At 70.4% G+C, this 230,686-nt stretch carries 176 protein-coding genes, 5 tRNA genes and 2 pseudogenes (2 of these 183 running past the window's edge); 56 read left to right on the top strand and 127 right to left on the bottom strand.

What is annotated here, in order from left to right:
• Window positions 1-856, bottom strand: partial view of a helix-turn-helix domain-containing protein gene (locus G4Z16_RS23945; RefSeq protein ID WP_197352731.1) — the 5' portion only. The gene continues 407 nt to the left of window position 1, outside the view; only the first 856 of its 1,263 coding nucleotides appear in the window; its start codon is at window positions 854-856; the stop codon falls past the left edge of the window.
• 253 nt (window positions 857-1,109) lie between these two features.
• Between G4Z16_RS23945 and G4Z16_RS23940 the strand changes: the two genes are divergently transcribed.
• Window positions 1,110-1,754 carry a TetR/AcrR family transcriptional regulator gene (locus G4Z16_RS23940; protein ID WP_197352730.1) on the top strand — a complete coding sequence of 215 codons (645 nt, stop codon included), beginning with the start codon at window positions 1,110-1,112 and terminating at the stop codon, window positions 1,752-1,754.
• A gap of 8 nt (window positions 1,755-1,762) precedes the next feature.
• Here G4Z16_RS23940 and G4Z16_RS23935 read toward each other — a convergent pair whose 3' ends face one another.
• From G4Z16_RS23935 to G4Z16_RS23890, 10 genes are read right to left on the bottom strand one after another with little or no spacing between them, the layout of a single operon-like run.
• Complete coding sequence (locus G4Z16_RS23935; protein ID WP_197352729.1) at window positions 1,763-2,797, bottom strand: methyltransferase; 1,035 nt, start codon at window positions 2,795-2,797, stop codon at window positions 1,763-1,765.
• 52 nt (window positions 2,798-2,849) lie between these two features.
• Window positions 2,850-4,214: an acetyl-CoA carboxylase biotin carboxylase subunit gene (locus G4Z16_RS23930; protein WP_197352728.1), complete on the bottom strand. Its 1,365-nt coding sequence runs from the start codon at window positions 4,212-4,214 to the stop codon at window positions 2,850-2,852.
• 7 nt (window positions 4,215-4,221) lie between these two features.
• The gene (locus G4Z16_RS23925) at window positions 4,222-4,755 is read right to left on the bottom strand and encodes an acetyl-CoA carboxylase biotin carboxyl carrier protein (protein WP_197352727.1); all 534 of its coding nucleotides are present in this window, start codon (window positions 4,753-4,755) and stop codon (window positions 4,222-4,224) included.
• On the bottom strand, window positions 4,752-6,437 hold the full coding sequence (gene accD / locus G4Z16_RS23920) for an acetyl-CoA carboxylase, carboxyltransferase subunit beta (protein WP_197352726.1): 1,686 nt from the start codon (window positions 6,435-6,437) through the stop codon (window positions 4,752-4,754). Before accD ends, G4Z16_RS23925 begins: the two co-directional genes overlap by 4 nt.
• 28 nt (window positions 6,438-6,465) lie before the next feature.
• Window positions 6,466-7,515 carry a methyltransferase gene (locus G4Z16_RS23915; RefSeq protein ID WP_197352725.1) on the bottom strand — a complete coding sequence of 350 codons (1,050 nt, stop codon included), beginning with the start codon at window positions 7,513-7,515 and terminating at the stop codon, window positions 6,466-6,468.
• 1 nt (window position 7,516) lies between these two features.
• Entirely contained in the window at window positions 7,517-7,981 is a 465-nt protein-coding gene (locus G4Z16_RS23910) for an SRPBCC family protein (RefSeq protein WP_197352724.1), read from the bottom strand.
• Window positions 7,982-7,987: 6 nt separating this feature from the next.
• Window positions 7,988-8,242, bottom strand: a complete 255-nt coding sequence (locus G4Z16_RS23905; RefSeq protein ID WP_197352723.1) for an acyl carrier protein — start codon at window positions 8,240-8,242, stop codon at window positions 7,988-7,990.
• Window positions 8,243-8,249: 7 nt separating this feature from the next.
• Window positions 8,250-9,491 (bottom strand): ketosynthase chain-length factor, encoded by a 1,242-nt coding sequence (locus G4Z16_RS23900; protein ID WP_197352722.1) that lies wholly within the window; start codon window positions 9,489-9,491, stop codon window positions 8,250-8,252.
• Window positions 9,488-10,756, bottom strand: coding sequence for a beta-ketoacyl-[acyl-carrier-protein] synthase family protein (locus tag G4Z16_RS23895; protein WP_197352721.1), 1,269 nt, complete (start codon window positions 10,754-10,756; stop codon window positions 9,488-9,490). Before G4Z16_RS23895 ends, G4Z16_RS23900 begins: the two co-directional genes overlap by 4 nt.
• Window positions 10,753-11,181, bottom strand: coding sequence for a cupin domain-containing protein (locus G4Z16_RS23890; protein WP_197352720.1), 429 nt, complete (start codon window positions 11,179-11,181; stop codon window positions 10,753-10,755). The genes G4Z16_RS23895 and G4Z16_RS23890 overlap by 4 nt, the downstream gene beginning before the upstream one ends.
• A gap of 325 nt (window positions 11,182-11,506) precedes the next feature.
• On the opposite strand from G4Z16_RS23890, the gene G4Z16_RS23885 reads away from it, so the two are divergent.
• The gene (locus G4Z16_RS23885; protein WP_197352719.1) at window positions 11,507-12,241 is read left to right on the top strand and encodes an SDR family oxidoreductase; all 735 of its coding nucleotides are present in this window, start codon (window positions 11,507-11,509) and stop codon (window positions 12,239-12,241) included.
• Window positions 12,242-12,315: 74 nt separating this feature from the next.
• Here G4Z16_RS23885 and era read toward each other — a convergent pair whose 3' ends face one another.
• From era to G4Z16_RS23840, 9 genes are all read right to left on the bottom strand, one after another.
• Window positions 12,316-13,275 (bottom strand): GTPase Era, encoded by a 960-nt coding sequence (gene era, locus G4Z16_RS23880; RefSeq protein ID WP_425508112.1) that lies wholly within the window; start codon window positions 13,273-13,275, stop codon window positions 12,316-12,318.
• Window positions 13,276-13,352: 77 nt separating this feature from the next.
• On the bottom strand, window positions 13,353-13,724 hold the full coding sequence (locus tag G4Z16_RS23875; protein ID WP_197352717.1) for a cytidine deaminase: 372 nt from the start codon (window positions 13,722-13,724) through the stop codon (window positions 13,353-13,355).
• Window positions 13,725-13,789: 65 nt separating this feature from the next.
• Window positions 13,790-14,146, bottom strand: coding sequence for an MmcQ/YjbR family DNA-binding protein (locus tag G4Z16_RS23870; RefSeq protein ID WP_197352716.1), 357 nt, complete (start codon window positions 14,144-14,146; stop codon window positions 13,790-13,792).
• A gap of 50 nt (window positions 14,147-14,196) precedes the next feature.
• On the bottom strand, window positions 14,197-15,534 hold the full coding sequence (locus tag G4Z16_RS23865) for a hemolysin family protein (protein WP_197352715.1): 1,338 nt from the start codon (window positions 15,532-15,534) through the stop codon (window positions 14,197-14,199).
• A complete protein-coding gene (gene ybeY, locus G4Z16_RS23860) occupies window positions 15,531-16,031 on the bottom strand; it encodes an rRNA maturation RNase YbeY (protein ID WP_197352714.1) in 501 nt (166 codons plus the stop codon). The genes G4Z16_RS23865 and ybeY overlap by 4 nt, the downstream gene beginning before the upstream one ends.
• A gap of 9 nt (window positions 16,032-16,040) precedes the next feature.
• Window positions 16,041-17,138, bottom strand: coding sequence for a PhoH family protein (locus tag G4Z16_RS23855; protein WP_246531024.1), 1,098 nt, complete (start codon window positions 17,136-17,138; stop codon window positions 16,041-16,043).
• A 157-nt stretch (window positions 17,139-17,295) separates the two neighbouring features.
• A complete protein-coding gene (locus G4Z16_RS23850; protein WP_246531023.1) occupies window positions 17,296-18,651 on the bottom strand; it encodes a carbohydrate kinase family protein in 1,356 nt (451 codons plus the stop codon).
• A 150-nt stretch (window positions 18,652-18,801) separates the two neighbouring features.
• A complete protein-coding gene (locus G4Z16_RS23845; RefSeq protein WP_197352713.1) occupies window positions 18,802-20,091 on the bottom strand; it encodes an enolase C-terminal domain-like protein in 1,290 nt (429 codons plus the stop codon).
• 252 nt (window positions 20,092-20,343) lie between these two features.
• On the bottom strand, window positions 20,344-21,687 hold the full coding sequence (locus G4Z16_RS23840; RefSeq protein WP_246531022.1) for a cation:proton antiporter: 1,344 nt from the start codon (window positions 21,685-21,687) through the stop codon (window positions 20,344-20,346).
• Between the two features lie 611 nt (window positions 21,688-22,298).
• Here G4Z16_RS23840 and G4Z16_RS23835 point away from each other — a divergent pair.
• Window positions 22,299-23,099, top strand: a complete 801-nt coding sequence (locus G4Z16_RS23835) for an IclR family transcriptional regulator (RefSeq protein WP_197352712.1) — start codon at window positions 22,299-22,301, stop codon at window positions 23,097-23,099.
• A 98-nt stretch (window positions 23,100-23,197) separates the two neighbouring features.
• Here the strand turns inward: G4Z16_RS23835 and G4Z16_RS23830 are convergent, their stop codons facing one another.
• Entirely contained in the window at window positions 23,198-23,941 is a 744-nt protein-coding gene (locus tag G4Z16_RS23830) for an SAM-dependent methyltransferase (RefSeq protein WP_197352711.1), read from the bottom strand.
• Window positions 23,942-24,178: 237 nt separating this feature from the next.
• Entirely contained in the window at window positions 24,179-25,264 is a 1,086-nt protein-coding gene (locus tag G4Z16_RS23825; protein ID WP_197352710.1) for an S-(hydroxymethyl)mycothiol dehydrogenase, read from the bottom strand.
• 274 nt (window positions 25,265-25,538) lie between these two features.
• Between G4Z16_RS23825 and G4Z16_RS23820 the strand changes: the two genes are divergently transcribed.
• A complete protein-coding gene (locus G4Z16_RS23820; protein ID WP_197352709.1) occupies window positions 25,539-26,375 on the top strand; it encodes an HAD family acid phosphatase in 837 nt (278 codons plus the stop codon).
• 107 nt (window positions 26,376-26,482) lie between these two features.
• Complete coding sequence (locus G4Z16_RS23815; protein ID WP_197352708.1) at window positions 26,483-27,502, top strand: pyridoxal-phosphate dependent enzyme; 1,020 nt, start codon at window positions 26,483-26,485, stop codon at window positions 27,500-27,502.
• A gap of 186 nt (window positions 27,503-27,688) precedes the next feature.
• On the opposite strand, the gene G4Z16_RS23810 is transcribed toward G4Z16_RS23815, so the two are convergent.
• The 7 genes from G4Z16_RS23810 to hrcA all read right to left on the bottom strand — a co-directional run bounded on the left by G4Z16_RS23810 (window position 27,689) and on the right by hrcA (window position 33,945).
• Complete coding sequence (locus G4Z16_RS23810; RefSeq protein WP_197352707.1) at window positions 27,689-27,961, bottom strand: hypothetical protein; 273 nt, start codon at window positions 27,959-27,961, stop codon at window positions 27,689-27,691.
• Between the two features lie 196 nt (window positions 27,962-28,157).
• Complete coding sequence (locus G4Z16_RS23805; protein ID WP_197352706.1) at window positions 28,158-29,156, bottom strand: ribonuclease Z; 999 nt, start codon at window positions 29,154-29,156, stop codon at window positions 28,158-28,160.
• A gap of 18 nt (window positions 29,157-29,174) precedes the next feature.
• A complete protein-coding gene (locus tag G4Z16_RS23800) occupies window positions 29,175-29,552 on the bottom strand; it encodes a histidine triad nucleotide-binding protein (protein ID WP_197352705.1) in 378 nt (125 codons plus the stop codon).
• A gap of 95 nt (window positions 29,553-29,647) precedes the next feature.
• Entirely contained in the window at window positions 29,648-30,403 is a 756-nt protein-coding gene (locus tag G4Z16_RS23795; protein ID WP_197352704.1) for a 16S rRNA (uracil(1498)-N(3))-methyltransferase, read from the bottom strand.
• Window positions 30,400-31,509 (bottom strand): nitronate monooxygenase, encoded by a 1,110-nt coding sequence (locus G4Z16_RS23790; protein ID WP_197352703.1) that lies wholly within the window; start codon window positions 31,507-31,509, stop codon window positions 30,400-30,402. Before G4Z16_RS23790 ends, G4Z16_RS23795 begins: the two co-directional genes overlap by 4 nt.
• A 282-nt stretch (window positions 31,510-31,791) precedes the next feature.
• The gene (gene dnaJ / locus G4Z16_RS23785; RefSeq protein WP_028435077.1) at window positions 31,792-32,928 is read right to left on the bottom strand and encodes a molecular chaperone DnaJ; all 1,137 of its coding nucleotides are present in this window, start codon (window positions 32,926-32,928) and stop codon (window positions 31,792-31,794) included.
• On the bottom strand, window positions 32,929-33,945 hold the full coding sequence (gene hrcA / locus G4Z16_RS23780) for a heat-inducible transcriptional repressor HrcA (protein WP_197352702.1): 1,017 nt from the start codon (window positions 33,943-33,945) through the stop codon (window positions 32,929-32,931).
• Window positions 33,946-34,171: 226 nt separating this feature from the next.
• Between hrcA and G4Z16_RS23775 the strand changes: the two genes are divergently transcribed.
• The 3 genes from G4Z16_RS23775 (at window position 34,172) to hemW (ending at window position 37,140) form a co-directional block, all read left to right on the top strand.
• The gene (locus tag G4Z16_RS23775; protein WP_197352701.1) at window positions 34,172-34,924 is read left to right on the top strand and encodes an MBL fold metallo-hydrolase; all 753 of its coding nucleotides are present in this window, start codon (window positions 34,172-34,174) and stop codon (window positions 34,922-34,924) included.
• Window positions 34,925-34,952: 28 nt separating this feature from the next.
• On the top strand, window positions 34,953-35,801 hold the full coding sequence (locus tag G4Z16_RS23770) for a DUF3097 domain-containing protein (protein ID WP_197352700.1): 849 nt from the start codon (window positions 34,953-34,955) through the stop codon (window positions 35,799-35,801).
• A 100-nt stretch (window positions 35,802-35,901) separates the two neighbouring features.
• A complete protein-coding gene (gene hemW, locus G4Z16_RS23765) occupies window positions 35,902-37,140 on the top strand; it encodes a radical SAM family heme chaperone HemW (RefSeq protein WP_197352699.1) in 1,239 nt (412 codons plus the stop codon).
• Window positions 37,141-37,174: 34 nt separating this feature from the next.
• Here the strand turns inward: hemW and G4Z16_RS23760 are convergent, their stop codons facing one another.
• The 4 genes from G4Z16_RS23760 to G4Z16_RS23745 all read right to left on the bottom strand — a co-directional run bounded on the left by G4Z16_RS23760 (window position 37,175) and on the right by G4Z16_RS23745 (window position 40,631).
• Window positions 37,175-38,044 (bottom strand): class I SAM-dependent methyltransferase, encoded by an 870-nt coding sequence (locus G4Z16_RS23760; RefSeq protein ID WP_197352698.1) that lies wholly within the window; start codon window positions 38,042-38,044, stop codon window positions 37,175-37,177.
• Complete coding sequence (locus G4Z16_RS23755) at window positions 38,037-38,450, bottom strand: VOC family protein (protein ID WP_197352697.1); 414 nt, start codon at window positions 38,448-38,450, stop codon at window positions 38,037-38,039. The genes G4Z16_RS23760 and G4Z16_RS23755 overlap by 8 nt, the downstream gene beginning before the upstream one ends.
• Window positions 38,443-38,610 (bottom strand): ribbon-helix-helix protein, CopG family, encoded by a 168-nt coding sequence (locus tag G4Z16_RS23750; RefSeq protein WP_197352696.1) that lies wholly within the window; start codon window positions 38,608-38,610, stop codon window positions 38,443-38,445. The genes G4Z16_RS23755 and G4Z16_RS23750 overlap by 8 nt, the downstream gene beginning before the upstream one ends.
• Before the next feature lie 269 nt (window positions 38,611-38,879).
• Complete coding sequence (locus G4Z16_RS23745) at window positions 38,880-40,631, bottom strand: ATP-binding SpoIIE family protein phosphatase (protein WP_197354860.1); 1,752 nt, start codon at window positions 40,629-40,631, stop codon at window positions 38,880-38,882.
• A 220-nt stretch (window positions 40,632-40,851) separates the two neighbouring features.
• Between G4Z16_RS23745 and G4Z16_RS23740 the strand changes: the two genes are divergently transcribed.
• The gene (locus G4Z16_RS23740) at window positions 40,852-43,374 is read left to right on the top strand and encodes an ATP-binding protein (RefSeq protein WP_197352695.1); all 2,523 of its coding nucleotides are present in this window, start codon (window positions 40,852-40,854) and stop codon (window positions 43,372-43,374) included.
• A complete protein-coding gene (locus G4Z16_RS23735; RefSeq protein WP_197352694.1) occupies window positions 43,371-44,048 on the top strand; it encodes a response regulator in 678 nt (225 codons plus the stop codon). The genes G4Z16_RS23740 and G4Z16_RS23735 overlap by 4 nt, the downstream gene beginning before the upstream one ends.
• 161 nt (window positions 44,049-44,209) lie before the next feature.
• Here G4Z16_RS23735 and G4Z16_RS23730 read toward each other — a convergent pair whose 3' ends face one another.
• Window positions 44,210-46,129, bottom strand: a complete 1,920-nt coding sequence (locus G4Z16_RS23730; RefSeq protein ID WP_197352693.1) for an AMP-dependent synthetase/ligase — start codon at window positions 46,127-46,129, stop codon at window positions 44,210-44,212.
• A gap of 262 nt (window positions 46,130-46,391) precedes the next feature.
• Entirely contained in the window at window positions 46,392-48,269 is a 1,878-nt protein-coding gene (lepA, locus tag G4Z16_RS23725) for a translation elongation factor 4 (RefSeq protein WP_197352692.1), read from the bottom strand.
• A gap of 328 nt (window positions 48,270-48,597) precedes the next feature.
• Between lepA and rpsT the strand changes: the two genes are divergently transcribed.
• Window positions 48,598-48,864: a 30S ribosomal protein S20 gene (gene rpsT / locus G4Z16_RS23720; protein ID WP_197352691.1), complete on the top strand. Its 267-nt coding sequence runs from the start codon at window positions 48,598-48,600 to the stop codon at window positions 48,862-48,864.
• Between the two features lie 331 nt (window positions 48,865-49,195).
• Here rpsT and G4Z16_RS23715 read toward each other — a convergent pair whose 3' ends face one another.
• The 3 genes from G4Z16_RS23715 to holA form a co-directional block, all read right to left on the bottom strand.
• Window positions 49,196-49,927, bottom strand: coding sequence for a response regulator transcription factor (locus G4Z16_RS23715; RefSeq protein WP_246531021.1), 732 nt, complete (start codon window positions 49,925-49,927; stop codon window positions 49,196-49,198).
• A 32-nt stretch (window positions 49,928-49,959) separates the two neighbouring features.
• Entirely contained in the window at window positions 49,960-51,141 is a 1,182-nt protein-coding gene (locus G4Z16_RS23710; RefSeq protein ID WP_197352689.1) for a sensor histidine kinase, read from the bottom strand.
• A gap of 419 nt (window positions 51,142-51,560) precedes the next feature.
• Window positions 51,561-52,550 carry a DNA polymerase III subunit delta gene (holA, locus tag G4Z16_RS23705; protein WP_197352688.1) on the bottom strand — a complete coding sequence of 330 codons (990 nt, stop codon included), beginning with the start codon at window positions 52,548-52,550 and terminating at the stop codon, window positions 51,561-51,563.
• Between the two features lie 55 nt (window positions 52,551-52,605).
• Here holA and G4Z16_RS23700 point away from each other — a divergent pair, with 55 nt between their 5' ends.
• On the top strand, window positions 52,606-52,854 hold the full coding sequence (locus tag G4Z16_RS23700; RefSeq protein ID WP_197352687.1) for a hypothetical protein: 249 nt from the start codon (window positions 52,606-52,608) through the stop codon (window positions 52,852-52,854).
• 359 nt (window positions 52,855-53,213) lie between these two features.
• Here G4Z16_RS23700 and G4Z16_RS23695 read toward each other — a convergent pair whose 3' ends face one another.
• The 6 genes from G4Z16_RS23695 to G4Z16_RS23670 form a co-directional block, all read right to left on the bottom strand.
• Entirely contained in the window at window positions 53,214-55,907 is a 2,694-nt protein-coding gene (locus tag G4Z16_RS23695; RefSeq protein WP_197352686.1) for a ComEC/Rec2 family competence protein, read from the bottom strand.
• Entirely contained in the window at window positions 55,904-56,854 is a 951-nt protein-coding gene (locus G4Z16_RS23690; RefSeq protein WP_246531020.1) for a ComEA family DNA-binding protein, read from the bottom strand. The genes G4Z16_RS23695 and G4Z16_RS23690 overlap by 4 nt, the downstream gene beginning before the upstream one ends.
• Before the next feature lie 448 nt (window positions 56,855-57,302).
• Window positions 57,303-58,160 (bottom strand): DegV family protein, encoded by an 858-nt coding sequence (locus G4Z16_RS23685; protein ID WP_197352684.1) that lies wholly within the window; start codon window positions 58,158-58,160, stop codon window positions 57,303-57,305.
• Between the two features lie 21 nt (window positions 58,161-58,181).
• Window positions 58,182-58,826 carry a hypothetical protein gene (locus G4Z16_RS23680; protein ID WP_197352683.1) on the bottom strand — a complete coding sequence of 215 codons (645 nt, stop codon included), beginning with the start codon at window positions 58,824-58,826 and terminating at the stop codon, window positions 58,182-58,184.
• A gap of 203 nt (window positions 58,827-59,029) precedes the next feature.
• Window positions 59,030-61,900: a leucine--tRNA ligase gene (gene leuS, locus G4Z16_RS23675; protein WP_197352682.1), complete on the bottom strand. Its 2,871-nt coding sequence runs from the start codon at window positions 61,898-61,900 to the stop codon at window positions 59,030-59,032.
• A 637-nt stretch (window positions 61,901-62,537) separates the two neighbouring features.
• Window positions 62,538-62,610: transfer RNA gene (locus tag G4Z16_RS23670), tRNA-Ala, on the bottom strand.
• A 193-nt stretch (window positions 62,611-62,803) separates the two neighbouring features.
• Between G4Z16_RS23670 and G4Z16_RS23665 the strand changes: the two genes are divergently transcribed.
• Window positions 62,804-64,189 carry a glycosyltransferase 87 family protein gene (locus G4Z16_RS23665; RefSeq protein ID WP_425508111.1) on the top strand — a complete coding sequence of 462 codons (1,386 nt, stop codon included), beginning with the start codon at window positions 62,804-62,806 and terminating at the stop codon, window positions 64,187-64,189.
• Between the two features lie 16 nt (window positions 64,190-64,205).
• Here G4Z16_RS23665 and G4Z16_RS23660 read toward each other — a convergent pair whose 3' ends face one another.
• The 8 genes from G4Z16_RS23660 to G4Z16_RS23630 form a co-directional block, all read right to left on the bottom strand.
• Window positions 64,206-64,439 (bottom strand): hypothetical protein, encoded by a 234-nt coding sequence (locus G4Z16_RS23660; protein ID WP_028435094.1) that lies wholly within the window; start codon window positions 64,437-64,439, stop codon window positions 64,206-64,208.
• 6 nt (window positions 64,440-64,445) lie between these two features.
• On the bottom strand, window positions 64,446-64,640 hold the full coding sequence (locus G4Z16_RS33340; protein WP_425508110.1) for a hypothetical protein: 195 nt from the start codon (window positions 64,638-64,640) through the stop codon (window positions 64,446-64,448).
• Between the two features lie 613 nt (window positions 64,641-65,253).
• Window positions 65,254-65,326 (bottom strand) — tRNA-Ala (locus G4Z16_RS23655).
• A 97-nt stretch (window positions 65,327-65,423) separates the two neighbouring features.
• Entirely contained in the window at window positions 65,424-66,095 is a 672-nt protein-coding gene (locus tag G4Z16_RS23650) for a histidine phosphatase family protein (RefSeq protein WP_246531019.1), read from the bottom strand.
• Window positions 66,092-66,592, bottom strand: coding sequence for a ribosome silencing factor (gene rsfS / locus G4Z16_RS23645; RefSeq protein WP_197352681.1), 501 nt, complete (start codon window positions 66,590-66,592; stop codon window positions 66,092-66,094). The genes G4Z16_RS23650 and rsfS overlap by 4 nt, the downstream gene beginning before the upstream one ends.
• A 76-nt stretch (window positions 66,593-66,668) precedes the next feature.
• Window positions 66,669-68,327 carry an LCP family protein gene (locus tag G4Z16_RS23640; RefSeq protein WP_197352680.1) on the bottom strand — a complete coding sequence of 553 codons (1,659 nt, stop codon included), beginning with the start codon at window positions 68,325-68,327 and terminating at the stop codon, window positions 66,669-66,671.
• A complete protein-coding gene (gene nadD / locus G4Z16_RS23635) occupies window positions 68,324-68,950 on the bottom strand; it encodes a nicotinate-nucleotide adenylyltransferase (RefSeq protein WP_197352679.1) in 627 nt (208 codons plus the stop codon). The genes G4Z16_RS23640 and nadD overlap by 4 nt, the downstream gene beginning before the upstream one ends.
• Window positions 68,951-69,082: 132 nt before the next feature.
• Window positions 69,083-69,250 (bottom strand): hypothetical protein, encoded by a 168-nt coding sequence (locus tag G4Z16_RS23630; RefSeq protein ID WP_197352678.1) that lies wholly within the window; start codon window positions 69,248-69,250, stop codon window positions 69,083-69,085.
• Between the two features lie 335 nt (window positions 69,251-69,585).
• Between G4Z16_RS23630 and G4Z16_RS23625 the strand changes: the two genes are divergently transcribed.
• Entirely contained in the window at window positions 69,586-70,683 is a 1,098-nt protein-coding gene (locus G4Z16_RS23625) for a M48 family metallopeptidase (protein ID WP_197352677.1), read from the top strand.
• Between the two features lie 84 nt (window positions 70,684-70,767).
• Here the strand turns inward: G4Z16_RS23625 and G4Z16_RS23620 are convergent, their stop codons facing one another.
• The 4 genes from G4Z16_RS23620 to G4Z16_RS23605 form a co-directional block, all read right to left on the bottom strand.
• Entirely contained in the window at window positions 70,768-71,928 is a 1,161-nt protein-coding gene (locus G4Z16_RS23620; RefSeq protein WP_197352676.1) for an SCO2583 family membrane protein, read from the bottom strand.
• Between the two features lie 159 nt (window positions 71,929-72,087).
• Window positions 72,088-72,990, bottom strand: coding sequence for an SCO2584 family spore wall biosynthesis protein (locus G4Z16_RS32690; protein WP_246531018.1), 903 nt, complete (start codon window positions 72,988-72,990; stop codon window positions 72,088-72,090).
• Between the two features lie 95 nt (window positions 72,991-73,085).
• A complete protein-coding gene (locus G4Z16_RS23610) occupies window positions 73,086-74,348 on the bottom strand; it encodes a glutamate-5-semialdehyde dehydrogenase (RefSeq protein ID WP_197352675.1) in 1,263 nt (420 codons plus the stop codon).
• Between the two features lie 112 nt (window positions 74,349-74,460).
• Window positions 74,461-74,997 carry a YceI family protein gene (locus G4Z16_RS23605; RefSeq protein ID WP_197352674.1) on the bottom strand — a complete coding sequence of 179 codons (537 nt, stop codon included), beginning with the start codon at window positions 74,995-74,997 and terminating at the stop codon, window positions 74,461-74,463.
• Window positions 74,998-75,175: 178 nt separating this feature from the next.
• On the opposite strand from G4Z16_RS23605, the gene G4Z16_RS23600 reads away from it, so the two are divergent.
• Window positions 75,176-76,510, top strand: a complete 1,335-nt coding sequence (locus G4Z16_RS23600) for a sensor histidine kinase (protein WP_197352673.1) — start codon at window positions 75,176-75,178, stop codon at window positions 76,508-76,510.
• Between the two features lie 4 nt (window positions 76,511-76,514).
• The gene (locus G4Z16_RS23595) at window positions 76,515-77,192 is read left to right on the top strand and encodes a response regulator transcription factor (protein WP_281393715.1); all 678 of its coding nucleotides are present in this window, start codon (window positions 76,515-76,517) and stop codon (window positions 77,190-77,192) included.
• A gap of 101 nt (window positions 77,193-77,293) precedes the next feature.
• On the opposite strand, the gene G4Z16_RS23590 is transcribed toward G4Z16_RS23595, so the two are convergent.
• Together G4Z16_RS23590 and proB are read right to left on the bottom strand one after the other, a co-directional pair.
• Window positions 77,294-77,710, bottom strand: coding sequence for a hypothetical protein (locus G4Z16_RS23590; RefSeq protein ID WP_425508109.1), 417 nt, complete (start codon window positions 77,708-77,710; stop codon window positions 77,294-77,296).
• Between the two features lie 294 nt (window positions 77,711-78,004).
• Complete coding sequence (gene proB, locus G4Z16_RS23585; protein ID WP_197354856.1) at window positions 78,005-79,132, bottom strand: glutamate 5-kinase; 1,128 nt, start codon at window positions 79,130-79,132, stop codon at window positions 78,005-78,007.
• A 511-nt stretch (window positions 79,133-79,643) separates the two neighbouring features.
• Here proB and G4Z16_RS23580 point away from each other — a divergent pair.
• Window positions 79,644-81,752 carry a hypothetical protein gene (locus tag G4Z16_RS23580; protein WP_197352671.1) on the top strand — a complete coding sequence of 703 codons (2,109 nt, stop codon included), beginning with the start codon at window positions 79,644-79,646 and terminating at the stop codon, window positions 81,750-81,752.
• A 140-nt stretch (window positions 81,753-81,892) separates the two neighbouring features.
• Here the strand turns inward: G4Z16_RS23580 and G4Z16_RS23575 are convergent, their stop codons facing one another.
• A complete protein-coding gene (locus G4Z16_RS23575; RefSeq protein WP_197352670.1) occupies window positions 81,893-82,801 on the bottom strand; it encodes a LysR family transcriptional regulator in 909 nt (302 codons plus the stop codon).
• 123 nt (window positions 82,802-82,924) lie between these two features.
• Between G4Z16_RS23575 and G4Z16_RS23570 the strand changes: the two genes are divergently transcribed.
• Window positions 82,925-83,644: a type 1 glutamine amidotransferase domain-containing protein gene (locus tag G4Z16_RS23570; protein ID WP_197352669.1), complete on the top strand. Its 720-nt coding sequence runs from the start codon at window positions 82,925-82,927 to the stop codon at window positions 83,642-83,644.
• Window positions 83,645-83,786: 142 nt separating this feature from the next.
• Here G4Z16_RS23570 and G4Z16_RS23565 read toward each other — a convergent pair whose 3' ends face one another.
• Window positions 83,787-84,980, bottom strand: coding sequence for an FAD-dependent monooxygenase (locus G4Z16_RS23565; RefSeq protein ID WP_197352668.1), 1,194 nt, complete (start codon window positions 84,978-84,980; stop codon window positions 83,787-83,789).
• 93 nt (window positions 84,981-85,073) lie between these two features.
• On the opposite strand from G4Z16_RS23565, the gene G4Z16_RS23560 reads away from it, so the two are divergent.
• From G4Z16_RS23560 to G4Z16_RS23550, 3 genes are all read left to right on the top strand, one after another.
• Window positions 85,074-85,808 (top strand): TetR/AcrR family transcriptional regulator, encoded by a 735-nt coding sequence (locus G4Z16_RS23560; RefSeq protein ID WP_197352667.1) that lies wholly within the window; start codon window positions 85,074-85,076, stop codon window positions 85,806-85,808.
• 130 nt (window positions 85,809-85,938) lie between these two features.
• The gene (locus G4Z16_RS23555; RefSeq protein WP_197352666.1) at window positions 85,939-87,399 is read left to right on the top strand and encodes a S41 family peptidase; all 1,461 of its coding nucleotides are present in this window, start codon (window positions 85,939-85,941) and stop codon (window positions 87,397-87,399) included.
• 106 nt (window positions 87,400-87,505) lie between these two features.
• On the top strand, window positions 87,506-88,006 hold the full coding sequence (locus tag G4Z16_RS23550) for a GNAT family N-acetyltransferase (protein ID WP_197352665.1): 501 nt from the start codon (window positions 87,506-87,508) through the stop codon (window positions 88,004-88,006).
• Between the two features lie 38 nt (window positions 88,007-88,044).
• Here the strand turns inward: G4Z16_RS23550 and G4Z16_RS23545 are convergent, their stop codons facing one another.
• Window positions 88,045-88,881, bottom strand: coding sequence for a DUF1206 domain-containing protein (locus G4Z16_RS23545; protein WP_197352664.1), 837 nt, complete (start codon window positions 88,879-88,881; stop codon window positions 88,045-88,047).
• Between the two features lie 190 nt (window positions 88,882-89,071).
• Window positions 89,072-90,370 (bottom strand): erythromycin esterase family protein, encoded by a 1,299-nt coding sequence (locus tag G4Z16_RS23540; RefSeq protein ID WP_197352663.1) that lies wholly within the window; start codon window positions 90,368-90,370, stop codon window positions 89,072-89,074.
• Window positions 90,371-90,683: 313 nt separating this feature from the next.
• Between G4Z16_RS23540 and G4Z16_RS23535 the strand changes: the two are divergent.
• Window positions 90,684-90,920, top strand: a pseudogene (locus G4Z16_RS23535) (GNAT family N-acetyltransferase); the annotation flags it as partial.
• Window positions 90,921-90,953: 33 nt separating this feature from the next.
• Here G4Z16_RS23535 and G4Z16_RS23530 read toward each other — a convergent pair.
• A complete protein-coding gene (locus G4Z16_RS23530; protein ID WP_197352662.1) occupies window positions 90,954-91,865 on the bottom strand; it encodes a hypothetical protein in 912 nt (303 codons plus the stop codon).
• A 193-nt stretch (window positions 91,866-92,058) separates the two neighbouring features.
• Here G4Z16_RS23530 and G4Z16_RS23525 point away from each other — a divergent pair, with 193 nt between their 5' ends.
• Window positions 92,059-92,280 carry a hypothetical protein gene (locus G4Z16_RS23525; RefSeq protein WP_197352661.1) on the top strand — a complete coding sequence of 74 codons (222 nt, stop codon included), beginning with the start codon at window positions 92,059-92,061 and terminating at the stop codon, window positions 92,278-92,280.
• A gap of 139 nt (window positions 92,281-92,419) precedes the next feature.
• Here G4Z16_RS23525 and G4Z16_RS33335 read toward each other — a convergent pair whose 3' ends face one another.
• From G4Z16_RS33335 to G4Z16_RS23510, 3 genes are all read right to left on the bottom strand, one after another.
• On the bottom strand, window positions 92,420-92,863 hold the full coding sequence (locus G4Z16_RS33335; protein ID WP_197352660.1) for a MarR family transcriptional regulator: 444 nt from the start codon (window positions 92,861-92,863) through the stop codon (window positions 92,420-92,422).
• Between the two features lie 25 nt (window positions 92,864-92,888).
• Window positions 92,889-93,404, bottom strand: coding sequence for a DinB family protein (locus G4Z16_RS23515; protein WP_197352659.1), 516 nt, complete (start codon window positions 93,402-93,404; stop codon window positions 92,889-92,891).
• 119 nt (window positions 93,405-93,523) lie between these two features.
• A complete protein-coding gene (locus G4Z16_RS23510; RefSeq protein ID WP_197354855.1) occupies window positions 93,524-94,495 on the bottom strand; it encodes a chitinase in 972 nt (323 codons plus the stop codon).
• 202 nt (window positions 94,496-94,697) lie between these two features.
• On the opposite strand from G4Z16_RS23510, the gene G4Z16_RS23505 reads away from it, so the two are divergent.
• The 3 genes from G4Z16_RS23505 (at window position 94,698) to G4Z16_RS23495 (ending at window position 98,306) form a co-directional block, all read left to right on the top strand.
• Entirely contained in the window at window positions 94,698-95,153 is a 456-nt protein-coding gene (locus tag G4Z16_RS23505; protein WP_197352658.1) for a hypothetical protein, read from the top strand.
• Window positions 95,154-95,169: 16 nt separating this feature from the next.
• The gene (locus G4Z16_RS23500) at window positions 95,170-97,326 is read left to right on the top strand and encodes a bifunctional polysaccharide deacetylase/glycosyltransferase family 2 protein (protein WP_197352657.1); all 2,157 of its coding nucleotides are present in this window, start codon (window positions 95,170-95,172) and stop codon (window positions 97,324-97,326) included.
• A 221-nt stretch (window positions 97,327-97,547) separates the two neighbouring features.
• On the top strand, window positions 97,548-98,306 hold the full coding sequence (locus G4Z16_RS23495; protein WP_197354854.1) for an ArsR/SmtB family transcription factor: 759 nt from the start codon (window positions 97,548-97,550) through the stop codon (window positions 98,304-98,306).
• 12 nt (window positions 98,307-98,318) lie between these two features.
• On the opposite strand, the gene G4Z16_RS23490 is transcribed toward G4Z16_RS23495, so the two are convergent.
• The 7 genes from G4Z16_RS23490 to G4Z16_RS23460 form a co-directional block, all read right to left on the bottom strand.
• Window positions 98,319-98,630 carry a hypothetical protein gene (locus G4Z16_RS23490; RefSeq protein ID WP_197352656.1) on the bottom strand — a complete coding sequence of 104 codons (312 nt, stop codon included), beginning with the start codon at window positions 98,628-98,630 and terminating at the stop codon, window positions 98,319-98,321.
• A 276-nt stretch (window positions 98,631-98,906) separates the two neighbouring features.
• Window positions 98,907-100,349: a GTPase ObgE gene (gene obgE / locus G4Z16_RS23485; protein ID WP_197352655.1), complete on the bottom strand. Its 1,443-nt coding sequence runs from the start codon at window positions 100,347-100,349 to the stop codon at window positions 98,907-98,909.
• 220 nt (window positions 100,350-100,569) lie between these two features.
• Complete coding sequence (rpmA, locus tag G4Z16_RS23480; protein WP_197352654.1) at window positions 100,570-100,827, bottom strand: 50S ribosomal protein L27; 258 nt, start codon at window positions 100,825-100,827, stop codon at window positions 100,570-100,572.
• Window positions 100,828-100,841: 14 nt separating this feature from the next.
• Window positions 100,842-101,171, bottom strand: a complete 330-nt coding sequence (gene rplU, locus G4Z16_RS23475) for a 50S ribosomal protein L21 (RefSeq protein WP_197352653.1) — start codon at window positions 101,169-101,171, stop codon at window positions 100,842-100,844.
• Between the two features lie 398 nt (window positions 101,172-101,569).
• Entirely contained in the window at window positions 101,570-106,108 is a 4,539-nt protein-coding gene (locus G4Z16_RS23470) for an Rne/Rng family ribonuclease (protein WP_246531015.1), read from the bottom strand.
• A 271-nt stretch (window positions 106,109-106,379) separates the two neighbouring features.
• Window positions 106,380-107,138 (bottom strand): TIGR03936 family radical SAM-associated protein, encoded by a 759-nt coding sequence (locus tag G4Z16_RS23465; RefSeq protein ID WP_197352652.1) that lies wholly within the window; start codon window positions 107,136-107,138, stop codon window positions 106,380-106,382.
• 184 nt (window positions 107,139-107,322) lie between these two features.
• On the bottom strand, window positions 107,323-108,519 hold the full coding sequence (locus G4Z16_RS23460; RefSeq protein WP_197352651.1) for a hypothetical protein: 1,197 nt from the start codon (window positions 108,517-108,519) through the stop codon (window positions 107,323-107,325).
• Window positions 108,520-108,914: 395 nt separating this feature from the next.
• Between G4Z16_RS23460 and G4Z16_RS23455 the strand changes: the two genes are divergently transcribed.
• From G4Z16_RS23455 to G4Z16_RS23445, 3 genes are read left to right on the top strand one after another with little or no spacing between them, the layout of a single operon-like run.
• Complete coding sequence (locus G4Z16_RS23455) at window positions 108,915-109,733, top strand: arsenate reductase/protein-tyrosine-phosphatase family protein (protein WP_246531014.1); 819 nt, start codon at window positions 108,915-108,917, stop codon at window positions 109,731-109,733.
• Window positions 109,733-110,125 carry a VOC family protein gene (locus G4Z16_RS23450; protein WP_197352649.1) on the top strand — a complete coding sequence of 131 codons (393 nt, stop codon included), beginning with the start codon at window positions 109,733-109,735 and terminating at the stop codon, window positions 110,123-110,125. The genes G4Z16_RS23455 and G4Z16_RS23450 overlap by 1 nt, the downstream gene beginning before the upstream one ends.
• A 3-nt stretch (window positions 110,126-110,128) precedes the next feature.
• Complete coding sequence (locus G4Z16_RS23445; RefSeq protein ID WP_197352648.1) at window positions 110,129-111,568, top strand: MFS transporter; 1,440 nt, start codon at window positions 110,129-110,131, stop codon at window positions 111,566-111,568.
• Window positions 111,569-111,656: 88 nt separating this feature from the next.
• Here G4Z16_RS23445 and G4Z16_RS23440 read toward each other — a convergent pair whose 3' ends face one another.
• The 10 genes from G4Z16_RS23440 to G4Z16_RS23395 all read right to left on the bottom strand — a co-directional run bounded on the left by G4Z16_RS23440 (window position 111,657) and on the right by G4Z16_RS23395 (window position 125,694).
• Entirely contained in the window at window positions 111,657-113,585 is a 1,929-nt protein-coding gene (locus G4Z16_RS23440) for a TIGR03960 family B12-binding radical SAM protein (RefSeq protein ID WP_197352647.1), read from the bottom strand.
• Window positions 113,586-113,847: 262 nt separating this feature from the next.
• Entirely contained in the window at window positions 113,848-115,047 is a 1,200-nt protein-coding gene (gene rodA, locus G4Z16_RS23435; RefSeq protein ID WP_197352646.1) for a rod shape-determining protein RodA, read from the bottom strand.
• On the bottom strand, window positions 115,044-117,206 hold the full coding sequence (mrdA, locus tag G4Z16_RS23430) for a penicillin-binding protein 2 (RefSeq protein ID WP_197352645.1): 2,163 nt from the start codon (window positions 117,204-117,206) through the stop codon (window positions 115,044-115,046). The genes rodA and mrdA overlap by 4 nt, the downstream gene beginning before the upstream one ends.
• Window positions 117,203-117,955, bottom strand: coding sequence for a rod shape-determining protein MreD (gene mreD / locus G4Z16_RS23425; RefSeq protein WP_028435126.1), 753 nt, complete (start codon window positions 117,953-117,955; stop codon window positions 117,203-117,205). Before mreD ends, mrdA begins: the two co-directional genes overlap by 4 nt.
• 3 nt (window positions 117,956-117,958) lie before the next feature.
• Entirely contained in the window at window positions 117,959-118,897 is a 939-nt protein-coding gene (gene mreC / locus G4Z16_RS23420; protein WP_197352644.1) for a rod shape-determining protein MreC, read from the bottom strand.
• Window positions 118,898-119,040: 143 nt separating this feature from the next.
• Complete coding sequence (locus G4Z16_RS23415; protein WP_028431807.1) at window positions 119,041-120,060, bottom strand: rod shape-determining protein; 1,020 nt, start codon at window positions 120,058-120,060, stop codon at window positions 119,041-119,043.
• A 303-nt stretch (window positions 120,061-120,363) separates the two neighbouring features.
• Window positions 120,364-120,777: a nucleoside-diphosphate kinase gene (gene ndk, locus G4Z16_RS23410; RefSeq protein WP_197352643.1), complete on the bottom strand. Its 414-nt coding sequence runs from the start codon at window positions 120,775-120,777 to the stop codon at window positions 120,364-120,366.
• A 122-nt stretch (window positions 120,778-120,899) separates the two neighbouring features.
• Window positions 120,900-121,250: a DUF4233 domain-containing protein gene (locus G4Z16_RS23405; RefSeq protein ID WP_197352642.1), complete on the bottom strand. Its 351-nt coding sequence runs from the start codon at window positions 121,248-121,250 to the stop codon at window positions 120,900-120,902.
• Window positions 121,250-122,812 (bottom strand): bifunctional tetrahydrofolate synthase/dihydrofolate synthase, encoded by a 1,563-nt coding sequence (gene folC, locus G4Z16_RS23400; protein ID WP_197352641.1) that lies wholly within the window; start codon window positions 122,810-122,812, stop codon window positions 121,250-121,252. The genes G4Z16_RS23405 and folC overlap by 1 nt, the downstream gene beginning before the upstream one ends.
• Before the next feature lie 239 nt (window positions 122,813-123,051).
• Complete coding sequence (locus tag G4Z16_RS23395) at window positions 123,052-125,694, bottom strand: valine--tRNA ligase (RefSeq protein ID WP_197352640.1); 2,643 nt, start codon at window positions 125,692-125,694, stop codon at window positions 123,052-123,054.
• 157 nt (window positions 125,695-125,851) lie between these two features.
• On the opposite strand from G4Z16_RS23395, the gene G4Z16_RS23390 reads away from it, so the two are divergent.
• A complete protein-coding gene (locus G4Z16_RS23390) occupies window positions 125,852-126,814 on the top strand; it encodes a hypothetical protein (RefSeq protein ID WP_197352639.1) in 963 nt (320 codons plus the stop codon).
• Between the two features lie 74 nt (window positions 126,815-126,888).
• On the top strand, window positions 126,889-127,599 hold the full coding sequence (locus G4Z16_RS23385; RefSeq protein WP_197352638.1) for a hypothetical protein: 711 nt from the start codon (window positions 126,889-126,891) through the stop codon (window positions 127,597-127,599).
• Between the two features lie 193 nt (window positions 127,600-127,792).
• Here G4Z16_RS23385 and clpX read toward each other — a convergent pair whose 3' ends face one another.
• From clpX to G4Z16_RS23360, 5 genes are all read right to left on the bottom strand, one after another.
• Window positions 127,793-129,079: an ATP-dependent Clp protease ATP-binding subunit ClpX gene (gene clpX, locus G4Z16_RS23380; RefSeq protein ID WP_197352637.1), complete on the bottom strand. Its 1,287-nt coding sequence runs from the start codon at window positions 129,077-129,079 to the stop codon at window positions 127,793-127,795.
• A gap of 151 nt (window positions 129,080-129,230) precedes the next feature.
• Window positions 129,231-129,938, bottom strand: a complete 708-nt coding sequence (locus G4Z16_RS23375; RefSeq protein WP_197352636.1) for an ATP-dependent Clp protease proteolytic subunit — start codon at window positions 129,936-129,938, stop codon at window positions 129,231-129,233.
• A gap of 73 nt (window positions 129,939-130,011) precedes the next feature.
• Window positions 130,012-130,614: an ATP-dependent Clp protease proteolytic subunit gene (locus tag G4Z16_RS23370; RefSeq protein ID WP_106965301.1), complete on the bottom strand. Its 603-nt coding sequence runs from the start codon at window positions 130,612-130,614 to the stop codon at window positions 130,012-130,014.
• 247 nt (window positions 130,615-130,861) lie between these two features.
• The gene (gene tig / locus G4Z16_RS23365) at window positions 130,862-132,325 is read right to left on the bottom strand and encodes a trigger factor (protein ID WP_197352635.1); all 1,464 of its coding nucleotides are present in this window, start codon (window positions 132,323-132,325) and stop codon (window positions 130,862-130,864) included.
• Between the two features lie 109 nt (window positions 132,326-132,434).
• Window positions 132,435-132,511, bottom strand: a tRNA-Pro gene (locus tag G4Z16_RS23360).
• A 603-nt stretch (window positions 132,512-133,114) separates the two neighbouring features.
• Here G4Z16_RS23360 and G4Z16_RS23355 point away from each other — a divergent pair.
• A complete protein-coding gene (locus G4Z16_RS23355; protein ID WP_197352634.1) occupies window positions 133,115-133,993 on the top strand; it encodes a serine hydrolase in 879 nt (292 codons plus the stop codon).
• 249 nt (window positions 133,994-134,242) lie between these two features.
• Window positions 134,243-134,313 (top strand) — tRNA-Gly (locus G4Z16_RS23350).
• Between the two features lie 186 nt (window positions 134,314-134,499).
• Here G4Z16_RS23350 and G4Z16_RS23345 read toward each other — a convergent pair.
• Window positions 134,500-134,694 (bottom strand): hypothetical protein, encoded by a 195-nt coding sequence (locus tag G4Z16_RS23345; protein ID WP_028435138.1) that lies wholly within the window; start codon window positions 134,692-134,694, stop codon window positions 134,500-134,502.
• Window positions 134,695-135,309: 615 nt separating this feature from the next.
• On the opposite strand from G4Z16_RS23345, the gene G4Z16_RS23340 reads away from it, so the two are divergent.
• Window positions 135,310-136,614 carry an acyltransferase family protein gene (locus G4Z16_RS23340; protein ID WP_197352633.1) on the top strand — a complete coding sequence of 435 codons (1,305 nt, stop codon included), beginning with the start codon at window positions 135,310-135,312 and terminating at the stop codon, window positions 136,612-136,614.
• A 159-nt stretch (window positions 136,615-136,773) separates the two neighbouring features.
• On the opposite strand, the gene G4Z16_RS23335 is transcribed toward G4Z16_RS23340, so the two are convergent.
• Window positions 136,774-137,931 (bottom strand): PP2C family protein-serine/threonine phosphatase, encoded by a 1,158-nt coding sequence (locus G4Z16_RS23335; RefSeq protein WP_197352632.1) that lies wholly within the window; start codon window positions 137,929-137,931, stop codon window positions 136,774-136,776.
• Between the two features lie 148 nt (window positions 137,932-138,079).
• On the opposite strand from G4Z16_RS23335, the gene G4Z16_RS23330 reads away from it, so the two are divergent.
• On the top strand, window positions 138,080-139,318 hold the full coding sequence (locus G4Z16_RS23330; protein WP_197352631.1) for a GNAT family N-acetyltransferase: 1,239 nt from the start codon (window positions 138,080-138,082) through the stop codon (window positions 139,316-139,318).
• 51 nt (window positions 139,319-139,369) lie between these two features.
• Here the strand turns inward: G4Z16_RS23330 and G4Z16_RS23325 are convergent, their stop codons facing one another.
• The 3 genes from G4Z16_RS23325 to G4Z16_RS23315 all read right to left on the bottom strand — a co-directional run bounded on the left by G4Z16_RS23325 (window position 139,370) and on the right by G4Z16_RS23315 (window position 141,442).
• Window positions 139,370-140,203 (bottom strand): Fpg/Nei family DNA glycosylase, encoded by an 834-nt coding sequence (locus G4Z16_RS23325; RefSeq protein ID WP_197352630.1) that lies wholly within the window; start codon window positions 140,201-140,203, stop codon window positions 139,370-139,372.
• 4 nt (window positions 140,204-140,207) lie between these two features.
• Window positions 140,208-140,693 carry a ribose-5-phosphate isomerase gene (locus G4Z16_RS23320; RefSeq protein WP_197352629.1) on the bottom strand — a complete coding sequence of 162 codons (486 nt, stop codon included), beginning with the start codon at window positions 140,691-140,693 and terminating at the stop codon, window positions 140,208-140,210.
• A 131-nt stretch (window positions 140,694-140,824) separates the two neighbouring features.
• Entirely contained in the window at window positions 140,825-141,442 is a 618-nt protein-coding gene (locus G4Z16_RS23315; RefSeq protein ID WP_197352628.1) for a biotin transporter BioY, read from the bottom strand.
• Window positions 141,443-141,784: 342 nt separating this feature from the next.
• Here G4Z16_RS23315 and G4Z16_RS23310 point away from each other — a divergent pair, with 342 nt between their 5' ends.
• Together G4Z16_RS23310 and G4Z16_RS23305 are read left to right on the top strand one after the other, a co-directional pair.
• The gene (locus G4Z16_RS23310; RefSeq protein ID WP_197352627.1) at window positions 141,785-143,260 is read left to right on the top strand and encodes an amino acid permease; all 1,476 of its coding nucleotides are present in this window, start codon (window positions 141,785-141,787) and stop codon (window positions 143,258-143,260) included.
• Between the two features lie 139 nt (window positions 143,261-143,399).
• Window positions 143,400-144,041: a superoxide dismutase gene (locus G4Z16_RS23305; protein WP_197352626.1), complete on the top strand. Its 642-nt coding sequence runs from the start codon at window positions 143,400-143,402 to the stop codon at window positions 144,039-144,041.
• A gap of 159 nt (window positions 144,042-144,200) precedes the next feature.
• Here G4Z16_RS23305 and G4Z16_RS23300 read toward each other — a convergent pair whose 3' ends face one another.
• Window positions 144,201-144,833, bottom strand: coding sequence for a mycothiol-dependent nitroreductase Rv2466c family protein (locus G4Z16_RS23300; RefSeq protein WP_197352625.1), 633 nt, complete (start codon window positions 144,831-144,833; stop codon window positions 144,201-144,203).
• A 219-nt stretch (window positions 144,834-145,052) separates the two neighbouring features.
• Between G4Z16_RS23300 and pepN (G4Z16_RS23295) the strand changes: the two genes are divergently transcribed.
• Window positions 145,053-147,752, top strand: coding sequence for an aminopeptidase N (pepN, locus tag G4Z16_RS23295; RefSeq protein ID WP_197352624.1), 2,700 nt, complete (start codon window positions 145,053-145,055; stop codon window positions 147,750-147,752).
• A 94-nt stretch (window positions 147,753-147,846) separates the two neighbouring features.
• Here pepN (G4Z16_RS23295) and G4Z16_RS23290 read toward each other — a convergent pair whose 3' ends face one another.
• Entirely contained in the window at window positions 147,847-148,851 is a 1,005-nt protein-coding gene (locus G4Z16_RS23290; protein ID WP_197354852.1) for a LysR family transcriptional regulator, read from the bottom strand.
• A 207-nt stretch (window positions 148,852-149,058) separates the two neighbouring features.
• Between G4Z16_RS23290 and snpA the strand changes: the two genes are divergently transcribed.
• Complete coding sequence (snpA, locus tag G4Z16_RS23285) at window positions 149,059-149,724, top strand: snapalysin (protein WP_197352623.1); 666 nt, start codon at window positions 149,059-149,061, stop codon at window positions 149,722-149,724.
• A gap of 381 nt (window positions 149,725-150,105) precedes the next feature.
• Here the strand turns inward: snpA and pepN (G4Z16_RS23280) are convergent, their stop codons facing one another.
• On the bottom strand, window positions 150,106-152,685 hold the full coding sequence (gene pepN, locus G4Z16_RS23280; protein ID WP_197352622.1) for an aminopeptidase N: 2,580 nt from the start codon (window positions 152,683-152,685) through the stop codon (window positions 150,106-150,108).
• A 500-nt stretch (window positions 152,686-153,185) separates the two neighbouring features.
• Between pepN (G4Z16_RS23280) and G4Z16_RS23275 the strand changes: the two genes are divergently transcribed.
• The 3 genes from G4Z16_RS23275 (at window position 153,186) to G4Z16_RS23265 (ending at window position 157,155) form a co-directional block, all read left to right on the top strand.
• Complete coding sequence (locus tag G4Z16_RS23275) at window positions 153,186-154,928, top strand: TIGR03767 family metallophosphoesterase (protein WP_197352621.1); 1,743 nt, start codon at window positions 153,186-153,188, stop codon at window positions 154,926-154,928.
• A gap of 61 nt (window positions 154,929-154,989) precedes the next feature.
• Window positions 154,990-156,018, top strand: a complete 1,029-nt coding sequence (locus G4Z16_RS23270; protein ID WP_246531013.1) for a DMT family transporter — start codon at window positions 154,990-154,992, stop codon at window positions 156,016-156,018.
• A gap of 9 nt (window positions 156,019-156,027) precedes the next feature.
• Window positions 156,028-157,155 (top strand): serine hydrolase domain-containing protein, encoded by a 1,128-nt coding sequence (locus G4Z16_RS23265; protein ID WP_197352620.1) that lies wholly within the window; start codon window positions 156,028-156,030, stop codon window positions 157,153-157,155.
• A 28-nt stretch (window positions 157,156-157,183) separates the two neighbouring features.
• On the opposite strand, the gene G4Z16_RS23260 is transcribed toward G4Z16_RS23265, so the two are convergent.
• From G4Z16_RS23260 to G4Z16_RS23250, 3 genes are all read right to left on the bottom strand, one after another.
• Window positions 157,184-158,302, bottom strand: a complete 1,119-nt coding sequence (locus G4Z16_RS23260; protein ID WP_197352619.1) for a hypothetical protein — start codon at window positions 158,300-158,302, stop codon at window positions 157,184-157,186.
• 295 nt (window positions 158,303-158,597) lie between these two features.
• On the bottom strand, window positions 158,598-158,849 hold the full coding sequence (locus G4Z16_RS23255) for a hypothetical protein (protein ID WP_197352618.1): 252 nt from the start codon (window positions 158,847-158,849) through the stop codon (window positions 158,598-158,600).
• A 110-nt stretch (window positions 158,850-158,959) separates the two neighbouring features.
• Window positions 158,960-159,253: a hypothetical protein gene (locus tag G4Z16_RS23250; RefSeq protein ID WP_028435155.1), complete on the bottom strand. Its 294-nt coding sequence runs from the start codon at window positions 159,251-159,253 to the stop codon at window positions 158,960-158,962.
• Between the two features lie 696 nt (window positions 159,254-159,949).
• Here G4Z16_RS23250 and G4Z16_RS23245 point away from each other — a divergent pair.
• Window positions 159,950-163,222: a glycoside hydrolase family 84 protein gene (locus tag G4Z16_RS23245; protein WP_197352617.1), complete on the top strand. Its 3,273-nt coding sequence runs from the start codon at window positions 159,950-159,952 to the stop codon at window positions 163,220-163,222.
• 140 nt (window positions 163,223-163,362) lie between these two features.
• On the opposite strand, the gene G4Z16_RS23240 is transcribed toward G4Z16_RS23245, so the two are convergent.
• Window positions 163,363-163,902 carry an HNH endonuclease gene (locus G4Z16_RS23240; RefSeq protein ID WP_028435157.1) on the bottom strand — a complete coding sequence of 180 codons (540 nt, stop codon included), beginning with the start codon at window positions 163,900-163,902 and terminating at the stop codon, window positions 163,363-163,365.
• Window positions 163,903-164,247: 345 nt separating this feature from the next.
• Between G4Z16_RS23240 and G4Z16_RS23235 the strand changes: the two genes are divergently transcribed.
• The 4 genes from G4Z16_RS23235 to G4Z16_RS23220 all read left to right on the top strand — a co-directional run bounded on the left by G4Z16_RS23235 (window position 164,248) and on the right by G4Z16_RS23220 (window position 169,068).
• Window positions 164,248-165,384 (top strand): mechanosensitive ion channel family protein, encoded by a 1,137-nt coding sequence (locus tag G4Z16_RS23235; protein WP_246531012.1) that lies wholly within the window; start codon window positions 164,248-164,250, stop codon window positions 165,382-165,384.
• 140 nt (window positions 165,385-165,524) lie between these two features.
• Window positions 165,525-166,769, top strand: a complete 1,245-nt coding sequence (locus tag G4Z16_RS23230) for an ROK family transcriptional regulator (protein WP_197352615.1) — start codon at window positions 165,525-165,527, stop codon at window positions 166,767-166,769.
• Between the two features lie 23 nt (window positions 166,770-166,792).
• Window positions 166,793-168,085: a 6-phospho-beta-glucosidase gene (locus tag G4Z16_RS23225; RefSeq protein ID WP_197352614.1), complete on the top strand. Its 1,293-nt coding sequence runs from the start codon at window positions 166,793-166,795 to the stop codon at window positions 168,083-168,085.
• Window positions 168,076-169,068 carry an N-acetylglucosamine kinase gene (locus G4Z16_RS23220; protein ID WP_197352613.1) on the top strand — a complete coding sequence of 331 codons (993 nt, stop codon included), beginning with the start codon at window positions 168,076-168,078 and terminating at the stop codon, window positions 169,066-169,068. The genes G4Z16_RS23225 and G4Z16_RS23220 overlap by 10 nt, the downstream gene beginning before the upstream one ends.
• Window positions 169,069-169,168: 100 nt before the next feature.
• Here the strand turns inward: G4Z16_RS23220 and G4Z16_RS23215 are convergent, their stop codons facing one another.
• The 6 genes from G4Z16_RS23215 to G4Z16_RS23190 all read right to left on the bottom strand — a co-directional run bounded on the left by G4Z16_RS23215 (window position 169,169) and on the right by G4Z16_RS23190 (window position 177,745).
• Entirely contained in the window at window positions 169,169-170,302 is a 1,134-nt protein-coding gene (locus tag G4Z16_RS23215) for an FHA domain-containing protein (protein ID WP_343070891.1), read from the bottom strand.
• Window positions 170,303-170,784: 482 nt separating this feature from the next.
• Window positions 170,785-172,119, bottom strand: coding sequence for a vWA domain-containing protein (locus G4Z16_RS23210; RefSeq protein WP_197352611.1), 1,335 nt, complete (start codon window positions 172,117-172,119; stop codon window positions 170,785-170,787).
• Window positions 172,120-172,331: 212 nt separating this feature from the next.
• Entirely contained in the window at window positions 172,332-173,861 is a 1,530-nt protein-coding gene (locus tag G4Z16_RS23205) for a PP2C family protein-serine/threonine phosphatase (protein WP_197354850.1), read from the bottom strand.
• 139 nt (window positions 173,862-174,000) lie between these two features.
• Window positions 174,001-175,296, bottom strand: a complete 1,296-nt coding sequence (locus G4Z16_RS23200; protein WP_425508108.1) for a hypothetical protein — start codon at window positions 175,294-175,296, stop codon at window positions 174,001-174,003.
• Between the two features lie 524 nt (window positions 175,297-175,820).
• Entirely contained in the window at window positions 175,821-176,555 is a 735-nt protein-coding gene (locus tag G4Z16_RS23195) for a sulfite exporter TauE/SafE family protein (protein WP_246531011.1), read from the bottom strand.
• A gap of 233 nt (window positions 176,556-176,788) precedes the next feature.
• Window positions 176,789-177,745, bottom strand: a complete 957-nt coding sequence (locus tag G4Z16_RS23190) for a methyltransferase domain-containing protein (protein ID WP_197352609.1) — start codon at window positions 177,743-177,745, stop codon at window positions 176,789-176,791.
• Window positions 177,746-177,816: 71 nt separating this feature from the next.
• Between G4Z16_RS23190 and G4Z16_RS23185 the strand changes: the two genes are divergently transcribed.
• From G4Z16_RS23185 to G4Z16_RS23175, 3 genes are all read left to right on the top strand, one after another.
• Window positions 177,817-178,545 (top strand): ABC transporter ATP-binding protein, encoded by a 729-nt coding sequence (locus tag G4Z16_RS23185; protein WP_197352608.1) that lies wholly within the window; start codon window positions 177,817-177,819, stop codon window positions 178,543-178,545.
• Window positions 178,542-179,621, top strand: a complete 1,080-nt coding sequence (locus tag G4Z16_RS23180) for an ABC transporter permease (RefSeq protein WP_197352607.1) — start codon at window positions 178,542-178,544, stop codon at window positions 179,619-179,621. The genes G4Z16_RS23185 and G4Z16_RS23180 overlap by 4 nt, the downstream gene beginning before the upstream one ends.
• Window positions 179,622-179,790: 169 nt before the next feature.
• Window positions 179,791-180,204, top strand: coding sequence for a globin (locus G4Z16_RS23175; RefSeq protein WP_197352606.1), 414 nt, complete (start codon window positions 179,791-179,793; stop codon window positions 180,202-180,204).
• Between the two features lie 54 nt (window positions 180,205-180,258).
• Here the strand turns inward: G4Z16_RS23175 and G4Z16_RS23170 are convergent, their stop codons facing one another.
• The 7 genes from G4Z16_RS23170 to G4Z16_RS23140 all read right to left on the bottom strand — a co-directional run bounded on the left by G4Z16_RS23170 (window position 180,259) and on the right by G4Z16_RS23140 (window position 189,720).
• Window positions 180,259-180,921 carry a DUF8185 domain-containing protein gene (locus G4Z16_RS23170; protein WP_197352605.1) on the bottom strand — a complete coding sequence of 221 codons (663 nt, stop codon included), beginning with the start codon at window positions 180,919-180,921 and terminating at the stop codon, window positions 180,259-180,261.
• Window positions 180,890-181,333 carry an acyl-CoA thioesterase gene (locus G4Z16_RS23165; protein ID WP_343070890.1) on the bottom strand — a complete coding sequence of 148 codons (444 nt, stop codon included), beginning with the start codon at window positions 181,331-181,333 and terminating at the stop codon, window positions 180,890-180,892. The genes G4Z16_RS23170 and G4Z16_RS23165 overlap by 32 nt, the downstream gene beginning before the upstream one ends.
• Before the next feature lie 19 nt (window positions 181,334-181,352).
• On the bottom strand, window positions 181,353-183,017 hold the full coding sequence (gene ettA, locus G4Z16_RS23160; RefSeq protein ID WP_197352603.1) for an energy-dependent translational throttle protein EttA: 1,665 nt from the start codon (window positions 183,015-183,017) through the stop codon (window positions 181,353-181,355).
• Between the two features lie 150 nt (window positions 183,018-183,167).
• Window positions 183,168-184,676, bottom strand: a complete 1,509-nt coding sequence (locus tag G4Z16_RS23155) for a thioester domain-containing protein (protein WP_246531010.1) — start codon at window positions 184,674-184,676, stop codon at window positions 183,168-183,170.
• A gap of 210 nt (window positions 184,677-184,886) precedes the next feature.
• Window positions 184,887-185,369: a single-stranded DNA-binding protein gene (locus G4Z16_RS23150; RefSeq protein ID WP_197352602.1), complete on the bottom strand. Its 483-nt coding sequence runs from the start codon at window positions 185,367-185,369 to the stop codon at window positions 184,887-184,889.
• Window positions 185,370-185,569: 200 nt separating this feature from the next.
• Window positions 185,570-187,540 carry a GTPase gene (locus G4Z16_RS23145; protein ID WP_425508179.1) on the bottom strand — a complete coding sequence of 657 codons (1,971 nt, stop codon included), beginning with the start codon at window positions 187,538-187,540 and terminating at the stop codon, window positions 185,570-185,572.
• A 428-nt stretch (window positions 187,541-187,968) separates the two neighbouring features.
• Window positions 187,969-189,720 carry a dynamin family protein gene (locus G4Z16_RS23140; RefSeq protein WP_197352601.1) on the bottom strand — a complete coding sequence of 584 codons (1,752 nt, stop codon included), beginning with the start codon at window positions 189,718-189,720 and terminating at the stop codon, window positions 187,969-187,971.
• A 338-nt stretch (window positions 189,721-190,058) separates the two neighbouring features.
• Here G4Z16_RS23140 and G4Z16_RS23135 point away from each other — a divergent pair.
• Window positions 190,059-190,131: transfer RNA gene (locus tag G4Z16_RS23135), tRNA-Arg, on the top strand.
• A gap of 193 nt (window positions 190,132-190,324) precedes the next feature.
• On the opposite strand, the pseudogene G4Z16_RS32680 reads toward G4Z16_RS23135, so the two are convergent.
• The 14 genes and pseudogenes from G4Z16_RS32680 to G4Z16_RS32675 all read right to left on the bottom strand — a co-directional run.
• Window positions 190,325-190,567, bottom strand: a pseudogene (locus G4Z16_RS32680) (hypothetical protein); the annotation flags it as partial.
• 198 nt (window positions 190,568-190,765) lie between these two features.
• The gene (locus G4Z16_RS23125; RefSeq protein WP_197352600.1) at window positions 190,766-191,104 is read right to left on the bottom strand and encodes a hypothetical protein; all 339 of its coding nucleotides are present in this window, start codon (window positions 191,102-191,104) and stop codon (window positions 190,766-190,768) included.
• A 72-nt stretch (window positions 191,105-191,176) separates the two neighbouring features.
• Window positions 191,177-191,392 (bottom strand): MbtH family protein, encoded by a 216-nt coding sequence (locus tag G4Z16_RS23120; RefSeq protein ID WP_197352599.1) that lies wholly within the window; start codon window positions 191,390-191,392, stop codon window positions 191,177-191,179.
• 93 nt (window positions 191,393-191,485) lie between these two features.
• A complete protein-coding gene (leuD, locus tag G4Z16_RS23115; RefSeq protein WP_028435177.1) occupies window positions 191,486-192,097 on the bottom strand; it encodes a 3-isopropylmalate dehydratase small subunit in 612 nt (203 codons plus the stop codon).
• Window positions 192,098-192,113: 16 nt separating this feature from the next.
• Window positions 192,114-193,517: a 3-isopropylmalate dehydratase large subunit gene (leuC, locus tag G4Z16_RS23110; RefSeq protein WP_197352598.1), complete on the bottom strand. Its 1,404-nt coding sequence runs from the start codon at window positions 193,515-193,517 to the stop codon at window positions 192,114-192,116.
• Between the two features lie 40 nt (window positions 193,518-193,557).
• Entirely contained in the window at window positions 193,558-194,949 is a 1,392-nt protein-coding gene (locus tag G4Z16_RS23105; RefSeq protein WP_197352597.1) for a hypothetical protein, read from the bottom strand.
• Between the two features lie 47 nt (window positions 194,950-194,996).
• The gene (locus tag G4Z16_RS23100) at window positions 194,997-196,442 is read right to left on the bottom strand and encodes a pyridoxal phosphate-dependent aminotransferase (protein ID WP_197352596.1); all 1,446 of its coding nucleotides are present in this window, start codon (window positions 196,440-196,442) and stop codon (window positions 194,997-194,999) included.
• A gap of 96 nt (window positions 196,443-196,538) precedes the next feature.
• The gene (gene leuB / locus G4Z16_RS23095) at window positions 196,539-197,660 is read right to left on the bottom strand and encodes a 3-isopropylmalate dehydrogenase (protein ID WP_197352595.1); all 1,122 of its coding nucleotides are present in this window, start codon (window positions 197,658-197,660) and stop codon (window positions 196,539-196,541) included.
• A 91-nt stretch (window positions 197,661-197,751) separates the two neighbouring features.
• A complete protein-coding gene (gene fes / locus G4Z16_RS23090; RefSeq protein WP_197352594.1) occupies window positions 197,752-199,029 on the bottom strand; it encodes an enterochelin esterase in 1,278 nt (425 codons plus the stop codon).
• A gap of 56 nt (window positions 199,030-199,085) precedes the next feature.
• Window positions 199,086-208,778, bottom strand: a complete 9,693-nt coding sequence (locus G4Z16_RS23085) for a non-ribosomal peptide synthetase (protein ID WP_197352593.1) — start codon at window positions 208,776-208,778, stop codon at window positions 199,086-199,088.
• Entirely contained in the window at window positions 208,771-219,552 is a 10,782-nt protein-coding gene (locus G4Z16_RS23080; protein ID WP_197352592.1) for a non-ribosomal peptide synthetase, read from the bottom strand. The genes G4Z16_RS23085 and G4Z16_RS23080 overlap by 8 nt, the downstream gene beginning before the upstream one ends.
• A 1,406-nt stretch (window positions 219,553-220,958) precedes the next feature.
• A complete protein-coding gene (gene mca, locus G4Z16_RS23075) occupies window positions 220,959-221,885 on the bottom strand; it encodes a mycothiol conjugate amidase Mca (protein ID WP_197352591.1) in 927 nt (308 codons plus the stop codon).
• Between the two features lie 391 nt (window positions 221,886-222,276).
• Window positions 222,277-223,725 carry a metallophosphoesterase gene (locus G4Z16_RS23070; protein WP_197352590.1) on the bottom strand — a complete coding sequence of 483 codons (1,449 nt, stop codon included), beginning with the start codon at window positions 223,723-223,725 and terminating at the stop codon, window positions 222,277-222,279.
• A 396-nt stretch (window positions 223,726-224,121) separates the two neighbouring features.
• Window positions 224,122-225,465: a M23 family metallopeptidase gene (locus tag G4Z16_RS32675; RefSeq protein ID WP_246531008.1), complete on the bottom strand. Its 1,344-nt coding sequence runs from the start codon at window positions 225,463-225,465 to the stop codon at window positions 224,122-224,124.
• Between the two features lie 875 nt (window positions 225,466-226,340).
• Here G4Z16_RS32675 and G4Z16_RS23060 point away from each other — a divergent pair.
• The 5 genes from G4Z16_RS23060 to G4Z16_RS23040 form a co-directional block, all read left to right on the top strand.
• Window positions 226,341-227,528, top strand: a complete 1,188-nt coding sequence (locus G4Z16_RS23060) for a S8 family peptidase (protein ID WP_197352589.1) — start codon at window positions 226,341-226,343, stop codon at window positions 227,526-227,528.
• Between the two features lie 422 nt (window positions 227,529-227,950).
• On the top strand, window positions 227,951-228,895 hold the full coding sequence (locus G4Z16_RS23055; RefSeq protein ID WP_281393712.1) for an ABC transporter ATP-binding protein: 945 nt from the start codon (window positions 227,951-227,953) through the stop codon (window positions 228,893-228,895).
• On the top strand, window positions 228,876-229,613 hold the full coding sequence (locus G4Z16_RS23050; protein ID WP_197352587.1) for an ABC transporter permease: 738 nt from the start codon (window positions 228,876-228,878) through the stop codon (window positions 229,611-229,613). Before G4Z16_RS23055 ends, G4Z16_RS23050 begins: the two co-directional genes overlap by 20 nt.
• A gap of 255 nt (window positions 229,614-229,868) precedes the next feature.
• Complete coding sequence (locus G4Z16_RS23045; RefSeq protein ID WP_197352586.1) at window positions 229,869-230,471, top strand: hypothetical protein; 603 nt, start codon at window positions 229,869-229,871, stop codon at window positions 230,469-230,471.
• A 6-nt stretch (window positions 230,472-230,477) separates the two neighbouring features.
• Window positions 230,478-230,686 carry the start of an SRPBCC family protein gene (locus tag G4Z16_RS23040; protein ID WP_197352585.1) on the top strand. 766 nt of this gene lie beyond the right edge of the window, so the window shows 209 of its 975 coding nt (coding positions 1-209); its start codon is at window positions 230,478-230,480; the stop codon falls past the right edge of the window.

Below are 230,686 nucleotides of genomic sequence, written 5' to 3'. Positions count from 1 at the left end.
GGACGTCGCCGGGCACCTCGGCCTCCGCGGCGGCGATCGCCCAGCCGCGGCCAAGCCGTCCGCGCAGCGCGCGGTACAGGCCGCGGGCCCGTGCCATGCGGCGCACGGGGGCGTCGCCGTTCCAGTCGGCCTCGTCGGCGATGGCGAGGAAGACCGCCGGGTACGGCTCGCCGTCGCAGATCATCACCCTGCCCCAGTCGCCCTCGTCGGCCGCCTCCGCGGCCAGCAGGATCTCGTGGCGCAGCGCGGGGTCCGCCACGATGGGGACGATCACGACGTAGGAGCAGATCGCGCCCAGGTCGGCGGCCACCGCGAGTTCTTCGGTGGCGAAGCCCTTGCTCAGCGCCTGTGCGTACTCGCGGCGCACCTTGATGCTGCGGCTCTCGTCACGCATGGCCTCGCACAGGGTCTGCTGGACCCGCTCGAGGATGCGGGCGACCTGCTCCGCCTGCCACTTGGTGAAATCGGCCAGGCTCGCGAGGTCCCCGGCCTCCGCGACGGACCACATGTCGGCCAGCATGGTGGATCCGACCAGCTCACAGCCCGCCGTCAGATCGCCGAACGAGCAGCCCGACCGGGACAGCTCCAGCATCTGCGAGCAGTAGACCTGCATTTCGGAGTCGGACACGTCCTTCCCCTCGGCCCACAGCTCCTGTGCCGTGGTCACCGCGAAACGGACCGATTCGTCGCGGACCCTGCGTACCTTCAGGGACGCACGATCTGCGGGAAATGCCTCGTCAAGTGCCTCGGTGACCTTCTGGACGGTGCAGTCCCGCCGGTCACGCAGCCGCTGTACCAGTGCGACTCCGGCAAGTAGATTTTCTCGTGCTCCCAGCAGAGGTTTCGCCTGTGACATACCGCCACGCTCATCTCTCCCGCCACCCGTTAGCTACTTTCCGCCTCGGACGGTACGCGAGACGTTCGGGACGGAACAAGATTATTGGCCAGGCCACGTAAAAAGGGCTGGAATCAAGCTCTCCGAACCGGGTCGCTGGAATGTTTTGACCTGTAGCGACGGAATTCGCGGCAATGAGTCGCTACGTTCCCATTTGAATTCCAAAAGACCTGGCGGGCACACCTGCCGATGCTGCGCAGGCTACGCTGACGCCGTGAGCACGAGCAACGGGAGCGGACAACCCGCGCGGACCCGCCGCCGCGGAAAGGCCCTCGAGGAGGCGATCTTCGCTGCGGCGCTGGAGGAACTCGCCGAAGAGGGATTCGAGGGCGCCACGATGGAAGGCATCGCGGAGCGTGCGCACACCGGCAAGTCCTCCATCTACCGGCGCTGGCAGACCAAGCAGGAACTGGTTCTGGACGCCCTGCGGCAGGGGCTGCCCCGGCTCGGCGACCCGCTTCCCGACACAGGCTCGCTCCGGGGCGATCTGCTTTACCTGCTGACGCGCATGGCCGGCGTGCTCGACGCGCCGCCCGGCAGGGCGCTGCGCGGAATGATCGTGGACGGCAGGCACCCGGCACTGGTCTCGGCCATCGACGAGCGGCTCATCCAGCCACGCATCCAGCTCATCGTGGACGTGCTGCGGCGCGCCGCCGACCGCGGCGAGATCAGCGCCGCGGCTCCCGTCCTGCTCGCCGGTACCGCCGGTCCCGCGATGGTCGTCCAGGAACAGCTCCTGCGCGGGCGCCCGTTGAGCGAGGCCCGCATCGCGGAGGTCATCGACCACGTCGTCTTCCCGGCGCTCGGAATCCTCCCGCCGGGCCTGGGCGACGCGCCCCGGCGGTACCGGGCGCAGTAGGCAGGGCCTCAACGCCCCTCGGCGGCCCCGGGTTTCGTGGCGAAGACCAGGACGTCCGTGCCGCCCACCGGCTGCGACATCCGCACCTCGAAGCCCGCGTCCGCGAGCCACTCGTGGCACTCGGAGAGCGTGTACTCCCGGCCGCCGTCGGAGGTGAGCAGCATGTTCAGGCTGCCCAGCAGGCTCAGCGGCCGCTCACGCCGGTCGGAGTCGATCAGCCTGTCGTAGATGACGATCCCGCCACCGGCGGGCACCGCCTCGTGCACCGACGCCAGTATGTGCCGCCGCTGCTCCTCGCCGTAGTAGTGGAGGATGTGGCCCAGGATGTGCACGTCGGCCTTCGGCAGCGGCTCCTCGAAGAAGTCGCCGACGACGTAGCCGATCCGGTCCAGCAGGCCGAGCGCCTCGATGTGCTCCTTGAAGTACGGCTCGATCTGCGGGAGGTCGAAGACGGTGCCGGACAGGCCCGGGTGACGCTGCACCAGCGTGGCCGCGAGGTTGCCGCGCGCGCCGCCGACGTCCACGAACGACGAGTAGCGGTCCCAGTCGACCAGTTCGGTCAGTTCGCGGCCGACCTGGCCGTTGACCGCGTCCATCGCCCCGAGGAAGGGGCGCGCGGCGTTCGAGTCCTGGTATCCGTCGAAGAAGCCGCCGCCGGTGGGCACTTGGGGCTCGCCGGTGCGCAGCCCGTCGGTGAGTTTGCCCCACACCGGCATCAGGTAGTGCTTGGCCATCATGGCGTACCCCCCGACGAACGTCGGTTCGCGCCGGTCCAGGTACTGACGGGCGACGGCGCTGCTGCGGTATCCCGACTCGTCGCGGTCGAGCAACTCCAGTGCCACCAGGGCGTCGAGGAAGTCGCGGGCGCCGCGGGAGTGGATCCCGAGAGCCTGCCGGGCCTCCTCCAGGGGCAGCGGCTTGTCGGCGAGTTTCGTGAACACGTCGAGTTCAACCGCGCTGATCAGCGCCTGGGAGCTGTAGAAGGCCATGGTGAGCTGGAGCACGGGGGCCGGCGACGACGCGGCCGTCTTGTCTGCGTGCATGGGGGTTCTCCTGTGGTGTCCGTACGTGGAGGGGTGGTCGGTGGGCTCCGGCTCATCGGGTCCCGGAGAGGTCCTGCTGCAACTGCTCGACGGAGTCCGTGTGATGCTCCGCCTTGCGGAAGACCGGGTGGTCGACGATTCCCGAGAGGAACGACGTCGTACTGCTCACGCCGTGCCCGTCGATGCGGAACTCCCCCGCGGCCCTGCGGAGTCGTGCGATGGCACCGTCGCGGTCGGGCGCCCACACGATCAGCTTCGCCAGCAGGGAGTCGTACGAGGAGGGGATCACCATGCCGGGGTAGCCGTGGGAGTCCACCCGTACGAACTGGCCGCCAGGAGGCTCGAAGACGTCGAGGCGACCCGGCGTCGGTACGAAGCCCAGGTCCGGGTTCTCCGCGTTGATGCGGCCCTCGATGGCCACCCCGCGGAACTGCACGTCCTGCTGACGCAGGCTCAGCGGCTCGCCGGCGGCGATCCGAAGCTGCTCGGCGACGATGTCGACGCCCGTCACCATCTCGGTCACCGGATGCTCCACCTGGAGGCGGCAGTTGACCTCGATCAGATGGAAGGAGCCCTCCTCGTCCACGACGAACTCGAAGGTTCCCGCGCCCTCGTAGCCCACCGCCAGCGCGCCCTGCACGGCCAGTTCGCCCATCTTGGTGGCGACACCGGGCGGCAGCCCCGGGGCGGGCGACTCCTCGACCAGCTTCTGCCGGCGCCTCTGCAACGAGCAGTCCCGTTCACCGAGGTGTACGCCATTGCCGTGCGCGTCGCACAGCACCTGCACCTCGATGTGCCGGACGCGCTCCACGAAGCGTTCGAGGTAGACGCGTCCGTCCCCGAACAGCGCTTGTGCCTGGGTGCGCGTCTCCCGGTGGACGCGCCGGAGCTCCGCCGCGTCCCGCGCCAGCCCGATGCCGCGCCCGCCGCCGCCGGCGACGGCCTTCAGCAGCACGGGGTAGCCGATCTCGTCCGCGAGTGCCTTGGCCTCCTTCCAGTCGTCCAGCGGCTCCGTGCTCCCGGGAAGGACGGGCACGCCCGCGTCGCGCATCAGTCCGCGGGTGCGGGACTTGTCGGCGAGCTGCTGCATCGTCGTGCCGGACGGGCCGATGAACTTCAGGTCGTCCTGGGCGCAGATCTCGGCGAAGTCCGGGTCCTCGGAAAGGAATCCGTATCCGGGGTGTATCGCCTGCGCGCCCGTCTTCTTCGCCGCCTCGATCAGGGCCGGGATCAGCAGGTAGCTCTGCTTCGCGTCCGCGGGCCCTATCCGGACGGCCTCGTCCGCGAAACGCACCACCGCGGAGTCCTCGTCCTCCGTGGAGTGCACCGCGGCGACGCGGATTCCCAGCTCCCGGCACGTCCGCGCGATGCGCAGGGCGATCTCGCCGCGATTGGCGATGAGAACGGTGTCGAACATGGTCTGATCACTCCTCACCGCCGGCCGGTGAGACGGCCAGCAGGGGCTCGCCGAACTCCACCGACGCCGTGTCGGGGACCAGGATCTCCTCGACGATGCCGGTGACTTCCGCGTGGATGGGCATCATCAGCTTCATCGCTTCCAGGATTCCGACCTGCTGGCCCTCCTCGACCCGGTCGCCCACCGTCACGAAGGGACGTGCGCCGGGATTCGGGCAGTGGTAGAAGCGCCCGACCGTGGGAGCGCAGACGTGGTGCAGGTCCGACTCCTCCGTGGGGTCCGGACCGGACCCGTCCGGTATCGCCACCGGCGCGACCACCGTGTCCAGCTGGCCGGGCTCGGGCCACTCGACCTCGACCGAGATCCCCGAGACGCTCATCCGGATCACCCGGGGCCCGGTCTGCGAGGACTCCGCGAGTTGTGCCACACGGGCGCACACCGACCGCAGCAGCTCGTCCTGCTTCGCCTGTGCCGCTCGCTCGGTATCGGTCGCCGTGCCCGTCGCCGTACCGGTTGCCGTGTCCATTGCCGTGTCAGTCACCCGGCCACCTCCTGCATCACCGGGGTCGCATCGGCCCCGAAGGCTCGAAACCTCTTCCTGCGCTGCTCCACCAGAACGTCCGGCGCGACGCACGACAGTTCGCTCACCGTGCTCGCCAGGGCGACGCGCATGACGTCGTCCGGTACGGAGCCGGCGCCGTCGTGCGCGTCCGCCGGCTCCGGGAGCACCGCGTCCACAACGCCCAGCGACAGCAGCGACTTGGCGTCGAGCCGCAGGGCCCGCGCCGCGTCGGGCGCCTTGGCCGCGTCGTCCCAGAGGATCGCCGCGCAGCCCTCCGCGCTGATGACGGAGTACGTCGCTCCGGGGCACATCAGCACGCGGTCCGCGACGCCGAGCGCCAAGGCGCCGCCGCTGCCGCCCTCGCCGATGACGACGGTGACGACGGGCACCGGAAGGCCCGACATCAGCACCAGGTTCTCCGCGATCGCGACCGCCTGTCCGCTCTCCTCCGCAGCGACGCCCGGATAGGCGCCCGGCGTGTCGATGAACGTGATCACGGGCAGGCCGAGCTTGCCGGCCAGCCTCATCAGACGTGCCGCCTTGCGGAAGCCCGCCGGTGAGGCCATGCCGTAGTTGCGTGCCGCCAACTCCGCGGAGTCGTGCCCTTTCTGATGCCCGACCACGACGACGGGCGCGCCCTCCAGTACCGCCAGGCCACCGATCACCGCGGGGCAGTCGCCCGAGACGCGGTCGCCGTGCAGTTCGTGGAAGGAGTCGAAGGAGCGCTGCACATAGTCGGCGGTGGTCGCCCCGGACAGGTCCCGCGCCCGCTTCACGGCTTCCCACGGATCGACTTCGGGAAGCCGCAGCGGGTCGGTCACCAGCTCCACCTCGCCCTCGACGGCCGGCGTGCGCGGCACCTGGGCCGCGAGCAGCGCACCGATCGCCCCGCGCAGCGAGGAGCGCGGCACGATGTCGTCGATCCAGCCCCGCTCCAGCAGGAACTCCGCGGTCTGGAAGCCCTCCGGCAGGCTCTGCTGCAAGGTCTGCCGGATGACGCGGGGCCCGGCGAAGCCCATGCGGGCACCGGGTTCGGCGAGGATCACGTCGGTCGTCGAGGCGTAGGAGGCCGCGACGCCGCCGTACGTGGGGTCCGTGATCAGCGAGACGGTCAGGATCCCGGCCTCGTCGAGCGCGGCCAGGGCCTGACTCGTCTTCGCCATCTGCATCAGGGACAGGGCGCCCTCCTGCATGCGGGCCCCGCCGGAGGCGGGCACGATCAGCAGCGGCACCCGCTCGCGCAGGGCGGCCTCGGCGGCCAGGGTGACGAGTTCACCCGTGCCGCTTCCGAGGCTGCCGCCCATGAAGCGGAAGTCCATGGCGGCGATGACCAGCGGCCGTCCGAGGATCTCCGCACGGGCGCAGGCCACCGCCTCGTCCATCCCCGTGCTCTCCCGGGCCCGCCGGAAGCGCGCCGCGTAGGGCTCGGAGTCGGTGAACCCGAGAGGATCGTGCGCCCCCACGTCCGAGCCGAGCAGCTGGACGCTGCCCGGGTCGGCCAGCTGGACCAGCCTGTCCGGGGCGGACAGCCGGCTGTGGTGCGAGCAGTGGGGACACACGCCCCACGACCGTTGCCACTGCCGGCAGTAGACCAGCCGGCCGCACGAGCGGCACGCGGACCACTCGGACTCGGCGAGGGAGATGACCTGATCATGAATCATGACCGAGAACCAATTCTGCGTCGGCGGATTACCGGGCCTTGCACTCCAGGAGCGTCCAGTGCTCGATGGGGTCGTTGACCAGCTCGAAGCCGGTGCGCTCGAAGAGTTCGCGCCAGTCCTCGAGGGTTCGCTCGCGGCCTCCGTAGAGCACGAGCATGTCCAGGTCGAGCAGCTTTCCGTGGTCCCAGTGGTTCGCCGGTGCCATGACCAGGTCCCACACCAGGAGCGTCGCGCCGCTGTCCCCGATCCGCTCCCGCACCCGGCGCAGCAGACGCTCGGCCCGCTCCTCGGACTGGTTGTGCAGTACGGCCTTCAGCAGATAGGCGTCGCAGCCGTCGGGGATCGGATCCTTGAAGAAGTCTCCGGCGCGCACCTCGACCCGCTCGGTGACGCCGTGCTTGTCGAGCACCTTGTCGGACGCGCCGACCACCTCGGGGAGGTCCATCAGCACGGCGTTCAGCCCCGGATGCCGGCTCAGCGCCTGGCCGAGGAAGTAGCCGTCGTTGCCGCCGAGGTCGGCGATCCTCGTGAACCGCTCGAAGCCGAAGGAGTTCATCTCCTCATCGGTCATCTGGCGGGCCCAGTGGCTCATGAAGCCCTCGAAGAACTCCCGCTCGGCGGGGTTGTCCTCGAGGTACTGGTAGAAGGGCTTGCCGAACCGGTGCTCGAACGCGGGCTCGCCCGTCCGCACGCTGTGCATCAGTTCCTCGTACGGCAGGGTCGTCATGTCCATCGTGTTGTACTTGACGAGGGGCACGACGTCGGAGGACCTCAACAGCCCGCTGGAGAGCGGGGTGTTCTCGAAGTGACGGGCCTGCGTCTCGCGGAAGATGCCCAGCGCGGTCGAGGACCGCAGCAGCCGGTACAGCGCCGTCTCGTCGGCGCCGCATTCGCTCGCGAGTTCCGACACGGGGCGGGGGCCGTCGGCCACGCGTTCGGCGATGTCGAGTTCCAGGAGCACCTGGACGACCTTCAGCAGCCTGCCGCCGAAGGAGAGCATCACCTGGTGCCAGGCGTGCAGGTCGTCGTCCTGGATCGGGATGGTCGCCACCACCGAGTCGTTCTCTATCGCGCTCATGTCAGGCCCCTCCCTGCGCACGCGCGGCTTCCTCGACGACCTTCTTGATGTGCGCCATGTTGCTCTGCGTGGCGTTGTTGAGATGAGCCGTCATCTGCGCGTTGTCCATGTGCGCTTCGGGCTTCATGTCGAACTCCTGCTGCCAGCGCATCTTCGTGCCCTCGTCCACCTCCGCGTACTCCCAGCGAAGGTTCATGAACTCGAAGGGCCCCTTCTCGACACGCACGGCGCGCACCGTCCGTGAGTCGCGGTCGGGGAACCGGTCGGAGACCCAACTCCACACGCGGCCCTCGGAGTCCGGGTGCGTGGAGAGCCGGAAGCGGATCCGCTCGTCGTTCTGCTCCAGCACCTGCGCGTCCGAGTACTCGTTGAACAGCTGCGGCCACGACTCCACGTCGTTCGTCATGCTCCACACGAGTTCGAAGGGCGCGTTGATCACGACACTGTTGTCGGTCCTGGCGGGCATTTGCGATCACCTCACTGCCGGCTGGGCGTTGACGTACTCGATCATCATCTGGGGGGTCTTGAGGTCCCCGAGGACCTCGTCCGTGATCTCGATGCCGTGTTCCTGCTTGATCCTCGCCGCGACCTCCATCAGAGCCAGCGAGTCGAACTCCAGCTCTGCGAAGGGGGTCTGGAGGATGTCGCCGTCGAGGTCGACGCCGTCACCCTCGCCTGCGGCCTCGCGCATCATCATGCGCAGTTCGTCGAAGGTCATCGCGGTCATGGCTCCTTCACTGACTGTCGGTCGGGTGATCGCGGACCACGGTCGCGGAGTTGAATCCGCCGTAGCCGCGCGCGAGTACGAGTGCTGTGCGGACCGCGCCCTGTCTCGGCTCGCCCAGGACGAGATCGAGTCCGGCGCAATCCCCGGCAAGCACCCGGGTGTTGGTGGTGGGCGGGATCGTGCGGTGACGGATGCTCAGCAGAGCCGTCGCGAGATCGAGCGGCCCTCCGCCTCCGTAGAGTCGGCCGAACATGGTCTTCGGGGCGGTGACGGGCACTCCCAGCGGCCCGAACACCTCGGTCAGGGCGCGCGCTTCGGCGCTGTCGGCCTCGGGTTCCCCGGCCGCGTCGGCGAAGACGACGTCGACCTCTTCGGGCCCGATGCCCGCGTCGGCGAGGGCGTTGCGCACGGCGCGCCCCAGCGTGGATCCGCGGCCGCTGTCCGGCGGCGGGTCGAACGTGGAGGCATGTCCGGCCAGCACGCCGTAGACGTTCCGGCCGCCCCGGGCGCGCCAGGAGGCGGCGTCCTCGGCGATGAGCATCGCACCGCCCTCGCCCGGCACGTGCCCGCTCGCCTCGGCGTCGAAGGGCATGTACGCCGTCCTCGCCTCGGCACTGCGGCTCACCCGGGCGTCGGCCACGTGCGCCACCCAGCCCCAGGGGCAGAGCGTGGTCTCGGTGCCGCCGGTCACCATGAGCGTCGTCGCGCCGTTGCGGATGCTGCGCCGCGCGTTGGCGACCGCGTCGAGGCCGCCGGCCTGCTCGCCGACGAGCACGCTGTTGGATCCGCGCATGCCGTGCCGGATGGAGACCTGGCCGGTGTTGACGGCGTAGAACCACGCGTACGACTGGTAGACGCTGACGAACTCCGAGCCCTGGCCCCACAGTTTCTGCAGTTCGGCCTGGCCGTAGCCGTAGCCGCCCGCGGCGCTGGACGTCGCGACTCCCATGTCGTAGTCGCGGAAGGACTCGGGGTCCGCCCCGGCGTCGGCGAGCGCCCACTCCGTGGCCACCAGGGACATCTGCGTCGCGCGGTCGGTCTGCTTCAGCAGCCGCGACGGCAGGTGGTCCGAGCCCTCGAAGTCACGGGCCTCGCCGGCGAGCCGTATCGGGTAGCCGCCCGCGTCGAAGGCGGAGATCTCGGCGATCGCGTTCTTCCCCGCGAGCAGCGCCTCCCAGTACGCCTCCGTACCCGTGCCGTTGGCGGCGATCACACCCAGACCGGTCACGACGGCCGCCGACCCGGTCACGGCTTGTCTCCCCGGTACGCGGTGAGTACCGCCGCGCTCTGGAAGCCGCCGAAGCCGCTCCCGACGCTCAGTACGGTGTCGACCCGCTGGTCACGGGCCGTCAGCGGCACGTAGTCCAGATCGCACTCGGGGTCGTCCGTCTCCAGGTTGGCGGTCGGGGGCACGACGTCGTGCTCGATGGCCAGTGCGCAGGCGGCCAGTTCGATCGACCCGATGGCCCCGAGCGAATGCCCCAGCATGGACTTGAGCGAACTGACGGGCCGGTGGTAGGCCACGTCGCCGAGGCTGCGCTTGAACGCCGCCGTCTCGTGACGGTCGTTCTGCTTGGTGCCGGAACCGTGCGCGTTGATGTAGTCGACGTCGTCGGGAGCGACGCGGGCCTGCCGCATCGCCGCGTCGATCGCCTCGGCCATCTCGCGGCCGTCCGCCTTGAGTCCGGTCATGTGGTACGCGTTGCTGCGTCCCGCGAAGCCGGAGAGCTCGGCGTAGATGTGCGCTCCACGCCGCAGGGCGGACTCCAGCGTCTCCAGTACGAACACCGCCGCGCCCTCGCCGAGCACGAATCCGTCCCGGTCGAGGTCGAACGGCCGTGAGGCGTGCGCCGGGTCGTCGTTCCGCGGCGAGGTCGCCCTGATCGCGTCGAAGCAGGCGACGGTGATCGGCGTGATCGGCGCGTCGGTGGCCCCGGCCAGCATGACGTCCGCGGAACCCTCGCGTACCAGCTCGTACGCGTAGCCGACGGCGTCGAGTCCGGAGGTGCAGCCCGTGGAGACCACGGTCGCCGGCCCCTCGGCCCCGGCTTCCCACGCCAGATCGGCGGCGAACCGGACGGGCACCATGTACTCGAACAGCTGCGGTACGACGTCGGTGTGCCCGACCAGCCAGTCGCTCCCGGAGTCGCTCACGACCGAGTACTCCTGGTCGAGGCTGGTGCTCGCGCCGATCGCGCTGCCGATGGTCACGCCCGTGCGGGCGGCGAGCGCCTCGTCGATCTCGATGCCGCTGTCGGCCAGGGCCTCCCGCAGGCAGACGAGCCCGAACTGGCCCGCGCGGTCGAGGCGTCGGGTCTGCAGCGGCGTCAGCCCGTGGAACTCCGGCTCGAAGTCCACCTCCGCGGCGATCCGCGAACGGTAACCGTCCGCGTTGAAGAGGGAGATCGTCCGCGTCGCGGTGGTGCCCGAGGAGATCAGTTTCCAGTAGTCGTCCCTGCCGACGCCGCCCGGCGCCACGACGCCCATGCCTGTGATCACGACCCTGCGGTTCATCGCGGACCACCCACCCGAGGTGGCTGCGAATCAGGGTTCGGCACCGGTTCGGTGTCCACGTGCCCGAGCTCGGGCCGGGGGGCCAGCGGGCTGATGTGGTAGACGAGGAAGGCCGGCGTGGAACCGGTGCTGACCAGACGGTGCCGCTGGCCCCGCCGGAACATCACCGCCTCGTCGGCGGCCAGGTCCTGCTCCTCGCCGTCCACGGTGATCCGCAGCTCTCCCTCGACAAGGTAGATGAACTCGTCGGAATAGGGGTGGTAGTGCTCGGCGATCCTGTCGCCGGGACGGATCCGCTGTGTGCCCGTGAATCCCGCCGTCGCACCCACCGAGTGAGGCGTGAGCAGAGCCTTGATCTCGCCGCCCTGCCGGTTGTTGGACGCTACGTCTGCCGCAACTACCTTCGGCGCATTGCCAGTTGACACCGTCTTCCCCTTCGGATGCCGGATACGTCGCCACGCGCCGGCAGTTCGCGCCGGCGGTTCGCACACTGCTGCGCTGCGACAGGAACGCTAGGGACGGCGCCTTGAACCATTCGTGAACCGGGCTGGTGACCCGGACCGGCGACGGGTGAGCCCTGGCACGACCAGGACACCAGCGGTGCTCACTCGCCCTCCGGCATGATCACGCGATGTGCCCAGCGCCTGTTGAACGCTCCGCGTGCGCGTGCTCCGGCAGCGGGGAAGGCCGTCCCGCCCGCGGACCGTGCGGCCCGGAACTCTCAGGCTCAGTCGACCGAAGGGGAGAACCATGACCGCACGAAGGATCGCGCTCGTCACCGGCGGGTCTCGGGGCATCGGCAGTGCCGCGTCGCGGCAGCTCGCCGCCGACGACGTCACGGTGGTCGTCAACTACCACACGAATGCCGAGGCCGCGCAGAAGGTGGTGGACGAGATCCGCGAGGGCGGCGGCGAAGCCGTCCCCGTGCAGGCGGACATCGGGGACCCGGCTCAGGTGCGGGCGCTGTTCGACACCGTGGAGGACCGCTTCGGGGCGCTCGACATCTACGTCAACAACGCCAACACCGCAGCCACCTTCTCCACGATCGCCGACGCCCCCGACGAGCACTTCGAGCAGACGTTCCTCACCAACACCCGCTCCATGTTCGTCGCGCTGCGGGAGGCCGCCCGGCGGCTACGGTGCGACGGCAGGATCATCTTCGTCTCCAGCGGCGTGACCAAGATGCACATCCCGAAGTTCGGTCTCTACGCGGCGACCAAGGCCGCCGGCGAGCAGATGATCCGCACTCTCGCCCACGAGTGCGGCGCCCGAGGCGTCACGGCCAACAGCGTCGTCCTCGGCCCGATACGCAGCGCGTCCTTCGACGACCGGCCGGGCGGCGCGGCCGAGGGCATCGCGCAGCAGACACCTCTGGGGCGCATCGGGGAACCCGAGGACGCCGCCGACGTCATCGCCTTCCTGGCATCGGACGCCGGACGCTGGATCACCGGGCAGTCCATCAACGCGGGCGGCGGACTCTACTGAACCGCGCCGCTACCGAACCGCCCCTCCCAGGCCGGGCATTGGAATCACGCCGGGCCCGCGGGCCCGACGGATCGCTAGAACCCCAGCCTGCGAAGCTGCTTGGGGTCGCGCTGCCAGTCCTTGGCGACCTTCACATGCAGGTCCAGATACACGGGCGTGCCCAGCAGTGCCTCGATGTGCTTGCGCGACGTCGTGCCGACGTCCTTGAGCCGCTTGCCCTTCGGACCGATGACGATGCCCTTCTGGCTGGGGCGCTCCAGGAAGATGTTGGCGTGGATGTCCAGCAGAGGCCGGTCCGCGGGCCGGTCCTCACGGGGCAGCATCTCCTCGACGACGACCGCGATGGAGTGCGGCAGTTCGTCCCGCACGCCCTCGAGCGTGGCCTCACGGATGAGTTCGGCGACCATGACCTGCTCCGGCTCGTCCGTCAGGTCGCCGTCCGGGTAGAGCGGCGGACCCTCGGGGAGCATCGGGGCCAGCAGGTCGGCCAGCAGAGACACCTGCCGGTCCTCGACGGCCGAGACCGGCACGATCTCCGCCCACTCGATCCCGCACTCCTTGCCGAGCCGGTCGACGGCGATCAGCTGCTCGGCCATCGCCCTGGAGTCGGCCAGGTCGGACTTGGTGACCACGGCCACCTTCGGGGTCCGCTTGAGGCCGGCCAGTTCGGCGGCGATGAAGCGGTCGCCCGGGCCGATCCGCTGGTCGGCGGGCAGGCAGAAGCCGATGATGTCGACCTCCGCCCACGTCGTACGGACGACGTCGTTGAGCCGCTCCCCCAGCAGGGTGCGCGGCTTGTGCAGACCCGGGGTGTCCACGAGCACCAGCTGCGCCTCGGGACGGTGCACGATGCCGCGCACCGTGTGCCGGGTGGTCTGCGGACGGTTGGAGGTGATCGCGACCTTCGTGCCCACCAGCGCGTTGGTCAGGGTCGACTTGCCCGCGTTGGGACGGCCGACGAAGCACGCGAACCCGGAGCGGTGCGGTGCCTGCGAGGAGTCGGCCGGGGAGGAAGGTACGTCCATGGCGACCATTGTCCCCGATCGGGTGAGTGCCCCTGACCGGTGGTGAGGCCGGGCGCCCCAGGGACGTTCACGGCCCCCGCCGGGGGTCAGCCGGCCGCGACCGTCGCGCGCAGCTGCCCGTCGGGTCCCGCCAGCAGCACCGTCGTCGCCTGGCCGGAAAGGTCGTGCACGGCCGACAGGTCCGTGGCCGGGATCAGCTCCGACTCGGTGACGACCGCCGCGGCCTCCAGCGACTCGGCGCCGGACGCGACAGCCATCGCGACCGCCGTCTGAAGGGCGCTGAGCTGCAGAGAGGGCAGGGCCACCGAACCGGCCACGTATGTGCGGCCCGTCTCGTCCCGTACCGCCGCGCCCTCCGGGACGCCGTTGCGCGCGCGGGCGCTGCGGGCCAGCGTGAGGAGCTTGCGGTCCTCGGGGTCCAGTGCCTGATCACTCTGGTCACTCATACGCCCGAGCATATGTCGCGCCGTGCGAGGCACGGCCGGGGGCTGCCGTCCAGAACCCCCGTCCCGCCGGGAGGCGTTCAGGAACGGTCGAGCCGGAGCCGCTCGCGGCGGGGCAGCCCGGCGACCACCAGGTCGTAGGAGTCCTCGATCATGTCCCGGACCATGCGCTCCGGAAGTGAGCCGTCGAGCGTGACCGTGTTCCAGTGCCGCTTGTTGAGGTGGTAGCCGGGTGTGACGGCCTGATGGGCCTCGCGCAGCTGGACGGCCAGCTCCGGTTCGCACTTCAGGCTCACCCGCAGCGGGCTCTCATCGAGCGGACAGATTGCGAAGATCTTCCCGCCGACCTTGAAGACCGACAGCTCCGGGGAGAACGGGAAGTCCTCAAACGTCCCGTTCAGCTCCAGGCAGTACGTGCGCAGCTCATCCGGAGTCATGTGTTCAGGGTCCCCCTTCGGGATCCGCCCCGCCCGGCAGGGCGGCCGGCTCACGCGTTGGCCGGCTCGTCCGTGGAGGACTCGTCCGCGTCCTCGGCGGAGCGGACCGGCTCGACCAGCACCGTGACGATCCTGTTCCGCCGCCCCGCCGGGGCTTCCGCCGTCAGCCGCAGCGCCGTCAGCTCCGGGTCGGAACGGTCCTCGGTGACGTCGACCGTCGCCGTGGCGCCCGCGATGGGCACACGGCCGAGCGACTTCGCGAGCAGACCGCCGACCGTCTCCACGTCCTCGTCGTCGAGCCCGACCAGGTCGTACAGCTCACCCAGGTCCCCGATGTCGAGGCGGGCAGTGACGCGGTAGCGGCCCTCGCCCAGCTCCTGAACGGGCGGCAGCTCACGGTCGTACTCGTCGGTGATCTCGCCGACGATCTCCTCCAGGATGTCCTCGATCGTCACGATCCCGGCCGTGCCGCCGTACTCGTCGATGACGACGGCCACGTGGATGCGGTCCTGCTGCATCTCGCGCAGCAGATCGCCCGCGTTCTTCGTGTCCGGCACGAACGCCGCCGGGCGCATCGCCGTGGAGACCAGCTCCGTCTCGGCCTCGCGGCTGATGTGCACCCTTCGCGCGAGGTCCTTGAGGTAGACGATGCCCACGACGTCGTCCTCGCTCTCCCCGACGACGGGGATGCGGGAGAAACCGGAGCGCAGGGCCAGGGTCAGCGCCTGCCTTATCGTCTTGAACCGCTCGATGGTGATCAAGTCGGTACGCGGAACCATCACTTCACGCACGATCGTGTCACCGAGCTGGAAGACGGAGTGCACCATCTTCCGCTCCTCGGCCTCGATCAGCGACTCCTGCTCGGCCAGGTCCACCAGGGCGCGCAGCTCGGCCTCGCTCGCGAACGGGCCCTTGCGGAAGCCCTTTCCGGGCGTGAGCGCGTTACCGACGAGGATCAGCAGCTGCGGCACCGGCCCGAGGATGCGCACCAGCGGAACCAGCACGTACGACGCGGCCGTGGCGGTGTTCAGCGGATGCTGACGGCCGATGGTGCGCGGCGAGACGCCGATGGCCACATAGCTGACCAGCACCATCACGCCCATCGCGACCGCCAGCGACTCCCATGTGTCCTCGAAGGCCCGCAGACACGCGTACGTCACCAGCACACCGGAGGAGACCTCGCACGCCACCCGCACCAGCAGCGCCAGATTGAGATAGCGCGTCGGGTCGTCGGCCACGACCGCCAGCCGCTCGGCGCCTCGCCGGCCCTGGCGGACCGCTTCCTCCGCGCGGTAGCTGGTCGTACGGGCCAGACCGGCCTCCGCACACGCGGCCAGCCAGGCGACGACGAGCAACAGGACCGCCGCAGCGATCAGCCGGGCCGTCACGACGTCGTCGTGGGAGCGGGAGAGGGCCCCGTCAGCCCGCGCTCGCCGCGCCAGCCGTCCAGGATCGCCGACTGCAGACCGAACATCTCGGCCTTCTCGGCTGCCTCCTCGTGGTCGTATCCCAGCAGGTGCAGCACCCCGTGAACGGTGAGCAGTTGGAGCTCCTCGTCCATCGAGTGCTGCGTGGGAGCGTCGGCGCCCTGCTGCTCGGCGACCTCGGGGCACAGCACGATGTCACCGAGGAGCCCGGGCGGCGGCTCCTCCTCTTCCCGCACGGGCGGGCGCAGCTCGTCCATCGGGAACGACATCACGTCGGTGGGCCCCGGCAGATCCATCCACTGCAGGTGCAGCTGCTCCATCGCGTCGGCGTCGACGACGATCACCGAGAGCTCCGACAGGGGATGGATCCGCATGCGGTTCAGCGAGTAGCGGGCGATGTCGAGCAGCGCCTGCTCGTCGACGGTCCGCCCGGATTCATTGTTGACGTCGATCGTCATGGGGCAGGCTCAGCGCTTTCCGTGGCCGTGACGGTCTCCGGACCTGCCGCCGGTTCCGGGCGCGCCCGAGGAACCCTGGGCCGCTGGGTCCGCCCCGTTCCGCACGTCGTAGCGCTCGTAGGCGTCGACGATGCGGCTGACGAGCTTGTGCCGCACCACGTCGGAGCTGTCGAGCATGCTGAAGTGCACGTCGTCCACGCCGTCCAGGATCTCCCGGACCTGGCGCAGACCGCTCTTCGTGCCGCCCGGAAGGTCGACCTGGGTGACGTCCCCGGTGATCACGATCTTCGAGTCGAAGCCGAGCCTGGTGAGGAACATCTTCATCTGCTCGGGGTTCGTGTTCTGCGCCTCGTCCAGGATGATGAAGGCGTCATTGAGGGTGCGACCCCTCATATAGGCCAGCGGCGCCACCTCGATCGTGCCCGCTGCCATCAGGCGCGGGATGGAATCCGGATCGAGCATGTCGTGCAGGGCGTCGTAGAGCGGGCGCAGATACGGGTCGATCTTCTCGTAGAGGGTGCCGGGCAGGAAGCCGAGCCGCTCCCCCGCCTCGACCGCCGGCCTGGTCAGGATGATCCGGTTGACCTGCTTGGACTGCAGCGCCTGGACGGCCTTGGCCATCGCGAGGTAGGTCTTGCCGGTGCCTGCGGGGCCGATGCCGAAGACGACCGTGTGCTTGTCGATCGCGTCGACGTAGCGCTTCTGGTTGAGCGTCTTCGGACGGATCGTGCGGCCGCGGCTGGAGAGGATGTTCTGCGTCAGCACTTCGGCCGGGGTCTCGCCGGCGGAGCCGTCCTGCTGGTCACGGAGCATCGAGATGGAGCGCTCGACCGCGTCCTCCGTCATGGGCTGACCGGTGCGCAGGACCAGCATCATCTCGTCGAAGAGACGCTGGATGAGATCGACCTCCGCGGCCTCGCCCGAGGCACTGATCTCGTTACCGCGCACGTGGATGTCGACGGCGGGGAACGCTTGCTCGATCACGCGCAACAGGGAGTCACCGGAACCCAGCACCGTCACCATCGGATGCTTGGCCGGGACGGTGAAGCGGGCCGTGGCCTGAGGTGCCTGCGGGGATCCCGCCTGATTCGTCGTTGTCTGCGTCATGGGTGACCCTGGTCGGGCCTTCCTCATCCCTCTCTGTCTCTCCTGGCGGTTGGCTTTCAAGAATACGACGCGGCACTGACAAGCAAGAACGCGATTTCCGTGCGGGGCCCGGGCTTCGGCCCGTTCGCGGGTGCGGCGCGGCGGTGTCCGTGCGCGGTTATCGGGCCCCGGTCGTGCGCCCGAAGCCGATCGTGGGGAGCGCCCGGCGGCGGGGGGCGGAGCCGGGGCATCCGGTGAGGACGGCGTCCAGGAATCCGTACGTCCCCTCGCACGGCCCGTCGGCCTGCTGTGCCCCCGCTCCCCCGGCCGCCCCGGCCCGCGGGCCGCCGGCCCGCACCCGGCTCCACCACGCCGCGATCTCGGACCAGCCTGGCGCGGAGAGCGATCCGCCGAACTCCTGGACGGAGAGCGCCGCCGTCAGCCCGGCGAAGGCCAACCGGTCCGCGAGGGGCCAGCCGGCAAGGGAGCCCATGACGAAGCCCGCGACGAAGACGTCGCCGGCGCCCGTGGTGTCGAGGGCGTCGACGGGGATGCCGGGGACCTCCGCGCTCTCGCCCGTACGGCCGTCGACCGCGCACGAGCCCTGCGCCCCCAGCGTGACGACCGCGAGCGGCACCCTCTCGCTGAGCGCGCGGGCCGCGGCGCGGGGGCAGTCGGTGCGCGTGTAGCGCATGGCTTCCTCGGCGTTGGGGAGGAAGGCCTCGCAGTGCTCCAGGTCAGGCAGGGCACCGAGGTCCCAGCGGCCGGTGTCGTCCCAGCCGACGTCGGCGAAGATGCGGCTGCCGTGGCGGGCGGCGATGGCGATCCACTCCTGGCCGTCGCCCGGCGCCAGCGAGGTGACGCAGGCGCGTGCGGGCGGCGGGCACCCCGGGGCCTCGGGGTCGATGGGCGCCCGGCCCAGGCCGAGCGCCGTGGGGGATGCCGTGGGCTCGCGGGGCGGCGCCTCGTGGCCGTGGGAGATCATCGTGCGTTCGCCCTCGTACGCCATGGACACGGTCACCGGCGAGTGCCAGCCGGGGACGGTGTGGGAGAGGGCGAGGTCGATGCCTTCGCCCTTGTCGAGGGCTTCGCGGCAGTAGTCGCCGTACATGTCGTCGCCGAAGGCGGCGGCGAGGGACGTGTGCAGACCGAGACGCGCCAGGGCGGTGGCCATGTTGGCCACGCCGCCGGGGCTGGAGCCCATGCCGCGGGCCCAGGACTCGGTGCCGCGTACGGGGGCGGAGTCGAGGCCGGTGAAGATGATGTCGAGGAAGACGGTGCCGGCGAGGTAGACGTCGCAGGCAGGGTCGCCGGGGGCGCGGAGCGCGGCGAGCGGGTCGAAGGGGTGCGGCTGCGCGGACAGCGTGCCGTATGTGCGGGCGCCGGCGCCGTCGGGCCGGACGGCGGCGCCGCGACCGGCCTCCGGCTCCCGCTCCTCCCCCTGGTTGTTCACCGCGCCCGTGCTCACCTTGTACTCCTTCGGCACCTGTACGGCTTCGAGTGGTGTCTCCGGTGTACCGCGCGGCTCGGACATGGGGCCAGTCCGAGCCGCGCTTCGCGTGGCCGTGTCCCTGGCCCAGGGGTGGGGCAGGGGCCACGAGCGGGCCGGGGCCACGAGGGAGGGCGCCGACGTTCGCGGGGTCGGTCCGGTCGGTGGCAGCTCACGGGAAGGGCGGGGGCGGGTTCACCAGCGGGGAACGCTGGGGGCCACCCAGCCCGGATCGGCCCTGCGCATGGCGGCGGCGTCGTCGCGGTCGCGCATCGTCCCGTCGTCGTCGAGCCAGCGGCGGTGCAGGACGGCGAGCCTGTCGCGGTCCACCTCGATACCGAGGCCGGGTGCGTCGGAGACATCGAGGCAGCCGTCGCGGAAGGTCAGCCGGCCGGTGAGGACGTCCTCCGACTGCCAGGGGTAGTGGCTGTCGCAGGCGTAGTCCAGGTTCGGGACGGTGGCCGCGACGTGGGTCATCGCGGCGAGCGAGATCCCCAGGTGGGTGTTGGAGTGCATGGACAGGCCGACGCCGAACGTGCGGCAGACGGCGGCCAGTTCGCGGGTGCGGCCCAGCCCGCCCCAGTAGTGGTGGTCGCTGAGCACGACCTGTACGGCGCCGGTGGCGAACGCTTCGGGGATCTCGGGGAACGTCGTCACACACATGTTGGTCGCGAGCGGGACTCCCGTACGGGACGCGACCTCCGCCATGCCGGGAGTCCCTGTCGTCGGGTCCTCCAGGTATTGCAGGACGTCGCGCAGTTCCTCGGCGACCTCGATCGAAGTGGGCACGGACCAGGCGCCGTTGGGATCCAGGCGCAGCGGCGCGTCGGGGAATGCCGCGGCCAGTGCGCGGACGGCGGCGATCTCTTCGGCGGGTTCGTACACGCCGCCCTTGAGCTTGAAGGAGCGGAAGCCGTGGTCGCGCGCGAAGCGGCGGGCCTGCGCCACGATTCCGGCGGGGTCGGTCGCGGCTCCCCAGTCGTCGGACTCGCCCTGGCCGCCGGGGTGTTGCTCCCAGCGGTGGAAGAGGTATGCGCTGTACTCGACGCGGTCGCGGACCTTGTGCCCCAGCAGCGCGTGCACGGGCAACTCCCGGGCCTTGCCGAGCGCGTCGAGGCAGGCGACCTCGAAGGCCGAGACGACGGAGAGCCGGAGCTTGTCGGCGGTCTGCACTCCGCGCTGTCCGCCGACGTCGGCGGAGCCCATGCGCGCGGCGTCGACCTCGACGGTGGCGGCGAGCGCGAACAGCCCGTTCAGGTCCGTGACTTGGCGGCCCGGCAGCGCTTCCGCCAGTGGGCGGGCCAGATCCAGGTACTTGGTGTCGCCGTAGGTCTCGCCGAAACCGGTGATGCCCCCCGCGGTCACGATCTCGACGATGAGCCGCGCCGCGTAGGGCTGGTGCACGCCCTGGGTGTTGAGCAGGGGCGGATCGGAGACGAGGACGGGTGTGAGCCGTACATCGGTGATGGTCAGGTCGGCGGTCATGGGGCGGCTCCCGTCGCATCCGTTCGGCTCATGTCGCCAATGTCTCCGTACGTAGATGGCGTCTATGTACGGAGATGGAGGCTAAGGATCTGAACATCACCGGTCAATACTTCGCACACGGCACTCCGCTTGCGACGCACCGGCACCGGCACGCACCGGCACCGGCACGCACCGCCGCCCAACGTCGCTGATGCGAGGGCGGCACGGGCTGCGAGGAGCGGGCCGGTGCTCAGGGCCTGCGCACGAAGACGGTCACCGGGACGTGCGTGCGGGGTCGGACTCCTCCACGCCAGGGCCCGGGGCCTCTTCCTCCGGGCGCACATCCGCCGGGGCGGCTTCGTCCGGCCCCTCGGCCCGCGAGCCCTCGCCCTCCGGGAGGGCATCCGCCTGGCCCGCACCCTCCGAAGCGGTCGCCGGCTTCGCGGCTGCCGCCCCGGCCGAGCCCTTGCGCCGGGTCAGTCGCCGCGCCACCGGCTCGGCCCAACGGGCGGTGAGCGGTCCGACGATGACGAGGATGAGGACGTACGCGGTGGCCAGCGGGCCGATGCGCGGCTCGGCCCCCGCCGCGAGCCCCGCGATCACGATGGAGAACTCGCCCCGTGCCACGAGCGTGCCGCCGGCCCGCCAGCGCCCCGGGGCCCTGATGCCGGCACGGCGTGCGGCGTACCAGCCTGTGGCGATCTTCGTCAGAGCGGTGACGACGGCGAGGATCAGCGCGGGCAGCAGCACGGGCGGGATCGCGGACGGCTCGGTGGACAGGCCGAAGAAGACGAAGAAGACGGCGGCGAAGAGGTCGCGGAGCGGAGTGAGCAGGCTGTGGGCGCCCTCGGCCACCTCGTCCGAGAGCGCGATCCCCACGAGGAACGCCCCGACGGCTGCCGAGACCTGGAGCTCCTGGGCGATCCCGGCGACCAGCAGCGTGAGGCCGAGCACGACGAGCAGCAGCATCTCCGCGCTGTCGGACGAGACGACGCGGCTGATCAAACGGCCGTGCCGCAGGGCGAGGTAGAGCACGGCGCCGACGGTGCCGAGCGAGATCAGCAGCGTCACCGCCCCGCCCGCGAGACTCACACCGGCGAGGATCGCGGTGAGGATGGGCAGATAGACGGCCATCGCGAGATCCTCGATGACCAGCACTCCGAGGATCACGGGCGTCTCGCGGTTGCCGAGGCGCCCGAGATCGCCGAGGACCTTGGCGATGACGCCCGACGAGGAGATCCACGTGACTCCGGCCAGGACCACGGCGGCGACGGGACCCCAGCCCAGCAGCAGTGCTGCTGCGGCGCCGGGCAGGGCGTTGAGGACGAAGTCGACGGCGCCGGAGGGGTATTGGGTCTTGAGGTTGGTGACGAGTTCGGAGGCGCTGTACTCCAGACCGAGCAGGAGCAGCAGCAGGATCACCCCGATCTCGGCCCCGGTGGCGACGAATTCCTCGCTCGCCTGCAGCGGAACGATGCCGCCGTGGCCGAAGGCCAGCCCGGCGAGGAGGTAGAGGGGGATCGGCGAGAAGCCGATGCGGCCGGCGAATCTCCCCAGCAGGCCCAGGGCCAGGATGATCGCCCCGAGTTCGATGAGCATGGCGGTGGTGTCGTGCACGGGCGTCTGACCTCCGGGTCGGTTCAGCAGCGGCGTCCGGCTCGTCCTCGTACGCGACGGCTCGGTGACGTGGTCACGTACGGGCCCGGTGACGTGGTCACGTACGGGAGGGGTGCCGGATGTGGCGACGGGCCGGCGGCGACCGGCACGCGGGGGCGGGTCGATCCCCCCGTGCGCGTGGGAGGCCGGAGCGGTCTGTGCCGTTGCTGCCGTGCACGCTGCCGCGGGCGGCGGCATCCGCCCGCGCATGCCCGGGCTCGCGGGCTGCGGGAGCGGCGTGTGGGCGACGCCGACGAGGGCGGCTTCACGGACCGGCGGTGGGTCGGATGCATCTTGGCCCCCGTCACGTCGGCTTCAGGACCGGCGTCGGAGCCGGTCCTTGCGATGGGCGATCACCCGCACCAGGGTAATCGCTCGGTAAAGAGATCCTGCTGCCGGGGTAAAGCGGGACCGTCCGGCGTGCTGCGACGACGGATCGGGCGTGCGGTCAGCCGCCTCTCCCGCCGGGAAGCCGATGGCCGCCGGCGGGCGGCCGCACCGCCCACTTCCGCAGCTCAGCCTTCGCGCCGCAACCCCCGGGCGCACGACCGCACATGCCCTACGATCAGCGCATGCCGGAGCCCGGAGGCGTACGCGCCGTGAAGTCCGCCTCCCGCGCCGTCGATCTGCTGGAGGTACTGGCCGCGCGAGGCGACCGGCCCGCCCGGTTGCGTGAGCTCGCCGAGGAACTCCAAGTGCCGCGAAGCAGCATGTACGCCCTGCTGCAGACCCTCATCGAGCGCGGCTGGGTACGTACGGACGCCACCGGTTCCCTCTACGGCATCGGCATCCGCGCCCTGCTCACCGGCACCAGCTATCTCGACAGCGACCCGAGGGTGCGGGCGGCCCGCCCGTATCTCGCGGAGGCCTCCGAGCGACTGGGCGAGACCATCCACCTGGCCCGGCTGGACCGCGGCGACGTCGTGTACCTGGCCACACGGGAGTCGCACGAGTACCAGCGCACGCTCAGCCGCGTCGGCCGCCGCCTGCCCGCGCACGCCGGCGCCCTCGGCAAGGCGCTGCTGGCCGAGCGGCCGGACTCCGAACTCCCGCTCCCCGAGGACCCGTTGCGCGCCCTGACCCCGCACAGCCACACCCGGCGTGCCTCGCTGCTGGCGGACCTGGCGCGGGTGCGGGAGCGCGGCTACGCCATCGACCGCGAGGAGGGAGTCGTCGGCATCGCGGGCTTCGGCTTCGCGCTGCGCGACGCTGCGGGGGAATCCCCCGCGACCGACGCGGTCAGCTGCTCGGTGCCGGTCGGCCGTCTCAGCGAGGAGCACGAGCAGCGCATCGTGACCGTGATGCGGGAGATCCGCGAACGGATCGAGTCCGCGGGCCTGGCCGCGGGCAGCGGCGCCCCCGACTGGCGCTGACACCTCGCTCGCGGTCCGGCCTCGCCGCCCACTCGCGGCGTCAGTCCTCCCCGGCGTGGCGTTCCCGAAGGCAGGCCGGGCGGACGCTCCGTACCCCCTCAGCTCACCGGGCGGAGCACGAAGGCGCCCCAACCCAGCAGGTCACGGCCGTGGGCGAGATACGACGTGCGGGAGTGCCGGAGGAAGTCGCGCATGTCCGGGGCATCCGGGTGCTCCGGGTGCGCGCACAGCCAGTCGCTGACGGTGCGCCACTGCGAGGCGGCGTACCGGTCCCAGCTGTCCGGATCCGCGAGGACCATCTCGACGAGTTCGAGGCCGGCTGCCTCGAAGCGCTCGTTGGTGCCGGCGAGGCTCGCGAAGTCGTCCGGCTCCATCTCCAGGGCGCGGCACGCCTCGTCGGACGGCTCGGACCGCCAGAACACCTCACCGACGACCATCGTGCCGTCCGCCCGCAGCGCGCGGCGCATCAGCTCCAGCGTGCCGGCGAGGCCCCCGCCGATCCAGGTCGCGCCCAGGCAGGTCACCAGGTCGTGGCCGCCGGGCTCGGCCTCGTACGATCCCGCGTCCGCACGCTCGAAGTGCAGCCGCTCCGCGACTCCCAATTCCGCCGCTCGCTCGCGGGCGGCTTCGAGGAAGACCCGGCTGATGTCCACGCCGATGCCTTCGGTGCCGTGGTCACGTGCCCAGGTCGAGAGCATCTCCCCCTTGCCGCAGGCCAGATCGAGGTGACGTGCGCCGGGCCTGGGCGCCGTCACCGTTCCGAGCAGCCGCAGCTTCTCCTCGGTGAAGGGATTGAGGATGCGGTTCCCGGCTTCGGCGATCTCATGGTGGCGCAGCGACATGGGCTTCCCTTCGGGGTGCGTTCGGGCGGAACTCTGCCCTTGCGCACGGGCACGCCGCAACGCGGATTCCCGTCCGCGGTCGGGCGGGTCCACGGAAGGACCGTGACAGATGCCGGGACGACATCTGCCACGGTCGCCGGCCGGGCCGCCGAGGCCCGGGCGACCGGCCCGCGCCACCGCCCCGACGGCCGGCACACTGCCCGCGCCGCGACGCCCCGCGGGCCCGCGGCCCCCGCGTCAGAACACGACGACCGAACGCAGCACGTCCCCGGCGTGCATGCGGTCGAAGGCCTGCTCGACCTCGTCCAGGGCGATCCGCTCCGTCACGAACTTGTCCAGGGGCAGGCGCCCTTGCTTGTGCAGATCGATGAGCATCGGGAAGTCGCGGGAGGGCAGACAGTCCCCGTACCAGGACGACTTGAGGGACCCGCCGCGCCCGAAGACGTCCAGCAGCGGGAGATCGAGGCGCATCTCCGGTGTCGGCACCCCGACCAGCACGACGGTGCCCGCCAGGTCCCGCGCGTAGAAGGCCTGTTCGTAGGTCTCGGGACGGCCGACGGCCTCGATGACCACGTCCGCGCCGAAGCCGCCGGTCAGTTCCCTGATCGTCTCGACCACGTCGGCCTTACGTGAGTCGACGGTGTGGGTGGCGCCCATGGACTCGGCCTGCCGGAGCTTGCGTTCGTCGATGTCGACGGCGATCACTCGGGCGGCTCCCGCGAGCCGTGCGCCGACGATGGCGGCGTCGCCCACTCCGCCGCAGCCGATGACCGCGACGGAGTCGCCGCGCCCGACCTGGCCGGTGTTGACGGCGGCACCGATCCCCGCCATCACGCCGCAGCCGAGCAGACCCGCGACAGCGGGGTCGACTTCAGGGTCGACCTTGGTGCACTGGCCCGCGGCCACGAGCGTCTTCTCCGCGAAGGCGCCGATACCGAGCGCCGGGGAGAGCTCCCGCCCGTCGGTCAGGGTCATCGGCTGACGGGCGTTGTGCGTGTCGAAGCAGTACCAGGGGCGTCCGCGGCTGCAGGCGCGGCACTGACCGCACACCGCACGCCAGTTGAGGATCACGAAGTCGCCGGGCTCCACCTCGGTCGTGCCCGGGCCCACGGACTCGACGACTCCCGCGGCCTCGTGGCCGAGGAGGAAGGGGAAGTCGTCGTTGATGCCGCCCTGTTTGTAGTGCAGATCGGTGTGGCAGACGCCGCACGCCTGCACCTTCACCACGGCCTCCCCGGGGCCGGGGTCCGGCACCACGACGGTCTCCACGCGTACCGGTTCGTCCTTGCCCGGCGCGATGACGCCGCGCACCTCCTGTGACATCCGGACCCTCCGTGCTCGTCCCGCGGTCACCCCGTCGTGACCACGGATTGTCGGTTGCGCCCAACTGTGCCGCCCGGGAGGCGAACCGTCGACCACACGACGGGGTGTTGCCCGTGCTGTCGGTGCCCGCGTTCGGCAAAGTTCACGGCAAGGTTCCATCTCCGCGCGTAGAACGATGGCCGGGTCTCTGTTAGCTTCCCCCTGCACCGCGCCGACTTGCATCCCGTCGAACAGCAGGGGCCCCGCCCCGCCCGCACATTTCTTGGAGCCCCCCATGCCCCCCACCGAAGACAGCAGCACACGCCGCCCGTTCACCCTCCTCCGCGGGCGCCGCGCCGCCGCAGCCGCGGCCATCGTCTCCGCCGCCCTCGCCGGCACCGCCCTCTTCGGTGCCGGGCAGGCGACCGCCGAGCGCTCCACGCCGGGCACGGACCGCGAGATCCCCAACATCGACAAGGTCAAGGAGAAGATCGCCGACTACTACGGCGACATCGAGACCCCTGACGGTGAGCACTACGCCTCCCCGAAGAGCGACTACGCCAAGCAGGTCCGCGGCATCGCCGCCGACGCCCAGCGCGACCTGAAGCGCTCCATGGCCAAGGAGAGCGAGAAGTCGCGCCACGACCACAAGCCGGCCGTCGTCTTCGACGTCGACGACACCACGCTGCTCACCTACAACTTCGAGCGGCAGATCGGCTACAACTTCGACCCGAAGCTCCAGGACGAGTACCTGCGCACCACCGACATGGACGCGGTCTTCGGCATGAAGAAGCTGGTCAACTGGGCGCACAAGAGCGGCATCACGGTCTTCTTCCTCACCGGCCGCGCCGAGCACCAGCGCGACTGGAGCGTCCGCAACCTCAAGAACGTCGGCTACAAGGCCCCGGTCGACACCAAGCACTTCTACCTCAAGGACAAGGAGCACCCGCCGCCGTACCTGGAGTGCGGCAGCGACTGCACGACGGTCGAGTACAAGTCCGGTACGCGCAAGCACCTGGAGTCGAAGGGCTACAGGATCCTCGCCAACTTCGGCGACCAGTTCAGCGACCTCAAGGGCGGCCACGCCGAGCGCACGTACAAGCTGCCGAACCCGATGTACTTCCTCCCGTAGAAACGCACACTCGGATTCGCGGGCAAAGCGGGCGAGGATGTAGCTGCCAGGGGGCACACGTGCGGGCGGGAGGAGTCCGCCGCCCCCGGAGGAGGAGCGAAGCATCCATGAGCAGCAGCCCGACGACGGACGGCCCGGCAGCCCCGGGCACCGGACCCGTGACGCTCGAGGACGTGCGCACAGCGGCGGACCGGCTGAAGGGAGCGGCGCACCGCACACCGGTGCTCCGCTCCCGGACCCTGGACCGGATGGTGGGCGCGGAGGTCCACCTCAAGTGCGAGAACTTCCAGAGGATCGGCGCGTTCAAGTTCCGCGGCGCCTACAACGCCGTCTCCCAACTGCCGCCCGAGCAGCTGGCGAACGGCGTCGCGACCTACTCCTCCGGCAATCACGCGCAGGCCGTCGCCCTCGCCGCCCGTGAGCTGGGCAGCAGGGCCGTGATCGTGATGCCCGAGGACACCCCGCCGTCCAAGATGGACGCCACGGCCGACTACGGCGCCGAGATCGTCACCTACGACCGCTACACCGAGAACCGTGAGGACATCGGCGGGCGCGTGGCGCGGGACCGGGGGCTGGCGCTCGTGCCTCCGTACGAGCACCCGCACGTCATCGCGGGTCAGGGCACGGCCGCGCTGGAACTGCTGGAGGAGACAGGGGAGTTGGACGCCCTGCTCGTCCCGGTCGGCGGCGGCGGACTCGCGGCCGGCACGGCGACCGTGGCGGCCGCGCTCCACCCGCGGCTGCGCGTCATCGGCATCGAGCCGGAGGCGGGCGACGACACGCGCCGCTCACTGGCCGCGGGCGGCCGCATCGAGCTGGACGCGGTACCGCGCACCATCGCGGACGGTCAGGCCGCCACGACACCGGGCGAGTTGACCTTCTCCGTCAACCGGCGCCTGCTGGCGGGTGTGGAGCTGGTGAGCGACGAGGAGATCCGCGCGGCGATGCGCTTCGCCTTCGAGAGGCTGAAGATCGTGGTCGAGCCGAGCGGGGCGACGGGGCTGGCGGCACTGATCGCCGGGCGGATCGACCCGGTTCCAGCACGGGTCGGCGTCATCATCTCCGGTGGCAACGTGGGCACGAAGCGCTTCCTGGAGCTGATGCAGGAGGGCCCTGAGGGGACCTGACTGCGCCGGGCCGTCGTGGGCGGCCCCGCGCACATCACTTCGAGGGGACTGCGAACGGCCGGCACCTGGGCAGGAGGTGCCGGCCGTTCCTACTCGGCGAGCCGCCCTGTGCCGCCGAGGATCTTGGACGCGCGATTCCGCTCGTTCCGGTTGTGATCGGTCAGTGGGCTCCGTGGGCCCAGTGGGTCACTGGCAGCCCGCCGCTTGCAGGCGCTGCTGGATGTTGTCGATGACGGCCTGCCGGTTGGCGATCCTCGCCTCCGACTGGGCATCGGGGTTGGCCTTCTGCCCGGCGATGAAGTTCTGGTTGTTCTTCAGCGCCTGCTCCAGGCCCGCACAGTTCTCCGTCGCCGCCTGGCTCGTGCCGACAGCCACCGCGGCGATGCCGACCGCGAGGACGGTTGCACCGAACCCGACAGTGGCCTTGACCGCCAGACTGCTCTTCCGCTTCCGGGACATTGACTGCTCCAGTTCTGAGAGGAACGCCCCACACCGATGCCGAAGGTACGTACAAATTTCGGGCGTTGCAGAGTTGTTATCAGGGATCAGCAAGGAACTTGACGCGGGCGCACGATGTGTACGAGGCGGGTGCGTGTCCACTCCGGCCGCCGACCCGGGAGAGTCCCCGAGCGAGGCGGCGGCACTCCGGCGTTGCTCAGGCCCGGCGCTTCGGCACGGGGACACGCGTCAGGTCCTCCGCCACCGTCAACTCCCCCTCGAAACCCGCCTGTCGGGCCTGCCGGGCGAAGAGGGAGGCGTCCGTGTACCGCTGAGAGAAATGAGTGAGGACGAGGCTGCGCACGCCCGCTTCCGCCGCCGCCCGGCCCGCCTGACCGGCCGTGAGGTGGCCGTACTCCTCGGCGAGCGCCGCGTCCTCGTCCAGGAACGTGGACTCGATGACGAGCAGGTCGCAGTCCTGTGCCAGGGCGAGGACGCCGTCGCACATCCGGGTGTCCATGATGAACGCGAAGCGCTGCCCGGGCCGGGGCTCGCTGACTTCTTCCAGCCGTACGCCGCGCAGTTCGCCCGTGCGCTTCAGGAGGGAGATGTCCGGGCCGCGGATGCCGCGTGACTCCAGCCGCTCGGGGAGCATGCGGCGCGAGTCCGGTTCGGTGAGCCGGTATCCGTACGCGTCGACGGGGTGCGACAGCCGGTGTGCGAAGAGCGTGAAGGGCGGGGGCTCCTCGGATCCCGGGTCAGCCCACGTGCCGGCGCCCAAGGGCCCGGCGGCGGGTGCCGGTGCCGGTGCTGGTGCTGGTGCTGGTGCTGGTGCCGCCAACTCGCCCGTGGCCGCGACGGGTTCCTGCCGCAGCGCCACCGTCTCGCGGTACGCCGTGGCGTACCGCAGCCGCTCGAAGAAGCGCTCGCCGCTCGCCGGATAGTGCGCCGTCACGGTGTGCGGTACCCGGTCCAGGTTGATGCGCTGGATGACGCCCGCCAGCCCCAGGGAATGGTCGCCGTGGAAGTGAGTGACGCAGATCCTGGTCAGGTCGTGGGCCGAGACGCCCGCGCGCAGCATCTGGCGCTGGGTGCCCTCGCCGGGGTCGAAGAGGATGCCGTGGCCGTCCCAGAGCAGCACGTAACCGTTGTGGTTGCGGTGCCGGGTCGGGACCTGGCTGGCGGTGCCCAGCACGACCAGTTCACGCGAGGACATCTCTGAGCGGGCGGCGGGTCAGCCGGGCGGCCAGTTGAAGCCCCGGCCCCCCAGCACATGGGCGTGCGCGTGGAAGACGGTCTGTCCCGCGCCGGAGCCGGTGTTGAAGACGACGCGGTAACCCGTGCCCGGCCCGGCGTCGTCGGCGACGATGTTCTCCTCGGCGGCGACCTCGCCCGCTTCGAGCAGCAGGTCCACGGCGAGCTGCGGCTCGGCCGCGGCGAGGGAGGCCGCGTCGGGGTAGTGCGCCTTGGGGATCACGAGGACATGCGTGGGCGCCTGCGGGTTGATGTCCCGGAACGCGACGGTCGTCTGCGACTCCCGTACCACCGTCGCCGGGACCTCACCGGCGACGATCTTGCAGAACAGGCAGTCGGCCTGCGGTTCTCCAGCCATGCCGGGATGCTACCTGTGCTCGCCGCCGCCGCACCCTCCCGAATCACCACTGCCCGCCGCAGGCCGGGACGGGCCGCCGGTGCCGGGGCGCGCCATCAGTCCCAGCGTCCGGTGCGGCCCAGCAGCAGGGCCGTCGCCGCCGTACCGGCGGTGGAGGTGCGCAGCACGCTCGGGCCGAGCCGGCAGGTACGCGCTCCCGCCTCGGTGAAGGCCGTCAACTCCTGCGGGGACACGCCGCCTTCGGGGCCGACCACCAGCACGATGCCGCCGTCCGAAGGCAGTTCGGCGGTGGCCAGCGGCAGGTCTCCCTCCTCGTGCAGGACGACGCCCAGAGCGGCCTCCCGCAGCAGCTCGCCGACCTGCGACGTCGTGGCGAGTTCCGCGACGTCCGGGAAGCGCAGCCGGCGCGACTGCTTGCCGGCCTCCCGCGCCGTCGAGCGCCATTTCGCAAGCGACTTGAGGCCCCGCTCGCCCTTCCACTGCGTCACGCAGCGGGACGCCGCCCACGGCACGATCGCGTCGGCCCCCGTCTCCGTCATCGTCTCGACGGCGAGCTCGCCGCGGTCGCCTTTGGGGAGCGCCTGTACGACCGTGATGCGGGGGCGCGGCTCGGTCTCCGTGCGTACCGACGTGACGGCCACCTCCAGGCGGTCCTTGCCGGAGACCGCAGTCACCGTGCCGTGGGCGCCGGTGCCCGCGCCGTCCGTGAGCACGATCTCCTCGCCGGGGCGCAGCCGCCGCACCGACACCGCGTGCCGGCCCTCGGGGCCCTCCAGCACGACCGTGCCGCCCTCCCGCCCTGCGGCGTCCGCGAGTTGAGCGGTGTCCGCCAGGAAGACGGGAGCGGTCATACGGGGCCGCCCCCGGCTGCCGTCCCGCCCTGCTTCGCGAGCCTCTCGCGGGCCATCGCCAACTCCGTGACCAGTACGTCCATCAGCTGCTCCGCCGGCAGATCCCGCGCGAGCCGGTGCCCCTGGCCCGCCCAAAGGGCCATGCCCTGCGGGTCCTTCGCCTTGGCCGCGGCCTTGCGCACAGGGGCGGTGAGGTGGTGCACCTGCGGATAGGCGGCGGGAGCGTACGGGCCGTGCTCCCGCAGGAAGCGATTGACCAGGGCACGGCCGGGCCGCCCCGTGAAGGCACGGGTCAACTCGGTGCGTGCGAAGAGGGGGTTGGTCATGGCCTGCTTGTGCACGATGTCCGCGCCCGACTCGGGGCAGACGAGGAATGCCGTGCCGAGCTGGGCGGCGCTCGCGCCCGCCGCCAGCACCGCCGCGATCTGCTTGCCGCGCATCAGCCCGCCCGCGGCGACGACGGGCAGCCGCACGGTCTCCTTGACCTGGGTGATCAGGGAGAGCAGCCCCAGGCCGCTGCCGGTGCCGTCCGCCTGCGGGTCGTCGCGGTGGGTGCTCTGGTGGCCGCCCGCCTCGACGCCCTGTACGCACACCGCGTCCGCACCTTGGAACTCGGCGGTCTCCGCCTCGCCGGCGGAGGTGACGGTGACGACGGTGTACGTCCCGCGCCTGGCGAACCGCTCCAGGACATGCCGGGTCGGGCAGCCGAACGTGAAGGAGACGACGGGGACGGGGTCGTCGAAGAGTATGGCGAGCTTGGCCTCGTAGGCGTCGTCGGTCGTGTGGTCGGTCTCGCCGAGTTCGGTCTCGAACCACATCGCCTCGCCCGCGAGCTGTGCCCGGTAGCGCTCCAGTGCCCCCGCGTCGGCGTTGTCGGGCTGCGGCATGAACAGATTGACGCCGAAGGGGCGTTGGGTCTGCCCGCGCAGCTGCTTGATCTCCTCGTACATCGCCTCGGGCGTCTTGTAGCCGGCGGCGAGGAAGCCCATGCCGCCCGCCTCGCTCACCTTTCCGGCCAGCTCCGGACAGGAGGGCCCGCCCGCCATGGGGGCCTGCACAATCGGATGCTCCGTGAGGTCGGAGAACGGGATCGATGCGGAGGGCATGCGCACATCCTGTCACGGGGCCCGCGGCCGCCCCGGCCCGGACCTGTCCTGCGGTGACGCCACCGGCAGCGAAGGGATCGCCGGTGAGCGAGGGAGCCGAGCCGGATGCCGAGGGACCGGCATACCGGCGGACAAGGCCGGCGTGAAGAACCGGCAGGTCCGGCCGATCCGGCGGGTACTGCGAAGTACGTGGCCCGCTCGGAGCGGGCGTGCGGAGGGGCCTCGGAGCGTAGGTGCGGACGGCCCGCACCGGATCCGCCGGGTCAGCCAGGAACCGCTGCCTCAGCGGCCGTTGAACGCGTCCTTGAGCCGCGAGAACAGCCCCTGCTGCCCGGGCTGGAACTGGCCCGTCGGCCGCTCCTCACCGCGCATCTCCGCCAGCCGCCGCAGCAACTCCTCCTGCTCCGGCTCCAAGTTGGAGGGCGTCGTCACCTCGACGTGGACGATGAGCTGCCCGCGCCCGCCGCCGCGCAGATGCGTGACGCCGCGCTCGTGCAAGGGGATCGACTGCCCGGACTGCGTGCCCGGCCTGATGTCGACCTCCTCCAGGCCGTCCAGCGTCTCCAGCGGCACCTTCGTCCCGAGGGCGGCGGCCGTCATCGGGATGGTGACCGTGCAGTGCAGATCGTCACCGCGGCGCTGGAAGACGGGGTGCGCGGTCTCGTGGATCTCCACGTACAGGTCGCCGGCGGGACCGCCGCCGGGGCCGACCTCACCCTCGCCCGCGAGCTGGATGCGGGTGCCGTTGTCGACACCGGCGGGGATCTTGACCGTCAGGCTGCGGCGCGAGCGGATGCGCCCGTCCCCGGCGCACTCCGGGCAGGGGCTGGGCACGACCGTGCCGAAGCCCTGGCACTGCGGGCAGGGACGCGAAGTCATGACCTGGCCGAGGAAGGACCGGGTGACCTGGGAGACCTCTCCCCTGCCGCGGCACATGTCGCAGGTCTGCGCCGAGGTGCCCGGCGCCGCGCCCTCACCGTTGCAGGTGTTGCAGACGATGGCCGTGTCGACCTGGATGTCCTTCGTCGTGCCGAAGGCGGACTCGTCGAGCTCGATGTCGAGCCGGATCATGGCGTCCTGGCCCCGCCGCGTGCGCGACCTCGGCCCGCGCTGCGAGGCGGTGCCGAAGAAGGCGTCCATGATGTCCGAGAAGTTGCCGAAGCCGCCCGCTCCGCCGAAGCCGCCCGCTCCCCCGGCGGCACCGGCCGCCGGGTCGCCGCCGAGGTCGTAGACCTGCTTCTTCTGCGGGTCGGAGAGGATCTCGTAGGCGGTGTTGATCTCCTTGAACCGCTCCTGCGTCTTCGGGTCCGGATTGACGTCAGGGTGCAGCTCGCGCGCGAGCCTGCGGAAGGCCTTCTTGATGTCGTCCTGCGAGGCGTCGCGCTGCACGCCGAGGACCGCGTAGTAGTCCGTCGCCACTTACGACTCCGCGAGGATCTGTCCGACGTACCGTGCCACTGCGCGTACAGCTCCCATCGTTCCGGGGTAGTCCATGCGGGTCGGTCCGACCACGCCGAGCTTGGCGACTGCTTCGTCGCCCGAACCGTAGCCGACCGAAACCACCGATGTGGAACTCAGTCCTTCGTGGGCATTCTCATGCCCGATTCGTACGGTCATGCCCGGGTCCTTGGCTTCTCCGAGCAGCTTCAGCAGCACGACCTGCTCCTCGAGCGCCTCCAGCACGGGCCGGATGGTCAGCGGGAAGTCGTGGCCGAAGCGTGTGAGGTTGGAGGTGCCGCCGATGATCAGGCGTTCCTCGGTCTCTTCAACGAGTGTCTCCAGCAGGGTGGCCAGCACCGTCGACACCGTGCCGCGGTCGTCACCCTCGAAGGCGTCCGGGAGATCCTGCACCAGGGAGGGCACCTCGGTGAAACGCTGCCCCACCACACGGCTGTTGAGCCGGGCCCGCAGGTCCGCCAGCGCGGAATCGCCGATGGGTGCCTGGCAGTCGATCAGCCGCTGCTCGACGCGGCCGGTGTCGGTGATCAGCACCAGCATCAGCCGGGCGGGCGCGAGGGAGAGCAACTCCACATGCCGCACCGTCGACCGCGTCAGCGACGGGTATTGAACGACGGCGACCTGCCGCGTCAGCTGCGCGAGCAGCCGCACCGTGCGCCCCACCACGTCGTCGAGGTCGACGGCGCCCTCCAGGAAGTTCTGGATGGCGCGGCGCTCGGGAGAGGAGAGCGGCTTCACGCCGGCCAGCTTGTCCACGAAGAGGCGGTAGCCCTTGTCGGTCGGGATGCGCCCGGCGCTGGTGTGCGGCTGCGCGATGTAGCCCTCGTCCTCGAGAACCGCCATGTCGTTGCGCACGGTGGCCGGGGAGACCTGGAGGTTGTGCCGCTCCGTGAGGGCCTTGGAGCCCACGGGCTCCTCGGTACCGACATAGTCCTGGACGATCGCGCGCAGCACTTCGAGCCTGCGTTCACTCAGCATCGCGCACCTCCCGTCCGGCCTTGCCTCTGCCTGCGACATTTCGATCCGGGGCCGCCGGCGCCACTCGCTCCCCCGGCGTCTCTCCGGCGTCCCTGGCACTCTCCTGGACGGAGTGCCAGATCCCCCGGGTAAGTGTACGGCCGGTTGCCTGGGCATGGGCAAGAGCCGTCAGTTCTGACCGTATCGCGGTGGCGCGCCGCGGGGTACGTCCCAGTAGCGTCGTCACATGGCCTGGAACAGGGACAAACACCGCGAAGGACCACCCGGAGAGGGTCTCTGGGAGCAGCTGGCGCCCGGCGTCGCACGGCGCAGGCTGCCCGGCTGGGACGCGACGGTGGGCGCCGTGCGGGGCACGAAGGGAGTGCTCGTCGTCGACACCGGCTCCGGAGTCGCGGAGGGCGCGGAGATCCGCGACGGGCTGCGCGGCGTCTTCGGCCTGCCGGTGACGCACGCCGCGCTCACGCACTCGCACTTCGACCACGTCTTCGGCACGGCGGCGTTCGAGGGCGCCCACGTGTACGGGGCGCAGGGGCTGGGCGAGTATCTCGCGGACGCGCGCGAGGAGTTGCGCCAGGACGCGGTGCGGCACGGCATGGCCCCGGACGCGGCGGCGGAGTCGGCGGCGGGGCTGGTGCCGCCGCAGCACGGCATCTCCGAGCAGCTGACGATGACGCCGGGCGAGCGGGAAGTGCGCCTGGTGAACATGGGCGCGGCACACAGCCAGTTCGACCTGGCGGTGGTCGTGAGCGACCGGGACGGCGGGCCCCGTGTCGTCTTCTGCGGCGACCTCGTCGAGGAGTCCGGTGAACCGCAGGCCGGGCCCGACGCCAGTCCGTCGCGGTGGCCGGAGGCCCTCGGCCGGCTGCTGGCGCTCGGCGGCGAGGACGCGCTGTACGTGCCTGGGCACGGCGCGGTCGTCGGTGCGGACTTCGTACGGGCCCAACGGGAGGCCCTGGCAGACCGTTTCGGGCTGTCATGAACTGACGGCGGTCGTGAAGAATGCAGCCATGCGCAGCCGTTCCTACGATCCCGATCTGACGCCGCCGTGGAAGAAGCAGCGGCCCGTGCCGGAGGTGCCGGCCGACCCCGGCCTGGTGGTGGAGGAGATCACCACCGGCTTCTGCGGCGCCGTGATCCGCACCGAGAAGACCGCCGAGGGCCCCACGGTCACGCTGGAGGACCGGTTCGGCAAGCACCGTGTCTTCCCGATGGCGCCCCGCGGCTTCCTGCTCGAGGGCCGCACCGTCACGCTCGTGCGGCCGGCGCGGTCGCCGGAGTCCGCCCCGGCGGGCGACGCGCAGGGCCCCCGGCGCACTGCGTCCGGATCGCTGTCCGTGCCGGGAGCGCGGGCCCGTGTGGCACGTGCGGGGCGGATCTACGTGGAGGGACGGCACGACGCGGAACTCGTCGAGAAGGTCTGGGGCGACGACCTGCGGATCGAGGGCGTCGTGGTCGAGTACCTGGAGGGTGTCGACGATCTCCCCGCCGTCGTACGGGACTTCGCCCCCGGCCCGGAGGCAAGGCTCGGCGTCCTCGTCGACCACCTGGTGCCGGGCTCGAAGGAGTCCCGCATCGCGGCCGAGGTCACGGACGAGCACGTGCTGGTGGTGGGCCACCCGTACATCGACATCTGGGAGGCGGTGAAGCCGTCCTCCGTGGGCATCGACGCCTGGCCCCGGGTGCCGCACGGGCAGGACTGGAAGAGCGGCGTGTGCGCCGCGCTGGGCTGGCCCGCGAACACCGGCGCGGCCTGGCAGCGGATCCTCGGCCACGTGCACGACTACCGGGACCTGGAGCCCGCCCTGCTGGGGCGCGTGGAGCAGCTCATCGACCATGTGACGGTCGGGTTCTCGTAGCCGGGTCCGCACGGCTGCGGGGAGGAGGGGCGGTACCGGGCGGAGCTCCGACGTCCGCCGCCGTGACGGGCGCCGTGCGGCATCGCGGACAATGGGACGCATGCCCTCCGCACTCCCCGACGGCGAGCCCGTGCCCGAGAGCGGGTCGCTGCCGTCCGACGCCCTGGCGGGCCGCGACTCGCGGCCGCTCGGCTTCTACCTGCACGTGCCGTACTGCGCGACCCGCTGCGGCTACTGCGACTTCAACACCTACACCGCCTCCGAGCTGCGCGACTCCGGCGGAGTACTGGCCTCGCGGGAGAACTACGCGTCCACGCTCGCCGACGAGATCCGGCTCGCCCGCAAGGTCCTCGGCGACGACCCGCGCCGCGTCAGCACCGTCTTCGTCGGAGGAGGCACCCCCACGCTGCTGCCCCCCGAGGACCTCGGCTCGATGCTCGCCACCGTGCGGGACGAGTTCGGGCTCACCGAGGACGCGGAAGTGACCACCGAGGCGAATCCCGAGTCCGTCGGCCCCGCCTCCCTGGAGCGGCTGCGTGAGGCCGGCTTCAACCGGATCTCCTTCGGCATGCAGAGCGCACGCGCCCACGTGCTCGAGGTCCTCGACCGCAGCCACACGCCCGGCAGGCCCGAGGAATGCGTCGCGGAGGCCCGTGCCGCGGGATTCCCGCACGTCAATCTCGACCTGATCTACGGCACGCCCGGGGAGAGCGACGACGACTGGCGGGCCTCCCTGGATTCCGCCCTGTCCGCGGGACCCGACCACGTCTCCGCGTACGCCCTGATCGTCGAGGAGGGCACGCGGCTCGCGCGCCGCATCAGACGCGGCGAGGTGCCGCCGACGGACGACGACGTGCACGCGGACCGCTATCTCATCGCGGAGGAGACGCTCTCCGCCGCCGGCATGAGCTGGTACGAGGTCTCCAACTGGGCCGTGGCGTCGGACCCTTCGGCCCCCTGCCGCCACAACGAGCTGTACTGGACGGGCGGCGACTGGTGGGGTGCCGGGCCCGGTGCGCACTCCCACGTGGGCGGGGTGCGCTGGTGGAACGTGAAGCACCCGGCCGCCTACGCGCGAGCCCTGGCCGAGGGCCGTTCTCCCGGCGCGGGCCGCGAGGTGCTGACGCCCGAGGACAGGCGTGTCGAGCGCATCCTGCTGGAGCTGCGGCTGGCGGCGGGGTGCCCGCTCGGGCTGCTCGCGCCCGCAGGGGCGGAGGCCGCGCGCCGCGCGCTGGACGACGGGCTGCTGGAACCGGGCCCGTACGAGCAGGGGCGGGCGGTGCTGACGCTCCGCGGACGCCTGCTGGCCGACGCGGTGGTACGCGACCTCGTGGACTGACGCGCCCGTCCCCGGTGCAAGCCGGCCGGGCCGTCTACACCTCCGCGACGAGGAACTGTTCGGCCCTGGGCGGGCGCAGGCCGTCGTGACGGTCGGCGAAGTACCGGGCGGCCAGGTCGTCGGGGGTTATGTGCACGACCTTCGTGAACCCCGCCTCGAGGGCTGCCTGCCGCATCTCGTCAGGCGAGTACAGGCTGATGAACGGGGTGCCCGACGCGGCGGCGCCGCGCATCGAGGACTCCTGGACCTGCCGCTGGCCGGGGTCGAGCATGTCGAGCGGCAGCAGGAACGTCGTGGCGAACACGGAGCCGGGCGCGAGGGCGGCCACCTGGCGCAGTGTCGCGGTGTTGGCTTCGTGCGTGACGTACATGCTGACGCCGGTCGACGCTACGACCGCGGGCTTCCGCGGATCGAACGCGGCGGCGGTCAGCCGTTCCCACCACGAGTCGCCGGACTCGAAGTCGACGGGTACCAGGGTCAGCCAGGACGGGACGTCGTAGCCGAGTTCGGCCAGGCGCTGCCGCTTCCAGGACTGCGTGCCCGGCTGGTCGACCTCGAAGACGCCGAGGCGGGAGGCGAGTTCGGGGCGCCGCTGAGCGAAGGTGTCCAGGCCCGCGCCGAGGATGACGTACTGCGCCACGCCGGCGTCGACGCGTTCGGCGACGAGGTCCTCGATGAAGCGGGCGCGGGCGACGATGGACGCTCGTACGCCGCTGACGCCCGGCATGGTCATGTCGCCGCGCTCACGCCAGTCCTGTCCGGGGTCGGCGAGCTTCAGCCCGATCTCGTCGTCGAACACGTGGGGCGGGGCATCGGCCTGGACATGAAGGGCGCGCCACAGGGCGACGCGCACGGCGGTGTGGTCGGGTTCGTGCCGGCCGGTGCGGTGCTGTCCGTCAGCCACGGTGGGGTCCTTCCGTACCGTGGCGGCCGTGCCTGCCGTGGTTGTTGCCGTGGTCGCCGGGGTCGCCGTCCGGGAGCGGGGCTTCGAGAGCGACGATCCGCCCGTCGGGGTCGCGGACCAGCGCCTGCCGCGTACCCCAGTGCGTGGGCGTGAACGGCTGGGCGAACTCCGGTGTGCGGGCGGGCGCGAATGCCTCGGCGTCGGCCACCTTGAGCACGGGGTGGGTGGTGAGCTCGCGTTCGTGCTGTTCGACGATGAACACGTAGGGCCCGCCGCCCGGATGGGACCAGTGTCCGGAGCCGTGGTCGGTCTCCAGCACGCTCTCGAAGCCGAGCGACTTCCAGAACGCGGCGGTCGCACCGTAGTTGCGGGTCTCGACGAGGAACCCCTCGATGCCGTCAGTCATGCCTGCTCTCCTTACCGGCGCGCTGGAGGTACTCGGTCAGGGCCGTCTCGACTATCGCGGAGAGTGACCGCTCCGTGTCGACGGCGTGATGCTTGACCTCACGGATGAGGTCGACGGGCAGGTACACGTTGAACTGCTTCACCTGCTTCTCGGCAGCCATGGTTAGGATGCTAGCAACATAGCCCCAGCGATGCAGGATCCGCGCGGTGATCGGAAACCGGCCTACCAGCAGGGGCCACTCAACCGCACGTGAAGGTCCCGGCCGCCGTCACACAGCCCGCCCCCAGCGCCGCAACCGGGGGCACCCCCGGCGAAGCCGGCCGAGGGCGACCGTCCCGCACGAGGACCGGACAGCACCGGCCGACTGCGCGCGGGAACCGGACATGAAACACCGGGCGAGGGCACTCAGACCGTCGTGCGGTACGACGCTCAGCCGTCCCCGCGCGCCTGGAGCACCAGCAGGGCGAGGTCGTCCGCCGCCGCGCCGTCGCCGAAGGCGTGCACCGCGCGGCGCACCTTCTCCGCCGTCTGCGCGGCGTCGAGGCCGCTGCACTCGGCGAGTACCGCCGCCAGTCCGTCGTCGTCGTCGAACTGCCATTGGCCGGAACGGCGTTCGGTGACTCCGTCCGTGACGCACAGCAGCGTCTCGCCCGGCTCCAGAACGACGCTCTGGCTCTCGTACGAGACGTCCTCCTCGACACCGAGGAGGAGTTGGGGCTCGGCGGCGGGACGCACCTTCCCGGAGACGTCACGCACCAGCGGCAGGGGGTGGCCGGCGCAGACCAGCGTGCACAGGGTCCCGCCGCCCTCGGCTGCGGACCGCGGCGTCAACTCCCCGTAGATCAGGGACAGGAAGCGGGTCTGCTCTCCCACCTCGCGGTTGAGGCGGTCCATGACCTCGGGAACGCCGTAGCCCTCGCGGGCCAGCAGCCGCAGCACGGGACGCGCGAGACCGGTGACGACGGCCGCCTCGGGGCCGTTGCCGCACACGTCGCCGAGCGCGAACCTCCAGCGCCCGTCGGTGCCTTCGAAGAAGTCGTAGAAGTCGCCGCCGGCCCAGGAGCCCTCTCCTGCCGGTTCGTAGACGACGGCGGTCTCCACGCCCGGTACGGCCACGTCGCCGGAGGGCAGCAGCCCGCGCTGGAGGACGCGGCTGATGGTGGCCTGACGCGTGTAGCGGCGTGCCGAGAGCACCGCCTGGGCAACGCGGCGGGCGAAGTCCTCGACGATGCCGACGACTTCGCCGGGGATGCGGTGCAGACCGGCACGCCCGATGACGAGCGTGCCCACGGTCCGTCCGCCGACGACGAGCCTGCAGCCGACCGCGGCGCCGCCGGGCCCGTACGCGGCCTCCTTGCCGGGCCATGTCCACGGGACGGCACGCCCGGAGGGCGCGCGCCCTCCGAGCACGGGCGGCGTCTTCTTCAACTCGCTGCGCAGCTCGTCCATCCGCTCCTCCTGCGTGTGCCACACGCGCGAGAGCCGGAGCGGGTTCGGGGCGTCGGGATCGGTGAGCCAGACGCCGCACCAGTCGGCGAAGCGGGGCACCAGCAACTGGCATGCCAGCGAGGCGACCCGGTCCTCGTCGGTCTGGCCCGCGAGGAGGTCGGATGCCTCCGCGAGGAAGGAGAGGATGCCGTGGTCGATCCAGTCGGGGTCGTGGCGGCGCACGGCCGTGGATCGCTGCGGGGCGGGCGCGAGGCTCCCGGTCAGGCTGCCTGCTGAAGGCTCACCGGACTCGTCCGCGGCCGCGGAAGCCTGTGCCGGAACCGACGGGCCGGACGCCGCCGCGGGACCGCACGGCAGCCGGAACCAGACCGTCTTGCCGTCCCGCCTGTACGTGACGCCCCACTCGCCGGCCAGAGCTGACAGCAGCCGCAGGCCGTGGCCCTGGTGGCCCTCGCGTGTGCCGTCGGCATCCTCGCTCGCGGCCCGGGTCTCCACCGCACGCGTCGGGTGGCTGTCGGCGACCTCGACGGAGAGCGTGCCGCCCTCGTGCCGGCACTCCAGGCGCACCGAGGTGCCCGCGTGCACGACCGCGTTCGTCACCAGCTCGCTGACCAGCAGCGTCACGTCCTCCGCGGTGCCGTCCGGCACTTTCCAGCCGCGCAGCGCGTCACGCACGTAGGCGCGAGCCGCGGCAGGCGCTCGCGCGTTGCCCGCCAACGACGCCCTCACCAGCGCGGATCCTGGCGCCCCGGGTGGCGGGCCGGCGTCGTGCCGTGCCCTCTGCCCCGCCTCGTCCGCTTCCCCCCACCGCGTCAACGACGTCCCCACTGTGTCTGCCCCCACCACTTCTAACGGTTACTCCCCACGGCATTATCGCAAGGGTGACAGACTGAGCTGATCCATATGCGTCGGGTGACGAAACCGATGGGGCGGCACTGCAATGAGTGGTGAAGTGTCCGGACTTCCGGAGGACTCTTCGAACGCGGGTGCGGGACTGCACCCCGTGCTCCGCGCTCTGCGCGCGCTGCGCGACGGGGACTTCACCGCGAGGGTCCAGGTGGCCGCGGACGCCGTCCCCGGCGTCCACACCGAACTCGCCGATACGGTCAACCAGCTCGCGACGCGCGCCGAACACCTCGCGGGCGAGCTGACGCGGGTGCGCGCGAACGTGGTGCGGCGCGGCCGTGTCGACGAGCGCCTTACGGCAAGTCCCGGCCAGGGCATGTGGACGGACTCCGTACACGCGGCCAACACCTTGCTGGAGACGCTCCTCGGCTCGACGGCGGAGGCCACCCGTGTACTTGCGGCAGTCGCCGACGGCGATCTCTCGCGCCGGGTCGACCTGCACGAGGACGGCAGGGCCCTGCGTGGCGAACTGCGCCGCCTGGGACGCACGGTGAACCGCATGACCGATCAACTCGCCCTCTTCACGGACGAGGTGACGCGTGCCGCGCTCGACGAGGACGGCGAGGGCACAGGCCGCGGACCGGGCGGCAAGCACGGCGGCCCGGTCACCGCGCACACCACCGTCAGCGGACTGTCCGGCAGCTGGCGGGACGCGGCCGAGGCCGTCAACAGGATGGTCTCCGACCTGCGTGAGACCACACAGGCCAAGGAGTGGCTGGAGTCCAACCTCACCCGTCTCGCCTCCCTCATGCAGGGACGCCGGGACATCCGCGAGATCGCCGAGCCGATCATGCGGGAGCTGCCGCCGCTGGTGGGCGCCCAGTTCGGCGCGTTCTTCCTCGCCGGGAATCCCGAGGAGGGCGCTCCCCCTGGCGACGGGGAGCTGTCGTACGTCGCCGGTTACGGCACCGCCGCCTACTCGCCCGGCGCACGCCCGCGCGGCGGCGTCCACGGGCACAGCCTGATCGCCCAGGTCGCGGCGGAGAAGCGGCGGCTGCTGCTGACCGACCTTCCGCCGGACTACCTGCCCATCGGCTCCGGCCTCGGCGAGGCGCGGCCGGCGTGCGTGGTGATCCTTCCGGTGCTGTACGAGGACACCCTGCTGGGCGTGCTGGAACTCGCCTCGTTCAGCACGTTCAGCGACATCCACCTGGCCTTCTTCGACCAGTTCGTCCACACCATGGGCGTCGCCCTGCACACCATCAGGGCGAACACCGCACTCTCCGAGAAGGCCGCGCTGCTGGCCGCGTCCTCCCAGTACAAGACGCAGTTCCTCGCGAACATGTCGCACGAGCTGCGCACTCCCCTCAACTCGCTGCTGGTCCTGTCCAGGCTGCTCGCGGACAACGAGGGGGCGCGGCTCTCGGAAGAGGAGGTCCGCTTCGCGCAGACCATCCACCGCTCGGGCACGGACCTGCTCTCGCTGATCAACGATGTGCTGGACCTCGCCAAGATCGAGTCCGGCCGGATGGAGGCCCGTCCGCACAATCTGACGCTGACCAAGCTGCTCACGTACGTCGAGGACACCTTCCGTCCGATCGCGCACGACCGCGGTCTGCGGTTCTCGGTCACGTCCGCGGACGACGCGCCCGGCGAACTCCACGTCGACGAACGGCGGTTGCAGCAGGTGCTGCGCAATCTGCTGTCCAACGCGATGAAGTTCACCGCCGACGGCAGCGTCGAACTGCACGCGGAGCCCGCGGCGGAGCGCGGCAACGACGGCGAACCGCTGATCGCGTTCAGGGTCAGGGATACCGGCATCGGCATCGAGCCGGAGCAACTGCCGCGCATCTTCGAGGCGTTCCAGCAGGGCGACGGCTCCTCCCACCGCACCTACGGCGGCACCGGGCTGGGCCTCGCCATCAGCCGGGAGCTGGCGGAGCTGCTCGGCGGGCGCATCTCGGTGGAGAGCACGCCGGGCGCGGGCAGCACCTTCACGCTGTACGTACCCGCCTCGTCCCCGGCCGCGCCCGCCGGTGGCGCACCGCAGGCAGCCGAACCGCCGGCCGCGGTCGTGCCCGCCCAGCTGCCGCCGCCCCGCAGCAACGGCTGCTCGACCGGCAGCGGTGGCGGCTCCCCTGCCGACCGCGCCCGTACGGAGAGCGTCCAATCGGTGGCGCAGGCGCCGGAGTCCGGTCTCACGGCCTGGCAGAGCGGGCACGCCGCGCGCGTGCTGCGGGACAAACGCGTGCTGATCGTGGACGACGACATCCGCAACGTCTACGCGCTGACCCATCTCCTGGGCAGGGTCGGGATGTCCGTCCGCTACGCGGAGAACGGATCCGAGGCGCTGACCACTCTGGAGGGCGGACCATCCGTCGATGTCGTGCTCATGGACATCATGATGCCGAAGATGGATGGTTACGAAGCCATCCGTAACCTCCGTGCCGACCCGCGCTTCGAGGCGCTGCCCGTCGTCGCGCTCACCGCACAGGCCATGCCCGGGGACGGGGAGCAGTCGCTCTCCGCGGGAGCCTCCGCATATGTGCCCAAGCCGGTGGCCGTCGAAGCGTTACTCGGCACGCTGCTCTCCCTGCTCGACCGACACTCCTCACCGAGGCCGCGATGACACCCGAACTCCACACCCGCATACCGCACTCCTCGTACAGAGGCGGCTCCGAGGAGGCGGGCGTCCTCCTGGTCGACGACCGCGAGGACAATCTCGTCGCGCTGGAAGCGGTGCTGGGCACGCTGGAGGTGCCGCTGGTGCGGGCGACGTCCGGCGAGGAGGCGATGAAGGCGCTGCTGCGCCAGGAGTTCGCCGTCATCCTGCTGGACGTGCTGATGCCGGGCATGGACGGCTTCGAGACCGCGGGCCACATCAAGCGTCTGGACCAGACCCGGGACGTGCCGATCATCTTCCTGACCGGAGCCGACGCGGCCGCCGAGGCCGGCTACGCCTTCCGTGGGTACGCGACGGGAGCGGCCGACTACCTCACCAAGCCGTTCGATCCGTGGATGCTGCGCTCGAAGGTGTCCGTCTTCCTCGAACTGCACCGCAAGAACCAGCAGTTGCAGCAGCTGCTGGCGGGCGAACGCGACCGGCTCGGCGAGTTCGCGGTGCGGCTCGAGGCCCTGGAGCGCTGCCTGGATCCGGGAGGCGCCAATGCCGCCGGCTCGACGGAGACCGCGGAGAGCGGGGAGACCGGGAACTCACCGGCCGTGCCGGATGTGCCGGAACTCGCGCGTCGCATAGGCGAGTTGGCCGACGCGCTGCACCAGATGCGCAGCGACCTGCCCTGAGCGCAGAACACCGGCCGGCTCGGCACGCAGAACGGACGCGCACACCCGGCACGGACCCGGACCGACGCGGAAACCCCGGCACGGGAACGGCGTGAGCCGGGCGGCCGTCGTACGCACCGCCCGGCTCACGCCGTCTGGCTCACATCACGCGGACCGCGCCCTCAGGCCTCGCGGGTCCCCGCGTACATCTCCTCGATCAGGTGCCCGAACTCCCGCTCCACCACTGGCCTCTTGAGCTTCAGGCTGGGCGTCAGCTCACCGTGCTCGATGTCCAGGTCGCGGGGCAGCACGCGGAACTTCTTGATGGTCTGCCAGCGCTGGAGCGTGCCGTTGAGCTCCTCCACGTAGCCGTCGACCATCTGCCGCACCTCGTCGCTCGTGACGACCTGGCCGTAGGGCTTGCCCTTCAGCGACTCCTGCTCCTCCGCCCACGCGGTGAGGCTCACCTCGTCGAGCGCGATGAGGGCGGTGCAGAAGTTGCGGTCGGCGCCGTGCACCAGGATGTTGGAGACGTACGGGCACAGGGCCTTGAACTGGCCCTCGACCTCGGCCGGCGCGATGTACTTGCCGCCGGAGGTCTTGATCAGGTCCTTCTTGCGGTCGGTGATCCGCAGGTAGCCGTCCTCCGACAGCTCGCCGATGTCGCCGGTGTGGAACCAGCCGTCCGACTCCAGGACTTCGGCCGTCTTGTCCGGCAGCCCGTGGTAGCCCTCCATGATCCCGGGGCCGCGCAGCAGGATCTCGCCGTCCTCGGCGATGCGCACCTCGGTGCCGGGCAGCGGCTTGCCGACGGTGCCCGTCCGGTACGCCTCGCCGGGGTTGACGAAGCTCGCGGCGGAGGACTCGGTGAGCCCGTACCCCTCGAGGATGTGGATGCCGGCACCGGAGAAGAAGAAGCCGATGTCGGGGGCGAGGGCGGCCGAACCGGAGACGCAGGCGCGCAGCCGCCCGCCGAACGCGTCGCGCAGCTTGGCGTAGACGAGCCGGTCCGCGACGGCGTGCTTGGCCTTCAGGCCCGCGGGCGCCGTGGCGTTGCCGGTGCGGCGGAAGTTCTCCTGCGTGACCTTGGCGTACTCGCGGGCGACGCCGGCCGCCCACTGGAAGATCTTGAACTTGGCGGCACCGCCGGCTTTCGCCTTGGAGGCGACACCGTTGTAGACCTTCTCGAAGATCCGGGGGACGGCCGCCATGTACGTCGGCTGCACGACCGGCAGATTCTCGATGATCTTGTCAATGCGGCCGTCCACCGCGGTCACGTGCCCGACCTCGATCTGCCCGGCCGTGAGCACCTTGCCGAAGACGTGGGCCAGCGGCAGCCACAGGTACTGCACGTCCTCGACCGTCACCAGGCCGGACTGCGCGATGGCCTTCGCCATGTACGACCAGCAGTCGTGGGGCAGCCGCACACCCTTGGGCTTGCCGGTCGTGCCGGAGGTGTAGATGAGCGTGGCGAGCTGGTCCGAACGCAGCGCCTGCACCGTCTTCTTGACGCAGTCGGAGTTCTGCAGGAGGTGCTCGTTGCCGCGCCTGGTCAGCTCGTCGAGGCTGATCACCCAGCCCTCGGGGTCGCCGTACTCGGGGCCCGCTCCGGAGACGCCGCCGGACTCGGAGACGTCACCGGCGTCGATGACGACGACGTGCTTGAGGTTGGGCAGCTCCGCGCGGCGCTGCCGCACCTTGGCCAGCTGCTCGGCGTCCTCCGCGAAGAGGACACGGCTGTCGGAGTCCGCGAGGATGTACGCGGTCTCCTCCTCGTTGGTGCTCGGGTAGACCGTGGTGGTCGCGGCACCGGCGCACAGGATCCCGAGGTCGGCGAGAATCCAGTCGACCCGGGTGCCGGAGGCGATGGCCACGCGCTCCTCGGGGGCGACACCGAGGGTCATGAGGCCCGCGGCGATTCCGAAGACGCGCTTCGCGGCCTGGCCCCAGGTGTAGCTGCGCCAGTCGTCGGGTCCTTCGCCCGCGGCGGAGGGCACCGGATAGCGGTATGCCTCGGCATCCGGGGTGGCCTCGACCCTTTCCAGGAAGAGTGTCGCCACGGAGGGCGGCCGGTTCTCGATCAGGGGTTGTGTGTCGCTCACGACATCCTCCGCTGGCCCGCACCTTAGGTCGGTGTGATTTGCGTGGGGGTGAGTGCTTGTTGACTCACGAGTAACTAGAAACAGCGGCCAGCCTAGAGGCCGTCGCTCCCCAACGTAAGGGGGTCGTGGCTCGCAATGCGTCGATCACCTCGCGATCGTCACAGGCTCCCCAGGAAACACAGAGAGACGGGCCGCGAACGGCCCGTCTCACCCCTGTTTCTGCGTCTTTTCGGGGCCGCTCAAGTAGCCCTTTCGTTATTTTTCATTTCTTCGCTTTGGCACCGTCTGCTCCGGTGCCCGCACCGTCGGTGGAGAGCGCGGCGATGAATGCCTCCTGGGGCACCTCGACGCGGCCCACGACCTTCATCCGCTTCTTGCCTTCCTTCTGCTTCTCCAGAAGCTTCCGCTTGCGGGAGATGTCACCGCCGTAGCACTTCGCAAGCACGTCCTTGCGGATCGCGCGGACGGTCTCGCGCGCGATGACGCGCGCACCGATGGCGGCCTGGATGGGCACCTCGAACTGCTGGCGGGGAATGAGTTCACGCAGCTTGTTCGCCATGCGCGAGCCGTAGGAGTACGCCTTGTCCTTGTGGACGATCGCCGAGAACGCGTCGACCTGGTCGCCCTGCAGCAGGATGTCGACCTTGACCAGGTCGGCCGACTGCTCGCCCGTCGGCTCGTAGTCGAGCGAGGCGTAGCCGCGGGTGCGGGACTTCAGCGCGTCGAAGAAGTCGAAGACGATCTCCGCGAGCGGGAGGGTGTAGCGCAGCTCGACCCGGTCCTCGGAGAGGTAGTCCATGCCCAGCAGGCTGCCGCGCCGCGACTGGCACAACTCCATGATCGCGCCGACGAATTCGCTGGGCGCGATGAGCGTGGCCCGTACGACCGGCTCGTGCACCTTGTCGATCTTGCCCTCGGGAAACTCGCTGGGGTTGGTGACGGTGTGCTCGCTGCCGTCCTCCATCTCCACGCGGTAGACGACGTTGGGAGCGGTGGCGATGAGGTCGAGGCCGAACTCCCGCTCCAGGCGGGCCCGGATCACCTCCAGGTGCAGGAGCCCGAGGAAGCCCACGCGGAAGCCGAAGCCGAGCGCGACGGAGTTCTCCGGCTCGTACGACAGCGCCGCGTCGTTGAGCTGGAGCTTGTCCAGGGCGTCGCGCAGCTCCGGGTAGTCGGAGCCGTCCAACGGATACAGGCCGGAGAAGACCATGGGCTTCGGGTCCTTGTATCCGGGGAGCGCCTGCTCGGCGCCCTTTGTGAGGCTGGTCACGGTGTCGCCGACCTTGGACTGGCGCACGTCCTTCACACCGGTGATCAGATAGCCGACCTCGCCGACGGCCAGACCGTCGGAGGCCGTCATCTCCGGTGAGTTGGTGCCGATCTCCAGCAGCTCGTGGGTGGCGCCCGTCGACATCATGCGGATGCGCTCGCGCTTGCCCAGGTGTCCGTCCACGACCTTGATGTACGTGACGACACCGCGGTACGCGTCGTAGACCGAGTCGAAGATCATCGCGCGAGCGGGTGCGTCCGCGACGCCGACGGGCTGCGGCACCTGCCGGACCACCTCGTCGAGCAGCTCCTCCACGCCCTCGCCGGTCTTCGCGGAGACCTTCAGCACGTCCTCGACCTCGCAGCCGATGAGGTGCGCGAGCTCCGCGGCGAACTTCTCCGGCTGGGCCGCCGGCAGATCGATCTTGTTGAGGACCGGGATGATCGTGAGGTCGTGCTCCATCGCCAGATACAGGTTGGCGAGCGTCTGCGCCTCGATGCCCTGAGCCGCGTCGACCAGCAGGATGCACCCCTCGCACGCGGCGAGCGACCGGGAGACCTCGTACGTGAAGTCGACGTGGCCGGGGGTGTCGATCATGTTCAGGATGTGCGGGGTGTCCTTGGCCTCCGTGGGCGCCCAGGGCATGCGCACGGCCTGCGACTTGATCGTGATGCCGCGCTCACGCTCGATGTCCATGCGGTCGAGGTACTGGGCGCGCATCTGCCGGTCCTCGACGATGCCGGTCAGCTGGAGCATGCGGTCGGCGAGCGTCGACTTGCCGTGGTCGATGTGCGCGATGATGCAGAAGTTACGGATCAGCGCCGGGTCGGTGCGGCTCGGCTCCGGCACGTTCGAAGGGGTCGCGGGCACGCAAGGTCCTGTCGGGTCTTCGGGGGTCGGCGGGAAGGGCCTCAGCGAGGCTCTCCGGGAAGCTCTCGTACGAATTCGCAGCCTCCATCGTCCCATGCGCGTGCGGTACGGGCCGGATTGGGAGGCCGAGGGGCCTGCTGGTAGCCTGACCGACTGTGCCTCGTGCGCTCTGCAGCCGGCCGGACTGATCACTTCATCACGCCGATCACTCCGGTCGTGGCTCCCGCGGATCGTTCCGGTCGCGGCGACGGCTCGAAGCCGGCGCCCGCAGCAGAAGCTCACGGTGGTACGGAAGGCATCATCACCGAACCCGTAAAGGCTCTTTTTCGTGGCGAACATCAAGTCCCAGATCAAGCGGATCAAGACCAACGAGAAGGCGCGTCAGCGCAACAAGGCGGTCAAGTCGGAGATCAAGACGGCGATCCGCCGCACTCACGAGGCCGTCACCGCCGGCGACCAGGCGAAGGCCACCGAGGCCCAGCGCGCCGCCGCCCGGAAGCTCGACAAGGCCGTCAGCAAGGGCGTGCTGCACAAGAACAACGCGGCGAACAAGAAGTCCGCGCTCGCCAAGCGCGTCTCCGGCCTCAAGGGCTGACACCAGCCTCTTAGCCGGTGCGGGTCCGACGGGCCCTCTCATTCCGTTCCGTACCGGCCTTCACAGCGTGCAGCCGGCTTCGTGGCCGTTTCTCGTGGTCCACGGACCTCACGCTGTGATTCCCGCGCCGCACGCGGCCTGCGTTCGCCACGCGGGTGCGGCACGGGAGATCGCTTCGCGATCGCTCACAGAACCGACGAAGGCCCCGCAACGCTTTCCCCAGCGTCCGCGGGGCCTTCGCGGTGTTACGGGGCGGGGCGTCCGCGCTCCGGGGGCTGGAGGGTCGACCGGGCAGGAGGCCGCCGGAGCAGGGGCCGGTGGGCGCAGCCCGTCAGCCGGAGCAGAGGTTGTTCTCCCAGGCCCAGGCGGCGATCTCGACCCGGTTGCGGGCCGCGAGCTTGCGCTGCGCGTTGGCCAGGTGGGTCTTGACGGTGGAGAGACTGACGTGGAGCTCACAGGCCAGTTCCTCGTTCGTGCGGCCGCGGGCGACGAGCCGGACCACATCCAGCTCCCGCGGCGTCAGCGGCTCGGTGGGACCCCTCCCCCGGGACTCCCGCGCCTCCTTCCTCTGCCGCTTCTGCCTCCTCGCTGTGTCCGCCCGTCCCCCTTCGGGGCCGTCGGCACCGCCGGCCGCCATGCGGGAGAGCAGCCGGACCGTGACCGACGGCGCGATCATGGCGTCCCCCGACGCCGCCGCCCGTACGGCCTCGGTCAGCAGCGCGGGCGACCCGTCCTTGAGGAGGAAGCCGCAGGCTCCGTTGCGCAGGGCACGGTAGACGTACTCGTCGAGGTCGAAGGTCGTGGCGATCAGGACGTTGAGCGGGTCGGTGACGCCGGGACCGGCGAGCAGACGTGTGGCCTCCAGACCGTCGAGCCCGGGCATGCGGATGTCCAGGAGGCACACATCGGGGCGCAGTCGCTCGGCCTCCTCGACGGCAGTGACGCCGTCGGCTGCTTCGGCCACGACCTCCATGTCCGGCTGGGAGCTCAGGATCATGCGGAAGGCTGACCGGACCATCTCCTGGTCGTCGGCGATGAGCAGCCGGATCGTCATTCCGCTCATGGTGTCAGAAGGCCCGCCAGCGGCGGACGCGTTCAGGTCGCCGACGGCAGCGGCAGGCACGCCTCGACGCTCCAGCCGGCGTCCTCCCTGGGCCCGGCGGTGAGGCTGCCACCGACTCCTTCGACCCGCTCGGCGAGCCCCTTCAGGCCGAACCCGCCACCGACGTCGGACGGTTCGCCGGATGCGCCGCCGTCGTCCGTCACGGTCAGCTCGAGCATGTGCGGGGAGTCCGGTCGCGGACGGGCGGCTACGACCACGGACGTGGCACCGGGTGCGTATCTGCGGGCGTTGGTCAGCGCCTCCCGTACGACCCCGTGAGCGACGCCCACGAGCCAGGGCGGCAGAGGCCGCGCGGAGAGCCCGGCGTCCACGTCGACCTTCACCGGCGGTGGACCGGTCGCGGAGAACGCCTCCGCGGCACGCCCCAGCACCTGCGGCAGTTCCTCCTCGGGCGGTGCCTGCGGCGGCGTGGTGCTGCGCAGCACGGAGACCATGCCGCGCATCGAACTCAGCGACTGCGAGGCCGCGTTCTCGATTCCCGCCAGCATCTCGTCGAGCTCCGCGGGGTCCTGCTCGCGGCCCTGCTTGGCGGTGAACCGGGCGGCCCTCGTCTGCGTCACGATCGCCGTCACATGATGGGCGACGAAGTCGTGCAGGTCGCGTGCGTATTCGAGCCGTTGGGCCTCCCGGATGCTCTCCCGCTCCCGCGCCCGCAGCCGGTCCCTCAACCGGAGAGACAGCCCGGCCGGGATCGCGACCAGAACGCAGAAGAACAGCGCGGTCTCCAGCAGATTCAGATGCTCGGCGTTGACGTCCGACAGCCGCAGCGGCACCAGCCCGGCGGCGATACCGGCCGCGGCCACGACGGTCTGCGCCTTCACCGGTCTCAAGTGCCGGACCGCACGGGCGACAAGGGCCAGCAAGGCGCAGAGCTCCAGCAACCCCGGTGTGTGTTCGGGGCGTTGGGACAGGTTCGCGGAGACGACGGAGAGCGCCGCCGACGCCGTCACAGCGAGCGCAGCACAGCGCGGCAGCAGTTCCAGAGGCACGGCAAGCGCCGCCCAGCAGAGCGCACCGGTCACGACGGTGGCCGCAGCCGTCGGTATGAACTCCGTGTCCCGTCCTTCGAGGGCGATGAAACCGAGCAGGACCCCGGCGGTGGTCACGAGGAGGACCTGACGGTGGAGGGGGAGGGAGCTGAAGGCTCTGAGCATGCCGGAACGGTACGGGAGCCTCAGGGCTGTGCACCTCGGCCATTCGGCCGAGGTGCAGGAGGGTGCGCTGTTGCCTGTGTCGGCTCAACGGCTGAGGCGGGAGGGCGCGGGTGACCCCCGGGGTCGGCCCGGAGGGCTGCCGTTCCCGGCGGCGCAGTTCGGCGCTCGGCGCGTCGGGGGCTCCAGGTTCTGAGCATGCGTCCGGGAAGGGCCCGGCCCGGGATTCACCGTCCACAGAAGGCAGTTCGTGAGGACGAGGTCCGGCACGGCAGAGGGTCAGGCGTGCACCGGTCCACCGGTCAACATGGCGGGTGGTGGAGGCGTGCGCCGGGCACGATCGTCGCCCGGGTCCGGGGGCCGAGGGCGGGGGTCCGGGGGCCGGGGGCCGCGACGCCACCGGCCCAGGCTCGACCCTCCGGTCAGCGGGAGCGGGCAGCCTGCGCGACGGCGATCACAGCCTGCTCCAGCGCGTACTCCGGGTCGTCGCCGCCGCCCTTGACCGCCTCGTCGGCTGCCGCCACAGCGCGCAGCGCCGTGGAGACTCCGTCCGCCGACCAGCCGCGCATCTGCTGACGCACCCTGTCGACCTTCCAGGGCGGCATGCCCAGTTCGCGTGCCAGGTCACCGACCCGCATACCGCGAGGGGCGGAGGCCAGCTTGCCGATGCCGCGTACGCCTTGCGCCAGCGCGCTGGTGATCAGTACGGGAGCGACGCCGGTCGCCATCGCCCAGCGCAGCGTCTCCAGTGCTTCTGCCGCGCGGCCCTCCACTGCGCGATCGGCGACGGTGAAGCCGGAGGCCTCGGCCCGCCCCGTGTAGTAACGGGCGACGACGGCCTCGTCGATGGTGCCCTCGACGTCCGCCACCAACTGGGTGCAGGCGGACGACAGTTCACGCAGATCGCTGCCCACGGCGTCGATGAGGGCCTGGGCCGCCTCCGGTGCCGCCGACCTGCCGAGCCGGCGGAACTCGCCCCGTACGAACGCGAGCCTGTCGGCCGGCTTGGTCAGCTTGGCGCAGGCCACCTCGCGAGCACCGGCTTTGCGGGCCGCGTCGAGCAGTCCCTTGCCCTTGGCTCCTCCCGCGTGCAGCAGGACGAGCGTGATCTCCTCGGCGGGGGCGGCGAGATAAGCCTTCACGTCCTTGACGGATTCCGCCGAGAGATCCTGCGAGTCGTACACGGCGACGACCTTGCGCTCCGCGAAGAGGGACGGGCTGGTCAGCTCGGCGAGCGTGCCCGGCTGAAGGTCCGCGGAGGCGAGCTCGCGCACATCGGTGTCCGCGTCGGCGGCACGCGCCGCGGCGACCACCTCGCGCACCGCCCGCTCCAGCAGCAGCTCCTCCTGCCCCACCGCGAGGGTGACAGCGGTCAGCGGGTCGTCCGTCGTCTTCTTCTGCGTGCCAGCCATCGCCGAACAGCATCCCACGGCGCACTGACACTGCTGGCCGGAGCAGAATGCCGGTGTGACGGACGTACGACACATCCTGGTGCTGCCCGACCGCGACGCCGCCGAAGAGGTCGCTGAGGAGCTGATCCAGCGCTTCGAGGGGCCGCACGAGGAGCCGCAGCTGGTACGGGAGGCGCTGGCGGGCGAGGACGACGCCGAGGACGCCCAGTGGCTGGTGGTCCTCGAGGCCGCGCAGGGGCGGTACGACCCGAAGCTGCTGGACGCGCTCGCCGACGAGTACGACGGCTGGCTGGAGTGGGACTGACCGTCCCTCGGGCGACGGTTTGCCGGGCACGTCCCGTGCCCTCACGGCTCGGCAGGGGCGGGTTGCGGGGCCGCATTGGCCCCTCCGCCAGCAGCCGGTCACCGTCGGCTGTCGGCCGTCGGCCGCCGGCAGGGGCGCCTCGGCACAACCGGGACGCCCGAGGCCCTGGAAGCCAAGGCGCGGGGTGCCCAGGCGCGGGGTGCCCAAGGCACGGAACACACCGCAACCGGGGCAGGGCACGCGGGCGAGCGGCCAGCCAGGACGCCGGGCGCGACCAGCCGCCACCACCGGTCTCGGGACACCGTCGGCCCCGGCTGACGGCGAGGAAGCCGCCCGGCCCCGCACGAGCCGCACGCACGTCACCACGCCCGCTGGGGAGGCGAGCGGGACGCGGACGGTTCGGCGCCCGTCGCGCGCTCCGTGACGACCGCCGGTGAGCCCCCGTCGCCGCTCGCGGCGCCGCCCCGTATCCGAGAGCCGGTCACCGCCAGCGCGCCGCTGCGGTCCGTACGGCGGACCAGGGCGCCCGCCGCTTGCAGCGCGGCCACGGTACGCGGCGCAGGGTGACCATACGGGTTGTCCGCACCGCAGCTGATCAGGGCGATGCGGGGGCGGAGCCGCGCCAGCAGCCCCGGGTCCTGGTAGGCGGAGCCGTGGTGTGCGACCTTCAGGACGTCCACGGACGGCAGGGCCGGGTAGGCCGCCAACAGGCCGCTCTGTGCGCCCGGTTCGAGGTCTCCGGGAAGCAGCAGGGTCATTCCGCCCGTGCGGAAGAGCAGCGTGATGCTGGCGTCGTTGGCACCCTCGGGACGCGACGCGGCCGGAGCGGCCCCCGGCGGACCTGGCCACAGTGCTTGCCAGGACAGTCCCCCCACGTGCCGTCGCTCGCCCGCCGTCGAGCCGATGACGCGGACACCCGCACGGGCGGCCGTGCGGCGCACGAAGTCCGCCTGCCCCGGCGGCTCTTCGAGCGACGTCGTCTGGATCGCCCCGATTTCCCTGCCCTTGAGGACGCCCGACAGTCCCGCCACGTGGTCCGCGTGGAAGTGGCTCAGAACGAGCAGTGGGACAGAGGTGACACCGAGAGTGCGCAGGCACCGGTCGACGGCCGCCGGGTCCGGGCCCGCGTCGACGACCACCGCCTGGTGCGCCTCGCCCGTCGCAAGAGCCAGCGCATCGCCCTGTCCGACGTCGCAGGCCACGAGCCGCCACCCGGAGGGCGGCCAGCCGGTGAACGGCCGCACGAGCGGCACCGGACGCACCACCGCGAGCAGCAGGAGCACCACGCACGCCGCGCACAGCCAGGGATGCCTCAGCAGCGCCGCCGGCCCCGCTCTCCTGCCCAGAATCAGCACGGCGGCGGTGATTGCCGCGAGCAGCAGCGCACCTGTCCAGCTGCCGGGCCAGCCGATCTCCGCACCCGGCAGGGCGGCACCCGTGCGTGCGAGCTCGGCGATGCCCTCGGCGGGCCAACTTCCGAGCCACGCCAGCGACTTGGCGACCGGCATCGCGAACGGCGCCGCAGCCAGTGCCGCGAAGCCCAGCACGGTCGCGGGAGCGACGGCGAACTCCGCGAGGAGGTTGCACGGTACGGCGACGAGGCTGACATGCGACGCCAGAACGACCACCACAGGCGCACACACGACCTGTGCGGCAGCGGCCGCCGCGAGAGCTTCCGCCAGGCGTCCGTTCATTCCCCTGCGCCTCAGGGCCGAGCTCCAGCGCGGCGCCAGGGTGAGCAGCGCGCCGGTGGCCAGCACTGACAGCAGGAACCCGAACTCGAGCGCCAGACCAGGGTCGTGGAGCACGAGCAGCAACACCACCGCGGCCAGCGCCGGCAGCAGGGAGCGGCGCCTCCCGGTGACGAGGGCGACCAGCGTGATCAGGCCGCAGCCCGCGGCCCGTATGACGCTCGGCTCCGGGCGGCAGACGACCACGAAGGCGAGTGTGACCAGTGCGCCGAGGACGGCCGTGGTGCGCAGCGGGATGCCCAGCCGTGGGGCGAGGCCCCCGCGCTCGGCGAGATGAGCGGTTCCCGGTGGCCCGATGAGCACCGCGAGCATGATCGTGAGGTTTGCACCACTGACCGCCAGCAGGTGCGTCATGTCCGTGACGCGGAAGGCCTCTTCGAGGTCCGGCCGCAGCCGCGAGGTGTCGCCCACGACCAGGCCGGGCAGCAGACCGCGCGCGTCCCCGCTGAGGCCGTCCGCCGCTTCCCGCAGGCCCGCACGCAGGCTGCCGGCGACGCGCTGAAGTTCCGTTGGGCCCCTGACCACGGGAGGCGGCCCGTCGGCCGTCAGGCGGACCACAGCGGCGACGTCCTGTCCGTGCCCCGTGCGCAGGGGCATCGTGAGCCGCGCCTCGGCCCTCAACCCTGTCGAGGGCAGCAGCCGTTGCCACCGTGCGGGCGGTGGCCCGTCCCGCTGCTGGACGATGACGAGCACCGGCGTGCGCACGGAGCGGTCGAGGGGCCCGGGAGATGTGTCGTGGGCCGATTCCGGAGAGCCCCGGGTTGTGACGTGCGTGGCCTCGGCACGGAACAGCAGGGCTCCCGGGGTCTGCTGGGCTCCGCGCACCCGTGGCCGGATCCGCCGCGGGTCTTCCTTCACGGTCAAGTCCACAGTTGCCGTGGCGTGTTGCTCCGCGAGGCGTGGCAGCGGCCCCCGGCGCAGGTCCGCCGAATGGAGAGCCGCCACCCCGCCCCCGGCCGCCGCGCACAGCAGAGCCGCGGCGGCTGTGAACAGGATCGGCGAGCGACCACCCGGCCCCTCTCGCAAGCCGGTGCGGAACCGCGACAGGAACGGGGAAGTCGACCCGATTCCGCCCACCCCGCGTCCCGCCCGTAAGAGCAGCAGGGCCGCTCCCAGAACGCATGCCACCACCCCCGCGGTGGCCGCTGGACCGGAGACGCCCCACGCCAGTGCGGCGGCTGCCCATGCGGCCAGCGCGAGCGGAACGAGCCGCAGGTCCGCGGCATCCCGCCCCGGAGCGGTCCCGACGCGAGTTGGGCCCGCCGCGAGGGTGCCGGTCACGGACACGACGCCGCCGGTCATGGGCTGACCTTCGGCCGGATGTCGGCGAAGCGGCGCTCGCCGATGCCGTTGACCTCCTTGAGCTGATCCAGGGAGGTGAAGCCGCCGTGCTCCTCCCGGTACTCCACGATGTGCTGCGCGAGGACGGGGCCGACGCCGGGGAGCGTCTCCAACTGCTCGGTGGTCGCGGCGCTGAGGCTCATGAGCCCTCCCGGCGGGGCGCCACCCGCTGCCGGTCCACCGCTCGGGTCCGCGCCCGCAGCCCCTGCACCTGGCCGCGCACCGCTTCCCGGGGACGCTCCCCCGGCGACGATCTGCTCCCCGTCGACCACGCGCCGGGCACGGTTGAGACCGCTGACGTCGGTGCCGGGGCGGACGCCGCCCGCGGCCTCAAGGGCATCGGCGACCCGGGCGCCGTTCGGCAACTTGTAGATGCCGGGCCTGCGTACCTTGCCGGAGACATCCACCACGAGCCGCCCGCCGGCCAGTTGACCTGGGACCTTCGCAGCACCCGCCGCAGGGCCCGCAGAATCCGGCGCTTCCGCCGCGGAACCGGCGGGCGCCCGCTCCGCCGAGGGTGCCCGCACCGCCTCGGGACGCCCCGTCCAGAAGTGATGGACGGCGAATCCGACGGCGACGACCAGCACGACGGCGAGCGCGAGCAATGTCCTCGGCTCGATCCCGCAGCGCAACTGCACCCACAGCGGGAGCCGTTCGCACAGGGCCAGCCGGGCCCTCCCCCACGCGCCGGGCGTCCCGGCCACGTCCGCACCCGCGGGCCCGGCCGACTCCGGCGTGGGCCGGGCCGCATCACCGAATTCCCTTGCGGCAGCGGCAGTTGGAGCAACTGCGGAGGGACGCATCGCCGCCCGCCGGGCGCGGCTGCGCCGTACGGACTCCCGTGCGCTTGCCATGGCGGCGGCGCGCGGCAGCACCGCCGCGCCCGATGTACCGCAGGCCCTGGACACCGGAGGATCGAGGCCCGTTCCGCCGCCGGGACCACTGCTCCCTGCGAGGGCCCCGTCCTCCGCCCCGCCATCGGCGAGCAGTGACGCGGCCCGTTCCCCGGGCCCGTACGGCAGCGCGTCGTCGGCGGCACTGCCGGGCGCCTCCGACGTGGAGCGGCGCCCGCGTCCCGGCCGGGAAGCATGACCTCGGGCCCCACCGGGCCGCCGCGTGGAGTCCGCCCCGGCTACCGCGCCGACCGGGGATCCGGGCCGGCTCCGGGAACGGTGACGGGACCGGACACCGGTATCCGCGGGGACAGCGGCCCTGCGTTGAAGACGACCGGAGCGGTGACGGGAGACGAGACGGGATCGAGTGCTCATGCCGACAGACGGTAGAGACGATCAGCAACCCAATGTGATCTTGCTCAATTCCCGGGGACAACCCATCAGTTGTGGATAACGGCGTCACTCACTTCACTGAAACGACCGTCCCCAGCAGCCCCGGCCCGGTGTGTGCACCGATCACGGCACCCACCTCGCTCACGTGCATCTGCCCCAGCCCCGGCACCCGTTCGCGCAGCTGCTCGGCCAGCTGGTCGGCACGGTCCTGCGCCGCAAGATGGTGCACGGCGATGTCGACGTTCGCGTCGCCCGCCCTCTCCACGACGATCTCTTCCAGCCGGGCGATCGCCTTCGACGCCGTGCGCACCTTCTCCAGCATCGTGATCCGGCCGTCCGCCAGTTCCAGGAGCGGCTTGACGGCCAGCGCCGAGCCCAGGAGCTTCTGCGCGGCGCCGATGCGGCCGCCGCGGCGCAGATACTCGAGGGTGTCGACATAGAAATAGGCAGACATCCCCTCGGCCCGCTTCTCCGCGGCCGCCACGGCCTCGTCGAGGGATCCGCCGCCCTCGGCCGTGCGGGCAGCCTCGAGCGCGCAGAAGCCCAGAGCCATGGCCACCAGACCGCTGTCCACCACTCGCACCGGCACGGGTGCCTCGCGGGCTGCGAGGACGGCAGCGTCATAGGTTCCGGAGATCTCGCTGGACAGGTGCAGCGAGACGATGCCCTCCGCACCGGCTTCCGCCGCGGCCCGGTAGCGCTCCGCGAAGACCGCGGGACTGGGCCTTGACGTGGTCACCGGGCGCCTCTCTCGCAGCGCCTCGGCCAGCGAACGCGCCGAGATCTCGTTGCCCTCCTCCAGGGCTCTGTCGCCGAGCACCACGGTCAGCGGCACGACGTCGATCCTGTGCTGCGACAGAGCCGACGCCGGGAGGTAGGCCGTGGAATCGGTGACGATCGCGACCTGGCGTGAGGTGGTGCGGGACATGGAGGGAGGCTACCCGCCGTCTCAGGAGGCGCTCTGCGGACGGCCCTTCTCGATCCCGGGAGGCACGTCCCTCCGCTGCGGCTCCGCGGCCCCCTCGACCTCACGGGCGGCGGTCGAGCGCTCGCTGTGCCAGTGGCGAAGTGCGCCCGATTCGATCTCGATCTGCTCACGCAGCGCGCCCAGCGCCTCGGCGTCGTAGCGGCTGGCACGGTCCTGCGCCGCGAAGCGCAGCGAGTCCGCGGACTCCTTGATCCGTGCGACGCGTTCACGCACCTCCGGCAGCAGGGCAGCGGTGCGTGCCTTGTCGGGCTCGCGCTCCATCAGGAGCTGCATCTCTCCGTCGAGCTGCCGCGCGTGCTCGTGCAGACGGTCGAGAAGACCGAGTGCTTCCTGGAGGGACGGATCCCGCGAGATGTCCGACTCCAGGGCCCTGCGCGTTCCGTCGATGGTGGTGCGCAGCTCCAGCCGCCGGCGGGCCAGCTCCCCGACCGGGCCGGGCTGTGCGCTCCTCGCCCGCAGCGTCGTTTCCTCGACCGTGCGTCGCACCTGCGTGCCCGTACGCTCGACGCCGCGCTGCACCGCCCGCGTCACCCGCACCGCGGCGATGACGCCGAAGGTCACGAAGAGCACGAAGAGCAGCGCCAGAACGCCGATGACGAATTCCACGAGCGAGCTCCTTCATCCGTCCACCACGGGCCGTCTTTCTCCAGCCTAAACGGACCTGCCGGGCCAGGCGTTCCACGAAGCCCGGACCCTCCCCTCACCGGTCCCGTAGGGGACGGCCGTACGGGGTGGCCGCACGAGGCAGCGATGCGGCACGACCGTGGGGCCCGGGACGCGTGAGCGCCCGGACCCCGGCGTGCCAGGGCTCAGCCCGGTACGACGTTCACCAGCTTCGGCGCCCGCACGATCACCCTCCGGATGGCCGCGCCGCCCAGCGCGCCGACGATCGCCGGCTCGGCCAGCGCCTGCGCCTCCAGGTCTGCCTCCGAGATGGACGGGGAGACCTCCAGCCGCGCCTTGACCTTGCCCTTCACCTGCACCACGCAGGTCACGGTCTCGTCGACCAGATATGCGGGGTCGGCGACGGGGAAGTCCTCGTACACGACGCTCTCTTCGTGGCCCAGCCTCCGCCACAGCTCCTCGGCGATGTGCGGTGCCAGCGGGGCGATCAGCAGCAGCATCCGTTCCGCCACCGAGCGCGGAACCTCACGCACCTTGGTGACGTGGTTGTTCAGCTCGGTGATCTTCGCGATGGCCGTGTTGAACCGCAGCGCCGCCATGTCCTGCGTGACGCCGTCGATCGCCTTGTGCAGCGCACGCAGCGTGTCCTCGTCCGGCTCGGCGTCGACGACGGTGACCTCGCCGGTCGTCTCGTCGACCACGTTGCGCCACAGGCGCTGCAGCAGCCGGTACTGGCCGACGACCGCACGCGTGTCCCAGGGCCGCGACACATCCAGCGGGCCCATCGCCATCTCGTACAGACGCAGCGTGTCCGCACCGTACTCGGCGCAGATCTCGTCCGGTGTGACGGCGTTCTTCAGGGACTTGCCCATCTTCCCCAGCAGCCGGCTGACCCGCTCGCCGTTGTGGAAGTACTCGCCGTCGGCCTCTTCCACCTCGGCAGCCGGTACGGCGATGCCGCGGCTGTCGCGGTAGACGTAGGCCTGGATCATGCCCTGGTTGTACAGCTTGTGGAACGGCTCCGCGGAGGAGACGTGCCCCAGGTCGTACAGCACCTTCGACCAGAAACGCGCGTACAGCAGGTGCAGCACGGCGTGTTCGGCGCCGCCGACGTACAGGTCGACACCACCGTGCGGGATGCCCTCGCGGGGGCCCATCCAGTAGCGCTCGACCCCGGGGTCGACCAGCTGCTCGCGGTTGTGCGGATCCAGGTAGCGCAGCTCGTACCAGCACGAACCGGCCCAGTTGGGCATCGTGTTGGTCTCGCGGCGGAAGCGTCGCGGGCCCTTGCCGTCGCCCAGGTCCAGGGTGACGTTCACCCACTCCTCGTTGCGCGACAGAGGCGTCTCGGGAACGGTGTCGGCGTTGTCGGGCTCGAAGGTCCGCGGCGAGTAGTCGTCGACCTCGGGCAGCTGCAGCGGCAGCATCGACTCGGGCAGCGAGTGCGCGACGCCTTCCTCGTCGTAGATGATCGGGAAGGGCTCGCCCCAGTATCGCTGGCGGCTGAACAGCCAGTCACGCAGACGGAAGTTGACGGTGCCGGCGCCGATTCCGCGGCTCTCCAGCCACTCGGTGATCCGTGCCTTGGCGTCGGTCACGCCCAGCCCGTCCAGCGAGACGTCACCGGCCGAGTTGACGATCCTCGCGTCGTACGAGACGAAGGCGTCGTCCCACCGGTCGGTGTCCGTGCCGCGGTCGTCGGAGGGCTCCACCACGCACCGCATGGGCAGTTCGAAGGCGCGAGCGAAGGCGAAGTCGCGGTGGTCGTGCGCCGGGACGGCCATGATGGCGCCGGTGCCGTAACCCATCAGCACGTAGTCGGCGATGAAGACGGGGATCCGCTCGCCGTTGACGGGGTTCGTGGCGTAGGCGCCGGTGAACACACCGGTCTTGTCCTTGGCCTCGGCCTGCCGCTCGACGTCCGACTTCGAGGCCGCCTGCGCGCGGTAGGCGGCGACGGCCGCGCCGGGGTCGGAGTGGCCGCCCGTCCATACCTCGTGGGTTCCTTCGGGCCACTCCACGGGCACGACGCTGTCGACCATGGGATGTTCGGGAGCCAGCACCATGTAGGTGGCGCCGAACAGGGTGTCCTGCCGGGTGGTGAAGATCTCGATCGTGCTGTCGCCCAGCGGGAATTCGACGCGGGCGCCCTCGCTCCGTCCGATCCAGTTGCGCTGCTGCAGCTTGATCGCCTCGGGCCAGTCCAGGCCGTCCAGGTCGGTCAGCAGCCGGTCCGCGTAGGCGGTGATGCGCATGTTCCACTGGCGCAGCTCGGCCTTGAAGACGGGGTAGTTGCCGCGCTCGGAGCGGCCCTCGGCCGTGACCTCCTCGTTGGCCAGCACGGTGCCCAGTCCGGGGCACCAGTTGACGGGGGCGTCGGAGGCGTACGCCAGGCGGTACTCGCCCAGGACCTCGGCCCGCTGCACGTCGTTCAGTTCGTCCCAGCGTCCGAAGCCCTCAGGCGTCTCACGCTGCCCCGACGCGAACTGGTCGATCAGCGTGCCGATCGGACGCGCCTTGTCCGCCTCGGGGTCGTACCAGGAGTTGAAGATCTGCAGGAAGATCCACTGCGTCCACTTGTAGTAATCCGGGTCGATCGTCGCGAAGCCGCGGCGCTGGTCGTGGCCCAGGCCCAGGCGACGCAGCTGCGCCTTCATCTGGACGATGTTGGCCTCGGTGGACGCCCGCGGGTGCGTGCCGGTCTGCACCGCGTACTGCTCGGCGGGCAGGCCGAAGGCGTCGAAGCCCAGGGTGTGCAGGACGTTGTGCCCCGTCATCCGCTGGTGGCGGGCGAAGACGTCGGTGGCGATGTATCCCAGCGGGTGACCCACGTGCAGGCCCGCACCCGAGGGGTACGGAAACATGTCCATGATGAATTTCTTGGGCTTGGCCACCACCGCCGGGTCGCCGGACAGGTCGCCGTCGCCGGGGTTCGGTGTCTCGTAGGTGCCCTGCTTCTCCCAGAAGTCCTGCCAGCGCGCCTCGATGTCGGCGGCCAGTGCCGCCGTGTAGCGATGGGGAGCCGCGTTCTCCGCGGCGTTCGTGGTCTCGCTCATCGTCCTCAAAGCTCCATCGGTCGTCTCTGCCGAGCGCAAATGAAAAAACCCCTCGCACAGGAGGGGACGCCGCGCCGATTCCGGTCCTTCCGATCTTCGGATCCGGGGACCGGGACTGATCAGCGCGGCCGGCTAAGCAGAAGGCGTACGGCACGCATGCGGTCAGGGTACCGCAAGGGCTGTGCCCCGTCGTACGGGATTCCCCCGGCCTCCGCCCGCACCAGTGACCTGCTTCACGCCCCTCCGCCGCCCCGCCCACGAAGTCCGTGCCCGGACCACCGAGTTGCCCACCCGAACCCGAACCCGGCCGGCCATCCAGAGCGCGCACCCCCACCAGGAAGCCTGACGGTCAACCCGAGCCACACGGAGCGCAGCCCCCCACGGAGAGCGAAGATCAAACCCCAGCCACCCCTGGGCGCAGGCAGACGCGAACCCCAGCCACGACCGGAGGAGGGCGCGAACCCCAGCCACGACGGGGCGCAGGGGGCGCAGCCCCCGCAAAAGGGGGCCGCAGGGGGCGCAGCCCCCGCCGGGGGTGCGGGTGGCGGAGCCCCCGCCCCGCGAGGCGAAGCCTCGCAAAAACAAAGAGAGCGACCCGGTCCGCGCTTCCTGCGGACACAGATCACCCTCGCACTCGTGGAGCTAAGGAGAATCGAACTCCTGACCTCTTGCATGCCATGCAAGCGCTCTACCAACTGAGCTATAGCCCCAATACTGGTCCGCCGGGGTCAGCCCCTCGGCGGCGTCGCCAACCTTACACGGCCTCTGCCACGTTCCGCCAAATCCCTTTCCCGGGGCCTCTTGCGGTCCGGCCGCGGCCCGACTCGCCGACGGGTACTGTCGACGCCCTCGCCCGCCCGCCGCCCGTCCCGCCACGATCACGACTCCGGAGCCCGCACCGCCGTGAGCGCACTGCAGCAGTTCGCACAGAGCCGGTCCCGAGGCCGTAGCCCGCTCATGGCCGTCGTACTGCGGCGACCGGTACTGATCGCTTCCGGTGTCTGCCTGCTCTCTTTCGCCGCGTTCTGGACGGCCCAGCGGATCAGCGGCGTGTCCCTGATCGACGTGATGGTCTACCGGGCGGAGGGCTGGACCGTACGCACCGGTGGCGATCTGTACGAGATGCGCGCCACGTACGCGGATCTCCCCACCACCTATCCGCCTTTCGCGGCACTGCTGTTCGTGCCGTTGACGCTGCTGGACGTCCCGGCGATGCGGACGGCGGCGACCGCCGGCAACCTGATCCTGCTGGTGACGGTCGTCCATCTCTCCTTCCGGCTGATCGGGCGCTCCTCCCGGTCGTCCCGTTTCGCCGACCTGCCGCGTCCCGCCGCCGTGCTGCTGATCTCGGCCGTGCTCGTTTGGTGCGAACCGCTGTGGACGACCTTGCGCTACGGGCAGATCAACCTGCTGCTGACGGCACTTGTGCTGTGGGACCTCTCGCGCCGTCCCGGCCACCGCTTCGCGGGTGCGGGCATCGGCATCGCCGCGGGGATCAAGCTGACGCCGGCCCTGTTCGCGGTCTTCCTCGCGCTGTACGGCACGGTGCGGGCCGTGCACGGCATGCGCGCCGGCGGCGGCCGGGCCGCCGTGTGGAATCACCAATTGCGGCAATCCGCCGTCGCCGCGGGGGCGTTCGCCGGCACCGTGCTGCTGAGCGCGCTGGTTCTGCCGTACGACTCACGGCGGTTCTGGTTCCATGCCCTCTTCCGGTCGGACCGCGTCGGGCATACGGAGATCACGGACAACCAGTCGCTGCGCGGGGTCGTCGCCAGGCTGCTGCACACCGGCGACCCGGGATGGCCTTGGCTCGTGGTCGCCGCTTTCGTGGCCCTGTCCGGGCTGGCCGTCGCCGTCGCGGCGGCCTCGGCGGGCAGCCGCCGGCTGCCGTACGCACCGGCGTGGGCGGCTCTGGCGTGCGCCTTCACGGCTCTGCTGGTGAGTCCCGTCTCCTGGTCGCATCACTGGGTGTGGTGCGTTCCGCTTGTGATGCTGCTGGTCACCGAGGCGCTGGAGCGCGAACGGGCCCTGTTCTGGCGGGCGTCGGCCGTGGGCGCGATGCTGCTGTTCTGTTCGTACGCGCTGTGGTTGGTCCCGCACGGTGAACCGGGTCCGGTGAAGCCGGAACTCCACCAGACGGTGGGCGAGATGGCCCTCTCGGCGCTCTATCCGGCAGGTGGCCTGGGCGTTCTGGCGCTGGCAGGTGTGCTGTCCGTCCGGGCCCTGCGCAAGCCTGCTCCGTACGAGCCGGACCGTGTTGCCAACCCCGCCGCGTCACCGGCAGGTTGACCGTCGGGGCCGCGTGTCAGGCGGTGACGAAGGAGTAGAAGCGCTTCAGGGTGCAGTGCTCGTCGAGCAGGCGTCCGTAGATGGGCTCGCCGTCCAGCTCCCGGTACGTCTCGATCGGATCGCCCTTTATGATCAGCGCCCGCGCGCAGTCCTCACACCAGAACTGGAACTCGGGGTTGACCGGCTCCATGTCGCGGACAACGGGCGTACCGCTGCCGCACCAGTCGCACTTCCGGCTGTGTGCACCCATCAGTCATCAGCCCCAGCTGTGGCCGCAGGTCGTGCACACGTAGGAAACTCCTCCATTGTCGCCGAGCATCTGGGCAACGTCCGATGAACCGCATGCCGGACACAGCAACGTCCGTGATGACACCGCTGCCGGACCGATGGCTGGGCTTGTGCGTGGGCGAACCGATTGCCGACTGCCCTCGACGAGGACTCCTGCCGACATCGCACGCGCCCTCCCCTCGGCCTTCCCCCCTCCGGCCATCACGATTCTGCCACGTTCTCCCATTGCTCAGGAGACCTGGTCGGCGATAGGGGGTGGACCGAGTTTGTGAGGCGAAGCCTCGCAGAGTCGACGGATCCGGCCGCATTCCGGTTCCGGCCTGCGGCTCACCGACCGTGCCCGCGGTGGCGGGCCGATAGGGCAACACCCGGCACCCCCCTGGTTGTTCCGCGCCCGAACCCCACGAGAACCCCACATATGTGTTCACGAACCCGCGGCGCCCCGGCCCCCAGCCACCCCTGGCCGCAGGGTGACAGAAGCCCCCACAACGGAAAGCGAGCATCAAACCCTTGCCACCCCGGCGCAGACAGACGCGAAACCCCAGCCACAACGGGGCCGCAGGGGGCGCAGCCCCCGCCGGAGGTGCCAGACGCGAAACCCCAGCCACAACGGGGCCGCAGGGGGCGCAGCCCCCGCAAAAGGGGGGTGCCGGGGGCGAAGCCCCCGCCGGGGGTGCGGGTGGCGGAGCCCCCGCCCCGCGAGGCGAAGCCTCGCAAAAACAAAGAGGGCGACCCAGGTCCGCGCTTTCCGCGGACACAGATCACCCTCGCACTCGTGGAGCTAAGGAGAATCGAACTCCTGACCTCTTGCATGCCATGCAAGCGCTCTACCAACTGAGCTATAGCCCCGGGCAGTTCACGCACCGGCCGGACATCCGCACGGCCTCGTGAACGGGAGGAAGCCTAACCCGTGACCAGGCCGGATGGGAAATCGGCCGGGTCCGGATCAGTCGTCGTCGCCGAGCACCGGCTGCGGCAGCGTGCCCGCGTTGTGCTCCAGCAGCCGCCAGCCTCGCATGCCCTCGCCGAGCACGGACCAGCAGCAGTTGGAGAGCCCGCCGAGCGCTTCCCAGGTCTGGGGTACGAGGCCGAGCAGCCGTCCGATGGTCGTGCGGATGGTGCCGCCGTGGCTGACGACGACCAGCGTGCCTCCGGGCGGGAGCTTCTCGGCGTTCCGCTCCACGACGGGCGCGGCCCGGTCCGCGACCTCGGTCTCCAGCTCACCGCCGCCGCGCCGCACCGGCTCGCCGCGCTTCCACGCCGCGTACTCGTTGCCGTACCGCTCGACGATCTCCTCGTGCGTGAGGCCCTGCCACGCGCCCGCGTACGTCTCGCGCAGTGCCTCGTCGTGTGTCACGTCGAGGCCGGTGATGGAGGCGAGTTCGGCCGCCGTGTCGGCGGTACGGCGCAGGTCGGAGGCGAGGATCGCGTCGGGCCGCAGGGCGGCCAGCAGACGGGCGGAGCGGCGCGCCTGCTCAAGGCCTGCCGGGGTCAGCTCGATGTCGGTGGAGCCCTGGAAGCGGCGCTCGAGGTTCCAGGCTGTCTGCCCGTGCCGCCAGAGCACGACCCTGCGGTCGCGGCGCACCGTCGGCCCGGGGGTCACGGCAGGCGCCGTCACCGCAGTCCTTCGCTTCCGTTCCGCTCCGACGCGGCCCCGTACGGCGCGGAGGTGCCGTCCTGGCCGTCACCGTCGCCCCTGCCGGCCGCCGCCTCCTGCACGGCGTGCTCGCGGCCCTTGCCGTGCGTCGCCTTGGCGTCGTCGGGCAGGTCGATCTCGGGGCAGTCCTTCCAGAGCCGTTCCAGGGCGTAGAAGACCCGTTCCTCGCTGTGCTGGACGTGCACCACGATGTCGACGAAGTCGAGGAGCACCCAGCGCCCGTCGCGCTCCCCCTCACGGCGGGCCGGCTTGGCGCCCTGCTCCTTCAGCAGCCGCTCCTCGATCTCGTCGACGATGGCCTTGACCTGGCGGTCGTTCGGTGCGGAGGCGAGCAGGAAGGCGTCGGTGATGGCGAGCACGTCGCTGACGTCGTAGGCGACGATGTCGTGCGCGAGCTTGTCCGCGGCCGCCTGGGCGGCGGCGTCGATCAGCTCGATGGAACGGTCCGTGGCGGTCACAGGCAAAGCTTTCGAATCGGAAGCAGCGGTCATGTGTGCGTATCACAACAAGGATCTCACGCCCGGCCGGGGGCTCTCACTCCTTGTAGTCCCGGCCCAGCACGACCGCCACATCCGCGTTCGCCGCTCCCTTGCCCTTGCGTACGGCGTTCCCTGGCAGGCCGAGGGTCTTGGCCACTTCCTGCGCCTTGGCCTTGTACTTGCCGTCGGCGTACGTCACCTGGGAGCGCGCCTGCGCCTTGTCGCCCGCACCGCCCTTGACGACGGTGTAGCCGCTGTTGACCAGGGCCGCGGACGCCGTGTCGTCGCTGCCGCCCTTGCCGCTGGCGTTGACGATCTTCACCCTGGGCGCCGCGTCCGGGTCGGTGTTCTTGACCGTGCCGCCGAGCACCTGCTTCACCAGGCCCTCGCTCGTACCCTCGCTGAGCGTGCCGTTGGCCCTGACGGGCAGCACCTGCGTCTTGTACGCGCCGCCCTTCGCCTGGCTCGCCAGCTTCGCCAGGGAGGCACCCAGCTCGGGCTCCGGCAGCGACGGGTCGGGGATCTGGCCGAGGGTCTCCACCGTCTTCGTCGCCGACTTGGAGTCGCTGGAGAGCTTCCGCAGCGTCTGGTGCATGACCTCGCCGAAGCGCTCCAGCTGACGCGTCTGGGGCTCGCCCTTCCCGCGGTAGGTCGCGTAGCCGACGGCCGCGCGCCCGTCGAGGGTCTGCGCCCTGCCGCGCTTGACCAGCGGTTCGTCGCCCTTCTTCTCGCCGGGGACGGTGGCATTCGCGTCGACCTTGATACCGCCGACCAGCTCGACGAGGTTCTCCAGGTACGGGGTGTCCAGCCGCCAGCTGCCCTTGATGTCGGCGCCCAGGAGCGTGCCGAGGGCCTCCCGGGTCGGGGCCGTGCCCTCGTCCTCGACGGCCTTGGCCAGGGTGGTAGTGGTGCCGTTCTCGCCGGAGACGGCGAGCGAGTTCGGGAGCAGGACCGTGTTGCCGCGCTTGGCGTCGACGTTGTCCACGAGCAGCGCGGTCGAACTGCCGCCGCCGTTCAGCGAGCGCAGATGCACGACGATCACGTCGCGCTGCTGGCCGGCCGCCGTGGCGGCGCCGCCCTTGTCGCCGTTCAGGTCCGGCAGCTTGCCCGCGTACCAGAGGTAGCCGACGCCGCCGGCCGCGATCATGACGAGGGCCACGACGAGCAGGACGATGCGGTTGCGGCCGCGGCGCTTGGCCTCCTCGCGGCGCTCGGTGCGGCTCTCGCTGAACTTGAGCCAGTCGATGACGTCGTCGGAGTCGTCCGCCTGCTCCTCGACGAAGGAGAACTCCTCCGTGCGGTATCCGCCGTCGGAATCCTGGCCCTGGCCGCCCGCCCGGCCGCGGTCACCCGTGACGCCCGCGCCGGCGGCCGACTGCTGCTGCGGGATCCACTCCTGCTGTGTGTGCTGCTGCGTCTGCGGCTGGGGCATCGGGTTCTGCGGGTACGGCTGCGGCGGCGCCTGCTGTCCGTACGCGCCGTAGCCCTCGTGTCCGCCGCGCCCGTCGTAGGCGTCGTAGCCGTAGCCCTGCTGCCCGGACTGCCCCGGCTGCGTCGACTGCCCCGGCTGTGCGGTCTGCTGCCCGTACGGCCCGCTCTCCTCGTAGCCGTAGACGGGCTGCCCGTACTCGTCGTAGCCGAGGAACCGGGGCTCCTCGGGCGGCTGCTGGCCCTGCTGCTGCCCGTACGGGTCGTATCCGTAGCGCTCGTTCATGGGTTGGGCGCCTCCTCCCCGTACAGTCCCCGCTTGTTGATGTAGCGCACGACGCCGTCCGGGACCAGGTACCAGACGGGATCTCCCCGCCGGACCCGCGCACGGCAGTCCGTCGAGGAGATGGCCAGCGCCGGGACCTCCACCAGCGACACCCCTCCGTCCGGCAGGCCCGGATCGGTCAGCGTGTGCCCGGGCCGGGTGGCGCCGATGAAGTGGGCCAGGGAGAACAGTTCGTCGGCGTCGCGCCAGCCCAGGATCTGGGCGAGGGCGTCCGCCCCGGTGATGAAGAAGAGGTCCGTCTCCGGGTTGGCGGCTCGCAGATCACGCAGTGTGTCGATGGTGTAGGTGCGGCCACCGCGGTCGATGTCGATGCGGCTGACCGAGAACTGCGGATTGGAGGCCGTCGCGATGACCGTCATCAGATAGCGGTCCTCGGCGGGCGAGACGTGCTGGTGGCTCTTCTGCCACGGCTGCCCGGTCGGTACGAAGACGACTTCGTCGAGGTGGAAGCGCGTGGCCACCTCGCTGGCGGCGACGAGGTGCCCGTGGTGGATCGGGTCGAATGTCCCGCCCATCACTCCCAGCCGCCGCTTGCCGGTGCCGGGCACTATGTCCTCTCCCATGCGAGCCGACCTTATCCCCTCGTTCCGCGCTCCGCTGCTCCGCCCGTACGACGCGTGGGCCACGGGCACGACACTGCGAGGCGACGTCCAGGAGACACGGGACGCCCGGGAGGGCTGCGGATCGCGTGAGGGTCAGCGGTCCCGGTTGAAGCGAGTGGTGATCCACAGCAGGAGAAGCAGAGCCAGCAGCGCCCCGCCACCGGTGATGTAGGGGAGCACGGGGTCGTGCCCGCCCGCGTGCTCGCCCCCCTCGGAGGCCAGAGCGGCGAAGGCGTGGTGGGCGGTGCTGGGAAGCGTCATCTCGGCAGGACCTATCCACGTGTGAGCCGGACAGTACGTTGTGTGCTGCACATCGTATGCGGGGGCCGTCGGCGGGCCGACGGCACCTCTCGCTTCCTCTCCCGGCCCCGGCCGTCGCCTGTCTGTCCTCGGGGAACTCGCCTTCGCCGGCGCCGTGCGCGGCCCCGCATCGCGCCCGTCCGTCGCCTCCACGCAACCTTCCGGGGGCCCGGCGACGTCTCCTCCCCACGTCCGGGGTTTCCCCTCGGACGCGTTCGCCCCGGGCATTCCGGTTCCGAGCGCCTAGGCTGACCTCAATCCACCGCGAACGGTGATGAAGCGACAGGGGGAACGCAATGAGCGACAACGCAGGCACCGAGCGGCTGCCCGGCCGCAACCGGCGCCGCTTCCCGGGGATCTCCTCCCGGGCGTACGAACATCCCTCGGACCGCTCGGCGCTCGTCGCGCTGCGCAAACTGAGCGGTTTCGACTCGGTCTTCAAGGCACTGAGCGGGCTGGTGACCGAGCGCAGCCTCAGGCTGCTCTTCCTCGCCAACTCGGTGCGCGTCAACGACGAGCAGTTCGCGCATCTCAACTCGATGCTGCGGGACGCCTGTTACATACTGGACCTGGAGAAGGTCCCGCCGATGTACGTCAGTCAGGACCCGAATCCGAACGCGATGTGCATCGGGCTCGACGCGCCCGTCATCGTCCTCACCACTGGTCTCGTGGAGCTGCTGGACGAGGAGGAGATGCGGACGGTCATCGGCCACGAGGTGGGCCACGCCCTCTCGGGGCACGCCGTCTACCGCACCATCCTGCTCTTCCTGACGAATCTCGCGCTCAAGGTCGCGTGGATCCCGCTGGGCAACGTCGCGATCATGGCGATAGTGACCGCGCTGCGCGAGTGGTTCCGCAAGTCGGAGCTGTCGGCGGACCGTGCGGGGCTGCTTGTCGGGCAGGATCTGCAGGCCTCGATGCGCGGGCTGATGAAGCTCGCCGGCGGCAACCACCTGCACTCGATGAACGTGGACTCGTTCCTCGCGCAGGCCGAGGAGTACGAGTCGGGCGGCGACATCCGCGACTCCGTGCTGAAGATCATGAATGTGCTGCCGCGCAGCCACCCCTTCACCGCGGTGCGTGCGGCCGAGTTGAAGAAGTGGGCCGAGAGCCGCGACCACCAGCGCATCATGGACGGCCACTACGACCGGCGTGAGGACGACAAGCAGACGTCGGTCTCCGACTCGTTCAAGCAGTCTGCCGGCCACTACACGGAGTCGTTCAAGAACAGCAAGGACCCGCTGATGGGTCTCGTCCGCGACATCGCGGGCGGCGCCGGCGACCTGGGCGGCAAGCTGCGCGACACCTTCACCGGAAGGAACACGGGAAGCAGCGGAGGCAACGGCAACGGCGAGGACGGTGGCAACAACTCGGGCGGCGGCAGCTCCAGTTAGGGCCGCGGCTCGAATCTCCGTCAGCACGGGCCCGGCACGCGGGAGTTCGTACTGGCCGTACCGGCCTGAAGTCCGCCGGTGTGGCTAATCGTCCTTCTTCGCGGCCGGGCTCGGCTGCGAGCTGGTGGAGAGAAGACCGCACAACGAGGCCGAGGTCCGTCCGCGCGCGTACGGGTCGGTGCCGGCCGCCCCGTCGTCCTTGGCCTTCTCGCCTGCCAGCAGCGGCGCCAGCGCGCCCGACATGTCGGCGGAGCAGGGCAGCGGCCCGGCACGCATCGAGACCTGAAGCACGCTCAGTTGCTGCCGCCTCAGGTCCTCGCGGTCGACCTGGAAACGCACTTCGCGACGCACCGTGAAGAGGGAGGAATTCTTCGCGGCCTTCTGCCCCTCCCCCTCGTCCGTCGCCCGCACCGCGTAGACGAAGACGTGGTCCGCGACGACTTCCAGCGCGTCGGGGCCCGCCTCCTGCACGGTCATGGTGCCGTTGACCCGGATCCCCGCGTCGGCGAGCGCCGTCTTCGACGGGTCGAAGCGGACCATCCAGCCCGTAGCGGAGTGCCGCCCGTCGTTGCGCGGGTGGTCCATGCTCTGGTCGAACTGCTCGTGCTGCACCGGGTCGAGCATTATCCGCACGTCACGGACGCTGTTCCCGCTCAGCACGGACGGGTCGAGCGAGCTGGTGACGATGTACTCCTTGGCGGCCGTCAGGGACGAGAGCACCTGGCTCTCGGAGAAGTGCCGGGTGCGGCGCACGGGCGGCAGCGTCACGCCGTCGGCTCCGGCGCGGAACTGTGCGGCCGGGCTGTGCTGGAAGAGGTCGGCGGGCGTGGCGCCCGGCACCTCGTCGCGGGGCGCCAGGGGAAGCAGCGCGTTGCGCATCGGCTCGGCGGGCGGTTCGGGCGGAGCCTGGTAGGGGTTTCGGATTCCCATGTAGATCGCCGTGCCGAAGGCGAGGACGATCAGCAGCACCAGGACGATGCCCTGCCGGGAGGCGGTGATGGAACCCCGGACGTAAGTGCCGTTCTGCTCCTCGTCGGTGGCGTCGCCGGGCGGGGTGAAGGCACGGTTGCGTACGGCGGCGTGCTCCTCGTCCTCCATGCGCTCGCGCGCGGAGAACTCCTGGAGCCGCGCAGCCTTGATGAAGGACTCATCGAAGACGACGGATCGGTAGTCGTCGCGATACTCGTCGTCGCCCCCGGACGCGTCGTCGGGTGTTCCCTCGGGGGGATTGCCTCGCCCGGCCATACCAACAGAGTAGGTCCGCCCGGCTCTCCGTAAACGCTTCTGTGCGCCGACAACCTGGCGGATGCGCGTGTTCGTGAACACCTTGTCGCCCCGGCGTGACGAGCCGGTGACCGTACGGTCCGCGCGGCGTGCACCCGTACGCGCGCCGGGTGGCGGGTCTCAGCCGGACTTGGGCTGCGCGGGGACGTCCGGTGTCCGCTGCGCGCCGTCCTGGTCCTTGCCGGAGGAGTCGACATCGGTCGTCGCGGGCGGAGGCGAAGGGTCCTGCCGCTGCTGCGAGGTCCCCCGGTAGACCGCGCCGAGCGCGAGGGCGACCATGCCGATGCCCATCACCAGGGCCAGCAGCCACGCGACGGGCCGCTGCCACCGCATGTGGCCGCGGTAGACGCGGCGGCGCGGGGCGGCACCGTGCTTCCCGCGCCCCGAGCGGCGGTTTTCGGAGCGGCGTTCGCCCTGGCGGCGGTAGTCGGAACCGTGCTCCTCCCCCAGGTCGAAACGGGGGTCGTAGCGGCGGTTGATGCCGAATCGGATGTACTGCCCGTACTGGTCCTGCTGGTCGTAGTCGACAAATCGGCCGTACTGGTACGGGGCGTAATGGCCGGTGTCGCCGAAGGAGTTGGGGTTGTAGTTGTACGGCCCGTACGGCCCGTACGACTCGTGCGGCCCGTAGTGGTCGTACTCGTCCCCCTCGGACGACTCCAGGTATTCGGTGTAGTCGGAGCGGTCGAAACGCCCCTCGTCATCGTCGTCGTCCGGATCCTCCGCGCCGGCCAGCCCGTCCGGGTCTCCGGTTCCGTCCGGATCGTCCTCGTCCAGGCCGAACTCGCCCTCGGTGCCCGGCCCGTACCCATAGCCGTCCTCGAAGCCGCGGACAGTCTCGCTCTCGGCGTGCGACTGCGCGGCCGCCAATATGCGTTCGACGGCGGTGGGCTCGTGAATGACCGCTGACCGTACGAAGTCCTCGTCGAGCACCAGGGCGGCGAACTCCTCGTCCGCGGCCCCGTAGCGGTACTCGGGCTCCTCGCCGTCCGGGAACGGCTGGCCCCCCACGTCGTCCGGCACGCTGTCAGCGTAGACCTTTGTGGTCAATAAGGGCAGGGAGAAGCGGGATTCCGTCAGAACATGCGCAACCGCCCCCCATGACGGCGCCGCATGCACTAACCGCGGGTGTGACCGTCCCCCGTGACCACGTACTTCGTGGAGGTCAGCTCGGGCAGGCCCATCGGGCCGCGTGCGTGCAGCTTCTGCGTGGAGATGCCGATCTCGGCCCCGAAACCGAACTGGCCGCCGTCCGTGAAACGTGTGGACGCATTGACCATCACGGCGGTCGAATCGACCAGCGATGTGAAGCGGCGCGCGGCCGCGGTGTCGCCGGTGACGATCGCCTCCGTGTGACCCGAACTCCACTCGCGGATGTGCCGCACCGCGGCGTCCAGTGACGGCACGACGGCCGCGGCGATGTCGTACGAGAGGTACTCGGTGCCCCAGTCCTCGTCGGTGGCGGGGACGACCTGCGCGCCCGCCTTCTGCCACGCCTCGTCGCCGTGCACCGTCACGCCCGCCTCGGCGAGGGCCTCGACGGCGAGCGGCAGGAACTCCGCCGCCACACCTTCGTGTACGAGGACGGTCTCGGCGGCGTTGCAGACACTTGGGCGCTGCGCCTTGGAGTTGACGAGGATCGCGACGGCGGTCTCGAGGTCGGCGGCCTCGTCGATGTACACATGGCAGTTGCCGACACCGGTCTCGATGACGGGGACCGTGGACTCCTCGACCACGGAACGGATGAGCGAGGCCCCGCCGCGCGGAATCAGCACGTCCACCAGGCCGCGGGCGCGCATGAGTTCACGGACGCTGTCCCTGCTCTCGCCCGGTACGAGCTGCACGGCGTCGGCGGGCACGCCGGCACCCGCGACGGCGTCACGCAGCACCTCGACGAGGGCACCGTTCGAGGCGTACGCGGAGGAGGAGCCGCGCAGCAGCACCGCGTTGCCGGACTTCAGGCACAGCGCGGCGGCGTCGACGGTGACGTTGGGGCGTGCCTCGTAGATGATCCCGACGACGCCGAGGGGCACGCGCACCTGGCGCAGTTCGAGCCCGTTGGGCAGTGTCGAGCCGCGCACGACCTCGCCGACGGGGTCGGGAAGGGCGACCACGTCGCGCACGTCGGAGGCGATGGCCGCGATGCGTTCCGGGGTGAGCGTCAGGCGGTCGACGATGGCGTCCGGCGTCCCGGCGGCGCGGGCCTTGTCGATGTCGGCGGCGTTGGCGGCGACGATCTCGTCCGTACGGGCGATGAGCGCGTCGGCGACGGCGAGCAGCGCCGCGTCCCGTGCCGTGCGCGGCAGCGGGGCGAGTTCGGCGGCGGCCTCCTTCGCGCGGCGGGCGGTCTCGGTGACGGGCGAATTCTGCGTTGCGCTCATGTCTCCGAGCTTAACGACGGGCGCGGCGGAGGCGCCCCGCCGTCCACCGTGCGGGACGGCCGCCGGACCCCCGTACCGGCGACCGCCCCCTTCCCCCTGGCTGCGCCCCCTGTCAGACCTGCACGCACCTGATGCGCAGGACGACGTCCAGGTGGCGCCCGGCCATCCCGGGAGACGCGGTCACCCCGAAATCCTTGCGGTCGACACGGGCCGTGGCGCGGACGGTGAACCCCCGCGGCGTCACCGTGCACTCCCCGGCCGTCAGGCTCACGAGCGTGCTGACGCCCGACGCTGTGAGCGTCCCCGTGATGCGCGCCCCGTCCGCCGTCTCCTCCAGGGCGTCGGCGTCGAAGGTGATGAGAGGGTGCCGATCGGCGTCGAGGAACCGCCGCGACCGTACGGCGGCGTCCCGTGAGCGGTTCCCCGTGTCGAATCCTGCCGCCGCGATCTCCGCGTGGATCCGGGAGGCGGCGAGAGGCTCGGTGACGTCGACGGTCCCCGCCCGGATGGCGAACGTGCCCCTCACCGGCAGAAGCCCGAAGACGTGCCGGGTGGTGAACTCGAGCACGGAGCTGCCGGTGTCGATCTCGTAGCGGCCCGCCCGGGGCGCCCTGGGAGCCGTCCTGCTGCGTTCCTGTTCGGTTTCCATGCCCCTAGTGGACGCCGGCGGGTCCATGCCGCGGCAGGGCGGACCGTCGGCTCCTCGTGAGACGGAAGGCCGCCCGCCGCGGGAGGCATACGACTTTCGTAGGGTGCCTCACCCGCCGATCGTTCCGGGTCGCCCCACGGCGAACTCCCTGCGCGCCGGGCTGACATACCGTGTTGCCATGACAAAGGGGCGGTGTGGACCGTGGCACAGCCTGAGCCGTCACCGCCGGGCTGTGGACGCCGGCCTCGCGGTCTTCTTCGTACTGCTGGACACCGGGCTGACGCTCGCCGGTGAGAGCTGGTGGCCCCGGCGTCCGGGGACCCTGGCCTGGATCCTGCTGGGTGTACAGGCCGCCGCGTGCGGCTCGCTCGTCTTCCGCCGCCGCGCTCCGATCACGGTCGTCGCCGTCCTGGGCGGGTTCACGCTCACCGTGACGCTGCTGATCTCGCCCGCAGGGGTTCTGACGCCCGCGGAGAAGTGGAACGTGTGGGCGCCCCTCTCGACGGCGCTGGCCGCATACGGTCCGGTCTTCTACCGGCCAGGAGACCGCCGCACCGCCTTCCTTGCCCTCGCCCTCTTCACCTTCGTCGTCGCACGCCCGTGGGAGGCGTCGTTCACGGTCGTCACGATCGGCCTGCTGCGCACCGCTGTGGGACCTCTGCTGGCGCTGTACTTCGAGGCCCGCAGGCGTCTGGTGCGGGCGCTGACGGAACGCGCCGAGCGCGCGGAGCGGGAGCGTCACCTCCTGGCCGAGCGTGCCCGCGCCGAGGAACGGGCCCGGCTGGCCGGCGAGATGCACGACGTGGTGACGCACAGGGTGAGCCTGATGGCGCTGCAGGCCGGTGCCCTGCGCATGACGGCCCCGGACGAGGCGACCAGGCAGGCCGCAGAAGAGCTCCGCGCGGCGGGCTGCCAGGCGCTGGAGGAACTGCGCGACCTGGTCGGCATCCTGCGCAGGGACCCGGACGAGCATTCCTCGACGGAGTCGGTGGCGGGTCTCGCCGGGCTGGTGGCCGAATCCGCGGCAGTGGGAACTCCGGCCGAACTCGTCGAGGACGGGGACAGGACGCTCGCCTCACCCGTCGTGGGGCGCACCGCGTACCGCGTGGTGCGGGAGGCGCTGACCAATGCCCGCAAGCACGCGCCCGGCGCACAGGTGACCGTGCATGTCGAGTACCGCGAGACGCAGGTGCGGCTCACAATCCGCAACACACCACCCCCGGGGAAAAGCGCGGAAGGTGCTCTCGCCGGCGCCGGCACGGGCGCCACCTGCGGCGCCACGGCCGAGGCAGTCAGGGCGGCCCCGGTGCCAGCATCCGCGGCGGCCACCGCCGATGTCGCCGCCACCGCCGCCGCGCTCGTCGGCACGGGCTCCGGCCTCGGCCTCGCGGGCCTGCGTCGGCGCCTGGAACTGGTGCAGGGCACCTTGCGGGCCGGGCCGTCACCGGACGGCGGCTTCAGCGTCGAGGCCACGTTGCCCGCGTATGTGCCGACCGTCGAAGCGGCGGTGTAGCAGCGTGACGGGAACCGGTGCCGCAGGACGGACCATCCGCGTGGCCGTCGTGGACGACGAGCCGATGGTGTGCGGCTTCCTGCGGACCATCCTCGGTTCCGCGAACGACATCGAGGTGGTCGAGGAGGCGCACGACGGAGCGGCGGGGGTCGAGGCGGTCGTACGGAGCAGACCCGACGTCGCGCTCATGGATCTGCGCATGCCTGGCGTCGACGGGCTGACAGCGATCGAGCGGATCCGTGAACTGGCCGACGCCCCGGCCGTCGTGGTGCTGACGACCTTCGACGCCGACCAGTACGTGCTGCGCGCGCTGCGGGCGGGCGCCGTGGGGTTCCTCGTCAAGTCCACGCCGCCGGAGGATCTGATCGGACTCGTACGCGTGGCCGCCGAAGGGCACACCGTGCTCTCCGCCGCTGCCGCACGGCGGCTGGTCGCGGCGTCCTCCGACAGCCACTCGGCACGCGATCGGGCGCGCGAGCTCATTGGTTCCCTGACCGAGCGGGAGGCCGAGGTGCTCGCCTGCCTCGGGGAGGGGATGCCCAACGCGCGGATCGCGGCGCGGTTGTACCTCTCGGAGGCCACGGTCAAGGGATATGTCTCGCGCGTGCTGGACAAGTTGGGCTGTGTGAACCGGACGCAGGCCGGACTGATCGCCCACGACGCCGGCGTCGTCGGCGCGTGATGACCAGAGGGCCGTCACTTCTTGACCTGGGGCGGGCACGCAGGTCGGCCTGAAACGGCCTTGCGGCGCGTCGCCCGGAAGCGTGGCACGGGCGCGTGGGCCTAGAAGGGGTGAACTCCCATGGAGGCGGCGGGCGGCGGGCCGTACCCCTCGGCCACCCGCTGGTGGTACGTCTCGCGCCCGATGACCTCGAGGCCGACGATCTCCCACGGCGGAAGCTGCGCCGAATTGCGGTGCTCCCCCCACAGCCGCAGCGCGACAGCGGCGGCGTCGTGCAGGTCGCGGGCCTCTTCCCAGTAGCGGATCTCAGCGTGATCGTTCGCATACCGGCTGTTCAGAAGGAAAGGATGGTCGTAAGCAAGCTGTTCCAGAGCGCGCCGCACCTCTTTGAGCGGCGCCTCCTCGCCGGCAACGCTCAGTGTGATGTGCCACAACCTGGCGTGTTCACGCCTTTCCACACCCGCGCCCGCACGTGATTCGGCCCGCTGCTCTGTGTCAACGCTGACCAGCCGTCTCACGGGTGGCCTCCTCGTCCGGTGGATGCTCTCGGTTCCGGGCGTCGCTCACCTGCTGCACGACCCCCTCTACAAAGTTGACCAGCCCGGGACCGGCCGCGTGGCCGTTTTCGGGAAGGTGTCCGTGGAAAGGCTGGTCTTTTCTCCCGGCCGATGACGGTTCGGACACCACTCCCCCGCCCTTTACACGAACATTTCACGCCACGGCGCGGAGAGCGGGCGTGCGCCCGCGCGAGTGCGCGGACCGGGGTTCCTCAGGGCGGCTGCGGGTCGGGTTCGCGCACGTGGCGGGGGATTTCAGGAGTCGAGCAGCACCAGGTCGTCCCGGTGCACGATCTCCCGCTCGTACGCCGGGCCCAGCTCCCTGGCCAGCTCCGGCGTCGAGCGTCCCAGCAGCTGCGGGATCTCCTTGGCGTCGAAGTTGACCAGGCCCCGGGCGACGGCCACCCCGCGCTCGTCGCGCAGTTCGACGGGGTCACCCGCCGCGAAATCGCCCTCGACCCCCGCGATTCCCGCCGCCAGGAGCGAGCTGCGCCGCTGCACGACCGCCCGTACGGCGCCGTCGTCCAGCGTCAGCGCACCCCGCGGCGTCGAGGCGTGCGCGAGCCACAGCAGCCGGCCGGCGGCTCGGCGGCCCGTCCGGTGGAAGTACGTGCCGGTGCCGCGGCCCGCCAGCGCGTCCGCGGCGTGCGTGGCGGACGCGAGCACCACCGGCACACCCGCCGCCGCGGCGATGCGGGCGGCCTCGACCTTGGTCACCATGCCGCCGCTTCCGAGGCCCGCGCTGCCCGCGCTGCCGATCTCGACGCCCTCCAGGTCCCCCGGGCCCGTCACCTCGGTGATGCGGGAGGTGCCGGGTGAAGCCGGGTTGCCGTCGTAGAGGCCGTCGACGTCGGAGAGCAGCACCAGCAGGTCGGCCCGTACGAGATGGGCGACGAGCGCGGCGAGCCTGTCGTTGTCGCCGAACCGGATCTCCTCGGTGGCGACGGTGTCGTTCTCGTTGACGACGGGCACCGCGCCCATGGCCAGCAACTGCTCCAACGTGCGGTAGGCGTTGCGGTAGTGGGCACGCCGGCTGGTGTCGTCGGAGGTGAGCAGCACCTGCCCGACGCGGCGCCCGTAGCGCGCGAACGAGGCGGTGTAGCGGGCGACCAGGAGCCCCTGCCCCACGCTGGCCGCCGCCTGCTGACGGGCCAGATCGCGGGGACGCTTCGGCAGGCCCAGCGGCGCGAGACCCGCCGCGATCGCGCCGGAGGAGACGAGGACGATCTCCCGCTGCGGGGAGCCCGTCGCGCCGTCCGCCGGTCCTGCATGCTTGGCCAGTACGTCGACGAGCGCGTCGACGCGGTCCGCGTCCAGGCCGCCGGCGGCCGTGGTCAGCGAGGAGGATCCGACCTTGACGACGATGCGCCGCGCACCCGTCACGTCCGCGCGTCCCCCGCTTCCCTCGCCGTGCGGTGCGCCACGGGTGCCCGTCGCGGAGTCGTCCCTGCCGGAGTCGCCCGAGCCCGCTGCCGTACTGGTGCCCACGTCCCGCTGCCTGCCTGTTCCTCTGTCACGCCTGGGCGTTCCGTGCCGCACAGACGTATCCGTTCTTCTTGAGCTTCTTGCGCCCCGTATGGCCCGCACCGTGCGGATGCGTCACGTACGGTCCCGATGTGCCGCTGATTCCGCGGCGTTCCGCACGGCGCCGCCTCACACGCGTTCCGGAGCCCCGTCTTCGCAATCTACGGGAGTACCGGCCGGGTCCGCTCATCCGTTCCGACCAGTGGACGGGTGGGGATAATGACCTTTGTCCGCGTATCGGCTCCGGACACCCCGACGCAGATTGTCACCGCACCCGTGCCCGGCATACGGTCAGTGGTCGACCACGGCCGCCACCCCCACCGGCCGGTTTCCGTCCAGACCCTCGACCTCCTGCCAGGAGTCCAGTCCCGTGCCCTCTGCCGGTCTCTCCCCCCGACGCGCCGTCCAGCTGACGGCGCTGCTCGCGCTGTCGGTCTTCTACGCCGCACAGCTCGCGGGCGCGCTGCTGCCGAACGTGCCCGTCTTCATCGTCGCCTCGTTGGCGGGGATCACGCTCGACATCTATCTCACGCACAAACAGCCCGGCCTGCTCGCCCTGCTCGGCAAGGTCCGTTTCGACGTCACGACCCGCCAGCTGCTGCGCGACATGCTCATCGTCATCGGTCTGGTGCGCATCCCCGACGTCCCGCCGGACATCGAGCGCCCCCTGACGCTTCTGCTGCTGGCCGCCTACGCGACCCACTTCCTGTGCCAGGCCGTCGCCCAGTTCGTGCGACGCAGCCGCACTCTGCCGATCCTCACCCGCAACATCGACGCCTCGGACCTGCGGCTGACGATCGCGCCGCCGCGTCTGCTGGCCCGCCAGCCCAGCCGCCGCCTGCTGCGGTTCTCCATCCCCGGCACCGTCGGGCTGATGCTCAGCGCAGCCCTGGCCTCCGAGGTCTGGGGCATCATCGGCCTCGGCCTGAGCATCGCGCTCTCCCTCGGCGGCGCCGTCTACCTGGGCACCTGGATGCTGCCGAAGAAGCGGCACGCGAACGAGCAGCAGGCGCTGGAGTGGCTCGGCCGCTGGCTGGCCGAGTACAAGCCCACCGTCGGCATGTACTTCTCCGGCGGCACCACCTCCGCGTACCAGGCGAACATGTGGCTCTCCACGCTCGCCCAGCTCGACGGGAATCCGATCATCGTGCTCCGCGAGCGCTTCATGGTGCAGAAGATCGAGGCGACGGACGTCCCGATCATCTGCATCCCGAAGGTCGCTCACCTGATGCACCTGGAGCACTCGACGCTGAAGGTGATGCTGCACCCGGCGAACTCGGGCAAGACGTCGCAGGTGCTGCGCATCCCCACGATCAAGCACGCCTTCATCAACCACGGTGAGAGCGACAAACTCTCCTCCTGCAACCCCTACGCCAAGGCCTACGACGAGGTCTGGGTCGCCGGGCCCGCCGCCCGCGAGCGCTACCAGCTCGCCGACATCGGCGTGGACGACCGTGACGTGGTCGAGGTCGGCCGCCCGCAGCTCTCCCCCATCGAGCCGTACTCCGGCCCGCCGGCGGGCAAGTACACCACCGTCCTGTACGCGCCCACCTGGGAAGGCTGGACGAACGACCCCGGAAACACCTCGATCATCCTGGCCGGCGAGAACATCGTCCGTGCCCTGCTGGCGGACCCGGGCGTGCGGCTGCTGTACAAGCCGCACCCGATGACCGGCTCGGTCGACCCCCGCGCGGGCGCGGCCAACGCCCGCATCCAGGAGATGATCGTCGAGGCGAACTCGAAGCGCTCCGGCGAGCGTCCCGGCCCCGAGACCGGGGCCGAACTGGAGCGCCGCGTGCGCGAACTGGACGAGCTGACGACCACCGCCTTCCGCCGTGGCGCGGACGAGGTGGAGCGGATGATGCTCCAGTCCACGCCGGAGACGGACAGGGCCGAGCGTGTGGCGGCCGCCACCGCCGCCTGGGAGGCCGCCAACTGGGCCTCGCTGCCGGAGTGGGAGCACCAGATCATCACCGGTCCGCGGCCGACGATCTACACCTGCTTCAACCAGTCCGACCTGCTCATCTCCGACGTCTCGTCCGTCGTCTCGGACTATCTGACGAGTGAGAAGCCCTACGCGGTCGCCAACACCAGCGGTCTGACCGAGGACGAGTTCCGGGCCGGGTTCCCGACGGTGCGTGCCGCCACGATCCTCTCCCCCGGGGCGGAGGAGGTGCCCGCTCTGCTGGAGGCGGTGCGCGACACGTCCAAGGACGCTCTCGCCAAGGCCCGTGCGGAGCTGAAGGTCCACCTTCTCGGTCCCTCGGACCCGCCGTCGATGGCTCGCTTCAACAAGGCGGCGGCCGACCTGTGCGAGGCCACGACGGCTCGCAACGAGCGCGTCGCCCGCCGCACGAACGACATCCCCGGGCAGCGCGAGACCGAGGCCCAGGAGGCGGCGGAGGAAGCCGAGCTGGAGGCCGCGGGGAACGGCGGGATCCCTGCCGACCCGGAGGAGGCCGACCAGGTCACGGCCTGAGGGCCTCATCCGCTTCGTCCGGAGGTCCCGGGACGCTCACCGAGCGTCCCGGGACCTTCGTCGTACGGGAGGGAGGGAGCGCCCACGGCGGCCACTCACCGCCCCGCCGGGACGGCGGCCCGTGCTGTCCGGCGCCGCGCCTACAGCAGATCCCACTCCCGCGAACGCTCGGCCAGCTGCCGCCGGACGACGGCCGCGGCGGGATTGGCGGGGGCCCCGGCGCGTGCGGCCAGATACAGGGTGTTCAGCGGGCGCACCTGCGGCTGGTGCAGCGTCTCCACGGAGCCGGACGCGAGCGCCGGTTCGGCGAGATAGCGCGGAAGCACGGACACTCCGGCGCCCGCGATCACGGCGGCGAGCACCGCGCGCAGATCGGGAACCGTCACGGCGAGAGGGTTCGGCGGGCGGCGGCCGAACTCGCTGCGCCAGTACCGGCGGACGATGGGCAGCTCCTCCCCGTACGCGACGAGCGGCAGGTGCGCCAGCGCACGGACCGGCTCCTCGGCGAGGCGGCCCTGGTCGACGGTGCGGGCGAGGCCGGGCGGCCCGACCAGAAGGAACTCCTCGTCCGCGAACGGGGTCGCCACCACGTTCTCCAGCCGTGGCCGCACCGCGGAGACCACCAAGTCGACACGGGCCGCGGCGAGCGCCGCCAGCAGTTCCTCCGCCAGACCGAGGGTGATCCTCAGCCGCAGGCCACGGGCGGTCAGCGGGGCGAGCGCGGGCACCACGCGCATGGCCATCAGGTCCGACGGTCCGGCCAGATGCACCGTGCCCCGGTGGCCGGCCTGGCCCTCGCCCGCCGAGCCGAGGGCGTCGTTGAGCTCGTCGAGGTGGGTGCCGATCCGCCGGGCCAGCTCGTAGGCCCGCTCGGTGGGGACGGCACCGCGGCGTGACCGTACGAACAGCGGCTCGCCGAACTGCTCCTCCAGGCGGGCGAGTTGGCCGCTGACGGCGGGCTGGCTCAGTCCGCGCCGGGCCGCGGCGGCCGTGATCGACCCGCCCCGGTAGATCTCCAGGAAGGTGGCCAGCAGGCCGAGGTCCGGCACGCAAGCTCCTGTCATAAGAAAACTGATGGCAGAGCGCAGATTAGCGAAGGAATTCCGAGGGACGTGAGTGTTGAGGTGGACGACGGACGGACACCCACACAGCGAGAGAAGGAAGTTTCCGCCATGGCAAAGATCCTGATGGTCGTCTCCGCCGCCGACCGGCTCACGCTCGCCGACGGCACGACCCACCCCACCGGCTTCTGGGCCGAGGAGGTCGCCGTCTCGCACCGCGTGCTGCGTGAGGCAGGCATCGACGTGGACATCGCCACTCCCGGCGGCGTGCCGCCCACCGTCGACCCGATCAGCCTCGACGAGCGCGGCAACGTGGACGAGCCCTCCGCGAAGGAGTTCCGCGCCTATCTGGAGGGCCTCTCCGACCAGTTGGACAAGCCGCTCGCCCTCGGCGACCTGCGGGCCGCCGACTACGACGGGGTCTACATCCCCGGCGGTCACGGCCCCATGGAGGACCTGGCTCAGGACGCGGACCTCGCCCGTCTGCTCAGGGAGACGGACCGGAGCGGCAAGGTCGTCGCTGCGCTGTGCCACGGTCCCGCGGGAGTACTCAGCACCAGCGGCGAGGAGGCCGGCGAGGGCTTTCCCTTCGCGGGCCGCAGGCTCACGGTCTTCACCGACGAGGAGGAGCGGCAGGGCGGACTCGGCGAGTCGGTGCCGTACTTCGTGGAGAGCAGGCTCCGTGAGCTCGGCGCCCTCGTCGAGACCGGTCCGGCCTGGACGAGCAAGGTCGTCGCCGACGGCAACCTGGTCACCGGCCAGAACCCGCAGTCCAGCGCCGACACCGCGCGGCAGGTTCTGCGGACGCTGAAGGAGAAGGGCGCCGCCTGAGAACGGCGGCACACCCTGACGAGGCCCCGGGAGGCGAATGCCTCCCGGGGCGCTTCGCAGCCCGGCCGTATGCCGGGTCGCCGCCGCCCGGCCCTGACCGCGGGCGGTCTCCGCTGCTCACCGGTCGGAAGCCGGCAGCCAGTCAGCCGACCGCACCCTCCGTGGGGACGGCGTAGTCGGGCAGGTCGCCGATGCCGCTCACCTTCTTGCCCACGCGGATCATGGCGTCCATGCAGAGCCGCCTGGAGAGCAGACCGTTGCGGAAGCGTGCGCCCGCGCGGGTGCGCGGCGCGAGGAACTTGCCCACCCGGCCGCCTCCTCGCTGGCAACCCGTGGCGTAGGCGCGCAGCCTGCTCTCGTACCGTGCGAAAGCCGCCCGGTGATCGCCTTCCGCGCGGGCCAGTTCGCCGGCCAGCACATAGGCGGCGACCATGGCGCAGCCCGTGCCCATCCCGCCGACGGTGGCTCCGCAGGCCGCGTCTCCGACAAGGCCGACCCGGCCCTTCGACCAGGACCTCACGTCCGCCCTGCTGATGGAGTCGAAGTACAGCTCCGGCGCCTCGTCGAGGGAACGGAGCAGCCGGGGCACCTCCCAGCCCATCCCGGAGAACGCTTCGTCGACAAGTCTCTTGTGCTGCCCGGTGTCCCGGCGGTCGAGGTCGAGCCGGGGCGAGGCGAACATGAACATGGCTCCCGCGCGTCCCCGGTGGCGGTGGTCGGCGCCGACGGAGGCCATGCGCCCCGGTGCGTTGTGCGCGATCGAACCGTGCGTCACGCCGAGGGTGTCGGCGAGCTCCCAGACGGCGACGTAGTAGCCGAGGTGACGAACATGGTTCTCCTCGGGGCCGAAGACGAGCCGCCGGACCTGGGAGTGCAGCCCGTCCGCGCCGATCACGAGCCCGAACTCGCGCGGCGCGGCATGCCGGAACTCGGCCCGCACGCCCGACGCGGTTTCGGTGAGGGCGGTGATCGTGTCACCGAAGACGTACTCGGTACCGGGCAGGCTGTGCTCGTAGAGCACCTTGGCCAGATCCCCTCTGAGCACCTCCAGATCGCCGCCCGCGAAGTCGGAGGGCAGGTGCAGCAGCGTCCTGCCGGCTTCGTCGACGAACCGGATCGGGCTGCCCTCGGTCCTGACGCGCCGCAGCTCGGGGAGCACGCCCATGCGTTCCAGGACCGTGAAGTGGGTCTCGCCACGGAAGTCGACAGCCTGGCCTCCGCCGCGCAGGGCCGGTGCCAACTCGACGACGGTGGGCTCGAATCCGTACTGCCGCAGCCAATAGGCCAGCGCCGGGCCTGCGATGCTCGCACCCGAGACAAGGACTGTCCTGTTCACATTTCCCTCCCCGCTGAAACCGTGTCTGACGGACACGGTTTATTTACTGTGTACCATGGACACGGTTTTGTCGACCGGAAAGCCGGTGAGCGCATGAGCGGGTCCGGACGCGGCAGCGTCCACGCCGAGACGGCGCGGCTCCTGTGGGGCGCTCCCCGCGGACGTGCCCGCGGCCCGAAGCCGACGCTGGGCACCGATGACATCGCCCGCGCGGGCGTCGAGATCGCAGACGCCGAAGGCATGTCGGCTGTGTCCATGCAGCGGGTCGCCGCACGCCTGGGTGTCACCAAGATGGCGCTCTACCGGTATGTGCCGGGCAAGAACGAGCTGGTGGCGCTGATGGTGGACGCCGCCATCGGGCCCTATCCGGAAGAGACCGGGCCGCGCGGCGACTGGCGGGCCCAACTGACCGCATGGGCCCAGCAGTTGCTTGTCGTCTTCGGGCGAAGTCCCTGGGTGCTGGACGGCACGGTGGGACCGCGTCCGCTCGGCCCTTCGGAACTCGCCTGGATGGAACGCCCCGTCGCCGCGCTGGAAGGCACGCCGCTGACCGGGGCGGAACGGCTCGATGCCGCCGTGCTGCTCGTCGGACACGCCCGCAGCATCAGCGAGCAGGCACGTGCCTCGACCCCCGGAGCGAGCCAGGAGGGGGAACTGAGCACCGTTCTGTCCGAGCTGCTGGAGACGCACGGCGAACGCTTCCCCGCCCTGGCCTCCGCGCTCGGCTCGGCCGCCGAGCGGCGCGAAGAGATGGACCAGGCATGGGAGTTCGGCCTTGAACGGATCCTGGACGGACTGGGCGTGCTGATCGAGCGGCGAGGCGGCTGACCTGCGTCTCCCCCCCGTCCCCTCGGGTTTCCCCCACCCCAGGCGGGCCGCCAGCCGGATGTCGCCTGCGGGGCGGATCCGGCGATCGTGTGCGTCGGGCATCCGAGGACCGACGGGGGAAGGCTTGACCATGGAGGCAGGAAGTTCGTTCGGCACCGCCGCGAAGGCCATGACCGCCGCGGCCGTCGTGCTGGCTCTCACGGGCAGCGCCGCGCTCAGCGTGGCCTCCGCCCAGGAGGCCCGGCACTCCGCCGGGGCTGACCGGCACGCCAAGGGTCCGGCGGCAGGGGTGTGGCGCATGGACGGCTACGGCACGGTGCTCACGGTCGGGCGCGGCGGCAAGCGTGTGCAGGAGTACCAGACCACCGGCGTCAGTTGCCTCAAGGGCGCTTCGGCCGAGCGCGTACGCGGCGGCGGTGGAGCGGCTCGCTACGAGACCGGCGACGGAGAGAGCTTCACGCTGCGAGGCGTCGGGGGTGGCGGGCACCGGGCGTCGATGCACGTGGACGGCTCTCCCGGTGACCGCCATCTGCGCCGCGTCGGCGAACTGCCCGGCCGCTGCGGCATCGACGTCCCCGGCAACGACCCGGTCGCGACCTTCGACGTCTTCTGGCAGACCTTCGAGGAGAACTACCCGTTCTTCGCCGCGAAGGGAATCGACTGGCACGCCGTACGCGACCGCTTCCGCCCGCGAATCGACGAGCACACGTCACGCAAGGAACTCTTCGCCGTTTTCCGTGAGATGGTCGCACCGCTTCACGACGCTCACGTGGCCGTACTCGCCGGGGACACCGGCTCGTTCGCCCAGGTCCGCCCCGGCACCCGCATGCCCACCGCCGAACTGGACGCCAAAGTCCGCGAGTTCATCGAGCAGCGTGACCTGGAGGGGCGCGGGCTGCGGGAGTTCGCGGGCGGCCGCATCGGCTACGCGGATCTGCCCGGCGGGCAGGGCTATCTGCGCGTCTCTGGCTTCACCGGCTACACCGAGGACGGCGACCACGCGGCCGACCGCGCCGAGTTGGGGCGGGCGCTCGACGCCGTCCTGACGAAGGACCGCACGGCACGCCTCCAGGGCCTGATCGTCGACCTGCGGATCAACGGCGGCGGATCGGACAGCCTGGGCCTGGAGTTGGCCGCCCGGCTCACCGGCCGTCCCCATTTCGCCTACGCCAAGGCCGCACGGAACGACCCTGCCGACCCGGCCCACTTCACCGGGCCGCAACCCGTGTACGTGCGCCCGGTACCCGAACGGCCCCGGTACACCGGCCCGGTGGCGGTACTGACGGGCGGCTCGACGCTCAGCGCGGGTGAGACCTTCACACAGGCGCTGATGGAGCGGCCGGGACGGACGGTGCGGATCGGCGAGCACACGCAGGGCGTCTTCTCCGACACGCTCGAGCGGCGCCTCCCGAACGGCTGGAGCTTCCTGCTCCCCAACGAGGAGTTCCGCACCCGTGACGGACGCACCTTCGACGGCACCGGCATCCCGCCGCACATCGCCGAACCCGTCTTCACCGACGAGGAGTTCGAGCACGACCGGGACTCGGCCTTCGACCGTGCGGTCGCGGAGCTCGGCAGGGACCGTCGCTGACGGCAGGGCCGTGCGGCGCTCCGCGCGCCCGTTCCGGAGCCGCCGGGCGCCGCCCGCCCGGTTTTCCCGTTGGCGTACTGCTCCCGCGAACGGCAGGCTCATCGGCGTGATCGAGCTCGAGGTACTGACGCCGGACGACTGGAAGACCTGGCGCACCCTGCGCCATGCGGCGCTCGCGGACGCGCCGTACGCCTTCAAGTCCCGCCTTGCGGACTGGCAGGGCGACGGCGACCGCGAGGAGCGGTGGAGGGATCTGCTGGGTATCGCCGGCTCGTACAACCTCGTCGCCGCACTCGGCGGGAAGCCCGTCGGCATGGCGCGGGGAGTCCCCGGTACCGAGACCGGCGCAGCCTGGCTGCACTCCATGTGGGTGGCCGGTTCAGGGCGGGGCTACGGCGTGGGAGACCGACTGGTGCGGGCTGTGGAGCTGTGGGCGGTCAGGTCGGGTGCCGGGCTGCTGAGCCTTGCCGTCATGCCAAGCAACCGCCCCGCGATCGCCCTGTACCGCCGTCACGGCTTCGAGGAAACCGGGCTGCCCGGTGCCCCGCTCCCCGACGGGCAGCACGAACTGGTCATGGCGAAGCTCCTTGGCCCGAGCGGGACTTGAGGCCCCCGCGGTGTACCGTCTCGCCTTCGGCAGGACGCTCAAACGCGGCGCCAGCGCGCCAGCATGAGGGAGAAAAGGCCGTAGAGGGCGACGCCCAGGGCGATGGCCGCGAGCAGCCAGGGGCCCGCGGGCGTGTCCGCGAACGACCTCAACGCGCCGTCCATGCCTTTGACTTCGTCGGCGTCGGAGGACCAGGCCGCCTCCATCGCGAAGAACCCCAGGGCCACGAGGACCGCTCCGCGGGCGACGCCTCCGCTCACCCCCAGCAGGTCCACCCACTTGCGGTTCCGCCGCGGAATGCGCGACATCCTCAACTGGTCGTGATACTTGCGCCGTAGGGCCTGTACGGCACCCCAGGCGCCGAACGCTGCGACGACCACCCCGACTCCGCCGACCAGCAACTCCCCCGCCGGTACGGACAGCGCCCGGGCGGTGATGTCCTCCGACTTCGCGTCGCTGGAGCCGCTGCTCCTCGCCCCGTTGGCGAACGACAGCACGGAGACGGCCAGGACGGCGTACACCACGAACCGTCCCGCCGACATCAGCCGCTTGCGCTTCTTGCGGCCGCCTTTCTCCGAAGCGCCGAACACGGCCTCGGACAACCGCCACACGGCGAGCCCCGCCAGTCCGATTCCGACGGCCCACACGAGCAGCAGGCCGAAGGGCCGCGCCGCCAGCTCCCGCAGCGCACCGCTCTGATCGGCCTGGTTTCCACCGCTGTCGCCGAAGGCGATCCGCAGCGCGGCCAGCCCGACGAGGATGTACAGCACGCCTTGAGCGACCATGCCCGCACGGGCGACGCCTTCGAGCATCGAGCTGTCGGCGGCCCGCTTCGCGCTCCGCCGCCCCCGTCTCATCACTGCCGGTGCGTTCATGGCTGCCCGCCTCCCCTGCCCTGGATCACGCCGGGCGTCGGGCACCCGGCGGTTCAGCGGTTGCCCCGGCTGGGGTGAAGAAAACGCGACGGTCCGGTGCGGAGGGGCCGCCGAGACGGAGGGCGGCGGCCCCGACCACCCATGCCGGCCAGGGAGTTGTGGGGTTCCCGGCAAGCGAGGGAGGCGGCGGTCAGAACCGCACCGTCCGGTCCCGGGTGACCGTCGGAACGGCGAGGACGGCGTCGAACGCGTCGAGGACCGGGGTGGACAGGACGGCGCTCTGCGTGCGGATCCGCCGGAGCAGCGGCTTCTGCTCAGCGTCCCGCGGTGACCTGCGCAGATCGGTGAGCGTGATGTCGTCGCCGTGCCCGGCATCGATGAGTGCGGCCTCGACGCTGCCCTCCTCGGCGGGTTCGAGATCGGCGTCAGCGAGGGTGAAGCCGACCTCGGCGCTCGGGTCGGGAAACATCTCCGGGACGTGGTCCGCGGTGTGGACGAGGGCGACCGACCTGTAGTCCCGGCCGAGCATGCGCCGCAGGTGCTGTCCCATGGGGAGCGCTGTGAGCGCACCGTCGAACTCCAGCGCCGTCGTCTGGATGTGGTTGTTGTGGGCGGCGAGCACGATCCGGGCGTCCGGCCCGGCGTGATCGAGGTGCCAGCGCACCGATTCGGCCATGAAGGTCTCCCGCACCGACAGATCGGCCGCCGCGCCATGCCCGGACATCAGGCCGTTCATCGCCCGGAACATGTGATCGGTGTGGCATGCCGCCTCCACCCGGCGCAGCGCGATGTCGAAGCGGCTCTGACTGCTTCGGGAGACGCAGAGCGGTTCGACCGCACGCAGGCGAAGCAGCAGACGCGCCAACGAGGCGGTCAGCGCGTCCTGTTCGGCGACGGGAAGACCTGCCCACGCGGGGGCTGCGGCGGCCCCGGAGCCCGCTCCGTCGAGGAACCGGTCGCTGATCTCCAGAGCGGTCTCCAGTACGGGGAGAGCAGCGGGGTCGGCCTCGCGCAGGTATTCGGCCACCGGTTCCAGGGCCGGACGCAGGGCACCCCCGGCCTCGGGGAGGTCGATGCCGGCGAACCGGAGAGGGCTGCGGCCGGTGCGGTTGTGGCGGCGCAGCCAGTGCATCAGGTCCGCAGCACCCCAATCGGCCGCGCTCCGGCTCACGTTCGCCAAGTCGCCGTCGTCACCTTCCCCTTGGAGCCACCGGTCGAGCGCGAAGGCCTCGCTGAAGCCGAACTCGAAGGCGAAGACGGAGAATCCGCACCGTTCCGCGAGAAAGCGCAGCACCCGCCGGCGAGCGAGGGAGAACTCCTCGACGAAATGGGCGTTCTCGCCCACCGCCACGACGCGGGCTTCGCCCACGATGTCGCGGAGCGGCTCGAGATCGTCCAGCGGCTGCCGCGGATCGAGGGTCGCAAGAGTGGTGGCGTGCTCGCGGAACCAATCGGCAAGTACGTCACGGGAGGAGGACTGATCAGCCATGGGTCGGGACCGTCTTTCGGCTCAGGGGGTCGGGACACGGCCGCGCCGTCACGACGGGCGCGGCAACTCGGTCGCGTGCAGCGCCGACCGGCGCCGGCGTCTGCGCACACGCCTCGCGGATGCTGCCTCGACGGGCCCTCAGAGAAAGAGACTGCCAACTGCCATGCAGGCACCGTAACTCCGGGCACAGCAGGGACGCAGCCGAATATGACGGCATCCCCCATCGACCGTGGCCCGTTGCCGTTGCCGTTGCCCGGCGAAGCCGGAGGAACGGCCTCCTCGCCAACCGGGGCCAGCGGCTGATTGGTTTGCCGGGTTCGTCGTGCGCGGCATGCACCGGCTGCAGATCGAGACGCCCTCGGACAACGCAGCGATGCTGCGCGCCGCCGAAGGCAACGGTTTCGTCCGCGAGGGCGTGCTCCGCTCCTCGGCTTGTGTGATGGGCGAGTTCCTGGACGAGGTGCTGCTCGGACTCCTGGTCCAGGACTGGAATCCGGAGACGAAGGGCGGAGCGGCCATCCCCAAGTCCCTTGGTGCAGCTGTCCGTTGACGTCATGACGACGCAGGGGCCGGCGCGAGCGGTTCAGCGGGACCCGTTGTCGAACCTCGCCGAGACGGCCTCTTCCAGCGTGAGACCGCTCTCGTCCCCTTCCGGCTCCAGGAACGAGTGGACGATCGCAAGAGCCACCGTGCCGAAGAGGGAACGCCGTCCGTCGTGGTCGACGACATCGGCTTCCGGATCCCCGATGGCCCGGAGGATCATGCCGTCGGTGGCTGCGGAGAGCGCGTTGGCCAGGTCGTCCAGTGTCAGCCCCGGGCGCAGACGCAGGCCGCGCTCGCGTAAGACGTCCGCGTAGAGCTCTTTCCACGTGCCGAGGTACTCCTCGTACATGCTGGAGATGGCACGCTTCACCTCCACGTCCCCGTCGGCCGACGTCATCAGGGCCAGGGCGAGGCGAACGGAGGGAGTCTCGATGCCGTCAGCGGTGTGCTCGTAGGCAATCTCGTGCACGGCGTGCACGAAGTCCGGTCCCTTCACCAGCCTCTTGGTGTTCGCCACACGCTGCCGACGGTACTTCGGGCGATAATTCTCTTCCCACACCGCGAAGTTGATCAGGTCGGCGACGAAGTCCGACTGCGACTTCCACACGTGTCGCAGCGATCTGGGTTTCCCCCGCCTGGGAAAGGGTCGGGGGTTGTTGGCAACCTCGTCGGCAACGGTGCGCTGGGAGAGGAAGCTGAGGAGGAAGGGCTTCCCGTGGGGGCCGCCTTGGGCTCCCGGGCCGAGGTGCCGTTCCAGCAGACGCATTCCTGCCGCCAAGTACGCGGCCGTGAAGGGGTCGTTCGCAAGCTTCGCGCGGTATTCCGGTCTGCTGCGGTTGAGATGGCGCAGCACCCCGGAAAGGTCGCGGTTGTAGGGATACGGAAGCAGACGCTTCCCGGGCCGGAATCTGGCTGTGCCGCCCGGAGGCCGAGGCTCGTTCTCATCTGTCATGCCCGCATGATTCCCGGAGCCCGTCCCGGCAGAAAGGGGCGCAGGTGCGCGGCAGTTGAACGAATTCGCCGATACGGCGCGGATGCGCGGCAGTTGAACGAACTCGCCGATACGGCGCGGGTGCGCTGCAGCGGGGTCTCCCGTCACCGGGCTACACAGGTGTTCTCCGAACCTGTGAAGGGGTGAGCGAGACATGCTCACGACTCAGATGACCGCCGCAGACGCGGTGTGGGTACTGGCTGTCGTCGTTGTCAGCGGGGCGCTGGTCCGGCTGATCCTCGCCGTAGTTGCGGCTCACGCGGCAGGCAAGGCTCTCGAGCCGTCCGCCGATTCAAGAGCCGCCGACCGGCTGCGCGCCCACCGCCTCGCGGTACTGCGTGCCGTCCTCAACGGCCTGCGCACGCCGAGACGTTGACGTGCCGGCGGCGCGTGCTCCGCCGGCCGCCGGCCCCTTCCGGCCACCGGCAGTGCATCGTGGGCGCGACGTCAATTGCCACGTTCCCGTCGACCACGCCGGGCGGGGGCAGCAGTGTCCCTGCCGGTCACCGACGCCCTCACGGGAATCGAGGACCTGGTCGGCCCCGCCCGCCGGGCGAACGCCGACGTCCTCGCCCGCTACACGTTCGACCACGACCCGGCGTCGGTCGGCGGGGTCGGCGGTCCGGCGGTCCGGCGGTCCGGCGGTCCGGCGGTCCGGCGGTCCGGCGAACGTATCCGGCCTTCTCCAGGCGGCCGATCAGGCGGGTGGTCGCCCCGGTGGTCAGCCCCGTGCGTCCGGCGAGTTCACCGGAGGTCAGCGAGCCCTCCAGAGCGATCTGACCGCGTCGCCGTGCGGCGGATGTCTCCCCCGCGTCGTCGACGACGAGCAGTACGTCGTGGTCCGAGCGGGAAGTCGCCGCGCCCTCGCGTGCCTGCGAGCCGCTGAGGACCACTCCGAGCACGTGCGGGTCCCCTGCCGCCCGGGCCCGGAGCGCGGCGAATTCGTCCTCGGGCCTCATCGCGCCCCGCCCTCGCCGCCCCGTGTCAGAAGTACCCCTTCCTCCCGTCGAGCAGCTCACGGATGATGTCCGCGTGCCCGGCATGGCGGGCCGTTTCCTCGATCATGTGGTGCAGGATCCACCGCAGGGACGTCTGGTCCGCCTTGTAGCCGGGGTGCCGGCCCACGGTGTCGAGCTCGTGCGAGGCGGTGATCCGGTTCGACACCTCGCACTGCTGCCCGTACTCCTCCAGCAGCCGAGCGAGGGGAACGCCCTCGACCATCATTTCCGCGTCCTCGGGCCCGTCCTCGAAGAGTGGCCCTTCGGCGGGCCCTCCGATCAGCAGGACCTCGAACCAGCAGTGCTCGACCCAGCGCATGTGGGAGACGAGTCCGGCCATCGTCATGTGCGGCGAGGCGGGCAGCACCGACCGGTGCGCGTCCGCCTCGGAGAGCCCCTCGCACTTCCAGTGGATGATGGCGCGCTGCATGTCGAGCCATGCGACGAGCTGCGTCCGCTCGTCGGCGTCGAACCGCGGACGTATGCGGGGAGGAGGCGTCATGCCGGGACGCTAGCCCGTCCCCGATCCGGGGCGCACCGCAATTTCGGCGCCCGGTTGGCGCGGTCGGTGCCGGACGGAGGCTCGTCGGTCTTCTCTCGGCCGCGACCCGCTCAGCCCGCTCAGCCCGACAGCGCGGCCGCGAAGGCGCCCTCGTCCTGGGCGACGCCGCTGCAGGTCTCGTCCACCTCCTGCTGCTCGCCGCCCGCGCACTCGCGGTCGCGTGCGGAGGACCACATGGACAGCCCGCCGAGGTCCCTCTTCGAGGCGAACGCGGCCAGTTGTGCCGCGTCGTCCAGCGTGAACGTCTCGGCCTCGATGTCGTTGACGCCGATCATCACCGTCAGCCGCAGCGCCCGCCATGCGCCGGCGTCGGAGAGACCGAGGAGAGCGGTCAACTCGTCGTGGGTGGACCGCGCCGCCGCCATCGCGTAGTCGCCCATGTCGCCTGTGTGGGACGGGCTGTAGCTCATCGCCATGACGTTCACGGCGGAGATCTCCACGTCCTGATCGGCGGTCGTGCGGAGCAACTCCTTGCCCTGCGGCGCCAGTCCGGAGGGCATCACGGGAAGCGTGAACGACACCTCCAGTCCGTCGTCCCGGCTCTGAAGGAGCTCGATCGCCTTCGCACGGCGCGCCGTGGCCGCGGAGTCCTCGAGCGTGTCCCCCTCGATGTCGAAGTCCGCCGCCTGTGCGCCCGTCCGATCCAGCACCTGCTCGTAAGCGTCGGCGAGTTGGGCCGGGCTGTCGCAGGCCAGGGCGAGTTCGGTGTCCGTCGCGCCGCCGAAGGACACGCGGATGTCCGCCCCGCTCTCCCGCAGCCCCCTGATCCGCTTCGTCGCGGCCGCGTCGTCGATCGCGGTCTCGTCGTCCCACATGGGGGCGCACTCGTCGTCACCCGAGGCGACGGCGAACGCCACATGGAACGCCGAGGGCGTGCCGGCGGTTTCCGTGCCGGCGGCCGTGGTGGCACTCACGTACGGAGCGAAGGGGACAGCGGATCGGGCTCCGCCGCGTCCGGCGTCGTCTTGCGGCGCGCCGGACGAGGAGCATCCCGCGCACACGACCGCGAGAACGCCTGCGAACCGCACCATCCAGTGCCGCACGCCGATCACCCCTTCCCGCGTCTTCCCGCGTCGTCCCGCGTCGTCCCGCGTCGTCCCGCATCCTTCGAAGTGGCCCTCGCAGAACAGCAGTTCGCGAGAGCGCCCGGTTCAGCAGAAACCATGGCACTCATCCGGTGTGCCGGACGGGGACACAGAGAAATCACAAGAACGGTCTCCAGGATGCCCGGCCATGACTCTCTCGCCTACCGACGCGCCTTCCGACGACCGCAGCCGGCACGGGAGCGCGGATCAGTCCGGGGAAGCGGACAACCTCGTCTTCGTGGACGCCACCGGCCGCCGGGCTCTTCTCCTGCGCCGGGCGGGGATCGTGCTCGGCGCCGCGTTCCTCGTGTACGGGGTGATGGTCGGCGTGTCCTTCATGGGAGGTCCCTCGCTCGCCCCATCGGAGATCGCCCCGTTCGACAGCGTCAGCGACACCCAGAATCAGGATCCGGCCACCGAACGTGTCCGCAAGGACAACTCGCCCTCCGCGCGCAACTCCGCGCGGCCGTGCCGCAAACAGTGCCGCAAGATCTGCAGGAAGCACCCCGGAAAGGCCGCCTGCAGAAAGAGGCTGCTGGGCAGGACGGTGAACGGACCCGACGGTGCGACGCCCACACGCTCCGCCCCCGCATCCGTCCGGTGAGGGGCCCCTGAAGCAGATGACCTCCACAGCCACACGAGCCAGACACGCCAAGCCGGGGCAGCTGTCCGCCGCACGCCGCCCCGCCTTCTTCGGGCCACGCGCCGTCCTTGCCTTCCTCGCCCTGTTCGCGCTGATCGGCGTGATGCTCTTCAACGGGTATCTGCACGCGGAACTCGGCGACGACAAGCGCGTGCGCGAGGACGCCTCCTCCGACCGCGTCCCGAAGAGGGTTCTGGGCGGCGGATCCACGCTGTCGTTCCCCAACGGCAAGGCACGCAACCGGCCCGTCCCGCGCAAGACCGTCGCGCTCACCTTCGACGACGGTCCCGACCCGAAGTGGACCCCGAAGGTCCTCGCCATCCTCGAGAAGTACGACGTACCGGGCACCTTCTTCGTCGTCGGATCGATGACGGCGCGCTATCCGGACGCCGTGCGCGAGATCGTCGACGGGGGCAACGAGGTCGGCATCCACACCTTCACGCACGTCGACCTCTCGTACCAGAGCGCTGAGCGCGTCGACCGGGAGATCGCACAGACACAGCTCGCGCTCGCCGGCGCCGCGGGGATCAACACCTCGCTCTTCCGGGCCCCTTACTCCTCCACCACCGACGCCATCGACAACTACAGCTGGCCCGTCTACCGGCGACTCGGCACCAACGGCTACACGAGTGCCTTCGTGGACACCGACAGCGAGGACTGGCAGAACCCCGGGGTCTCGAAGATCGTCGAGAACGCCACCCCCAAGGGCGCCAAGGGCACGTCGGTGCTCTTCCACGACTCCGGGGGCGATCGTTCCCAGACGCTCAGGGCGCTGCCCGAGTACATCGAGAAGATGAAGGCCCGCGGCTACGACTTCACCACCGTCAGCGAGGCGGTGCGACGGCCCAGCGCCCACCGGCCGGCCTCCGGGCCCCCTCTGTGGCAGGGCAAGGCGCTCGTCGCGGCAACGGCGGTCGCGGAGTTCACGATGCCGGGCCTGGTCGTCGGGCTCACCGTCGTCGGCATTGCCGTGCTCGGCCGCTCCGCGCTCATGCTCGTCCTGGCCCGCCGCCACCACCGGCAGCGCAACCGCCCGGGCTTCTTCTGGGGGCCGCAGGTGGTGGAGCCGGTGAGCGTCATCGTCCCGGCGTACAACGAGAAGGAATGCATCGTCGGCACTGTCACCTCGCTCGCCCGGAGCACGCATCCGATCGAGATCATCGTGGTCGACGACGGTTCGACGGACGGCACCCCGGAGTTGGTCGAGGCGCTCGCGCTGCGCAACGTCAAGGTGGTGAGGCAGGAGAACTCGGGCAAGGCCGTCGCTCTCAACAGGGGGATCGCACATGCCCGTTGGGGCATCGTCGTGATGATGGACGGTGACACGGTCTTCGAACCGGACACGATCCACGCGCTGGTGCAGCCCTTCGGCGATCCGTCCGTCGGCGCGGTGGCGGGCAACGCCAAGGTCGGCAACCGCAGGACCCTCATCGGGGCCTGGCAGCACATCGAATACGTGATGGGCTTCAACCTCGACCGCCGCATGTACGACCTGCTGCGCTGCATGCCCACCATTCCGGGCGCCGTCGGCGCCTTCCGCCGCGAGGCACTCGCGCACACCGGCGGCATGAGCGAGGGCACCCTCGCGGAGGACACGGACGTCACCATCGCCCTGCAACGCAGCGGCTGGCGGGTCGTGTACGCCGAGCACGCCATCGCCTGGACCGAGGCGCCCGGTTCCATGCGGCAGCTGTGGCGGCAGCGTTACCGCTGGAGTTACGGCACGATGCAGGCGCTGTGGAAGCACCGCCGTTCCGTCCGCGACCCCGGAGCGTCGGGGCGGTTCGGGCGGGTCGGGATGCCGATGGTGGTCCTCTTCCAGATCGTCACGCCGCTCCTCGCGCCGCTGATCGACCTCTTCACGCTCTACGCGGCGGTCTTCATCGATCCGCTGAAGTCGCTGGCCGCCTGGGGGCTCGTGCTGGCGGTGCAGCTGATGTCCGCCGCGTACGCCTTCCGGCTGGACAGGGAGAGGTACCGCTTCCTGCTGATGCTGCCGCTGCAGCAGATCGTGTACCGGCAACTGATGTATCTCGTGCTGATCCACTCGTGCGTCACCGCCGCCACCGGCGGACGCATGCGCTGGCAGAAGCTGAAGCGCACGGGAGAGGTCGGAGCGGTCGGCGTCGGCTGAAGCGCACGCGGCGCAGCGTCGGCTGAAGCACACGCACCGCCTCATGGCCACCGGTCGGTCACTCGTCTTCGCACGCTGTGACCACCGGCGGCCAACGGTGGCCGCCCCGTTCCTCCACCTCTGACCTGGGACGACAGCGAAAGCCGCCGAGGCTTCGGCCGGTCGCACACGGACTTGAACATGCAGGCATTTACTTGCATGATGGAGCCGTGAGCACAGACGTGGACAAGGTCTTCAAGGCCCTGGCCGACCGGACCAGGCGGCATCTGCTGGACCGTCTGCACGAACACAACGGGCAGACCCTGGGCGAGCTGTGCGGGCGCCTCGAGATGACCCGCCAGGCGGCGACGCAGCACCTGGCGATTCTGGAGGCGGCGAACCTGGTCAGCACCGTGCGGCGTGGCCGGGAGAAACTCCACTACCTCAACCCCGTCCCCCTTCACACGATCCAGGAACGGTGGATCGACAAGTTCGAGCGCCCGCGCCTCCGGTCGCTGAGCGCACTCAAGCAACGAGCGGAGAACGCCATGACCGACAAGCCGCGATTCGTGTACGTCGTCTACATCGAAAGCACCCCGGAGAAGGTGTGGCAGGCACTCACCGACGCCGACATCTCCGGCTCCTACTGGGGCCACCGCAACGTCTCCGACTGGCAGGCCGGTTCCTCGTGGGAGCACCAGCGCACGGACGGCTCAGGTGTGCCTGACGTCGTCGGGAGGGTGGTGGTGAGCGAGCCCCCCACGCGCCTCGTGACGACCTGGTCCGACCCCGCCGGGCAGCCCGCGGACGAACCCTCGCGGGTCACCTTCGACATCGAGCCGCACGGAGAGATCGTCCGGCTCACGGTGACCCACGAGGATCTGAAGGACGAGAACGAGCGGGAGCAGGCAGCCTCCGGCTGGGCGGCCGTGCTGTCGAACCTCAAGTCCCTGCTGGAGACGGGGAGTCCTCTGCCGCGGGAGCCCTGGCTGGTTCCGTGAGGCCGGGCGTGCTCAGCCGAGACCGTCGAGCGCGATACCGGCGTGGTGCGGCCACTGGTCGGCATGGCTGACGGGGATGGCCACCCAGTCCTTGAACGGGCGTCCCTTGCCGGAGGGGTCGAAGAGCTCGGCACCGGTCAGCGCGTGCGCGTCGGCGTGTGCCGCGGTGCCGTCACCGAGCTTGACGGCAAGGACGTCTCCCTTGAGGCAGGCGAAGGCCTTTCCGCCCGCCTTGAGGGCACGCTTGCCGAACATGGCGCCGGCAACGGCGCCGCGCGGGGCGAGTGCGTCGGCGAGATCGTCGAACAGCTCGTCGGGGTTCAAGGGATGGCTCCTCACGAAGGGGCGTGAGAACCGATCCTTGCAGCACATCCGCGGGTGTGAGCGCGAAACCGGGACTCGCGCGGCACCGGCTCGCCGGTCACGGCAGCGCCAGGTTCAAGCGGTCGGACGAACTCGGGCAGCCCGACGAGCTGTTGACGATCCCGCGGCGACGCGCCCGGACCACGAAGGTCGTCGCCGCCCAGCATCCACGGCGCGGCCGAGCGGGCGGTGAGCGGCGGGCTCGCCGAGAGCACGAGGCCGAGGCGGGCAGCCGGCCTACTCCTCGAACGGGTCGAAGTCCTCGTACTCGCCCAGCGCTTCGTCGCGCTCCGCCTCGCGGTCGCGCCGGCGCTGGGCAGCCGGACGCGGGGCCTCCATGCGGTGGTCCTCACCGCGGCGGCCGAGCATCTCCGCGCCGGCCATCATCGTCGGCTCCCAGTCGAAGACGACCGCGTCGTCCTCTCCGCCGATCGCGACGCCGTCGCCCTCGCGTGCGCCCGCCTTCATCAACTCGTCCTCGACACCTAGGCGGTTGAGGCGGTCGGCGAGGTAGCCGACGGCCTCGTCGTTGTTGAAGTCGGTCTGGTGGACCCAGCGTTCGGGCTTCTCTCCCCGTACGCGGAAGAAGCCGTCGGCCTCCTTCGTGACCTTGAAGCCCGCGTCGTCCACGGCCTTCGGGCGGATGACGACCCGCGTGGTCTCCGTCTTCGGCATGGCGGCGCGCGCCTCGTCGACGACCTTGGCGAGGGCGAACGACAGCTCCTTCAGTCCCTGCCGGGAGACGGCGGAGACCTCGAACACCTGGTAGCCGCGGTCCTGGAGGTCGGGGCGGATGATGTCGGCGAGGTCCTGGCCGTCGGGGATGTCGACCTTGTTGAGTACGACGACGCGCGGCCGTCCCTCCAGGCCGCCGTACTGGGCCAGTTCCGCCTCGATGACGTCCAGGTCGCTGACCGGGTCGCGGTCGGATTCGAGGGTCGCACAGTCCAGTACGTGCACGAGGACCGAGCAACGCTCCACGTGCCGCAGGAAGTCCAGCCCCAGCCCCTTGCCTTCGCTCGCCCCGGGGATCAGTCCGGGGACGTCCGCGATGGTGAAGACCGACGAACCGGCCGTGACCACACCGAGGTTGGGAACGAGCGTGGTGAAGGGATAGTCGGCGATCTTCGGCTTCGCAGCCGAAAGCACCGAGATGAGCGAGGACTTGCCAGCCGACGGATAGCCGACGAGGGCCACGTCCGCGACGGTCTTCAGCTCCAGCACGATGTCGCGTGCCTCGCCGGGCTCGCCGAGCAGCGCGAATCCGGGGGCCTTGCGGCGGGGTGAGGCGAGGGCGGCGTTGCCCAGGCCGCCTCGGCCTCCCTGGCCGGCGATGAACACGGTGCCCTTGCCGACCATGTCGGCCAGTACTTCGCCGTTCCTGTCGAGGACGACGGTGCCGTCCGGAACGGGCAGTACCAGGTCCTTGCCGTCGGCCCCCGAGCGGTCACCGCCCTCCCCCGGCCTGCCGTTGGTGGCCTTGCGGTGCGGGCTGTGGTGGTAGTCGAGCAGCGTCGTCACGTCGGGGTCGACGACGAGGACGACGTCACCGCCGCGGCCGCCGTTGCCGCCGTCCGGACCGCCGAGCGGCTTGAACTTCTCCCGGTGGACGGAGGCACAGCCGTGGCCTCCGTTACCCGCGGCGACATGCAGCTCGACGCGGTCCACGAAGGTGGTCATGTGAAGTGCCTCCAGGCTGAGGTTCGGTGCGTGGTGTGCCGCGCGTTACCGCGGCGGACGGGCAGACGGCGGGACGCGCCCACGGGGCGGCCGGCCGATGCGGGTGCCAACACACCGAGGGCGGACCCGCTTCCCTACGTACGAGCGGATGCGTACGCGCGGGAGCGGCCGTCCGCCCTCGGTGGTGATGCGTGCTGCGATGCGCTACTGGCGCGGCTGATTACTCAGCGGCAGGAACGATGTTCACGACCCTGCGGCCACGGCTCGTGCCGAACTGCACCGCACCGGCGTCGAGCGCGAACAGCGTGTCGTCGCCGCCGCGGCCGACACCCGCACCGGGGTGGAAGTGCGTGCCGCGCTGGCGGACGAGGATCTCACCGGCGTTGACGAGCTGACCGCCGAAGCGCTTCACACCCAGGTACTGAGGGTTGGAGTCGCGGCCGTTCCGGGTGGACGATGCGCCCTTCTTGTGTGCCATCTCTAGCTCAGTCCTTACTTCTTCTTCTTGGCCGGCGTGGGGATGTCGGTGATCTTCAGCGCGGTGTGCAGCTGGCGGTGACCGATCCGCTTCTTGTAACCGGTCTTGTTCTTGTACTTCTGGATGCGGATCTTGTCGCCCTTGTGGTGGTCCACGACCTCGGCCGCGACCTTCACCCCGTCCAGCACCCACGGGTCGCTGGTGACCGTGTCACCGTCCACGACGAGCAGGGCTGAGAGCTCGACGCGCTCGCCGGCCTTGCTCTCTGAAATACGGTCGACCTCGATGACGTCGCCCACAGCCACCTTCTGCTGACGGCCGCCGGTGCGCACGATTGCGTACACGCGGAACTCTCTCTCTCGTCACGGAACCCCTGACGCCAGCCGCCCGGCATGGATCCGGCAGGCGGTGAGGACACCGCAGCCGGGGCTCCACGTTCTGATCCGAGTGGATTGAGCGGCCTCTCCCGCAGTGGTGCAGCGGGAGGGAGTTGCTCAGGAGCGTGGCGCATCCCGATTGACACGCCAGCGGTCAAGGTTACGGGCCGCCGCACACGCTGGTCAAACCGGTGCCCTCGGCGTCCCGGACGCTCCGCGGGTGCCGGGCCGGGCGGAATCCCTTTGCGGGAAAGGGCCTTGCCGTGGACGGGACGCAACTGACGGCCGACCCCGTACGGGCAAGGGCCGCTCGACGGCGTGCGTGCACCGTGAGCGGCCCTTTCCGTTTGTCGCCGGTCGGTCGGTCAGTCCTCCGGCTGCTCCTCGTCGGCAGGGGCGGACACCGAGGACGGTCCGTCCTGCTCGGCCGCGGCCGTCTTCCTGGACGTGGCCGACCTCTTGGCGGTGGAGGCCGCCTTCTTCGCCGTGGCCCTCTTCGCCGTCGCCCTCTTGGCCGCGGACTTCTTCGCGGCGGACATCCCGGACGAGGCGTCCGCCGTCCGGTCCTCCTCGCCGTCACCGGCATCGGAGGAGCCCTGGGGAGCCACGTCCGCATCGTCCGACGCCGAGGGCGGCGGCCCCGCCGGGGCGGAGACGCTGCGGGTGGCCCGGCGCCGCGCACGCACCGGAGGAGCGGCCTCCGGAGCGGACACATCCGGCACCGCCTCGACCGGCGGCTCCGGCGGCGCCGCCGTGAGCTCGGAGGAGGGCAGCACGATCGCACCCGCCTCGTCCGACGCCGACGGCGATCCCGCCGGGGCGGAGACGCTGCGGCTGGCCCGGCGCCGCGCACGCACCGGAGGAGCGGCCTCCGGAACGGACACATCCGGCACCGCCTCGACCGGCCGCTGCTCCTGCGCCGACCGCTCGTCCGCCTTCGACGCCACGACGGTCACCACTGCCTCCTCGGAGGCGGGCGGCGACCCCGCGGGGGCCGAGGCCTTGCGGGCCACACGGCGGCGACGCCGCGCTGGGCGCTCCGCCACCGGCTGTGCGCCCGTCTCCGGCTGACCGGCGTCCTGCTGAACGCCGCCCGCGTCACTCACGTCAGCGGTGGCGACCCTGCCACCAGCTTCGGAGCCTTCCCGCGAGCGGCCTTGCCCGTTTCCCGGGCCGGTGGCCCCCTTCGGGGTGCTCTCGTCGCTATCGACGGGGCCCGTTCTCGGCTGCTCGGTTTTCTCGCGATCCGTACTGCCGCTCGCAGGCGCCTCGGGCTGGGTCTGCGCGGAGGTCTGCATCCCCGTCGCCGGCTCCGCCACGGAAGCAGCGGCGACCGGCACCGGCTCCCGCTCCGCGGACTCCTGCTCACCCTCCACCGGTGCCGTCTGCGGAGCACCCTGCGGCGCCGTCGCCTTGCGGCTGCCCCGGCGCCGGGTGCGGCGTCCGGACGCGGCTGCGGACTCGGCCTCCGCGACCGAGCCGTACAGCTCCTCGTCCGGCGTGAACTCCTCGTCCGCGTAGGCCTTTTCGGCCTTGGCCGCCGCCTTTCCGGCCTTGCCGGCCTTTGCGCCCTTGGCACCCTTCGCGCTCTCGGCCTCGGCGGCCGCCTCCGGCTCGGGCAGGGACGCAGGCTCTGCCTCGGCCTCGGACGGGGCCTTGGTCTGGAGCTGCGCCTGCTTGTCGCTGCCGCTCTTGCCGCCCCGCTTCCTGGCCTTCTTGCTGCCCGCGGCAGCGGGCTGCTCCATGTGCACGTGGACGCCGCGCCCGTTGCAGTGCACGCACGGCTCCGAGAAGGACTCCAGCAGCCCCTGCCCGACGCGCTTCCGCGTCATCTGCACAAGCCCCAGCGATGTCACCTCGGCGACCTGGTGCTTCGTACGGTCCCGGCCCAGGCACTCCAGCAGGCGCCGCAGCACCAGGTCCCGGTTGGACTCCAGCACCATGTCGATGAAGTCGATCACGATGATGCCGCCGAGGTCGCGCAGCCGCAGCTGGCGCACGATCTCCTCGGCCGCCTCCAGGTTGTTCCTGGTGACGGTCTCCTCCAGGTTGCCGCCCTGGCCGGTGAACTTGCCGGTGTTGACGTCGACGACGATCATCGCCTCCGTCCGGTCGATCACCAGCGAACCGCCGCTCGGCAGCCACACCTTGCGGTCCAGCGCCTTCATCAGCTGCTCGTCGATGCGGTACGTGGCGAAGACGTCCACGTCCGACGTCCACTTCTCCAGCCGCTCCGCGAGGTCCGGCGCGACGTGCGAGACGTAGCCGTGGATGGTCTCCCATGCCTCGTCACCGCTGACGATGACCTTGGAGAAGTCCTCGTTGAAGATGTCGCGCACGACGCGCACCGTCATGTCCGGCTCGCCGTACAGCAGCGTCGGGGCGTTGCCCTTCTGCGCCGCCTTGCGCTGAATGTCCTCCCACTGCGACTGCAGCCGTTCGACGTCGCGGCGCAGCTCGTCCTCGCTGGCGCCCTCGGCGGCTGTGCGGACGATGACGCCCGCGTCCTCGGGGACGATCTTCTTGAGGATCTGCTTGAGACGCGAGCGCTCGGTGTCGGGCAGCTTGCGGCTGATGCCGGTCATCGACCCTTCGGGCACGTAGACCAGGTAGCGGCCGGGCAGCGAGACCTGGCTGGTCAGGCGGGCGCCCTTGTGGCCCATGGGGTCCTTGGTGACCTGCACCAGCACCGACTGGCCGGACTTCAGCGCGGTCTCGATGCGGCGCGGGCCGTTGGCCATGCCCAGCGCCTCGAAGTTGACCTCGCCGGCGTACAGGACCGCGTTGCGGCCCTTGCCGATGTCGACGAAGGCGGCCTCCATCGACGGCAGGACGTTCTGCACCTTGCCGAGGTAGACGTTGCCGACGTACGAGGTGGACTGCTCCTTGTTGACGAAGTGCTCGACCAGCACGTCGTCCTCGAGCACGCCGATCTGCGTGCGCTCACCGTTCTGCCGGACGATCATCTCCCGCTTCACGGCCTCACGGCGCGCCAGGAACTCCGCCTCGGTGATGATGGGCACCCTGCGGCGGCCCTGCTCACGTCCCTCGCGACGGCGCTGCTTCTTCGCCTCCAGGCGCGTCGATCCCTTGATCGCCTGCACCTCGTCGACGGGCTCGTCCTTCTTGCGGCGGGGCTCGCGGATCTTGACGACGGTGCGCTCCGGGTCGTCGTCCTCGCTCTCGCGGGCCGCACCGGAATCGCCGGAGTCGCTGCCACGGCGGCGGCGACGGCGACGGCGACGCGAGCTGCTGGACGAGCCGGAGCCGCCTCCGGAGCCGCCACCCCGGGTCTCCTCGGCGTCCTCGTCACCTTCGTCGGACTCCGCGGCCTCTTCGCCCTCGCTCTCGGCGTCGCCACGCTGCTGCGACTGACCCTCTCGGCCCCCGGCGCCGGAGTCCGCGGCGGTCTCGTCCGACGACTCGGAGCTGTCACCGCGGCGGCGCCGCCGCCCGCCACGGCGGCGACGGCGTGCGGGACGCTCGTCCTGGCCCTCGTCGGACGCGTCGTCCGCGCCGGACTCCGTGGCCTCTTCCTCGCCTTCGTCGCTCTCGGCGCCCTCGGCGGCACCCTGGCCATCACCGGACGTGTCGGCGCGGCGGCGTCGACGGCGGGGACGCTCGGAGGCAGCGGGCGCTTCCTCTTCGTCCTCTTCCAGCTCGTCGGCCTCCTCGACCGCCGAATCGGCGGCGGCAGCGGCGGCGGCGCTGTGCGGCGTCTGGAACTCAGGCTCGGTGAACACGGGCGCCTGGAAGAGCGCCATCGGGGGCTGTGCCTTGCGCTGCGCGGCACCCCGTCCGCCGTCCGTCTCCGGCTCGGCGCCCTCCGGAGCACCGGCGGCCGTGGACGCTGTCGTCCCCGCGGCCTTGCGGGCGGTGCCGCGGCGGCGGGTCCGTGTGCCCGGCTCGGCGGGCTCGTCGGCTCCGGCGGCCTCTGCCGTCTTCGGTGCGTCCGCCTCTGCCGGGGCTTCGGCTCCGGTCTCCGCGGACGCCTTGGACGAGGCCTTGGCCGACGCGCTCGCCTTGCGTGCGGGCGAACGGCGCGAGCCGCGTGCGGGCGCCTCGGCCCCGGCCTCCTCGCCATCGCCCGGCTTGCCCTCGGCGCCCTGGCCCTCGGCCTGCTTGTCCTGCTGCGCGGTGTCCTCCGTCGCTGCGGCCGTCTTGCGCGTCGTCCGGCGGCGGGCGCGCGCGGGCCGGTCGGGCTCGTCGCCCGCACCTGCCTGTGCGTCCTCACCGGCGCTGGCGTCGCGGGAAGTCTCCGCCACGGCCGGTGCGCCCTCCGGGGCGGCGGCCCTGCGCCGCGCCCGCGGTGGCGGCGAAGGATCGGCGACGGCCTCCGACGCGGTCCCGGCGGCCCCCGGCACGTCCGCGGACGCACCGGCGGACGCGGAGTTCTCCGTCCCGGCGGTGGTGACCTGTTCGGCAGCTGCGGGCTCGCTCACGCTCGGGGCACCCGCGGGGGCGCTGGCCCTCCGGGTGGCCCGCCGCCGCGGCGGCGTGGACACGGGAGCCGGCTCGACCGCGGGCTCACCGGCGTCCACGGAACGGGCGTCGACCGCCCGGTCTGCGGCCGCACCGGCGGACGCGGGCACGTCGCTCGTGGCGATCACCTCGGAAGCCACCGACGGTTGCGCCGGCGGACCGGCGGGACGGCTGGCGGCACGGCGGCGGCGCGGCGGAAGGGTGTCGCTCGGAGAGACGGAGCCGGCGACGCCCTGCTCCTGCTCCGGCGTCTCCGCCTGCGCGTCCTGCGGCGTCTGCTGCGACGCGGGCTGTCCGGTAGGTGCGGCGCTCCAGGCGCCGGTGCCCTCCACATTCCCTGTGTGCTGCGCGCTCTCCGCGTTCACGGCGTCATGGCCGTTCTCCGCGGCTGCGCTTTCATTTTCGTTGTTCGGTTCGAGCATGCGGGCGTTTCTCCCGTCGCGCTCCCGGGCGCCGCGCCTCATCGATCAGGCCACGGCCCACGCTCGGGGCGGGCCGTGCTCCAGGGCGCGGGCGCCACACGGGAGCTTCTGTCTCACTCGCCGGTTCCGGTCTGTCTTCCGTACAGACGGCCCGGCTACGGCGAAAGTCTTCTGGTCAATGCGCCTGCCTGCCGCGACACGGACCCGGGTGGCTCCCTGGTACCTGCATCGGCGGTGGCGCTTTCAACGCTGATCCTCCAGGCCCTCCGGCCTACGCGCTGCCGCCCGGCGCCGTCGCGACGAGGGGTGCGTCGCGGTCGGGCGCCAACGGGTCGGTCACCGTGCCGGTCTCCTCATCGAGCGGCCCCTGCGCCAGCCTGGTCACCGCTGCGGGGACCGGCGGCGCCAGGTCGGCCGTAGCTCGGAGGCCGGACAGGACGTCGTCGGGTCGTACGGCAGGTGTCAGGTGCCGTACCACCAGGCGCAGTATCGCACAGGCACCCTCCCGGCGACCATCGGCCCCTGCGCCGGACGCCGCTTCCGCTGAGGTCAGCGACGTGACGGCGGCCCGGGCGTCGAACGTGCGCAGACCCTTCTTGGTCTGCCGCTCGACCTCGACCACCTCCGATGCGAGGAACGACTCGACGGCACGCTCCGCCTCGGCCGGATCGACGCCGTCCAGCCGGAGCTCCCACTCGGAAGCCTCCAGCCGCTCGGTGAAGTCGGACGTGAGGGCCTCGACCGCCTCGACGATGTCGAGCCCGGGCGGCATGGACTCGTCGAGCCGCGATCTCAGCTCCTCGGGATCACGCCGCTCGACGAGGGCGATCTCCAGGAACTCGGCCTCACTGCCCGTGCCGGTGGGTGCGGCATTGGCATAGGAGACCTTCGGGTGCGGGGTGAAGCCGGCGGAGTACGCCATGGGCACCCCTGCCCTGCGCAGCGCTCTCTCGAAAGCGCGCTGGAAGTCTCGATGACTGGTGAACCGGAGGCGGCCGCGCTTGGTGTATCGCAGTCGCACACGCTGCACGGCGGGTGCGGGCGGCGGGCCTTCGGGCTGTCGCTTGCCCAGTGGTTCTCTCCTCAGTGCCTGGTGCGGGGCGGCAACGCGTGGGGAACGGCCGCTCTCCGCGTACGTGAAGATGCGAGGTTCTGTTGTGTCTTCGGGCGCTTCCGCGGTGCTGCGGGCCGTGCCCGCCGGTACCGCAGGTGCTTCAAAGGGTGCGGAAGTCCGCATCGTCGCGCTTCGCGCCGAGTGTGCCCGGCGTCGTCGCGCTGTTGTGCGGTGATCCTGCGACCCAGGGTACGCGCCCGCGCTCGGACAGCGCCCGCCGATGCGGCACGGGACCTGAAGCCGGCTCCGCCAAGGGCTCGCTCCCCCGCTTCCTCGCGGGCGGCCCGCCGAACAGTGCCCGCCGCAGCTCGGCCCGGGTCTCCCGTACGGAGGCGCGGGCCGAGTCGAGGGCAGCGCGTACCCCGCGGCGCACCTCGCGCACGACGTGCACCGCCGGGCGCCACACCGCGTCCCTCAGCCCGCGGCCCACCGGCCGCACGACGTACTGCCACACCCACACGGCGGGATCGACGAAGAGGAAGCGCAGCACCCGGCCGATGAACCGGAACACCGCCCTCGAGACGTATCCGGCGACGTGCCACGCATGGGCCACGGCGTCCGCGATCTCCCGCGCGACGACGGCGACGGCACGTCCCGTTGGCCTGAGCAGCTTGCGGTGGACGAAGGTGCAGGGCAGCACCACCAGGTACCGCCACAGCCACGCCAGCCCCGCACCGGTGCCGCGCACCGCGGCCACCACTCCTCGCCATGCGGGGCTCAGCACGTACCCGTGCAGCAGCCGGCAGGGCGCCACCACGAGGTACCGCCACAGCCACACCGACGCGACGCCTACCGCGGCCATGACGGCAAGGAGCGCAAATCCCACCGGCTTCAGAACGTGGCGGTACAGGAAGCCCAACGGCGCGCCGATCACAGTGCGCCCGAACCACGCCAGCCCCGCGCCGGCGGCCCGGGCGAGGGCCAGCGCTCCCCGGCCCAGCGGCGCCAGCACATAGCGGTGGAGGAGGGAGAGCGGCTCGACGACAAGGTGACGCCCCAGCCAGGCCAGCACTGCCCACAGGCCCCGCCCCGTCCAGGCGATCCCCGCCCCGGCGGCCTGCGCGAGCCAGGCCAGCGCACGTCCCGTGGGCGCGAGCGCGTACTGCCACAACGCGAGCCAGGGCCACACGAGCAGGGCGAACAGAACCGGTGAGAGCACCTTCCGCCACACCCATTGTGACGCCCGTGCGAAGGGCACCCACACGACCCGCCTGAGCGCCCGCCCGAAGGCGGTGAGCGCGTCCCAGACCAGCCGTACGGGCACGATCAGCAGCAGCGTCACGATCCGCACGGGCATCCGGACCGCCCTCGCGAGCCACCCCTCGAAGGGCTCCTCAGTGAGGTGGGCCGGGTCCACTGCGCCCGGCGCGCGGGGCGGCTTCACCAGGGAGACCCGCTCAGCGGTCCCCGGTGCCGCCGCGCGTCTCTCGGGATCCGCAGGGCCTGCGTCTTGTCCGGGCTGCCAGTCACTCACACCCATGAGGACGCCTGCGCGGCCCGTCCGGTTCATCGCACCGGGCGGCGTACGGAAAAGCCGCGCCCCGCGCCCCACTTGGCGACCTCCCTCGGCAGCGGCTCCTCGCCGCTCGACCCCATCCGCATCCTCACGTCCCGGACCGTGCGTGTACGACCCGACTCCCAATTCAACAAAACAGATTGATTCATCTATCTCGATTGATGTACCTTGCTCGCGTGACTTCAACTGCCCAGCAAGACGATCAGATAGCGGCACCACCCGGCGTCCTGTCCCTGACCGGGCACCCGGTGCGGTGGCAGCTGCTCAGCGAACTGGCGCGCAGCGACCGGCAGGTCCGCGAACTCACCGCACTGGTTGGCCTGCGGCAGAGCCTTACCTCCTACCACCTCGGCCAGTTGCGCGACGCCGGGCTGGTGACCATGCGACGCAGTTCTGCCGACGGACGCGACACCTATTACAGCCTCGATCTGGCCGCCTGCCGCGACGGTCTGGCCGAAGCGGGCACCGCCCTGCATCCCGGACTGAGGCTGGTCCCGGCCCCGCTGGCGGAGCCGGCGGCGGGGGGCGGGAGACGGAAGCCGCGGCAGCCACGGGTCCGGGTGCTCTTCCTGTGCACCGGCAACAGCGCGCGGTCCCAGATGGCCGAGGCGATCCTGGAGCAGCTGGGAGGTCCGCGGATCGAAGCGGCCAGCGCCGGCAGTCACCCCAAGCCCCTGCACCGCGATGCCGTACGTGCCATGCGCGAACGCGGCATCGACATCGCCGGCCGCCGCTCCAAGCACCTGAGCGAGTTCACCGACCAGCGGTTCGACCACGTGATCAGCCTCTGTGACCGCGTACGTGAGAAGTGCCCGGACTTCCCCGGCCCTCCCACCGTGGCGCACTGGAGCATCCCCGACCCGGCCGCTGCGGCGACGGCCGACGAGCACAGCTACCAGGCGTTCGTCCGCACCGCCGACGAACTCGACACGCGTATCCACTTCCTGCTCCACGCGATCGAACGCGCCCCGGCGCGTTCGGAGGGGACCCAGTGATGTCCGACAGCTCCGCGGACCTGGTCAGCGTCCGGTACATGGTCGACGACGTCGACACCGCGATCGACTTCTACACCGCTCACCTCGGGTTCACCGTCAGGATGAGCGCGGCTCCGGCCTTCGCCGACGTCCTGCGCGGCAACCTGCGGCTCCTGCTGAGCGGCCCGTCCAGTTCGGCGGGCCGGCCGATGCCGGACGGCGCGCAACCAGCGCCGGGAGGATGGAACCGGATCCATCTCATCGTGGACGACATCGCCGCCGAGGTGGACCGGCTGCGCGCCGCGGGACTCACGTTCCGGAACGACATCGTCTCCGGCCCCGGAGGCCGGCAGATCCTGCTGGAGGATCCGTCCGGCAACGTGGTCGAGCTGTTCCAGCCCGCCGGCCGATGAGCCATGACCGACGGGACTGATCGTGGCGGGCCGCGTCCCGTAGGGCCGGCGGAAGATGAGCGGGACCGCTGGTGGCTGGTGGTCGCCGCGGGCCTGGCCGTGTTCATGGCGTCCGTGGACATGAGCATCGTCAACGTCGCTCTCCCGGCCATCGAGCGTGACTTCCAGAACTCCACCAGCACGACCGAGTGGACAGTGCTCGCGTATCTGCTGCCACTCGCCGGTCTGGCGCTGCCGAGCGGCCGCTGGCTGGACAGCGTCGGGCGGCGCCCGGCCCTGCTGTTCTCGCTCACCGGCTTCGCTCTCGCGAGTACCGCCGCGGGACTCGCACCCGGCATGGACTGGCTGATCGCCGCACGGCTGGCCCAGGGAACCTTCGGTGCACTGCTCTTCTCGCTGGTTCCGGCGTTGGCCACCTCGGCGGTACGGCCTCAGGCACGCGGCCGGGCGATGGGGCTGATCACCACTCTCGGCCCGCTCGGACTCATCTGCGGTCCGGGCCTCGGCGGCCTGGTCGTCGACGTGCTGGGCTGGCCGTGGATCTTCTTCGTCAACATCCCGGTGAGCGTCCTCGTCATGGCGGCAGGGGCACGCATGCTGCCGCAGGGGGCGCCGCTGACGGTGCCGGACCGTGCCTGGTTCGCGGAATCCCTGCTGCTCAGCGCGGCCGTGGCCGCACTGCTGCTCGCCCTCTCCCTCACCGCGAGCGACGGTCCGGTGTGGGTGCTGCTCGCACTGCTGGCGCTGCCGCTGCTCTTCCTCTGGCTGCGCATGCCCACCAGCGGGGCGGTCCGCCAACTCTTCCGCACACCCGGGGAGATGGGACCGCACGTCGCGCTGGTCTCGGCCGCCACGGCCATCGGCACCGTCTTCTTCATCACCCCGTACTTCATGCAGCGGGAGCTCGGCGAGTCGGTGTCGGCAGCGGGCGTCACGATCCTGGCCTTCCCGGCGGGCATGGCCTTGATGGGACCGGTCGGCGGCTTCCTGGGCGACTGGTGGAGTCGCCGGAGGACCGCCGTCCTCGGGGCAGCTCTCTTCACCGTCGGCATGGCCCTTCTCCTGCCGATGGACCACTCCTGGGGCACTGCCGACCTCTCGTGGCGGCTGTTCCTGGCCGGCTGCGGAAACGGCCTGTTCAACGCCCCCAACATGGCGATCGCGATGACCCGCACGCCACGGCCGCTGCTGGCGACCACCGGTGCCTCGACCAGCCTGGCCCGCCAGATGGGATTCGCGCTCGGTCCCGCTCTCGCGACGCTGGTGTGGTCCGCCTCCTCCTACGAGCCTGAGGGGATGCGCGGAGCCATGACTCTGGCGACGGCAGTCGGCGCACTGTCGGTCCTCGCGCTGGTCCGTACGCGCCTACCCGGCGAAGAGGCCGCCCCGGCCAGGAAGGAACCGGCCAAGGACGAACCGGCCGCCGACGGCTCCGCCGCCTGATCTCCGACGCTCGCCCGGGTGCTCCGGCAGGGCACGGGCACTGAGGACGCCGCCGGCCCCGTCGCGTCGACAGGGCCGGCGTATCGCCCTACTTGTTCACGACCGAGAGCGGCAGCAGCTTCTTGCCGGTCGGGCCGATCTGGATCTCCGTGTCCATCTGAGGGCACACTCCGCAGTCGAAGCAGGGCGTCCAGCGGCAGTCCTCGACCTCGGTCTCGTCGAGGGCGTCCTGCCAGTCCTCCCAGAGCCAGTCCTTGTCCAGGCCGGAGTCCAAGTGGTCCCAGGGCAGGACCTCTTCGTACGTGCGCTCACGCGTCGTGTACCAGTCGACGTCGACTCCGAAGTCCGGCAGCGTGCGGGCCGCGGCGTCCATCCACAGCTGGTAGCTGAAGTACTCGCGCCAGCCGTCGAAGCGGCCGCCACGGTCGAAGACCTCGCGGATCACCGCGCCCACGCGCCGGTCGCCCCGCGAGAGCAGTCCCTCGACGATGCCGGGCTTGCCGTCGTGGTAGCGGAAGCCGATGGAGCGCCCGTACTTCTTGTCGCCGCGGATCTTCTCGCGCAGCTTGCCGAGCCGCTGGTCGGTCTCCTCCGCCGACAGCTGAGGCGCCCACTGGAAGGGGGTGTGCGGCTTGGGCACGAACCCGCCGATGGACACGGTGCAGCGGATGTCGTTGGAGCGCGCGACCTCGCGGCCCTTGGCGATGACGTTGACGGCCATGTCGCCGATCTGCAGCACGTCCTCGTCGGTCTCGGTGGGCAGCCCGCACATGAAGTACAGCTTCACCTGCCGCCAGCCGTTGCCGTAGGCGGTGGCGACGGTGCGGATCAGGTCCTCCTCCGAGACCATCTTGTTGATGACCTTGCGGATGCGTTCGCTGCCGCCCTCCGGCGCGAAGGTCAGGCCGGAGCGGCGCCCGTTGCGGGTCAGCTCGTTGGCGAGATCGATGTTGAACGCGTCGACGCGGGTCGAGGGAAGAGACAGGCCGATCTTGTCCTCCTCGTAGCGGTCGGCGAGGCCCTTGGCCACGTCGCCGATCTCGCTGTGGTCCGCGGACGAGAGGGAGAGCAGCCCGACCTCTTCGAAGCCGGTGTTCTTCAGCCCCTTCTCCACCATGTCGCCGATCCCGGTGATGGAGCGCTCCCGCACCGGACGAGTGATCATGCCCGCCTGGCAGAAGCGGCAGCCACGGGTGCAGCCACGGAAGATCTCCACGGACATCCGCTCGTGCACGGTCTCCGCGAGCGGCACCAACGGCTGCTTGGGGTACGGCCATTCGTCCAGGTCCATCACCGTGCGCTTCGAGACCCGCCACGGCACGCCCGAACGGTTCGGCACCACACGGGAGATGCGCCCGTCCGCCAGGTACTCCACGTCGTAGAACCTGGGGACGTAGACCTCACCGGTCTTGGCCAGGCGCAGCAGGAGTTCGTCCCGGCCGCCGGGCCGCCCCTCGGCCTTCCACGCGCGGATGATCTCGCTGACCTCGAGCACGGCCTGCTCGCCGTCGCCCACGACGGCGCAGTCGAGGAAGTCGGCGATGGGTTCGGGGTTGAAGGCCGCGTGGCCGCCGGCCATGACGATCGGGTGGTCGTCGCCGCGGTCCTTCGACTCGAGCGGGACGCCGGAGAGTTCGAGGGCGGTGAGGAGGTTGGTGTAGCCGAGCTCGGTGGCGAAGGAGACACCGAGCACGTCGAACTCGCCGACGGGGCGGTGCCCGTCCACCGTGAACTGCGGGACGTCGTTCTCCCGCATCAGCTTCTCCAGGTCCGGCCAGACGCTGTAGGTGCGTTCGGCCAGTACGCCCTCGCGCTCGTTGAGCACCTCGTAGAGGATCATGACGCCCTGGTTGGGCAGCCCCACCTCGTAGGCGTCCGGGTACATCAGCGCCCAGCGGACGTCGCAGGAGTCCCAGTCCTTGACGGTGGAGTTCAGCTCACCGCCCACGTACTGGATGGGCTTCTGGACATGGGGAAGGAGGGCCTCCAGGCGCGGGAAGACCGACTCGACTGGCATGGGGGTTCCTCGGCTCAGGGCGCGTTCGCGGTGCAGGTGACCATCCAGCGTAACGCGGACGCGGGAGACGGATGGCGCCCGTCCAGGGCCCGCCCCTTCAGGCGGGGCCGTCACCTCCTCCTGGACGCGGCGGGCGTCGCGTTCCCGTCGCGGAAGTCACACGCGCTGAGCCGGACAGGCCGCCGCCCGGCATGGGGACGGGACGCCGCGCACACGACAGAAGCGTCATCGCAGCAACGACCTACAGGAACGGCAACGACCCCTACGCCGAGACGGGACGCTGCACTCTGATCGACTGCAGCAGCCCGAGCGCGATCCACACGGCGAACATCGACGTACCGCCGTAGGAGACGAACGGGAGCGGAAGCCCCGCGACCGGCATGATGCCCAGCGTCATCCCGATGTTCTCGAACGACTGGAAGGCGAACCAGGCGATCACTCCGGCGGCGACGATCGTGCTGTACAGCTCGGAGGCCTCCCGCGCGATGCGGCAGGCCCGCCAGATCACGACACCCAGCAGCAGAATGATCAACGCGCCGCCCAGGAAGCCCAGTTCCTCGCCGGCGACGGTGAACACGAAGTCCGTCTGCTGCTCGGGCACGAACTGCCCCGTGGTCTGCGATCCCTCGAAGAGCCCCTTGCCGCTCAGGCCGCCCGAACCGATGGCGATACGCGCCTGGTTGGTGTTGTAGCCGACGCCGGACGGGTCCAGCGCGGGGTTGGCGAAAGCCGCGAAGCGGTCGATCTGGTACTCGTCGAGCAGCCCGAGCGCCCAGACCAGTACGGCTCCCCCGGTGCCGGCGGCGGACAGCCCCACGATCCACCGGTTCGAGGCGCCGGAGGCGAGCAGCACTCCCAGGACGATTATGACCATGACCATCACTGAACCGAGGTCGGGCATCAGCATGATGACCACGATCGGGGCCGCCGCCAGGCCCAGCGCCTGGAGCACGATGCGGTGGTCCGGATGCTCCCGGTCCCCCGCGTCCACGCGAGCGGCAAGCAGCATCGCCATGCCGAGGATCACGGTGATCTTGACGAACTCGGCGGGCTGCAACGAGAAGCCACCGCCGAGATGGAGCCAGGCACGCTGCCCGTTGATGGTCGCGCCCAGCGGGGTCAGAACGAGGAGCGCGAGCAGCAGGGTCGCCCCGTAGAGGAACGGCACCGCCCCGCGCACCCTGCGGTGGCCGAGCCACACCATGCCGGCCATCAGCAGCAGCCCCACGACGAGGCTGAGCACGTGACGGGTCACGAAGTAGTACGGGTCGCCCTGGTTGAGGTCCGTGCGGTTGCGCGTGGCCGACCAGACCAGGAGCGAGCCGACGATGGAGAGCCCGATGCCGGCCAGCACCATGACCCAGTCCAGCCGCCAAACCGCTGAGTCGCGTGCGGTGACCCTGCCCCACGCCGACTTCTTCTGCGGCCCGTAGCCGCTGAGGGAGTACGAGTGTGTGCTCATCCGGCCGCTCCGCCGGCGGGTGCGCCCTTCACCGCGCGTTCGGCGCGCTTCTTGAAGTCCTCGTCCTCCCTGGCCTCGATGTTGCCGTGGCTGTCGACCTTCGGGAGACCCTCCTCGGGGTGCGGCAGCAGTGCGGCCTTCTCGTCGAGATCGCCGCTGGCGTTGACCCCGTAGATGGCGTTGTAGATGTTGCGCACGGCGGGGCCGGAGGCACCCGAGCCGGTACCACCCTGGGAGATCGTCATGACGACCGTGTAGTCCTTGGTGTACGTAGCGAACCAGGACGTGGTCTGCTTGCCCGCGACCTCGGCCGTACCCGTCTTGGCGTGCATCTTGATCTTGTCCTGGGGCCAGCCGGCGTCACCGAAGCGCCAGGCCGCGGTGCCTCGTTCGGCGACACCCGCGAGCGCCTTGTCCATCTTCTTCAGCAGGCTCTTCTTCACGGGCAGCTTGCCGTGGGACTTCGGCTGGATCTCCTTTATGGTCTTGCCCTTCGGCCCTATGGTCGCCTTGCCGAGGGTGGGGTTGTACAGGGTGCCGCCGTTGGCGATCGCCGAGTAGATGGTCGCCATCTGGATCGGCGTGACGAGCGTGTCGCCCTGCCCGATCGAGTAGTTGACGCTGTCACCGGCTCGCATCTTCATGCCGGAGACGCAGTTCTCCTTGGCGATCTTGTCCGCATAGGACTTGGGGTCCTTGGCCTGCTTGCACCAGGCGTCCTTGTTGGCCTTCCAGTAGTCCTTCTTCCACTGGCGGTCCGGGACGCGGCCTTCGACCTCGTTGGGCAGGTCGACGTGCGTCTTCGCACCGAGGCCGAACTTGTGGGCCGTCTTGTAGAAGTGGTCCGCGGCGTTCTTCTTCGGGTTGTTGCCGCCGTCCTTGAGCCACTGCTTGTAGGCCAGGTCATAGAAGACGGTGTCGCAGGAGACCTCCAGCGCGCGGCCCAGATCGATCGTGCCGTGGCTCTGGGACTCGTAGTTCTTGAAGGTCTGCCCACCGACGTTGTACGAGGACGAGCAGTTGTAGTTGCCGCCGAACTTGTTGCCCGCCTCCACAGCGGCGGCCGTGGAGATCACCTTGAACACCGAACCGGGCGCCGAGAGGCCCTGGATGGAGCGGTTGAGCAGCGGGTAGTTGGACTTCTTGCCCGTCAGCTTCGTGTACTTCTTGCCGGAGATGCCGCCGACCCACTCGTTCGGGTCGTACTCGGGGTTGGAGGCCATCGCGACGACCCGGCCGGTCTTGTTCTCCATGACGACGGCCGCGCCGGCGTCCGCCTTGTAGTTCCTGTTGGTGTTCTTGTCGTGCTCCTTGCGGGCGTTCTTCATCGCCGTCAGCAACTCGTTCTCGGTGACGGCCTGCACGCGTGAGTCGATGCTCGTGACGAGGCTGGAGCCGGGCTCGGCCTTGTCGCTCTTGGCCCGGCCCATGACGCGTCCCAGGTTGTCCACCTCGTAGCGCGTCACGCCCGAGCTGCCGCGCAGCTTGGCGTCGTACGTGCGCTCGATCCCGGAGCGTCCGATCTCGTCGGAGGAGAGGAAGGGCGAGTCCGTGTTCTTCGTCTTCCTGATCTCTTCGTCGGTGACCGGCGAGAGGTAGCCGAGCACCTGCGACGTGCGGGAGCCGTAGGGGGCCGGGTAGCGGCGTACGGCCGTGGGTTCGGCGGTGATGCCCGGGAAGTCCTCGGCCCGTTCACGGATCTGCAGGGCCTGCTGGGTCGTGGCGTCGTCGGTGACCGGGATCGGCTGGTAGGGCGAACCGTTCCAGCACGGCTGAGGCGTCTTCGCGTCGCAGAGCCGGACCTTCTCCTGCACGGTCTTCGGCGTCATGTCGAGGATGTCGGCAAGCCTGGTCAGCACGGCCTTGCCGCTGTCGTCCATCTTCATCAGCTCGGTGCGGGAGGCGGAGACGACCAGGCGCGTCTCGTTGTCAGCGATCGGCACGCCGCGCGAGTCGAGGATCGCGCCGCGGGTAGCGGGCTGCACGACCTGCTGCACGTGGTTGCCGGCGGCCTCCTTCTGGTACTGGTCGCCGTTGCGCACCTGGAGATACCACAGGCGTCCCCCGAGGGTGAGCAGCAGTGACATCACCAGGATCTGAATGGCGACCAGCCGGATGTTGACGCGGTGACTGCGCCCGGTCTCAGGGATGTTGCTCACAGCCGCTTGACCCCCTTGATCTTCCCGGTCCTGCCTTTGCGGGACGACCGGTCCAGTAGACTGCCCCGCTGGATGCCCATCCGGATGGCCTTGCCGTTACGCGCGTTGCGCACCGTGCTGCCGTTACGGCCCTTGCCGAAGAGGCTGCCGCCGACTTGAAGTCCCGTACCCGAACTGAGCCAGCCGTAGGCGCCTTTGTCACTTCGGCCCATACTCCCGACGCCGGACGCGTCGGAGGTGATCACTCCGCGCTCCGTGCGGCGGGCCGCCCACATGATCAGCGGCACGACGAAGGGCGCCAGCAGCAGGTCGTAGAGGGTGGCAGTGAACAGCAGCGGCAGCAGCCCCACCTGGCCCGCCGCGGTGTCGCCGACGAGGGTGCCGACGCCCGCGTACAGGAGCGTCGATCCGACGGCGGCGCTGGCGACGACGAGCATCGGCACGGTCGCCGAACGGTGCTGCGTGCTCTCGGGCTTCGTCAGGCCCGCCACGTAGCCGATGATGCACAGCACGAGCGCGTACCGGCCCACCGCGTGCTCCGCGGGCGGCGCGAGGTCCGCGAGGAGCCCGGCGAGAAAGCCGGTCACGGCTCCGGCGGTGTGGCCGTAGACCATGGCCAGCCCGAGCAGGACGAGCAGCAGCAGATCGGGCACGGCACCGGGCAGCTGAAGCCGCGCCAGTACGCTCACCTGCGCGATCAGGGCGCCGACGACGAGTACGGCCGAGAGCAGGATCCGGTTGATGTACATCGGTCAGCTCCTGGATTCCGAAGCATCGGGCTTCGGCGTCTTGGTGACGGTCACCGTGGGCGCGGGCTTGGGCTTCGGCGGCTTCTTCGCCCGCAGCACGTCGTCCCGCGGATCCGTACGCGGCGGCTGGACGACGACACCCACGATGTCGAGCTTGCTGAAGCTGACGAACGGACGGACGTTGACGCTGCGCGTGAGGTCACCCGCCGTCCTGTCGACCTTGGAGACCGTCCCCACAGGCACGCCCGGCACGAAGGGCTTGTTGTTCCGGGAACCGAAAGTCACTATCCGGTCGCCCTTCTTCACGTTCGCCTTGCCGTTCAGGAGCTGGACGGTCATGGCGTCACCGCCGCGACCTGTGGCGAAGCCGAGTTCGCTGCTCTTCTCCATGCGGGTACCGACGGAGAAGTCGGGGTCGTTGGCGAGCAGCACGGTCGCGGTGGACGAGCTGACGGTCGTGACACGGCCCACGAGGCCGTCGCCGTTGATGACCGTCATGTCCCGCGCGAGACCGTCCTTGGTGCCGGCGTCGATCGTGACCGTCCAGGAGAAGCCCTGCGCGGAGCCGATGCCGATGACCTGGGCGCCCTTGAGCCCGTAGCCGCCGGCGCCGGCGGTCTTCAGCAGTCTGTCCAGTTCCTGGGAACGTGCGCGGTGCCGGTCGCTGGAGCCGAGCCTCTGCTTCAGCTTCGCGTTCTCGGCCTCGAGACGGCTTATGCGGTCGTGCCGCACACCGGAGTCACGGACGGCGGCGATGGAGTTCCCGACGGGGTCGACGGCCGCTGACACCCCGTTCTCCACAGGCCCGAAGGCGGAAGCGGCCACATGCCGCGCGCTGTCCATCGGGGACTGCTCGGCCTTCCTGATGTCCACCGTGATCAGTGCGAACGCGATGGCGATCAGAAGGACGAGCAGCAGCCGGCTCTCTCGGGTGTCCCTCACGTGCGGCGGCCGTGCCTTTCCTCAGTCGGTGGAGCGGTGTCCGTTCCGGAGCACTGCTGCCGTGCTCCGGAACTGTCAACGATCCACAGGCGGACTGGTGGTCGTGCATGCGGCGGACCGCACGGCAGTTCGTTGCGTTCAGATCATCGCCTGGGCTGGGAATCGAGGACCTGCTGAAGGGCCTCGAACTCCTCCACGCACTTGCCGGAGCCCAGCGCCACGGAATCCAGCGGATCCTCGGCGATGTGGATCGGCATGCCCGTCTCGCTGCGCAGCCGCTCGTCCAGACCGCGCAGCAGCGCGCCGCCGCCGGTGAGGACGATCCCGCGGTCCATGACGTCGCCGGACAGCTCGGGCGGGCACTTGTCGAGCGTGGTCTTCACCGCGTCGACGATCGCGTTGACGGGCTCCTCCATGGCCCTGCGGACCTCCGCGGCCGAGATGACGACCGTCTTGGGAAGGCCGCTGACCAGGTCACGGCCACGGATCTCCGTGTGCTCGTCCTTGTCGAGGGAGTGCGCGGAGCCGATCGTGATCTTGATGCTCTCGGCCGTGCGCTCGCCGAGGAGCAGGCTGTACTCCTTCTTGATGTGCTGGATGATCGCGTTGTCCAACTCGTCCCCGGCGACGCGGATCGACTGCGCCGTGACGATTCCTCCGAGCGAGATCACCGCCACCTCGGTGGTGCCACCGCCGATGTCGACGACCATGTTGCCGGTGGCCTCGTGCACGGGCAGCCCGGAGCCGATCGCGGCCGCCATCGGCTCCTCGATGATGTGCACCTGCCGCGCGCCTGCCTGCGTGGACGCCTCGATGACGGCGCGGCGTTCGACCCCGGTGATGCCGGAGGGAACGCAGATGACCACCCGCGGACGGGCGAGATAGCGTCGCTTGTGGATCTTGAGAATGAAGTAGCGGAGCATCCGCTCTGTGATCTCGAAGTCGGCGATGACGCCGTCCTTCAGCGGACGCACGGCCACGATGTTGCCCGGGGTGCGGCCGATCATCTTCTTCGCCTCGGCGCCGACCGCCAGGATGCCCCCGGTGTTGGTGTTGATGGCGACGACCGACGGCTCGTTGAGGACGATCCCGCGACCCCTGACGTACACCAGCGTGTTGGCGGTCCCGAGGTCGACAGCCATATCACGGCCGATGAACGACATGTTGTTCGCCATAGGATGCGTCTGGCCTTCCAACTGGAGCGATGTGTGTGGGAGGACGGCAGGAGTGGGTGATCCGCGCTAACGCAATGGAGGCGCGAGGTTCCATCGTAGACGCGGACTCGAACACGTAGCGAGGGTGTCCCGCCATTGTCGGCGTAACAGCCGTCGTCCCTGTAATCAGTGACGTCGTGTCGGGGTGATGCGTTCCCCCGAACCAAGGCGCATATGCCGAAGGGCGACCGGAAATTGTCGGTCGCCCCAGGTCATCCAGGCTCTGACGACTGATGACGCGTCAGCGAAACCCTAACTGAAGTCAGGGAAAAAAATCTTCAACTCTCGCTCGGCGGACTCCGCCGAGTCCGATGCGTGAATCAGGTTTTCCCGCACAATCGTGCCGAAGTCCCCCCGAATGGAGCCGGGCGGCGCGGCAATCGGGTCCGTCGGACCGGCGAGTGCCCGCACTCCTTCGATGACGCGCTCACCTTCGACGACCATCACGACGGACGGGCCCGAGGCCATGAATTCCACCAGCGGTTCGTAGAACGGCTTTCCGACGTGCTCGGAGTAGTGCTGTTCCAGCGTCGAGCGGTCGAGCGTGCGCAACTCCAGTGCCCTGACGGCCCAGTCCGCCTTGCTCTCGATCCGGCCGGTGATCTCACCGATCAGGCCGCGGCGTACGGCGTCGGGCTTGAGCAGTACCAGGGTGCGCTCGCTCATGTCGGGGGCTCCTCGGGGATGGTGCGCCGTGCCGTCGGGGACGTCAGGCGTCGGGGAGGTCAGGGTCGGGGATGTGGCCGGTTGCGAATGCCCAGAGGCTACACGGGCGGCACCGCTCACCGTCACGCAGTGTCAGGCTCGGTCTCCAGCCGGGCACGCTCGGCCTTCGCCTCGTCCACCTTCCGGCCGAAGTGGACGGACGCCCACCACAGTCCCGCGAAACAGGCGCCGAGGAAGAACATGGCGGGGACGACGAATCCGGAGGCGATCAGGGCCAGTTGGAGCGCCCAGCCCAGCTGGACACCGCCCGGGCGCGTCAGTGCTCCGCACAGCAGTACGCAGAGCGCCATCGCCACCCCGCACACAGTCCAGACGGTGCCCGTGGACAGGTCGCTGGTACGCATGGCGACGAGACCGGCGAAGCCGATCACGAAGAACTCACCGAGCAGCGTGCTCGCGCAGAGGGTGCGCACTACCGCTCCTTCCCCAGCAGCAGCCGGGCCTCGCCGGCCGTGATGACGGATCCCGTGACCAGGACGCCCGCTCCGGCGTACTCGCCCTCCTCCTCGGCGAGCGTGATCGCCTCCTCCAGCGCGCTGTCGAGCCGGGGCTCGATCTGCACCCGCTCCTCGCCGAAGACCTCGACGGCGACGGCCGCCAGGTCGTCGACATCCATCGCCCGGGATGTGGAGTTACGGGTGAGGACCACTTCGGCGAAGATCGGTTCGAAGGCCTCGAGCAGGCCCCGTACGTCCTTGTCGCTGCTGGGACCGACAACGCCCACGAGACGGCTGAAACTGAACGCCTCGGTGACCGCCTCCGCTGTCGCACGCGCTCCCGCCGGGTTGTGCGCGGCGTCGAGAAGCACCGCCGGGCTGGTGCGCATCAGCTCGAGGCGGCCGGGTGAGGAGACGGACGCGAAGGCCTGCCGGACGATGTCGGCGTCGAGCGTGCGGCCCTTGTCCGTCTGCCGGGCGCCGATGCCGAAGAACGCCTCGACGGCGGCGAGCGCCACGGCCGCGTTGTGCGCCATGTGCGCCCCATGCATGGGCAGGAAGATCTCCGGATACTCACCGCCCAGTCCGCGCAGCGTCATCAGCTGCCCGCCGACGGCGACCTCGCGCGAGACCACCCCGAACTCGAGGCCCTCACGCGCGACCGTCGCGTCCTCCCCGGCGGCCCGCTTCAGCACGACGGAGGCCGCTTCCACGGGCTGCTGGGCGAGTACGACTGTGGCGTCCTTCTTGATGATCCCGGACTTCTCGCCGGCGATCTTCTCGGGGGTGTCACCGAGACGTGCGACGTGGTCGAGCGAGATGGGCGTGATGACGGAGACGCCCGCGTCGATGACGTTCGTGGCGTCCCAGCTGCCGCCCATGCCGACCTCGACGACGGCGACGTCCACGGGGGCGTCGGCGAAGGCCGCGTAGGCCATGCCCGTCAGCATCTCGAAGAAGGAGAGGCGGTGCGGCTGCTGCGCGTCGACCATCTCCGCGAACGGCTTCACGTCCTCGTAGGTCTCGATGAAGCGCTCGGCGGTGACGGGAGCGCCGTCGACGCTGATCCGCTCGGTGATCGACTGCACGTGCGGTGAGGTGTAGCGGCCGGTGCGCAGCTCGAAGGTGCTCAGCAGCGCTTCGATCATGCGCGCCGTGCTGGTCTTGCCGTTCGTGCCGGTGATGTGGATGGACGGGTAGGAGCGCTGCGGCTCCCCCATCACGTCCATCAGCGCCCGGATGCGGTCCAGGGACGGGTCGAGCTTGGTCTCGGGCCAGCGGCCCATCAGCTCCGTCTCCACCGCCCGCAGCGCCCGGTCCGTCTCGGGGTCCTCGGGCCGCCCGGGAACGACGTCGGCCTCCGGCGGGCCGGCCTGGGCGCGGAGGGTGCGGCTGCCGGCCTCGATCACCGCCAGGTCCGGGTCGCGGTCCGTCTCCGCTCCGACGATCTCCTCGAACTCGGAGGGTGCGGTGTCGCCGTTCTCCTCGTCCGGGTCTTCGCCGGGACCTTGCTCGGGGGGCTGGGGCTGGTCACTCACGGCGCCCAGTCTACGTAGGGCGGCGGGGCGCCCTTCCCGGCGGTCCGCCGCGGTCCAGGTCCCGCATAGCCCGCGGTCGCCGGGGCCGGGGCGCGACCCCGTGGAACGCGAAGCGGTCCGGCAGCACGGATGCTGCCGGACCGTGAGTACGCGAGTGGCCCGTCGACGGGCACCCAAGGACGCGCTCGACGAGGCCCGAGCGCGTGGGCCCGGGGCGACCAGGACCACGCGCTCGCGGGTTACGCGCCGGGCAGCCGCTCGATCTGCTGCCGGAGGCGTGCGATGTCGGCCTCGGCGGCGTCACGGCGGTCCCGGATCTTCCCCACGACGTGATCGGGGGCCTTCGCGAGGAAGCCCTCGTTCTCCAGCTTCGCCGTGGTCTGCCGAAGCTCCTTCTCGGCGGCGTCCAGGTCCTTCGTCAGCCGCTTGCGCTCCGCGTCGACGTCGATGACTCCGGAGAGGTCCAGCTCCACGGTGCCGCCCGCGACGGGCAGCGACGCCGTGGCATGGAAGCTCTCGCCCTCGGGCTGGAGCCGCAGCAGCTGCCGGATCGCGGCCTCGTGGGAGGCCAGCGGGGAGTCCGCAACCGTGAGCCGGGCCGGAACCCGCTGCCCCGGCTGGAGGCCCTGGTCGGCACGGAAGCGCCGGACCTCGGTCACCGCGTTCTGGAGCGTGGCGATCTCCCGCTCGGCCTCCGCGTCCCGGAATCCCGAGTCGGCCGGCCATGGCGTGACGACGAGGGATTCGCCTCCCGTGAGCGTCGTCCACAGCGACTCGGTGACGAACGGGACCACCGGGTGCAACAGTCGCAGCATCACGTCGAGGACCTCGCCGAGAACCCGGCGTGAGACCTCGGCTGGCCGTCCGCCGGCCGCGAAGGTGGTCTTGGACAGCTCGACGTACCAGTCGAAGACCTCGTCCCACGCGAAGTGCCGGAGCGCGTCGGAGAGTTTGGCGAACTGGTAGTCGTCGTAGTAGCCGTCGACCTCGGTGACGACCGAGTTGAGGCGCGAGAGGATCCACCTGTCCGTCGCGCCCAGTTCGGACGCCTCAGGCAGCGGGCCCTCGATCGTCGCACCATTCATCAGCGCGAAACGCGTGGCGTTCCAGATCTTGTTGGCGAAATTGCGGGACGCCTTGACCCAGTCCTCGCCGATCGGCACATCGGCGCCGGGGTTGGCGCCGCTGGTGAGCGTGAAGCGGACGGCGTCGGCACCGTAGGCGTTCATCCAGTCCAGCGGGTCGACCGAGTTGGGGTTGGACTTGGACATCTTCTTGCCGTGGTCGTCCCGGACCAGACCGGTCAGCGCGATCGTGTGGAACGGGGCGACGCCGTCCATCGCGTAGAGCCCGAACATCATCATCCTGGCGACCCAGAAGAAGATGATGTCGTGGCCGGTCAGCAGCACGTCGGTCGGATAGAACTTCGCCAGATCCTGGGTCTGTTCGGGCCAGCCGAGGGTGGAGAACGGCCAGAGGCCGGAGGAAAACCAGGTGTCGAGGACGTCGGGGTCCTGCGTCCAGCCCTCGCCCGTGGGCGGCTGCTCGTCGGGGCCGAGGCAGCGGACCTCTCCGTCCGGGCCGTACCAGACCGGAATGCGGTGGCCCCACCAGAGCTGGCGCGAGATGCACCAGTCGAGCATGTTGTCGACCCAGTCGAAGTAGCGCGCCGACATCTCCGGCGGGTGGATCTTGACCCGTCCGTCGCGCACCGCGTCACCGGCGGCCTGCGCGAGCGGGCCGACGCCGACCCACCACTGCATCGACAGCCGCGGCTCGATGGTCGTCTTGCAGCGCGAGCAGTGCCCGACGCTGTGCGTGTACGGGCGCTTCTCGGCCGTGATGCGGCCCTGTTCGCGCAGGGCGGCGACGATCGAGGACCGTGCCTCGAAGCGGTCGAGGCCCTCGTACGGACCGTGCGCGGTGATCACGCCGCGCTCGTCCATGACGGTCAGCGCCGGCAGGTCGTGCCGCTGCCCGATCGCGAAGTCGTTCGGGTCGTGGGCGGGAGTGACCTTGACGGCGCCGGAGCCGAACTCCGGGTCCACATGCTCGTCCGCGACGACCGGAATCGTGCGGTCGGTGAGCGGCAGTTTGATGCGCCGGCCCAGCAGGTGCGCGTAGCGCTGGTCGTCGGGGTGGACGGCGACGGCGGTGTCACCGAGCATCGTCTCGGCCCGGGTGGTGGCGACGACCAGGGAATCCTCACCCTCGCCGTACCTGATGGAGACCAACTCGCCGTCGTCCTCCTGGTATTCCACCTCGATGTCGGAGATGGCAGTGAGGCAGCGGGGGCACCAGTTGATGATCCGCTCGGCGCGGTAGATCAGCCCGTCGTCGTACATCTGCTTGAAGACGGTCTGGACGGCGCGGGAGAGGCCCTCGTCCATCGTGAAGCGCTCGCGCGTCCAGTCGACGCCGTCGCCGAGGCGGCGCATCTGGCCGAGGATCTTGCCGCCGTACTCCTCCTTCCACTGCCAGACCCGCTCGACGAACTCCTCACGCCCCAAGTCCTGCCTGGACTTGCCCTCTTCGGCGAGCTGCTGCTCGACCTTGTTCTGCGTGGCGATGCCCGCGTGGTCCATGCCCGGCAGCCACAGCGACTCGAAGCCCTGCATGCGCTTGCGGCGCGTGAGGGCGTCCATCAGCGTGTGCTGGAAGGCGTGGCCGAGGTGGAGCGATCCCGTGACGTTCGGTGGCGGGATGACGATGGTGTACGGCTGCTTGTCGCTCTTCGAGTCCGCCTCGAAGTAACCGCGAGCTACCCAGCGCTCGTACAGCTCCTCCTCCACCTCGGCCGGCGCGTACTGCGTCGGAAGGTCTGCGGGGGCTGCTGCTTTCGGCCCTCGGGAGTCGGGGCGCTGCTGAGAATTCTCGGTCACGACGGCAGTGTACGGGCGTCAATGTCGCAGTCTCGAATCGGTTTGGGGACCGGTGCAGCACGTGCTCCTGGGGTCCGCAAGGATGTACGCGCAGCGCGCCGGCGCGAGCGCGACCGCGTCGCAGGCGTCGCTCATCAAACGGAGGGGATGCACAGCCATGAGTCAGAACCAGCCGGGGCCTTACGGACAGCAGCCGCCCCCGCCCGGACCGTACGGACAGCCTCCGCAGGGCCCGAACCCGTACGCCCAGGGCGCTCCGGGCGGGACGCCGGGCCAGCCCGGCTACGGGTATCCGCAGCAGCCCGGACAGCCCGGTTACGGCTATCCGCAGCAGCCGGGGCAGCCGGGCCCGTACGGGCAGCCCGGTCCCTACGGGCAGCCCGGACCGCCGATGCCCCCGCAGGGCAGCGGCATGGCCGGAAAGACCGTAGCGATCATCATCGGCTCGCTGGTGATCGTGGGCGTCCTCATCGGCGCCGTCCTGCTGTTCGGCGGCCTGGGGGGCGGCGGAGGCGGCGGATCGGTCGCCGACGACGGCAAGAAGTACAAGCTGACGTCGCCGCAGACGGTCGCCGGCGAGTACGAGAAGAACGAGGGTTTCGGCACCACGAACCAGATGACGCAGGCCGAGCTCTCCGAGTTCGAGAAGGCGGGCGTCGACGGGCCCAAGAGCGAGCACGGCTCGTACAAGTCCGGCAGCGGCACGGCCCTGAAGCAGCTCAACTTCCAGGGTGTCTGGGGCGAGGTCGAGGACCCGGAGGCCACGGTCGACGCGGCGTTCGCGAAGATGGCCGAGGACAGCGAGAAGAGCGCGGAGCGTTCCGGCAGGACCGCCGAACTCGAGGGCAGCCCCGAGAAGGTCGAGCCGGCCGGCCTCGAGGACGACGCCGTGATGAAGTGCCAGATCATCAAGGTCAGCCTCGGCGCAGCCACGTCCGCGGGAAGCGGCACTCCTTCGGAGATCAAGGCTCCGCTGTGCATGTGGGGCGACCACAGCACGGTGGCGATGGTCTCCGCCCAGGACTCCGCCGCCGTTCTCACCGGCAAGAGCATGTCGATCGATGACGTCGCGAAGCTGTCCACGAAGCTGCGCGACGACGCGCGGGTCGAGATCAAGTAGCCCGCGGGACTGAGGTTCCGGGATCCCCGGCCGGTGTGTCGGGGATCCCCCGCCTGACGGAGGAGACGCAAGCGATGAGTGACAGTCAGCCGGCCCCGCACGGACCGTCGACGGCGCCCGGTGCACCGGTGCCCACGCAGGACGGTGGCAATGGCAAGGGCGGCCCGGGCGGCAGGAGCGGCCTCAGCGGCCGGACCATAGCCGTGGTCGTCGGCGCCCTGGTCGTCGTGTGCCTCCTCGTCGGCGGGTACTTCGTCCTGGGGCCCGGCGGTGCTCCCGAGTACAAGCTGACGACGCCGAAGACGGTGGCCGGCGAGTACCAGCGGGACGGCAAGGGCGAGAAGGGCGACGGCGAGGCCTTCGACAACAAGAAGGTGCCGGGTATGACGTCCGGCGCCGACGTCAGCGCCGAGTACAAGGCCGGCGCCACCAAGAAGCTCCAACTCGGCGGCGCCTACGGTTCCGTGGAGAACCCGGAGAAGGCCGTGGACTGGGTCTTCGAGCAGACGGGCAAGTCGCTGAAGACCGAGACCGGCGCCAAGGCAGAGGGCAGCCTCAAGAAGTTCTCGCCGTCCGGCTTCGACGGTGACGTGCTCAAGTGCCAGGAGTACAAGATCTCGAGCATGAGCCTCGTGATGTGCAGCTGGTCCGACTCCAGCACGGTCGGCACGGTCTCCTCGATGATCCTCACCAGCGACGGGACGAAGACGAAGCCCGTGGACCTGAAGAGCACCGCCGAACTGACCGCGAAGGTACGCAAGGACGCCCTCGTCGAGGCCGGTTGACGGCTGCGGCTGCGGACGGAAGCCTGCGGCTGACGGAGCGCGCGCGGCGTTCACGTCGCGAGGAGCACGGACACGAGAAGGGGCGCCCGACGATGGGCGCCCCTTCTCGTCGTTGCGGCACAACTGCCGTGCTGGACAACTGCCGTGGCTGCGAAGGCGGTTGAGCGAATGCCCGCGCGCTTGCGGACGGGCCTTACGCGCTCTTCTCGTGCCGCTCCTGCTCGTTGCCGCGCGAGCGGGGCACGAGGGTCGGATTCACGTTGGAGTGGACGACCTCTTCGGTGATCACGACACGCTCGACGTCCTTGCGCGACGGAACCTCGTACATCACCGACATCAGGACCTCTTCCATGATGGCGCGCAGCCCGCGCGCCCCGGTGCCGCGCAGGATCGCCTGGTCGGCGATGGCCTCGAGCGCGGGACGGTCGAAGTCCAGCTCCACACCGTCGAGTTCGAAGAGGCGCTGGTACTGCTTGACGAGCGCGTTGCGCGGCTCCATGAGGATCTGCAGCAGCGCCTCGCGGTCGAGGTTGTGGACGCTCGTCATCACGGGAAGACGGCCGATGAACTCCGGGATCATCCCGAACTTCACCAGGTCCTCCGGCATGACGTCCTCGAACTGGTTGCTGTCCTCGATCTCCCGCTTGGAGCGGATGGTGGCGCCGAAGCCGATGTCCTTCGCGCCCGCACGGGACTCGATGATCTTCTCCAGCCCGGCGAAGGCCCCGCCCACGATGAACAGCACGTTCGTCGTGTCGATCTGGATGAACTCCTGGTGCGGGTGCTTCCGTCCGCCCTGCGGCGGCACGGAGGCGGTCGTGCCCTCCAGGATCTTCAGCAGCGCCTGCTGGACGCCCTCGCCGGAGACGTCACGCGTGATCGACGGATTCTCACTCTTGCGGGCGACCTTGTCGATCTCGTCGATGTAGATGATCCCGGTCTCGGCCTTCTTGACGTCGTAGTCGGCCGCCTGGATCAGTTTCAGGAGGATGTTCTCGACGTCCTCGCCGACATAGCCCGCTTCCGTCAGCGCCGTGGCGTCCGCAATGGCGAAGGGGACGTTGAGCATCCGGGCGAGTGTCTGCGCGAGCAGTGTCTTGCCGGAGCCGGTGGGGCCGAGCAGCAGGATGTTGGACTTGGCGAGCTCGATGCCGTCCTCACGGCCCTGGGGGCCGCCGTTCTCGCCGGCCTGCACCCGCTTGTAGTGGTTGTAGACCGCCACGGAGAGCGCCTTCTTGGCCGCCTCCTGGCCGACCACGTACCCCTCGAGGAACTCCGAGATCTCGCGGGGTTTGGGGAGCTCGTCCCAGCGCACCTCGGAGGACTCCGCGAGCTCTTCCTCGATGATCTCGTTGCACAGGTCGATGCACTCGTCGCAGATGTACACGCCTGGCCCTGCGATCAGCTTCTTCACCTGCTTCTGGCTCTTCCCGCAGAACGAGCACTTGAGCAGATCGCCGCCATCACCGATGCGTGCCACGAGGTGCTTCCCCTTCGCCTGGGACCGGTCCATCAGCCGTCGGACCGAGGTACGTGCTCTGACGACGGTACCCTGCCGAGCCGTCGAATTGGGCCCCCCTTGGGACGACTCGGTAGAGGCGTCCCAAGGGGGAAAGTGACATGCGCCTGCGTCAGACTCCCATGCCGACGGACGACTTGCGGGTGGAGACGATCTGGTCGATCAGCCCGTACTCCAGCGACTCCTCGGCCGTGAGGATCTTGTCACGCTCGATGTCGTCGCGGATCTGCTCGATCTCCTTGGTGGAGTGCTTCGCCAGCATCTCCTCCAGCTGGATCCGCATGCGCTGGATCTCGTTCGCGGCGATCTCCAGGTCGGAGACCTGACCGCGGCCCGTCTCGCTGTAGGGCTGGTGGATCAGGATGCGGGCGTTGGGAAGCGCCATCCGCTTGCCGGGAGTACCGGCGGCGAGGAGCACCGCGGCGGCGGAGGCCGCCTGCCCCATGCAGACCGTCTGAATGTCCGGCTTCACGAACTGCATCGTGTCGTAGATCGCCGTGAGCGCCGTGAAGGAGCCGCCGGGCGAGTTGATGTAGAGCGAGATGTCCCTGTCCGGGTCCATCGACTCCAGGCACAGCAGCTGCGCCATGATGTCGTTGGCCGAGGCGTCGTCGATCTGGACGCCCAGGAAGATCACGCGCTCCTCGAAGAGCTTCGCGTACGGGTCGTACTCGCGCACACCCTGCGAGGTGCGCTCGACGAACCGCGGGACGATGTAGCGGGACTCGGGCTGCGGGCCCGTGTAGCGGCCCTGTGAGGCGTACGTGCTCTCCGCGCCGGGGAAACCGCCGGAGGCGGGGAGTCCGGAAAGTTTGGTCATCGGAGCCTTCTCCTGGTGATGGGCTGACTGCGGTCGCTGCGCTGCTGCTGAGCCTGCTGTCCTGCGGCGCGGCTCACGCGCCCGTACCGCCGCCTCCCGGAAGCTGTGCCGCCCTGCCGTACACCTCGTCGATCAGGCCGTACTCCTTGGCCTCCTCGGCGGAGAACCAGCGGTCGCGGTCGGCGTCACGGGTCCACTGCTCGACGGACTGGCCTGTGTGCTGGGCCGAGAGCTCCGCCATCTTCTTCTTCGTGCGGAGCAGCTGCTCGGCGTGGATCTTGATGTCCGAGGCGGAGCCCGCCAGGCCGGCCGAGGGCTGGTGGATCAGGATGTCCGCGTTCGGCAGCGCGAAACGCTTGCCGTGGGTGCCCGCGCTCAGCAGGAACTGGCCCATCGAGGCGGCGAGGCCCATGGCGATGGTGACCACGTCGTTCTTGATGTACTGCATGGTGTCGTAGATCGCCATGCCGGCCTGGATCGAGCCACCGGGGCTGTTGATGTAAAGGAAGATGTCCTTGTCCGGGTCGGCCGCCAGGAGCAGCAACTGAGCGGTGATCTGGTTGGCGATCTCGTCGTCGACGGGCTGGCCGAGGAAGATGATCCGCTCGTTGAGCAGCCGGTTGTAGACCTGGTCGCCGAGGCCACCACCAAGGTGCTCAGCGGCGGCGGAAGGCATCGGAAGCGTCACGTGTCCACCTGCTCGTGTCCGGACGGTAGCCGAAGGCGTGCCGTCTCTGGGGTCTTCATGCACTTGGGACCCTAACGCGAGGCACCGACGGAGCCATCCCGCATCGGGAGCTGTTCGCTGTCAGCGCAGGTCCCATGGGCCCTCTGTGCAGCCCCGAAGCCCGCGCACGAACTGGTGCGCGGGCCCCGGCCGTCGTACTCGAGTGAGTGCTGCGAGAGGGCGGTGAGAGGGAGGGTCAGCCCTCCGACTTCTTCTCCTGCTCCTCGTCGGAGCCCTTCTCCGAGGTCTCCTCGGCGGCCGCCGCGGTGGCCTCTGCGGACTCCTCGCCGGACTCGGCCTGGACCGTCTCGCCGGACTCGGCCTGGACCGTCTCGGCGGTCTCGTCCTCTTCGTCGTCGAGGTCGACCGTCTCGCCGTTGCTGTCCTTGACGGTCGCCTTCTCGACGACGGTGGCCAGCGCCTTGCCGCGCGCCACCTCGCCGACGAGCATCGGCACCTGGCCGCCCTCGACGACTGCCTGCGCGAACTGGTCCGGGCTCATGCCCGAGGACTGGGCACGGCGCATCAGGTGCTCGGTCAGCTCTTCCTGGCTGACGTTGAGCTTCTCCTTGGTGACCAGCTCGTCGAGCACGAACTGGGTGCGGATGCCCTTCTCCGCCTGCTCCTTGAGCTCCGCGTCGAAGTCCTCCTCGGACTTGTCCTGCATCTGCAGGTACGTCGCGAGGTCGAGGCCCATCTGACCGAGCTGGTTGTTGACGAGGTTGTCCTTGCGGGTGCCGACCTCCTCCGCCAGCAGCTTGTCCGGGACGGGAACCTCGACGAGGCCGAGGAGGGCGTCCAGCACCTTCTCCTGCGCCTCGGTGGCCTGCTCGTACTTCTTCTGCTGGCCGAGGCGCTTGCGGCTGTCCTCGCGCAGCTCCTCGAGCGTGTCGAACTCGCTGGCCAGCTGGGCGAAGTCATCGTCCAGGGCGGGCAGTTCGCGCGAGGAGACCGTCTGCACCTTGACGGAGACCTCGGCCTCCTTGCCGGCGGCGGAGCCGCCCTTGAGCTCGGAGGTGAAGGTGGACTCGCCGCCCGCCTCGAGACCGGTGACGGCGGCGTCGATGCCGTCGAGGAGCTCGCCGGAGCCGATCGTGTAGTCGACGCCTTCCGCGACGCCGTCCTCGAGGACCTCGCCGTCGACCTTGGCCTCCAGGTCGACCTTGACCACGTCGCCGTCGGCCGCGGCACGCTCGACGACCGTGGTGGAGGCGAAGCGCTCACGCAGCTGCTCGACGGCCTTGTCCACGTCCTCGTCGGAGACCTCGGCGGCCTCGACCTCGACCTCGATGCCCGAGTAGTCGGGGATCGTGATCTCGGGGCGGATGTCGACCTCGGCCGTGAAGGACAGCAGCTCGTTGTCCTTCAGATCGGTGATGTCGACCTCGGGCTGACCCAGCGGGTTCAGCTCGCCCTCCTCGACAGCCGACTGGTAGAGCTTCGGAAGCGCGTCGTTGACCGCTTCCTCCAGCACCGCCCCGCGTCCGAACCGCTGGTCGATCACCCGGGCAGGGATCTTTCCCTTACGGAAACCGGGAACGGTGACCTGCTGGTTGATCTTCTTGTACGCCGCGTCGAGGCTGTCCTTGAGCTCCTCGAAGGGCACCTCGACTGTGAGCCGAACCCGGGTGGGGTTCAGGGTCTCCACGGCGCTCTTCACGGTCGGTCTCCTTGGGGCTGACTTCTTGGGGGAATAACGCTCTGCCGGGTGCCCCGCAAACCGCTCGGAATCCGGACACGACACTGGCGCGCGCGTCTTGCATAGTACGTGGTCGGGGTGGCCGGATTCGAACCGACGACCTTCCGCTCCCAAAGCGGACGCGCTACCAAGCTGCGCCACACCCCGCCGGTGCGACACGTAGAGTACATGGCCTTCTACGAGGCCGCGCCCGGCTCTCCTCCCGTCCCGGGTCCCGGCGACATCAGCTTTCGTCCCGGGGTCCGCGGAAGCGGAATCGGGGTTGAGCCCGGGGTCGGATCGTGCGGCGGGCCCTTCCCCGCGGCCGGCCTCACCGGCCCTCCACGACGGACCGCGCCGAGTGCCTCGGATCCGCCCGGCATCTCCGACGGCGTGCGATCACGTGCCCGCCTCGCGGAGCCAGAGATGCCGCCCACGGAGGAGGAACCCCAGGAGTGGGTGACACTTGAACGGTCGCCCGTGCTCCTTCGCACGAGCCTGGCCGTCGCACCGCCGGGCGGCAGGCGCCGGGCACTCCCCGGTGCGGCGCAGGGGGGCCCAGTCGTAAGCCGTCACGGTGCTTCCGCCGTGCTCAGAGCACGAACGGCGGCAGCCCCGCGTGGCGCACCTGTCGCCGTCCGAGCGCCTCCAGCATCATGTGACATTCATCGCAACATGAACAATCCGGACGGCCGGTCACCTTTCCAGTGGTCAGGAGCCGGAGCCGGAAGGTCGCAACCAGAGAGCAGCCCAGACCGGGACGGAACCTCCATGTTCGGATCGCGCACAACGGCCACCACGAGGCGAGCCACGGCTGCGGCCGTCGCCGCCGCGTCCACGCTCACCGTCCTGACGTCGGCCGGCCCCGCCGCGGCGAGCACAGCACAGGCCCGGGTCGGGGGCGCGCAGGTCGTGTGCACCTCGTCCCAGCCGGGTCTGGCGGCACGGCTGGCTGACGACGTGGCCGACGCGATCCGCCCGCGTCAGGACAGTTCGGCGCTCGCCGTGTACGACCGGCGCACCGGCACCACATGCGAGTTCAGGGCCGACGTGCACTACGACTCGGCCAGCGTCGTCAAGGTCTCGGTGCTCGCGGCGCTGCTGCGCAAGGCCCAGGAGGAGGACCGCAGGCTGACGCGCGACGAAGTGGATCTCACCACCGCGATGGTCACCAGGTCGGACAACGCGGCGACCTCCACCCTGTGGCGCCGGATCGGCCGCGAGCGCTTCGCGCAGTTCCTGTCGCTGGCCGGGATGCGGAACACCGAGCCGGGACGGAACGGGGTCTGGGGCCTCACCCAGGTCACCGCGCGGGACCAGGTGAAGCTGCTGCGGCTGCTCACCGCGTCCAACCCGGTCCTCAACGCGGAGTCACGGGCTTATGCCCTCACCCTCATGAACCGCGTTGTGCCGAGCCAGCGTTGGGGCGTGCCGGCGGGAGCCCCGGACTCGGCCACGGTCCACGTGAAGAACGGCTGGCTGCCGCGTGCCACGGGCGCCTGGCGCGTCCACAGCATCGGCGCCTTCACCCACGGCGGCAACGACTACGGCATCGCCGTTCTCTCGCAGGGCAACAGGAGGATGGACTACGGAGTCGGCACGATCCAGGGCGTCGCCAAGGCGGTGCACCGCGGACTCGGCAGGCGTTGAGCCCGCTGTTCCTCGCGGCCGGGGACGGCAAGGAGGACGGACCTCACATTCGGCCGCATCCGGTTGCCTCGGCGGCGCGTAGCGGCACGTCGGGGACGTCTCGGCCGCACCGGCGCCAGGTCACGATCGTGAGCCGCGTGAAGATGCACTACGATGCAGTCCGTACCGCTCCGACGGGCGTACCGGCGCAGGCCGTTGCGACGGATCACGCACCGGGCTCAACCGCCCGGTGTACGGGGCGGGGCACTTGCGGGCGTAGCTCAATGGTAGAGCCCTGGTCTTCCAAACCAGCTACGCGGGTTCGATTCCCGTCGCCCGCTCGGAATGCGAAGGGCCGGCCCCACATGGGGCCGGCCCTTCGGCGTGCTCCGGCTCTTCGGCGCGAGGGGATGCCCTCCTCAGGGCTTCCCTCAGGTGCACGGTGACCCCGGGCTCCGTGTGCTCTTGTACCCCTGCTCGGCTCGGGCAGAGCGGTGCGGCCGCGGCCGCGCGTGAGCGCCGCCGCGCTAGAAGCTGATCTGGTTGATCATGTCCGCAAGGGAGTTCATGAACCGGTTGACCGACGGCGCGATGTCGGTCGAGGCCAGGAAGAAGCCGAAGAGCACCGCCACGATGGCCGGCCCTGCCTTTATCGAGCCACCCCTGATCATCACCACCAGGATGACTGCCAACAGCAGCACCACAGACAGTGAAATGGCCACAACTGATCACACCCTTGCGGTCGGAAAGCCTCACCGGCCGAGGGGCCGTCGCCACCACTGCCCCCGCCGCGGACCATCGTGCCACCAAGTCACGCGTGCGTGGAGTTGGGTGACGAATCATCGGCCGTGGGACCACCCTCCCCGGTCGTTGCGGTTCTCCCCCGTGCGCACACGCTCTACACGCCCCGGACACACCCGTGACGCCTCTCCCACCGCCCGCCGGAAGTTAATACGTACGGTATTTCGTGACCCTCCACACCGATCAATGCGCTGCGCAGCGATAATGCAACATGTGCAAGAGCGGACGTGGCTCCGCGGCGCCTCCGGTGCCGAATTGCCGCCGCATCGCGGGGTGTTGTGGAGTCGATCACAGCGCGTTCCGGAAACGGCCCGCCCGTGCGTGAAACAAGCCCCGTCGAGGTACCCACGCGACCGTCTCGGCCCAGTCCGATTGTCCGGTCAAGACGGACATGTACCGACAGAACGACGCCCGGATCGGGTGCCGTGGTCCGAAATCCCTGCTCACCGACGTGTGTCGAAAACTGTTCCGGGTAGGCGTGTTGGAATCTCGCCAAGAATTTACGACTCATAGGTTTGAGGACTAAGGTGCGACAGATGTTGCACGCTGGTTATGAGCGGGCACCGCTCCCCCCGGTCCGCCAGGAGTCCCCCTCCGCGACGCCTGACGCGTCCGCGGAGCCGCCGGCCAAGGTCAAGAAAAAGCCCGCCGACCAGCGGGACCCCTTTCTCGACAACGCGAAGTACCTCACGATCGTGCTCGTCGCGATCGGACACGTGTGGGATCCCCTGCGCGACGACAGCCGCATGGCCGGCGCGCTCTACTTCGTGCTGTACGCCTTCCACATGCCGGCGTTCATCATCGTCTCGGGCTACCTCTCGCGCAGCTTCGAGGGCAAGCCCCGGCAGATCAAGCGGCTCGTCACCGGCGTGCTTGTGCCGTATGTGATCTTCCAGACGATCTACACCTTCTTCATGCGGTGGGCGAGCGACAACCCCGACCGGGAGTTCCACTACCAGGAGCCGGGCTTCGCACTGTGGTTCCTGGTGGCACTCTTCCTGTGGAGGCTGACGACCCCGCTGTGGAAGAGCATGCGGTGGCCGCTGCCCGTCGCCCTCGCCGTCGCCATCGCGGCGGGCGTCACGCCGAGCATCAACAGCGATCTGAACCTGATGCGGATCGCCGCCTTCCTGCCCTTCTTCGTGCTCGGCCTCCAACTGCGGCCCGAGCACTTCCAGATCGTCACCCGGCGCAGGTTCAGGATGCTGGCGCTGCCGGTCTTCGCCGGTGCGCTGCTCGTCGCCTACTGGGCCGTGCCGCGGATGTCCAAGGGCTGGTTCCTGCACGACAAGGCCTCGCAGGACCTCGGGGCGCCGGCCTGGGTCGGCGGCGTGATGACGCTCGCCACCTTCGGCTGCGGGCTCGTGCTGACCGCCGCGTTCCTCGCGCTGGTGCCGCGTCGCCACATGTGGTTCACCTCCCTCGGCGCCGGAACGCTGTACGCGTATCTGATCCACGTCTACCCGATCAAGATCTCGCGCGAGTTCGAGTGGTACGACATGGAGTGGGTCGACCACCCCGTCAGCCGCGTGGTGATCACGTTGATGGCCGCGGTGATGATGACCGTCCTGTGCACCTGGCCGGTGCGCCGCGCCTTCCGCTTCGCCATGGAGCCGAAGATGGAGTGGTTCTTCAGGCAGGACGCGGGTGCGCAGGCCCGCGCACGCCAGAAGGAACCCGCGCCTCCGCAGAAGCCGGCTCAGGCGGCCTCCGCGCCGTTCGACCCCGGCGCTCCGGCTCACGCCGAATCGGGCGGGTCCGCCCCGGTCTCCGGGGAGTACGCACGCTCGGGCTCGTCGTCCAAGGCGGGGTCCCGCGGCGGCGGCAAGCACGCCAAGTAGGCGCACGGGAGAACAGTTGCTCAGCGGGCGGGCCGGGCGCTTCTGCGCACCGGCCCGCTTCAGCGTGGGGGCGCGCGCAGCGGCCCGCCTTCGGGTGGCGACGAACGGACGTCTGCGACCGGCCCGCGTCTCCTGCCCGCCCAGCTCCCCCGCGGGGGCTCAGCCGCGGCGGAGCAGGAGCAGGGCGCGGTCGTCGTTGACGTCCCGCGCCACCGTCTCGATCAGGTGCCAGGCGGCACCGTGGAAGCCCGAGGCGACGTGCCGGTCGGCCTCACCCGTGAGCCGGTCGATTCCGTCCGACAGGTCGCGTTCCGAGGTCTCCACGAGGCCGTCGGTGAAGAGCATCAGCACGTCGCCCGGGAGCAGCGTCCCCTTCACCGGGTCGAACTGGGCGCCCTGGTAGACCCCGAGCAGCGGGCCGTCGCCCGTCTTCTCCTCCCACTTGCCGGTGCCCGCGCCCCGCTGGAGGGCGGGAACGTGCCCGGCCGAGAAGAGCTCGTAGTCGCCGCTGTCCAGGTCGAGGACGAGATGGACGGACGTGGCGAAGCCCTCCGCCCAGTCCTGACGCAGCAGATAGCCGTTGGCGGCGGGCAGGAAGGCGTGTGGCGGCAGGGAGCCCAGCAGGCCGCCGAAGGCACCGGAGAGCAGCAGCGCGCGCGAACCGGCGTCCATACCCTTCCCGGACACGTCCGTCAGCACGACCTCGAGGGTGCGCTCCCCCGGGCCCGTGCGCGCCGCGACGACGAAGTCCCCCGAGAACGACTGCCCGCCCGCCGGCCGCAGCGCCATCTCGCGGTGCCAGCCACGAGGCAGCCTGGGCAGCTTGCTCTGTACGCGGATGCGCTCGCGGAGGTCGAAGAGCATGGTGCCGCCGCGCCGCCAGGGCACGCCGACGCGGCTGCGGAACTGCGCGACGAGGAGACCCGCAAGTCCGGCCGTGGCCACGACCAGGATGGTGCCGGGCGTGACGCGCCCCGCCCCGTCCTGGTACGGCCCGAGCATCGCGGACTCGACGATGAGGGCCACCGCCACCGACGCGTAGAGCGCCAGCAGGCTCGCCGGGCGCAGCAGCAGGCCGCCGGCGATGAGCGGCAGCACGAGCGCTTCCGGAGCGGCCCACACCGGCATGAGGACCGTGAGGGCGGTCAGGAGCGGAATGGTGAGAAGCAACGCGCCGAAGGCGAGCCAGTCCGAGACGCCGCCTCGGAAATAGTCCACGGCGCCGCGGCGCAGCCTCGTTCTGGCCCGGTGCAGCGCTCTTCGCGTCTTGTGCAACCGGGCCTTCGGGGGTGTGAGGCTCGGACGACGTACCGCCATGCAGAAGGACCTTATCGAGCCTTTGAGCAGTGCGTCACTTCCGTTCGCGACGTGCAAGAACGACGGAACGTGCGTCTGCACGTGCATCCGTCTCCGGGAGTGGGGAAATGCGTTGGCCGCTGCTCAAAACCCCTGCTAGAGAAGGCGCATGACGACAGAGTTGCGCATGCTGAGCGGTTCGGAATGGGACTCCTGGTTCGACGGAATTCTTCGAGCTTTCGCCGCCGTGGGAACCCATGAACGAGAGCTGCACCGGGAACTGACCGAAATGGACCGGTCGCTCGGTGCGTGGGACGGCGGCAAACTCGTCGGCTCCGCGAGCCTGATCTCATTCCGGATGACCGTGCCGGGAGGTGCGCTGGTGCCCTCTGCCGGCCTGTCCATGGTGCATGTGGCGCCGACGCACCGGCGTCGCGGAATCCTCCGCTCCATGATGCGGCGCCAGTTGGACGAGACACGGGAGGCCGGGGCGGAACCGCTCTCCCTGCTCACCGCCTCCGAACCGGACATCTACGGACGGTTCGGCTACGGAATGGCCGCGCGCAGGCTCGACGCCGACATCGACACCACCCGCGTCACCCTGCGGCCCCCGCCGGGCTCGGACCGTCTGCGGATGCGGCTCGCCGACGACGCGGCGTCCGTGAGCGACGCGTGCGAGAGCGTCTACGCGCGCCGGGTCCCCGAGCGCGCGGGGATGCTGGAGCGCGCCCCCGGGTGGGAGCGGCGCCCGCTGCTGGACGATCCCGAGAGCCGGGGAGGCGCCACGAAACTGGCCTGCGTACTGGCCGAGGACGAGAGCGGGGAGGTGCGCGGGTACGCGCGCTATGCCCTCAAGGGCAGCTGGGACGAGGACGGCGTTCCGCGCGGCACCGTCCTGCTGCGCGATCTGGAGGCGCTGGACACGGCGGCGTACGGCGCCGTGTGGCGCTATCTGTTCGAGATCGATCTGATGGCGGGGATCAGCGTGCGGGACCGCCCCGTCGACGACCCGTGGCTGCACATGGTGGGCGACCGGGTGCGGCTGTGCCGGCCGCGGTGGCGGGACTCGCTGTTCGCGCGGCCGGTGGAGGTGGGGGCCGCGTTGGCGGCCCGTGCCTACACCGTGCCGGTCGATGTGGTCCTCGACGTCGAGGACACCTTCTGCCCGTGGAACGAGGGGCGTTGGCGGCTCTCGGGCGATGCCGGGGGCGCCACGTGCGAACGTACGGGAGACGCCGCCGATCTCGCCCTGTCCGTACGGGAGTTGGGCGAGGCGTATCTGGGCGGCACCGCCCTGCGGACGCTCGGCGCGGCCGGCCGCGTGCGGGAGCTGCGGCCGGGCGCGCTCAACGCGGCGTCCACCGCCTTCGCCACGGACCAGGCGCCGTGGCTCTCCCATGGATTCTGACGCGGGGGGTGAACTCCGGTCCGTCGGGGCGGGGTTGGGACGTCCGGAGCCTCAGGCCGGCTGGCAGGCGGGGCACCAGAAGAGGTTCCGCGCCGCCAGGGCCGCCGTACGGACCGGTTCGCCGCACACATGGCATTCCATGCCGGCCCGCCGGTACACGTACACCTCGCCGCCGTGGTCGTCGACGCGCGGGGCGCGCCCCATGGCTTCCGGGGTGTGGTGGGGGCGCACGGTGTCGATGCGGTTGTTGTGCACACCCTCGTGCATCAACTCGACGAGGTCGGCCCAGATCGCGTCCCACTCCGTGCGGCTCAGCCCGCGCCCGGGACGGTAGGGGTCGATCCCGTGCCGGAAGAGCACCTCGGCCCGGTAGACGTTGCCGACGCCCGCGACGATCTTCTGGTCCATCAGCAGCGCGGCGATCGTTGTGCGGCTGCGGGAGACGCGCGCCCAGGCACGCTCCGGATCGGCGTCGGCGCGCAGCGGGTCGGGGCCGAGACGCTCCTCGACGGCCTGCTTCTCGTCCTCCGTGATCAGCTCGCAGCGCGTCGGTCCGCGCAGATCCGCGTGGACGCCGCTCGCCTCGCCGCCGCCGTCCCCCTCACCGACGAGCCTGAGCCGCACCTGCCCCACGGGCGCGGGGGCCGGACCCGCGCCGAAGGTGAACTTGCCGTAGAGGCCGAGGTGTACGTGCACCCAGCCCGCGCCGTCGAAGCCGAGGAACAGATGCTTCCCGTGGGCTTCGGCGTCTGTGAGGACCTGCCCGTCGACGAGGGCCGCGCCGTCGGAGAACTTCCCCTGCGGACTGGCGGCCCGCACCTTGCGGCCCCCGAAGCTCTCCAGGCAGTCCTGGGCGAGCCGGTGGATCGTGTGCCCCTCGGGCATGCGGTCAGGACTCCGGGTGGTGCGGCGGCACGGGCGGCAGCTGCCCCGTGATCTCGTACGCCGAGAGCATGTCGATGCGGCGCTCGTGCCGGTCGCCGTGCGAGAAGGGGGTGTTGAGGAACGTCTCCACGAACTTCAGCGCCTCGTCCGTGGTGTGCATCCGCGCTCCGAGGCTGACGACGTTGGCGTTGTTGTGCTCGCGCGCCAGCGACGCAGTCTCCTCACTCCAGGCCAGGGCGCAGCGCACGCCCTTCACCTTGTTCGCGGCCATCTGCTCGCCGTTGCCGGAGCCGCCGACGACGATGCCCATGGCCTCGCTGTCCTGCGCGGTGCGCTCGGCCGCCCGGAGGCAGAACGGGGGGTAGTCGTCGGCCGCGTCGTAGATGTGGGGGCCGCAGTCGACGGGCTCGTGCCCGGCGGACCGCAGCCACTCGACGAGGCGGTTCTTCAGTTCGTAGCCGGCATGATCGGAGCCGAGGTACACGCGCATGGCGCCGAGTCTATGACGCGGTGCGGCGGCGCTCTGCACCGGGCGTGACCTCGGACGACGAGGCCGTCGCCGGTGCCGGGCGGGGCCCGGGGCACGCCCCAGGGTCCCGCCCGGTGCGCGGTGTCACGGCGTCAGCCGCGGCGGCCCGCCAGCTTCCACGCTCCGGGCAGCGCGACCATCGCGAGCCCCGCCTTGAGGAGATCGCCGACCAGGAACGGCACCAGACCGGCCGCGACCGCCTCGGACGCGGACATGCCGGTGGCGAGCGCAAGGTAGGGCACGCCGACCGCGTACGTCAGTGCCATGCCGACTGCCATCGTCCCGGCCGTGCGCAGCGGACCGCGGTCACCACCGCGCCGTGCCAGCGCGCCGACGACGGTGGCTGCCAGCAGCATCCCGAGCACGTAGCCGAAGGACGGCATGGCGGCGCCCGACGACGCCTCGGCGAACCAGGGCATCCCCGCCGCGCCCGCCAGCGTGTACAGCGCCATCGCGAGGAAGCCGCGGCGCGCGCCGAGCCCCGCGCCGACGAGGAGCGCCGCGAACGTCTGCCCGGTGACGGGGACCGGCGATCCCGGTACCGGCACGGCGAGTTGGGCGGCGACGCCGGTGAGGGCCGCGCCGCCGAGGACCAGGACCGCGTCGCGTACGTGCGCGCGCGGCCCCGTCAGGGTTGCCGTGTCCGGCGTCAGCGCATCGGCGAGAACGGCGCCGGGACGGGGGTCGGCGGCGGGTGTGAGGGCGCTCATCGGGCGGCTCCGGGTCCTGTGTGTCGGTACGGGTTTGCAGCTGTGTCCGCGAACCGTTCGGTGTGCGAACCGTTCGACGCTAGCCGAACCCGCCACAGGACGAAGTGAGGGATCGGACAGAACCGGACGGGACTCGCTTGACGGATCCTCGCGGAGGCGCCCGATCAAGCCGCGCCGTGGGGGCGGCAGTTGGGCACGTGATCTCCGCAACACCCGGGGAACGGCCCTGCCGTCGGCGTGGCCTGAACCGATCGCGGGCCGCTTGCCGCACGTCACGACCCCGCTGCGAGACTGGTTTACCGATACATCGACCACCCGAAGTCTTCTCAGGAACGGCCTTTCATGACCCGCACCGAGCTGTCCGACACGCCACCTCCCAGCCCGGGGGGCTCCAGAACTGACCGGGGGCAGTCCGCACTGTCCCACGGCCTCAAGCAGCGCCATCTGTCCATGATCGCTCTGGGTGGAGTGATCGGCGCCGGGCTCTTCGTGGGCTCCGGTGCAGGCATCGCCGCGGCGGGCCCGTCCATCGTCCTCGCCTACGCCGCATCCGGTCTGCTCGTGATGCTGGTGATGCGCATGCTGGGCGAGATGTCGGCGGCGAACCCGGCGTCCGGCTCGTTCTCCGTCCACGCGGAGCGGGCGCTCGGCCCGTGGGCCGGATTCACCGCGGGCTGGATCTACTGGGTGCTGCTGTGCGTCGCCATCGCGACGGAGGCGACCGCCGCGGCCGACATCGTCACGCAGTGGATGCCCGGCACCGAGCCGTGGATGTGGGTCGCCCTCTTCATGGCGCTCTTCTGCCTCTCGAACCTCGTGGCCGTGCGGAACTTCGGTGAGACCGAGTTCTGGTTCGCGGCGCTGAAGGTCTTCGCGATCACCGCCTTCCTGCTGCTGGGCGCGGTCGCCGTCGCCGGCCTGCTGCCGGGTGTCGACGCCCCGGGCACGGCCAACCTCACCGGTGAGGGCGGCTTCCTGCCCGCCGGTACGAACGGCCTCGTCATCGGGCTGCTCGCCTCCGTCTTCGCCTACGGCGGCCTGGAGACGGTGACCATCGCGGCCGCGGAGTCCGAGGACCCGGTCAACGGCGTCGCGAAGGCGGTGCGCACCGCTATGTGGCGCATCGCTGTCTTCTACGTCGGCTCGATGCTGGTGATCGTCACGCTGATCCCCTGGGACGACAAGTCCGTGGTCGCGGGCCCGTACGCGGCGGTGCTGGACCACATCGGCATCCCCGGTGCCGCGCAGGTGATGAACACCGTGGTGCTGGTCGCACTGCTCTCGGCGATGAACGCCAACATCTACGGGGCGTCCCGCATGGCCTACTCCCTCATCGCCCGAGGACAGGGCCCGCGCTTCCTGGGCAGGGTCAGCGCGAGCGGCGTGCCGCGCCCCGCTGTCGTCGCCTCGTCCGTCTTCGGCTTCATCGCGGTGCTGCTGAACTTCTGGTGGCCGGACACGGTCTTCCAGTGGCTGCTGAACATGGTCGGCGCCGCGACGCTCGTGGTGTGGGGCTTCATCGCCCTCTCCCAGCTCGTCAGCAGGCGCCGCCTGGAGCGCGAGGCGCCGGAGAAGCTCGTCGTGAGGATGTGGGCCTTCCCCGTGCTGACGGTCGTGGCGCTGCTCGGCATCCTCACCGTGCTCCTGCTGATGCTGCGCGAGGCCGACACCCGTACCCAGCTGGCCTTCACGGGCTGTCTGACGATCTCGCTGATCGCGATCGGGCTGGCCCGGCAGAAGACGTTGCCCAGCGGCGGCGACCGTGCCGGGGATGCGGCCGGGCCCGGCGGCGCGAGGACGGGTGACGGCTCGGCCTGACCGTACGGACACCGGAAACACCGGTCCGCGTGCACTCGGCGGAGCGGTCCCGCACTGCGGGGCCGCTCCGTTTTCCGTGCCGCTGTTGCTGCTACCGTCCTCTTGCAAGTAATGTGCAATAAGCGGAGGAGAGAACGCCATGGCCCTGTATTCGCTGCCTGAGCTGCCCTACGACTACTCCGCGCTGGAGCCGGTCATCAGCGGCGAGATCATCGAACTGCACCACGACAAGCACCACGCCGGTTACGTGAAGGGCGCCAACGACACCCTGGAGCAGCTGGCCGAGGCCCGCGAGCGGGACCAGTGGGGTTCGGTGAACGGGCTGGAGAAGAACCTGGCGTTCCATCTCTCGGGGCACATCCTGCACAGCATCTACTGGCAGAACATGACCGGCGACGGAGGAGGCGAGCCGCTGGAGAAGGACGGGACGGGCGAACTGGCCGACGCCATCGCCGAGTCCTTCGGCTCCTTCGACAGGTTCAAGGCGCACCTGACCAAGGCGGCGGCCACCACGCAGGGCAGCGGCTGGGGAGTTCTCGCCTACGAACCGGTGACCGGGCGGCTCATCGTGGAACAGGTCTATGACCACCAGGGCAACGTCGGCCAGGGCAGCGTGCCGATTCTGGTCTTCGACGCCTGGGAGCACGCCTTCTACCTCCAGTACAAGAACCAGAAGGTCGACTTCGTCGAGGCGATGTGGCGCGTCGTGAACTGGCAGGACGTCAGCCGCCGCTACAGCGCCGCCAAGGAGAAGGGGAACACCCTGCTCACGGCACTTTGAGCGACCCCGGCACCCAGGACCTCCTGCCCTCGTGATCGTCTTCTCACCTTTCACCGGGCAGGCGGAGAAAAAGGGAGGGCCCCCGTACGGACGTGACGTACGGGGGCCCTCCTGTTCGTGCGGGCCCGGCCCCGGGCGGTGGTCCCGGGGCCCAGGCTGTCAGTCGTCGAAGACGGGACCGACGTCGCGGGTGCGCTTGATCTCGTAGAAGCCGGGCGTGGAGGCCACCATCAGCGTGCCGTCCCACAGCTTCGCCGCCGCCTCGCCCTTGGGCGCGGGGGTGACGACGGGGCCGAAGAACGCTATGCGCGCCCCGTCCGCCCCGGGGACGGCGATGACGGGTGTGCCGACGTCCTGGCCCACGAGGTCGATGCCCTCCTTGTGGGACGCGCGCAGTGCCTCGTCGTACTCCGTGGAGTCCGCGGCGTCGACGAGGTCGGCGGGCAGGCCGGCGTCCTCCAGTGCCTCGGAGAGCAGCTCGCGTGACAGCTCCTGCCCGCGGTTGTGCAGACGGGTGCCGAGCGCCGTGTAGAGGGGGCCGAGCGCCTCGCCACCGTGCTTCTGCTCGGCCGCGATGCACACGCGTACGGGGCCCCAGGCGGAGGCGAGCAGCTCCCGGTACCCCTCGGGCAGCTCGTCCAGCTTGTTCTCGTTGAGGACGGCCAGGCTCATCACGTGCCAGCGGACCTCGACGGGCCGGACCTTCTCGACCTCGAGCATCCACCTGGAGGTCAGCCAGGCCCACGGGCACCTGGGGTCGAACCAGAAGTCGGCGACGGTCTTGTCTGTCATGACACGTTCTCCTCGGCTCTCCTGAGCATTGCGGGTGATCCGGCCTCAGCGGCAACGCTCGGCCCCGCGCCGCCATTCCCGCGTGTGCGGCGCATCTGCCGCGTGACATGCTGAGCGGCGTCGCCGGAGCCCCGCTGAGGGAGACCGCACGCCGGGGCTCCGTGCCCCTGCGGACCGCGACAGGGCGAGAAGCCGAGATTCGAGAAAAGGAGCCACGCCGTGCCCGGAGAGAACCTGACCCAGCACGAGGCACAGCGACGGGCCGGGCTGCTGACCGTGGACGGCTACGACGTGGCGCTGGATCTGCGCTCCGCGACGGCTTCCCCGCCCGCGAAGGGGCCGCGTACGTTCCGTTCGACGACGACGATCCGCTTCCGTTGCTCGGAGCGGGGCGCCTCCAGCTTCGCCGACCTCGTCGCACCCCGGGTGCACTCGGTGACCCTCAACGGCCGCTCCCTGCCCGTCGACACCGTCTTCGACGGCGCGCGCATCGCTCTGGAGGGCCTGGAGGCGGAGAACGAGCTCGTCGTCGACGCGGCCTGCGCGTACAGCCGCACCGGCGAGGGCCTGCACCACTTCCTCGACCCCGAGGACGGCGAGGTCTACCTCTACACGCAGTACGAACCCGCCGACGCCCGCCGGGTGTTCGCCAACTTCGAGCAGCCCGACCTGAAGGCCCGCTTCGCCTTCACCGTCACCGCTCCCGCCCGGTGGACGGTGCTCAGCAACGGCCGGCAGCAGGGCGAGCCGGAGCCGCTGGACGAAGGCGCCGCGGCCTGCTGGCACTTCGCGCCGACCGAGCCCATCTCTACGTACATCACCGCCGTCGTCGCCGGGCCCTACCACTACGTCACCGACACCTACCGCCGCCCGGCCGGGGAGTCGGGGGAAGAGCTGGAGATCCCGCTCGGGGCGCTGTGCCGGAAGGGGCTGGCCAAGCACTTCGACGCCGAGGACATCTTCACCGTCACCAAGCAGGGCCTGGACTTCTTCCACGACAACTTCGGCTTCCCCTACCCCTTCGGCAAGTACGACCAGGCGTTCGTCCCCGAGTACAACCTCGGCGCGATGGAGAACCCCGGCCTGGTCACCTTCCGCGAGGAGTTCGTCTTCCGCGGGATGGTCACGGAGGCGTCGTACGAGCACAGGGCGAACGTCATCCTGCACGAGATGGCGCACATGTGGTTCGGCGACCTGGTCACCATGCGCTGGTGGGACGACCTGTGGCTGAAGGAGTCCTTCGCCGACTTCATGGGCGCGCTCGCGCTGGTGGAGGCGACCCGCTTCAAGGACGGCTGGATCACCTTCGCCAACCGCCGCAAGTCCTGGGCCTACCGGGCCGACCAGCTGCCCTCCACGCACCCCGTCACGGCTGACATCACCGATCTGGAGGACGCCAAGCTCAACTTCGACGGGATCACCTACGCCAAGGGCGCGTCCGTCCTCAAGCAACTCGTCGCCTACGTCGGCCGGGAGACCTTCCTGGAGGGCGCGCGGCGCTACTTCCAGAGGCACGCGTGGGGCAACACGACGCTCGCGGACCTGCTGGCCGTCCTGGAGGAGACCTCGGGCCGCGACATGGACGAGTGGTCGCGCGCCTGGCTGCAGGAGGCGGGCGTCAACTCGCTGACGCCGCAGGTCACTTACGACGCCGAGGGCCGGATCACCGAGCTGGCCGTCCTCCAGGAGGCCCCGGAGACGCATCCCGTCCTGCGCCCGCATCGCGTGGCCGTGGGCCTCTACAGGCGTGAGGACGTCGATCGCAGGCTCGTGCGCTACGCCCGCGCGGAGACCGACGTCAGGGGTGCGCGCACGGTCGTCGCGGAACTGGCCGGTGCGCAGCGGCCGGACCTGGTGCTCGTCAACGACGACGACCTCACGTACTGCAAGACCCGTCTCGACGAGAACTCGCTGGCCTCGCTCCGTGACCACCTGGGCGAGCTCGCCCCTCCCGGTCCGGCGGCCGAGCGGGGCACGGCCCCCGAGGCGGACGGTGCGCACAACCCCACGCTGTCCAGGGCGCTCTGCTGGTCCGCGATGTGGAACCTGACGCGCGACGCCCTGATGCCCGCCAGGGACTTCGTCTCCCTCGTGCTCTCCTTCGCCGCCACCGAGTCGGACGTCGGCGTGCTGCAGACGCTGCACGCCTGGAGCCGCTCCGCGGTCGTCCACTACGCCGCACCGGAGTGGCGCGCGGAGGGCCGGCGGGCGCTGGCCGAGGGCGCGTTGAGCGGACTGCGGCTGGCCGGTCCCGGCAGCGGGCACCAGCTGGCGTGGGCGCGGTTCTTCTCCGCCGTCGCCTCGGAGGAGAAGGATCTGCGGCTGCTGCGGGGGCTGCTGGGGGTGACAGGTCCTGACGGCCCGAAGGGTGACGGCTCCGCACGGATCGACGGGCTCGTCGTCGACCAGGAGCTGCGCTGGACGTTCCTGGAGACGCTGGCCGCGAGCGGCGAGGCCGACGAGGATCTCCTCGACGCCGAACTCGCCCGCGACAACACGGCATCCGGCAAGCGGCACCATGTGCGCTGTCTGGCGGCGCGCCCGTCGGCCGGGGTCAAGGCACAGGCGTGGGAGTCCGTGATGAGGTCCGACCGGCTCTCCAACGCCCTGGTCGAGGCCACCATCGCGGGCTTCGCGCAGCCGGGCCAGGAGGAGCTCACGGCCCCGTACGTGCAGCCGTATTTCGACGCGCTGGAGGGTGTCTGGCGCACGCGGTCGATCGAGATCGCGATGGCCGTCGTCCGCGGTCTCTACCCGGATCTCCAGGGTGATCAGGCCACGCTGGACGCGACCGACGCCTGGCTCGCCGCGCACGAGGACTCCCCTCCCGCGCTGCGCCGGCTCGTCCTGGAGTCACGCGACGACCTGGCCCGTGCGCTGCGGGCGCAGCGTTGCGACGCCGCCGCCGCGAAGGCCTGACCGCCCGCCCGCCTCGTGGACGCGGCGGGGCTTCCGGGCGGGTGAGGTGCGACCGCCGCGGAACGGCCCCGGCGGTCAACCGCGGCGGTGACGCCTACGCGACGACGGTGAAGGGCAGCGACTGCCCGCCGTCGTGCTGCTGGTACCAGTAGCGGTAGGTGTCGCTCGCCCAGGCAACCTCGCGGTAGGAGGCCTGGAGGTCGGCGAGCAGGGCGGCCGGTTCGATCACGGGCGCCGTGCCGGGATCCCCGCCGGACGCCGTCCCGCGGGTCGCCAGCAGCAGCCGCACCGCCAGGGGGTCGCCCAGCAGCGGCCGAACGATCCTTCCGGGACGCGCCGGCGCGGTGGGCTGGCAGGGTGCGACGACCTCGCCGGCGGCCACGAGGTCGGCGGCGGCGAGATTGTCGCCGTGCACCACGCGGGGGTTGATGCCCGCCTCGGTGAAGACCCTGCGCAGACCGGTCCATTCGCCGTCGGCCGCCGGGTCGACCATCCATCGCTCGTCCGCCAGCTCACCGAGGCTGAGCACCGCGCGCGAGGCGAGCGGATGGGTCGCGGAGAGGGCGACGAACTGGGGTTCGCGCTCGACGAGTACGTACATCTCGAGCCCGTCCGGTATCTGCAGCGGCGAGCCCTCGACCTCGTGCACGAAGACGGCATCCAGCTGGTTCGCCACGACCATGCGCAGCAGCGTCTGTGCGGAGGCGTCCATGTGGAAGGTGGTGTCGGCCTCGGGGAAGCGGGCTCGCAGCCGGCGCAGCCAGCCCGGCACGGCGGGGCTTCCGGTGCTCCCTATGCGCAGATACTCGCCGCCGGCGCGGTTCGCGGCGGCCCTCGCCTCGCTGACGAGCGCGGTCATCTCCGCCACGAGCGGGCGGGCCCTGCACAGGACGAACCTGCCGAGGGGGGTGGGAACGCTCCCGGTACGCTCACGGGCGAACAGCTGCCCCCCCACGGCCTGCTCGATGCGGCGGAGCTGGGTGGTCAGGGAGGGCTGAGTCATGCCGAGTTGACGGGCCGCCTTGTGCACACTGCCCGTGTCGGCTATCGCACACAGTGCGCGAAGATGCCTCACCTCGAGCTCCACACGGCGGAGCATATCCAAGCGGGCGTTCGTCACACCAGATACCGAGGGAGCCGGGAAGCTACCTGCGTATCGGGTGATGGGACGGAGCTATCGCCACTTGCCATCATCCCTGGGGCCTGACTCTCCAACAGACTCTCCATCGGCAGGAGTTCTTCCGGCAGCACACGACCGCACCCCACCTTGCAGCGGCTCGGTGCTTCGGACCGAAGGAGACCCCCCATGAGACACCGCACCATGGCTATCTCAGCGGCACTCGGCCTCGGACTGGCCCTGGGACTGGGTGCGATGCCGGCCTCGGCTGCGACGCCGGACGACGGCGGCAGCCACTCCAAGAGCAGCGCGACCCGCTCCGGATACATCGGAGAATCCAACAAGGCGACCGAGGCGTTCTTCAACGCCGTCGTGAAGGACGCCTTGAAGAAGCAGGCGGCCAAGCCCGGTATCCAGGCCGTCACCGTCAACTACGACGCCAGCGGAGCACCCACCTTCGCCGGCGAGATCGCCAACAGCACGGCCATCTGGAACTCGGCCGTCTCCAATGTTCAGCTCGCCGAGGGCAGCGGCGCCAGCTTCGACTACCGCGAAGGCAACGACCCGCGCGGCTCGTACGCCTCCACGGACGGGCACGGTAACGGGTACATCTTCCTGGACTACGCCCAGAACCAGGAGTACAGCTCCAACCGCGTCGTGGCCCACGAGACGGGCCACGTGCTCGGCCTCCCGGACCACTACGAGGGCCCCTGCAGCGAACTGATGTCGGGCGGCGGGCCCGGCCCGTCCTGCACGAACGACCGTCCGGACGCCAACGAGGCAGCCCAGGTCCAGTCGCTGTGGGCCAACGGTGTCGCGAGCGCAGCCTTCGACCAAGCGGCGTTCGCCAAGTAGCAGTGCCGGCCGCCGAGCCGGAACGAGCACAGAAGAACACAAGAGCACCACGCCTGAACAGCGCGAACAAAACAACATGCACCACGCCTGAGGAACAGCGCAGTTCTACGCACCACGCCTGAAAGATGCACGACCCGCATCCCCCACTCGGAGGCCCCCGGTGCACGCCGGGGGCCTTCGGGGTGTCTCCAGGGCGGCCGGGTCGGAGTGGCGGGCTCGCCGTCCGCGCGGGGGGCCGCCGGACGCCCGCCACTCCGGCCCGGGAATACACGGGGCGACCGAGAGTCGCCCGGCACGTGATGACGTGCCGGTGCCGGAGCCGATGACGGAGCCCGTGCCGGGGACACCGCGGCAATGCCGCGCCGCCCCCGGCACCTTGGCTCATCCGGCCGCGGCGTCCGCCTCCTGTGCGCGCAGGGCCCGCTCGACTCCCGCCCGCGACTCGGTCACCAGACGCCGCAGTGCCGGCGCCGGCTGAGCGCTCTCCAGCCACGCGTCCGTGGCGTCGAGGGTCTCCTGCGAGACCTGGAGCGTCGGGTAGAGCCCGACCACGATCTGCTGCGCCATCTCGTGACTGCGCTGCTCCCAGATGTCCTTGACCACCTCGAAGTACTTCTCGGAGTACGGGGCGAGCAGTTCCCTCTGGTCGGTCTGGAGGAATCCGCCGATGACCGCTTCCTGCACGGCGTTGGGGAGCCCCGTCTCCGCCGCGGCACCGCTGCCGACCACCGAGGCCCACGCCTCCGTCTTGGCTTCCGCGGTGGGCCGGGCGGCGCGCGCCATGGCCGCGTACCGCTCGCCGGCCGACGTCGCGTCCCGCTCCAGCTCCGACGCGATCTCCTTCTCCCCCGCCCGTCCGGTGGCGGCGAGACGCTGCAGCAGCGCCCAGCGCAGCTCCGTGTCGACGGCCAGGCCCTCCAGCGACTCCCCGCCGTCCAGCAGGCCCTCCAGCAGGGCCAGTTGGGAGTCCGTCCGGGCGGCGGAGGCGAACGCCCGCGCCCACGCGAGCTGGTGGTCGCTGCCGGGGGCTGCCGCGCGCAGCCGCTCCAGGGCGGCCTCCGACCAGCGCAGGAGACCCGTCTCGCGCCACCGCGGATCGGCGTACAGGTCGAGCGCGAGCTTGACCTGCCGCTGGAGCGACTGGACGACACCGATGTCCGACTCCTTGGTGATCCCGGAGAGGACGAGGTCGAGGTAGTCGCGGGCGGGCAGTTCACCGTCGCGGGTCATGTCCCACGCCGAGGCCCAGCACAGCGCGCGGGGCAGGGACTCCTCGAAGTCGCCGATGTGCTTCGTGACGGTCGCGAGTGACTCGGGGTCGAGCCGGACCTTCGCGTACGAGAGGTCACCGTCGTTGAGGAGCACGACGTCCGGGCGCTTCCTGCCCTCCCACTCCGGCACTTCGGTGAGTTCGCCGGTCACGTCCAACTCGACCCCGCCCGTGCGGACGAGCTTGCCGCCGCTCAACTCGTAGGCACCGACGGCGATGCGGTGCGGGCGCAGCGTAGAGGTGCCCGTGGCGCCCGGCGGGAGGGACGGCGCGGCCTGACGTACGGCGAAGGACGTGAAGCGGCCCTCGGCGTCGGTGCGGAACTCGGGGCGCAGCACGTTGATGCCAGCGGTCTCCAGCCAGGCCTTCGACCAGACGGTGAGGTCGCGGCCGGAGGTCTCCTCCAGGGCACCGAGCAGGTCGCTCAGGCGGGTGTTGCCCCACTCGTGCCGCTTGAAGTAGCGCTGCACACCGCTGAAGAACGCGTCCTCGCCGACGTAGGCGACGAGCTGCTTCAGCACGGACGCGCCCTTGGCGTAGGTGATCCCGTCGAAGTTGACCAGGACGTCGTCCAGGTCGCGGATCTCCGCCATGATCGGGTGGGTCGAGGGCAGCTGGTCCTGCCGGTAGGCCCAGGTCTTCATCTGGTTGGCGAAGCTCGTCCAGGAGTGCGGCCAGCGGGAGCCCTGCGCGGCCGCCATGCACGCCACGGACGTGTAGGTGGCGAACGACTCGTTCAGCCACAGGTCGTTCCACCACTCCATGGTCACGAGGTCGCCGAACCACATGTGGGCCAGCTCGTGGAGGATGGTCTCGGCGCGTGCCTCGTACGCGGCGTCCGTCACCTTCGAGCGGAAGACGTACTGGTCGCGGATGGTGACAGCGCCCGCGTTCTCCATGGCGCCCGCGTTGAACTCGGGCACGAACAGCTGGTCGTACTTGGCGAACGGGTAGGCGTAGTCGAACTTCTCCTGGAACCAGTCGAATCCCTGCCGGGTCACCTCGAAGATCGCGTCGGCGTCGAGGTGCTGGGCCAGCGAGGGACGGCAGTAGATGCCGAGCGGGACGGAGCGGCCGCCGCCCTCCCACGTGCTGTGCACCGAGTGGTACGGGCCGACGATGAGGGCGGTGATGTAGGACGAGATCCGGGGCGTCGCCTCGAAACGCCACAGCCCGTCCTGCGGCTCAGGAGTCGGCGAGTTCGAGATCACCGTCCAGCCCTCGGGGGCGCGCACGGTGAACTGGAAAGTGGCCTTCAGGTCCGGCTGTTCGAAGCTGGCGAAGACACGCCGCGCGTCGGGCACCTCGAACTGGGTGTACAGATATGCCTGCTGATCGACCGGGTCGACGAAGCGGTGCAGACCCTCACCGGTGTTGGTGTACGCGCAGTCGGCGACGACCAGCAGCTCGTTCGGCCCCTGGGCGAGACCGTCGAGCGCGATGCGCGAGTCGGCGAAGGCCGATGCCGGGTCGATCGCCCGTCCGTTCAGGGTGATCTCGTGCACCGTCGGCGCCACCAGGTCGATGAAGCTGGAGGCGGCCTCGGTGGCCTCGAAACGCACGAGCGTGCGGGAGCGGTAGGTGCCCCCGTCCTGCGCTCCGCTCAGATCCAGCTCGATCTCGTAGGAGTCGACGCGGAGGAGCTGCGCGCGCTCACGGGCCTCCTCGCGTGTCAGATTCGTGCCAGGCACCTGGTGCTCTCCCATGCTCTCGCGTGCTCACGATGTCGTAGTTCGGCCATCCTTCCACGTAGGGGCTGCCTTCGGTTCCCACCCGCCCACGAACCCCGCACCGGCCCGTACGACCGCCACGCACGGATGACGCACGGACGCACCGGAGGGCATGGCGCCGCGCTGCACGCCCGCTCCGCGATCACGCCCGGCCGAGACGCGGCGCCGTCGTACCGGCCCTGTGCGCGGGTGTGTGCCGGCGCGCTTCCCGAAGCCGCAGGTGAACGGCGGATGAGCAGCAGGACGACGGCCGGTCTGTGCCGGGCGACGCGGAGAAGGACCGGGTCCCGAGTGGTGATCCATGAGTGTGGATGGGTGTTCGGCGTTCCGCCGTCGTTCAGACGCAGGTCACTCCGGATGCCAAACATCCCTGGTGAGCAGGTCGTTCCGGCCGGTCCACACGAGCGGCACGGCACGGCAGGCGTTCCGCTTCGCGTCCCTCATCAGGAGAGGCAGCCCGCATGGACCGCAGCAGCCGGAAGCAGACACATCTGCCCGACCGCCGCACCCTCCTCGCAATCGGCGCCGGAGCGGCCACCGCTCTGGGAGCCGGATCGGTCTTCGGCGGTGCCGCCAGCGCCGGCCCTCCGTCGCCGGCGACGACACCCTCACCCGGGGCCATGGCCCGTTCACGCGCAGCCCGCGCACGCGCACACGCACCCGTCGCCCGTGACAAGGCCGTGGAGCCGTCGCCCAAGGGCACGACTCTCGAGAGCGTCTCCACGCCACGCGGCGACGGGGACGGCTACCGCCGGCTCGGCGACGGCCCGGGCTGGAAGCGGCTCGTGCGCACCGACCTCGCCGAAGCACGCGCGGGGCGGACGGACAAGCGGCGCACGCTGGCCGCGTTCGTCCAGTTCACGGACCTGCATCTGGTCGATGTGCAGCACCCGCTGCGCTACGAGTTCCTGCGCGCCGAGACCACCAGCGCCTGGCGGCCCCAGGAGGCGCTCTCGGTCGCGGGCGCCGTCTCCATGATCGAACGCGTCAACGCCCTGAAGGGCGGCCCCGCCACCGGCGAGCCGCTGTCCTTCGTCGTGACCACCGGTGACAACACCGACAACAACTGCCGCGCCGAACTCGACTGGTTTCTCACAGCGATGACGGGCGGACGCATCACCCCCAACACCGGCGACGTCGACCGGTACGAGGGCGTGCACGACAGCGGGCTGAAACTGTACTGGCACCCCGAGGACGAACTCCGCGACGACGACAAGGCGTTGGGCTTCCCCCGCATCGACGGCTATCTGCGGGCGGCGATCCGCGAGGTGAACAGCCCCGGCCTGGCGCTGCCCTGGTACTCCACCTCGGGCAATCACGATGCCCTGCCGGGCGGCTGCTTCGCGGGCAGCACGTTCTTCGCGGACTTCTCCGTCGGCGGCAGGAAGCTGATGGAGCTGGACAGCAAGGCGGAGGCGGCCCGGCTGTGGAAGACGGTGGAGGACGGCGGCGACCCGAAGGGCGAGCAGTTCCAGGAGGCGCTGCGCTCACGGATGGACTCCCGGAAGATGCGCCGCGTCACCCCGGACCTCGGCCGCGCACCCTTCTCCAGGAAGGACTGGGTGCGCGCACACATGCGTCGCCGCTACGCGGGTGCCGGGCCCGTCGGACACGGCTACACCGAGGCCAACCTCGCCGAGGACCGCCTCTACTACACCTTCCGGGTCGCCGAGGGCGTGACGGGCATCAGCCTGGACACGACGCGGCGCGACGGCGGCTACGAGGGCGAGGTCGGCGATGACCAACTGGACTGGCTGGAACGGCGGTTGCGTGAGGAGCGCTCCAAGGGCACCTACGTGCTGATCTTCAGCCACCACACCAGCACCACCATCCCGAACGGCGGCGACAGGCTCATGTCGCTGCTGCACAGCAATCCGCACGTCCTGGCCTGGGTCAACGGCCACAGTCACAAGAACCGGATCAGATCGCGGCGTACGTTCTGGGAGATATCCACCGCCTCCCACATCGACTTCCCGCAGATGGCACGGACGCTGGAGCTTGCCGACAACGGTGACGGGACGCTGTCGTTGTTCACCACGCTGATCGAGTCGGCGGCCCCGGCCCGCACCGACTTCCACGACCTCTCACAGACCGGTCTGGCCTCGCTCTACCGCGAGCTGGCGCTCAACTCGCCCGGGGCGCGCACCGAGCTGGCCGGTGATCCCGACGACCGCAACACGGAACTGCTGCTGCGCAAGCCGTAGCCGCGGCGGAGAACGGGACCCTGACTGTCGCTTCGGCCGCCCGTGGAGCACAGTGGCGGGCATGGCGAGCACGGAGAAGGCCGGAGCGACGGGGCGGCCGGCAGAACGGGGGAGGCAATCGCGGCGCACATGGAGGCCGGGCCCCGCGCTCATGGTCGTGGCAGGGGCGGCCTGCACGTCGTCCTCGGGCATGTTCATCAAGCTCTCCGAGGTGAACGCCGGCACCGCCGCCTTCCTGCGGTGCGCTCTCGCGCTCGTGGTGCTGGCGCCGATGGCGTTCGTGGAGTACCGCCGCGTCGGGCCCCGCCGTCCACGCCTCCTCGCCATGGATCTCGCCGCCGGCACGCTGCTCGGCCTCGACTACGTGTGCTGGGTGCAGAGCATCCACGACCTGGGCGCGTCCATCGCGACACTGCTGCTCAACATCCAGCTCGTCGTCTTCCCGCTGCTGGCGCGCTTCCTGACCGGTGTGCGGCTCGCGCGGCGGTTCTGGCTGACCGCGTCGGTACTGCTGATCGGGCTGGCGCTGGCCGGCGGGGCGATCGGGCAGGCGGAGCCGGGCAGCGATCCCTTCTCCGGGGTCCTCTTCGGCACCGTCGCGGGCGTGGCCTTCGCCGGCTACCTCTTCCTGATCCGGCTCGGCGGGGACGGCAGCCCGGGCGGCAGCTCCCAACTGCCGTCCGCCGCAAGCCCGGACGAGATCCGCGGCACGGCCGGGTCCGACCGGACCTCTCGCGGGGCGGGCGGTCCGCACACCGTGACACCCGTCTGCGTGGCGACGTTCGCGGCTGCCGTCGCCGCGGGCGCACTCGGCTCGCTGTGGACGGGCGTGGACCTGAACCCCGGCTGGGCGGCGTGGGGCTGGCTGATACCGATGGCGTTCCTCGGACAGGTGCTGGCCTGGCTGCTCATCAATCCCGCGCTGCCGCGGCTCTCCCCGGACAAGGGCGCCACACTGCTGCTCCTCCAGCCGATTCTCGCCCTTCTCTTCGGGGTCGGATTCCTCACCGAACGTCCTACTCCAACCCAGTACGCGGGCTGTGTACTTGTCGTTCTCGCCGTATGGCGCACCACACGTACCGATCACTAGAGTCGGCGCATGTCCGTGCGTTCCACCGTCGTCGCCATGGTGGCCGCCGCCCTGGCGGCTCTCCCCGTGGCGTCATCGGCGGCGGCCGACCAGGGGCACGGCGCCACGCAGGACGCTATGGACACGATGGTCCAACAGGACGATGTGCCGGGCGTGTTGGGGCAGGCCCAGGACGGCGGCGGCGTCTGGCACGGCACGTCCGGCGTCGCGGACCGTGCGACGGACCGGCCGCCGATGCCGCAGGACAAGTTCCGCATCGGCAGCCTGACAAAGCCCTTCATCGCCACCGTCATGCTTCAGCTGGAGGCGGAGGACAAGGTCGATCTGGACGCGCCAGTCGAGCACTGGCTGCCGGGCACGCTGCGCGGCGGCGGGCAGGACGGCCACACGGTCACGGTGCGCCAACTCCTCGGCCACACCAGCGGTCTGTACGACTTCACGGCCGATCCGGGCATGCAGCGCGACTACTTCGGCCCACGCTTCGCGACCCACAGGTACGACTCCCACGAGCCCGCGTCGCTCGTCCGTACGGCCATGGCGCACCGGCGCGACTTCGAGCCGGGCACCGACTGGGGCTACTCCAACACCAATTACGTCCTCGCGGGCATGGTCATCGCGAAGGTGACGGGGCATTCGTACGCCGATGAGATCGAGCGCAGGATCATCCGGCCGCTGAAGCTTCGCGACACCTCACTGCCGGGCACCTCCACGGGCATCCCGGAACCGCACGGGCGCGCGTACTCCAGGCTCTCCCTGACGGGTTCAGGGGCCGGCGCCGTGCACGACGTCACCGCTCTCGATCCGTCACTCGCGGGCGCGTCGGGCGAGATGGTCTCCTCCACCCGCGATCTGGTGCGCTTCATGCGGGCGCTCCTCGGCGGTGACGTGCTGCCCGCCCGGCAGCTGGCGCAGATGAAGTCCACCGTCCCCGCCGACGGCGGCGACCGCTACGGGCTCGGCCTCACCAGGCACCGCCTCCCCTGCGGGACCACCCTGTGGGGTCACGAGGGCACCATCCAGGGCTCGCACTCCACGGCCGTCACCACGGCGGACGGCTCGCACGCGGCCGCGTTCAACGTCAACGCCGACTGGTCGGCCGGCACCGCCGACCTGGTCGAGGCGGAGTACTGCGGCTGACCGTTCCCCTCCCGCCGCACGGACCCCGTCAGCGCGGCGTCACGATCAGATACTCGGCGGGCTCCCGTTCGACGGCGGTCATCAGGGCCGTACGTACGATCGCGGCCTGCTGTTGCAGCGATTCGCGGAGCTTCCCCGGCGTGAGATGGACCACGGTGATGCCGAGCCCCTCCAGCGCCTCCCGCTTGCGCGCGTACTCCGACCACTGTGCGTCCTGGTCGAGATGCGGGCGGGGTGCCCGGGTGTCCAGTTCCAGGGCCACGGCCTGTTCGGGCCAGTAGGCGTCCACTCCGCCCAGGTGCGGACCGCCGGGCAGGCGGAGGTCGACGTTCCAGCAGGGGTCGGGGAGCCGGTGCCGGAAGACCATCTCGTAGAGCATGCCCTCGGCGAGCGCGCGGCTCTCCGCCACCACGACGTCGACGGCGTCCCGCACATGGGGCCGCCCGAGCAGCCGCGCCCTGAGCAACTCCCCGACCACGGCGCCCGCTTCGCAGTGACCCCCGCGCACGGACTCCACCAGGAGCCGCCGCACCACTCCGGCGTCCGTCAACTGCCCGACCGTGTCGGCGAGAGCGCGCGCCACGGGCGCCACGGGCAGCCCGGTGACCTCTTCGGGATCCGGCAGGCTCTGGCCGCGCACGATGTGGACGCATCCCGTGGAGCGCAGCCGTGTCGTGCGCGGCACGAGCACGTCGATGCGGTCGAGGGCGCGCAGCGAGGGCGAGCCGGCGAATCCGTGCAGGGTGAGCGCGGCGAGGCCGGTGATCATCGCCTTCGGCGGGTGCGGAGGCGGGCAGTGCCCGGCTGCGGAGAGACCCGACGGCACGACGGAGGACAGGGCCGGACCGGTGGGCGCCGGGCACGCCGTACGGCCGGAGCTCCCTTGCTGGGCGGGGATCGGCGAGCACTCGCCGCCCGCGTACAGCAGTGCGGCGTGCAGCCGCTCGTCACTGGTCGGAGGGCCGGGGTGCAGCAGGTAGACGCCCGGGAGCAGCAACTGCCAGGGGCCGCCGGGGCGGCAGCGCTCACCGGCGACCGCCGCGGTGATGCCGTGCTCGCGCAGAGCGCCGGCGGTCAGCACGCGGTGCTGCGGGGCGTCGGTGAGGTGGCTGAGAGGGCGAGGGGAGAGCGGGATGTTGTGCGTCATGTCCGGGCGATTCCCAGCCCCGACCCGCCTTCCAACCTCTGTTACGAGCTCGTCGACAAAGCCGGACAACTCTGCCCTAAAGTACGCACGTTCGAGTGTCGAGCAGGCCGGCCACACGGGGCCCTGTTCAGCGCATACGGCGGCCAGCTGCCGTACGGAACAAAGGAGTTCGAAAGGCCCGGACGACAGTGCGGGCGGAAGAAGGCGCGACGGCACTCCGGGGGAACACGAGAGGCCGCGCGATCCCGGAGAAGCACAAGAGACCCCGGGGGAATGCCACCCGGGGGCCGGTGAGTCAGTGCTGCTGCTTGCCGCTCCTGCCGCCCAGCATCACCAGGGCGGAGATCACGAGGAAGATCCCGATGGGGAGGGCGACGTACAGGCCGAGGGTCTCGACGACGCTCAGCCCGGGGCCGGGGTCGTCCCCGTCGTCGGGGGCGACCGCGAATGCGGGGGAAGAGACCAGCAGCATCAGCGCCGAGGCGGCGGCAATCGTGCCGGCCCGCAGAACGCTCTTGTTGACCTTCGAATTGACGTTGTCGCTCACACCGTCAACATAGCGGACCGCTCGGGGCGCCGCGCCTCCGGGTCTCCCGGGGGCGCCCTGCCACGCAGGTGCGGCGGGCCCTCGGGAGAGTCCGGGGTCGGCGGGCCGGATCAGATCTCGGTGCTGTCCGCGCTGAAGCCGTTGCCCGTCGGCTCGCTGGTCAGCGGCAGCTCGGCGAGGGGCGGCTCGGAAGTGAGGGGGGCCACGTCGGCGAGGGGCGGTTCGGAGGTGAGAGGTGCCTCGAAGCACTCGCATGAGCACGAGCCGTCAAGTCCGGAGTCGGGGTGGGAGACACCGGACAGGTCTACCGGCTCGTGCCCCTGTTTGGAGAGGACCCCGTGTTTCGAGATCACCTGTTTCGGGAGCGGCGTGAGAACTGCGAGAAGTTCAGCGGACGCGGCCACGGCGGGGCTCCGTTCGTTGACGTCGGATGGTCAGGTGGGGTGCCCTACCCAGTCGAGCCGGACGCAGACGTAATCAAAGGGCGAACGTGTCCTAGGTCACTTCCGGGCCGACAGGCGATTTGCCTGTTGGGGGCCTCGGGGGGCGAACGGTCGACAGGGTTCCAGGCCATTGCGCACAAAATTTTACAGGCCACTCACCCAAGGTCACCACCTGGCGCCGTGATTGCGGCACTTCTCACCTTCCGTACCGCAGGAACGGGGAGAGGCGCGTCACATTCCGTCACCATGAGTGTGCGGCCGTATGTGGAGCGTGCTGTCCGGGCGTGGCTCACCGTCACGGTTCCGCAGCGCAGCGTGGCGGATCCAGCGGCCGACCAGGGCGAGCCCTCGTCCGCGTCCGGAACCGGTACGGCGTCGCGCCGCGTCGAGCCTTGGTGGAAGCGGACGGTCGCCTGCCGTTCGCGAACCGCACGCGTTTCGGTGCGCGTTGACACGCTCGACGGGACGGTGATGGGCTCGCCCCGCTAAGTGTGGCCCGCGCGCCGGGTGTTCAGCTCTGGTGAACAATGTGACCGATGTGAGCGATCTGAACGACGTACGGCCGGCGAAGGCCGTACGGGCAGCGCGGCGGCACAGCGGCACGACAACGTCGCGGAAACCGCCGGCCGTTCGGCACGGGGAGGACTGGAGGACGTCGTGGGCGCAGCGGCCCAGGGGGACAGAGCACGCAGGCGGGCGGGAGCAACTGCGCTCACCGCGGCCGTCATCGGCGGGCTTCTCGGCGGAGTGCCCACTGCGCAGGCAGCTCCGCTACCGGGCCCGGGGGAACACTCGGCGGGCGCCGCCGACCAGGAACGCGACGGGACCAAGGCAAGGGGATCCTCCGTACCGCCGGTGTGGCCCCGCCCCCAGTCCATGCGGGAGCAGGGCTCGTTCGTGCCCGTGGGCAGAGATGTGACGCTCGTCGCGGACGAGGACACCGACGCGCCCGCCCTCGAGACGTTAAGAGCCGCCCTGCGCCGGGCCGGCGCACGCGACATCGCCGAGGTGCGGCCCGGGCAGCCGCTGCCCCACCGCAACGGCCTGGTCGTACGTGCGGACGCGGCCTCGGCCGCCACGGCCCTGCGAGCGCTGCACGCACCACCACGAGGCGATCTCCCGCGAGGGGGCTACCGGCTCGCCGTCGGCCGGACGGACTCGCGCGACACCGTCGCGCTCGAAGGAGCCGACGCCGACGGCCTGTTCCACGCCGCGCAGACTCTGCGCCAACTCGTCTCCGAGGAGGACGGCAGCCGGGGCTTCGCGGGCGTGACGGTCAGGGACTGGCCCACCGCGCCCGTGCGCGGCATCACCGAGGGCTTCTACGGCGGTTCCTGGACGCATCAGGAGCGCCTGGAACAGCTGGACTTCCTCGGCCGCACGAAGCAGAACCGCTATCTCTACGCCTCGACCGACGACCCGTACCGGCAGTCCTCCCACTGGCGTGACCCCTATCCGGCCGCGCAGCGTGGGGAGTTCCGCGCGCTGGCCGAACGGGCCCGCCGCAATCATGTGAAGCTCGGCTGGGCCGTGGCGCCCGGCCAGGGCATGTGCTTCTCCTCCCCCGCCGACCGCCGCGCGCTGCTGCGCAAGCTGGACTCGATGCGGGCCCTCGGCTTCGAGGCGTTCCAGCTCCGCTTCGAGGACGTCAGCTACAGCGAATGGCACTGCGACGAGGACGCGCAGGCCTACGGCACCGGTCCGAAGGCCGCGGCGCGTGCCCATGCCGAGCTGGCCGGCGACGTCGCCCGCCATCTCTCCGCACGCCACCCGGACGCCGAGCCGCTCTCCGTCATGCCGACGGAGTTCTACCAGGACGGCGACACCGACTACCGCACCGAGCTGTCGAAGACCCTGAACCCGGGTGTGGAGGTCGCCTGGACGGGCGTCGGCGTGGTGCCGCGCACCATCACCGGGGGCGAACTGACCGCCGCGCGCTCGGCGTTCCACCAGCATCCGCTGGTCACGATGGACAACTACCCCGTCAACGACTACGCGCAGGACCGGATCTTCCTCGGCCCCTACCGCGGCCGCGAGCCGGCCGTCGCCGCCCGCTCCGCGGCCGTGCTGTCCAACGCCATGAAGCAGCCGACCGCTTCGCGCATCCCGCTGTTCACCGCCGCCGACTACGCCTGGAATCCTAAGAGTTACAGCCCTGAGGAGTCCTGGCAGGCAGCGATCTCAGAAGTCGCGGGCAGCTCCGTACGGTCGCGCGAAGCCGTGGGCGCACTCGCGGGCAACGACGCGTCATCGCTACTCGGCGGCAAGGAGTCGGCGTATCTCCGGCCGATGCTCGAGGACTTCTGGAACGCCTACGACGCGGCCGACCCGGAGGACGACGCCTCCATGAAGCAGCTGCGGCGTTCGGCGGACCGGCTGCGCGGCGAGTTCCGTGCGATGCGCACCGCCCGCGAGCACGTCCCGGGCTCTCTCGCGCGTGAAGTGCGCCCGTGGCTCGATGAGTTGGCGCGCCACGGCGAAGCGGGCGAGCACGCCGTACGGATGCTCACTGCGCAGTCGCGCGGCGACGGCGGCAGCGCCTGGGACGCGCGGCTGGCTGCCGAGCGTCTGCACGCGAAGGACCCGGACGGCCGGAAGGGCGCCGAGGCGTCCGCGACGGTCGGGAAGGGCGTGCTGTCCGACTTCGTGAAGCGCGCGCTGAAGGCCTCCGACAGCTGGACGGGCGCCGACCACGCTCCCTCGGGCCGCCACAGGGCGACGGCTCAGGGCGGCCCCACCGCTCGTCCCGACTCCCCGGCCGAAGCCGCCGTCGACGGTGACCCGGACACCGCGTACCGCGCCGAAGCGGCCCCGGCGACCGGCTGGTTCGCCCCGCGCGACGCCCTGCCCGGAGCATCGCTGCCCGGCGGCCTGACCCAGCGGGGCGCCCCGGGCGGCGGCCCGTCCGGGGGCCCAGGACGAGGTCCCGGCGAAAGCGGTCCCGGCACCCCCGCGCTCACCGTCCGGCTGCCCGAGCGCCGCCCCCTGGAGGCCGTCACCGTGCAGACGGGTCCCGGCTCGGGGACGCGTGCACGCGTCGAGGCACACGTGCCGGGCGAGGGCTGGCGGCGCCTCGGCCCGCTCTCGGGGAGCGGCTGGACGCAGCGCGACGCACGCGGCCTGCGGGCCGACGCGCTGCGCCTCGCCTGGTCCCCCGGCTCGGACGAGCCGGTCGTGCACGAGATCACCCCGTGGTACGCGGACCAGCCGGACGCCTCGCTGTCGCTGTCGAAGGACGACATCGACGCCTCCATCGGAGGCGGCAAGGCCGAGCTGACCGCGGAACTCCACGGGCACCGGCCGTCCGACCTGCACGGAAGGATCACCGCCGAGGCGCCTCGGGGCTTCACGGTGCGCACCCCGGAACGGACCGTCGTACCGCGCGGCGGGACGGCGAAGGTCCCCGTCGAGATCGAGGCCGACTCGTCGGTGGAGCCGGGCAAGCACCGCATCCGGCTCTCCTTCGGGGACGAGAACCGGACGCTGACCGTGCGCGCCTTCCCGCGAGCCGGCGGTCCCGACCTGGCGCGGGACGCGGAGGCATCCTCGTCCGGAGACGAGACGGGTGAGTTCCCGGCGTCGGCCGTCAACGACGGCCGCAAGGACACCCGCTGGTCCTCCCCGGCGAAGGACGGCGAGTGGGTGCAGCTGAAGCTGCGCCGCCCCGTGCGGCTGGGCGAGCTGGTGCTGCACTGGCAGGACGCCTACGCGAAGCGCTACCGCGTGCAGGTCTCCCCGGACGGGAAGCGGTGGCGGGACGCGGCGACCGTACGGGAGGGCATGGGCGGCAGGGAGACGGTCCGCATGGACGCTCCCGGCGACACCCGCTACGTCCGCGTCCAAGGGGACGAGCGGGCGACGAGGTTCGGATACTCGCTCTGGGCGCTCCAGGCGTACGCGGTGCTCGGAGGGCCCGCACGGGACCGCTGACCCCGGGGCTCCGGCGGACACCACGACGGGCGCGGCGACGCCGGACAAGGCAGGCACGGCGACGGGCGGGCACGGCTGCGGCCGGCCCGCCTCGGCCCCACGGCGGCGTTTCCCGGCCGTGAGAACAACGAAGCCCGGTCTCAGGCAGTAGCTCTGCCTTCGATCCGGGCGAGGGCGTCATCCGCGCCGTATGGCTGTAGGTACGGCATCCAGCGCGGGTCTCGGTGTCCCGTGCCGATGATCCGCCAGGCGAGGCCCGACGGCGGCGCGGGTTGATGGCGCAACCGCCAGCCGATCTCGGCGACGTGCCGGTCGGCTTTGACGTGGTTGCAGCGGCGGCAGGCCGCCACAACGTTCTCCCAGGTGTGCTGTCCGCCGCGGCTGCGCGGAATGACGTGGTCGACGCTGGTTGCGATACCACCGCAGTACGCGCACCGGCCGCCGTCGCGGGCGAAGAGCGCCCGGCGGGTCAGCGGAACAGTGCCCCGAAAGGGAACCCGCACGAAGCGCTTCAGCCGGACGACGCTCGGGGCGGGTATGACGCGGGTCGCGCTGTGCATCAGGGCGCCCGACTCCTCGATGCTGATGGCCTTGTCGTTGAGCACGAGGATGAGGGCGCGACGTAGCGGTACGACACCGAGCGGCTCGTACGACGCGTTGAGGACCAGGACATGCGGCACGGTGCCTCCTTGTACGTCTGCGGCGCGTGGCTCGCGCCGGGACGATCTGCTCTCAGTGTGGCCCGCGCCCTGGTCATTCCGCCACCACGACCGGGTAACGCCCTGAGAGTGTTTTCAACCACACCCCCTGACTCCCCCTTGAACTTCTGCCCCGCTTCCGAGCAGTCAAGACGTCGCGAACCATGCCTCGAACCGGTCCCGCCGCGGCCGGATGGTGCCCCCCGGACGCGGCCGCCGCCACTTGTGAAGGCCGTGCGCCGTTAGTGTGGTTGCCGCGCCCGGAACCCGCATCGGCGGGCCTCCGGCGCTGGGTTGGTCATGGCTCCTCGCTCGGAAGGATCTGCTGTGTTCTGGCTGATCGGCGCTGCTACCCCGTCCGCCCTCGCGGGGACCCACCGTGCGGGGGCCGGGACGGGGGACGGTCAGGGCACCCCCTCTCTCGACGACGCGCACGACTCGGCGTCCGAGGCGGCGGGATGGATCGAGCAGAACTGGTCGGAGTGGGTGGCTGCCGGGCTGCGCATTCTGCTCATCGCGGTCATCGCGATCCTGCTGCGGCACGTGATACGCCGTGCCATCAGCCGGCTGATCAAGCGCGTGAACCGCCGCGCCGAGGCCGCCGACAGCGCCAACGCGCTGCGCGGGCTGCTGGTCAGCGGCGAGCGGCGCAGGCAGCGCTCCCAGGCCATCGGTTCGGTGCTGCGGAGCATCGCCTCCTTCGTGATCATCGGCACCGCGCTGCTGATGGTCCTGTCCGATCTCGGCATCAACCTGGCTCCGCTGCTGGCCAGCGCCGGTGTCGCCGGCGTCGCGCTCGGCTTCGGTGCCCGCGACGTCGTCACGGACCTGCTGGCGGGGATCTTCATGCTGCTGGAGGACCAGTACGGCGTGGGCGACCGCGTCGACGTCGGTGAGATCTCCGGCACGGTCCTGGAGATCGGCCTGCGGGTGACGCAGCTGCGCGGCGACAACGGTGAGATCTGGTACATCCGCAACGGCGAGATCAAGCGCGTCGGCAACCTCAGCCAGGGATGGGCGACCGCCGCCGTGGACGTGCGCGTGGCCCCGGGCGAGAACCTCGACGAGGTGCGGGACGCGATCGTCGACGTCGGCGAGGAGCTGGGCCGGAGCGAACCCTGGGACGAGCTGCTGTGGGAGCCGGTCGAGGTGCTGGGCCTGGATTCCGTGACGCTCGAGGAAATGGTCGTACGGGTCACGGCGAAGACCATGCCGGGCAAGGCGCTCAGTGTGGAGCGCGAGCTGCGCTGGCGCATCAAGCAGGCGCTGGACCGCAGGGGCATCAAGAGCACCGGTCAGGAGCTGCGCTCGGTCGAGCCGGCCGAGGCCGCGGAGACGGGCCCCCAGGCCGAGAGCGGCACCGGCACGGGCGGCGGCGCGGCCGCCGGGAAGAGCGGCGACGGCACCGCGGGCCGTGACCGCTCCGGCGGCGCGAGCGTGCCGCTTCAGAAGGCCCGCAAGTAGCAGTCGGCCTGCCACCGGCCACGGCCTCCCGCCAGCACCGTGCCGGGCGTTCCATTGACGTGACGTGGCCCGGGGCTCTACGGTCCGGAAATTGGAAGGCTTCCTAACAGTGGCGGCCCGAGGCCGGAGGCAGAGCACAGATGGCCGGTACGAGGCCGGGGACCCCGCGGGTACTGCGCGCGATGAACGACCGGGCCGCCCTCGATCTGCTGCTCGCCGAGGGCCCCCTCTCCCGCGGGCGCATCGGAGAGCTGACCGGGCTGTCCAAGCCGACGGCCTCACAACTGCTGGCCCGGCTGGAGGCGGCGGGCCTCGTCGTCGTCACCGGCAGGAGCGAGGGCCGCCCCGGTCCCAACGCCCAGCTGTACGCCGTCAACGGCGAAGCGGCCCACGTCGCAGGGGTGGACGTCACCACGGCCCGTGTCCTCGCCGGCGTCGCCGACATCACCGGCCGCGTCACCGGCACCTGCGAACTGCCCACCCCCGCCCGGCCACAGGACGGTCCGAGACCCGCACCGCCCGAGCTCGTCCTGCGGGCCGTCGAGGGAGCCGCCGCGGCCGCCGGTGTCGACACCTCCGGCCTGCGCCGCGCCGTCATCGGCACACCCGGCGCCTTCGACCCCGGCACCGGGCGGCTGCGCTACGCCTCGCATCTGCCGGGCTGGCACTCCCCCACGCTGCTGGAGGAGATGGCCGCCGCGCTGCCGATGCCCCTCGGGTACGAGAACGACGTCAATCTCGTCGCCGTCGCGGAGCAACGGCTGGGTGCGGGCGGAGGGCACGACGACTTCGTCCTGCTGTGGAACGAGGAGGGCATCGGTGCCGCGCTCGTCATCGGCGGCCGGCTGCACCGCGGCCGGACCGGCGGCGCGGGCGAGGTCGGTTTCCTCCCGGTGCCCGGCACGCCTCTCGTACGCGACCCGGCGCGGTACAACAGCGGCGGCTTCCAGGAACTCGCGGGCGCCGGCGCCGTGCTGCGCTGGGCACGCGAGCTGGGCCTGCCCCACGACCCGGACGGCTCCCTGCACGCGAACGCCGCCGCTCTGGTCGCGAGCGCCGCGTCGGCCGTGGACGGCCCAGCGGACGAGGGAGACGACGGGAGCGGCCCGCACGCCGAACTGCTGCGCCGCCTCGCCACGGGAACCGCTGTAGGGCTCGCGTCGATGGTCGCGGTCCTCGATCCGCAGCTGATCGTCCTGGCCGGGGGCGTGCTCGCCGCAGGCGGGGAACGGCTGCGGCGGCTCGTACAGGACGAACTGGCCGAACTCGCCGTGCCCAGGCCGGCGTTGAGGCTCGGCACGGTCACCGGCGAACCCGTGCTGCACGGGGCGTTGGAGAGCGCGCTGGCCGCGACCCGTGACGAAGTGTTCGACACCTCACGCTGAAGCTGAAGGGACTGCAGGACGACATGAGAATCGCAGTGGTCGGCGGCGGCTCCACCTACACGCCCGAACTCATCGACGGATTCGCGCGGTTGCGCGACACGCTCCCCGTCCGCGAGCTGGTGCTCATCGATCCGGCGGCGGACCGGCTGGAGCTGGTGGCCGGCCTGGCCCGCCGGATCTTCGCCGCGCAGGACCACCCGGCGACGGTTACCGCCACATCCGATGTCGACCTGGGGACTGCCGGTGCCGACGCCGTGCTGCTCCAGCTGCGCGTCGGAGGCCAGGCGGCACGGCACAAGGACGAGACATGGCCGCTGGAGTGCGGATGCGTCGGGCAGGAGACGACAGGCGCGGGCGGACTCGCCAAGGCCCTGCGCACCGTGCCCGTCGTGCTCGACATCGCCGAACGGGTGCGGCGCACCAGCCCTGACGCCTGGATCATCGACTTCACCAATCCCGTGGGCATCGTCACCCGCGCCCTGCTCCAGGCCGGTCACAAGGCGCTCGGGCTGTGCAACATGGCGATCAATCTCCAGCGCAAGTTCGCCGGACTGCTGGGGGTGGCCCCCGAGGAGGTCCACCTCGACCACTACGGGCTCAACCACCTCACGTGGGAACTGGGCGTTCGGATCGGCGGCCCCGACGGCACGGACGTCCTCCCGCGGCTGCTCGACGAGCACGCCGACGCCTTCGCGCTGCAACTGAGGATGCCGCGCCGCGTGCTGGACACGCTCGGCGTCTTCCCGTCGTACTACCTGCGCTACTTCTACGCGCACGACGAGACCGTCGAGGAGCTGCGTACGAAGCCCTCGCGCGCCGAGGAAGTCGCCGAAATGGAGCGGGAGCTGCTGAAGATGTACGGCGATCCCGCGCTGACCCGGAAGCCCGACCTGCTCGGCAAGCGCGGCGGGGCCTTCTACTCGGAGGCGGCGGTCGCGCTGGCCGCGGCCCTGCTGGGCACCTCCGGCGGGCAGCAAGGGGACGGGAGCCCGGGTTCGAGCGTGCAGGTCGTCAACGTGCGCAACGAGGGCACGCTGCCCTTCCTGCGCGACGACGCGGTGGTCGAGGTGCCCGCCCGGGTCGGCCGCGAAGGCGCCGTACCGCTGTCCGCGCCGGCCGTCGGCCCGGTACAGGCCGGACTGATCTCGCACGTCACCGCGTACGAGGACCTGGCGCTGGACGCGGCACTGCACGGCGGACGCGAGCGGGTCTTCAAGGCGCTGCTGGCGCACCCGCTGATCGGGCAGTACGACCGCGCCGAGGCCCTGACCGACCGGCTTCTCGCCCACAACCGGGAGTACCTGGCGTGGGCCTGAGCACCTCGGCCTGCCTCGCGATCGACGCGGGCAACACCAAGACCGACGTGGCGGTGGTCGATGTCGGCGGCGCCGTGCTGGGCAGGGGGCGCGGCGGCGGCTTCCATCCGCAGGCCATGGGTGTGAAGGCCGCGGTGGACGCCCTCGGGGTGCCGGTCGGCACAGCCCTCGCCGAGGCGGGCGCCGCGGCCGGGCAGCCGGTCGCGCATGTCTCGGCATGCCTGGCCAACGCCGATCTGCCGCGCGAGGAGAACGAGTTGACGGCGGCCCTGACGGAACGGGGCTGGGGCCGCAGCACGTACGTCGCCAACGACACCTTCGCCATCCTGCGGGCCGGGCTGCCGGACGACGGTTCCGTCCGGCACGGGGTGGCGGTCGTCTGCGGCGCGGGCGTCAACTGCGCGGGCCAGGACGGCGAGGGCGCCACCCACCGCTTCCTCGCCCTGGGCCGGCTCTCGGGCGACTTCGGCGGTGGCGGTGGACTCGCGGCCGAGGCCGTCTGGTTCGCGGCGCGCGCGGAGGACGGACGCGGCGAGGCCACGCGCCTCGCGCGGGAACTGCCCTGGCACTACGGGCTGACCTCGATGCACGCGCTGATCGAGGCCCTGCACCTGGGCGATCTGCCCCGTAGGCGCATGCACGAGATCACCCCGATCCTCTTCGAGACGGCCTCCGCCGGCGACGCGGTCGCCCGCGCGCTCGTCGAGCGGCAGGCGGACGAGCTCGTCTCGATGATCGAGGTCAGCCTGACGCGCCTCGGGCTGCTCGAGACCGCGACGCCGGTCTTCCTCGGTGGCAGCGTCGCGGCGGCCCGCCACCCGCTGCTGCACGACCACCTCACACACGAACTGGCAAGGCGCGCACCGCAGGCGACGCCTCAGGTGGTCACGGCACCGCCGGTCCTGGGGTCGGCGCTCCTCGGCCTCGACGAGATCGGCGCACCACCGCAGGCGCACGCCCGCCTGCGGAGCCAGTACGAGTGAACGCCCGCACCGGAACAGGCAGGCCAGGCCCGAGACACGCCCCCGTCCCGCCGCGGACGGGCGGGACGGGGGCAAGACGAACAGGCCCGGGACGTGCCCGTCAGGTGAGGTGAAGCGTGATCGTCGTCCACGCCCCGACGTGGACACGGTCGCCGCTCTTGAGGGGCACCGGGACGAACGGCTGGATCGGATCCTCGGCGCCGTTGATGGTGGTGCCGTTCGTCGAGTCCTGATCGACCACCGACCAGCTGCCGTCGGGCTGCTGGACCAGCACGGCGTGCTGGTGCGAGACACCCGGGTCCTCCGGCGTACGGGCCAGATCGATGTCGGGCGCCTCACCGGTGGAGTGACGCCGGCGGCCGATGGTGATCTGGTTGCCGCTGAGCGGGAGTTGCTGCTCGGGTGAGTACGCGGGCAGGTTCAGGTTCGACGCCTCGGGGCCGCTGCGGTCCAGCATCGCCGCGAAGTACTCGCGGTCGGGCGCGATGACGGCCACCCACGAACCGGACGGCCCGGGCGGCTGCATCTGCTGGCCCTGGTCGTGCAGGCCCGCTCCGGGCTGCTGCTGGAACTGGTGCTGCTGCGGCGGGCCGGGCGGCTGGCCCTGACCGTGGTCCTGGCCCTGGAAGGGCGGCGGGCCGGGCGGCTGACCCTGACCGAAGTCCTGACCCTGGCCCGGGCCCTGGAAGGGCGGCGGACCGGGCGGCTGCTGCTCCTGCGGCGGGGCGACGGGAGGCGAGATCGCCCAGTCGCCGCTCGGCGGCGAGGGCTGCTGCGGGCCACCGGGCGCGGGCGGCGCCATGGGCGCGCCCTGTCCCTGACTCTGGCCCGGACCGCCGGGGCCGGGACCGCCCGGACCGGGACCGCCCGGACCGGGACCACCGGGGCCGGGACCCTGCCCCTGGCCCTGGCCCGGATATCCGCCGAACCCCTGCGGAGGCTGGTCCGGAGTCAGCGGCTCCGCGGGCCGGTTGACCTCGGAGGGACGGTTCGAGCCGTCGAAGTCGTACTGCTGCTGCTGTCCCTGTGACGGAGCACCCGGGAACGGCGGAGGCGGAGGCGGACCCTGCTGGCCCAGCGCCCCGGGCGGCTGCTGAGGAGGTCCCTGCTGGCCCAGCGCCCCCGGCGGATGCGGAGGCGGGCCGGGCTGCCCCTGCGGACCGGGGTCGTTCTGGACGCCCGGACGCGAGAAGGCGTTCGGCTGCGGCGACTGGTCGGCCGGGACGTACGTCATCGGCGAGTTCGTCAGGAAGTTGTAGCGGCAGTTGTCACAGAAGGGTGCCTGCCCCTCACGGGGCTTGCCGCACTGCGGGCACGTCTCACTCTGGGCCTGGGGAGCAGGACCGCCGGGACCGGCCGGAGCGGGGCCACCGGGAGCCGGGCCGCCGGGTCCGCCGGGTCCGCCGGTCTGGGGACCGGGGTAGCCGTAACCCTGAGGCGGGGGGCCTGGAGGGACCGGTCCGCCGCCGGGCGCACTCTGCCCGCCCGGCGCGGCCGACGGGCCGGGGTAGCCGTAACCGCCTCCCGGTACCGGCGGCGAGGGTGACGGCGGTACCGCACCGGCGGGTGCGGATGTCGATTCGGCCATGCGGTGACCGCATACCTCGCACCAGTCGTCGGCCGCCGACTGGTGTCCGTTCGGGCAAGTCGGCATGGTGAATGCCTCCCCCTTGTGCTCTGGCTTCCGTACCTGCGGTACGGCCCTCGCGGGCTCTGTCACCTCTTCACACGGACCGTCTTCGTGGACCGCGTCTGCAGCGTCATCTCGTCGGCGTCGGCAACCTTCGCCTTCAGCCGAACAGTACCGTTCGCGGCATCGATGACGTCCACCACCTTCGAAAGCAGCTTCGAAGTATCTGCGTTGCCGGAAGCGTCGGCCAGCTGCACCGCCCGCCCCAGTTGTACGGTTGCGCCTGCTTCGTCCCCTGCCTTGCGCCGCTCCAGGCCGTCCTTGATCGCCTCGGCGAGCTCGGCCTGGCCCGTGTAGTGCGCGACCTGAGCGTCGATGCTGGTCGTCGCCACCAGGTCGTCCGTCCACACGGCCCGGATCAGGCCCTGTGCCAGGGTCCGCGGAAGTCCGCCGTCCTGTGCGGGGAGCGTCAGCGCGGCGCGGGCGGCCAGCATCTCCTGCCCCACCTCGGCCGCCGGCACCTCGACGCACACGTGGTAGTCGCGGGACTCCTCGCCCCACGAGCCGGTCGGATAGTCACCGGAGTGCTGCCCGGCGTCGGTGCGGCGGGCCGTCAGATCCTCGACGGTGGGTGCGACCTGCTTGATGAACTTGATCTTCGAGCCCTGAGGAGTCCACAACCGCAGCGCAACGTCCGCGACTTCTTTGCGCATCGCCTTCGCCATCATGTCGGTGAAGTCCGCGGCCAGGTTCTCCGGGTGAGCGACGATGTCGGCGGACCCGAGGAGCGCGGAGGCGATCCCCGTGACCTCCTCCACCTCCCAGTCGGTGCCGACACCGCGCGCGTCGCAGGTGAACCGGCCTGCGCAGGCGTCGAGTACGGCCTTCAGGCTCTCCGGGTCCTCGTGCTCGTTCCGCCCGTCGGTGAGGAGGATCGCGTGCCGTACGGGGCCGTCGTGCGTGGAGAAGAGCTTGTCCGCGAGCCGGAGCCAGGTGCCGATGGCGGTTCCGCCTTCCGCGCGGAGCTCGCGCAGGGCGCTCCGCGCGCCCGCTCGGGTCTCCGGACCGGCGACGGCCAGCCTGCCTCCTCCGGGGTAGACCTCCTCGGCGGTGTGCCGTCCGGCGACGACCGCGAAGGAGACACCGTCGTGGAGCGTGTCTATCGCGGCGGCGGTGGCGTCACGCGCGTTGCGACGCTTCGAGCCCGGATACTCCATCGAGCCGGAGCAGTCGATCATGATCACGACCTCGCCGTCGCCACGGACGGCGTCGGCCGGCAGGGGCGTGCCCCGCGCCTGGTCCCCGGCCCCCGCGGTGACGGTGATGATCGCGTTGACCTCTTGCCCGCCCTCGGGCAGGTACTCGTTCTGGTAGACGTCGACGGAGAACCGCGGCGTGCGCTGCCCGGCGAAATCGGTCATGGTTCCGCTCCTTCCCCCAGCCTTCGGCCGGGGGTGCCCCCACCGTGGCGAGAGTGAGTTGTCGTGGGGCGGCACGGGACGAGGCGCCCGGAGGCGGCGCGCGGCAGGGATACCTCACCGGCGTACGGCGGAAGCCCCCCCTCTCCCGCCCTCGGTGTCCGTGCCTGCCGTGCGTGAAGTCGGTCGGAGCCCTTCGGTGGCCGCCTGCTGCGTCAGACCGGTCCTGCTCCCTCCGACGGGCCCGGGAACGGGATGACGGCCACGGTCGCGTTGTCGTGTCCGCCGCCGTCGAGCGCGAACCCGACGAGACGTTGCGCGGCCTGCAAGGGACGTGCGTGGCTGTCGGCGGGAACGGCCGCCGCCATCTGCTCCGCGGACTCGGCGTAGTTCCAGAGCCCGTCGGTGCAGACGATCACGACGCCGGCGCCTTCCGGCTTGTACGAGGCGGTGTGCGGTTCGACCTCGTAGGCGTCCGCGCCGAGCCATCCCGTGATGGCGTGCGCGCGTGGGTCCGCGTAGGCCTCGTCCTCGGTCATCAGACCCGCCGCGACCATCTGCGCCGCCCACGAGTCGTCCTCGGTGAGACGTGCGGGCGGTGCGCCGTGCGCCTCGGGCACCCAGTAGGCGCGGCTGTCCCCGATCCAGCCGACGGTCAGGATGCCCTCGGTGGTCACGGCGCCCACGATCGTGCAGGCCGGTGCGTTCTTGGAGGGCTCGTTGGGGCCCTCGGCGGCCAGGGCCGTGACCGCCTCGGAGGCCGCGATGAGGGCGTCGTGCATGGCCTGCGGTGCGGGTGTGCCCTGCGGCAGGGATTCGCAGATCGACGCACCGGCGGTGACGGCCGCTGCAGCGGAGGCGTCGTCGGGCCGCGTGGCCGAGGAGACTCCGTCGCAGACCACGGCGATGGTCACCGGAGCGCCCGACGGGCTCACCGCCTCGTGCAGCGAGAAGAAGTCCTCGTTGCGGTGGTGGCGCAGCCCCCGGTCGCTGGCGGCCGCCACGGACGGCAACGCGCCCTCCATGTGGTCGCGTTCACGCGGCTGTTTGTGACCGCAGTGGTCGCAGTAGCCGTCGCCGTCCACGGCTCCGGTGCCGCAGGCGACGCAGCGCGCCCCGGAGGCCACGGGCGTCCCCACGGGGTCCGTGGGATGCGGCGGAGGCCCGTCGTGCGGCGAATCGTCCCGGGTGAGCCGCGGGTCGGCGGCGCGCGGATCGGGCGCCGCCGACGCGGGCGGCGCCGACAGCGGGGGCGGCGTCACGGGCGGTGCGGCCGGCGGGGGCGGTGTCACGGGCGGCGGCGGTGGGGGCGGCACCATCGGGCCGTCAGGTGTCCCGGGCGGCGGGTGCTCGTGCGTCGACGACTCGGGCACCCCCGGTGCGACCGGCGGCGGCATCGGCGGGCCCTGGACGGACGGGCCGCCGGCCTCCGGGCCCGGAACGGGCGGTCCCTGCACATCCAGCCGCGCCCGTACGCCGCGTCCCGCGTATCCGGGACGCGCACCCGGGGCCGGATTCTCCGCGGGCGCCAGCGTGAAGTCCGGTTCGCCGTGCCGCCCGGGCGCTCCCGGGGGCGTGAACCCGTCCCAGCCGCCGGGAGCGGCCGGCTGCACGCCGCCGGGGACTCCTCCGGTCCCGTATCCCGGATGCGCCGCCGCCAGATCGGCGCCGCACACTCCGCAGAAGCGGTCCCCCGCCGCCAGCGGCTGGGAGCAGCTCGGACACGCGGACAGTTGATCAAGCATGGTCACACCCACGTCCTGGGGCGGAAGGGGCACGCCCGTTCCGCCGGTTCGATCCTCTCGGTGCCGGACTGCGCGAGCCGGACACGTCTGCGGCACATGAGTCGTCGCGGCAGGGGCGTGCCTGTTCCCCGGACTCCGGTCACGAGTCCGTCACCCCTTCCGCCCGCGCGGGCCCGGCGCTTTCGCCCTGCCGCGCCGTGAGAACGTCCTGCGCCGCGTACTGATAGCGAAGCACCGCGTCCTCGGCCGCCCGCAGATCGCACGGCGCGCTCCACAGCATTCGCCGTGCCACGTCGTAACGCTCGATCAGCATCCGGTCCTCCCCCATGCCCTGCTGTGCCACTTTCGCCTTGTACGCATCCAGACGCCCTCGCAGTTCCGCACGTACAGCCAACGGTGCGGTAACGGCCGCGAGTTGGGCGCGTGCGCGGTCCAACTCGTCCTCCGCGCGCTGCTCCAGACTCTCCAGCAGGGGTGAGAGCCGGTGCCACTGGGAGTGGCGCCTGTACTCGGCGGCGGCAGTGAGCTCCTCCTGCAGGGCGGTGGCGGGGCCGCTCACCGCGGGGACCTCGGAGGCCGCGATCTTGGCCAGCACCTCGCCGCGCGCCTCGCGGGCCTCGGCCAGGGTGCGGTCGGCGCGTGAGAGGACGTCGCGCAGACGCATCAGCCGCTGTTCGGAGTCCTGGCGGACGTTGAGGACGGCGTCGATCTCCCGCCGGATGTCCTCGAGTTCGCGCGCCGCGCGGTCGTAGCGGGACGTGTCCGGCCTGCCGCCGCCGGGTGCGCTGCTGCCGCCCGCCCGTGTCCAGAAGGCGAGCGGGTCGGAGACCACTTCGGCACGCAGCGCGGTGAGTTCCTCCGTCGTACGCTCCAGGTCGTCGCCCGAGGGGTGCTCCCCCGGGCGTACGCCGACGGAGTGCGCGAGGGAGCGCACGCGGCGCAGTTCGGCGGCGAGCATGTCTATGCGGGCGGGGAGTGCCGACCAGACCGAGTCGGCCGCCGCGACCACGTCGAGTGCCTGCGCATACCAGCTGTTCATCCACTCGACCAGCGTGCTGAGGGTCACCTCCTCCGCCAGCCGCGGGCCTCCGCCCCCGCCGGAGCCGGCCGCGCCGCCCACGACGCTGCCGGGAAGTGTGTGGGATCCGCGCAGCAGTTGCGTCAGTTCGGCGAGGTCCTCGCGGCTGGGCCAGCGGCGGCGCTCGCGGATCTCCTGTGCCTTCGTGAGCGCGCCGCTGTAGTACTCGAAGACGTTCCACAGCCGGGTGACGGCCTCCTCGGCCTGCGCCCAGCGCCCGGCGGTCGTGCCGGTGAGCTGTGCCCCCTCGAGAAGGCGGCGGCCCGCGTGGTCCTGCAGCGCCAGCAACGACGACTCGACCGCCTCGTGTTCGGCGGTGAGCCGTTCCAGTGCACGGTCGGCCTCCTCCCGGCTCATCACCGGTCCCGTGGGTCCCGCGGGCCCCATCGATCACCTCGCTGCTTCTGTCGTGGTCTGCTGTTCGGTCCGGTCGCTACCGGTCGGCGGGCGGGCTGGTGCAGTTCAGGTCCGCCCCTGCCCGGGCCCGGGCGCAGGGAGTTGCCCACGTCGTCCGTACCCATCCTCGCCCCACGTCAGCGGCATCCGTGACGAGATCGGCGACTGTGACCGTGAAGGTGAGGACCGGGGCACACGCGTGCGAACACCGGAGCCCCCCGCCGGCCCCGAGTACAGCTCTGTCACGACTCGTCGCCCTCCCCCTGGTCGTTGCCGGGCCGCCTTCCGCGCCTACTTTGTGCGATGTGTCTGTCGCAACGGGTTGAGGCCCACCGCCAGAGTATGGCCACGGGAAACATCAACCACACTGTTTCCACCGGGATCTTGTTCGGATCGGGACCTGCCGTACCCACCGTGCCCCGGACGTCACCCGCGGACCCCGTCCGTCCCCCGGGAACACGCCGCCCGCCCGGCGCCGGTTCCCCTCACACCAGCAGCCACAGTCCCTTCGCCGCAGTTGCGACTCCGCCGATGAGCGCGAGTCCCAGGATGATGCGGCGTGCCCCCTTCTCCGGAGTGCGGGCCGCGAGCAGATGTCCGAGCACGATGCCCACCGCCATGGTTCCGGCGACCAACAGCCAGGCGGGCCGGGTCAGATGCGGCAGCCCCTTGGCGGCGGCCGACATGAAGTTGACGACGAGTCCGTAGAACTGGGCGTTGGGCACGAACTCCACCGCCGTCCAGCCGGCGTTGACGGCGTACAGGGAGAGCGCCGGACCGCCCGTCCCCGCGGCCGAGTTCAGGAATCCGCTCGCCGCACCCGCCGCGACGGCGCCGCCCCTGCCGTGCAGGGCTCTGACGCGGGCACCGCACATCACCAGCAGCACGGCGGCGGTGACGAGTCCGCCGAACCCGGTGAGCAGCACGGGTTCCGGGAGCCGCAACGCGAGCCAGGCCCCCAGTGGAACGGTGAGGGCAGCGGCGGCGACGAGCGGAAGCATCGTCCGCAACTGCACCTGCCGCCAGCTCGTCGCGAGCCCGGCGATGCCGATGACGACGCCCGCGCAGTTGACGAGCGCCACGCCCTGCACGGGGCCCATGAGCAGCACCAGACCGGGTGACGCGAGCAACCCGAATCCGATGCCGGCCAGCCGTTGCACGGAGGAGCCCAGCAGCACGACGCCGCCGAGCAGGGTGAGGAAGGACCAGCCGCTGAGCACCCTCCGAAACTAGACGCCGGCATCGGAGCGCTGGAGGGTGAAGCCCTGTATTTCCTTCCGGGGTGCGGAAGTTCACATCCGATGGTCGAAGTTCATCCCGGAACGGCACGTGCGCCGGGTCCCGCCCTGGAGCGCAGCGAACGCATCCCGGAACACGCCCTGGAGCCGAGCCAATGCATCCCGGAACCCGCCCTGACCAGCGCCCGGGAGAGCCTCTTGGCCTTTTCGGGTCCTCACGCGCCGCCGCCGAGCGGCCAGGTGTGCGGCCCGTCCGGATCGTCGAGCCACGCCCACTGGAGTCCGTCCCTGACCGTCACGCCGTAGCGCTCGCGCTCGGGACGGCCGGCCTCGCGCCACAACTCGTAGGCGTCGTGCGGCTCCACCGAGCCTCCCGCGAGGCTGAAGAGGAAGTGGAAGGAGTCCTGCCGCTGCGCGTGCCGGGGGATGCCGTGCGCGGGGGCCGCCGGCTGCACGGCCTCCCCCGGCACGCCACCGCCCCGGAGCGGCACGAAGTACGCGGGCGTCGCGAGGAAGCGGCCCTCCCCCTCCCGCGGCCCCTCCACGCGCAGCGATACGAGTCCGGTGCCCACCGGTGCGAGGACCACCCCACCCGGCACGCTCTGCGCCAGCCAGGCGGGCGGGACGGCGCGCAGCGCGCAGGTGGCGATGACGCGGTCGTAGGGGGCGTACGCGGGAGCCCCGAGCGCGCCGTCCCCCGTGACGATCCGGGGCCGGTATCCGGCGGCGGCCAGGTGCTCACGGGCGGTGCCGGTGATGCCCGGCTCGAGGTCGACCGTGGTGATCCGCTCGTCGCCCAGCCGGTGCGCGAGCAGAGCCGCGTTGTAGCCCGACCCGGTGCCGATCTCCAGCACGCGCATGCCGTCCCGCACATCCAGCGCCTCCAGCATGCGCGCCATCAACGAGGGCTGGCTGCTGGAGGAGATCAATTCGCCGTCGCGCACACGCGTGGCCAGCGGCAGATCGTCGTACACGCCCGCCAGCCAGCGCTCGCGGCGCCCGGGATCGGGGTCGTCCCGCCACAGCCGCTCCTGGCGCCCGCCGGAGACGGTCACGTAGTAGTACGGCACGAACAGCTCGCGCGGCACCTCCGCGAAGGCTGCCTGCCACGCGGGATCGGCGAGCGAACCGCCGGCGACGATCTGCCGCACAAGATCCGAAGCAGCTGGCATGCCTCCACTGTGCTGCCCGGACGCCGTACGCGCGAGGCCTGAAGGTGACGTTCCGCCGCTAGCCTCCCGGCATGACATCGAAAGCGATCACGGCCGAGGGGCTGCGCAAGCGCTACGGGGAGACCCAGGCCGTCGACGGCGTCTCCTTCGAGGTGGAACGGGGCGAGTTCTACGGCATCCTCGGGCCGAACGGGGCGGGCAAGACGACGACGCTGGAGATCATCGAAGGCCTGCGGGAGCCGGACGAGGGCACTGCCCGGCTGCTGGGAGAGCCGTCCTGGCCCCGCAAGCCGGAACTGCTGCGCCGGATAGGCGTGCAATTGCAGGCGTCGGCGTTCTTCGAACGGCTCAGCGCACGCGAGCAGATACACACCTTCGCCTCCCTCTACGGGGTGCCCGGAGCCCGCGCTGACGAGATGCTCGAGACCGTCGGGTTGACCGACAAGCGCGGCACTCGCGAGAACAAGCTCTCGGGCGGCCAGGCGCAGCGACTGTCCATAGCCTGCGCGCTCGTGCACGACCCCGAGCTGGTCTTTCTCGACGAACCCACCACCGGCCTCGACCCTCAGGCCCGGCGGAATCTGTGGGATCTCCTCCGCACGATCAATTCCGAGGGCCGCACCGTGGTGCTGACGACGCACTACATGGACGAGGCCGAGCAACTGTGCGACCGCGTGGCCGTGATGGACAACGGCCGGATCCTGCGGGTGGGCGCTCCCGCGCAGCTGGTGGAGGAGCTGGGCGTGCGGTCGCTGGAGGACGTCTTCCTCCAGCTCACGGGGAGGGAGTACCGGGAATGAAGAGCTTCGTCAGCCTCTCGAAGGCCATGGCGCTCGGGCTGCTGCGGGACCGGGCCGCCGTCTTCTTCATGCTCGTCTTCCCGTTGATGTTCCTGGCGCTGTTCGGCGCCCTGTTCAACAACGACTCCACGGCCGAGGCGAAGATCGTCCAGGTCGGCGACGTCAAGATCCTCGATGACATCCCGGAACAGCAACGCGCGGAACTGCGCGGCGTGTTGAGCATCGAGAAGACGGACGGCTCGGCGGACGCACGCGCCGCGGCGCTGAAGAAGGTGCGCGAGGGAGACACCGACGCCGCCGTCTTCGAGGGCGGCAAGGGCGAGATCACGCTGCGCTACTCGGCCGCCGACTCGGTACGCGCCGGCAACGTGCGAGGCGTCGTCGACTCCGTCGTCCAGCAGGCCAACCAGGCGGCGACGGGGCAGCCCCCCGCGTACCGCCTGACGACTCAGCGCGTCGAGGACGAGTCGGTCAAGCCCATCCAGTTCCTCACTCCGGGGCTGCTCAGCTGGGCCGTGGCGATGGGCGGAGTCTTCGGGTCGGCGCTCAACCTCGTCAGCTGGCGCAAGAAACGGATCCTGCGGCGGTTGTGGCTGGCGCCCGTGGGCCCGGGGTCGGTGATCGGCGCACGTATCGGTGTGAACCTCGTGCTGGCGTTCGCGCAGACCGGCATCTTCATCGGCCTGGCCACGCTCCCCCTCTACGGGCTGAAGCTGTCCGGGAACTGGTGGCTGTGCCTGCCGCTGGTCGCCTGCGGCACTCTGGCGTTCATGTCGCTGGGCCTGCTCATAGGCTCGTGGGCGAAGACGGAGGAGGCCGCGAACGGTCTCGCGCAGATCATCGTCCTGCCCATGGCCTTCCTGTCGGGCTCGTTCTTCCCGCTGGAGATCGCGCCCGCCTGGGTGCGTACCGTCTCCGGCTTCCTGCCGCTCACCCACCTCGCGGAGGCGATGCAGGCCGTGCTGAGCAGGGGCGAGTCCTGGAGCGCGGCACTGCCCGTGATGGGCGGGCTGCTGCTGTTCGCAGCCGTGGTCACCCTGATCGCCTCGAGGCTCTTCCGCTGGGACGACGCATAGCGGTTCCGGCGCCCGTCCCTGCCGCTGGGCGGGGACGGGGGCTGCGGACAGGGTGTACCGGCGAAGGACGTCTCTCGCACGCTCCTCGGCCCGAAAGGAGGCCGGGACCAGGCCGGGACCGAGAGGGGCCTCGACGACGCCGGACGACGCGGTGGAGCCATCTGCGACCATGGGGGGCGTGATGGAGATTCCGCGCGGCAGCTTGCAGACGCAGACCTTCTACGAGCAGGTCGGAGGCGAGGCGACCTTCAGGCGGCTCGTGCACCGCTTCTACCAGGGTGTCGCCGAGGACCCGCTGCTGCGGCCCATGTACCCGGAGGAGGACCTCGGCCCCGCCGAGGAGCGGCTGACGCTCTTCCTCATCCAGTACTGGGGCGGCCCGCGCACGTACAGCGACCAGCGGGGACACCCCAGGCTGCGCATGCGGCACGTGCCGTTCAAGGTCGACCGTGCCGCCCATGACGCGTGGCTGAAGCACATGCGGGACGCCGTCGACAGCCTCGGACTCGCGCCCGAGCACGAACGCCAACTGTGGGACTACCTCGTGTACGCGGCCGGCTCCATGGTCAACTCCCCTGACTGAGCGCCCGGTTCACCGGCTGAACCGTCGGCGGACGCGGCCCGGGCGGCCGGGCGGTCAGACCGGGGTGACGCTCAGCCCCGGAGCCTTGTCGCTGCCGCTCCGTACGACCACCGAACCGCCAGGCGTGCGGAGCCGCAGCCATGAGCCGGTCCGGAGAAGCTTCAGCGGCCCCTCGCCGGTGAGGAAGCCCAGCGCGTGAGCCGCGTGCGCGGCGCGCAGCGGCAGCTGGGTCCTGCCCAGCGGCCGGGACCAGATCTCCTCGGCGAGCGCGTCGAGCTTCTCGCGGGTGCGCTCCTGGCGGCCCAGCTTCTCGGCACGCTCGCGGAATTCGCCCACGGCCGCTGCGGCGACCGCCCGTACCGCGTCCGCGGGCACCTCGCCGAAGGCCTCCCAGCCCCCGCGCGGCGGCAGAACCCCCGCCCACGGCGGACCGGTCACCGCCGCGGGCACCGTGAAAGCCTCGGCCGACTCGTCGATGCCCTCGAGGAGTTCACCCGCCGAGACGGTGACGTCGACCTCGGCGGGCTCCAGCAGCCGGGCCGTCCGCACGGCGACCACCTCGAAGCGGGCCGGCTTCGCGAAGACGCCGACGACGCCGCTCCCGGCCTGGATGCGCACGGCCGCGGCCTTCTCCCAGCGCAGCAGACGCTGCAGAAAAGCGTCGAGCCCCGCGGCCTCTCCCGGGTCAGCGAATACGAGGTGCGGCCGCGCTGTCATCGAAGTAGCCCTCCAGGAACGCCCGTTCACCGGCGCTGAGCCGGCGTGGGTGCTCCTTCTCCAGGTCGTAGGGGACGAGGACGGTCTCGGCCCGCACGTATACCGTTCCCGCGTCCTTGATCTCGTAGGCGATCGTGGCCGAGGCCGCGTTCAGTTTCGTCACCCAGGTCTCGACCGTGACCGGCTCGTACCGGTGGAAGAGGGGCTTCAGATAGTCGATCTCGTGCCGTGCCACCACGCAACCGGCCTTGAACGGCGCCGGTTCGTCCGTGGTGGCCACCGCCTCCCCCGCCAGCCGGAACATGAAGTCGATCCGCGCCTCCTCCAGGTAGCGGAGGTGGACGACGTTGTTGACGTGCCCGTAGGCATCCATGTCCGACCAGCGCAGGGGGCACTGGTATGTGTGACGCACGTGAACCGATCAGCCTGCCTCAGCCGCGGGTGAGCTTCTTGTACGTGGCGCGGTGCGGGCGCGCGGCGTCCGGGCCCAGCCGCTCGATCTTGTTCTTCTCGTACGACTCGAAGTTGCCCTCGAACCAGAACCACTTGGACTCGCCCTCGTAAGCGAGGATGTGCGTGGCGACGCGGTCGAGGAACCAGCGGTCGTGGGAGACGACAACGGCGCAGCCGGGGAAGTCCAGCAGCGCGTTCTCCAGCGAGGAGAGCGTCTCGACGTCGAGGTCGTTGGTCGGCTCGTCGAGCAGGAGCAGGTTGCCGCCCTGCTTGAGCGTGAGCGCGAGGTTCAGCCGGTTGCGCTCACCGCCGGAGAGCACGCCCGCGGGCTTCTGCTGGTCGGGGCCCTTGAAGCCGAAGGCCGACACGTACGCGCGTGAAGGCATCTCGACCTGGCCCACGTTGATGTAGTCCAGCTCGTCGGAGACGACGGCCCACAGCGTCTTCTTCCCGTCGATGTTCTCCCTGCTCTGGTCGACGTAGGAGATCTTGACGGAGTCGCCGACCTTGATGACGCCGGAGTCCGGCTCCTCGAAGCCCTGGAGCATCTTGAACAGCGTCGTCTTGCCCGCGCCGTTCGGCCCGATCACGCCGACGATGCCGTTGCGCGGCAGCGTGAAGGAGAGATCGTCGATGAGGACCTTGTCGCCGAAGCCCTTGCTCAGGTGCTCGACCTCGACGACGACGTTGCCCAGGCGCGGCCCCGGCGGGATCTGGATCTCCTCGAAGTCCAGCTTCCGGGTCTTCTCCGCCTCGGCGGCCATCTCCTCGTAACGGGTCAGCCTCGCCCGCGACTTGGCCTGGCGGCCCTTGGCGTTGGAGCGGACCCACTCCAGCTCGTCCTTGAGCCGCTTCGCGCGCTTGGCGTCCTTCTGGCCCTCGACCTTCAGACGGGACTGCTTCTTCTCCAGGTACGTGGAGTAGTTGCCCTCGTAGCCGATGGCGCGGCCGCGGTCGAGCTCCATGATCCAGCCGGCGACGTTGTCCAGGAAGTACCGGTCGTGGGTGATGGCGACGACGGTGCCCGGGTACTGCGCGAGGTGCTGCTCCAGCCACTGGACGGACTCGGCGTCCAGGTGGTTGGTGGGCTCGTCGAGGAGGAGCAGGTCGGGCTGCTCCAGCAGGAGCTTGCACAGCGCGACGCGGCGCTTCTCACCGCCGGAGAGGTTCGTGACGGGCCAGTCGCCGGGCGGGCAGCCCAGGGCGTCCATGGCCTGCTCGAGCTGGGACTCCAGGTCCCAGGCGTTGGAGTGGTCGAGCTGCTCCTGGAGCTTGCCCATCTCCTCCATCAACTCGTCGGTGTACTCGGTCGCCATCTGCTCGGCGATCTCGTTGAACCGGTCGAGCTTGCCCTTGGTGTCCGCGACTCCGGCCTCGACGTTCTCCAGGACGGTCTTCGACTCGTCCAGCGGCGGCTCCTGCAGCAGGATGCCCACGGTGTAGCCGGGAGCGAGCTGCGCGTCACCGTTGGAGGGCTGGTCGAGCCCGGCCATGATGTGCAGCACCGTCGACTTGCCGGCACCGTTGGGTCCCACGACACCGATCTTCGCGCCGGGCAGGAAGCTCAAGGTGACGTCGTCGAGGATCACCTTGTCTCCGTGCGCCTTGCGCGCCTTGCGAAGGGTGTAGATGTACTCAGCCAAGAGGAACCGTCCGGCAGTCAGTAGGTTTCGGTGCGCGGCTGCGCCGCATGGGCATACGGCACCCATCTTGCCGCACAAGGGCCCAGACCCCGAAACGGGGCGGATGGCCCTGCGGCCCGAGCGCCCGGCGCCGTGGTGCGCGGCGCCGCCTCACGCTTGGTGAACGCCGCCGTCGTCCGGATTCTTCCTGCGCACCGCGAGCACGGCCATCGCGCCGAGCGCCACGAGGCCGACCGCGGTGCCGGCTATCAGCTCCGTGCTGTTCGTCCCGGTCTCGGCGAGGTCGCCTCCGTCGGACTTGCCGGAGCCGCTCCCGCCGCCCACCGTGGCCGTCCGCAGCTGCGGCGCGCCCTCGGCATCGGCGTTCGTTCCGGTCGCCGTGACGGGCACCGAGCTCTTGGTGGCGCAGTCCAGCACGCCCGTGAATGACCTTGCCGCGCCGTGCCGCCCCGCGAGCGGGATCCGGTACGCCTGGTCCTCGCCCACCGGCACCGTGAACGTCCGCGAGCTGGCCTCCCCCACCGCGTGCTCGAGGCCGGCGAGCCGGAACCGGAAGGGGCGGTCACCGGCATTGGCGACGGTGAAGGTCACCCCCTCCCTCGCGCAGCTCTCCTCCGCCTTCACGGCGGGTATCGCTCCGCTCTTCGACCACTTGACCGCTGCGCTCGCGGAGACCATCGACCGGCTGGACCCGGCGAGGATCTGTGCCTGGCTCGCCGCATGGCCCCCCACGCCCGTGAACGCGCGCCCGACCGGCACCTTCGTCGCGGCCTGCACCGTCATCGAGCCCTCACCGCTGCGCCGCTCCTCCGGCACGTCGAGGTACAGCTGTGCGCCGTCCCGTACCGACGTCACCGGCTTGCCGTCGCGGCCCACGATCCGCGCTCCCGGCACGGCGGAGCCCGGCGTCTGCGATACGGCGGCGTCGGGCGCCCCGGTACGCACCGTGAAGGGGCCGAGCCGGCTGCCGCTCCTCCGGGAGAGGGTCCCGGGACCGAGGGTCAGTGAGGGCTTGGGCTCCGCCATCCGCCGGGCGGACCGCTCCAGATGATCGGCCAACTTCTCCGCGGCGGGATCGACCGCGTCGATGCTGACACCGCCGCCCTCACCGGGGCCTTCCGCCCGGCCGTCGGTGAAGCGCCATATGGCCACCTGCGTGCCCGCGGCCGCCGTCTGCGGCGAGAGCTTCCCCGCCCGAGACGACTTCGCGAGCGCACGCAGGTCGTCCACCTGCGGGTAGGAGTGCCTGAGTATCCAGAGGATCTTTCCGGCTCGGGGGTTGTCGTACAACGACGTACGGCCCCAGTCCGTCTCGCCGTAACGCGCGTGCTGCTGCGTGGGGTTGTCCACGTCGAGGCCGTACGTCTGGAGCCTGCCGCCCCCGTCGACCGCCATTTCGAAGAGGCCCGCGCCGGTGGTCAGCTTCTCGCCGTCCTCGTGGACGACGGCCTGTCCGTAGGTCTTCAGCCCTTCCAGAGTGGCTGTGGCACCACTCTGCCGTGACGGCTCGTCACCGGTCGCCGCGGCTGCAGGAGCGGCCGTCGCGGTCACGCCCGCGGTCAGCAGAACGGCTGCGAACAGTGCGGCGGCAGAACGTCGCACCGCACGTGCGGCCACGTGCCCGCCCATGACGGTCACGACTCCGCGCACGAACCTCATGAAATTCCCCTCCGGGCGGCACAGGCACGACAGTTGAGCGGTCACTGCGGTGACCGGATGGTCGGGTCGTGCTGTCCCGCCGCAAGCACTGAATCCCCGTCAGCCACTGGGGGATCGTAGGGAGGCAGACGCCCCCCGGTCCCCGCCGATCGGGTCGTTCAAGCGTTCCGACTCATAATCGTTATCAGCGAATCCGGCGGACCGGGACGATCAAGGCCCGGCCGACTGACCTGGAACATTGGCCTCCGCTACGTCCGCGGCGGGCTCCGGAACGCCGGGCAGGGACTCGCCGCCCCCGTCGCTCCGGCCACTCCCCGTGAGACCCCGCCGCCCCGGTGAGACCCGGACGAAGGCCGATGTGCCGCGCGAGAGATCGTGCCCTACGGACGACGCGGAGAGCTCTGCGGAGACGTAGTGCTGCCCGTCGCGCGCGGACTCCTGGATGCGGAACTGACCGGTCACGATGACCGGTTCACCGACCATCACCGACGAGGCCACGTTCTCGGCGAGCCCCCGGCGGGCCCAGACGGTGTAGAAGCTCGTGCCGGCGTCGGACCAGACGCGCTCCTGCGGGTCGAAGCGGCGCACCGTGCTGGCGAGCCTGAACCGGGCCAGCGGCACCCCCGCCGCCGTCGTCCTGAACTCGACCCGTGTCGCGACGTTCCCCACGACCGTCACATGCGTCTCGTTCATACGCCCCCTCTTCCGCGCCTTCCGCGCCGGCCTGACTGCCCGGCAGCTGGTCCTCCCCGGCGATCGTCCCGCCGGGGTCGATCCAGCTTGCACCGATTGCGGAAATGCCGCTCTGAGCTGGGGACTACCGAAGAGTTGTGGACAACGGCGCCACCCGCAAGAGGGGTTGAAGAGGCTGGGGCGTCTCGCCCCAGCACCCGCTACAGCGTCGCGCCGTCACCCGCCGCGATGACGTACTGCTCGCGCACCTCCCGGTAGCGCAGCAGCTCCGCGGCCACCGGTTCCAGCACGTGCACCTGCCCGCACCCCGTGACGAGCCGCCTCAGCCGCCACTCCTCACGCCTCCCGTGCTCGGCCGCCGGCCCACGGGCGGCGAATCTGCATCCCCACGAGAGGAGCGAACCGCCGAGCACACCGCCGACGAGGACCACCACACCCACCCAGTGCGGGACGAGGTCCACCCCGAGGCTCGCAGCGACCACGCACCCCGCCCCGCCCAACTGGACCAGCAGCAGGAACAGTTGACCCACCAGCGCGAGGTTCCACCAGAACGGGCGGCGGGGCGGCGCCGGGTGCCGCGCCTCCGGGGCCGCCGTCTCCGCGTGCTCGGACCTCCGGTTCGCGGAGGCTGCGCCCTGGGAACTCCAGCCGTCCGGCTCCGCACCCTCGCGCAGCATCTCGTCCAGCGCCTCCGGCAGTCCCGCGGCTCCGCGCCACGCGGCCTCGCGTACGGACCTGCGCCATGTCTCGGGCAGCCCCGCCGCCGCCTGCTCCACCACCGTGCGCACCGCGTGCGCCACCACGGGCCGAGCCACCCGCGGCCGCCCGTCGCCGCCCGGAAGGGGCCCGGGAAGGGCCGAACCGTCCTCGTCATCGCCGTATCGGCGGGTTGCGTCCATGTCGAGCAGCGGGTCACCGTGCGGCTGACCGGCCGCACCCTCTGGTGCGTCACCGCCCGGCATGTGAACGGCCGCATCGACGGTGGCCTCGCCGGAGACCTCGTCCACCCCGGGGCCCAACTCGACGTCCGTCTCGGCCGCCGCCAGCGCCGCGACCCTCTTGCGGGACCGGCGCCCTTCGTACCAATGATGCAGCTGCGCCCACGGGGTACCGCACGCCCGTTCGGCGCTCCGCAGCCAGGCCCGCTCCGCGGCCTGACCGGCGACCATCGCGCCCGCCGCGCGAGCCAGTTGGTCGGAGAAGACCTCCCGCACGTCCTCCGTGAGTCCCGTGGGTGCGTTCACGCCCGTCACCGGACCCTGGTTCTCGTAGGACGGCCGCAGCCGCTGCACCACCACGTCCAGGTCGGCGCTCAGGCGCAGCGATGCGGCCCGGCGCTCGGCCACGAAGGACGCCAGTTCCGTGCGGAGTTCGTCGATCCCCTCCCCCACCAGTGCCGAGGTCGCCAGCACGCGCGCACCAGGCTCACCGTGCTCGCCCAGGGCCATCCCGTCCTCGTCGAGGAGCCGCCGCAGGTCGTTCAGTACGGCGCCCGTCGCGTCGCCGGGCAGCCGGTCGGTCTGGTTCAGGACGATGAACGTCACCTCGGCGTATCCGGCAAGGGGACGCAGGTAGCGCTCGTGCAGGACGGCGTCCGCGTACTTCTCGGGGTCGACCACCCACACGACGGCATCGACGAGCCGCAGCAGCCGCTCCACCTGTTCCCGGTGACCCTCTGCCGCCGAGTCGTGGTCGGGGAGGTCGATGAGGATGAGCCCCTCCAGTTCGCTGCGCGCCCCCTCGTCGATCCGCCCTCGCCAGTCGGACTCCTGGCGCATCAGACGACGGGTGGACGGCGGGATGCCGAGCCGGTCCAGGAGCCCGTCGGCAGGGCCCGCGCCCGGCACCTCCCAGGAACAGGCGACGGGTGTGGCGGTCGTCGGTCTGCGCATGCCCGCCTGGGAGAGGCGCGTTCCGGCGAGCGCGTTGAAAAGCGAGGACTTGCCGCTTCCGGTCGCCCCCGCGATCGCGACGGTGGTGTATCTGCGGGAGAGCCGCTCGCGTGCGTCGGCGGCATCCAGTACGCGGTCGGCCTCCGCGAGCAACTGCCTGGGCAGCCGCGTTCTCGACAGGTCGACAAGTCTCCGCAGCGCGGCCATCCGGCGGCCCAGCACGCTCTGCTCGCCGGACGCCTGGTTGTCGTACCCGTCGCGGGAGTGCGTGTCCCTCATCGGCCACGCCGTCATGGGCTGGTCCGGCAACTTGCCTCTCAGGGAAGGCTCCTGGGAGCCGGTGCCACCCGTGTCGCCACCGCGGACCGCTGCGCCCCGCGCATCCGCCGGGTCGTCCGAAAGTGCCGGATCGAGGTCCGTGCCCCACAGCGCGGAGGTCCTCGACCGTCCCTGGCGCTCCCCGGGCGGCCTCGCCCCGCTGGCCCGCCGGGCGATCAGCCCGTCGTCCCAGGCGCTCTCCTCGCCCGCGACCACGGCCTCGGGGCTCTCGCCTGCTTGGCCGGAGCCGGCGGGTCCGGCGGCCGACGCGGGTTCCACGGCCTGCTCGGCCCCGTGACCCGGACCGTGGTCGGCGGCGTGAGAAGCCGGAGCGGCCTGTTCCTCATCGCACGTGCCGTCGGCCCGAACATCCGCTGTGGACACTGCGGTCACCTCTCCGTCTGCGACTGCGACAACTTCCGTGCTCCGGGCCCCGACCTCGCCGCCGCCTCCGCCTTGCGAAGCACCGACAGCGCGGCGATCAGATCGACCTGCGGGTCCGGCCCGGCCTCGAGCGCGTCCAACGGCGCCAGACGCCTGTCGCGCTCCCCGTACAGCGCCCGCTCGACGTACGTCGCCAGGAGCCGGATGCCGCACTCGCGCAACCGCCGGGCGCTCGGCTCGCCGAAGGCGGCCGCGAGGGCGCGGTACGCGCCGGCGGCCTGGCCACCGCCCACGAGGGCCGTCGCCAGCATCGCCGTGGCCTCCTCCGCGTCTCGCCCGAACCCGTGGTCCACAGCGCGCGCTTCCTCCTCGGACAGTTCTTCGAGGCAGCGCCGCCAGCGCCGTACGAGCAGGTTCATCCGGCCACGTCCGTCGGCCGCGTCCTGGCCGGCGCGGGTGCTCCGTACGGCCCGTCCGGTGGCGATGTCCGTGATCTCGGTGCCGGGCGACGCGGGATCCTGGCGCCACGCTTCGGCCACGCGCTCGTCGGCGGCGGCGACGGAGGAGGCGAGCAGCGTGGTCAGCCCTGCCTCGAAGGCGTCCAGCACTTCCTCGGCGCGGCTGTCGACGGGAAATCCGCGCCAGAGCGCGGCCGCGTCGCCTGCGAGGAGTTCGCCGACCGCGATGTTCCGGCGCACCCGCACCCGCGCTTCCTCGTACGCCTCTTCGATGTGTCCCGTCAGCCGCATCGCCGCGGCGTGCTGCGCCGCCGAGGCGTTCGCCAGCGACGCGACGCGAGAGCGCAGCGACGCGAGAGCCCCGGCCGCCGTGCGGCGCCCGGCCACGGCGCGCGCCGCCGGGTCGAGCGCCCGCTGCGTGAGCCAGTTGCGCAGACCGGCGACGGCGGTCGCCGGAAGCAGCCCCGAACCCGCCGCGGACTCCGGCAGTTCGGGAACGGTGAAGCGCGGAACGTCGGCCAGGCCCTCGCGGATGAGCAGCGACCCGTACTGCCGGGCCACGTCGGAGGCGATCTGGTGCGGCACACGGTCCAGGACGGTGACGAGCGTGACGTCGTACTCCCTCGCCGTGCGCAGCAGATGCCAGGGCACCGCGTCCGCGTAGCGCGCGGCGGTCGTCACCAGCACCCAGATGTCGGCGGCGCAGAGCAGCTCGGCCGCGAGGTCGCGGTTGGCGGCGACGAGGGAGTCGATGTCGGGGGCGTCGAGCAGGGCGAGTCCGGGCGGGAGGGCGGCGTCGGTCTCGATGCGCAGTGCGCGCTCGCCCTCCTCCTCGTCCTGGCCGTCGTCGGTGCCGAGCAGTTCCTCTGCGGCGCAGCCCCGCACATCGTCGTCGGGTCCGGCGGCGGGCCCGTCCTGACGGGGCATCCATACGCGGCCGAGGCGGGGCAGTACGCGCTGTCCCGCGAACCAGTGCTCGTCCTCGGGATGACACACGAGTACGGGCGTACGCGTGGTGGGGCGCAACACGCCCGCCTCGCTGACCCTGCGCCCCACAAGCGAGTTGACGAGTGTCGACTTCCCGGCGCCCGTGGAACCGCCGACCACCGCGAGCAGCGGCGCCTTGGGGGCACGCAGGCGCGGCATGAGGTAGTCGTCGAGCTGGGCGAGGAGTTCGTCCCGCGAGCGGGCGGCGCGGTCTGCTCCGGGGAGCGGCAACGGAAAGCGTGCGGCGGCGACGCCATCGCGGAGCGCCGACAGTGCGTCGAGCAGTTCAGGCCGTACGTTCAAGATCGCCACATGCGAAGAATGCCCAAATTCTGCCAGTTTTTGAAGTGTATCCACGGTTCTGCACTGCAAAAACAATCGGTTTCGGGCGCGAATAGAGCCATTCGCACCATGTGGCCCACGGCCGGGCCCGTCCCGACCGGCGCAGCCATAACGACTGAGCAACACCCGTGCGGCTCACAGCGAAAACCGCTGCATGAATCGCACCCGCCTGCGATTATCGGGAGCGCTTCACTGAACCTCCACAAGGTGTCGCGGACGTGAAGCAGACAGCGCCAGCCACGGGGACCCCTATCCTTGACCGCGCCACGGTCACCCGGAGGCAAGCCCACCCTCCGCGACCGAGACCGGCCCCCGTAGCTCAGTGGATAGAGCAGGCGCCTTCTAAGCGCTTGGCCGCAGGTTCGAGTCCTGCCGGGGGCGCCTGACCCATCTGACCAGCGGAAACGCTGGTCTTTCTCATGTCTGCACACCCGTCCGGAGCTCTCAGGCCAAGCGCCTTCAGGCATCCGTGGTCGCCACGCCCGAAGGGGCCGGCTTCCCCGCGACAGTCCCGGGAGGCGCGGACGAGGTTCGCCTCGATTCCCCCGCCGCAGAGGATCTTGCCGTCGAGGACGCGCTCGATGCACGCCACGGCCTGCGACCCGGCGCCCTCGCTCATGGTGTGCTCGACGTGGTCCAGGCGCCGCACGTCGACGTCGATGGCCTGGAGGGCGTCGAAGAAGGCGGCCGGCGGGCCGTTGCCGCTGCCGGCCAGCACCTCGCCTCCCCGTCGACGACGACCTCCGCCTTCACCGCGGTGGCCTCCTCGCACCCCGTCCTCGCCGCAGGTGGCGACGTCGACGGCGTCGAGGGCCATGCGGCTCCGGGCGTTCTCGCCGCCAGGCGCCGCGCGCCCGGTGGAACGCCAGGCGGGTCCTGCGGGCGGTGGACGAGGATGTGATCTCTCGTCCGGCCGCACGAGGACCCGCCTCCACCGGGTCGGGCAGCGGGCGTCACCGGCGGATCTCGTCAGTGCCCGTCACACGGGGCTCAATGCCCCGGTGACGAACGGCGGTTACTCGGCGAAGACCTCGTCGAGCGCCACCAGGTGGCCTTGCCCGCTGAGCGACGACAGCTCGATGTCGGCGACGCAGCGGACCTTCACGTAGTTCAGCGTCAGCGTTCCCTCGATGTGCACGCTTCCGGTGGCGTTGGCGAAGTCCGCCCTGCTGACATCGGTTGCGTCCTCGTCGACGCGCACGCCGAGGTCCGTACCCCCGCGGGAATCAGGGAACTTGATGAAGACGTAGCCCCTCTCCGTGATGCGCTGCCGGAACTCCCCCGCGGAGGGGGAAGGGCCGCCGACAACGACGTTCTGCCCCTCGGCCGAGAGACGTTCGACGAGCTCGTCCATGGATGGTTCCTCCGTAACTGCTGCGGTCTTCTGACGAGTGATCATGCGCGGGTGACGGACCCGGCGGGCCGGTCAGGCGTGGGCGACCTTGCCCGCCGACTCCTCCATCTGCACGCGCAGGCTCCGGGGGCGCATGTCCCTCCAGGACTCCTTCACGTAGACGAGGCACTCCTCCTTCGTGCCGCCGACGCCGGTGTCCCGCCAGCCCGCGGGAATGGCGAGGTAGCCCGGCCAGAGGGAGTACTGCTCCTCGTCGTTGATGAGGACCTTCATCTCGCTGCTTTCCATTGCTGATCTCCAACTTCTGTTTTCAGGTGGGTTCTTGCCGGTTCTCGTCACGCCGTCCTGATGGACGACCAGGACTGACAGGTCCGCGGTCCGCTATGGAAAGAGCCAAGGAACCTCCTGCCTGCGGCGCTTTTCGTAGGCGAGGATTTCGTCCTTGTGCGACAGCGACCATCCGATGTTGTCGAGGCCCTCCATGACCGAGTTCTTCTTGAAGGGGTCGATCTCGAAGCGGAAGGTGGATCCGTCCCCGGTCGTCACCGACTGCTCCGGGAGGTCGATGTGCAGCGTGGACGCGCCCGGCTCCAGCGAGCCGAGGAGCGCGTCGACCTCGGAAGAGGCCAGAACGATGGGGAGGATGCTGCTGTTGAAGCAGTTGTTGTGGAAGATGTCCGCGAAGCCGGGGGCGATGATGCAGCGGAATCCGTACTCCCTCAGCGCCCACGGCGCGTGTTCGCGCGAGGAGCCGCAGCCGAAGTTCTCTCCGGCCACGAGGATGCTCGCGTCCTCGTAACCCGGCTGGTTGAGAACGAAGTTCGGATCGGGCGTGCTCCCGTCCTCCAGGTACCGCCAGTTGGCGAACAGGGATATCCCGAAGCCCGTGCGGCGGACCGACTTGAGAAAGCGCGCGGGAATGATGTCGTCCGTGTTCACGTTGGTACGCGCCAGCGGCACGGCGATGCCGTCATGCGTGATGAACTTCTCCACGGAGGAGGTCCTTTCTCTACAGGTCACGAACGTCGGCGAAGCGACCGGCGACAGCCGTTGCGGCCGCCGTGCCGGGGCTGACGAGATGGGTCCGTCCTCCGCGTCCCTGGCGCCCCTCGAAGTTGCGGTTGCTGGTGGATGCGCATCGCTCACCCGGCGCGAGGCGGTCGCCGTTCATGGCGATGCACATGCTGCAGCCGGCCTCACGCCACTCGAATCCCGCCTCGCGGAAGATGTCCGCCAGTCCTTCCTCCTCGGCCTGACGGCGGACGTTCATCGAGCCCGGGACGACGATGGCGCGCACGCCTTCCGCGACCCGCTTGCCGGCGGCGAACCCGGCCGCGATGCGAAGGTCCTCCAGCCTCGAGTTGGTGCAGGACCCGATGAAGACCGTGTCGACGCCGACGTCCTGGATGCGCTGACCGGGCTCAAGACCCATGTACTCCAGGGCCTGTTCGAGCCCGGCGCGGGTCGCCGGGTCGCTCTCGGCGGCCGGGTCCGGAACGGTCCCGGTGACGTCGGCGACCATGCCGGGGTTGGTTCCCCAGGTGACTTGCGGGACCAACTCGCCGACGTCCAGGTGGTGTTCCGCGTCGAAGCGGGCACCCGGATCGCTGGCGAGCTGCTTCCACTGCGCTGCCGCGAGTTCGAAGAGCTCGCCCGAGGGCGCGAAACGCCGCCCGCGCACGTACTCGATCGTGACGTCGTCGGGGGCGACCATGCCCGCCCTCGCTCCGGCCTCGATCGCCATGTTGCACAGCGTCATGCGCCCCTCGATCGTGAGGGAGCGGACGGCGGAACCGCTGAACTCGATGACGTGGTGCGTACCGACGTCGGTGCCGAGCTTGCGGATCACGGCCAGAGCGATGTCCTTCGCGGTCACGCCGGGCGCCAGCACACCGTCGACGACGATGTTCATCGTCCTGGGCTTCTGCTGGAGCAGGCACTGGGTGGCCAGCACGTGCTCCACCTCGCTGGTTCCGATACCGACCGCGAAGATGCCGAGGGCACCGTGCGTCGAGGTGTGGGAGTCACCGCACACGACCGTCATGCCGGGGAGCGACAGGCCGAGTTCCGGCCCGACGACGTGGACGATTCCCTGGTCCGCGTCGTTCATGTCGAGGAGCTTCACGCCGAAGTCCCGCGCGTTCTCCTCCATCGTCTCGATGCACATGACGCTCTGGTCGTCCACGACGTCGATGAGCCTGCGGCCCGGAACCGTCGGGACGTTGTGGTCGATCACGGCGACGACGGAGTCGGGACGGTGAACCGGAAGCTTCCTCGCCCTCAGTCCGGCGAAAGCCTGCGGCGACGTCGCCTCGTGCGTGAGATGCCGGTCGATGTAGAGCATCGGCACCTCTCCGGGCTCGTCACGCACGACGTGCGCGTCCCAGATCTTTTCGAACATCGTTCGGGGCATCGAAGGTCTCTCCAAGCGTGCCTGTGGTCGTCGGGGGAGCTCAGGCTCCATGGGGTGCGTACGCCTCCGCGTAGCTCTCTTCCAGCTCATCCGGAGTCAGTTCGCGGCCCAGCTCATTCGCGCGGGCGAGGACCCTCTCCACGGTTTCCGGCGAGAGCTGCCGGGGGTCGCGTCCGCTGTTCATGTAGGCGAGCCTCACGGCGCTCTGCCCGCTCCAGGGGCTGACGCCCACGGACTGGGTGCCGCCGACGGTGGCCGGATCGACGGCCGAGTACACGGTGCGGGCCATCTCGCGCAGCCGGCGCTCCAGCGCGAAGTCCTTCGCCTCCCGGGCCCTGTCGGCCAGGCCGTAGGCCTTGAGGATGGCGTCAGTGTGGATGCCCGAGGACGTGTGGCTGTAGCGCTGCCCGAGCACCCCGTGCTCCGGCGTCGGGACGCCGACCATCTCCTCGTAGAACGTGATCAGTTGGAGCAGCTGCCGCATCTCCCACCGGACGGGGAGACCGGCCTCCGCCTCGATCGCCGCGAGGTTCAGCACGACCTCTTCCAGGGAGGCGTTGCCGGAACGCTCACCGACGCCGCGTGAGACGACGTGGATGCGGTCGATCCCGGCCGCGGTCGCCATCATCGCGTTGCTCAGCGCGTTCCCGGTGTCGCGGTGGCCGTGCCAGTCCAGCTTCACCTCGGACGCGCCCAGGGCTTCGAGCTCGTCGCGGACGAAGCGCACGAGGCGGTAGGTGCCGAGCGGCCGGATGATTCCGATGGTGTCCGCCAGGGCGATGCAGTACGCGCCGGCCTCGACCTGCGTGCGGACGATCGCGCGAACGTCCTCGGGAGAGGTCTGAGTCGTGTGCTCGGTCCCCGCGATGACGGGGATGCCCATCTCCACGGTCTTCCTGATGAACGTGTCCAGCTTGTCCAGGATGAAGTCCATGTCCCATCCCTGGGCGAGCCTCCGCGACGGGGCGCTGCCCATGAACACGAGGGATTCGAGGGCCGGGTGGATTTCCCTGCACTCGACGGTCCACTTCAGGGAGTCCTCGGTGCACATGGAGAGCACGGACGGAACGATCGAGGGAACCTCGTCCCGCATGCGCGCGAGAAGCTGCTTCATCGTCGCGTCGAGCGTGTCGGCGTTACCGGGGTAGATGCCGACGGTGGCGTACTTGATGCCGAAGTCGTCGAGCAGATGCAGGTACTGCATCATCTTGTCCACCGACGGATAGCCGGATATTCCCTGGAGACCGTCCCTCAGACATTCCGAGAGAATCTCCGTGCCGGCGGTCCGCGAAGCGGCCGGCTCGCCGGGCATGTTCACCGGCAGCGGGGAGAGCGGGCTCTCCTCGCTGTTCCAGTTGAAGTTCATCGGGACATCGGCGCAGTTCATCGCCGGCTTCCCGGCGTCTTCGGACCTGGGTGTTTCCTTCAGCATGATCTCTCCTTGTCGGAAAAGCGATCACTCGGCGGCAGGGGCGTACGTCAGTCCATGACGACGGGAAGGATGCCGACCGAAAAGCGGATGTAGTCGTCGGAATAACCGAAGGTTGAGCCGGGAATGCCGGCAAGACCGGTCTTCTCGAGGACGGAGAAGCAGTCCTCACCTGCCCTGAGCCTGCTCCAGTTGTAAATGGTCGCGTCGTCGTCGAGATAGATGTGCTCAAAGAGTTGATGCTCCTTGTCGAATCGCTCCAGCTGCTGCCGCAGCCGGGAACGACGCAGCCGGTAGAACTCGCGGATCTTTTCGATCAACCGGGGGTTCTCCCGGAAGAGGTCGTGATAGGCCATGAACCGCAGCTGCCATTCGCCGGGAAGTGAACCCACGCTGTTCGTCCAGCTGGATCCCATGTTCCGGGCGAATTCCGTGTCGCCGAAAGCGACCCAGCCGAATCTCTCCCCGGTCAGCGTGTGGGTCTTGGAGAGGCTGCTCACGTAGATCATCTGGCCGGCCACGTCCTCGGCGGACGTGAGGCTCCGCATGCGCGCCCGGTCGTCTTCGGGCCGGCCCGTACCGACGTACGCCAGGTCCGCGAGGACGTGCACGCGCCGTCCTCGCTGTGCGCATCCCCGCAGGACGTCCTGCATGGCGGCGAGTTCCCCGGGCGAATACGCGAACGTGGTCGGGTTGTTCGTCACCGTCAGGTAGACGACGTTGATGTCCGGGTTCTCTTCGAGGTGCTGGGCGAGCAGCGGCCCGGTCAGCTTGAAACCGTCCTCGGCACGGGTGCGGACCGAATGCAGCCGGTACCCGTAGGACGCGGCCTGGAGTTCCGGCATGTTGAATCCGGGAGCGGCGAAGAGGACGGCGCCGGGAGGCTGGGAGCGCAGTCCGGCAAGGTGCGCGAGACCTCGGAGGACCTTGTCGATGCAGTCCGTCGCGCCCAGCCCGAGGGCCACGTGCTGCGCGGAGACCGACAGCCCCCATTGCCGCATCTCCTCGGCGAGCCGGCCGCGCAGGACCGGATTGCCCACGCCGTGGATGTCGTAGATGCGCGGGTCGTAGCCGGCGGCGAGGAGTTCCCGTTCCGCATCCAGCATCCGGGCCCTGAGCCAGTGGTAGCCGTCACCCGACGCGGTGAATCCGTTGAGGTCCTCTCCCGGCAGGGCGATGCCGAGCTCGTCGCCCAGCATCCGGAAATCCGCGGGACCTCCCTCTTCCCCTTCGCACTCGGTGACGAGGCGCAGATTGACGTCACCGATGGTGCGGTTGACGATCTCCAGCCGGATGGCCTCCGGCGTGAAGTCGCGCTCCGCGCATTCCCGTTCGAGGTCCTGGACGATCCGCGCCATCACCCTGATGGGCGGCTCCGCACCGGTCCCCAGGCGGCCTCTGTGGCGCTGAAGGATTTCCTTGCGGGCCCGCCGGATGAGCAGCCGCTGCTCTTCGAGGGCTCCCCCGGCCCCGGGGGAGGAACTCTGCAGCATCATCAGTGGAAGACCTCCAGCTACGGATTCGTCGGACAGCGCGCACTTGAAGGGGGTTCGGGACCGCTTCGTCCCTCGGGGACGAGCCGGCCGGGTGGGTCAGGACCGCGTCAGCTTGTGCCGGATCCGCTGTCCCATCTCGCTGGTTCCGACGACCGTGCATCCCCCTTCGTGGATGTCCACGGTCCGGTAGCCCTCGCGGAGCACGTCCTCGACGGCCTCTTCGACGGCCGCGGCCTCCCGTGTCAGTCCGAGGGAATGGCGCAGAAGGAGCGCCGCGGAGAGAACCGCGCCGATGGGGTTGGCCTTGTCCTGGCCGACGATGTCCGGGGCGGAGCCGTGAATCGGCTCGTACAGCCCGAACATCCCGGCCTCGGTGCGCCGGACCCCGAGGCTCGCCGAGGGCAGCATCCCGATGGAGCCCGTGAGCATCGACGCCTCGTCGGTGAGGATGTCGCCGAACAGGTTCTCGGTGACGACGACGTCGAAGTCCGCGGGATCACGGATCAGTTGCATGGCGCAGGCGTCGACGAGCATGTGCTCCCAGGCCACGGTGGGGTGGTCACGCGCCACGCGCTCCACGACCTCCCGCCACAGGACGGAGGAGCTCAGCACGTTGGCCTTGTCGACGGAGGTGACCTTCCTCCGGCGGCCGGCGGCGATCTCGAAGGCGGCACGCACGACGCGTTCGATCTCCTGCTCCGTGTACAGCAGGGTGTCGACGGCCTCCGCCTCCTGCCCGTTGTGGCGGATCTCGCTGGGCTTGCCGGGGACCGAGTCCAAGTGCCCGTAGTACAGGCCGGCCGACAGCTCCCGCACGAAGATCATGTCCGTGCCCTTGAGGTACTCGGGCTTCAGCGGGGACGCCTCGTACATCGCCTCGACGGGCCGGACGGGCCGGAGGTTGGCGAAGAACCCGAATTCCTTGCGCAGGCGGAAGAGTGCCTGCTCCGGACGGGGGCCGCCTGCGCGCTTCGCAGCGGCGGGCAGGCCGCCGACGGCGCCGAAGAGTATGGCGTCGCTGTGCGCACACGTCTCGAACGTGGCGTCCGAGATCGCGACCCCTTGCTCCTCGATGGCGTCGAGGCCGACCAGCCCGCGGTGGACCGTGAAGGTGTGGCCGTACAGGTCCTCCACGGCTCGCAGGACCTGGAGCGCCTGCGACGTCACCTCGGGCCCGACGCCGTCTCCCGGCAGCACAGTGATCGTGGCATTGCTCATCGGGTCAACACCTTTCGGACTGTTGCGGATTCGAGTGGGCATTCATCGCCGGACGTCGCGGAGTCGGCGTTTCCGAGCAGACGGCCGGCCATCACGCCTGCTTCTTCGGCGTGGAGCCCTTCGGCTTCGGGTGGAAGGAAATGAGCCGGTCGACGATGGAGCCGCGCCAGCAGACCATGTCGTGTCCGCCGGTGTATTCGAAGTAGTCGACCTCGTAACCCTTTTCCTGGAGGACGTCACGCATGTTCCGGTGCGTCGTCATCGGGTCGTATTCCATGATGGCCCGTTCCAGGCTCCCGATATCCATGGAGAAACGGACGGGAAGCCTGGGACTTTCCGCGTACTGCTTCGTCATCCACTCGTCTTCGAAGTCGGGATTGTCCTTCCCCGGCCACCAGAACGAGCCCGACTGTGAGATCACGTTGCCGAACCGCTCGGGCGACTTGAATGCCGAATACGCCGCCGCCAGACCCCCGAAGCAGGAGCCGCCGAGAACGGTGCGCGCCGGGTCCGAGGTGATGTGGTAATTCTCGTGGACCCAGGGCATCAGCTCCTGGACGAGGAATTCGTTGAACGGCTCGTGACAGGGCAGTTCGCGGGCACGGATGTCCTGGTCCTCGTTGGTGTGCATCACCAGGACGTACGGAGGTATCCGGCCGGTGTAGATCAGGTTGTCCATGACCGTCGTGATGGACGCGAAGTTGTAGTACGACCACCCGTCGAAGAGGAGGAACACGTTGTACTCCTCGCCCTCGGTGTCGTAGCCGGGCGGTACGTAGACGCTGATGTGGTGCTTGGTCCCCAGGATCGAGCTGTCCATGGAGTGCATGTGGGTCTTGCCCCTCGGCACCCCGCGGCGGGCGATGTTCCACGGCTGCTTCGGAGCACCGGGCAGCTCGAGCACCGACACCTTGAACGTGTTCGGATTCCCCAGGAGCGTGTAGTCGGCCGGATTCAGCGGGTCGGTCCGGTAGGCCGGGAGGCGCCCGAGGACCTCCGCGTAGGACGTGAAGGGCACCATCGGGTCGTTGACCGAGAACAGGTAGGTCGTCCGCAGGTCCGAGGGCAGGAAGTAGGACTTGTACCAGAGATCGGTGCCCGGAAGGTTCTCCATCCGGTATTCGCTGAAGTCCTCGTTGCTCGGCGCGCTGAAGAAGAGCACGAGGACGTTCTCGGTGTCGCCCGGATCCCGCCACAGGAAGGTGACCAGCGTCCGGGACTCGTCGTCCCCGACCTGTTCCATCAGCGGTGCACCGGACTCCGCGACCTCTTTCCAGAGCTCGTCGAGGGCGTCGTGGTTCCCGGCCTCGACGGCCTGAGCCACTCGGGCTATTCGGGGACTCACGATGGATGTCTCCGGAGCGAACATCGTTGTTCTCCTTGTCCCTTGCAGGTGGGTTGGCGGTGAGTGACGCGTGGTGGTTCTCAGAGCAGATCGAAAAGCTCGTCCGCGTCCGGCTCTTCGCTGTCGCCCTCCTCGACGCTCTGGTCGATGACCTGCGCGAGTGCTTCGATCGTCCGGTTCTGGAAGACCGTGGGAAGCATCAGCGCGATGCCCCACCTGTCCTGGACCTCCGTCGCCATGGAGGCCACAAGGAGTGAATGGCCGCCGAGGTTGAAGAAGTCGTCGTGGATTCCCACCCGTTCCACTTCGAGGAGGCTCGCCCAGAGTTCCGCGAGGACCTTCTCGGTGTCGGTTCCGGGTGCGACGTAGCTCTCGCCGGACTGCGCCTGCTGAATGACGTCCGACAGCGCCGGCAGCGCCTTCCGGTCCACCTTGCCGTTGGAGGTCAGCGGGAATTCGTCCAGCGTCACGAAGTACGTGGGCACCATGTATTCCGGAAGCCGTTCGAGGAGATGCGCGCGCAGATCGTCCTGCGCCGCCTCCTGGCCGGGCTTCGTCGTGAGGAACGCGGTCAGCCGCTTGTCGGCGGGCGTGGCCTCGTGCACGACGACAAGGCAGGACCGGACGGCCGGGTGATCGGCCAGTACGGCCTCGATCTCCTCGATCTCGATGCGGTAGCCGCGGATCTTGATCTGGTGGTCCTTGCGTCCCGCGTATTCGATGACGCCGTCGGCCCGGTACCTGGCCAGGTCACCGGTCGCGTAGAGCCGGCCCGGGCCGAAGGGGTTCGCCACGAAGCGCTCGGCCGTCAGGTCGGGGCGCCCAAGGTAGCCGCGCGCCAACTGGACACCGCCGATGAACAGTTCGCCGACGACGCCGTCGGGGACGGGCGACATCGCGTCGTTCAGGATGTACAGCTGCGTGTTCGCCACCGGGGTGCCGATGGGGACGGTGGTGGCGCCCGGGATGTCCATGCACTCCCAGAAGCTGACGTCGACCGATGCCTCCGTCGGCCCGTAGAGGTTGTGCAGCCGCGTGTCCGGCAGGGTCCGGAGGAACTGCTCCTGGACCTCGAGCGGAAGGGCCTCCCCGCTGCACACCACGTGCCGGAGCCCCTGGCACTGCCGGCCCACGGTCTGCTGCTGAAGGAACGTCTGCAGCATCGACGGGACGAAGTGCAGGACGCCGATGCCCTGTTGCTCGATCAGCTCGGCCAGATACGCCGGGTCGCGGTGGCCCTCGGGACGCGCGACGTGGAGTTGCGCACCGGCGATGAGCGGCCAGAAGAACTCCCAGACCGACACGTCGAAGCTGTACGGGGTCTTCTGCAGGACGCGGTCGTGCTCCTGGAGCCCGTACGCGTCCTGCATCCACAGCAGGCGGTTGCAGATGCCGCGGTGCGAGAGCATCGCGCCCTTGGGCCTGCCGGTCGAGCCCGAGGTGTAGATCACGTAGGCCAGGTTGTCCGGGCTGACCTCCGCGTCCACGGGCTCTGGGCTCGCGTCGAGCCAGGAGGTGTCGTCACCGCCGAGCTCGATGAGCTCGATGCCCTGCCCGGACAGCAGGTCGGCAACGTCCTTGGTGCCCGGCTGCACCAGGGCGAGTTGCACCTGGGCGTCCTCGGCCATGAACTTCAGCCGCTCCGGCGGGTAGTCCGGGTCCAGCGGCACGTAGGCGCCGCCCGCCTTGAGGATCGCGTAGAGGCCGGTCACGAGGTCGATCGAACGGCGCATGCAGATGCCGACCCGGCTCTCGGCGCCGACTCCGTGAGCGCGCAAAGTCCGTGCGAGGCGGTTGGCGCGCCGGTCCAGCTCGGCGTATGTGAGCTGCTGGTCCTCGTAGGACAGCGCGACCCGGTCGGGTGTCCGGCGCACCTGCTCCTCGAAGAGTTGGTGCAGGCACGCGGGCCGCAGGGCCTCTTCGTCGTACGTGGCGTTGCGCGCCTCCAGGATCTCCGCCCGCTCGCCGGCCGGCAGCATCGGAAGCCGCTTGACGGGCGTCTGCGGAGCGGCGAGCGCCTCCTCGGTGAGGATCCGCAGGTGCTCGCCCAGTCCGGCGATCGTCTCCCGCTCGAACAGGTTGGTGCTGTACTCGAAGTTGAACCGCAGCTCACCGTCGCGCCGCTGGATGCTCAGGCCCAGGTCGAACTTCGCGACGCCGATGCCCGATTCCGTGACGTCATGGATCCACGACGGCTGCGCCTGCTCCTCGGGGGCGTCCTCGAAGAGCTTGTCCAGGCCGGTGAACATCACCTGGAAGACGGGGTTGTAGCTGAGACTGCGCTCCGGCTTGAGCTCCTCGACGATGCGGTCGAACGGCACCTCCTGGTGGCTCTGCGCCTCCAGGAGCTTCCACCGGACCTGCTGCAGCACGTCCGCGAAGGTGGGGTCGCCCTCCAGGTCCACGCACAGCGCCACGGTGTTGACGAGGAAGCCGATCAGCGGCTCGGTCTCGACCCGGCTGCGGTTGGCGACCGGGATGCCGATGACCACCTTGTCCTGCCCGCTGTAGCGCGAGAGCAGGACCGCGAACGCGCTCAGCACCGTGATGAAGTCCGTCGTCCGGTTCTCGCCGCTCACCTTCTTGAGCTGCTCGACGAGCTCCGGCGGCACGGAGGAGGTGTGGTTGGCGCCCTGGTAGTTCTGCACCGCCGGGCGTGCGTGGTCGGTGGGCAGCGAGATCAGCGCGGGTGCGTCGGCCAGCTGCTCCTTCCAGTACGTCAGGTGCGGCCGCAGTCGCTCCTCCTGGAGCCACTGCTGCTGCCACACCGCGTAGTCGGCGTACTGGACGGCCAGCGGGGCCGGCAGCTCCGAGTCACCGGTCGCGAGGGCGTCGTAGATCCGCAGCAGCTCCTCGTTGAGGATCCGCACGGAGAAGCCGTCGAAGATCGCGTGGTGCGCGCTGAACGCGAGGAGCGCTTCGCTGTCGGAGAGTTGGACGAGCAGCGTGCGGAACAGCGGCCCTTCGGCGAGGTCGAAGGTACGGGTCCACAGTTCGCGTGTGAGGGCCTTGACCGCCTCCGGCTGCCGCTCGGCAGGCTCGGCCGACAGGTCGGCCTCCGCGAGGACGACCGTCCCGGTCTCGGCGATGCTCTGCCACACCCGTCCCCGGTCCTCCCGGAACGTGGTCCGCAGCGTCTCGTGACGCGCGATCAGCACCCCGAGCGCCTTCCTCAGCCGCGCCGGGTCGACGTCGGTGTGCCGGTGGAGCAGCCAGCCCACGGTGTACAGGGCGCTGTCCGGGTGCAGGCGGTCCATGTACCAGAGCCGCTGCTGGTCGAACGTCGCGGGAATGGGCTCGTCGCGTGACACGGGAACCAGGGGGACGACGTCGTGCGGGTCCTGTTCCCGCAGCAGAGCGTCCAGTTCGACGGCCATCTGGGCGACGGTCGGCTGCTCGAACAGGACACGGACCGGCAGATCGACTCCGAACGTCTGCTGGACGCGGGCCACGACCTTCACCGCGAGCAGTGAGTGCCCGCCGAGGGTGAAGAAGTCGTCGTGGACGCCGATGGCGCGCCGCTCCAGCACCTCCTCGAGGATCGTGGCCAGCAGGGCCTCGGTCCGCGTGCGGGGAAGCGCGCTCTCGGAGAGCGCCGGCACGGAGCTCTCCTCGGGCATCGGGAGCACCCGGCGGTTGAGCTTGCCGTTGCTGTTGAGGGGCAGCTCGTCCATGTAGACGAAGGCCGACGGGACCATGTACGAGGGCAGTTGTTCCTTCAGGTGGGCCCGGAGGACCTCGGTCACGTCCGCGGCTCCCTTGTTGAGCGCCACGTAGGCGACCAGCCGCTTGGTCGAGCCGTCCGGCTGGGCGAGCACGGCGCAGCTGTGGACGAGCGCATGCTGGTCGAGCACCGATTCGATCTCGCCGAGCTCGATCCTGAAGCCGCGGATCTTCACCTGGTTGTCGATGCGGCGGACGAACTCGATGTTGCCGTCCGGGAGGTATCTGACGAGGTCCCCGCTCTTGTAGAGGCGGCTTCCGGGCTCGCCGCTGAACGGGTCCGCGACGAAGTACTCCGCAGTGAGCTCGGGGCGGTTCATGTAACCGCGGGTGACGCCGACGCCGCCAATGTAGAGCTCACCGGGCACGCCCACGGGGACCGGCTGCATGTAGGCGTCGAGCACGTAGAGACGCACGTTGGTGATCGGGCGGCCGATGTGGATGGTGTCGAGGTTCTCGTCGGTGTGCGTTCCGGAGGCGAAGATCGTCGTCTCGGTCGGCCCGTAGACGTTGAAGAACACGCGGCCGGGTGCCCATGTCCGGATGAGGTCCGCGGAGTAGGCCTCACCGCCGACGACGAGGTTGCGCAGATGCGGCAGGGAGTCCGTCGGCAGGGTGGCCAGCGCGCCCGGCGTGAAGTTCAGGCTCTCGATGGCACGTTCGGCGAGTATGTCGTGCAGATCGGTGCCGATCATGCGCGTGCCGCTGCTCGGTATGTGGAGCGTCCCGCCCGTCACGAGGGGAAGGATGATCTCCCAGACGGAGAAGTCGAAGCTCAGCGACGCGACCTGAAGCACGTTCTGACGCTGGTCGAAGCACGCGTTCTTGCGGATCCACGGCACCACGTGGTGGATGCAGCGGTGCGCGACCATCACGCCCTTCGGTTTTCCGGTCGACCCCGAGGTGTAGATGATGTAGGCGAGGTTCTCCGGGGTGAGGGTCGTCGACGGTGCCTCGGTCGGCTGGGAGGCGACCGAGGACCACTCGGAGTCCAGGCAGAGGGTCTGCAGGTCCCCGCCCGGCAGCTTCTCCAGCAGGTGCGACTGCGTGAGGAACAGGTGCATCCCCGCGTCCTCGACGACGTACGTCATCCGGTCGAGGGGGTACCGGGGGTCGACCGGGACGTACGCCCCGCCCGCCTTGAGGATGCCGAGCAGGCCGACGATGCCCTCCAGCGAACGCTCCAGGCACAGGCCCACCAGGACCTCGGGTCCGACGCCGTGGGCCTGCAGCCAGTGCGCGAGCTGGTTGGAGCGGGTGTCGAGCTGTGCGTACGTGAGCTGCCCGTCCTCGTGGACCACCGCGACGGAGTCGGGCGTCAACCGCGCCTGAGCGGCGACGAGTTCGTGCAGATAGGTGTGGTCGATGTCCGATGTGGTCTCGGTGCTCCACTCGTCGAGGATCCGGGTGCGCTCGACGTCGGAGAGCATGCTGATCTGGGCGAGGGGCTTCCGCGGCGAGGCCGCCAGCTCGCGGCAGATCTGCCGCATGTGCCCGAAGACGGCCTCGACCGTGCCCTCGTCGAACCACCGCGTGTCGTAGAAGACGTTGACGCCGATACGCTCGCCCACGGTGATCACGATGTTGAGCGGGTAGTGCGTCTGTTCCTGCGAACTCATCTCGGTGAACTGCAGTGCTGCTTCGGTGTTTTCGTCCTCGGGGTAGTTCTCGAAGACGAAAAGGCTCTCGAACAGCGGGGCGCCGGCGGGCAGTTCGCTCCACCGCTGGACGTGGCTCAGCGGGCTGTAGTCGAACTGGCGCATCTGCGTGTTCTGTTCCTGCAGACCCTGGAGCCATTCGAGCGAGGAACTGTTCTCGGGCAGTCGCACCCGCAGAGGCAGCGTGTTGATGAACAGGCCGACCATGCGCTCCACGCCTTCGACCTCGGACGGGCGTCCGGAGGTCACCGTTCCGAAGACGACGTCGTCCGTGCCGGCGTAGCGCCCCAGCAGCAGCGCCCAGCAGCCCTGCAGAACGGTGTTGAGGGTGAGTCGGTGCTGCTGCGCGAAGCTCTGGAGCTCGGTGGTCTCGGCCTGGCTGAGGAAGAAGTTCGTCCTCGCCTGAGGGGCCGGTTCCGCGGAGTTGTCGCTCTCGGCCTCCGGGCGCTTCTCGGCGGCCAGCGGCGTGGCCTCTTCGACTCCTTGCAGGGCCTCGCGCCAGTAGCTCTCGGCCTCTTCCATGTCCTGGTTCTCGAGCCAGGACACGTAGTCGCGGTAGGGCCGGGTCGGAAGCAGCTCGATGTGCCGGCCCTGGGTGAGCGCGCCGTACCACTGGACGGCGTCGTTCAGGATGAGGCTGATGCTCCAGCCGTCGAGGATCGCGTGGTGAGCGCTCCAGACCAGCTGGTAGCTCTCGTCGGCGGTACGGGCCAGCAGCATCCGCCACTGCGGGATGTCGTGGGGGGCGAAGCCCCGGGTGCGGTCCTGCTCGAGGTGGGCGTTGAGGCGCTGTTGCTGCTCCTCCGCGCTCTCGCCGCGCCAGTCCTCCACGTGGAGCGGCACGGGAAGGTCGGCCCAGACCAGCTGCAGTGGTTCGCTGTCCTCCGTCGCCCGGAAGCTGGTGCGCATGATCGGGTGACGGCGCATCACCTGCGCCCAGCTCTGCCGGAACGCCTCGACGTCCAGGTCCTGGTCGATGCGGAGGATCTGCTGGACGTGGTAGATGCCCTCGCCCTGCGCGTACTGGCTCTGGAACCACAGACCCTGCTGGATCGGCGTCTGCGGATAGCAGTCCTCCAGCGGACGAGGCAGCGCCCCGGACTGCCACTCCGGCAGCGAACGCAAGCCGCCGACAAGGTCGTTGATCTGCGACTGCGACAGACCGCTGAGGGGGAGATCCGAGGGCGTGTAGCCCACCACGTCCGCACGCTGGGCCTCACCCACAAGCTGCCGCAGCACCTCCAGCGTGCGCTCGGCGACCTCCTGGATCGTCTCCTCCCGGTGAGCGGCCTCGCTGTAGGTCCACTCCATGTGCAGACGCCCGTCCTGCACCCGGCTGACGATGTCGATCAGATACGGACGCCGGTTGTCCGGGTGGGAGTCGGGGCCGGTCCTGTCGGAGGAGGCGGTGAAGTTGCCGGTGAGGTTCCCGTCGAACTGCCCGAGGTAGTTGAAGCTGATCTGTGCGGTGCTCGGCTCACCGAGGACCGTGGGCTCGCAGGAATCCGTGCCGGTGTCCGCGGGGCCGTGGGCGAGGAGGCCGTAGCCGATGCCCTGCCGCGGACGCTCCCGCAGCACCTCCTTGACCCGCTTCAGACCCTCACCCAGAGCCGAGGACCGCGGAACCGGCAGACGCACCGGCGAGATCGTGGTGAACCACCCCGCCGTACGCGAGACATCGACATCGTCGAACAACTCCTCACGGCCATGCCCCTCGACATCGAGACGCACATGCGCGTCCTCACTCCACGCACCCACCGCCGACGCCACAGCCGTCAACAGCACATCGTTGACCCGGGTGTTGAAAGCAGCCGGAACATCCTGCAGAAGAGCACGCGCCTCATCCGCAGTCAGAACCGCCTCATACACCCGGCTCCGCCCGACGGTGTTGTCATCCGCCGGCCCGTCCATCGGCAACGCACACGCCGCACCCGCCTGCTCACCCCAATAAACAGACTCCGCAGCCGTCTCAGAACTCCGGGCCTCCTCGCCCAGCCGCGCAGCCCACTGCTGCCACGAACTCGACTTCGCCGGAAGAACCAGATCCCGCCCCACACGCAACTGCTCCGCCAGAGCACCCAGATCCTCCAGCACCACCCGCCACGACACCACATCGACCACAAGATGATGCGCAACCAGAAGCAGTTGGGACTTACCGTTCTCGTCCCCGGTGAAGAGGACGGCGCGGAAGAGCGGAGGTTCGGAGAGATCGATACCGGACTGGGTCTGCTGAGCGATTTCGAGCAGCCGCTCCTCACGCTCCTCGGCTGCATACGAGGACAGGTCGTGAACCTGCAACGGCACCGTCTCCGGCAGACCCGCCAGCTCCGCCCGCCACCCGGCGCCGTCCTGGAAGAACCGCGTGCGCAGACCGTCGTGCTGCTCCAGCACACGCCGCACCACAACTTCCCACTGCTGCGACGACAGCCCCGCATCCACCTCCACCAGCACCGACTGATTGAAGTGATGCGGCTGCGCGAAATCCTGCGCGAAGAACCAGCGCTGAATCGGCGTCAGCTCCACCGGCCCCGTCACCAGACCCTGCTCCGCCCGCACCGTCGGCACATCCTGCTGCTCCACCACCGGAGCAAGCTCAGCAATCGTCTGATACTGGAAAAGCTGCTTCACCGTGAAATACAGACCACGCTGCTTCGCACGGAAAATCACCTGAAGACTCAGAATCGAGTCCCCGCCCAGCGAGAAGAAATCATCGTGGACGCTCACCGGCTGACTCGTGCCCAGCACCGTCTGCCAGATCTCCGCCAACTGCTCTTCCACCACGGACCGCGGCGCCACATACTCCCGCCCCGCCGCAGCATGCTCCTCCCACGACAACGCCGCCAAAGCCTTACGGTCCACCTTCCGGTTGGTGGTGACCGGGAGGCTCTCCAGCGGGACGAAGACGCTGGGGACCATGTAGCCGGGAAGCCGTTCGCCCAGGAACGACTGCAACACCTCGGTCTCCACCGGCTCACGGCACACCACGAACGCCACGAGCCGCTTCGTCGGGCCGTCGGCGTGGAGGAGGACGGCGGCGTTGCGCACCTCGGGGTGCTGTGCCAGGGCGGCTTCGATCTCTCCCAACTCGACCCGGAAACCACGGATCTTGACCTGGTCGTCGACCCGCCCGAGTAATTCGATGTTGCCGTCAGGGAGGAAGCGGGCCAGATCGCCGGTCCTGTAGAGACGGCTGCCCTCGTCACTTCCGAACGGGTTGGCGATGAACGCCTCGGCCGTCAGATCCGGACGCCCCAGATAGCCGCGCGCCAACCCCGCCCCACCGATGTGGAGTTCGCCGGCGACACCCACCGGAAGGAGCTGCTGGCGCGAGTCGAGGACGTGAAGCTGCGTCCCGCGAATGGGACGGCCGATGTGGACACGCTCGAGGTCGGGCTCGTACCGGGCAAGGCACACACCCACCGTGGCCTCGGTCGGACCGTAACCGTTGAAGAACGCGCGGCCGGGGGCCCAGACACGGACGAGGTCATGAGGGCACGCCTCACCGCCGACCGTGATGCAGCGTACGAACGGCAGCGAATCCTCGGGCAGCGTGGAGAGCGCCGACGGCGTCAGGCTGATGTTCTCGACGCCCTGCTCGATCAGGAGACCCGCGAGATCGGGCCCCGTCATCTGCATGTCAGGCGGCGGCAGGATCAACGTCCCACCCGACAGCAGCGCCGCGGAGAACTCCCATACCGAGATGTCGAAGCTCAGGGAGGTGCCCTGCAGCACGCGCTGCGGGGTGTCCAGCCCGTAGTTCTCGTACTGCCACTGGGAGATGTCCCGGAAGCCGCGATGAGGAACCTGCACACCCTTCGGCCGGCCCGTCGAGCCGGACGTGTAGATCACATACGCGAGGTCGTCGACGGTCCCGCCCGACACCGGAGCTGTCTCGGGCCACTTCTCCAGCTCGGACCAGAAATCCTCGACGGCCAGGACCAGTGCGTCCGACTCGGGCAGCACTCCGAGCACCGACCGACGTGCCAGCACCACCGGCAATCGAGCATCCGAGACCATGTAGGCAAGGCGCTCACGCGGGTACGTCGGGTCCAGCGGTACGTAGGCACCGCCGGCCTTCATGATCGCGAGGAGGCCGACGATCATCTCCGCGGAACGCGGCATGGAGAGGCCGACCAGGGTCTCGCGTCCGACACCGCGGTCCCGGAGAAGATGAGCGAGCCGGTTGGACAGCCGGTCGAGACAGGCGTAGCTCAGCTGGCTGTCGCCGAAGGAGACCGCCACGCGATCGGGGCAGCGGCGGGCCCATGCCTCGAAGAGCTCGTGGAACGACGCCGGCTGCGCTGCCTGCTGCTTGGCCTGCTGGAGCCGGAGACGCAGCATCGCTTGCTGCTCCGGAGACAGGTTCTCAAGCTGAGGAAGAAACTCACTCATGATTCTCACTCGTCTCGGTAGCCGGTGAAGCACTCAGATGTGGGGCCTGAAGATCGCTGGGCGACATTCCCTGAACCTCTGCGACGAGTTGTTCAAGGAGCTCGCGCTCTTCGACGGTCTTGATTCCTGCCGCGAAGGCCGACAGGTCGAAGTCGGCGTCGATCACGGTCTCTTCGGGCGCGGAGTTCCCGTGCCGGAGGATCTGCCGGCGTTCCTCGTCCGTGAGGACGGTGATCTCGCTCAGCCGCGCACCGGGGTCCCCGGCGATCTGCGAACAGATGCTCCGGAGGTGTCCGAGCATGCGTTCCACGGCTTCTCTCTCGAAGCGCCCGGTGTCGTACTGGACGGAGATACGGAGCCGGTCGTCGGGCACCGTGGCCACGACGGAGAGCGCGTAGTTGCTGCGTTCCTCGGAACGGGTCATGTCGAAGCGCAGCGCCGCCGATTCGTCCTTCTCCACGGGGTAGTTCTCGAAGACGAAAAGGCTCTCGAAGAGCGCGGCGCCGGTGGGCAGTTCGCTCCACCGCTGGACGTGGCTCAGCGGGCTGTAGTCGAACTGGCGCATCTGCAGGTTCTGTTCCTGCAAACCCTGGAGCCATTCGAGCGAGGAACTGTTCTCGGGCATCTGCACGCGGAGAGGCAGCGTGTTGATGAACAGGCCGACCATGCGCTCCACGCCTTCGACTTCGGACGGCCGTCCGGAGACCACCGTTCCGAAGACGACGTCGTCCGTGCCGGCGTACCGCCCCAGCAGCAGTGCCCAGCAACCCTGCAGAACGGTGTTGAGGGTCAACCGGTGGGCATTGGCCAGCTCGTGCAGCCGGCTGGTGTCCTCCTCGCTGAAGGAGACACCGACCTCGGCCTGGCCGCTCGCTTCGACCGGCGTCGCCCCTGCCGTGAGGTGGCGTTCGATGCTGAGCGGGGTGGCCTGCTCGACCGCCTTCAGGGTCTCGCGCCAGTAGCTCTCGGCCTGTTCCAGATCCTGGCGTTCGAGCCAGGCCACGTAGTCCCGGTAGGGCCGGGTCGGAAGCAGCTCGATGTGCCGGCCCTGGGTGAGCGCCCCGTACCACTGGACGGCGTCGTTCAGGATGAGGCTGATGCTCCAGCCGTCCAGAACCGCGTGGTGAGCGCTCCAGACCAGCTGGTAGCTCTCGTCGGCGGTACGGGCCAGCAGCATCCGCCACTGCGGGGCGTCGTGAGGGGCGAAGCCTTCGGCACGGTCGTCCTGGAGGTATTTCTCCAGACGCAGCTGCTGATCCTCGGAGTTCGGGGACCGCCAGTCCTCCACCCGGAGCGGCACGGGAAGGTCCGCCCAGACCAGCTGCAGTGGTTCGCTGTCCTCCGTCGCCCAGAAGCTGGTGCGCATGATCGGGTGACGGCGCATCACCTGCGCCCAGCTCTGCCGGAACGCCTCGACGTCCAGGTCCTGGTCGATGCGCAGGATCATCTGGACGTGGTAGATGCCCTCGCCCTGCGCGTACTGGCTCTGGAACCACAGACCCTGCTGGATCGGCGTCTGCGGATAGCAGTCCTCCAGCGGACGCGGCAGCGCCCCGGACTGCCACTCCGGCAGCGAACGCAAGCGCCCGACAAGGTCGTTGATCTGCGACTGCGACAGACCGCTGAGGGGGAGATCCGAGGGCGTGTAGCCCACCACGTCCGCACGCTGGGCCTCACCCACAAGCTGCCGCAGCACCTCCAGCGTGCGCTCGGCGACCTCCTGGATCGTCTCCTCCCGGTGAGCGGCCTCGCTGTAGGTCCACTCCATGTGCAGACGCCCGTCCTGCACCCGGCTGACGATGTCGATCAGATACGGACGCTTGTTTTCCGGAGCCCAGTCCGGGCCGGCCTTGCCGGACGACGAAGCGAAGCTCCCACCGAAACTGCTGTCGAACTGGCCCAGGTAGTTGAAGCTGATCTGTGCGGGCGTGGCCCCGGTCAGCGCGGTGTCCGCGGGGCCGTGGGCGAGGAGGCCGTAGCCGATGCCCTGCCGCGGACGCTCCCGCAGCACCTCCTTGACCCGTTTCAGACCCTCACCCAGAGCCGAGGACCGCGGAACCGGCAGACGCACCGGCGAGATCGTGGTGAACCAGCCCGCCGTACGCGAGACATCGACATCGTCGAACAACTCCTCACGGCCATGCCCCTCGACATCGAGACGCACATGCGCATCCTCGCTCCACGCACCCACCGCCGACGCCACAGCCGTCAACAGCACATCGTTGACCCGGGTGTTGAAAGCAGCCGGAACATCCTGCAGAAGAGCACGCGCCTCATCCGCGGTCAGAACCGCCTCATACACCCGGCTACGCCCGACGGTGTTGTCATCCGCCGGCCCGTCCATCGGCACCGCACACGCCGCACCCGCCTGCTCACCCCAATAAGCAGACTCCGCAGCCGTCTCAGAACTCCGGGCCTCCTCGCCCAGCCGCGCGGCCCACTGCTGCCACGAACTCGACTTCGCCGGAAGAACCAGATCCCGCCCCACACGCAACTGCTCCGCCAGAGCACCCAGATCCTCCAGCACCACCCGCCACGACACCACATCGACCACAAGATGATGCGCAACCAGAAGCAGTTGGGACTTACCGTTCTCCGGGCCGGAGAACTTGTGATTCTCCGGCCCGGAGAACTCCTCATCCTCCGCCTCGGAGAACTTCTGATTCCCCGGCTCGGAGAATTCCTGGTCCTGCAGTCCGGTGAAGAGGACGGCACGGAAGAGGGGGGAAGCCGACAAGTCCATGCCGGACTGGGTCTGCTGAGCGATTTCGAGCAGCCGCTCCTCACGCTCCTCGGCTGCATACGAGGACAGGTCGTGAACCTGCAACGGCACCGTCTCCGGCAGACCCGCCAGCTCCGCCCGCCACCCGGCACCGTCCTGGAAGAACCGCGTGCGCAGACCGTCGTGCTGCTCCAGCACACGCCGCACCACAACTTCCCACTGCTGCGACGACAGCCCCGCATCCACCTCCACCAGCACCGACTGATTGAAGTGATGCGGCTGCGCGAAATCCTGCGCGAAGAACCAGCGCTGAATCGGCGTCAGCTCCACCGGCCCCGTCACCAGACCCTGCTCCGCCCGCACCGTCGGCGCATCCTGCTGCTCCACCACCGGAGCAAGCTCAGCAATCGTCTGATACTGGAAAAGCTGCTTCACCGTGAAATACAGACCACGCTGCTTCGCACGGAAAATCACCTGAAGACTCAGAATCGAGTCCCCGCCCAGCGAGAAGAAATCATCGTGGACGCTCACCGGCTGACTCGTACCCAGCACCGTCTGCCAGATCTCCGCCAACTGCTCTTCCACCACGGACCGCGGCGCCACATACTCCCGACCCGCCGCAGCATGCTCCTCCCACGACAACGCCGCCAAAGCCTTACGGTCCACCTTGCCGTTCGGACTCAACGGCAAGGACTCGAGCGGGACGAAGACGCCGGGAACCATGTAGCCGGGAAGCCGCTCGCCCAGGAACGACTGCAACACCTCGGTCTCCACCGGCTCACGGCACACCACGAACGCCACGAGCCGCTTCGAGGCGCCGTCCGCATGGAGCAGGACCGCCACGTCCGCGACCTCGGGGTGCTGCGCGAGAACGGCTTCGATCTCTCCCAACTCGACCCGGAAACCACGGATCTTGACCTGATCGTCGACCCGGCCCAGCACCTCGACGTTGCCGTCAGGGAGGAAGCGGGCCAGATCGCCGGTCCTGTAAAGGCGGCTGCCGTCCTCATCGGCGAACGGATCGGCGACGAACCGCTCGGCCGTCAGATCCGGACGCCCCAGATAGCCGCGCGCCAACCCCGCCCCACCGATGTAGAGCTCGCCGGCGACACCTGGGGGGACCGGCTCCATGGACCCGTCCAGTACATGCACCCGCATGTTGTCCAGGGGCCGGCCGATCGGCACGACCGCCGGCACCTCCGTCTCCGGCTCCATCCGGTGGCTGGTGGCGAACGTCGTCGTCTCGGTCGGCCCGTAGCCGTCGACCACGACGAGCTCCGGGCAGGCAGCGCGCACGCGCCGCACGGCGTCCGCCTGCACCGCGTCCCCGCCGGTCCACACCTCGCCCAGACCGGCGAGGCAGCCCGGGTCCTCCTGCGCGAACAGGTGGAACAGCGCCGCCGTCAGCCACATCGCCGTGATCCCGTGCGCGGGCACGACCTCACGCAGCAGGCCCGGAGTCACCGTTCCCGGTGGTGCCACCACGACCCGGCCGCCGGTCAGCAGCGGCGCCCACAGTTCGTACGTCGACGCGTCGAACGCCTGCGGGGAATGCAGCAGCACGCACTCGTGTCCCCGCGCGAAGCGGCTGTCCAGGGCCAGCGCCGAAACGTCGGCGTGGGTGACCGCCACTCCCTTCGGACGGCCCGTCGAACCGGACGTGTACATCACGTACGCCAGGTCGTCTGCGGTAACGCCTGAAGCGGGCGGCGTGTCGGGCCAGTTCTCCAGGTCGGGCCAGATGTCCTCGACGGCCAGCGTCACCGCGTCGGACCCGGGAAGCACGCCGAGCACCGACCGTTCGGCCAGCACCACTTCGAGTCCGGCGTCCCCGGCCATGTAGGCCAGGCGGTCGCTCGGATACTCGGGGTCCAGCGGGACATAGGCTCCGCCGGCCTTCAGTATCGCGAGCAGCGCGACGATCATCTCGGGAGAGCGCGGCACGCACAGACCGACCAGGCTCCCGCGCCCGACACCGCGGTCCCGCAGCAGATGCGCAAGGCGGTTCGAGAGTCCGTCCAACTCCCCGTAGCTCAACCGGCGTTCACCGGACGCCACGGCCACGTCGGCGGGGCACCGGCGGACCGTGCGCTCGAACAGCTCGTGCAGGGCCGCCGGTTCGAGTGCTTCCTCGTTGCGGGCCCCGTGACCTCGCTCGATGATCTGCCCGCGCTCGGACTCGTCGACCATCGGCAGGTGCCGAAGCGGCCGCCCGGGCTCCGTCAGCGCGGACTCCAGAAGCACCTCGAAGTGGTCGGCCATGCGTGCGACCGTCTGCTCACCGAACAGGTCGGTGCTGTACTCGAATCCGAAGCGCATCCCTTCGGGAGCGGCCTGGATCATGAGCGTCAGGTCGAAGCGAGCGACGCCGACGCTCATCCCCTCTTCGATGAGACGGTGCATCCAGGGCTTCGCCTGAACCAGAGCGGATTCGTGCTCCAGGAGCGGGAGGCTCTCGTCGGCGAACATCACCTGGAAGACGGGGTTGTAGCCGAGGCTGCGCGCCGGACTCAGCGCCTCGACCAGCCGCTCGAAGGGGACCTGCTGGTGGCTCTGCGCGTCGAAGAGCTGCTTGCGCACCTGCAGCAGCACGTCCTCGAAGGTGGGTTCGCCCCGCAGGTCCACACGGACGGCGACCGTGTTCACCAGGAACCCGACCATGGACTCCAGCTCGACACGGTTGCGGTCCGCGATCGGTACGCCGATGACGACGTCGTCCTGCCCGCTGTACCGGGACAGGAAGACCGCGAAGCTGCTGAGCATGGTGATGTAGTTCGTCACCTGGTGCTCACGGCTCAACTGGCCGACGCGTTCGGTCATCCGGGCGGACAGCTGCCGCCTCAGGAAGTCGCCCTTGTAGCTCTGCTCGTCGGGCCGCGGGAAATCGGTGGGCAGCGTGAGCAGTTCAGGAGCGCCGGCCAGCTGCTCCTTCCAGTGGTCGAGATGGAACGCGAGCCTGTCCTCCTCCAGCCAACTCTGCTGCCACACCGCGTAGTCGGCGTACTGGACCTCCAGGTCCTGCAGCGGCGAGGGCTCGCCCTCGGCCAGGGCCCGGCAGATCTGGAGGAACTCCTGGCCGAAGACGCCGATGGAGTAGCCGTCGAAGACGGTGTGGTGGGCGCTGAGCGCCAGCACCTGTTCCGCATCGGAGAGCCGGAGGAGCCGGGCACGCAGCAGAGGACCCGTTGCCAGGTCGTAGGGCTGGTCCCACCACCTGCGGATCTCCTCCTGCGCCCGCTGCTCGGACTCCTCCTCGGAAAGCCCCGAGAGATCCGTCGTGGGCAGTGCGACGTCCCACTCGTCCGCGATGATCTGCCAGACCTGGCCGTCCTCTTCGCGGAAGGTGGTCCTCAGCGGTTCGTGGCGCCGGATCATCTCGTGCAGCCCGTCCCGCAGCACCGTCGCCTCGATGAACCCCGGCAGCGGGATGAGCCAGTTGACGGTGTACGAGGTGGTTCCGGGGCTGAGCCGGTCGATGAAGAAGAGCCGCTGCTGGTCGAAGGTGGCCGGCAGCGGCACGCCGCGCGGCGAAGGGCTCAGCGGACGCTGCTCCAGCGGCTGCAACTCCTCCTTACGCCGCTGCAGTTCGCGTGCCACCTCGGCGATCGTCGGGAGGTCGAAGAAGAGGCGGACGGGAACCTCGAGCGAGAACACCTGGCGGACGCGGGCCACCAGCTGCACCGCGAGAAGCGAGTGCCCGCCGAGCTCGAAGAAGTTGTCGAAGACGCCGATGGGCGAGCGGCCCAGGGTCTGTTCCCACACCGAGACGAGCAGAGCCTCCGTGGTGTTGCGGGCCGGCACGCGGGTCGCCGAACCCGTGGAGGAAGCGTCCTGCGGCAGCAGCAGCGCGCGCCGGTCGAGCTTGCCGCTGGAGGTGACGGGCAGGACATCGAGCGCGATGAGGTCGGACGGCACCATGTAGGCGGGAAGCCGCTCGGCCAGGTGGGCGTGGAGCTGGGGCATCAGAAGGTGCTGGATCTCCGCCTTCAGCGGCTGGTTGGCGTAGTTCGACCAGTCCTGCTCGTCGCTCCCGGGCCCGGCGGGGGTGACGAACTCCTCGTCGTCGGCGCCGTGTTCGGCGTCCGCACGGGTCAGGAGGACGGAGAAGGTGCCGTCCGCGCCGTGGCGGCTCCAGTCGAGCACGGCCCGGTAGCCGGCCTGTTCGGCGAGTTCCCGCACGTCCTCGGGGTCGAGGCCCGCGGCCGGCCTGTCCTGTGCGCGCCAGGCCTCCACCGTCTCCAGCCCGGACCCTCCCTTGAGCCAGCGGAGGGTCCGTACCGCCTCCTCCACGCGGGAGTTGGGGACGTTGCGCACCCGCAGCACGCCGGATCCGCCGGCTTCCAGCCTTTCGCGCAGCGCCGGGAGGGTGAGGCGTTCGGCGTTCCAGTCGAGCTCAGGGATGCCCGGTTCCGCGCGGCCGGCGGTGTCCGCGGGGTCGCCGATGTGCAGCACCACCTGGTAGCGGAACATCGACATCTCGTTGACGTGGCGGCCACGCTTGGGCCGTATCTCCACCCGGGAGACGACGCCGGCCGCGGCAGCCCAGTCCCGGAAGAACTGCGGGTCCAGGGTCAGCTCTTCTTCCTGCTGCACCCGGTGCTGGACGCGCTGCCAGAGCTGCTCACGCGTCATCGAATCGGGGGCGCGGTCCGCCTCGACGCTGGCGTGGAAGGCATCGAGGAGCGGGAGGCTGCGGACGTCGCCGACGATCACCCGTCCGCCGTCCGCGACGCGGGACACCGCTCCTTCGAGGACCCGGACCAGGTAGTCGATGTCGGGGAAGTACTGGATCACCGAGTTGATGACGACGGTGTCGACCGACTCCAGTTCGAGGTCGCCGATCCCGTCGGCCTCCCTCTGGTGCAGCACGACCGAGTCCCGCAACTCCGGTTGCGAGTCGAGGCGGCCGCGGACGGACTCGAGCACCGACGAGGAGAAGTCCGTTCCGTAGTACCGACGGCATCCGGCAGCGAGCGGGAAGAGCAACAGGCCCGTGCCGCAGCCGATCTCCAGGATGGCTTGCGGGTCGTAGCCGCGGACCAGGGAGACCGTGTCCTCCTGCCAGGCCCGCATCTCGTCCAGCGGGATCGGCATGCCGGTGTAGCTGCTGTTCCAGCCCGAGAAGTCGTGACCGTCCTCGGACGCCTGCGCCGCGTTGGGGTCGAAGGCGTCGTACACCTCGCGCCAGCGGTCGATGCGCTTGCCCGCCAGCGAGTCGCCGTGATGCTGGACCGCCGAGTGGGCCAGCTGCGGATGCGGCACGACGTACGAGACCAGCGACCTGTCGCCCGTCCTGTCCTCACGGACGATGGTCGCCGCGTCCTGGACGACGGGGTGCTCGCTCAAGACGCTGTCGATCTCGCCGAGTTCGATGCGGTAGCCGCGGATCTTGACCTGGGAGTCGGTGCGCCCGAGGAACTCCAGGTTTCCGTCGGCCCGCCACCGCGCCATGTCGCCCGTCTTGTAGATGCGTTCACCGGGCGTCGCGCTGAAGGGCGACGGGATGTACTTGCTCGCCGTCAGCTCCGGCTCGTTCGCGTAGCAGGAGCTGAGGCAGATGCCGCCGATGTAGAGGTCGCCCGGTACGTCGATCGGGCACGGGCGCAGGGACTCGTCGAGGACGTAGTAACTCGCGTTCTGGATGGGCTTTCCGTACGGGATGCTCGACCAGGCGGGGTCGACCTCGCCGACGGGGAAGAAGTTCGACCAGACCGTTGCTTCCGTGGCACCGCCGAGGCCGACGACCTGGACGTTCGGGAACGCCGCCCTCATCACGTCCGGCGAGTGCACCGGGATCCAGTCGCCGGACATGAAGATCAGGCGCAGCGACGGGGAGACGATCTCGTTGGCGCCCTCGCCGTTCGTGGGCAGGAACGGCACCAGCTGCATCAGGGCGGCGGGCGCGGAGTCCCAGAACGTGATGGGTTCGTCCGCCATGTAGGCCAGCAGATTCGCCGGCTCCTGGATGTCCTCGCTCGTGGCGACCCGGAGCGAACCGCCGGCGGCAAGGACGCCGAAGATGTCGTAAACGGACAGGTCGAAGGTCAGCGCGGTGACGAACAGGACGCGGTCGTCAGGTCCCACGGAGAAGGTGTTGTTGACCCACTCGATCAGGTTCACCGCGGGGAAGTGCGCGACCGTGACGCCCTTCGGGGTTCCGGTCGAGCCGGAGGTGAAGATGATGTAGGCGATGTCCTGAGAGGTGCCCTGCAGGGAGAGATTCTCCTGCGGCATGCTCGCCAGCTCGGCCGACGAGTGGACGGCATAGGGAGTGTCATATACCGGCTCGTCGTCGCCCGCCGGGTCCATGCACAGGACGTGGGCAAGGTGTGGCAGCGGATCGGCAGTCAGGACGCGCGGCATGAGGGTGTGCTGCGTCAGTACACACGTGATCTTCAGCGAGTCGATGATCCAGTGCCAGCGCTTCACGGGGGCGTTGGCGTCCAGAGGGACGTATGTGCCCCCGACCTTCAGGATCCCGAGCAGCGCGGGAATCATCTCCGCGGAGCGCTCCATGAGGATCGCGATCTGGTCCCCACGGCCGAGTCCGAGCTGCTTCAGACGGTGCGCGATCTGGTTGGCCAGCTCGTTGACCTCGCGGTACGTCCAGCGCTCGTCACGGAAGAGCAGGGCCAGGGCCTCGGGGGTCTCCGCGGCCTGCTGCTCGAAGAGCTCGTGCATGCAGAGGTCCTGCGAGTACGGCGTCTCCGTGTCGTTCCACTCGTGGACGAGCTGAGTGAACTCCGCGGGGGTGAGGAGGGCCAGCTCCCCCAGGCGTGCCTCCGGCTTGCGCACGAGATCCATGACGGTCTGGCGCAGGTGTCCCGCCATCCGCTCGACCGACTCCGCCGCGAAGCGCTGCGTGTCGTAGTGGATCGTGAGCGTGAGGCGTGCGCCGGGTGTCACCACGACGCTCAGGGGATAGGCCGCGTGGCTCTCCTCCCAGGTCCTGACCATCCGGAGCGGCCCGGTCCCGGGTGCCGCTTCGTGGTCGTCGACCGTCAGCACGCTGTCGAAGAGCGCCTCCCCGGAACCGATCCCGCTCCACTGCTGAACCATCAGCAGCGGGCTGTACTCGTGTTCCTGGATCCGCGCGTACTGACCCTGCAGGCCCCGCATCCACTCCGCCCAGCCCATCGAGGCCGGCACGCGGACGCGCAGGGGAAGGGTGTTGATGAGAAGCCCCACCGTGCCCTCGATGCCGGGCAGTTCGGCCGACCGGCCGGGAGTGGTGACCCCCATGACCACGTCGTCGGCGCCCTTGTAGCGGCTCAGCAGGAACGCCCAGGCTCCCCGGACGAGGGTGGGGATCGTCAGGTCCTGCTGCTCACCCGCGGCACGCAGGGCCGCGGTCTCCTGCTCGTCCAGGACGAGTGAGACCTGAGCGTAAGCAGCGGGCGCCGGGTCCGCGGTCGCGTCCTCGTCGGCGGAAGGCTTGAGCTCGCAGGGCAGCGGACTGGCGGACGCGACGGACTCCAGCTCGTCACGCCAGAATCCTTCGGCCCGACCGGCGTCCTGACGCCGAAGCCATTCGACGTAATCCTGAAAGGGCGTCACCGGCCGGTCGTCGACGGGCCGCTGAGAAGTCAGACACTCGTAGATCTCTTCGACATCGCGAAGGACGATCGCCTGACTGCTCGCATCCAGAAGAATGTAGTGAAAACTCCAGAGAACCTGATATTTCGCCTCGGCCAGACGAGAGACGTGGAGCCGCCACAGCGGCGCCTCGTCCAGGGAGAACGCCTGCGCACGGTCCCGCTGCACGATCGCCTCGATCGCGTCGGACTGCCCCTCTGCGTCCAGGGCCCGCAGGTCCTCCTGACCGAAAGGGAAATCCACGCTTTCCCGAACGGTTTGCACAGGTTCATCGCCGGGCTGCTCACCGAAATCGGTCCTCAGCACGGCATGCCTCTTCATGACGTGCGCCCAGCTCCGGCGAAATGCCTCCACGTCGAGATCGTGCGCAATCTCGAGCACGACCTGAGCGTGGTAGAGCCCGGTCCTTTCACCATGGCGGGACTGGAACAGGATGCCTTGCTGAGCCGGTGCCATCGGGTAGGAAACATCGACCCGTCCGTCGCCGGAAAAGGCAACGGCGTCTTCCGTTGAGTCATGGAAAGTACTCAAGGCTGCAGTCCTCTGGAATCATGAAGGATGATTTGCGCTGCCGGTACTGGCCATGGGAAACGCCGCCCGCGAAACAGGACTTGAATGGTGTTTCGGCTCGGGGTGTCCCATGACGGCCGCTGTCGGCGGTTTTCTGACCGGTGCGCATTGACGTAGCCGATCACATCGAGTCCGGAGAGGACCCGGTAAATACCTCGTCAGTGGCCTGAGAGAGTCCGAATTGCTCCGGCGCGGGGCCGGTCAGGTGACTGCCGAGGTGGAGCGGTGGCCCAGGACCCGCGCGTCAGATGTGCGCTCCTGGAACCCGGGTGCTCGATGCCCTCCCGCGGACGGGCGCTGCCGCACCCTCGATGGGGAGGAAGCCGTCGGAGCTGGCTTCTGGGGGCCGGCGTCCGGTCAGCGCGTGGATGCTGCCGGCGCCCGCCGCCCTGACAGTGGTGAAGCGACTGTCGCCTTGATCGCGTCGAAGTCGTCGACGCCGAATGTGCTTGTGATGCTGAACGTGCTCGTGGTGCTCGATGGTGCACCGGCGCCGCCGGCCTGGGGGACATCGGAAGGGTTCCGCGGAACTCCGCCCCCGGGAGGACCGCCTCGGCGACTAAGAGGCGGGTCGTTGATAACTCCCGCACCTCACCGCCTTCGCTCAAGCTCTCTAAGCGGATCTCGGCGACCTTCAGGGGTAATGCTGAGGAATGCCCGCGACGCGTACGGGCCTGGCTTGATATCCCGGCTCTCAACGCCGCAGTCGATCTTCTGGAGCTGACGGATTCACTCGGCTTCCTGACCGGAATCGCCCCTCGCCCGTGAAGCAGGGCCGCTTTGATGCCGGCTGCGTGTACGACACCGGAAGCGCCCGCATGGCGAGAGTGCCCGGGTTTGAGCCTGGCCCGTCTCTCCATTTTCAGTCCCCCGAATGAGAAAAGTCCCTGTGGAACTCACAGGTGACGCACCTCGCTTGTGTGAGGGCTTCGGGGCCATGCCCGTTCACAACCTGTTCACACGTTCCGAATGTTTATACGCGGGCAGCCGCCTCCGTCAACGGTTGGGATCGGCTCCCCGGGCCCTCCGGCGTCTGACATCACGCTTTCCACGGAACGCACAGCGATTCGATGACATAAGTCATGTCTGACATGATCATGTATGTCATGCCGAGTCAGAGGGGCGGGACGGTCGCGAAGGGCTCTCCGCGGTGCTCACCCGCGCCTGTCACGGCCGCCCTCGCAGGTGCTCCGGAGCTTCCGTCAACTGACGCGGGTGACCCGTCCGCTCGGACCGGTCGGGACGGCGGAGCATCTCCGACCGCACCACCGGATGGCCGACTGCGACGCCGGTCAGGCCACTTCCACCGTGCTGATCGACGCGCGGCCCTCCACCGGCCGGGTCGGGAACGGGGGCCTGAGGCCCGAGAAGAGATCGTCCTCGGGGAGGCAGGTGTCGACGAGCGACTTCGCGAGCTCGTACTCCTCCGTCGGCCAGACCTCCTTGTGGATCTCCAGCGGGACGGAGAACCAGCCCCCGTCCGGGTCGATCTGCGTGGCGTGGGCGGTCAACGCCTCGTCGCGGACCGCGAAGAAGTCGTCGCAGGTCACGAACGTCGTCAGCTCCCGCTCCCGGTCCTCGAACGGAGCCATCGCCCGTAGCCATTCGGCGCCGAGGGCGTGCAGCCCGCGTTCGAGCAGCGCGCCGTACAGGGCGCGGGTGCGCCGCGGGTTGAGGGTCTGGTTGTAGTAGATCTTCTGCGGCTGCCAGGCGGCGCCGGCCTCCGGGTATTTGGCGGCGTCGCCCGCGGCCTCGAATGCCGCCATCGAGATCTTGTGTGTCATGACGTGATCGGGGTGCGGGTAGCCGCCGACCTCGTCGTACGTCGTCATCACGTGCGGGCGGAACTCGCGGATCAGCTTCACCAGCGGCTCGGCGGCCGTCTCGACGTCCTGGAGCGCGAAGCAGCCCTCCGGCAGCGGTGGCAGCGGATCGCCCTCGGGGAAGCCGGAGTCGACGAAGCCCAGCCACGCCTGCTTCACGCCGAGGATCGCACAGGCCCGTTCCATCTCCTCGCGGCGCACCTCGTGGATGTTCGCCTCGATCCAGGCGTCGCCCTGCAGCTTGGGATTGAGTACCGAGCCGCGCTCACCGCCGGTACAGGTCGCGACCAGCACATCCACGCCGGTGGACACGTACTTCGCCATGGTCGCGGCACCCTTGCTCGACTCGTCGTCGGGGTGGGCGTGCACGGCCATCAATCGCAGTCGCTGTCTCACGGCCGCACCTGCCACGTCGCCGGCAGCGGACGAGTGCCCGCCGACACAACGTCGGGTAAGAGGCAAAAGGGCATGGTTGTTCCCCTGTCTGGTCGTTGATTGCGGCAGCTGAAGGCGGGTCCGTCACGTGGACCGGCGCGTGCTGCATCGAGAGCGAGCGTTCTAACGCGCGGCTGCGCCGGGAGTCAATCGCATCTTCGAGTGGCAAAAATCATGACAGTGGGTGTTCAACCTGCCATGTCGGTCCTGGAGTCGGTCGGCCCGGCAGGGGAAGCGCCTGATGGACGGCGGTGCGCACGCGCACGCTGACCACCGGCGTGATGTCACGGTGGAGGTATCGGTGCCGGGCCGGCAGCGATGCGGAAGCTCAGCTTCGGGCCGGCCCGGCCCGTCAGGCGAGGGGCGAGGCGAGGGTGACGACCGTGATGTCGGACTCGGCACCGACGCGGATCGGCGGGCCGAAGGAGCCCGCGCCACGGGTCACATAGAGCTGGGTGTCGCCGTAGCGGTCCAGGCCCGCCACGGTGGGATTGTCCAGCCTGGCCAGGTACGTGCCCGGCCAGAGCTGTCCGCCGTGGGTGTGGCCGGAGAGCTGCAGGCCCACGCCGTGATTCACCGCGTCGTGGATCTGCACCGGCTGGTGGGCCATCAGCACGGACGCGCGGGAGGGGTCGCGGTCGCCCAGCGCGGCCTCGAAGTCGGGCCCCTCGCCGATGGGTTCACCTCCGAGGTCGTTGACTCCCGCGAGGTCGAAGCCGGGCATCTCGCGGCGCTCGTTCTCCAGCGGGTGGATGCCGATGCCGCGGAAGTGGTCGATCCAGGAGCGGGCATCGCCGAAGTACTCGTGGTTGCCCGTCACGAAGTAGGTGCCCTGCCGGGAGCGGAGCCGGGTCAGCGGTTCGACTGCCGGGGCGAGATCCTCGACGGTGCCGTCGACGACGTCCCCCACGATGGTCACCAGATCCGGCTGGGTCGCGTTGATCGCCTCGACGATCCTCCGGGTGTGACCGCGCCCCAGGACCGGCCCGACGTGCACGTCGCTGACCACTGCGATGCGGTAACCGTGGGCGCTGCGCGGCAACTTGGGGAGCGTGACGGTGACGCGCCTGGTGGTGGGGCCGTTGAGGAGGCTCACGGCGCCGGTGGCGACGGTTGTCGTGGCGACAGCGGTGGCGCCGATCGCGAGGGTGCGGGCGACGAAGAGCCGCCGGGAGGGACCGCCACCTCCGGCCTTCCCGGGGGCTTCGCCTCCCGGGCCGTCGTGCCCGGAAGCGCCCAACTCGGCGGCGGGGGCGGCCGGTTGCCCTCGGCGGACGCAGCCCTTCCGCCCTCGCGTGAGTGCTTCGCCTCCGGGCCCGGGTCCGGCCGGGGCCAGGACTTCGCCCGCCGGTTCACCTTCCGGGCCGCTCCCCCGGGACGCCATGCGCGTGAGGGTGTCGCCGTCCAAGTCCTCGACGGCCGGGGCTTCTTCGCCGGAACGGTCGGGCAAGGCTTCTTCGCCGGAACGGCCGGGCGAGCCGGCGGCACGGCGGTCGAGCCACCGGAGAAGGAGTGGACGCACCAACTCCCCTGCGAGCAGGGCGAAGGTGAGATAGACCAGCATGGCCAGCCAGAGGTAACCCGGCCAGGCGATCACGCGCAGGATTCCGAAGGGCGCACCGGCGGGGCCGGCGATCAGCGTCCCGACCGCGGTCCCCGAGAGCAGCCACACCAGAACGGTGCCGGTACGCCGCCACCGTCCGCCCTCGCGGGAGACGTCCTTGACCAGGCGTCTCCACAGGTACCAGTGAACGGTCACCAGCAAGGGGATGGCGACGATGTTCAGGAGTAAGAGGGCCATGCCGGCGCTCCCCCGTTCCTGCGGCCGCCGCACAGTCTTCGCATTCCGAGGACGCCGGTCGCGCCCGGAGGCACTGAGGCGCGTGCGGCCTGCGTCCGGCGCCAGTGGTGCGCCGTGCGTTCGGGGGCGACGGACGTGTGACCACGCTCGTAGGCGAGGTCACGGGCGAACGAGCTCGGGAGGGTCGAATGCCGCACGCCGGAGGCGGGCGATAACCAGGAGAGGCGGCGAGGCGCCGTGAGGGGTCGGGACATGGCCAAAGTATGGCCGTACTTCTGACCGCGCCGCCCGGGCGGGCGGGCCGTGCCGCCGCATCCGGACGGTGAGGTCCCCTCGATCAGCACGTTAGGAGGAGCCACGGGCACGCAGGTCCCGTGGCTGGTTGCCCCTTCGGCGTCAGTGACCGGGCGCCTTCGACGGGACCGGCAGCGGTTCCACCACGGCTCGCTCGCCCGGCATCGCCCGCTCCCTGACGCGGAAGTGGTCCGGGCTCGAAGGCCATTCACGGAAGCGCCGGAACAGCATCGGCACGCCTCGGGCGACGGAAAGGTCGGAGCTGTCCATGGCCTGCATGTGCACATGTGGCTGCGTCGAGTTGCCGGAGTTGCCGCAGTTACCGATGTGCTGGCCTTCCGCGACCTTCTCGCCGACGGACACGCGGATGGAGCCGGCCTGGAAGTGCGCCAGAGCCAGGAAGGTGCGGCTCTCCGGCATCGAGATGATCACGTGGTTGCCCGCGACGGCGCCCACGCCCTGACGCACCCGTCCGGCCTGCCCCAACGCGTAAGGCACCAACGCCAGTTGCGACCGGCGCCCTTCGTGATCGATCTCCCCGTCGTGCACGGCGACGACGGTGCCGCTCCTGGGAGCGAGAACCGGCTGGCCGAACGCGAAGTAGAGCTCCGGCGGCTCGGTGGCGAGGAAGGTCCGCCAGCTACGGCTGCCGGCCGTCCGGTGGCGCTCGTCCACGCCGACGAAGTCGATGGCGTAGCGCCCGCCGAACATGTCGGTTCCGTGACTCGGGACCCGCCGGGCAGGGCTGTTCTCGACGCGCCACCGCCCCGTGAAGGGCAGAGAGACCTCGATCCCCCCGTCCCCCGGACTCTGTGACGGTAACTCTGAGGCCATGGCCTCATCATAAGTCAGCACCCCCGCAAGGGCGGTGGCGCCGACGGCGACCGTCCGGGCGACGAAGAGCCGACGAGGAGGGCCGGCTTCCCCGGTCCCGTTGTCGCCGGGGGCATCGTTTCCGGAGCCCTCACCCTCGGGTCCGGGAGAGGTGGGCCCGTCCGCGCCGCCGCCCTTCCCGCTCTGCCGGTTGGCCTCGCTCCCGGACCCGTGTCCGGCGCCGGCCAGGACCTCACCCGCCGGGTCCTGGCGTGCCGGGCCCGTTTCCTCGCCGGGCCCTTCCGGCGTTCGGGCGGCTCGGCGGGCGAACCACCGGCGCAGCAGTGGCCGGACGACCTCGCCCAGGAGCAGGGCGAGGGTGAGATACCCCAGCAGGGCCGCCCACAGGTCCGCCCAGGCGAAGACGCGGAGGGTCTGGAAGAGCGCGACGTCAGGTCCGGCGGTCAGTATGCCGACGCTGATCGCCACGAAAAGGAACACCAGCACCGTGCCGGCACGTCGCCACGGTCCGCCCTGGCGGGAGACGTCCTTCACCAGGCGTTTCCACAAGTACCAGTGGAGGGCGGCGAGTACGCACAGGAGCAGGACGTCGTTCAGAAGCAAGAGGGCCATGCCTGAGCTCCCCCGTTCCTGTGGGCACCGGACAGTTCTCGCATGCCGAGCACACCGAGCGCTGAAGGTAACTCTTCTCCGACCATGCGCTCACCTTAGGTGAGCGCCACGACGGCGGGCAGTGGTGTCCTCTCGGGGCAAGACGGTCCTGAGCTGCGTGAATTCCGAACCGCGGCACGAGCCCGGACGTCCGACGCCGGGTTCCGCGTCTCCCGCGGCCCTCCGCAAAGTGATGACAATTGCCACGTCCTCAGGTCGATTTCGGGTTTGTCTCACGTAGCGTCAGATCGAAGCGACATGATGCCGTGTCATGCGTGATGGACTGGCACGGCGGTCTGTTCCTGGCGATCTGCGTTCGCCTGCCGAGCTGTTGCTTCCATCATTCGTACGCCGTTCGCGGGCCGCCCGGTCCGAGAGGACGGATGAGCGGGGCGTTGTCACGCTCGCGGCGCATGGTGCGACGGGCGGCCGCCTCCGGCGGCGTCCGCCGGAACCGTTCTGCGTATCCGCGGCCATGGCACGCCCACGTTCCTCGGCGTGGACCGGAACCGGTGCGTGGCTGCGCACGCACCGAGCCGTCCTGAACAGGGCCGGGGCCGCGGGGAGTTCGGCCGGACCTCGGCCGTCGTGGACGCGGCGCCGTCCGCTCGCCGCGGCTCAACGGCCTCCTTCCCCGTCAGGGGCGGCCCGAATGAGGTGACCGCGCCAGGCGGCTCCGGCGAGGACCACGGCCGGGGCCCGGCCGGACCGGCTGTGTCTTCACGTCCGGGCCTGCCGCCGAACCCGGGCGGGGGCTTGCTCCACCAGTACTGCCATGGCAGTCCGTCGCGCCTGCCGTGTAACCGACACTCAGACATTTCACTGCGGGAGAGACCATGCGAGCCGTTCCGTCAGTTGTTCGCCGTAAGAACCTCGTCACCGCTCTGGCCGTGGGTGCTGTTCTGACCATTGCCGTGACGGCCACCCCCGGACACGCCGAGGACATCGGGACGGTCGCAAATGCCGGGAGCGCCAAGGCGGTTGACGGCAGTTACCTGGTGATGTTCGAGAAGGGCAAGCGGCCCGACGTCGCCGGCGAGTACGGCGTGCGGGTGCTGGAGAGATACGACAGCGCGGTGAACGGGGTGCTGGTCCGTGCCGGGGAGGAGCAGGCGAAGCGGATGGCGGCCGACCCGTCCGTACGGCTGGTGGAGCAGAACACCAAGGTGGAGCGCGTCACTTCGCGCAAGAAGACGCAGCAGGATCCGCCGTCCTGCGGGCTGGACCGGATCGACCAGCCGTCGCTTCCGCTCGACAACTCCTACAGCTACCCGGCCGGCGCGGGTGCCGGCGTGGACGTCTACATGCTCGACACCGGCATCGACTACGACCACCCCGACCTGCGGCCGCGTGCCAAGCCCGGCTTCGACGCCTTCGGCGGGGACGGCAAGGACGAGAACGGCAACGGCACCGCCATGGCAGGGATCGTCGGCGGCACCGAGCACGGCGTGGCCAAGAAGGCCACGATGATCTCGGTGAAGGTGCTCGACGCGGAGGCCGGCGGGACGATCGCCGGTGTGCTCGACGGCATCGACTGGATCACCAAGCACGCCTCGGGACCCTCGGTGGCGAATGTCGTCATCGGCGTCCCCGCAAGTGACGTGCTCGACGATGCGGTCCGCAACTCCATTGCTTCCGGGGTCACTTACTCGCTGGAGGCGGGTGCCGACTCGGCCGATGTCGCCGACTCCTCCCCGGCGCGGGTGGCGGAGGGCATCACCGTGGGCTCCTCGGACTGCGGCGACAAGGTCGCCCCGTTCAGCAATCACGGGCAGGGCATGGACATCTACGCCCCCGGCGTGGACATCACGACCGACTCGCCGGGCGGAGGAACTCAGACCATCTCCGGCACCACGGCCTCGGGAGCGCATGCCTCCGGTGCGGCCGCGCTCCATCTCGGCCGGCACCCGAGGGCGACCCCGGGTGAGGTGGGCAAGGCGCTCGACCGTGCGGCGGCTGTCGGAGTACTCACCGGTGTTCCGAACAGCGCCACACCCAACAAGCTGCTCCAGGTGAAGCGCTGACCGATGCCGCCGTGGCCGGCTCCCCGGGGCGCGGTGGCAAGGCCACCGTCCACCCCGTCCGGAGCCGGCACGCGCTGCGGGCCGGAAGACCGGGGCGGCTGCGGCGCCGCTCCCGCCCCGACAGCACGACTTCGTCCCTGCTCACGCCGATAGTTTCACCAGGAAAACATCAACAATTCGGACTCTGTGGACACACGACACCAGACGCCCACAACTTGCGCGAATTACTCGATGGTTGCCGGCGGTCTGATGTTCTATATGCAGTTTGACGAGGAAAGATCCATCGTCCGGAGTCCATATTGACATACGTCCGGGTGCTCGGAAAACTGTCGGCGCACTGAACCCTCACGGTCAGGGCACAGAACATCCCCAAACCGAATCCCAATTCAACGGGCGGAAATTTGCTACTCATCGAAGATCTTGTGAAGTGCTACAAGCGTGGCACGCGCGCAAATGACGGCATTGACTTACGCGTCGAGGCAGGAGAGGTGGTCGGCCTGCTGGGCCACAACGGCGCCGGCAAGACCACCCTCGTCAACCAGGTCGCCGGACTCGTCGTACCGACGTCCGGAACGATTCGCGTCGACGGATGCGACCCGGTCGCCGAACCCGCCAAGGTTCGCCGAATGGTCGCCGTCATGCCCCAGGCCCATGCGCCTCTGTCCGGTGTGACTCCCCGCCAGGCCATCCGGTCGATGGCGCGCATCCGCGGTTTGAACAAGCGCGACGCCATTGCCCGCACCAGCGAACTGATCGACGCGCTGGACCTCGGCGAGTGGGCCGACACCATGGGGGAACGGCTTTCCGGAGGTGTCCGGAGACTTACGGGGTTCGGTATGGCCGCGGCAGCGCCGGGGCGGGTCGTCATGCTGGACGAACCCACCAACGACGTCGACCCCGTGCGCCGCAGGCTGCTGTGGGAGCAGATCCGCGAACTCGCCAACAAGGGCTGCGCGGTACTCCTCGTCACCCACAACGTGGTCGAGGCCGAGCGCAGCGTGGACCGCATCGTGGTGCTGGACTCCGGCAAGGTGATCGCGGAGGGTACGGCGCCCCAGCTGCGCTCCCGCGCGGTCGGCGAGCTCCGGCTGGAGCTGACGGCGGAGAGCGTGGACACTCTCCCGCCCGTCCCCGACCACATCCGCACCGCGGGCCCCGCGGTGCGCAGCTCCCGGCGGCTGGTGATTCCCCTCGACTCGGGCGTGGCCTCCGACGCGCTCGCCTGGGCACAGCAGCTGCGTGAGTCGCAGACCATCGACGAGTTCGCGCTTCTCCCGGTCGGCCTGGAGGACGTGTACCTGGAGCTCGCCGGCGGCGAGGGCGACGACAAGGTGAAGGGGGAGCAGGGTGAACCACTGGCTGCGTAGTTACGGCTTGCTTCTTTCCTGGACCGGGTTGCGCAGCCGCGCGACCCTGCCCCTGAACCTCGTCGTCCAGACCTGCCTGGCGGTGGGCATCATCGTCGGATTCGCATACCTCGTTCCCGAGATGAATGATGCGACGGCGCTCTATCTGGCGACCGGTGCCCCGGTACTGGGGCTCATCACGGTCGGAATGGTGATCGGGCCGCAGGAAGCCGCGTCCGCGAAGCAGGAAGGGATTTTCGACTTCAACCGGTCGCTGCCCGTGCCTCGCAGCGCTCTTCTCGCCTCGGACGCCACGGTTGCTCTGATCACCGCGTTGCCCGGAATGTTCGCCGCCCTTGTCGTTGCGGCTCTGCGATTCGATCTGACCCTTCGGATCAGTCCCCTTGTCATTCCGGCAATTCTCCTGACCGCATTCGCCGCCATCGGTATCGGTTACGGCATCGGATATGGAATGGCGCCGCCTGCGGCCCGCATGATGTCGCAGCTGGTCGTGTTCGTGGCACTGATGTTCTCGCCGATCACATTCCCGGCTTCCCGGCTTCCGGACTGGTTTGCGTCTCTGCACAACGTGCTTCCGTTCCAGTACATGGCCGAGAGTGTCCGCGACACGTTGAGCACGCCGCCCGAGGGCGTCTCACTCCTCCCGTTCGGAGCGCTCGCGATCTGGTCGCTCCTCGGATTCATGGTCACCTTCCGGGTGATGTCCCGTAGGCCGTAGCACGGCCGGACCGGCCAAGGCCCGATGAGGGGTTCCCGTCAGCGCCGCTGACGGGAACCCCTCACGTCTGAACGGGGCACCTGTCAGGCTCCCTGCCACCCCCCTCCTGCTGCGCCCGCACCCGCACAGGTGAACCGGCCGAGCGCCCGCGAGGCTTCTGTGCCTTCATGGAGACAGGACGTTTGCCGCAGGTCACCGGCCTGGAGCGACCGTACAACCCCGTACGGCGCTCACGGCACGACGGGATGGGTGCGCATGAGTGAGAGCACGAAAGCTGCCCTGGCAACGGGCCTCGCGGCCGGCTACGTCCTCGGGCGTGGCCGCAAGGCGAAGCTCGCGATGGCCGTCGCCGCGTATCTGGCGACCAAGAAGCTCAAGGCCAAACCGCAGGACCTCCTCGCGGCGGGTGCCGAGAAACTCGGCGACTCGGGTCAGCTCTCCCAGCTCGCCGAGCAGTTGCGCGGTGAGGTGCTGACGGTCGGACGTGAGGCGCTGAGGACGATGGCCGACCAGCGGCTGGGCAGCCTCGCCGACGCACTCGCCGACCGGACGAAGTCGCTGAACCAGGTGCTGGAGGCCGCCGTGGAGGAAGCGGAGGGGCCGCAGGGGCCGCAGGACCAGGAAGAGCAGGAAGAAGAGGACGAGCAGAAGCCGGGCGCGGAGGAGAGACGCGGAGAAGCGGGCCGCCAGCGCCGGGGAACGCGCACGTCAGAGGGACGCACGAGGCCCCGCAGGGCGCGTCGCGAATCCGAGGGGCCGCAGGCGCCGGCGAAGAAGGCCGCGAAGAAGGCGCCTCCCAGGAAGGCGGCCAAGAAGTCCGCGCGGAATGCTGCCGAACCGTCCCGACGCCGGAGGTAGAAGCCCATGCCGGTGAAAGACAAGAAGGACAGCGACGCGCAGCCCGACGGTTCCGCCCTCGACAGGGTGCGCGAGGAACTCACCAAGTACCTGATGGCGAAGGCCAACAACCTCGTCAGCACGGCCGGGAAGAAGACGGGCGAATTCGCCGAGAAGGCCGTCTCGGGAGGGGACGGAGGCAAACTCGCGGAGCCGGTCGGCAAGATGCTCAAGGG

Origin of the sequence: Streptomyces bathyalis (assembly GCF_015910445.1) — a bacterium.
GTDB classification, from domain to species: Bacteria; Actinomycetota; Actinomycetes; order Streptomycetales; family Streptomycetaceae; genus Streptomyces; species Streptomyces bathyalis.
Note: the sequence above shows the minus strand (reverse complement) of the source record. Positions and strands in the feature narration are given on the sequence as shown.

Coding starts and splice junctions, on each gene's coding strand:
- G4Z16_RS23845 (WP_197352713.1), bottom strand. CDS start 20,091: ATGACCGCCGACCTGACCATCACCGATGTACGGCTCACACCCGTCCTC.
- G4Z16_RS23230 (WP_197352615.1), top strand. CDS start 165,525: ATGGCCGGTACGAGGCCGGGGACCCCGCGGGTACTGCGCGCGATGAAC.
- G4Z16_RS23855 (WP_246531024.1), bottom strand. CDS start 17,138: ATGACGCAGACAACGACGAATCAGGCGGGATCCCCGCAGGCACCTCAG.
- G4Z16_RS33335 (WP_197352660.1), bottom strand. CDS start 92,863: ATGAGGCCCGAGGACGAATTCGCCGCGCTCCGGGCCCGGGCGGCAGGG.
- G4Z16_RS23710 (WP_197352689.1), bottom strand. CDS start 51,141: ATGCTCAGAGCCTTCAGCTCCCTCCCCCTCCACCGTCAGGTCCTCCTC.
- G4Z16_RS23210 (WP_197352611.1), bottom strand. CDS start 172,119: ATGACCGATTTCGCCGGGCAGCGCACGCCGCGGTTCTCCGTCGACGTC.
- fes (WP_197352594.1), bottom strand. CDS start 199,029: ATGTTCGCTCCGGAGACATCCATCGTGAGTCCCCGAATAGCCCGAGTG.
- rodA (WP_197352646.1), bottom strand. CDS start 115,047: ATGAGCACACACTCGTACTCCCTCAGCGGCTACGGGCCGCAGAAGAAG.
- G4Z16_RS23190 (WP_197352609.1), bottom strand. CDS start 177,745: ATGCCAGCTGCTTCGGATCTTGTGCGGCAGATCGTCGCCGGCGGTTCG.
- G4Z16_RS23540 (WP_197352663.1), bottom strand. CDS start 90,370: ATGGCTGATCAGTCCTCCTCCCGTGACGTACTTGCCGATTGGTTCCGC.
- G4Z16_RS23630 (WP_197352678.1), bottom strand. CDS start 69,250: ATGACGCTTCCCAGCACCGCCCACCACGCCTTCGCCGCTCTGGCCTCC.
- obgE (WP_197352655.1), bottom strand. CDS start 100,349: ATGACCACCTTCGTGGACCGCGTCGAGCTGCATGTCGCCGCGGGTAAC.
- G4Z16_RS23340 (WP_197352633.1), top strand. CDS start 135,310: ATGTTGCACGCTGGTTATGAGCGGGCACCGCTCCCCCCGGTCCGCCAG.
- G4Z16_RS23895 (WP_197352721.1), bottom strand. CDS start 10,756: ATGAACCGCAGGGTCGTGATCACAGGCATGGGCGTCGTGGCGCCGGGC.
- G4Z16_RS23525 (WP_197352661.1), top strand. CDS start 92,059: ATGCTCACGACTCAGATGACCGCCGCAGACGCGGTGTGGGTACTGGCT.
- G4Z16_RS23170 (WP_197352605.1), bottom strand. CDS start 180,921: ATGACAGCGCGGCCGCACCTCGTATTCGCTGACCCGGGAGAGGCCGCG.
- G4Z16_RS23125 (WP_197352600.1), bottom strand. CDS start 191,104: ATGGACGAGCTCGTCGAACGTCTCTCGGCCGAGGGGCAGAACGTCGTT.
- G4Z16_RS23715 (WP_246531021.1), bottom strand. CDS start 49,927: ATGAGCGGAATGACGATCCGGCTGCTCATCGCCGACGACCAGGAGATG.
- G4Z16_RS23600 (WP_197352673.1), top strand. CDS start 75,176: ATGACAAAGGGGCGGTGTGGACCGTGGCACAGCCTGAGCCGTCACCGC.
- G4Z16_RS23150 (WP_197352602.1), bottom strand. CDS start 185,369: ATGAACGAGACGCATGTGACGGTCGTGGGGAACGTCGCGACACGGGTC.
- hrcA (WP_197352702.1), bottom strand. CDS start 33,945: ATGCTGAGTGAACGCAGGCTCGAAGTGCTGCGCGCGATCGTCCAGGAC.
- G4Z16_RS23330 (WP_197352631.1), top strand. CDS start 138,080: ATGACGACAGAGTTGCGCATGCTGAGCGGTTCGGAATGGGACTCCTGG.
- ybeY (WP_197352714.1), bottom strand. CDS start 16,031: ATGACGATCGACGTCAACAATGAATCCGGGCGGACCGTCGACGAGCAG.
- G4Z16_RS23570 (WP_197352669.1), top strand. CDS start 82,925: ATGGCAAAGATCCTGATGGTCGTCTCCGCCGCCGACCGGCTCACGCTC.
- G4Z16_RS23080 (WP_197352592.1), bottom strand. CDS start 219,552: ATGGCACCGGCTCAGCAAGGCATCCTGTTCCAGTCCCGCCATGGTGAA.
- G4Z16_RS23315 (WP_197352628.1), bottom strand. CDS start 141,442: ATGAGCGCCCTCACACCCGCCGCCGACCCCCGTCCCGGCGCCGTTCTC.
- G4Z16_RS23910 (WP_197352724.1), bottom strand. CDS start 7,981: ATGCCCGCCAGGACCGACAACAGTGTCGTGATCAACGCGCCCTTCGAA.
- G4Z16_RS23560 (WP_197352667.1), top strand. CDS start 85,074: ATGAGCGGGTCCGGACGCGGCAGCGTCCACGCCGAGACGGCGCGGCTC.
- G4Z16_RS23045 (WP_197352586.1), top strand. CDS start 229,869: ATGAGTGAGAGCACGAAAGCTGCCCTGGCAACGGGCCTCGCGGCCGGC.
- G4Z16_RS23440 (WP_197352647.1), bottom strand. CDS start 113,585: ATGCCAGTCGAGTCGGTCTTCCCGCGCCTGGAGGCCCTCCTTCCCCAT.
- G4Z16_RS23200 (WP_425508108.1), bottom strand. CDS start 175,296: ATGAGCCGGGAGGAGGCCGACCGTGCACTGGAACGGCTCACCGCCGAA.
- G4Z16_RS23930 (WP_197352728.1), bottom strand. CDS start 4,214: ATGTTCGACACCGTTCTCATCGCCAATCGCGGCGAGATCGCCCTGCGC.
- G4Z16_RS23070 (WP_197352590.1), bottom strand. CDS start 223,725: ATGGCCCTCTTACTCCTGAACATCGTCGCCATCCCCTTGCTGGTGACC.
- G4Z16_RS23445 (WP_197352648.1), top strand. CDS start 110,129: ATGACCGACGGGACTGATCGTGGCGGGCCGCGTCCCGTAGGGCCGGCG.
- G4Z16_RS23620 (WP_197352676.1), bottom strand. CDS start 71,928: ATGGCCGGGCGAGGCAATCCCCCCGAGGGAACACCCGACGACGCGTCC.
- G4Z16_RS23175 (WP_197352606.1), top strand. CDS start 179,791: ATGGGGGGCGTGATGGAGATTCCGCGCGGCAGCTTGCAGACGCAGACC.
- ndk (WP_197352643.1), bottom strand. CDS start 120,777: ATGAGCGAGCGCACCCTGGTACTGCTCAAGCCCGACGCCGTACGCCGC.
- leuS (WP_197352682.1), bottom strand. CDS start 61,900: ATGAGCGAGACCACGAACGCCGCGGAGAACGCGGCTCCCCATCGCTAC.
- G4Z16_RS23795 (WP_197352704.1), bottom strand. CDS start 30,403: ATGACCGCTCCCGTCTTCCTGGCGGACACCGCTCAACTCGCGGACGCC.
- G4Z16_RS23310 (WP_197352627.1), top strand. CDS start 141,785: ATGACCCGCACCGAGCTGTCCGACACGCCACCTCCCAGCCCGGGGGGC.
- G4Z16_RS23335 (WP_197352632.1), bottom strand. CDS start 137,931: ATGGCGGTACGTCGTCCGAGCCTCACACCCCCGAAGGCCCGGTTGCAC.
- G4Z16_RS23545 (WP_197352664.1), bottom strand. CDS start 88,881: ATGAACGCACCGGCAGTGATGAGACGGGGGCGGCGGAGCGCGAAGCGG.
- G4Z16_RS23820 (WP_197352709.1), top strand. CDS start 25,539: ATGCCCCCCACCGAAGACAGCAGCACACGCCGCCCGTTCACCCTCCTC.
- G4Z16_RS23605 (WP_197352674.1), bottom strand. CDS start 74,997: ATGGAAACCGAACAGGAACGCAGCAGGACGGCTCCCAGGGCGCCCCGG.
- G4Z16_RS23450 (WP_197352649.1), top strand. CDS start 109,733: ATGTCCGACAGCTCCGCGGACCTGGTCAGCGTCCGGTACATGGTCGAC.
- G4Z16_RS23800 (WP_197352705.1), bottom strand. CDS start 29,552: ATGGCTGGAGAACCGCAGGCCGACTGCCTGTTCTGCAAGATCGTCGCC.
- G4Z16_RS23390 (WP_197352639.1), top strand. CDS start 125,852: ATGAGTCAGAACCAGCCGGGGCCTTACGGACAGCAGCCGCCCCCGCCC.
- G4Z16_RS23640 (WP_197352680.1), bottom strand. CDS start 68,327: ATGAACGAGCGCTACGGATACGACCCGTACGGGCAGCAGCAGGGCCAG.
- snpA (WP_197352623.1), top strand. CDS start 149,059: ATGAGACACCGCACCATGGCTATCTCAGCGGCACTCGGCCTCGGACTG.
- G4Z16_RS23610 (WP_197352675.1), bottom strand. CDS start 74,348: ATGAGCGCAACGCAGAATTCGCCCGTCACCGAGACCGCCCGCCGCGCG.
- G4Z16_RS23555 (WP_197352666.1), top strand. CDS start 85,939: ATGGAGGCAGGAAGTTCGTTCGGCACCGCCGCGAAGGCCATGACCGCC.
- hemW (WP_197352699.1), top strand. CDS start 35,902: ATGCCCTCCGCACTCCCCGACGGCGAGCCCGTGCCCGAGAGCGGGTCG.
- leuB (WP_197352595.1), bottom strand. CDS start 197,660: ATGAGCAATGCCACGATCACTGTGCTGCCGGGAGACGGCGTCGGGCCC.
- G4Z16_RS23060 (WP_197352589.1), top strand. CDS start 226,341: ATGCGAGCCGTTCCGTCAGTTGTTCGCCGTAAGAACCTCGTCACCGCT.
- G4Z16_RS23265 (WP_197352620.1), top strand. CDS start 156,028: ATGTCCGTGCGTTCCACCGTCGTCGCCATGGTGGCCGCCGCCCTGGCG.
- G4Z16_RS23320 (WP_197352629.1), bottom strand. CDS start 140,693: ATGCGCGTGTACCTCGGCTCCGATCATGCCGGCTACGAACTGAAGAAC.
- G4Z16_RS23355 (WP_197352634.1), top strand. CDS start 133,115: ATGTTCGGATCGCGCACAACGGCCACCACGAGGCGAGCCACGGCTGCG.
- G4Z16_RS23120 (WP_197352599.1), bottom strand. CDS start 191,392: ATGGAAAGCAGCGAGATGAAGGTCCTCATCAACGACGAGGAGCAGTAC.
- G4Z16_RS23185 (WP_197352608.1), top strand. CDS start 177,817: ATGACATCGAAAGCGATCACGGCCGAGGGGCTGCGCAAGCGCTACGGG.
- G4Z16_RS23155 (WP_246531010.1), bottom strand. CDS start 184,676: ATGAGGTTCGTGCGCGGAGTCGTGACCGTCATGGGCGGGCACGTGGCC.
- G4Z16_RS32675 (WP_246531008.1), bottom strand. CDS start 225,465: ATGGCCCTCTTGCTTCTGAACGACGTCCTGCTCCTGTGCGTACTCGCC.
- G4Z16_RS23325 (WP_197352630.1), bottom strand. CDS start 140,203: ATGCCCGAGGGGCACACGATCCACCGGCTCGCCCAGGACTGCCTGGAG.
- G4Z16_RS23215 (WP_343070891.1), bottom strand. CDS start 170,302: ATGACGTACGTCCCGGCCGACCAGTCGCCGCAGCCGAACGCCTTCTCG.
- G4Z16_RS23735 (WP_197352694.1), top strand. CDS start 43,371: ATGACACCCGAACTCCACACCCGCATACCGCACTCCTCGTACAGAGGC.
- era (WP_425508112.1), bottom strand. CDS start 13,275: ATGGTCGCCATGGACGTACCTTCCTCCCCGGCCGACTCCTCGCAGGCA.
- G4Z16_RS23915 (WP_197352725.1), bottom strand. CDS start 7,515: ATGAGCGCGATAGAGAACGACTCGGTGGTGGCGACCATCCCGATCCAG.
- nadD (WP_197352679.1), bottom strand. CDS start 68,950: ATGGGAGAGGACATAGTGCCCGGCACCGGCAAGCGGCGGCTGGGAGTG.
- G4Z16_RS23145 (WP_425508179.1), bottom strand. CDS start 187,540: ATGAGGGACACGCACTCCCGCGACGGGTACGACAACCAGGCGTCCGGC.
- G4Z16_RS23180 (WP_197352607.1), top strand. CDS start 178,542: ATGAAGAGCTTCGTCAGCCTCTCGAAGGCCATGGCGCTCGGGCTGCTG.
- rpmA (WP_197352654.1), bottom strand. CDS start 100,827: ATGGCACACAAGAAGGGCGCATCGTCCACCCGGAACGGCCGCGACTCC.
- G4Z16_RS23260 (WP_197352619.1), bottom strand. CDS start 158,302: ATGACGCACAACATCCCGCTCTCCCCTCGCCCTCTCAGCCACCTCACC.
- G4Z16_RS23935 (WP_197352729.1), bottom strand. CDS start 2,797: ATGCACGCAGACAAGACGGCCGCGTCGTCGCCGGCCCCCGTGCTCCAG.
- accD (WP_197352726.1), bottom strand. CDS start 6,437: ATGATTCATGATCAGGTCATCTCCCTCGCCGAGTCCGAGTGGTCCGCG.
- leuC (WP_197352598.1), bottom strand. CDS start 193,517: ATGCCCCGAACGATGTTCGAAAAGATCTGGGACGCGCACGTCGTGCGT.
- G4Z16_RS23510 (WP_197354855.1), bottom strand. CDS start 94,495: ATGGTGCGGTTCGCAGGCGTTCTCGCGGTCGTGTGCGCGGGATGCTCC.
- G4Z16_RS23225 (WP_197352614.1), top strand. CDS start 166,793: ATGAGAATCGCAGTGGTCGGCGGCGGCTCCACCTACACGCCCGAACTC.
- G4Z16_RS23300 (WP_197352625.1), bottom strand. CDS start 144,833: ATGACAGACAAGACCGTCGCCGACTTCTGGTTCGACCCCAGGTGCCCG.
- G4Z16_RS23505 (WP_197352658.1), top strand. CDS start 94,698: ATGACTCTCTCGCCTACCGACGCGCCTTCCGACGACCGCAGCCGGCAC.
- G4Z16_RS23100 (WP_197352596.1), bottom strand. CDS start 196,442: ATGATGCTGCAGAGTTCCTCCCCCGGGGCCGGGGGAGCCCTCGAAGAG.
- G4Z16_RS23515 (WP_197352659.1), bottom strand. CDS start 93,404: ATGACGCCTCCTCCCCGCATACGTCCGCGGTTCGACGCCGACGAGCGG.
- G4Z16_RS23905 (WP_197352723.1), bottom strand. CDS start 8,242: ATGACCGCGATGACCTTCGACGAACTGCGCATGATGATGCGCGAGGCC.
- G4Z16_RS23305 (WP_197352626.1), top strand. CDS start 143,400: ATGGCCCTGTATTCGCTGCCTGAGCTGCCCTACGACTACTCCGCGCTG.
- G4Z16_RS23290 (WP_197354852.1), bottom strand. CDS start 148,851: ATGCTCCGCCGTGTGGAGCTCGAGGTGAGGCATCTTCGCGCACTGTGT.
- G4Z16_RS23830 (WP_197352711.1), bottom strand. CDS start 23,941: ATGTCGCTGCGCCACCATGAGATCGCCGAAGCCGGGAACCGCATCCTC.
- G4Z16_RS23835 (WP_197352712.1), top strand. CDS start 22,299: ATGCCGGAGCCCGGAGGCGTACGCGCCGTGAAGTCCGCCTCCCGCGCC.
- G4Z16_RS23750 (WP_197352696.1), bottom strand. CDS start 38,610: ATGGCTGCCGAGAAGCAGGTGAAGCAGTTCAACGTGTACCTGCCCGTC.
- G4Z16_RS23815 (WP_197352708.1), top strand. CDS start 26,483: ATGAGCAGCAGCCCGACGACGGACGGCCCGGCAGCCCCGGGCACCGGA.
- G4Z16_RS23805 (WP_197352706.1), bottom strand. CDS start 29,156: ATGTCCTCGCGTGAACTGGTCGTGCTGGGCACCGCCAGCCAGGTCCCG.
- G4Z16_RS23530 (WP_197352662.1), bottom strand. CDS start 91,865: ATGACAGATGAGAACGAGCCTCGGCCTCCGGGCGGCACAGCCAGATTC.
- G4Z16_RS23500 (WP_197352657.1), top strand. CDS start 95,170: ATGACCTCCACAGCCACACGAGCCAGACACGCCAAGCCGGGGCAGCTG.
- G4Z16_RS23825 (WP_197352710.1), bottom strand. CDS start 25,264: ATGTCACAGGAGGTGCGCGGCGTCATCGCGCCGGGCAAGGACGAACCG.
- G4Z16_RS23625 (WP_197352677.1), top strand. CDS start 69,586: ATGAGCGACAACGCAGGCACCGAGCGGCTGCCCGGCCGCAACCGGCGC.
- G4Z16_RS23270 (WP_246531013.1), top strand. CDS start 154,990: ATGGCGAGCACGGAGAAGGCCGGAGCGACGGGGCGGCCGGCAGAACGG.
- holA (WP_197352688.1), bottom strand. CDS start 52,550: ATGGCTGGCACGCAGAAGAAGACGACGGACGACCCGCTGACCGCTGTC.
- G4Z16_RS33340 (WP_425508110.1), bottom strand. CDS start 64,640: ATGTCGGCAGGAGTCCTCGTCGAGGGCAGTCGGCAATCGGTTCGCCCA.
- G4Z16_RS23085 (WP_197352593.1), bottom strand. CDS start 208,778: ATGAGTGAGTTTCTTCCTCAGCTTGAGAACCTGTCTCCGGAGCAGCAA.
- G4Z16_RS23755 (WP_197352697.1), bottom strand. CDS start 38,450: ATGACTGACGGCATCGAGGGGTTCCTCGTCGAGACCCGCAACTACGGT.
- G4Z16_RS23470 (WP_246531015.1), bottom strand. CDS start 106,108: ATGCTCGAACCGAACAACGAAAATGAAAGCGCAGCCGCGGAGAACGGC.
- G4Z16_RS23460 (WP_197352651.1), bottom strand. CDS start 108,519: ATGCCCGTGCGGATCGTGACGCTGCTGCTGATCGTGCCCGTACGGCTG.
- G4Z16_RS23695 (WP_197352686.1), bottom strand. CDS start 55,907: ATGACCGGCGGCGTCGTGTCCGTGACCGGCACCCTCGCGGCGGGCCCA.
- G4Z16_RS23790 (WP_197352703.1), bottom strand. CDS start 31,509: ATGCCCTCCGCATCGATCCCGTTCTCCGACCTCACGGAGCATCCGATT.
- G4Z16_RS23375 (WP_197352636.1), bottom strand. CDS start 129,938: ATGACCAAACTTTCCGGACTCCCCGCCTCCGGCGGTTTCCCCGGCGCG.
- G4Z16_RS23385 (WP_197352638.1), top strand. CDS start 126,889: ATGAGTGACAGTCAGCCGGCCCCGCACGGACCGTCGACGGCGCCCGGT.
- G4Z16_RS23415 (WP_028431807.1), bottom strand. CDS start 120,060: ATGTCGTTCATCGGCCGTGATATGGCTGTCGACCTCGGGACCGCCAAC.
- G4Z16_RS23810 (WP_197352707.1), bottom strand. CDS start 27,961: ATGTCCCGGAAGCGGAAGAGCAGTCTGGCGGTCAAGGCCACTGTCGGG.
- G4Z16_RS23775 (WP_197352701.1), top strand. CDS start 34,172: ATGGCCTGGAACAGGGACAAACACCGCGAAGGACCACCCGGAGAGGGT.
- G4Z16_RS23205 (WP_197354850.1), bottom strand. CDS start 173,861: ATGCTTGATCAACTGTCCGCGTGTCCGAGCTGCTCCCAGCCGCTGGCG.
- G4Z16_RS23685 (WP_197352684.1), bottom strand. CDS start 58,160: ATGTCCCGCACCACCTCACGCCAGGTCGCGATCGTCACCGATTCCACG.
- G4Z16_RS23885 (WP_197352719.1), top strand. CDS start 11,507: ATGACCGCACGAAGGATCGCGCTCGTCACCGGCGGGTCTCGGGGCATC.
- G4Z16_RS23370 (WP_106965301.1), bottom strand. CDS start 130,614: ATGCCTTCCGCCGCCGCTGAGCACCTTGGTGGTGGCCTCGGCGACCAG.
- G4Z16_RS23275 (WP_197352621.1), top strand. CDS start 153,186: ATGGACCGCAGCAGCCGGAAGCAGACACATCTGCCCGACCGCCGCACC.
- G4Z16_RS23660 (WP_028435094.1), bottom strand. CDS start 64,439: ATGGGTGCACACAGCCGGAAGTGCGACTGGTGCGGCAGCGGTACGCCC.
- G4Z16_RS23770 (WP_197352700.1), top strand. CDS start 34,953: ATGCGCAGCCGTTCCTACGATCCCGATCTGACGCCGCCGTGGAAGAAG.
- G4Z16_RS23105 (WP_197352597.1), bottom strand. CDS start 194,949: ATGCTGAAGGAAACACCCAGGTCCGAAGACGCCGGGAAGCCGGCGATG.
- G4Z16_RS23850 (WP_246531023.1), bottom strand. CDS start 18,651: ATGTCCGAGCCGCGCGGTACACCGGAGACACCACTCGAAGCCGTACAG.
- G4Z16_RS23870 (WP_197352716.1), bottom strand. CDS start 14,146: ATGACTCCGGATGAGCTGCGCACGTACTGCCTGGAGCTGAACGGGACG.
- mreD (WP_028435126.1), bottom strand. CDS start 117,955: ATGTACATCAACCGGATCCTGCTCTCGGCCGTACTCGTCGTCGGCGCC.
- G4Z16_RS23875 (WP_197352717.1), bottom strand. CDS start 13,724: ATGCTCGGGCGTATGAGTGACCAGAGTGATCAGGCACTGGACCCCGAG.